The sequence below is a fragment of the Olsenella urininfantis genome, assembly GCF_900155635.1.
In the GTDB taxonomy this organism is placed as follows: Bacteria; Actinomycetota; Coriobacteriia; order Coriobacteriales; family Atopobiaceae; genus Olsenella_G; species Olsenella_G urininfantis.
The window spans coordinates 837047-1067732 of sequence record NZ_LT732540.1 but is presented as its reverse complement, the minus strand read 5'-3'; the positions used below and the strand labels follow the sequence as shown (position 1 = coordinate 1067732).

Annotated in this window: 200 protein-coding genes, 10 tRNA genes and 2 pseudogenes (2 of these 212 cut by a window edge); 147 read left to right on the top strand and 65 right to left on the bottom strand. The window is 64.6% G+C overall.

Annotated elements, in window-relative coordinates; translation table 11 throughout:
• On the top strand, positions 1-697 hold the 3' portion of the coding sequence (locus CZ375_RS04940; RefSeq protein ID WP_077598168.1) for a coiled-coil domain-containing protein. It extends 482 nt beyond the left edge of the window; the window shows 697 of its 1179 coding nt (coding positions 483-1179); the start codon falls outside the window, past its left edge; it ends in the stop codon at positions 695-697.
• 210 nt (positions 698-907) lie between these two features.
• Here CZ375_RS04940 and CZ375_RS04935 read toward each other — a convergent pair whose 3' ends face one another.
• The gene (locus tag CZ375_RS04935) at positions 908-2452 is read right to left on the bottom strand and encodes a C69 family dipeptidase (protein WP_077598167.1); all 1545 of its coding nucleotides are present in this window, start codon (positions 2450-2452) and stop codon (positions 908-910) included.
• Positions 2453-2618: 166 nt separating this feature from the next.
• Between CZ375_RS04935 and CZ375_RS04930 the strand changes: the two genes are divergently transcribed.
• Both CZ375_RS04930 and CZ375_RS04925 read left to right on the top strand, forming a co-directional pair.
• The gene (locus CZ375_RS04930) at positions 2619-4463 is read left to right on the top strand and encodes a glycerophosphodiester phosphodiesterase family protein (protein WP_077598166.1); all 1845 of its coding nucleotides are present in this window, start codon (positions 2619-2621) and stop codon (positions 4461-4463) included.
• Positions 4464-4565: 102 nt separating this feature from the next.
• Entirely contained in the window at positions 4566-5594 is a 1029-nt protein-coding gene (locus tag CZ375_RS04925; RefSeq protein WP_077598165.1) for a 3-deoxy-7-phosphoheptulonate synthase, read from the top strand.
• On the opposite strand, the gene pflA is transcribed toward CZ375_RS04925, so the two are convergent.
• The 6 genes and pseudogenes from pflA to CZ375_RS04900 all read right to left on the bottom strand — a co-directional run bounded on the left by pflA (position 5591) and on the right by CZ375_RS04900 (position 12041).
• Positions 5591-6355, bottom strand: coding sequence for a pyruvate formate-lyase-activating protein (gene pflA / locus CZ375_RS04920; protein WP_077598164.1), 765 nt, complete (start codon positions 6353-6355; stop codon positions 5591-5593). The genes CZ375_RS04925 and pflA overlap by 4 nt on opposite strands.
• Positions 6356-6382: 27 nt before the next feature.
• Positions 6383-6634: an autonomous glycyl radical cofactor GrcA3 gene (gene grcA3, locus CZ375_RS04915; protein WP_077598163.1), complete on the bottom strand. Its 252-nt coding sequence runs from the start codon at positions 6632-6634 to the stop codon at positions 6383-6385.
• A gap of 45 nt (positions 6635-6679) precedes the next feature.
• Positions 6680-8800 (bottom strand): formate C-acetyltransferase, encoded by a 2121-nt coding sequence (pflB, locus tag CZ375_RS04910; RefSeq protein ID WP_077598162.1) that lies wholly within the window; start codon positions 8798-8800, stop codon positions 6680-6682.
• A 178-nt stretch (positions 8801-8978) separates the two neighbouring features.
• Positions 8979-9443 carry an L-lactate permease gene (locus CZ375_RS08410; protein ID WP_234966883.1) on the bottom strand — a complete coding sequence of 155 codons (465 nt, stop codon included), beginning with the start codon at positions 9441-9443 and terminating at the stop codon, positions 8979-8981.
• Positions 9444-9672: 229 nt separating this feature from the next.
• Positions 9673-9771, bottom strand: a pseudogene (locus tag CZ375_RS08520) (L-lactate permease); the annotation flags it as partial.
• A gap of 152 nt (positions 9772-9923) precedes the next feature.
• Entirely contained in the window at positions 9924-12041 is a 2118-nt protein-coding gene (locus CZ375_RS04900; RefSeq protein ID WP_077598161.1) for an acyltransferase family protein, read from the bottom strand.
• 143 nt (positions 12042-12184) lie between these two features.
• On the opposite strand from CZ375_RS04900, the gene CZ375_RS04895 reads away from it, so the two are divergent.
• The 10 genes from CZ375_RS04895 to CZ375_RS04850 all read left to right on the top strand — a co-directional run bounded on the left by CZ375_RS04895 (position 12185) and on the right by CZ375_RS04850 (position 22820).
• Positions 12185-12451, top strand: a complete 267-nt coding sequence (locus tag CZ375_RS04895) for an ATP-binding cassette domain-containing protein (protein WP_327196214.1) — start codon at positions 12185-12187, stop codon at positions 12449-12451.
• Between the two features lie 79 nt (positions 12452-12530).
• Positions 12531-12983, top strand: coding sequence for an ABC transporter permease family protein (locus tag CZ375_RS04890; protein WP_077598160.1), 453 nt, complete (start codon positions 12531-12533; stop codon positions 12981-12983).
• 162 nt (positions 12984-13145) lie between these two features.
• Positions 13146-14519 (top strand): MATE family efflux transporter, encoded by a 1374-nt coding sequence (locus CZ375_RS04885; RefSeq protein WP_077598159.1) that lies wholly within the window; start codon positions 13146-13148, stop codon positions 14517-14519.
• 136 nt (positions 14520-14655) lie between these two features.
• Complete coding sequence (locus tag CZ375_RS04880; protein ID WP_327196213.1) at positions 14656-15243, top strand: DJ-1 family glyoxalase III; 588 nt, start codon at positions 14656-14658, stop codon at positions 15241-15243.
• 39 nt (positions 15244-15282) lie between these two features.
• Positions 15283-16611 carry a Y-family DNA polymerase gene (locus CZ375_RS04875; protein WP_234966879.1) on the top strand — a complete coding sequence of 443 codons (1329 nt, stop codon included), beginning with the start codon at positions 15283-15285 and terminating at the stop codon, positions 16609-16611.
• Positions 16601-16945, top strand: coding sequence for a hypothetical protein (locus CZ375_RS04870; RefSeq protein WP_077598157.1), 345 nt, complete (start codon positions 16601-16603; stop codon positions 16943-16945). Before CZ375_RS04875 ends, CZ375_RS04870 begins: the two co-directional genes overlap by 11 nt.
• A 96-nt stretch (positions 16946-17041) precedes the next feature.
• The gene (locus tag CZ375_RS04865) at positions 17042-17806 is read left to right on the top strand and encodes a hypothetical protein (protein ID WP_143803077.1); all 765 of its coding nucleotides are present in this window, start codon (positions 17042-17044) and stop codon (positions 17804-17806) included.
• Between the two features lie 87 nt (positions 17807-17893).
• Positions 17894-18595, top strand: coding sequence for an ABC transporter ATP-binding protein (locus CZ375_RS04860; RefSeq protein ID WP_077598155.1), 702 nt, complete (start codon positions 17894-17896; stop codon positions 18593-18595).
• 6 nt (positions 18596-18601) lie between these two features.
• Entirely contained in the window at positions 18602-22111 is a 3510-nt protein-coding gene (locus CZ375_RS04855) for an ABC transporter permease (protein ID WP_234966877.1), read from the top strand.
• A 160-nt stretch (positions 22112-22271) separates the two neighbouring features.
• Complete coding sequence (locus CZ375_RS04850) at positions 22272-22820, top strand: NADPH-dependent FMN reductase (RefSeq protein WP_077598154.1); 549 nt, start codon at positions 22272-22274, stop codon at positions 22818-22820.
• A gap of 160 nt (positions 22821-22980) precedes the next feature.
• Here CZ375_RS04850 and CZ375_RS04845 read toward each other — a convergent pair whose 3' ends face one another.
• The 4 genes from CZ375_RS04845 to serC form a co-directional block, all read right to left on the bottom strand.
• The gene (locus tag CZ375_RS04845; RefSeq protein WP_077598153.1) at positions 22981-25467 is read right to left on the bottom strand and encodes a tetratricopeptide repeat protein; all 2487 of its coding nucleotides are present in this window, start codon (positions 25465-25467) and stop codon (positions 22981-22983) included.
• Positions 25468-25542: 75 nt separating this feature from the next.
• The gene (locus CZ375_RS04840) at positions 25543-26799 is read right to left on the bottom strand and encodes a DUF1015 domain-containing protein (protein ID WP_077598152.1); all 1257 of its coding nucleotides are present in this window, start codon (positions 26797-26799) and stop codon (positions 25543-25545) included.
• 67 nt (positions 26800-26866) lie between these two features.
• Complete coding sequence (locus CZ375_RS04835; RefSeq protein WP_077598151.1) at positions 26867-28048, bottom strand: phosphoglycerate dehydrogenase; 1182 nt, start codon at positions 28046-28048, stop codon at positions 26867-26869.
• A gap of 1 nt (position 28049) precedes the next feature.
• Positions 28050-29144, bottom strand: coding sequence for a 3-phosphoserine/phosphohydroxythreonine transaminase (gene serC / locus CZ375_RS04830; RefSeq protein WP_077598150.1), 1095 nt, complete (start codon positions 29142-29144; stop codon positions 28050-28052).
• 141 nt (positions 29145-29285) lie between these two features.
• Here serC and CZ375_RS04825 point away from each other — a divergent pair, with 141 nt between their 5' ends.
• The 5 genes from CZ375_RS04825 (at position 29286) to CZ375_RS08245 (ending at position 31949) form a co-directional block, all read left to right on the top strand.
• Positions 29286-29969 (top strand): HAD family hydrolase, encoded by a 684-nt coding sequence (locus CZ375_RS04825; protein WP_077598149.1) that lies wholly within the window; start codon positions 29286-29288, stop codon positions 29967-29969.
• An 83-nt stretch (positions 29970-30052) separates the two neighbouring features.
• Complete coding sequence (locus CZ375_RS04820) at positions 30053-30445, top strand: phasin family protein (RefSeq protein ID WP_077598148.1); 393 nt, start codon at positions 30053-30055, stop codon at positions 30443-30445.
• Positions 30446-30567: 122 nt separating this feature from the next.
• Positions 30568-31050: a YaiI/YqxD family protein gene (locus tag CZ375_RS04815; protein WP_077598147.1), complete on the top strand. Its 483-nt coding sequence runs from the start codon at positions 30568-30570 to the stop codon at positions 31048-31050.
• A gap of 471 nt (positions 31051-31521) precedes the next feature.
• Positions 31522-31716 carry a hypothetical protein gene (locus CZ375_RS04810; RefSeq protein ID WP_077598146.1) on the top strand — a complete coding sequence of 65 codons (195 nt, stop codon included), beginning with the start codon at positions 31522-31524 and terminating at the stop codon, positions 31714-31716.
• 77 nt (positions 31717-31793) lie between these two features.
• On the top strand, positions 31794-31949 hold the full coding sequence (locus CZ375_RS08245; protein WP_159438370.1) for a hypothetical protein: 156 nt from the start codon (positions 31794-31796) through the stop codon (positions 31947-31949).
• Between the two features lie 217 nt (positions 31950-32166).
• On the opposite strand, the gene CZ375_RS04805 is transcribed toward CZ375_RS08245, so the two are convergent.
• The 3 genes from CZ375_RS04805 to CZ375_RS04795 form a co-directional block, all read right to left on the bottom strand.
• Positions 32167-32346, bottom strand: coding sequence for a hypothetical protein (locus tag CZ375_RS04805; protein WP_077598145.1), 180 nt, complete (start codon positions 32344-32346; stop codon positions 32167-32169).
• Positions 32347-32549: 203 nt separating this feature from the next.
• The gene (locus tag CZ375_RS08240) at positions 32550-32837 is read right to left on the bottom strand and encodes a hypothetical protein (protein WP_097677382.1); all 288 of its coding nucleotides are present in this window, start codon (positions 32835-32837) and stop codon (positions 32550-32552) included.
• A gap of 175 nt (positions 32838-33012) precedes the next feature.
• Positions 33013-33378 carry a YbaN family protein gene (locus CZ375_RS04795; RefSeq protein WP_077598143.1) on the bottom strand — a complete coding sequence of 122 codons (366 nt, stop codon included), beginning with the start codon at positions 33376-33378 and terminating at the stop codon, positions 33013-33015.
• Between the two features lie 208 nt (positions 33379-33586).
• On the opposite strand from CZ375_RS04795, the gene CZ375_RS04790 reads away from it, so the two are divergent.
• Both CZ375_RS04790 and CZ375_RS04785 read left to right on the top strand, forming a co-directional pair.
• Positions 33587-33874, top strand: coding sequence for an EF-hand domain-containing protein (locus tag CZ375_RS04790; RefSeq protein ID WP_077598142.1), 288 nt, complete (start codon positions 33587-33589; stop codon positions 33872-33874).
• 229 nt (positions 33875-34103) lie between these two features.
• Complete coding sequence (locus tag CZ375_RS04785; protein ID WP_077598141.1) at positions 34104-34331, top strand: hypothetical protein; 228 nt, start codon at positions 34104-34106, stop codon at positions 34329-34331.
• Positions 34332-34688: 357 nt separating this feature from the next.
• On the opposite strand, the gene CZ375_RS04780 is transcribed toward CZ375_RS04785, so the two are convergent.
• Positions 34689-35780, bottom strand: coding sequence for a glycerol dehydrogenase (locus CZ375_RS04780; RefSeq protein WP_077598140.1), 1092 nt, complete (start codon positions 35778-35780; stop codon positions 34689-34691).
• A gap of 378 nt (positions 35781-36158) precedes the next feature.
• On the opposite strand from CZ375_RS04780, the gene CZ375_RS08405 reads away from it, so the two are divergent.
• Both CZ375_RS08405 and CZ375_RS04775 read left to right on the top strand, forming a co-directional pair.
• Positions 36159-36302 carry a hypothetical protein gene (locus tag CZ375_RS08405; protein ID WP_234966875.1) on the top strand — a complete coding sequence of 48 codons (144 nt, stop codon included), beginning with the start codon at positions 36159-36161 and terminating at the stop codon, positions 36300-36302.
• Positions 36303-36317: 15 nt separating this feature from the next.
• A complete protein-coding gene (locus tag CZ375_RS04775) occupies positions 36318-37145 on the top strand; it encodes a glycerol dehydrogenase (protein WP_234966869.1) in 828 nt (275 codons plus the stop codon).
• A 176-nt stretch (positions 37146-37321) separates the two neighbouring features.
• On the opposite strand, the gene CZ375_RS04770 is transcribed toward CZ375_RS04775, so the two are convergent.
• Together CZ375_RS04770 and CZ375_RS04765 are read right to left on the bottom strand one after the other, a co-directional pair.
• Complete coding sequence (locus tag CZ375_RS04770) at positions 37322-37888, bottom strand: GNAT family N-acetyltransferase (protein ID WP_077598139.1); 567 nt, start codon at positions 37886-37888, stop codon at positions 37322-37324.
• A 2-nt stretch (positions 37889-37890) separates the two neighbouring features.
• Positions 37891-38553, bottom strand: coding sequence for a peptidylprolyl isomerase (locus CZ375_RS04765; RefSeq protein WP_077598138.1), 663 nt, complete (start codon positions 38551-38553; stop codon positions 37891-37893).
• Between the two features lie 244 nt (positions 38554-38797).
• On the opposite strand from CZ375_RS04765, the gene CZ375_RS04760 reads away from it, so the two are divergent.
• Entirely contained in the window at positions 38798-41422 is a 2625-nt protein-coding gene (locus tag CZ375_RS04760) for a Cna B-type domain-containing protein (RefSeq protein ID WP_077598137.1), read from the top strand.
• Positions 41423-41509: 87 nt separating this feature from the next.
• On the opposite strand, the gene CZ375_RS04755 is transcribed toward CZ375_RS04760, so the two are convergent.
• The 4 genes from CZ375_RS04755 to CZ375_RS04740 form a co-directional block, all read right to left on the bottom strand.
• Positions 41510-43447: an ABC transporter ATP-binding protein gene (locus CZ375_RS04755; RefSeq protein WP_077598136.1), complete on the bottom strand. Its 1938-nt coding sequence runs from the start codon at positions 43445-43447 to the stop codon at positions 41510-41512.
• Entirely contained in the window at positions 43440-45299 is a 1860-nt protein-coding gene (locus CZ375_RS04750) for an ABC transporter ATP-binding protein (RefSeq protein WP_234966867.1), read from the bottom strand. Before CZ375_RS04750 ends, CZ375_RS04755 begins: the two co-directional genes overlap by 8 nt.
• Positions 45292-45642 carry a MarR family winged helix-turn-helix transcriptional regulator gene (locus CZ375_RS04745; RefSeq protein WP_234966865.1) on the bottom strand — a complete coding sequence of 117 codons (351 nt, stop codon included), beginning with the start codon at positions 45640-45642 and terminating at the stop codon, positions 45292-45294. Before CZ375_RS04745 ends, CZ375_RS04750 begins: the two co-directional genes overlap by 8 nt.
• A 466-nt stretch (positions 45643-46108) precedes the next feature.
• A complete protein-coding gene (locus tag CZ375_RS04740) occupies positions 46109-46975 on the bottom strand; it encodes an alpha/beta fold hydrolase (protein WP_077598134.1) in 867 nt (288 codons plus the stop codon).
• Between the two features lie 215 nt (positions 46976-47190).
• Here CZ375_RS04740 and CZ375_RS04735 point away from each other — a divergent pair, with 215 nt between their 5' ends.
• The 8 genes from CZ375_RS04735 to CZ375_RS04700 are packed head-to-tail and all read left to right on the top strand — an operon-like array spanning position 47191 to position 54252.
• Entirely contained in the window at positions 47191-48114 is a 924-nt protein-coding gene (locus CZ375_RS04735; RefSeq protein ID WP_077598133.1) for a phosphate ABC transporter substrate-binding protein PstS family protein, read from the top strand.
• Between the two features lie 2 nt (positions 48115-48116).
• A complete protein-coding gene (pstC, locus tag CZ375_RS04730) occupies positions 48117-49022 on the top strand; it encodes a phosphate ABC transporter permease subunit PstC (RefSeq protein WP_077598132.1) in 906 nt (301 codons plus the stop codon).
• Positions 49015-49932 carry a phosphate ABC transporter permease PstA gene (gene pstA, locus CZ375_RS04725; RefSeq protein WP_077598131.1) on the top strand — a complete coding sequence of 306 codons (918 nt, stop codon included), beginning with the start codon at positions 49015-49017 and terminating at the stop codon, positions 49930-49932. Before pstC ends, pstA begins: the two co-directional genes overlap by 8 nt.
• On the top strand, positions 49929-50702 hold the full coding sequence (pstB, locus tag CZ375_RS04720) for a phosphate ABC transporter ATP-binding protein PstB (RefSeq protein ID WP_077598130.1): 774 nt from the start codon (positions 49929-49931) through the stop codon (positions 50700-50702). Before pstA ends, pstB (CZ375_RS04720) begins: the two co-directional genes overlap by 4 nt.
• A gap of 26 nt (positions 50703-50728) precedes the next feature.
• Positions 50729-51466 carry a phosphate ABC transporter ATP-binding protein PstB gene (gene pstB, locus CZ375_RS04715; protein WP_327196212.1) on the top strand — a complete coding sequence of 246 codons (738 nt, stop codon included), beginning with the start codon at positions 50729-50731 and terminating at the stop codon, positions 51464-51466.
• 2 nt (positions 51467-51468) lie between these two features.
• The gene (phoU, locus tag CZ375_RS04710) at positions 51469-52143 is read left to right on the top strand and encodes a phosphate signaling complex protein PhoU (protein WP_077598128.1); all 675 of its coding nucleotides are present in this window, start codon (positions 51469-51471) and stop codon (positions 52141-52143) included.
• A 17-nt stretch (positions 52144-52160) separates the two neighbouring features.
• Positions 52161-52835 carry a response regulator transcription factor gene (locus CZ375_RS04705; RefSeq protein ID WP_077598127.1) on the top strand — a complete coding sequence of 225 codons (675 nt, stop codon included), beginning with the start codon at positions 52161-52163 and terminating at the stop codon, positions 52833-52835.
• A gap of 1 nt (position 52836) precedes the next feature.
• Entirely contained in the window at positions 52837-54252 is a 1416-nt protein-coding gene (locus CZ375_RS04700) for a sensor histidine kinase (protein WP_077598126.1), read from the top strand.
• A 9-nt stretch (positions 54253-54261) separates the two neighbouring features.
• On the opposite strand, the gene CZ375_RS04695 is transcribed toward CZ375_RS04700, so the two are convergent.
• Positions 54262-56286 carry a class I tRNA ligase family protein gene (locus tag CZ375_RS04695; RefSeq protein ID WP_077598125.1) on the bottom strand — a complete coding sequence of 675 codons (2025 nt, stop codon included), beginning with the start codon at positions 56284-56286 and terminating at the stop codon, positions 54262-54264.
• Positions 56287-56505: 219 nt separating this feature from the next.
• Between CZ375_RS04695 and CZ375_RS04690 the strand changes: the two genes are divergently transcribed.
• Together CZ375_RS04690 and queA are read left to right on the top strand one after the other, a co-directional pair.
• Positions 56506-57180, top strand: coding sequence for an epoxyqueuosine reductase QueH (locus CZ375_RS04690; RefSeq protein ID WP_077598124.1), 675 nt, complete (start codon positions 56506-56508; stop codon positions 57178-57180).
• A gap of 222 nt (positions 57181-57402) precedes the next feature.
• On the top strand, positions 57403-58569 hold the full coding sequence (queA, locus tag CZ375_RS04685) for a tRNA preQ1(34) S-adenosylmethionine ribosyltransferase-isomerase QueA (protein ID WP_077598754.1): 1167 nt from the start codon (positions 57403-57405) through the stop codon (positions 58567-58569).
• 33 nt (positions 58570-58602) lie between these two features.
• On the opposite strand, the gene CZ375_RS04680 is transcribed toward queA, so the two are convergent.
• Positions 58603-59799 carry a coiled-coil domain-containing protein gene (locus tag CZ375_RS04680; protein ID WP_077598123.1) on the bottom strand — a complete coding sequence of 399 codons (1197 nt, stop codon included), beginning with the start codon at positions 59797-59799 and terminating at the stop codon, positions 58603-58605.
• Positions 59800-60034: 235 nt separating this feature from the next.
• Between CZ375_RS04680 and CZ375_RS04675 the strand changes: the two genes are divergently transcribed.
• From CZ375_RS04675 to rplT, 10 genes are all read left to right on the top strand, one after another.
• The gene (locus tag CZ375_RS04675) at positions 60035-60316 is read left to right on the top strand and encodes an HPr family phosphocarrier protein (RefSeq protein ID WP_077598122.1); all 282 of its coding nucleotides are present in this window, start codon (positions 60035-60037) and stop codon (positions 60314-60316) included.
• Between the two features lie 86 nt (positions 60317-60402).
• The gene (gene tgt, locus CZ375_RS04670; RefSeq protein ID WP_077598121.1) at positions 60403-61548 is read left to right on the top strand and encodes a tRNA guanosine(34) transglycosylase Tgt; all 1146 of its coding nucleotides are present in this window, start codon (positions 60403-60405) and stop codon (positions 61546-61548) included.
• Positions 61549-61743: 195 nt separating this feature from the next.
• Positions 61744-65034: a single-stranded-DNA-specific exonuclease RecJ gene (gene recJ / locus CZ375_RS04665; protein ID WP_077598120.1), complete on the top strand. Its 3291-nt coding sequence runs from the start codon at positions 61744-61746 to the stop codon at positions 65032-65034.
• A complete protein-coding gene (locus CZ375_RS04660; RefSeq protein WP_077598119.1) occupies positions 65031-67373 on the top strand; it encodes a RelA/SpoT family protein in 2343 nt (780 codons plus the stop codon). Before recJ ends, CZ375_RS04660 begins: the two co-directional genes overlap by 4 nt.
• Before the next feature lies 1 nt (position 67374).
• Complete coding sequence (locus CZ375_RS04655) at positions 67375-68229, top strand: MBL fold metallo-hydrolase (protein ID WP_077598118.1); 855 nt, start codon at positions 67375-67377, stop codon at positions 68227-68229.
• Between the two features lie 40 nt (positions 68230-68269).
• A tRNA-Leu gene (locus tag CZ375_RS04650) sits at positions 68270-68356 on the top strand.
• Positions 68357-68497: 141 nt separating this feature from the next.
• A complete protein-coding gene (locus CZ375_RS04645) occupies positions 68498-69448 on the top strand; it encodes a 2-keto-3-deoxygluconate permease (protein WP_077598117.1) in 951 nt (316 codons plus the stop codon).
• A gap of 537 nt (positions 69449-69985) precedes the next feature.
• Positions 69986-70555: a translation initiation factor IF-3 gene (gene infC / locus CZ375_RS04640; protein WP_077598116.1), complete on the top strand. Its 570-nt coding sequence runs from the start codon at positions 69986-69988 to the stop codon at positions 70553-70555.
• A 1-nt stretch (position 70556) separates the two neighbouring features.
• Positions 70557-70751, top strand: a complete 195-nt coding sequence (gene rpmI, locus CZ375_RS04635) for a 50S ribosomal protein L35 (protein WP_077598115.1) — start codon at positions 70557-70559, stop codon at positions 70749-70751.
• 51 nt (positions 70752-70802) lie between these two features.
• On the top strand, positions 70803-71162 hold the full coding sequence (gene rplT, locus CZ375_RS04630) for a 50S ribosomal protein L20 (protein ID WP_077598114.1): 360 nt from the start codon (positions 70803-70805) through the stop codon (positions 71160-71162).
• 100 nt (positions 71163-71262) lie between these two features.
• Here rplT and CZ375_RS04625 read toward each other — a convergent pair whose 3' ends face one another.
• A complete protein-coding gene (locus tag CZ375_RS04625; protein ID WP_077598113.1) occupies positions 71263-72465 on the bottom strand; it encodes an MraY family glycosyltransferase in 1203 nt (400 codons plus the stop codon).
• 439 nt (positions 72466-72904) lie between these two features.
• Here CZ375_RS04625 and CZ375_RS04620 point away from each other — a divergent pair.
• The 13 genes from CZ375_RS04620 (at position 72905) to CZ375_RS04560 (ending at position 87016) form a co-directional block, all read left to right on the top strand.
• Positions 72905-72980 (top strand) — tRNA-Ala (locus tag CZ375_RS04620).
• Positions 72981-73040: 60 nt separating this feature from the next.
• On the top strand, positions 73041-73991 hold the full coding sequence (locus CZ375_RS04615; protein WP_234966864.1) for a radical SAM protein: 951 nt from the start codon (positions 73041-73043) through the stop codon (positions 73989-73991).
• A gap of 56 nt (positions 73992-74047) precedes the next feature.
• Positions 74048-74365, top strand: coding sequence for a hypothetical protein (locus tag CZ375_RS04610; protein WP_077598112.1), 318 nt, complete (start codon positions 74048-74050; stop codon positions 74363-74365).
• Positions 74366-74457: 92 nt separating this feature from the next.
• Positions 74458-75939, top strand: coding sequence for a nicotinate phosphoribosyltransferase (locus CZ375_RS04605; protein ID WP_077598111.1), 1482 nt, complete (start codon positions 74458-74460; stop codon positions 75937-75939).
• A 109-nt stretch (positions 75940-76048) separates the two neighbouring features.
• Positions 76049-77893: an arginine--tRNA ligase gene (gene argS, locus CZ375_RS04600; protein WP_077598110.1), complete on the top strand. Its 1845-nt coding sequence runs from the start codon at positions 76049-76051 to the stop codon at positions 77891-77893.
• A gap of 294 nt (positions 77894-78187) precedes the next feature.
• Positions 78188-80155, top strand: coding sequence for a transcription termination factor Rho (rho, locus tag CZ375_RS04595; RefSeq protein WP_407668499.1), 1968 nt, complete (start codon positions 78188-78190; stop codon positions 80153-80155).
• A gap of 352 nt (positions 80156-80507) precedes the next feature.
• Positions 80508-81566, top strand: a complete 1059-nt coding sequence (locus CZ375_RS04590; RefSeq protein WP_143803075.1) for a hypothetical protein — start codon at positions 80508-80510, stop codon at positions 81564-81566.
• 2 nt (positions 81567-81568) lie between these two features.
• Positions 81569-82030, top strand: coding sequence for a VanZ family protein (locus CZ375_RS04585; RefSeq protein ID WP_077598107.1), 462 nt, complete (start codon positions 81569-81571; stop codon positions 82028-82030).
• Positions 82031-82129: 99 nt separating this feature from the next.
• Positions 82130-83335 (top strand): ABC transporter substrate-binding protein, encoded by a 1206-nt coding sequence (locus tag CZ375_RS04580; RefSeq protein ID WP_077598106.1) that lies wholly within the window; start codon positions 82130-82132, stop codon positions 83333-83335.
• Between the two features lie 105 nt (positions 83336-83440).
• A complete protein-coding gene (locus CZ375_RS04575; RefSeq protein WP_077598105.1) occupies positions 83441-84316 on the top strand; it encodes a branched-chain amino acid ABC transporter permease in 876 nt (291 codons plus the stop codon).
• An 11-nt stretch (positions 84317-84327) separates the two neighbouring features.
• Complete coding sequence (locus CZ375_RS04570; protein ID WP_077598104.1) at positions 84328-85455, top strand: branched-chain amino acid ABC transporter permease; 1128 nt, start codon at positions 84328-84330, stop codon at positions 85453-85455.
• The gene (locus CZ375_RS04565; protein WP_077598103.1) at positions 85448-86305 is read left to right on the top strand and encodes an ABC transporter ATP-binding protein; all 858 of its coding nucleotides are present in this window, start codon (positions 85448-85450) and stop codon (positions 86303-86305) included. The genes CZ375_RS04570 and CZ375_RS04565 overlap by 8 nt, the downstream gene beginning before the upstream one ends.
• Entirely contained in the window at positions 86306-87016 is a 711-nt protein-coding gene (locus CZ375_RS04560) for an ABC transporter ATP-binding protein (protein WP_077598102.1), read from the top strand. It abuts the gene before it with no gap.
• Positions 87017-87211: 195 nt separating this feature from the next.
• On the opposite strand, the gene thrB is transcribed toward CZ375_RS04560, so the two are convergent.
• Together thrB and thrC are read right to left on the bottom strand one after the other, a co-directional pair.
• A complete protein-coding gene (gene thrB / locus CZ375_RS04555) occupies positions 87212-88120 on the bottom strand; it encodes a homoserine kinase (RefSeq protein ID WP_077598101.1) in 909 nt (302 codons plus the stop codon).
• The gene (gene thrC / locus CZ375_RS04550; RefSeq protein ID WP_077598100.1) at positions 88117-89601 is read right to left on the bottom strand and encodes a threonine synthase; all 1485 of its coding nucleotides are present in this window, start codon (positions 89599-89601) and stop codon (positions 88117-88119) included. The genes thrB and thrC overlap by 4 nt, the downstream gene beginning before the upstream one ends.
• Positions 89602-89706: 105 nt before the next feature.
• Here thrC and CZ375_RS04545 point away from each other — a divergent pair, with 105 nt between their 5' ends.
• Genes CZ375_RS04545 through CZ375_RS04535 form a run of 3 tightly spaced genes read left to right on the top strand, consistent with a single transcriptional unit; the run spans position 89707 to position 93217 of the window.
• Positions 89707-90843: a homoserine dehydrogenase gene (locus CZ375_RS04545; protein ID WP_077598099.1), complete on the top strand. Its 1137-nt coding sequence runs from the start codon at positions 89707-89709 to the stop codon at positions 90841-90843.
• Positions 90840-92201: an aspartate kinase gene (locus CZ375_RS04540; RefSeq protein ID WP_077598098.1), complete on the top strand. Its 1362-nt coding sequence runs from the start codon at positions 90840-90842 to the stop codon at positions 92199-92201. The genes CZ375_RS04545 and CZ375_RS04540 overlap by 4 nt, the downstream gene beginning before the upstream one ends.
• Positions 92202-92203: 2 nt before the next feature.
• The gene (locus CZ375_RS04535) at positions 92204-93217 is read left to right on the top strand and encodes an aspartate-semialdehyde dehydrogenase (protein ID WP_077598097.1); all 1014 of its coding nucleotides are present in this window, start codon (positions 92204-92206) and stop codon (positions 93215-93217) included.
• Between the two features lie 85 nt (positions 93218-93302).
• Here CZ375_RS04535 and CZ375_RS04530 read toward each other — a convergent pair whose 3' ends face one another.
• The 5 genes from CZ375_RS04530 to CZ375_RS04510 form a co-directional block, all read right to left on the bottom strand.
• Entirely contained in the window at positions 93303-94121 is an 819-nt protein-coding gene (locus tag CZ375_RS04530; RefSeq protein ID WP_234966863.1) for an amino acid ABC transporter ATP-binding protein, read from the bottom strand.
• Positions 94114-94767, bottom strand: coding sequence for an amino acid ABC transporter permease (locus tag CZ375_RS04525; protein ID WP_077598096.1), 654 nt, complete (start codon positions 94765-94767; stop codon positions 94114-94116). Before CZ375_RS04525 ends, CZ375_RS04530 begins: the two co-directional genes overlap by 8 nt.
• Before the next feature lie 41 nt (positions 94768-94808).
• Positions 94809-95684 carry a substrate-binding domain-containing protein gene (locus CZ375_RS04520; protein ID WP_077598095.1) on the bottom strand — a complete coding sequence of 292 codons (876 nt, stop codon included), beginning with the start codon at positions 95682-95684 and terminating at the stop codon, positions 94809-94811.
• Positions 95685-95790: 106 nt separating this feature from the next.
• Positions 95791-96453 (bottom strand): sortase family protein, encoded by a 663-nt coding sequence (locus tag CZ375_RS04515; protein ID WP_083717853.1) that lies wholly within the window; start codon positions 96451-96453, stop codon positions 95791-95793.
• 101 nt (positions 96454-96554) lie between these two features.
• The gene (locus CZ375_RS04510) at positions 96555-99488 is read right to left on the bottom strand and encodes a VaFE repeat-containing surface-anchored protein (protein WP_077598093.1); all 2934 of its coding nucleotides are present in this window, start codon (positions 99486-99488) and stop codon (positions 96555-96557) included.
• 302 nt (positions 99489-99790) lie between these two features.
• Between CZ375_RS04510 and CZ375_RS04505 the strand changes: the two genes are divergently transcribed.
• The 3 genes from CZ375_RS04505 (at position 99791) to CZ375_RS04495 (ending at position 100080) form a co-directional block, all read left to right on the top strand.
• A tRNA-His gene (locus CZ375_RS04505) sits at positions 99791-99866 on the top strand.
• Positions 99867-99879: 13 nt separating this feature from the next.
• A tRNA-Lys gene (locus CZ375_RS04500) sits at positions 99880-99955 on the top strand.
• A gap of 49 nt (positions 99956-100004) precedes the next feature.
• Positions 100005-100080: transfer RNA gene (locus tag CZ375_RS04495), tRNA-Lys, on the top strand.
• 90 nt (positions 100081-100170) lie between these two features.
• Here CZ375_RS04495 and CZ375_RS04490 read toward each other — a convergent pair.
• Positions 100171-101793 (bottom strand): DEAD/DEAH box helicase, encoded by a 1623-nt coding sequence (locus tag CZ375_RS04490; protein ID WP_234966862.1) that lies wholly within the window; start codon positions 101791-101793, stop codon positions 100171-100173.
• Positions 101794-102125: 332 nt separating this feature from the next.
• On the opposite strand from CZ375_RS04490, the gene manA reads away from it, so the two are divergent.
• The 4 genes from manA (at position 102126) to ptsP (ending at position 106108) form a co-directional block, all read left to right on the top strand.
• Positions 102126-103079: a mannose-6-phosphate isomerase, class I gene (manA, locus tag CZ375_RS04485; protein WP_077598092.1), complete on the top strand. Its 954-nt coding sequence runs from the start codon at positions 102126-102128 to the stop codon at positions 103077-103079.
• 50 nt (positions 103080-103129) lie between these two features.
• Positions 103130-103206: transfer RNA gene (locus CZ375_RS04480), tRNA-Arg, on the top strand.
• 178 nt (positions 103207-103384) lie between these two features.
• Positions 103385-104314: a 1-phosphofructokinase gene (pfkB, locus tag CZ375_RS04475; RefSeq protein WP_077598091.1), complete on the top strand. Its 930-nt coding sequence runs from the start codon at positions 103385-103387 to the stop codon at positions 104312-104314.
• Positions 104315-104404: 90 nt separating this feature from the next.
• On the top strand, positions 104405-106108 hold the full coding sequence (gene ptsP, locus CZ375_RS04470; protein ID WP_077598090.1) for a phosphoenolpyruvate--protein phosphotransferase: 1704 nt from the start codon (positions 104405-104407) through the stop codon (positions 106106-106108).
• A gap of 147 nt (positions 106109-106255) precedes the next feature.
• Here the strand turns inward: ptsP and CZ375_RS04465 are convergent, their stop codons facing one another.
• From CZ375_RS04465 to CZ375_RS04455, 3 genes are all read right to left on the bottom strand, one after another.
• The gene (locus tag CZ375_RS04465; protein ID WP_077598089.1) at positions 106256-107215 is read right to left on the bottom strand and encodes a diacylglycerol/lipid kinase family protein; all 960 of its coding nucleotides are present in this window, start codon (positions 107213-107215) and stop codon (positions 106256-106258) included.
• Positions 107216-107346: 131 nt separating this feature from the next.
• Positions 107347-107422: transfer RNA gene (locus tag CZ375_RS04460), tRNA-Gly, on the bottom strand.
• 3 nt (positions 107423-107425) lie between these two features.
• Positions 107426-107502, bottom strand: a tRNA-Pro gene (locus tag CZ375_RS04455).
• A gap of 219 nt (positions 107503-107721) precedes the next feature.
• Here CZ375_RS04455 and gdhA point away from each other — a divergent pair.
• Positions 107722-109053, top strand: coding sequence for an NADP-specific glutamate dehydrogenase (gdhA, locus tag CZ375_RS04450; RefSeq protein WP_077598088.1), 1332 nt, complete (start codon positions 107722-107724; stop codon positions 109051-109053).
• Positions 109054-109313: 260 nt separating this feature from the next.
• Positions 109314-110255 (top strand): annotated as a pseudogene (locus CZ375_RS04445) (DUF5692 family protein); the annotation flags it as partial.
• Positions 110256-110446: 191 nt separating this feature from the next.
• On the opposite strand, the gene CZ375_RS04440 reads toward CZ375_RS04445, so the two are convergent.
• The gene (locus CZ375_RS04440) at positions 110447-111784 is read right to left on the bottom strand and encodes a DUF2130 domain-containing protein (RefSeq protein ID WP_077598087.1); all 1338 of its coding nucleotides are present in this window, start codon (positions 111782-111784) and stop codon (positions 110447-110449) included.
• 561 nt (positions 111785-112345) lie between these two features.
• On the opposite strand from CZ375_RS04440, the gene CZ375_RS04435 reads away from it, so the two are divergent.
• From CZ375_RS04435 to clpX, 5 genes are all read left to right on the top strand, one after another.
• Entirely contained in the window at positions 112346-113125 is a 780-nt protein-coding gene (locus CZ375_RS04435; RefSeq protein ID WP_200799691.1) for a copper homeostasis protein CutC, read from the top strand.
• Positions 113126-113282: 157 nt separating this feature from the next.
• Positions 113283-113369 (top strand) — tRNA-Leu (locus CZ375_RS04430).
• A gap of 68 nt (positions 113370-113437) precedes the next feature.
• Positions 113438-114766 (top strand): trigger factor, encoded by a 1329-nt coding sequence (gene tig / locus CZ375_RS04425; protein WP_077598085.1) that lies wholly within the window; start codon positions 113438-113440, stop codon positions 114764-114766.
• Between the two features lie 97 nt (positions 114767-114863).
• Positions 114864-115478, top strand: coding sequence for an ATP-dependent Clp protease proteolytic subunit (locus CZ375_RS04420; RefSeq protein ID WP_077598084.1), 615 nt, complete (start codon positions 114864-114866; stop codon positions 115476-115478).
• A 68-nt stretch (positions 115479-115546) separates the two neighbouring features.
• Positions 115547-116848, top strand: a complete 1302-nt coding sequence (gene clpX / locus CZ375_RS04415; protein WP_077598083.1) for an ATP-dependent Clp protease ATP-binding subunit ClpX — start codon at positions 115547-115549, stop codon at positions 116846-116848.
• 63 nt (positions 116849-116911) lie between these two features.
• Here clpX and CZ375_RS04410 read toward each other — a convergent pair whose 3' ends face one another.
• Both CZ375_RS04410 and CZ375_RS04405 read right to left on the bottom strand, forming a co-directional pair.
• Complete coding sequence (locus CZ375_RS04410; RefSeq protein ID WP_077598082.1) at positions 116912-117694, bottom strand: TatD family hydrolase; 783 nt, start codon at positions 117692-117694, stop codon at positions 116912-116914.
• 1 nt (position 117695) lies between these two features.
• Positions 117696-118481, bottom strand: coding sequence for a tRNA threonylcarbamoyladenosine dehydratase (locus CZ375_RS04405; protein ID WP_077598081.1), 786 nt, complete (start codon positions 118479-118481; stop codon positions 117696-117698).
• 177 nt (positions 118482-118658) lie between these two features.
• On the opposite strand from CZ375_RS04405, the gene CZ375_RS04400 reads away from it, so the two are divergent.
• From CZ375_RS04400 to CZ375_RS04315, 17 genes are all read left to right on the top strand, one after another.
• Positions 118659-121355: a valine--tRNA ligase gene (locus tag CZ375_RS04400; RefSeq protein ID WP_077598080.1), complete on the top strand. Its 2697-nt coding sequence runs from the start codon at positions 118659-118661 to the stop codon at positions 121353-121355.
• Between the two features lie 423 nt (positions 121356-121778).
• Positions 121779-122402, top strand: coding sequence for a DUF47 domain-containing protein (locus CZ375_RS04395; RefSeq protein ID WP_159438367.1), 624 nt, complete (start codon positions 121779-121781; stop codon positions 122400-122402).
• Entirely contained in the window at positions 122395-123390 is a 996-nt protein-coding gene (locus CZ375_RS04390; RefSeq protein ID WP_077598078.1) for an inorganic phosphate transporter, read from the top strand. The genes CZ375_RS04395 and CZ375_RS04390 overlap by 8 nt, the downstream gene beginning before the upstream one ends.
• Positions 123315-124001 carry a 5-formyltetrahydrofolate cyclo-ligase gene (locus tag CZ375_RS04385; RefSeq protein ID WP_097677380.1) on the top strand — a complete coding sequence of 229 codons (687 nt, stop codon included), beginning with the start codon at positions 123315-123317 and terminating at the stop codon, positions 123999-124001. The genes CZ375_RS04390 and CZ375_RS04385 overlap by 76 nt, the downstream gene beginning before the upstream one ends.
• A 13-nt stretch (positions 124002-124014) precedes the next feature.
• Complete coding sequence (locus tag CZ375_RS04380) at positions 124015-124644, top strand: aspartate/glutamate racemase family protein (RefSeq protein WP_077598076.1); 630 nt, start codon at positions 124015-124017, stop codon at positions 124642-124644.
• A gap of 160 nt (positions 124645-124804) precedes the next feature.
• A complete protein-coding gene (locus CZ375_RS04375) occupies positions 124805-126472 on the top strand; it encodes a formate--tetrahydrofolate ligase (protein WP_077598075.1) in 1668 nt (555 codons plus the stop codon).
• 21 nt (positions 126473-126493) lie between these two features.
• The gene (locus CZ375_RS04370) at positions 126494-127129 is read left to right on the top strand and encodes a cyclodeaminase/cyclohydrolase family protein (RefSeq protein WP_077598074.1); all 636 of its coding nucleotides are present in this window, start codon (positions 126494-126496) and stop codon (positions 127127-127129) included.
• 1 nt (position 127130) lies between these two features.
• On the top strand, positions 127131-127985 hold the full coding sequence (locus CZ375_RS04365) for a bifunctional 5,10-methylenetetrahydrofolate dehydrogenase/5,10-methenyltetrahydrofolate cyclohydrolase (RefSeq protein ID WP_077598073.1): 855 nt from the start codon (positions 127131-127133) through the stop codon (positions 127983-127985).
• Position 127986: 1 nt separating this feature from the next.
• Positions 127987-128568 (top strand): GTP cyclohydrolase I FolE, encoded by a 582-nt coding sequence (gene folE, locus CZ375_RS04360; RefSeq protein ID WP_077598072.1) that lies wholly within the window; start codon positions 127987-127989, stop codon positions 128566-128568.
• 36 nt (positions 128569-128604) lie between these two features.
• Positions 128605-130011, top strand: a complete 1407-nt coding sequence (locus CZ375_RS04355; protein ID WP_077598071.1) for a bifunctional folylpolyglutamate synthase/dihydrofolate synthase — start codon at positions 128605-128607, stop codon at positions 130009-130011.
• An 85-nt stretch (positions 130012-130096) separates the two neighbouring features.
• Positions 130097-130528, top strand: a complete 432-nt coding sequence (locus tag CZ375_RS04350) for a double zinc ribbon domain-containing protein (protein WP_077598070.1) — start codon at positions 130097-130099, stop codon at positions 130526-130528.
• Between the two features lie 253 nt (positions 130529-130781).
• Positions 130782-132536: a 1-deoxy-D-xylulose-5-phosphate synthase gene (locus CZ375_RS04345; protein WP_077598069.1), complete on the top strand. Its 1755-nt coding sequence runs from the start codon at positions 130782-130784 to the stop codon at positions 132534-132536.
• Between the two features lie 519 nt (positions 132537-133055).
• Positions 133056-134822, top strand: a complete 1767-nt coding sequence (thrS, locus tag CZ375_RS04340; RefSeq protein ID WP_077598068.1) for a threonine--tRNA ligase — start codon at positions 133056-133058, stop codon at positions 134820-134822.
• A 101-nt stretch (positions 134823-134923) separates the two neighbouring features.
• Complete coding sequence (locus CZ375_RS04335; RefSeq protein ID WP_159438366.1) at positions 134924-135511, top strand: PLP-dependent transferase; 588 nt, start codon at positions 134924-134926, stop codon at positions 135509-135511.
• 221 nt (positions 135512-135732) lie between these two features.
• Positions 135733-138354 (top strand): bifunctional acetaldehyde-CoA/alcohol dehydrogenase, encoded by a 2622-nt coding sequence (gene adhE / locus CZ375_RS04325; RefSeq protein ID WP_077598065.1) that lies wholly within the window; start codon positions 135733-135735, stop codon positions 138352-138354.
• 34 nt (positions 138355-138388) lie between these two features.
• Positions 138389-139165 (top strand): phosphotransferase family protein, encoded by a 777-nt coding sequence (locus CZ375_RS04320; protein WP_077598064.1) that lies wholly within the window; start codon positions 138389-138391, stop codon positions 139163-139165.
• A gap of 117 nt (positions 139166-139282) precedes the next feature.
• Positions 139283-139897: a hypothetical protein gene (locus CZ375_RS04315; RefSeq protein ID WP_077598063.1), complete on the top strand. Its 615-nt coding sequence runs from the start codon at positions 139283-139285 to the stop codon at positions 139895-139897.
• 65 nt (positions 139898-139962) lie between these two features.
• On the opposite strand, the gene CZ375_RS04310 is transcribed toward CZ375_RS04315, so the two are convergent.
• From CZ375_RS04310 to CZ375_RS04290, 5 genes are read right to left on the bottom strand one after another with little or no spacing between them, the layout of a single operon-like run.
• Positions 139963-140466 (bottom strand): dihydrofolate reductase, encoded by a 504-nt coding sequence (locus CZ375_RS04310; protein WP_077598062.1) that lies wholly within the window; start codon positions 140464-140466, stop codon positions 139963-139965.
• A gap of 27 nt (positions 140467-140493) precedes the next feature.
• Positions 140494-141342, bottom strand: a complete 849-nt coding sequence (thyA, locus tag CZ375_RS04305; RefSeq protein WP_077598061.1) for a thymidylate synthase — start codon at positions 141340-141342, stop codon at positions 140494-140496.
• A gap of 12 nt (positions 141343-141354) precedes the next feature.
• Positions 141355-141732, bottom strand: coding sequence for a hypothetical protein (locus CZ375_RS04300; RefSeq protein WP_077598060.1), 378 nt, complete (start codon positions 141730-141732; stop codon positions 141355-141357).
• Positions 141733-141783: 51 nt separating this feature from the next.
• A complete protein-coding gene (locus CZ375_RS04295; RefSeq protein WP_077598059.1) occupies positions 141784-142200 on the bottom strand; it encodes a (deoxy)nucleoside triphosphate pyrophosphohydrolase in 417 nt (138 codons plus the stop codon).
• A gap of 53 nt (positions 142201-142253) precedes the next feature.
• A complete protein-coding gene (locus CZ375_RS04290) occupies positions 142254-142976 on the bottom strand; it encodes an acyl-[acyl-carrier-protein] thioesterase (RefSeq protein ID WP_077598058.1) in 723 nt (240 codons plus the stop codon).
• 117 nt (positions 142977-143093) lie between these two features.
• Here CZ375_RS04290 and rnd point away from each other — a divergent pair, with 117 nt between their 5' ends.
• The 6 genes from rnd (at position 143094) to CZ375_RS04260 (ending at position 148457) form a co-directional block, all read left to right on the top strand.
• Positions 143094-144227 (top strand): ribonuclease D, encoded by a 1134-nt coding sequence (gene rnd, locus CZ375_RS04285; protein WP_077598057.1) that lies wholly within the window; start codon positions 143094-143096, stop codon positions 144225-144227.
• Between the two features lie 115 nt (positions 144228-144342).
• Positions 144343-145035: a zinc metallopeptidase gene (locus tag CZ375_RS04280; RefSeq protein WP_200799690.1), complete on the top strand. Its 693-nt coding sequence runs from the start codon at positions 144343-144345 to the stop codon at positions 145033-145035.
• Complete coding sequence (gene xseA / locus CZ375_RS04275) at positions 145035-146417, top strand: exodeoxyribonuclease VII large subunit (protein ID WP_077598056.1); 1383 nt, start codon at positions 145035-145037, stop codon at positions 146415-146417. The genes CZ375_RS04280 and xseA overlap by 1 nt, the downstream gene beginning before the upstream one ends.
• An 11-nt stretch (positions 146418-146428) precedes the next feature.
• A complete protein-coding gene (gene xseB, locus CZ375_RS04270; RefSeq protein WP_077598055.1) occupies positions 146429-146704 on the top strand; it encodes an exodeoxyribonuclease VII small subunit in 276 nt (91 codons plus the stop codon).
• 10 nt (positions 146705-146714) lie between these two features.
• Complete coding sequence (locus CZ375_RS04265; RefSeq protein ID WP_077598054.1) at positions 146715-147071, top strand: histidine triad nucleotide-binding protein; 357 nt, start codon at positions 146715-146717, stop codon at positions 147069-147071.
• Between the two features lie 204 nt (positions 147072-147275).
• Positions 147276-148457 carry an acetate/propionate family kinase gene (locus CZ375_RS04260; protein WP_077598053.1) on the top strand — a complete coding sequence of 394 codons (1182 nt, stop codon included), beginning with the start codon at positions 147276-147278 and terminating at the stop codon, positions 148455-148457.
• 221 nt (positions 148458-148678) lie between these two features.
• Here CZ375_RS04260 and CZ375_RS04255 read toward each other — a convergent pair whose 3' ends face one another.
• Together CZ375_RS04255 and CZ375_RS04250 are read right to left on the bottom strand one after the other, a co-directional pair.
• Entirely contained in the window at positions 148679-149191 is a 513-nt protein-coding gene (locus CZ375_RS04255; RefSeq protein WP_077598052.1) for a GNAT family N-acetyltransferase, read from the bottom strand.
• Between the two features lie 13 nt (positions 149192-149204).
• Entirely contained in the window at positions 149205-150083 is an 879-nt protein-coding gene (locus CZ375_RS04250; RefSeq protein WP_234966860.1) for an aldose 1-epimerase family protein, read from the bottom strand.
• 297 nt (positions 150084-150380) lie between these two features.
• On the opposite strand from CZ375_RS04250, the gene CZ375_RS08320 reads away from it, so the two are divergent.
• From CZ375_RS08320 to CZ375_RS04240, 3 genes are all read left to right on the top strand, one after another.
• Positions 150381-150527, top strand: a complete 147-nt coding sequence (locus tag CZ375_RS08320; RefSeq protein ID WP_200799689.1) for a hypothetical protein — start codon at positions 150381-150383, stop codon at positions 150525-150527.
• A gap of 181 nt (positions 150528-150708) precedes the next feature.
• On the top strand, positions 150709-152538 hold the full coding sequence (locus CZ375_RS04245) for an NAD(P)-binding protein (protein WP_077598050.1): 1830 nt from the start codon (positions 150709-150711) through the stop codon (positions 152536-152538).
• Complete coding sequence (locus CZ375_RS04240) at positions 152532-154364, top strand: [FeFe] hydrogenase, group A (RefSeq protein WP_077598049.1); 1833 nt, start codon at positions 152532-152534, stop codon at positions 154362-154364. Before CZ375_RS04245 ends, CZ375_RS04240 begins: the two co-directional genes overlap by 7 nt.
• 185 nt (positions 154365-154549) lie before the next feature.
• Here the strand turns inward: CZ375_RS04240 and pta are convergent, their stop codons facing one another.
• Complete coding sequence (pta, locus tag CZ375_RS04235) at positions 154550-155527, bottom strand: phosphate acetyltransferase (RefSeq protein ID WP_077598048.1); 978 nt, start codon at positions 155525-155527, stop codon at positions 154550-154552.
• A gap of 217 nt (positions 155528-155744) precedes the next feature.
• On the opposite strand from pta, the gene glf reads away from it, so the two are divergent.
• Both glf and CZ375_RS04225 read left to right on the top strand, forming a co-directional pair.
• Entirely contained in the window at positions 155745-156947 is a 1203-nt protein-coding gene (glf, locus tag CZ375_RS04230; protein ID WP_077598047.1) for a UDP-galactopyranose mutase, read from the top strand.
• A gap of 40 nt (positions 156948-156987) precedes the next feature.
• On the top strand, positions 156988-158022 hold the full coding sequence (locus tag CZ375_RS04225) for a glycosyltransferase family 2 protein (protein WP_077598046.1): 1035 nt from the start codon (positions 156988-156990) through the stop codon (positions 158020-158022).
• A gap of 77 nt (positions 158023-158099) precedes the next feature.
• On the opposite strand, the gene CZ375_RS04220 is transcribed toward CZ375_RS04225, so the two are convergent.
• The 6 genes from CZ375_RS04220 to rlmD all read right to left on the bottom strand — a co-directional run bounded on the left by CZ375_RS04220 (position 158100) and on the right by rlmD (position 165412).
• Positions 158100-159212, bottom strand: a complete 1113-nt coding sequence (locus tag CZ375_RS04220; protein WP_077598045.1) for a glycosyltransferase family 8 protein — start codon at positions 159210-159212, stop codon at positions 158100-158102.
• An 82-nt stretch (positions 159213-159294) separates the two neighbouring features.
• The gene (locus CZ375_RS04215) at positions 159295-160269 is read right to left on the bottom strand and encodes a P1 family peptidase (RefSeq protein ID WP_097677378.1); all 975 of its coding nucleotides are present in this window, start codon (positions 160267-160269) and stop codon (positions 159295-159297) included.
• Positions 160253-160888: a Maf family protein gene (locus CZ375_RS04210; RefSeq protein WP_077598043.1), complete on the bottom strand. Its 636-nt coding sequence runs from the start codon at positions 160886-160888 to the stop codon at positions 160253-160255. Before CZ375_RS04210 ends, CZ375_RS04215 begins: the two co-directional genes overlap by 17 nt.
• Before the next feature lie 88 nt (positions 160889-160976).
• The gene (locus tag CZ375_RS04205; RefSeq protein WP_077598042.1) at positions 160977-161162 is read right to left on the bottom strand and encodes a ferredoxin; all 186 of its coding nucleotides are present in this window, start codon (positions 161160-161162) and stop codon (positions 160977-160979) included.
• A gap of 1232 nt (positions 161163-162394) precedes the next feature.
• Positions 162395-163975: a potassium/proton antiporter gene (locus CZ375_RS04190; RefSeq protein WP_077598040.1), complete on the bottom strand. Its 1581-nt coding sequence runs from the start codon at positions 163973-163975 to the stop codon at positions 162395-162397.
• Between the two features lie 105 nt (positions 163976-164080).
• Positions 164081-165412 (bottom strand): 23S rRNA (uracil(1939)-C(5))-methyltransferase RlmD, encoded by a 1332-nt coding sequence (gene rlmD, locus CZ375_RS04185; RefSeq protein ID WP_268794209.1) that lies wholly within the window; start codon positions 165410-165412, stop codon positions 164081-164083.
• A gap of 493 nt (positions 165413-165905) precedes the next feature.
• On the opposite strand from rlmD, the gene arcA reads away from it, so the two are divergent.
• The 3 genes from arcA to CZ375_RS04170 all read left to right on the top strand — a co-directional run bounded on the left by arcA (position 165906) and on the right by CZ375_RS04170 (position 170346).
• Complete coding sequence (arcA, locus tag CZ375_RS04180; RefSeq protein WP_077598039.1) at positions 165906-167156, top strand: arginine deiminase; 1251 nt, start codon at positions 165906-165908, stop codon at positions 167154-167156.
• Between the two features lie 132 nt (positions 167157-167288).
• Positions 167289-168284, top strand: a complete 996-nt coding sequence (gene argF, locus CZ375_RS04175; RefSeq protein WP_077598038.1) for an ornithine carbamoyltransferase — start codon at positions 167289-167291, stop codon at positions 168282-168284.
• A gap of 469 nt (positions 168285-168753) precedes the next feature.
• Positions 168754-170346 (top strand): YfcC family protein, encoded by a 1593-nt coding sequence (locus CZ375_RS04170; protein WP_077598037.1) that lies wholly within the window; start codon positions 168754-168756, stop codon positions 170344-170346.
• Positions 170347-170482: 136 nt separating this feature from the next.
• Here CZ375_RS04170 and trpS read toward each other — a convergent pair whose 3' ends face one another.
• Positions 170483-171532 carry a tryptophan--tRNA ligase gene (gene trpS, locus CZ375_RS04165; protein WP_077598036.1) on the bottom strand — a complete coding sequence of 350 codons (1050 nt, stop codon included), beginning with the start codon at positions 171530-171532 and terminating at the stop codon, positions 170483-170485.
• Positions 171533-171602: 70 nt separating this feature from the next.
• Complete coding sequence (locus tag CZ375_RS04160) at positions 171603-172319, bottom strand: M48 family metallopeptidase (protein ID WP_159438365.1); 717 nt, start codon at positions 172317-172319, stop codon at positions 171603-171605.
• A 98-nt stretch (positions 172320-172417) separates the two neighbouring features.
• On the opposite strand from CZ375_RS04160, the gene CZ375_RS04155 reads away from it, so the two are divergent.
• A complete protein-coding gene (locus CZ375_RS04155; RefSeq protein WP_077598034.1) occupies positions 172418-173002 on the top strand; it encodes a 5-formyltetrahydrofolate cyclo-ligase in 585 nt (194 codons plus the stop codon).
• On the opposite strand, the gene aroQ is transcribed toward CZ375_RS04155, so the two are convergent.
• The 8 genes from aroQ to aroF form a co-directional block, all read right to left on the bottom strand.
• Entirely contained in the window at positions 172999-173931 is a 933-nt protein-coding gene (gene aroQ, locus CZ375_RS04150) for a type II 3-dehydroquinate dehydratase (RefSeq protein ID WP_077598033.1), read from the bottom strand. The two genes, CZ375_RS04155 and aroQ, sit on opposite strands and share 4 nt — an antisense overlap.
• A 158-nt stretch (positions 173932-174089) precedes the next feature.
• Positions 174090-175376 carry a shikimate kinase gene (locus CZ375_RS04145; RefSeq protein WP_234966858.1) on the bottom strand — a complete coding sequence of 429 codons (1287 nt, stop codon included), beginning with the start codon at positions 175374-175376 and terminating at the stop codon, positions 174090-174092.
• Complete coding sequence (locus tag CZ375_RS04140; RefSeq protein ID WP_077598031.1) at positions 175363-176511, bottom strand: bifunctional chorismate mutase/prephenate dehydratase; 1149 nt, start codon at positions 176509-176511, stop codon at positions 175363-175365. Before CZ375_RS04140 ends, CZ375_RS04145 begins: the two co-directional genes overlap by 14 nt.
• Positions 176508-177659 (bottom strand): chorismate synthase, encoded by a 1152-nt coding sequence (gene aroC, locus CZ375_RS04135; protein ID WP_077598030.1) that lies wholly within the window; start codon positions 177657-177659, stop codon positions 176508-176510. The genes CZ375_RS04140 and aroC overlap by 4 nt, the downstream gene beginning before the upstream one ends.
• 1 nt (position 177660) lies before the next feature.
• A complete protein-coding gene (aroA, locus tag CZ375_RS04130; RefSeq protein WP_077598029.1) occupies positions 177661-178965 on the bottom strand; it encodes a 3-phosphoshikimate 1-carboxyvinyltransferase in 1305 nt (434 codons plus the stop codon).
• A gap of 1 nt (position 178966) precedes the next feature.
• Positions 178967-180058, bottom strand: coding sequence for a 3-dehydroquinate synthase (gene aroB / locus CZ375_RS04125; protein ID WP_077598028.1), 1092 nt, complete (start codon positions 180056-180058; stop codon positions 178967-178969).
• Entirely contained in the window at positions 180055-180930 is an 876-nt protein-coding gene (locus CZ375_RS04120) for a prephenate dehydrogenase (protein WP_077598027.1), read from the bottom strand. Before CZ375_RS04120 ends, aroB begins: the two co-directional genes overlap by 4 nt.
• Positions 180923-181954, bottom strand: a complete 1032-nt coding sequence (gene aroF / locus CZ375_RS04115; protein WP_077598026.1) for a 3-deoxy-7-phosphoheptulonate synthase — start codon at positions 181952-181954, stop codon at positions 180923-180925. Before aroF ends, CZ375_RS04120 begins: the two co-directional genes overlap by 8 nt.
• A 162-nt stretch (positions 181955-182116) precedes the next feature.
• On the opposite strand from aroF, the gene CZ375_RS04110 reads away from it, so the two are divergent.
• The 24 genes from CZ375_RS04110 (at position 182117) to rsfS (ending at position 208538) form a co-directional block, all read left to right on the top strand.
• Positions 182117-182193: transfer RNA gene (locus CZ375_RS04110), tRNA-Arg, on the top strand.
• 75 nt (positions 182194-182268) lie between these two features.
• Positions 182269-184662, top strand: a complete 2394-nt coding sequence (locus CZ375_RS04105) for an HAD-IC family P-type ATPase (protein ID WP_077598025.1) — start codon at positions 182269-182271, stop codon at positions 184660-184662.
• 5 nt (positions 184663-184667) lie between these two features.
• Positions 184668-187337 carry an aconitate hydratase AcnA gene (gene acnA, locus CZ375_RS04100; protein WP_077598024.1) on the top strand — a complete coding sequence of 890 codons (2670 nt, stop codon included), beginning with the start codon at positions 184668-184670 and terminating at the stop codon, positions 187335-187337.
• Between the two features lie 43 nt (positions 187338-187380).
• On the top strand, positions 187381-188385 hold the full coding sequence (locus CZ375_RS08445) for a zinc ribbon domain-containing protein (protein ID WP_159438364.1): 1005 nt from the start codon (positions 187381-187383) through the stop codon (positions 188383-188385).
• A gap of 116 nt (positions 188386-188501) precedes the next feature.
• Entirely contained in the window at positions 188502-189050 is a 549-nt protein-coding gene (locus CZ375_RS04090; RefSeq protein ID WP_077598022.1) for a peptidylprolyl isomerase, read from the top strand.
• Positions 189051-189073: 23 nt separating this feature from the next.
• Positions 189074-190441 carry a tetratricopeptide repeat protein gene (locus CZ375_RS04085; protein ID WP_077598021.1) on the top strand — a complete coding sequence of 456 codons (1368 nt, stop codon included), beginning with the start codon at positions 189074-189076 and terminating at the stop codon, positions 190439-190441.
• A gap of 48 nt (positions 190442-190489) precedes the next feature.
• The gene (mreB, locus tag CZ375_RS04080) at positions 190490-191536 is read left to right on the top strand and encodes a rod shape-determining protein (RefSeq protein WP_077598020.1); all 1047 of its coding nucleotides are present in this window, start codon (positions 190490-190492) and stop codon (positions 191534-191536) included.
• A 9-nt stretch (positions 191537-191545) separates the two neighbouring features.
• Complete coding sequence (mreC, locus tag CZ375_RS04075) at positions 191546-192535, top strand: rod shape-determining protein MreC (protein ID WP_077598019.1); 990 nt, start codon at positions 191546-191548, stop codon at positions 192533-192535.
• A 6-nt stretch (positions 192536-192541) separates the two neighbouring features.
• Positions 192542-193105, top strand: coding sequence for a rod shape-determining protein MreD (gene mreD, locus CZ375_RS04070; protein WP_077598018.1), 564 nt, complete (start codon positions 192542-192544; stop codon positions 193103-193105).
• Between the two features lie 9 nt (positions 193106-193114).
• Positions 193115-195145: a penicillin-binding protein 2 gene (gene mrdA / locus CZ375_RS04065; RefSeq protein WP_077598017.1), complete on the top strand. Its 2031-nt coding sequence runs from the start codon at positions 193115-193117 to the stop codon at positions 195143-195145.
• An 11-nt stretch (positions 195146-195156) separates the two neighbouring features.
• Positions 195157-196398 carry an FtsW/RodA/SpoVE family cell cycle protein gene (locus CZ375_RS04060; protein ID WP_234966857.1) on the top strand — a complete coding sequence of 414 codons (1242 nt, stop codon included), beginning with the start codon at positions 195157-195159 and terminating at the stop codon, positions 196396-196398.
• 45 nt (positions 196399-196443) lie between these two features.
• Positions 196444-197418, top strand: a complete 975-nt coding sequence (locus CZ375_RS04055) for a DUF697 domain-containing protein (protein ID WP_077598016.1) — start codon at positions 196444-196446, stop codon at positions 197416-197418.
• Complete coding sequence (locus CZ375_RS04050) at positions 197415-199298, top strand: TIGR03960 family B12-binding radical SAM protein (protein WP_077598015.1); 1884 nt, start codon at positions 197415-197417, stop codon at positions 199296-199298. Before CZ375_RS04055 ends, CZ375_RS04050 begins: the two co-directional genes overlap by 4 nt.
• Positions 199288-199983: a TIGR03936 family radical SAM-associated protein gene (locus tag CZ375_RS04045; RefSeq protein ID WP_077598014.1), complete on the top strand. Its 696-nt coding sequence runs from the start codon at positions 199288-199290 to the stop codon at positions 199981-199983. Before CZ375_RS04050 ends, CZ375_RS04045 begins: the two co-directional genes overlap by 11 nt.
• A 131-nt stretch (positions 199984-200114) precedes the next feature.
• Complete coding sequence (gene rplU, locus CZ375_RS04040) at positions 200115-200423, top strand: 50S ribosomal protein L21 (protein WP_077598013.1); 309 nt, start codon at positions 200115-200117, stop codon at positions 200421-200423.
• A 37-nt stretch (positions 200424-200460) separates the two neighbouring features.
• Positions 200461-200709 (top strand): 50S ribosomal protein L27, encoded by a 249-nt coding sequence (gene rpmA / locus CZ375_RS04035; RefSeq protein WP_077598012.1) that lies wholly within the window; start codon positions 200461-200463, stop codon positions 200707-200709.
• Between the two features lie 322 nt (positions 200710-201031).
• Positions 201032-201592, top strand: coding sequence for a hypothetical protein (locus CZ375_RS04030; protein ID WP_077598011.1), 561 nt, complete (start codon positions 201032-201034; stop codon positions 201590-201592).
• Positions 201593-201633: 41 nt separating this feature from the next.
• Entirely contained in the window at positions 201634-203388 is a 1755-nt protein-coding gene (locus tag CZ375_RS04025) for an ABC transporter ATP-binding protein (RefSeq protein ID WP_077598010.1), read from the top strand.
• The gene (locus tag CZ375_RS04020) at positions 203389-204135 is read left to right on the top strand and encodes an energy-coupling factor transporter transmembrane component T family protein (protein WP_077598009.1); all 747 of its coding nucleotides are present in this window, start codon (positions 203389-203391) and stop codon (positions 204133-204135) included.
• A 59-nt stretch (positions 204136-204194) separates the two neighbouring features.
• Positions 204195-205622, top strand: a complete 1428-nt coding sequence (obgE, locus tag CZ375_RS04015) for a GTPase ObgE (RefSeq protein WP_077598008.1) — start codon at positions 204195-204197, stop codon at positions 205620-205622.
• A gap of 1 nt (position 205623) precedes the next feature.
• On the top strand, positions 205624-206748 hold the full coding sequence (gene proB, locus CZ375_RS04010) for a glutamate 5-kinase (protein ID WP_077598007.1): 1125 nt from the start codon (positions 205624-205626) through the stop codon (positions 206746-206748).
• A 22-nt stretch (positions 206749-206770) separates the two neighbouring features.
• Positions 206771-207496, top strand: a complete 726-nt coding sequence (gene nadD / locus CZ375_RS04005; RefSeq protein ID WP_200799728.1) for a nicotinate-nucleotide adenylyltransferase — start codon at positions 206771-206773, stop codon at positions 207494-207496.
• Positions 207489-208142, top strand: coding sequence for a bis(5'-nucleosyl)-tetraphosphatase (symmetrical) YqeK (gene yqeK / locus CZ375_RS04000; protein WP_234966856.1), 654 nt, complete (start codon positions 207489-207491; stop codon positions 208140-208142). The genes nadD and yqeK overlap by 8 nt, the downstream gene beginning before the upstream one ends.
• Before the next feature lie 12 nt (positions 208143-208154).
• On the top strand, positions 208155-208538 hold the full coding sequence (gene rsfS, locus CZ375_RS03995; protein ID WP_077598005.1) for a ribosome silencing factor: 384 nt from the start codon (positions 208155-208157) through the stop codon (positions 208536-208538).
• Here rsfS and dinB read toward each other — a convergent pair.
• From dinB to CZ375_RS03980, 3 genes are read right to left on the bottom strand one after another with little or no spacing between them, the layout of a single operon-like run.
• Entirely contained in the window at positions 208535-209854 is a 1320-nt protein-coding gene (gene dinB / locus CZ375_RS03990; RefSeq protein WP_077598004.1) for a DNA polymerase IV, read from the bottom strand. The genes rsfS and dinB overlap by 4 nt on opposite strands.
• Positions 209855-209882: 28 nt before the next feature.
• A complete protein-coding gene (locus CZ375_RS03985; protein WP_077598003.1) occupies positions 209883-211130 on the bottom strand; it encodes a sensor histidine kinase in 1248 nt (415 codons plus the stop codon).
• Between the two features lie 18 nt (positions 211131-211148).
• Complete coding sequence (locus CZ375_RS03980; protein WP_077598002.1) at positions 211149-211838, bottom strand: response regulator transcription factor; 690 nt, start codon at positions 211836-211838, stop codon at positions 211149-211151.
• 247 nt (positions 211839-212085) lie between these two features.
• Here CZ375_RS03980 and rpsP point away from each other — a divergent pair, with 247 nt between their 5' ends.
• From rpsP to CZ375_RS03890, 18 genes are all read left to right on the top strand, one after another.
• Positions 212086-212406 carry a 30S ribosomal protein S16 gene (gene rpsP / locus CZ375_RS03975; RefSeq protein WP_077598001.1) on the top strand — a complete coding sequence of 107 codons (321 nt, stop codon included), beginning with the start codon at positions 212086-212088 and terminating at the stop codon, positions 212404-212406.
• 65 nt (positions 212407-212471) lie between these two features.
• Complete coding sequence (locus CZ375_RS03970; RefSeq protein WP_097677401.1) at positions 212472-212717, top strand: KH domain-containing protein; 246 nt, start codon at positions 212472-212474, stop codon at positions 212715-212717.
• On the top strand, positions 212683-213240 hold the full coding sequence (locus CZ375_RS03965; RefSeq protein WP_327196211.1) for a ribosome maturation factor RimM: 558 nt from the start codon (positions 212683-212685) through the stop codon (positions 213238-213240). Before CZ375_RS03970 ends, CZ375_RS03965 begins: the two co-directional genes overlap by 35 nt.
• A 3-nt stretch (positions 213241-213243) precedes the next feature.
• Positions 213244-213981 carry a tRNA (guanosine(37)-N1)-methyltransferase TrmD gene (gene trmD, locus CZ375_RS03960; RefSeq protein WP_077597998.1) on the top strand — a complete coding sequence of 246 codons (738 nt, stop codon included), beginning with the start codon at positions 213244-213246 and terminating at the stop codon, positions 213979-213981.
• Entirely contained in the window at positions 213978-214547 is a 570-nt protein-coding gene (lepB, locus tag CZ375_RS03955) for a signal peptidase I (RefSeq protein ID WP_077597997.1), read from the top strand. The genes trmD and lepB overlap by 4 nt, the downstream gene beginning before the upstream one ends.
• A gap of 36 nt (positions 214548-214583) precedes the next feature.
• Positions 214584-215495, top strand: coding sequence for a glycine--tRNA ligase subunit alpha (locus tag CZ375_RS03950; RefSeq protein ID WP_077597996.1), 912 nt, complete (start codon positions 214584-214586; stop codon positions 215493-215495).
• Complete coding sequence (glyS, locus tag CZ375_RS03945) at positions 215496-217592, top strand: glycine--tRNA ligase subunit beta (RefSeq protein WP_077597995.1); 2097 nt, start codon at positions 215496-215498, stop codon at positions 217590-217592. It abuts the gene before it with no gap.
• 66 nt (positions 217593-217658) lie between these two features.
• Positions 217659-218066 carry a kinase/pyrophosphorylase gene (locus tag CZ375_RS03940; RefSeq protein WP_077597994.1) on the top strand — a complete coding sequence of 136 codons (408 nt, stop codon included), beginning with the start codon at positions 217659-217661 and terminating at the stop codon, positions 218064-218066.
• A gap of 234 nt (positions 218067-218300) precedes the next feature.
• Positions 218301-221063, top strand: a complete 2763-nt coding sequence (ppdK, locus tag CZ375_RS03935) for a pyruvate, phosphate dikinase (RefSeq protein WP_077597993.1) — start codon at positions 218301-218303, stop codon at positions 221061-221063.
• A gap of 77 nt (positions 221064-221140) precedes the next feature.
• Entirely contained in the window at positions 221141-222217 is a 1077-nt protein-coding gene (locus CZ375_RS03930) for a deoxyguanosinetriphosphate triphosphohydrolase (protein WP_077597992.1), read from the top strand.
• A 120-nt stretch (positions 222218-222337) separates the two neighbouring features.
• Positions 222338-222919, top strand: a complete 582-nt coding sequence (locus CZ375_RS03925; RefSeq protein ID WP_234966852.1) for a TetR/AcrR family transcriptional regulator — start codon at positions 222338-222340, stop codon at positions 222917-222919.
• Positions 222920-223037: 118 nt separating this feature from the next.
• Positions 223038-224819: an ABC transporter ATP-binding protein gene (locus CZ375_RS03920; protein ID WP_077597990.1), complete on the top strand. Its 1782-nt coding sequence runs from the start codon at positions 223038-223040 to the stop codon at positions 224817-224819.
• A 3-nt stretch (positions 224820-224822) separates the two neighbouring features.
• The gene (locus CZ375_RS03915; RefSeq protein ID WP_077597989.1) at positions 224823-226565 is read left to right on the top strand and encodes an ABC transporter ATP-binding protein; all 1743 of its coding nucleotides are present in this window, start codon (positions 224823-224825) and stop codon (positions 226563-226565) included.
• A gap of 123 nt (positions 226566-226688) precedes the next feature.
• Positions 226689-227030, top strand: coding sequence for a 50S ribosomal protein L19 (gene rplS, locus CZ375_RS03910; RefSeq protein WP_077597988.1), 342 nt, complete (start codon positions 226689-226691; stop codon positions 227028-227030).
• Positions 227031-227106: 76 nt separating this feature from the next.
• A complete protein-coding gene (locus CZ375_RS03905) occupies positions 227107-227892 on the top strand; it encodes a ribonuclease HII (protein WP_077597987.1) in 786 nt (261 codons plus the stop codon).
• 181 nt (positions 227893-228073) lie between these two features.
• Complete coding sequence (locus CZ375_RS03900) at positions 228074-228631, top strand: YraN family protein (RefSeq protein ID WP_234966851.1); 558 nt, start codon at positions 228074-228076, stop codon at positions 228629-228631.
• On the top strand, positions 228631-230145 hold the full coding sequence (locus tag CZ375_RS03895; protein WP_077597986.1) for a YifB family Mg chelatase-like AAA ATPase: 1515 nt from the start codon (positions 228631-228633) through the stop codon (positions 230143-230145). The genes CZ375_RS03900 and CZ375_RS03895 overlap by 1 nt, the downstream gene beginning before the upstream one ends.
• Positions 230138-230686, top strand: the 5' portion of a protein-coding gene (locus CZ375_RS03890) for a DNA-processing protein DprA (RefSeq protein ID WP_077597985.1). The gene runs 387 nt beyond the window's last position; only the first 549 of its 936 coding nucleotides appear in the window; the start codon lies at positions 230138-230140; the stop codon falls past the right edge of the window. The genes CZ375_RS03895 and CZ375_RS03890 overlap by 8 nt, the downstream gene beginning before the upstream one ends.

Sequence of the window (230686 nt, the reverse complement as noted above, 5' to 3'; positions counted from 1 at the left end):
CAAGGGTCTCAAGGAGCGGCTGAGTGGTGAGAAGGCGCAGCTTGAGGGCCAGAAGGCAGAGCTGGAGAAGCTCTCGCGGGCCCAGCAGGACCAGATGGGCGCCATGCAGGCCAAGCAGGAGGAGGTCCAGAAGATCCTGTCGGGCCTTAGCCAGCAGATGAAGGACCTCATGGCCCAGCGCGACTCCGCGCTTCAGGCGCAGGCGGAGGAGAAGCGCCGCCAGGAGGAGGCCGCCGCAGCCGCGGCGGCAGCGGCCAACACCGGCGCAGGAGGCGGCCCGGGCGTCTCGGGCAACCTGAGCGGAGGAGGGGCCGGCAGCGGCTCCCAGCAGGCCGTCATCAACGCCTGCCACGCCGTGGGGTCCCCTGGTCCCGGCTGGTGCGCCATGTGGGTCTCACAGGTCTTCCAGGCCGCCGGCTTCGGGTATCCCGGCGGCAATGCCTGCGACATGTACAACGCCTGGTGCACGAGCTCCAACCTCTCCAACCTGCAGCCCGGCATGATCATCGCCGTCTCGTCCTACCCCTACTCCGCCGCAGGCCAGATCTATGGCCACGTGGGCATCTACGTGGGTGGCGGCACCGTGATGGACAACGTGGGCTTCATTCGCAGCAGCAGCGTCAGCAGCTGGATAAGCTATTACGGCGGCACCGTGACCCCGCGCTGGGGCTGGTGCATGGGGGTCCCGCTGGGTTAGGGCTTCTCGCGCTACGCTCCGTTCCTGCCGCGAGAGGCGAGATATGTGTAGCTTTCCCCGTCGTTTTGGGAGGAAATCTACTCACATCTCGCCTCTCGCGGTGACGGGTCTCCCGCCTCACGGCCTGCTGGCCCGCAAAGAGTGGCGGCCCGCCCCCGAGCGATCGGAGACGGGCCGCCTTCGTTGGGGCGAGAACGCGTGGGACGGGGCCTAGCCGTCGCTGCGCGAGAAGGCGTTCCGCATGCCCATGCTGGCGCTGTATAGCACGTTGGACAGCAGCCCGTCGGTCTCCTCCCGGAGCATGTCAGAGATCTGGGCGTTGGCCTCCTGCAGCGTGGCTGTGGCCTTCTCGTACGGGAGCTGCCCGGCCTCGCGGCACGCCTTCGCCACCAGCGCATGGCCCTTGGAGCCCACGGCAAGCTGGTAGCGCTCCACATGTGCCGCGCAGTCGTTGAAGTGCGCGTCGGCCAGGGCCGCCACCAGGCGGTTCGCCCAGTAGAAGCTCTCGGTGCTCACGTGGTGGGCGTTGGTGTTGGAGAGGTACTCGGGCGTCTCGTCCACGTTGGCGAAGAGCGGCACCAGCGCGTTGAAGGCGTTGCAGCCGAACGCCATCCACTGGATGGCGCGGCAGCTCTCGGGCAGGTTGGGGCTGATCTGCAGCACGGCCAGCTGACAGTTGCGGTTGATGCCGATGGGACGGTAGGCCCCGCGGCTCGCCTCCGTGCCCTTGTGGCCGTAGGGGTCAAACTCGGTGCCCTGGTAGTGCAGGGACAGGACGTACTTCACGTCCTCTATGGTGACCTTGCGCTCGGGGATCAGGCACCAGGGGATGTCGTCGGACTCTGGCCCCCAGGCCGCGGCCGGGCCCTCCCAGCCCTCGTGGGGCGCCAGGAAGCGGTGCATGGACCATGCGCGGGGCGTGTTGTAGACGTGGTCGGCGTCAGAGTGGCTGCCAAAGGCGTCGCGCGGGTTGAAGATACGCGGCGCCTCCGCGGCCTCGTCCCCCTCGTCGTCCCAGAGGTCCAGGTCAAGGGTGAGGTCCAGGTGGTTGGCGTCCATCCACTCCGCGAGGTCAGCCGAGCACATGAAGTCGCGCTGGCTGTCCAGGGCGTCGTCCAGGTCGAAGTCGTCGATGCCCAGCTGGTTGGGCATGGTCACGTAGCAGTCGTCGGGCACACGGCGGGCGATCCAGTGGTGTCCGCCCACGGTCTCCAGCCACCACACCTCGTCAACGTCGCTGAATGCTATGCCGTTCATCTCGTAGGTGCCAAACTCCTCGAGGAGGGCCCCCAGGCGACGGACGCCCTCGCGCGCGCTCCTGACGTAGGGAAGGACCAGCGTTACCAGGTCCTCCTCTCCGATGCCGCCGGGACGCTCGGGCACGTAGCCCTCCTCCCCCTCGACCCCTCGCGCGGCCTCGAGCTCAACCAGCGGGTCCGCGCCTAGCACGCGCTCGTTCGAGGTGAGGGTCTCGGTGGCGGACATGGCCACGTTGGACTCGTTGATGCCGGCCGAGGCCCAGATGCCCTCCTTGCCGTCCGCGTCGGGGACGGAGGTGTATCGCTGGGGGTTGTCGGGCAGGTCGATCTCAACGTGGCTCAGCACGGAGCGGTAGTGCCTCGGCTGGTCTTGGGGATGGACCACCCTCATGCGCTTGGCGTTGAACTGCCCGGAAGGGGAGTCCTCGTTGCGTGCGATGATGGTTGACCCATCGTAGCTGGCGTTCTTGCCTACCAGAATGGTGGTGCAGGGCATGCTTCCTCCTTGCCTCGGTGAGTGTACGCTCCCATGATAGGCGAGCCGGGCACACGTCCCGGCGAGATGTCCTTGGCGTGTGGCACTGCGGGCTCTTTGTTTGTTGCCCGAGCGTTCTGCTAGGCTCAGCCTGTCACCGAGAGCTGATTTGCCTGGAGGGAGGCGCATGAGGACCCTGCTGCGCACCGCGCGCCTGCTGCTTGCCAACCTGCGACCGCTCGTGTGCTTCGAGCTGGCGTTTCGCCTCTCGTGCGCGGCCCTTTTGGGGCCAGCGCTCAGGCTGCTGCTCGACCTTGCCATGCACCTTACGGGCTTCACGTTTCTGAGCTGGGAGAACGTCTCCTCCTTTGCCTTGCAGCCAGTGGTTGTCGCGGGGGCGGCGCTGGTGCTCCTGCTGCTCTGCGCGCTTACGGTCTTCGAGGTTTCCGTGGTGCTGGTGATGCTGGAGAGCTCGCGCGCGGGAGAGCGGGTGAGCGTGCGCGCTGCCATGGGGTACGCGCTGCCCAGGGCGCTGTGCTGCCTTCTGCCTCGCAACGCGCTCCTGCCCCTCTACGCCCTGCTCCTGGTGCCCCTGCTCAACCTCTCGCTCTCCTCGGGCGTCGTGCGCTACGTGGCGCTTCCGGAGTTCGTGGAGGAGTTTGTCAGCACCAGCCTGCTCTTGTCGGCAGCCGCGGTGGTCATCGGCGTCCTGGCTGGCGCGCTGCTCATGCGCTGGATATTCGTCTTCCATGCCTTCGTGCTGGAGGGCCGGAGCTTCACGTCCTCGGTGGCGCGCTCCCAGGAGCTGACGCGCAGGCACCTGATCGCAGACCTCGTGTCCATCGCCCTCCTGCAGCTGGGGCTGATGGTGCTGGCGGGCCTTGCGGTTCTCTCATTGCTCCTTCTGGTGCTGCTTGCCGAGAGGATCCTTCCCCTGGATGGCCCGCTCCTCTCGTTCGCGCTGGTGTTTCTCGCCCTTCCAGCCCTGGCCGTGGCGAGCCTTTCGGTCTGCCTCTCTGGGGCGGCGGGGTTTGCCTGCGTGAGCGTGCGTTGGTGGAGGCGCCTTGAGGAGCGCGGCGAGCTGGCGCCTGCGGTGGGGCTGCCCCAGGAGGGCTCGCGGCACGGGAGGGACCGGTGCCGAGGCGCGGCGCGCGTTCTGGCGCTTCTGGGCGTCTGGCTGCTCCTGGCGGGCGTGGGCACCGCGGCCATCGGGTCTGTGGACGAGGGGGGACTTCCCTGGGAGAGGGGCTCCCACGTGCAGCCCCAGGTGCAGGTGAGCGCCCATCGTGGCTCCCCAAGGGACTTCCCGGAGAACACCCTGCCCGCCTTTCAGGCCGCCTTCGAGCGCGGGGCCGACTGGATCGAGCTGGATGTGCAGCAGAGCGCCGACGGCGTGCTCTTTGTGAGCCATGACAGCAGGCTCAGGCGCATCTCGGGAGTGGACAAGTGCGCCTGGGAGCTGACCATGGACGAGATCCGCCAGCTGGACGCGGGCTCGCATCTCTCGCCGGAGTTTGCAGGCGTGCGCTACCCGCTGCTCTCGGAGGTGCTCGCATGGGCCAAGGAGAGGGGCGTGCGCCTCAACATAGAGCTCAAGCCCACGGGTCACGAGAGACGGCTCGAGGAGACCACCGCGGCCCTGCTCAGGGAGTCGGGCTACGAGCGGGGCTGCATGGTGACGTCCATGTCCTACTCCACCCTGCTTCGCATGCGCGACCTGGCGCCAGAGATTCCGCGCGCCTACGTGATGACGCTGGCCTACGGCGACGTGTGCCAGCTTGATGCCGCAGACTGCTTCTCGATAGAGGGGACCAGCGCTACCCGGCCCTTCGTGCGCTACCTGCACCAGCATGGCAAGGAGGTGCTCGTCTGGACCGCGAACAGCCCCGAGACCGTGAGCCGTGCCATCTCGAACGGGGCGGACAACATCATCACGGACGACGTGGAGATGGCAAGGGCGGCAATGGAGGCCTACGCGGGCGAGCCCGCATCGCTCCGCTGGCTGCACTGGGTTCTTGGCGCGTTGGTGTAGCGAGGCCCCTGACCAATGCGAGCGCCGCGGCGTTGCCGGCTCGTGTCATAATGCCCCACATCGACCAGGACCATATCCCACGCTCTGCTTCGGAGGCATCCCATGTCCATGAGCTTCAGGCGTCGCCTGCCCATTCCCCAGGAGATCCGTGAGGAGATGCCCCTCTCGGCCGGCATGGCCGCGCGCAAGCAGGGCTTCGACGCGGAGCTTGCGGCCATCATCCGCGGCGAGAGCGGCCGTCACCTGCTGGTGGTGGGCCCCTGCTCCGCGGACCGCGAGGACTCGGTCTTGGAGTACGTGTGCCGCCTGGCCCGCCTGCAGGAGCGCGTTGCCGAGAAGCTCCTGCTGGTGCCACGCGTCTACACCAACAAACCCCGCACCAAGGGCACCGGCTACAAGGGGCTCCTGCACAACCCAACGCCCGAGGGCGATCCCGACCTCCTGGAGGGCATCAAGGCCATCCGCCGCATGCACCTGCGCGTGGTGGAGGAGACGGGCATGTTCACGGCCGACGAGATGCTCTATCCCTCCAACTACCAGTACCTCGTCGACCTTTTGAGCTACGTTGCCGTGGGCGCGCGCTCGGTTGAGAACCAGGAGCATCGCCTGGTTGCCGGCGGGATTCCCGTGCCGGTGGGCATGAAGAACCCCACGAGCGGGTCCACGGCGGTGATGCTCAACTCGATCTTCGCCGCACAGGCCCCGCAGACCTTCATCTATCGAAACTGGGAGGTCGAGACCACGGGAAACCCGCTGGCCCATGCGCTGCTGCGCGGCTACACGGGCTCGGACGGCCTCAACTACCCCAACTACCACTTCGAGTACCTGGAGCGCCTGGCAGAGCGGTACGTCTCGCCGCGCTACGCCAACCCCGCCGTGCTCATCGACTGCAACCATGACAACTCGGGCAAGAGGCCGCTGGAGCAGATGCGCATCGTCAACGAGGTGCTCGACAGCGTGAGCCGCAGCCAGGTCGTCGCAGGCCTCTTCCGTGGCTTCATGGTGGAGTCCTACCTGGTGGACGGGGCGCAGGGAGTGGGCGGCGGCGTGTTTGGCAAGTCCATCACGGATGCCTGCCTGGGCTGGGAGAGGACCGAGCTCCTCGTGCTGGACATGGCCGAGCGCCTCTAGCGCCTCTCGTCGGCACGGGCCCTCAGCACCAGCTCGCGGAGCTCCCCCATGCGCGAGGCCTCCATGGGGGGAGTGTCCTTCAGGCGGCAGGGGATGCCCAGGCGCTCGTACTTGGGCAGGCCCATGGTGTGATAGGGGAGCAGGTCCAGCCCAACCACGTTGTCCCAGCGCGCGATGAGCCTGCCAAGCTCCCGAAGCTCGCGGGGAGAGTCCGTGATTCCCGGCACCACCACGTGACGGACGAGCACGGGCAGCCTTCGTGCGGAGAGCTCGTCGGCGAAGGACAGGATCCTTTCCTGGTCGGCGCCGCAGAGCCAGCGGTGCGCCGCGGGGTCGCTGTGCTTGATGTCCAGCAGCACCAGGTCCGTGTGGGCGAGAAGCTCCTCGAAGCGCTCTGGCCGGCATGGGTCCCATGCGCCGCCCGAGCTGTCCAGGCAGGTGTGTATGCGCCCCCTCGGGCTCTCGTGGGCGGCCCGGAAGAGCGCGCCTGCGAACTCCGGCTGCGCGAGCGGCTCGCCCCCGCTCACGGTGAGCCCGCCCCCGCGGTAGAACGCCCGGTTGCGCTCGAAGCGCTCGAGCAGCTCGGCGACGCTCGTCTCGGAGCCTCCCGCGAAGTCCCAGGTGTCTGGGTTGTGGCAGTAGGCGCACCTCAGGGGGCAGCCCTGGCAGAAGACCACCATGCGCCGTCCCGGCCCGTCAACGGTGCCGAAGCTCTCAACGGAGTGGACCCGCCCACGCACGGCGAGCGGGTCCACCTCCATCGCGTTGTTGTCCTTTGGGCCCACGGCCTAGAGCGACTCGTGGAAGGTGCGCGAGATTACGTCGTCCTGCTGCTCCTTGGTGAGAGAGTTGAACTTGACGGCGTAGCCAGAGACGCGAATGGTGAGCTGGGGGTACTTCTCGGGATGGGCCTGGGCGTCGAGCAGGGTGTCCTTGGTGAAGACGTTCACGTTGAGGTGATGCCCCCCCTGCTCAACGTATCCGTCCAGCATGCCAACGAGGTTGTCAACCTGCTCGGGGGCGATGTCTGAGGTCTTCATGTCATTCCTTTCGTCGAGATGGTCGTGTGGCTTGGGCGTCGTGGGCTAGCTTCGGTCCGAGAGGCCGTCGGCGGCGGAGGCGTCCGCGCAGCAGGCGCAGGCGGGCTCGTTCTCGATGCTGAGGTCCAGGCTCACATCGCCCAGGTCGATCTCATCGAGGAACATGCCGCTTGCCTTGCCCAGGGCTCCCGGGACGATGGAGAAGGTGTTGGAGATGCCGTCCTGGGCGTCGCGGAAGGGGAGCTTGGCCACGCTGGCGAGGGACGCCACGGCCCCGTGGGTGTCCCTGCGGTGCATGGGGTTGGCTCCCGGCGCGAAGGGCTCCCCGGCGCGACGGCCGTCCGGGGTGTTGCCGGTGGCGCTGCCGTAGACCACGTTGGAGGTGATGGTGAGGATGGAGGTGGTGGGCACGGCCTTGCGGTAGGTGTCCGTCTCGCGGACGTACTTCATGAAGACCTCCACCACGTCGTGGGCGATCTGGTCCACGCGGTCGTCGTCGTTGCCGTAGGTGGGGAACTCCCCTTCGCAGACGTAGTCGGTGACAAGCCCCGTCTCGTCGCGCACCACGCGCACCCTGCCGTACTTGATGGCCGAGAGGGAGTCCGCGACCACGGACAGGCCGGCGATGCCCGTGGCAAACCAGCGGTGGACGTGCTCGTCGTGCAGGGCCATCTGGATGCGCTCGTAGCAGTACTTGTCGTGCATGTAGTGGATGATGTTGAGGGCGTTCACGTAGACGCCGGCGAGCCACGCCATCATGTCGCGGTACTTCTCCACCACGTCGTCGTAGTCGAGGTAGTCGCCCTCGACCGGGCGGAACTTGGGACCGATCTGCTCGCCGGTCTTCTCGTCGCGCCCTCCGTTGATGGCATAGAGGAGGCACTTCGCCAGGTTCGCGCGCGCCCCGAAGAACTGCATCTCCTTGCCGATGCGCATGGACGAGACGCAGCAGGCGATGGCGTAGTCGTCGCCGTGGTAGACGCGCATGAGGTCGTCGTTCTCGTACTGGATGGAGCTGGTGGCGATGGAGATCTTGGCGCAGTAGCGCTTGAAGGCCTCGGGCAGGCGCGTGCTCCAGAGCACCGTGAGGTTGGGCTCGGGGCTGGTTCCCATGTTCTCCAGGGTGTGAAGGAGTCGGAAGCTGGTCTTGGTGACCATGTGGCGACCGTCCACGCCCATGCCGCCGATGGACTCGGTGACCCACTGGGGGTCTCCCGAGAAGAGCTCGTTGTACTCGGGCGTGCGGGCGAACTTGATCATGCGCAGCTTCATCACGAGGTGGTCGATGATCTCCTGCGCCTGCTCCTCCGTGAGGATGCCGCGCCTGAGGTCGCGCTCGGCATAGGCGTCCAGGAAGGCAGAGTTGCGCCCGATGGACATGGCGGCACCGTTCTGCTCCTTGACGGCCGCAAGGTATCCCATGTAGAGCCACTGCACCGCCTCCTGGAAGGTCTCGGCGGGGCGCGCCAGGTCAAGCCCGTAGATCAAGCCCAGCTCCTTGAGCTCCGCCAACGCGCGTGCCTGCTCGGCAAGCTCCTCGCGATGGCGGATGACGGCCTCGGTCATGTGCTTCTGGGTGCCGTCCTTCTCGGCCTTCTTCTCGGCTATGAGGAAGTCGAGGCCATAGAGGGCAACGCGGCGGTAGTCGCCGATGATGCGGCCGCGGCCATAGGCGTCAGGCAGGCCGGTGATGATGTGACTGTGGCGGCAGGCGCGCATCTCGGGGGTGTAGGCGTCGAACACGCCCGCGTTGTGGGTTTTGCGGCGCCTGGTGTAGAAGTCAACGACTTTGGGGCTTACATGATAGCCGTGGCTCTCGCAGGCCGCCTGAGCCATGCGGATGCCGCCGTCGACCATGAGGGCGCGCTTGAGGGGCCGGTCGGTCTGCAGGCCCACGATCTTCTCGAGCTCGCGGTCGATGTAGCCGGCGGGATGGCTGGTGATGGTGGAGACGAGGTCGGTGTCCATGTCGATGACGCCGCCGTTTGCGGTCTCCTGCGCGAAGAGGTCCATGACCGTCGCCCAGAGGCTGCTGGTAGCCTCGCTGGGGCCGGCGAGGAAGCTCTCGTCTCCGTCATAGGGCCGATAGTTCTTCTGGATGAAGTCACGAACGTCTACCTCGTGCTCCCAGTTGCCGCCAACGAAACCTTCCCAAGCCTTCTGCATAGCTCACGCTCCCTGGAATGTGGAGATCCGAATGGGCTGAGCGTAGCAGAGGGAGGAGGCTTTGCTGGTTGTAAAGACAACAATACCTAGGTTATCAAATAAAAGTAACACTTAGCTAACTGATGCGGGCGAGAGGGGCGGCAGCCCAGCGGCGGCGCCCCTCTCGCGCCTGACATCCCTAGAGGCCGAGAAGCACCCCCAGATACACCAGACAGGACATGGACAGCACGAAGCCGAGCGCGTAGCGGGCGATGTGCGCCAGCACCTCTCCGTCCCTTCCCTGCAGGCCGCAGGCAGCGCGGCCGATGGCGATTGACTGGGGGGAGAGCATCTTTCCCGCGGAGACCCCCGGGGAGTTCGCCACCACCCAGTACTCGCTGGCCCCAATGGAGCGCGCGGCCTGCTGCTGCACGCTGCCAAAGAGCACCTCGCTGGAGGTCCCCGAGCCCGTGACGAATGTGCCCAGCGCGCCAAGCACGGGTGCCACCAGGGGATAGAGGCCTCCCAGCGTGCCCACGAAGAAGCTGGCGATGCTGGAGATCATGCCCGAGCAGCCCATGACCTTGGCGCAGCCCAGAACGGCGAGCATGGTCACGACGGTCTTTGACATCTGCCTCAGGGTGTCCGAGAGGACCTTCGCCATCTGCCGAGGGGGGCACCCCTGCACCAGGCCGCCCACGATTCCGCAGGCAAGGATGGAGCACGCCAGGCGTGTTGACCCAGAAGAAGCTCAGGGTAGCGCTGGAGTCTCCCGCATAGACGTTGACCACGCTCTTGAGACGCGCGAGCGATTCGTTGACGGGGGCCACCTGCAGCGCCTGGGTCACGGCAAGGCGGCCGGCGTCAAGAGACGTGATGCTTGCAAGCGTGGTGGTGGGGATGCCAATGGAGCCAAACATGGTGGGGACCCCGTTGGCCAAGAGGCAGGCAAGTATAGACAGGAGCGGGTCGAAACCAAGGGCAAGGAGCATGGAGGTCGGGATGGCCACGGCCAGCGCCGCGACGCGCGCCCCGTGGGCCTCCATGCGCAGCACGCAGGGGGCAAGCACCAGCTAGAGGATGGGTAGCAGGGCCAGTACGAACATCAGCAGCATCTCGGGCATGCGCCCCTCCGTCTTCCGGCCTAGATCTTCTGGGACAGGCCGTCTGCGACGGCAGACTCGAGGGTCCTTTTAGAGGCGTCCAGCGCGGCGCTCACGGCTCTGCCTGCCGCGTATGCGTCGCTCTCCTGCTTGCTCGCGTCGTCCTCGCGGCTTCTCACCACACCACCCCTCTCGGCAAAGCTGCGCGAGACGGCGTTGGCGATGAGGGAGATGTAGGGCTCCTGACCCTCGGGCTTCAGGTGGATGCCGTCGGGGTAGATCCAGTCCTCTCGCCCAGACGAATGGCCATACCAGTCGATGAGCTGGACGTTGACGTGCCTCTCGGCGGCGCGCTGGAGGGCCTCGTTGAAGCGCAGGGAGGCGGAGTCGCTGCTGCTGTGGCAGGTCACCAGGAAGACCGCGCGCTCCCCGCAGCTCTCGATCATGCTGTCGAGCTCCTCGTCTGACACGGGCGAGTTTGCGAACGCCTCCAGTATCACCACGTTGCCTACGACCCCCTGGGCCAGGTAATCGTTCAGCACTGCGGCCATCTGGTCTGGCCTGCGGCCCACGTAGCTGTCGATGTGCCCGGTGGGGAAGTAAAGGTCGAACTCGTCGTGCGCGTCTCCCGGAACGGAGTCGCCGATCATGACGGGGTCGAGCTTCCCGTCCCTGACCTCGGCGTAGGAGGAGCGCAGGACGATCTCTCCCGTGGGGATCTGGCTGAGGTCGGTCCTCTCGTCAGCGGATGCGGCCTGGCCGGTGTCCCGCTCGTCCCCCGAGAGGGAGATGGCCTCGGAGGCGCCTGCGCCGGTGTTGACGATGGCCTCCCGGGGGACCAGCTCGTCATCAGGGACGAGGGCGAGGCCAAGGACGCAGACGAGGGTCAGGGCGCCCACGAGGGCCAGGGGAAGCGTGCGCGGCGCGTGGCCCTCGTGGCGTGCGGAGGGCCGGGCCCGGCGGCTGGGGTCGCGCGCGGATTCGCCATTGGAGCCCTCGCGCACGCGGAGCATCCCGGCAAGCGAGCCCGACAGCTGCCGCGCCAGCCTTCCGCTCTCCACGAATCGCCATGAAAGCTCTGCCAGGGCGAGGGAGGCGGCAAGGGCAAGCAGGAGGCACGGCACGCTCCCCTCGTCCAGGGGACCCCTCAGGACCTGAAAGAGGGGGAAGTGCCAGAGGTACAGCGAGAAGGACCGGGAGCCGAGCCAGAGCAGCCCGGGGCGGCCGAGCGCGCGGGAGAGCAGCGTCTTGCCCTGGAGTGCGGCGCAGACCAGAAGGCAGGACGCCAGGGCTGCCAGGAGCATGCCGCCGCGGTAGTGGAAGGGCGCGTCACCCTTGGGCCGCACCATCATGAGGACGAGCAGGCCCAGCGCCGCGAGGGAGACGAGGTCGGCCTTCCAGCCCCGGAGGATGCCGGACAGCCTGGGTCCCGCCTTGGCCCCAAGCCTTGGCGCGTCCTCGCCCAGGGGCCAAACCCCTGCGAGCGCAGCCCCCAGCAGCGGTGCAAAGAGCCTGGTGTCTGGCCCGTAGTAGACGCGGGTGGGGTCGAGGCTGGGATCGAAGAGCAGGGCCATGGCGAGCGCAGAGGCGCCAGCCAGGGCGAGCGCCGCCAGGGACCTCTCCCGCGCGTCCACACCCAACCTCGAGCCGGCAAGGGCAACGACTCCCCAGAGCAGGCAGAATTGGGCGTCAAGGCCCAGGTACCACAGGTGCAGCAGGGGAGAGACGCCTCCTATCGCGTCGAAGTAGGAGGCGCCACGCGCGATGGCGGCAAGGTTGTTCGCAAGGAGGAGCGAGGGCAGGAAGTCCGGTCGGAGCTTGGTGAGCAGGACGTGGTCGAAGAGGACGCACCATGCGCAGACGACGACGGCCATGAGGGCCATGGGGGGCCAGATGCGCCTGAGCCTGCCAAGGAAGAAGCCACGCAGGACCGAGGCCGCACCGCCCTGGAGCCTGCGCTCGAGCGAGGAGGCCACAAGGTATCCCGAGAGGACCAGGAAGAGGACCACGCCCAGATGCCCACTGGGGAGGCAGGGGAGCCCGAGGTGGTAGGCGAGCACCGCGGTGATGGCCAGGGCCCTCAGCCCGTCGAGTCCCGTCACGCGCCGCGCCCGCAGGGCCGGCTGCCCTGGGTTTGCTGGCTCTGAATGGGACGTCATGCGCGGCCTCTCTGCTCAAGGCGCGAGGGCGAAGCCCGTACGTGCGCCAACATGTACTGCAACGGTGAAAAGCATAGCTTTTTTGCTTATCTCCCGCGCCGATGGATAGCCTTGGCCTGTCAAAGCCAACGAGAGGTCATCGCATGCTTCAGCTCAGGCACATCAGCAAGGCCTACATCACGGACTCCTTTACCCAGCGCGCGCTCGACGACGTGTCCCTGAGCCTGAGGGACAACGAGTTCGTGGCCATCCTGGGCCCCTCCGGGTCTGGCAAGACCACCCTGCTCAACATCTTGGGTGGGCTGGACTACGCAGACTCCGGCGAGATAGTCGTCAACGGCGTCTCCACCAAGGACTACGGTCCCAAGGACTGGGACAGCTATCGCAACCACCGCGCGGGCGGGGCTTGACGACAGCGTCCCCGACCTTGTCTCGACTGCCTTGCAGTCCTACATGACCAGGTAATTCGCTCCCTATGTGGCCTAGCAGATGCAGGACAAGACGCAGGTAGTGGCCCAGCTCATGGCGGCCCAGCTTGCCGCAGCGACCGGGCAGCTGGGCAGTCAGCTGACCTCTGCCATCTCGGCTCAGGTCAAAGGTCAGATGGCGGGCCTCTCGTCTGCGCTCTCCAGCGGCTTCAGCTTCGATTCGAGCGCCTTCGCGTGCGCCCCCAGGCTCAACGTCGCCAACATCTTCAATGCCGAGACGGTCATCGAGGGCCTGACCTCGGGCGTGTTCGCGGTGCTGGCCGTATACCTCATATCCGTCCCCGTGAACGCCGTGGTGTACGGCTGGCAGGGGGTTCCCAACATCATGAGCCTTCCCGTGCCGAGCGCCCTTGCGCTGGTGGCAATGAGCGCGCTGCTCACCTTCGTGGCTGGTCTCGTGCCGGCCATGGGGGCTGCGCGCAGGGATCCCGTGGAGGCGCTGCGCAGCGAGTAGTGGTCTGGCGCATCTCCGGAGGGGGATGGTCCCGTCGGGAGGTCTCGCGGATTTCTGGTCCGCAGGGCCTCTCGCGCACCCCTTGCCAGCCTCCCGGCCGTAGGATGGGGAGGCGCGCCGAAGTTTGCAGACAGGCCACGTACGCAGGAGGGATTTCTCTTTATGACCACGGACGCTGCCCAAGAGCAGCGCGCGGAGCAGACCCGCCGCCTCTTCCTCGAGACACATCCCAGCCGGCTGTTCTTCAAGGCTGCGCTTCCCGGGGCGGCAAGCATGCTCGCCTCGGCCCTCTACAACCTGGCTGATGGCATATTCGTGGGGCAGCTGCTGGGCCAGCAGGCCTTTGCCGCCATCAATCTGGCCATGCCCTTCGTCATCCTCAACTTCGCCTTCGGCGACATGATCGGCGTCGGCTCGGCCGTGCCCATCTCCATTGGCCTGGGCAAGGGCGACGCCGCGAAGGCCAACAACATCTTCAGCTGCTCGGTGCTGCTCAACCTCGTCCTGGGTGCCATCACGGGTCTTGTGCTCTACCTCGCCGCTCCTTCCATATTCGCCCTCATGGGCGCCACGGGAGAGCTTGCGGAGATGGCCACCACCTTCCTGAGGGTCTACGCCGTGGCCTCCCCGCTCACGGTGGGCATGTTCGCCGTGGACAACTACTTCAAGGTCTGCGGCCACATACGCTCCTCGCTCGTCCTCAACGTGGGCATGTCCGTCTTTGGCGGGGTGGTGGAGTTCTCGCTCATGTACTTCTTCCATCTGGGCGTCTTTGGCGCGGCGCTGGGCTACGCGCTGGCCATGGCCGTCTGCTTCCTGGCGGGCCTCCTGCCCTTTGCCCTGGGTCGTATGCAGCTGCGCTTCGTGCGACCTCAGGTCAGCTGGGTCATCGTGCGCGAGATCGCCGGGGCGGGCATGCCCGTCTTCCTCAGCAACGCCGCCGGGCGCGTGACGTCCATCGCCATCAACTCCGCCCTCCTGTTCTTCGGAGGCGAGTATGCCGTCTCTGTCTTTGGCCTGGTCATGTACGTGGATGACTTCGTGTTCCCGCTGCTTTACGGCGTGTGCGACTCCTTGCAGCCCTCTATTGGCTACAACTGGGGCGCAGGGCGCTTCGACCGAGTCATCGCCATCGAGAAGCGCTGCGTCGTTGCCGCCGCGGTCATATCCATATCCTCCGCGGTCGCCGTCTACATGGCCCCCGACCAGCTCACCGCGCTCTTCATCTCAAACCCTCCGGCCGAGCTGCTCGAGATGGCCCGCCTCGCCTTCCGCGTCTTCTCCCTGGTCTTCCTCGTGCGCTGGGTCTCTTCCACCACGCAGCTCTTCCTCATTGCGGTCCAGCGGTCCAAGCTTGCCACCATCCTCGCCCTGCTCTCCTCGTTCATCCTTCCTTTGGCCGAGATCCCGCTGCTCTGGCCTCTGGGCCTTCTGGGCCTCTGGCTCAACTTCCCCGTCATGGCTGTGATCGTGGGCGTGGTCTCCCTTGTCCTGCTGCGTCTATTCAGGGAAGAGCTGCATCTCTCGGGCAAATAGCGCACCTCCTTTCCCTTGAAAAACGGGAACACATGTTCTACCATTGCACTCACGACGCTCTCGTCCCAAGGCCCTGCGTCGCAGGCCGCTGGACGAATAGCGCCAAAGGGGTCGCGGCGGAAGGGAAGGGATTGGCATGCGCATGGGCAAGAGGGCCGAGGACCTGCGGGTGGTTACGTTCTTTGCGGATGGCCTCGAGGAGTGCGAGGCCCTGGTGGTGTGTGACCTGCTTTGGAGGGCGCACATCCCTTGCGACAAGATCTCCGTCACGGAGAACCTTGCGGTGACCTCAAGCCATGGGGTCACCGTGGTCTGTGACGGTAGCATCTGCGACGAGGGCTTCTCCTTCGAGGGGTACGACCTGATGTTCCTTCCGGGCGGCATGCCTGGAACCAAGAACCTGCGCGCCTGCGAGCAGCTCTGCCGCGCCCTTGCGTACCAGCTTGAGAGCGGCCGAGACGTTGCCGCCGTGTGCGCCGCACCCTCGGTGCTGGCGGAGCTGGGCTTGCTTGAGGGCAGGCGCGCCACGAGCAACCCAGGATTCCAGGCTGTCCTGGCCCAGCACGGCGCGGAAGTCCTCCAGGATGGGGTGGTCGTGGACGGACAGCTGATCACCAGCCAGGGCCTGGGAACCTGCATCGACCTCGGCCTGTGCCTCGTCGAGCGCTATCTGGGCCCCTCGGCTGCGGAGGATGTCAAGGGCGGCATCGTCTACCAGCGCTGAGCCATGCCAGGAGCTGCGCCTCAGCCGCACAGGCAGTATTTGGCCATAGACCTCAAGAGCTTCTACGCAAGCGTCGAGTGCGTTGAGCGAGGCCTTGACCCTCTCACCACGGACCTGGTGGTGGCAGACCCCGCGCGCACCAAGAAGACCATCTGCCTGGCGGTCTCGCCCAGCCTCAAGGCGAAGGGGGTGCGCAACCGCTGCCGCGTGTTCGAGATTCCCGAGCGCATCCACTTCCTCATGGCCCCGCCGCGCATGTCGCTCTACATCAAGCGCTCCGCAGACGTGTATGCGGTCTATCTGCGCTACGTCAGCGCGGATGACATACATGTCTACTCCATAGACGAGGCCTTTCTGGACGTCACCGGGTACCTGGGGCTCTATGGCTGTACGGCCCGCGAGCTGGGAGAGAGGATACGCCAGGACGTGGTGCGCAGCACGGGCATACCAGCAACCTGCGGTCTCGGCACCAACCTCTACCTCGCGAAGGTGGCCCTGGACATCACGGCCAAGCACAGCCCGGATTTCTTTGGGGCCTTGGACGAGGAGGGTTATCGCCAGCAGCTCTGGGGGTACCGCCCCATCACGGACTTCTGGCGGGTGGGGGCGGGAACCGCGAGACGCCTGTCGGAGCTGGGCATACACAGCATGGGGGAGCTTGCCATGCATCCCCGCGAGCCCATCTACCAGGCCTTCGGCGTTGACGCAGAGATTCTCATAGATCACGCCTGGGGACGAGAGCCCACCACCATGGCCCACATCAAGGCCTATCGCTCCCAGGACAAGAGCCTTTCCAACGGGCAGGTGCTGGGCCAGGATGTGGGCTTCGAGGGAGGGTTGCTCATAGCAAAGGAGATGGCCGACAACCTCGCCTTGGAGCTGGTTGAGCGCCATCTGCTCTGTAGCTCGCTGAGCCTCTCGGTTGGCTACAGGCTCTCTGCGGAGGAGCGGGTCGCCATGGCGCGCCGCTCCCGCGGGGAAGACGGAGGCGGGGGCCACGGACGGCGCCTCGCCTGGGGGGAGCTTGCGGAGTCCGGCAGCGTTCCCCTGCCTGCCGCCACCAGCTCCCTTAGGGAAATATGGCAGGCCCTTGAGTCGCTGTGGCCACGTGTGGCGCGCCCCGATCGTCCCATACACCGTCTCAACGTCGGCTTGGGGGGAGTGCGTCCCGACAAGGGGTCAAGCCTTCAGATGAGTCTCTTCAGGGATGCGGACATGCTTTCACGGGAGCATGCCCGCCAGGAGGCGGTGAGTGCCATAAAACGGAAGTTTGGCAAGAACTCACTGCTCAAGGCCATCGACCTTCTCCCTGATGCCACGGCTCGCGAGAGGAACGCCCAGCTGGGAGGTCACCGCAGTGGGGAATGACGAGTTCTACCTGCGCCATCCGCGCATGCCCCTCGAGCGGCGCGCGAAGATATTCATCCCCTTCGAGCCGCTCAGGGGCCTCAGGGAGGAGCTCGCAGCCCGCGAGAGGGCCGTCGCCCCCATGACGGAGCTTTCAGACGAGCAGCGCTTTGCCCTCTCGGACGAGCTGCGCTCCCTTGGGCCAGGGCAGAGGGTGCGCGTCAAGCACTACCTGCATGGGACCTATGTCAGGAGCGAGGGGGACGTCTCTCGTGTGAGGGTGCAAGACGCCCTCCTCGAGCTGGGAGGGCTTGCGATTTCCTTCAGGGACGTGGTGGAGCTGGAGCGCTTGTAGCTTTTGGGGTTCCTGGCCGGTGCGGGAAAGAGGCCGTGGCCTGCGGGGGAGACTGAGACGAGAAGAGTCTCATCGTGCAGTTCGAGGGGGAGTGTGGTGATTGGTCTCGTAGTTCTTGACATGGATACCTGCATGCTCGAGGGAGGCCTTCGGCCTGGCGTTCCGAGGCCGAAGGATGCGCTTGACGCCCTGATCGCCTCCGGTGTCCCCCTGGCGCTGTGCTCTGCGGCACCGGCAGGTGACCTGTGGCGCACCCTTGGGGAGGGCGACTCGGGCACGGACCTGATAGCGCGCGATGCGGCCAGTGGGGGGTGGCTGCTCCTCCCTGCTGGAGATGGCGCGAGCCAGACCCTCTCCTCCCTGGAAGATGCCCTTGCATGCCTGCTCGGGCACAAGGGCCTCGCCCCGTCAGACGCCCTGCTGCTCTCGGCGGGAGAGCCCTTCCTCGCAGCCGGGAGGCTTGGCCTCACCTGGGTGGCGCCCGAGGACAGCCCGTCATCGGTCCTGTTGGAGTCAGACCGTGTGGTGGCATCGCGTTCCGAGGGCGGACTGTCCATGGCCATGGGGGAGCTTGCGAGGAGCCTCCCCTGGGGGGAGGCCCCCTCCTTCCTGCGCGCAGGCGAGCAAGGACATGGTCTGGGGGAGCTGGAAGACGACGGTGCGCGCGGGGGTTTCTCAGGAGGCCTTCCGCTCATGGTGCTGGGGCTCCTCGTCACCGCCCTTGCCGTGCTGCTCATGCTGAGCCTGCTCAGCAGCAACCTGACACTTGCCCTTGCGGCGGTGCTTCTTGCCTTGGCTGGCCTGGGCATCTTCTACATGGGCCTAGGCAAGAGCCGCGACGCGCGCCGGCCGAGGCGCTAGGGCCGGTGACCTCTCTCGCCCGCCGCCCGCCGCTGTGGCCCAGGCTGCCCGGCCGCGCTGTGTCATGATGTCTTCAGGAGGTGGCACATGGCGTTCATCGAGTTCAGGGATGTGCGTAAGACCTACAAGATGGGAGATGTCGAGGTCAACGCCGTCGAGAACATGAGCTTCAGCATAGACCGGGGAGAGCTGGTGGTCATCGTGGGGCCATCGGGCGCCGGCAAGACCACGGTGCTCAACATGCTGGGCGGCATGGACTCCTGCAGCTCTGGCACCATCATGCTTGATGGCCAGGAGGTGAGCGCCATGGGGGAGCGTGAGCTCACCCAGTACCGGCGCCATGACATAGGCTTCGTGTTCCAGTTCTACAACCTGGTCCAGAACCTCACCGCGCTGGAGAACGTAGAGCTTGCGAGCCAGATCTGCCGAAACCCCCTCCCTGCCGAGGAGGTGCTTGCCGAGGTGGGCCTGGCCCATCGCATGGACAACTTCCCTGCCCAGCTTTCCGGCGGCGAGCAGCAGCGCGTCGCCATCGCCCGCGCCATCGCCAAGAACCCCAAGCTGCTGCTTTGCGACGAGCCTACGGGGGCTTTGGACTACAAGACGGGAAAGCAGATCCTGGCCCTTCTGCAGGAGAGCTGCAGGGGAAGCGGCCGCACGGTGGCCATCGTCACGCACAACTCCGCCTTCACACAGATAGCGGATCGCGTGATCCACGTGCGCGAGGGGCGGGCGCAGTCGGTTGAGCTCAACGAGCGGCCCGCCGCCGCGGCAGACGTCGAGTGGTAGCCGACCGTGTTCGTGGCGACTGACAACGCGAGGACGCCCGGAAGGCGCCGTGGCTCGCGCTCGGCATTCGCGAGCGAGCTTTTGCGCACCATACGCTCCTCCCTGGGACGCTTTCTGGCGATCATGGGCATTGTCGCCTTGGGCTGCGGCTTCTTCGCGGGGCTCCAGATGACGGGCCCCGACATGCGCATCGCAGCAGACCGCTACTTCGATGGCACGCGGCTGTGGGACCTTCGCGTCCTCTCCACCTTGGGTCTTGGGGAGGAGGAGCTGTCACAGATCTCTTCCGTGGATGGCGTCGGCGAGGTCATGGGCGCCCATACGGTTGACAGCGTTGCCCGCCTGAAAGACGTGCAGCTCGCAGTCCGAATCTCTTCCCTCGGGCCCTCTGCCGCAAACTCGAGCTTTCATGCCCCCGACGAGGTCGCCTCGGATGACCCCTCATACCTCAACCGCCTCATCCTGCGCTCGGGACGCTGGCCACGGTCTTCCGATGAGTGTGTGGCCTCGGCGGACGGTGCCCTTACGCTTGGCGAGGGGGACAAGGTGGAGCTGCTCTATGGCAGTAGCGCACTGGAAAGCCAGCTCGAAGGCCGCATCTTCACCGTGGTGGGAACGGTGAGCTCCTCGAACTACCCCTACACGACCAGCTTTGGCTCCACGAGCCTGGGTTCGGGCTCAATCGAGCAATACCTCTTCCTTGCAGAGGACGCCTTCAGGGACGACGCGCCCTATACCGAGGTCTACCTGCGTGTCGAGGGAGCGGAGAGACCGGAGTGCGCCTCGAGGGCCTATGACGAGAGGGTGGGGGAGGTGAAGGGGCGCCTCGAGCGCCTCTCGGCGTCGCTTGCCTCCTCTCGCAGGGACGAGCTGCGCGCAAGGGCGCAGGAGGCTTTAGACCAGAAGAAGGACGAGTACCAGAGTCAGCACGACGAGGCCTACGGGCAGCTGGAATCCTCCAAGGCAGAGCTTGACGCCGGTGCCCAGAGGATCTCTGACGGAGAGGCCCAGCTTGCGGATGGCGAGAGAGGCTACCAGGAGGGTCTGGCGCAGCTGGAGTCCCAGAGACGAGACGCACTGACGCAGCTGGACGAGGCCCGCTCTCAGCTTGACCAAGGGCAGGCGGAGCTCGACGCGCGCAGGGCTCAGTGGCAGTCGGGCAAGGACGAGCTTCTCGTAGAGACGGGAGCCGAAAGCCTGGAGGACGCGAAGGCCCAGCTTGAGAACCAGCAGGTGCAGCTCAAAGGACAGCGCGGGATGCTGGGCATGCTCAAGCTGTTCCAGTGGCAGGTCCAGGATCTCACGCGCCAGCTGGAGGAGCTCTACGCCGTAGACCCCCAGACCGAGGAGACTGCCGCCCAGATTGCAAAGCTCGAGGCCAGACGGCTGTTCGCGCGTGCCGTGCTTGATGCCTCGGGCATGACGGACGAGGAGCTTGACGCGGCGCTCGCGCAGGCTGACGCTGGCGCAGAGCGGCTCGCTGAGGCCATCGATGCCGCGGACCAGCTCATCTCCGGAGAAGCCGAGCTCAAGTCCGCGCAGGACCAGATAGATGCCGGAAGGGCCGAGGTCGATCGGCGGCAGGCCGAGGCGGAGTCTCAGCTTTCGGCCGCCGAGAGGCGCCTCTCGGATGCCCGTACCCGTCTCGACCAGTCCCGTCGTGAGCTCGACGCAGCACGCGAGGAGCATCGCGCCGGGCTTGCGAGCTGGCAGGAGGGAAAGGCGGAGGCGGACGAGCGCTTCGGGAAGGCCTGGGAGCAGATCATGGGTGCCCAGCGCAAGATCGATGACCTCGAGCTGCCTGACATCTATCTGCTCGACCGCAGCCAGAGCGAGGGCATAGCAACCTACCAGGCGGACACCAGGCGCATGGACTCCATCGCCAGCGTCTTTCCCCTCATGTTCTTCCTGGTTGCTGCATTGGTCGCGCTCACCACGATGACGCGCATGGTGGAGGATGACCGCATTCAGATTGGCACCTACAAGGCGCTGGGATACAGCGGCGCAAAGATAGCCAGCAAGTACCTGCTCTACGCCGCGGCCGCGGCGGGCATGGGGGCTGTGGTGGGGATCGCGGCGCTCTCTCAGCTTCTGCCCTCCATCATCTGCCGGGCGTACTCGGTGGTGTACGCAGTGCCCCTGATGTCGTTCCCCCTTCCGGTCGACCTGGGGAAGGCCCTGCTCGCAGGAGGCCTGGGCGTTGGCGTGACGCTTGCTGCGACCTTGGCGGCGGTCCTCTCGAGCCTGAGGGAGGCGCCTGCCACGCTCATGCTTCCTCGTGCGCCAAAGGCTGGGAGACGCATACTGCTAGAGAGGCTGGGGCCCCTCTGGAGGAGGCTGAGCTTCTCGTGGAAGGTCACCTGCAGAAACCTCTTCCGTTACAAGAGGCGTCTGACCATGACCATGATCGGCATTGCCGGCTGCACCGCGCTTCTGCTGGTGGGCTTCGGGCTCCACGACTCGCTCTGGGACATCCTGGACGGCCAGTTTGGGCCCATCATCCACTACGACGCAACCGTGGGGCTGGACTCCAGCGCAAACGAGCTTGACGTCTCGCGTGTCGTGAGACTCTTGGAGGAGAGCGGCAGCGCACATGACCTGGTGCGCGTGCAGCAGCTGAACATGCAGGCCAAGGGCACCGAAGGCTCGAGCGGCGCCACCGAGACGACCTACGTCAGCGTGGTGGTGCCTCAAAGCGCCGACGAGATGCCCCATGCCGTAAGCTTTAGGCGGCGTGGCAGCAAGGGGGCAGTTCCCTTCGACGAGGACGGGGTTTTGGTCAGCGAGAAGCTCGCGCTGCTCCACAACATCTCTGCCGGTGACACGATCCTGCTCTTCGAGCAGGATGACGTGGGCAACGCAAAGGGCGAGGGGCATCCTCTCAAGGTGACGGGCGTAGTGGAGAACTATGTGGGCAACTACGTCTATGTGGGACGCAGGGCCTGGGCCTCGGTGAGCGACGAGAGGCTGTCCTTCTCCACCATCTACGCGCGCGTGGACGCTGACCAGGGCGTGCGGGACGAGCTGTCCTCGAGGCTGCATGACGTGAGGTCCGTTTCCACCGTGGTCTTCTCCAGCGAGACGGTAGAGACCTATCGCAGCATGCTGAGCGTGGTGAACATGATCGTCGTGGTGCTCATCGTCGCTGCTGCCGCCCTTGCCTTCATCGTCCTCTACAACCTCACCAACATCAACATAGCGGAGCGGGTCCGTGAGATTGCCAGCCTTAAGGTGCTGGGCTTCACCCGAGGAGAGGTCTACGCATACGTCTTCAGGGAGGTCTTGCTGCTGAGCATCTTTGGCGACCTGCTGGGAATTGTTTTGGGAAGCTGGCTTGAGGGCTTTGTGGTCAATACCGCTGAGGTTGACTACGTGATGTTTGGTCGCAGCATCCATCCTGGCAGCTATCTCATCTCGTTTGCCCTGACGCTGGCCTTTGCGCTGCTGGTCATGCTTGCCATGCGGCATAAGCTGGATCGGCTCGACATGGTCGAGTCGCTCAAGAGCGTTGACTAGTCACCGCATCGGCAGCTGTCGCCCCGCTTTCCTGCCGTGCTTTCCTGCTGTGGGCGGACGTTCCCGAAACTACTTTGGCAAAATATAATTTTGCACGATATTATCGTTGGAAATGGTTATACGGAGGTCACGTCAGATTTGATTGAAAGGGGTTTCACCCATGAAGACCGTCCTTATGGTGCAGGGCTCTCTGCGCAAGGAGTCGTTCAACCGCCAGCTCATGGCCGCCATCCAGGAGGCGCTTGGTTCCGAGGTGGAGCTCAAGGAGCTCTCATATGAGGACCTGCCCCTCATGAACCAGGACATCGAGTGGCCCACGCCCCAGCCTGTCCAGCGCGTGCGCGAAGAGGTCAAGGCGGCAGACGGCCTCTGGGTCGTCAGTCCCCAGTACAACGCCAGCTACCCAGGTCACGTCAAGAACCTGATCGACTGGCTCTCTCGTCCCGTCGCGCAGGGCGACTCCACCACTGTCGCCAAGAGCAAGAAGGTCACCTTCTCGGGCATCGCGGGGCGCACGGCGGCAGCCGAAATGCGAGAGAAGCTCGGGTCTCTTCTCTCCTTCGTCGGGATGGACGTCATGAGCGCGATGGGCGAGGGCTTCGTCGTGAACGGCAGCGCCTGGAGTGACAACGTCGTTGTTCTCGATGACGTACAGAAGGCCTCCATCAAGGCGCAGGCCGAGCAGTTCCTCAGGTTCATCGAGGCGTAGCCGCCTCTCAAGTTCGCACAGCATGTCCAAGGAGGCCCTCTGGAATGGATTTCCTGGGGGCCTTCGCCATAAGCGCCCGGCTGAGCTGCGAAGAGGCCGCAGGAAACCCCCGTGGCCTTCCATCTGCACGTCGTCGCTCCGGCCGCGCTGCGGACGTGCGCTAGGCGTCGGGCTCGCCCTCCATGGAGCGAAGAATGCCAAACACGACGTCATCCGCATTGAATGCGCCGAGGATGCTGATGAAGTTGCGCGCAACGGGAAAGACCTCGGCGTCCAGAGAGGCGCGGGCGCAGTCCATGAACAGGTCAAACATCTCCTCGGTGGGGGCCACGGGCACCCCTGCGTCCTCGAGAACCTGGGCGATCTCCTCGCCGTCCATGTGCTCGTGGTAGGTCTCGGGATGCTGGGCGGCAAGGGCCATGAGCTCGGCACCCGCTTGGGTCATGCTGGGCGGCAGGAATCGAAGGGCACAGTGGTAGCAGGCCTCTGCCGCCAGGATGTTGCCCCTCTGCCACTGGAAGTACGCCATGCGGTAATAGCCGAAGCCCAGCGCCTCGGGGTCGTGCGCCTCGTTGAGCAGGCGCACGAGCTGCTCCCTGGCCTCGTCTTCCCTGCCCGCCTCCTCGAGGCAGCGCACCAGGTGCAGGTGGGCCCTTCGGTCAAGCGGGGCCAGCTCCATGCAGCGCCGTGCGTGCGTGCAGGCGCTCTCGGCATGCCTCAGCATGAGCTCTGCCACGGAGATGATGAGGTGGCATTCGAAGTACGAGTTGGGAACCAGCATCACCGAGCTGCCCGTCTCGGCAAACATCCTGTTGTAGAGGGCGCGGTCCACGTAGTTGCCAAAGTAGCGCCACTCCATGCCCGGTCCGTCCGCAAAGCTTCCGTGAGCGTCAAACTCGGAAAGCACCCTGCGACAGGCATCCACGGCAGCCTTGGGGTCGTTTCTGCCCAAGGCCTCCCGGCCACGTCGGGCCGCACGCGAGAGCGGGTCTCCGGCAACGAACTCCTCACCCACCAGGAGCGCGTCCTCGGGAAGCGTCCCGTCGATGAGCAGGCGAGAGGTGCGCAGGCCCGCCTCCCTCACGCTGGGGTCCGGGTCGTCGCCGGTTGCCTGCAAGATCACGCGCACGTTCTTCTCGCATGCGTGGTCGTCCGAGCCCTCCGTCAGCCTGCGCATGATGTCTGCGGCCACCACCGCGCGCTTGTCTGCCTCCTCTATGGCCAGCCCGGACACGCGCTCGCAGCCCAGCGCCCTTGCCTGAGCCTTCCCAAGGCGGCGAGAGGAGAGCGAGACCATGGCATGGCGCCAGGGAGGGCAGAAGCGCGGCTCCTCGAGGGAGAACCCCTGCTCCACGGGCTTGAGGATGCCGTCCTCGAGGCGCAGGTTCGGCACGAAGGGATGCAGGGCCCTCTCCAGGTCGGCCACATGCGAGAGGTCGAGCTGCGAGAAGCGGCCCCGGTCGAAGTCGATCGAGTACTGGCACCAGTGCCGCGTGGGCGTGTCGACGGCGCCCGCGACCCAGACATGCTGCAGCTTGCTCGAGGCGCTGAATCCCACGGCGGCCAGGGCTATGGCAAGCCTGAGCGCGTAGGCCGACGCCGCCTTCCGCCGCATTTGCCGCGTGCTGGCAACCATCCCCAGGCCCTCTATGTGCATGGACGCGGGGAAGGCCTGCTCCGGCGTGAGGTCAAGCTGGAACGAGAGGTTCCCGTCGCTCACGTTGCTGCGGAAGCTCAGCTCCAGGCGGTAGGGGAGCTGCAGGCTCTCCACCATCATCGAGACGTGCTTGCGCACGGCCCACTCGCCGTCGCCCTCATCGCCCTCGCCCAGCTCCCGGGGCTCGTCTATGCCAGGAAGCTGGGCGCAGATGGATGACTGCAGGTCCTGGTTGAGCTGATAGCAGCGCTCCATGCTTACCGTCGGGTCATCTGAAAAGTAGGTGGCGGCATAGCGGATGGCGTTGAGCGCGGCCTCCAGGGAGATGATGCGGACCTTGGCGAGGTAAGGCATGCTCTGCTCACGGCTGCGCAGATAGAACATCCCCGAGAGACGAGGCTTGACAATGGTGAAGGGGGGAAGCTCCACGTCCTTCGCGAAGAGCCCCGCCTCATCCAGCACGCGGCTGGCAAAGCGCTCCAGGCCAAGGAGGGCCGCACCTTCCTCCTGCTCCCGCCTGCGCATCTCTCCCACGAAGAGCCTGAGCTCCGCGACGGGGTCTTCCGTTGCGAGAATGCGAGACGAGAAGGCGTCGAGGTCAAAGCCAGTGGGCCTTGCCGCAAGCCCCTCCGCCGCGTCTGGCTCTGGGGCAAGGCTGAGGGGCACCTCGGCCGCGGCCCCATCGCTGTCGTCTTCAGCGTCCCGGGCCGGGGGAGCCGGGCGGGAAGGGAGGCCTTCCTCCCCGCCAGCGCGTGTGCCTCCGAGGGCACGTGCCAGCGTGCGGTGGGTGGCGATGCCTGCCGCCACCGCGCCGAGGACGCCCAGGGCGAGGTCGGGGGAATCGGTTGCCGTGAGAAGGGCCAGGCACAGGACAGAGGCGAAGACCGCCAAGGTCACGAGGAGACGGAGCCTGGCGGTCCGCCTGTGCAGGCATCCCCTCTTCTCGCCCTCGCGTTGTGCCCTCTTGTCCTCTTGCCGCCTGCTGCGCATGGTCCTCCGCTGAGTTTCGTGTGCCCACAGCACCTTATACCCAATGGCTACGAGCTGCCGTCCGTTGCGTCGCACCTACAGGTGGCGGATGAAGAGCCCGCTCAGCAGCTTCGGCTCGAACCAGCTTGACTTGGGGGGCATGGTCAGGCCGGCGTCAGAGACCGCCATGATCTCCTCGATGGAGCAGGGATGCAGCGAGAACGCCGCCCCGTCCTCTCCCGCGAGCGCCTCGAGCCGACCCATGCCCTGCGTCCCTCCCACAAAGCGCATACGCGCATCCTCCCGTGGATTTGTGATGCCAAGAAGAGGTCCCAGAGCCTGGTCCTGCAGCCTCTGTGCGTCGGTCTGCCTCACGGGGTCGCCCTCGGTGACGCTGCCCCTGCTGGCAAGATCGGCTCTCCACCAGGTTCCGCCCACGAAGACGTCCACGCTTCCGCGGGCGGGGGCCGCGTGGGGGCGGCCTCCAAGCTCCCTGGGAGAGAGGCCCGCGGCATCCATCGCGCCGACCAGGCCCTGGGGTCCGTCGATGTGGCAGTCTCCCAGCCGCCCCACCACGCGGTTGTAGGGGAGCAGCTGCAGCTGGCTGGCGGGGAAGAGCACGGCAAGGAAGAGGTCTGAGGGCTGTTCCGTCTGGGTCCCTCCCGTCTCCCGCGCCCTGCGCCTGCGTTCCAGGGCGACGCGCGCGGCGCCGGCCGCCCTGTGGTGGCCGTCTGCCACGTAGGCGCAGCCCACGGTGGAGAAGCATGCCCTGAGCGCCTCCACGGCGCTGGGCCTAGCCACGCGCCAGATGCTGTGGCGCACGCCGTCCTCTCCCACGAAGTCGTAGAGGGGCATGCTGCCGCAGGCCGCAGACACCAGCGCGTCAATGGCATAGTTGTCCCGGTAGCAGAGGAAGATGGGGCCCGTCTGGGCATCTGTCGCGTCGATGTGCCGGACGCGGTCCTCCTCCTTCTCCGTGGTGGTGCTCTCGTGTCGGCGGATGGTGCCCGAGAGATACTCGTCCACGCTGCAGCCGCAGACGACCCCCGTCTGGGCGTGGCCGTCCCTCTCGAGGCGCCAGAGGTAGTAGCAGGGGGTTCCGTCTCGAAGGAGCGTGCCGTCCTGCACGCGCAGCTCAAGGAGGGCACGGGCGTGCGCGTACACCTCGGGCGCGTGCATGTCCTGCCCTGGCCCAAATCCCGTCTCGGGCCGGTCGATGGCGAGGAAGCTCCTGGGGTGCTCCCCCACGTAGGCACGGGCTGCGTCGCGGTCGAACACGTCGTAGGGGAGGCTGGCAAACTCTGCCGCCCGCTCCGGCGTGGGGCGATGGCAGCATATGGGGTCCACGCGCATGGCGGCTCCAATCCTGTTGTGGCTTTCCCAGATGGTAGCCCACGGCAGGCCCCCGGGAGCCCCTGGGCTACGAGGGGCGGATTACGCGGATGCGGTAGACGCCCGGAATCCCTCTCAGGCGACTGCGGGTCTCCTCGCCCAACGGCTCGTCGGTGTCAACCAGGGTGTAGGCGTGCGCACCTGCGGCCTCGTTGCTCATGCGCTGGATGTTGGCCCTCGATGCGGCCAGCGCCGCCGTGATCTGGCCGATCATGTTGGGCACGTTGGCGTGCAGGGCGGCTATGCGGCCCCCCGTGCGACAGGGACCCATGTCGCAGCTGGGATAGTTCACGGAGTTCCTGATCGTGCCCTGCTCCAGGTAATCCTTCATCTCCCTCACCGCCATGGCGGCGCAGCTCTCCTCCGCCTCGCCCGTGCAGGCGCCCATGTGGGGCGTGATGAGCGTGTTGGGCATCTGACAGGTCTTTGGCGTGGCAAAGTCGCAGACAAAGCGTGCCAGCCTTCCTCCCCTGAGCGCCGCGTCCACCGCATCCTCGTCCACGATGTCCGCACGGGCGTAGTTCACCAGCATGCCTCCCTCGGCCATGAGCGAGAGGGCCCTCTCGCCCATCATGCGCACGGTGTCCTCCTTTGAGGGCACGTGCAAGGTGACGTAGTCGGCGCCCTCGCAGAGCCTGTCCATGCTGTCAACGCGCTTGACCGCTCGGTCAAGCTGCCAGGCATGCTCCACCGAGAGGTACGGGTCGTATCCGTAGACATCGAGCCCCAGCTGCACCAGGGCGTTGGCCACCTTCGACCCCACGGCCCCCAGGCCCACCACGCCCGCCTTGCGACCCAGGGCCTCCCGTCCCACGAAGTCCTTCTTGCTTGCCTCCGCCAGGCGCACGATGTCCGGCTCGCCCCCGTGCTCGCGCACCCAGCGCATGCCGGCCAGGGTCTGGCGGGAGTTCGTCAAGATCATGCCCACCACCAGCTCCTTCACCGCGTTTGAGTTTCCGCCGGGGGAGTTGAAGACCACGATGCCGCGCCTGGCGCAACCCTCCACGTCTATGTTGTTGACGCCCGCCCCGGAGCGCGCGACGCAGCGAAGGCTGGGCCCCAGCTCAAGCGCGCGCGTGTCGCTTGCGCGCACGAGGAGGGCGTCCGCCTGCCCCAGCTCGTCGCAGCGCTGGTAGCCTTCGCCCAGCTCGGCGATTCCGTCCTTGGTGATGGTCGTGCTGATGTTGTCGAGCACCTTCACGTAACGCACCTCATGCCCTCCCTGCTGCGTGGTCGGATTCGAAGTCCCCCAAGAACGAGACCAGCGCCTGCACCGATTCGGGGCTCACGGCGTTGTAGCAGCTCGCGCGCAGTCCTCCCGTCAGGCGGTGTCCCTTGATGTTCACGATGCCCCTCCGCGCGGCCTCCTCGACGCACAGCCGGTCGAGCTCGGGCGAGCTGCTGCGGAAGCAGACGTTGGAGATGGAGCGCGACCCAGGCTCGACGCGCGCCGAGAAGAGCTCGCTCCCATCCAGGAAGTCGTACAGCGGGGCAACCTTCTCCCAGTTCCTGCGCTCCATCCGGGCGAGGCCTCCCTCCTCCTCAACCCAATGGAAGACCTTGCCCGAGACGTAGATGCCCCAGCAGTTGGGCGTGTTGAGCAAGGAGCCCTGGCGGCTCTGCTCGAGATAGCTCAGGTAGCTGGGGCAGATGTCCGCGCGGGCCGGCCCGGGGGCGATGAGATCCTCCCGGACTATGACCACGGTGGTGCCGGCGGGACCTGCGTTCTTCTGCGCCCCCGCATACACGAGGCCGAATCGGCTCACGTCCAGCGGGCATGAGAGGAAGCAGCTCGATATGTCCGCCACAAGGGGCACGTCTCCCGTCTGGGGAAACTCGCGCATCATGTTGCCGAAGACCGTCTCGTTCTGACAGAGGTAGACGTAGTCCAGCTGCTGGCTGACGCTGGCGGGAAGCTCCGGCACCCGGGCGAAGCCGCTGCCCTCGCCCGTGGCAAGCACCAGCGCCTCGCCGTAGCGCGCCGCCTCCCTCAGTGCCTTTTTGGACCAGTTGCCGCTCACTATGTAGCCCGCCCGCCCGTGTCTCATGAGGTTCAGCGGCACACCTGCGAACTGCAGGGTCGCCCCTCCCTGGAGGAAGAGCACGCGGTAGTCTCGGGGGATGTCCATGAGGCGCCTGAGGCAGGCCTCTGCGTCGTCCAGGATGGACCGGAAGAGGGGGCTTCGGTGGCTCATCTCCATCACTGACATGCCGCTGCCTTGGTAGTCGAGCATCTCGGCAGCGCATTCGCGCAGGACGCACTCGGGCAGTGCGGCTGGTCCGGCAGAGAAGTTGTGCACGCGCATGGGGCCTCCGTCCTCTTTTTGCTACCTTAGGCCAGAAAAGCCGCAAGGGCGGGCGCCTACACGCGCCGTTTCCCATTTGGTTACCAGCCTGACACCTGGCGTATCATTCAAGGCCGAGAGAAGGGTGCGGGAAGGAAGCGCATGGCAGACAACGCAAGTGCAGCGGGCGCATCCGTGGCAGGTCGCCCCGTGGTGGTGTTCGACTTCGACGGAACGCTGGCAGACACCAAGGGCGCCATCGTGAGGACGGCGACGGAGGTGCTCTTGGCCCATGGGCTGGGCGAGGGCGAGCTGGGGGACGTGGGCCGCATAGTTGGTCCCCCCTTCCCGCAGGCGTTCAGCCTGGTGTACGGCCTCTCGCAGGACGAGGCCCTCTCCATCACCCATGACTACCGCAAGATCTACGAGAGGATGGGGCTGGAGGCCTGGCCGCTCTTCCCCGGCATGCGGGAGCTCCTGGAGCGGCTGCGCGGCTCGGGCCGCCGCCTTGCGGTGGCAAGCTCCAAGCGCGAGCCGCTTCTCAGGCGCGGCCTTTGCGACAACGGCATCGAGGGCGTCTTCGAGCTGGTGGTGGGAAACAAGGACGACGGAAACCACACCAAGGCCAAGGCCCTGGCCGAGGTGATGGCCGTCATGGGCGTGGGGGCCGAGGACTGCGTCATGGTGGGCGATCGCCTCTACGACGTGGAGGGCGCCCTTGCCTGCGGCATGCCCTGCGTGGGAGTGGAGCTTGGGAACACTGCGGCTCCGGGAGAGCTTGCCGAGGCGGGCGCCTGCGCCGTCGTGGGCAGCGTGGAGGAGTTGGGCAGGGTGCTCGTCGGCTAGTTTGCCCGTGCCCCTTCGCGGGTACAAGTGGACAAACGGGAAAGGCGTCCCCGACGGGGATGCCCCGGCGAAGGGAGTCTGGCATGGCTGGGTTCGACGATCTGGGCGAGGGCGTCCGCAAGCTGTTCCTGGCGGGTGTGGGTGCCGTCGCAATGGGGGCCGAGAAGTCCCAGGAGATAGTGGAGGAGCTCGTCAAGAAGGGCGAGCTGACCTTCGAGCAGGGCAAGGCGGTCAACGAGGAGCTGCTGCGCAAGATGCAGGAGGCGGCAAGCGAGGGCTCTGACAACCTGCTGCGCGCCAGGCTGAGGGGAATGAGCCCCGAGGAGCGCAGCGCCTGGATCGCCAAGGCCCAGCAGATGGCTGACGAACTCGACCGCGAGCCGGAGCCGGTGGACGTCGAGGTCGAGGTCATTGCGGACGAGGAGGAGGGCGCCGAGGCCCAGCCCGAGGAGGGCGATTCCGAGACGGGGGAGTAGAGGCTCTCGTCACCTTTGCATGCGCGCCCCGTCTGAGCCATGCGCCCGGGCGGGGCCTTTTCATGCCGGCGAACGGCTAGGATGGGAAGCCAGCGATGACATCCGGTGTTCCGAGGAAGGCCATGCCCATGCTGCACATAGATGCCGACGCCTGCCCCGTGACCGCGGACGCCCTTGCCGTGGCGCGGCGCCTGGGCGTGCCGGTGACCATTGCGGGCAACAGCACGCAGAACCTGGAGCGCCACATCCGCCGCGACGACCCGCGGGATGCGGCGGAGGCCCGGCATGGCTTCTGGGTGGACGTCCTGGCCGTGTCGGTGGGGGCAGACAGCGCGGACTTCGCCATAACGGAGCGGCTGGAGGCTGGCGATGTGGTGGTGACGCAGGACATCGGCCTTGCGGCCATGGTCCTGGGCAGAGGCTGCGCGGCCATCGGAGTGCGAGGCCGCGTCTTCGACCGGGCGACCATCGACATGGAGCTCTTCATACGTCACGAGGAGAAGAAGGTCAGGCGCGCCGGCGGGCGCACCAAGGGGCCTGCGGCCTTCACAGGAGAGGACCGCAAGCGCTTCCGCCGCAACCTGGAGCGGCTTCTGGGGCAGTAGGCTCTCGGTCCCGCTGCTCTACAGGAGGATGCTCTCTTGTAGAGCAGTTTTCCCTTACCTGCGCAAATGCGGCCTTGCTCTACGGCGGAGTGCTCTCTAGTAGAGCTGCGGGAGCATGGGGGCGAGTGTAGCTTGCCTTCGGTGAGGGGAACGACACTACGTTACCGGGGGAAGAAGCCTTGCGCGCAGCTTTGCCGAGCATATCCTTGCTTCGGGCGATGTCGCATCATTTTTGTCCACAGCCAGTGCTAGCTTAAAGAAAGAAAAAGGACCATCCCCGGAAGCATCCGAGGATGGTCACAACAATCAAGAAGCCGCCTACGCGGCGCCCTCCGCGAGGAGGGCAGGTGTGGCTGAGGGCCGTATTTTGACTTGCAGTGCCGTTCTGACTGGTAATCCAACGAAACCCGAATGCGTATGGGAAGGCCATGAGGGACTACCTGAGGTCAAGGAAGCTGTAGGAGGTGCAAGATGACCCTGGACGAACCCCTGTTCATGAAGGACCACGACTGGTACGTCACCCCTGCTGACGAGGGGCTTGAGTCGTGCATGTTCGATGACGGCCGTGGCTATCACCTGCGCGATGACGTCCCGGACGAAGTGCACAAGTCATACGAGGAGTTCTATGCGGCCCTTGAGGGCCAGCAGTTTGCCCTTCATCTGTAACTGTCGCGTTTTGGATATTGTGGCAATCTGAGCCGTCCCTCGGGGCGGCTTTTTCATGTCGATGGGAGGTGGGGCGCATGCCTGGTCTCAAGAAGCCCGAGACCATCGCCTCTGACCCCTTGTTTTGGAGCAGTGCCGTTCTGACTGGTAATCCAACGACAATCCAGCTCGCCCTCTCAATCCTCCGACTGTTGGAGGAGGTGAGAAAAGCAAAAAAGCCCCCGCGCGAGTAGCGCAGAAGCTTTAAAAGAAGCCTAACAACTAGTTAGGGTTCGGGGACGGGACCAATCCGTCCGCCTGTCTCGCATTGTGGCGCACGCTACAAGTAAGGGCAAGCGCCCCCGCCAGGTACAACTGGCGAGGGCAAGGCTCAGTCCAAGAGTGTTGGATTACCAGTCAGAACGGCACTGCTCCAAAACAGAACCACGGCTCCCCGATGGACGCCCTGCGCTAGCCTCTGCGCCCCATGTCCTCGCGGATGAGCTGCTTGACGTAGCCCTGCTTGTTGGGCTGGGCAGACAGCCACTCCCAGAGGTCGGCCTCCGCCGGGTAGAAGCGCGTGGTTATCTGCCTCACGCTCTCCCTGCGGTACCTCTCGCTGGCCCGTCTCTGTGCGTCTGACACGGCCATCTAGCGCCTCCTCAGCTTGTCGATGACGCGGACGATGACCTCGGCGATGAGGAAGCCAATGACCGTTAGGATGACTTGCTTTGCGTCTTCCATACGCTCTCCAATCGGGCGTTGGATTACCAGTCAGAACGGCACTGCTCCAAAACTATGTGCAGGTAGATGGCTTGTTGAGAGTCCGTATCCGGGCCTGTGGTCTCCAGGCCCTAGTCGGTGCCCATGGATTCAGCCCTCGGGACGGTCGGGCCATCAGCCCACTCGACCGCGATGCCCCTCTCGTGCAGGGCGAAGGCCACGAGGCGGCTGTTTGCGTTGGCCATGCGCCAGTCCCCGCCGTCAGCGGGCACGTGCCCCTCGTCGTAGGCGGCCTGGTTCGTCCAGTAGGGCAGCGTCACGTGGCCCGGCCAGCCGCCGCGCCCCTGCGCCGCCTCGTCCACCCTGCCGAGGGCGCGGGCCACCGCCTGCCGCTGGGCCGCCAGGGCCGCGTCCAGCACGTCCCAGGCGTCCTGGGGCCATCACATATGTCCGTCCTCCATGGTTCGCTCGGCCCCGCTGCTCTACGGCAGAGCCTTCGCTTGTAGAGTGGTTGTTCCTGACCTGCGCAAACGTGGCCTTGCTCTACAGTGGAGTGCTCTCTTGTGGAGTAGGGCCACGCGAAGGCGCGGTGCCCTACTCCTCGGGAGGCTCCTTGACCACGAACACGAAGTAGATCACATGGCCCAACCACACCGCTGCCAGGGCAAGCCGACCCCAGAACGAGTGCATGAGCAGGAATCCCACTCCCATGAGCAGGCTCACCATGCCCAGGATGCGAAGCTTGGTGCGCCTCTGCATGCCCTTCTTCTGCACGTAGCTCTCCAGCTCGTCCTTGTACAGGCGTGTTCCGCAGAACCAGTCATGCAGGCGACGGGAGCTTCTCGAGAAGCAATATGCGGTGACCAGATAGAACGGGATGCTGGGCAAGACGGGCACCACCACGCCCACGCTACCCAGGACAAACGCCACGCAACCCACGCCAATGTACAGGTATCTCATCCGTCGGCTCCCATATGTTTGTATTAACTAACAATATAGAGCGTACGGGTGGACATTTGTTTGCCAAGCCTAATTACGGTGAGCGGAGTCGCCGGACCCGCAAGGGCGACCGATTCTCCGTCCGTCGTGGGAGTCATTTTCCACTACATTCCTTGGGCCCCAAGGGGTACAAGAAAGTAACGTCAACCCCCAAACGGAGGGGAGTCCCATGGATCTTATGAACGAGGCCCAGAAGCTTGCCCAGAAGGCCACCGAGGTGCTCGACGCCAACGGCGACGGCCAGCTTGGTGCTGACGAGGTTTTCGATGCCCTGAAGAGCCGCACGGGTGAGGTTGCGTCCGCAGCCCAGGAGGCAGCCGGTGCGGTAAAGGAGGGTCTTGACGCCAACGGCGACGGTCAGGTTGGCATGGACGAGGTCGTGGGCACCGCGCAGGCCGTATTGGGCGCCGTGAGCGAGCTGGGCAAGAACCTCATGGGCGGTGCCGACGCCGAGTAGGTTTTGCCGGATTACAGTTCCGCCAGTATGCGCCAAGCACAGACGCCACAGGAAAAAATTTCCTGTGGCATTTTTTCAGAAAAAATTCGGTTAACTGACGGAGGGGATAGGCTAAGGGACGGCGCGACCGGTGGGGTGAAGAGACGGACGGCACCTGTGAAGGCGTGACCCTCGTCGGATTTTGGGAATAATGGGGCCACTAACCAAGTCGAGAGGGCGGGGAGGCAGGATGAACTTCCGGCAGAAGATGTTTCGCGGCTATGTGATGTCCATGGTGCGAGAGGACAGGAGGGACGAGGCCGAGAGGGTCCTGGCCGAGGGTTTCGCCCGCCAGGATGAGGGCACGTTCGACGCCGCCTACCTCGAGTCAATGTCGCCAACGTACCTCGCCCTGGTCAAGGAAGAGCATGTGAGCAAGCTCAAGGACGCCATGGCCCAGTTCTCCTCTCGTCTCTAGGGTCGTGCATTGGAGCGGCTCTAGAGGCGCAGCATGCGGCGGGAAGCCGCGGCCGTCCCTATGGCCCGTGTCAACGCCCCGCTTGACGCGGGAGATGTTGACGTGGCCGCCGTAGTCCTTGGCTGACTAGACGCAGATGGGGCGCGTTCCCACGGCGAGTGGCTTGACGATCTAACGGAAGCGGCATGCATGGGATGCGTATTTGTAGTCCATCCCTATTCCTGTGTTTTGCCGTAAGAAAAACCACTTAGCGTAGCTTCCGTTGGCAAGTTTCCGTCTGGTTTGGCGATGAAAAAGGGTGCCTGCGACTCTTCGGCAGGCACCCCGTGTTGTGACGTTCCGTTGCGGGAGGAGCGCCTACTCGGCAAGGGCCTCGCGGCCGTAGGCGTCCGCGGCCAGCATGGCCGCGGCAACCTTCTCGGGCGTCACCTCGAAGGGCATGTTATGCAGGGTGTCGTTCTCGGCGCAGGCAAGCTTGGCAACCTCGAGGACGCGCTCGTAGCTCGCATCCTTCACGCCCAGCTGCTCGAAGGTAACGGGAAGGCCCACCTCAACGCAGAAGTCCAGGACCTCGTAGATCTCATCGGCATTCTCCAGAACGAGCTGAACCAGGGTGCCGAAGGCGACCTTCTCGCCGTGGTAGAGGACGTGGGTCTCGGGCATGGCGGTTAGGCCGTTGTGGATGGCGTGCGCGCCGGCAAGGCCTGCGGACTCGAAGCCCAGGCCAGAGAGCAGGGTGTTGGCCTCGATGACCTTCTCGACGGACTCGGTGCAGACGCCTGCCTCGAGCGCGAGCTTGGCCTTGGCACCCTCGGCCATGAGAGTCTCGTAGCAGAGCTTGGCCAGCGCGTTGGCCGCTCCGGTTGACTTGCCGCCTGCGCAGGTGCCGGCATCAGAGCGGGTGCAGGCGCGGCCCTCGAAGTAGGTTGCCAGCGCATCCCCCATGCCGGAGACGGACAGGCGCACGGGGCTCTTGGAGATGATCTCGGTGTCCATGAGCACCAGGTTGGGGTTGGCCTTGAAGAACTGGTACTCCTTGAACTGGCCCTCGGGGGTGTAGATGACGGAGAGCGCCGAGCAGGGCGCGTCCGTGGCGGCGATGGTGGGGACAATAACCACGGGTGCGTCAACGTTGCTGGCAACAGCCTTGGCGGTGTCGAAGATCTTGCCACCGCCCACGCCCACGACGACGTCGGTGTCGGAGGAGCGGTAGACCTCCACGAGGCGGTCGATCTCGTCCTGCGAGCACTCCCCGTTGAAGTTGTCGTACTGGAAGTCCAGGCTGGCAGCCTTGAAGCTCTCCTCGAGCACGCCGCCGAAGCGCTTGATGCCGCCAGCGGATATGACCACGAGGGCCTTCTTGCCGTAGGAGACGACGTATTCTCCCAACTTGGCCAACTCGCCGGGACCCTGGACGTACTTGCTGGGACTGATGAAGATGCGGGCCATTGCTCCCCCTCGTTTTCGTGCCGCAGTCTGCTGCCACGACGCCAAGACCTGTTTCCTGCGCTTTCGAGTATAGCAAAACAATGTTACGTACGTAAGTTATCTTTCTCGTCCGAGCAGTGGGAGCAAGTGGATCGCAAGATTTTTCGAATGAATAAATCATTCCTATCATTTCCAAATCATGAGAAAACCTGAATGTCCACTGTCCTAAGGTGAATGAGACCGCAGCCTGCTGCCGGCCACATCATCCGCATGTCTAGGAGAGGAACAGACATGAAGCTTCTTCGTGCAATGCGCGAGTCCCTGAAGTACGTCCAGGGAAAGGGTGCCCTTCTCAAGTTTGAGGAGGAGATGGGCTACATGGGCAAGCGCTGACTCTTCGTGTGCTCAAACAGCGGCTACAAGGCCTGCCATGACCAGATCGAGCAGAGCTTCGCTGGCTCCGACAGTTATCGTCGCTACGAGATCTTCGGTGGCATCTCAAGCAACGGCGAGATCGCCAAGATGCAGTCCATCGTCGAGTAGGACAAGATCGACGCCGTGGTTGCCATCGGTGGCGGGTCTGCCGTGGACACCGCCAAGGCAACGGCCCACTACTCTGGCAGGAAGGTCGTCATCATCCCCACCGTCGCCGCCACCGACGCCCCCTGCACGGGCCTCTCGGTCATCTACAACGACGACGGCAGTTTCGACAAGTACCTCTTCTATCCCGAGAACCCCGCGGCGGTCATGGTTGACACTCAGGTGATCGCCAACGCGCCCGTGCGCTTCCTGGTTGCCGGTATGGGCGACGCCCTGGGCACCTACTTCGAGGGTCGTGCCTCCATCCGCACCGAGTCTCCCAGTCTCGAGGGCACCGGCATCACCCGTGCCGGCATGGCCCTTGCCGAGCTCTGCTACGAGACCCTGCGCGACTACAGCTCCCAGGCCATCGCCGCCTGCGAGAACCACGTGGTCACCCCCGCCCTCGAGAACATCGTCGAGGCCTGTGTGTACTTGTCCGGAGTTGGTGCGGACAACGTGAACTGCGCCGCCGACCACTCCTTCTACAACGGCCTGACCTCCCTGGGCGGCCATAGCGCCCCCCATGGCTGCTGCGTGGCCTTCGGCACGCTGGTCCAGCTGGTGTTGGAGGGCGTCTCCCAGGAGGAGTTCGAGGACGTCCAGAGCTATTGTCTGGAGGTTGGCCTGCCCACCACCCTGGCCGAGCTGGGCGTGAGCGGCGAGGACGACATCCGCAAGATTGCCGAGGCGGCGTGCGTGCCAGGTGAGACCATCCACAACCTTGCCGGCGACGTGACGCCTGACGAGCTGTTTGCCGTCATCGTTGCCACCGACGCCTTGGACCGCGCCCGTGCCGCCGAGTAGGTCCGGGCCCCAGGAATTGAGCGAGCCCCCGCAGAAAATAGTTTTCTGCGGGGGCTTCTCGCAAACGCCCAGTTGAGTTGTGAAGACCACGCAGGAAAAGCTTTTCTTGCGGGCTTATGCCGCGAGAGGGACCAGGCTGGGGGGCGAGAGTGGTCAGGCCGCTGGCCGCTGGGGGGCTAGCGCCGCCGGAGCCACTCCGAGCGCGTGATGCGCATCACGCGCTCGTCCACCGTCGTGTCGAGCAGGCGGAGGTAGACGCCCTCCTGCCTGTGATGGTCTCGCATCCCCAGCTTCTCCTGGACCCTCTGGCTCTGGAGGTTGTCCGAGAAGCTCGCGGCCCAGACGGCCCGAAGGCCCAGATCGACGAAGGCATGCTCGAGCAGCGCCTCGCAGGCCTCGGGCATGATGCTGCGCCCCCAGGCGGGCCGCGCCAGCCAAAAGCCCAGCTCCGCCTCGTCTGCCCCCACGAAGCCCTTGGATGCCTCCCCTCGCTTGAGGGAGACGGAGCCGAGGGCCTCTCCAGCGGGCACGCCCAGCTCGTTGGCAAGCGTCGCTTGTGCGGTGATGGCGTAGGTCTCGTCAACCATGAGCAGCTCGTGCAGGACATGGCGGCTCTCCTCCATGTCCTGATGCGCAGGCCAGCCGGCGGCGGGGCCAACGTGCGGATGGCTGGCGTGGCGAAAGAGCGCCTCGACGTCCTCCTCCTGCCAGGGGCGCAGCGCCAGCCGCTCGGTCTCGATCATCCCTAGTCCACCATCTTGAGGGAGACGATCTTGGGCTGGTCTGCGGGGGACACCGTGCCGTTCGAGTCCTGCACGGGGGTCTCCACCAGGGCATCGATGACCTCGATACCGCTCGTCACCCTGCCGAACGCGGCGTACTGCCCGTCCAGCGAGGGGTAGTCCGCGTGCATGATGAAGAACTGCGAGCTGGCTGAGTTCATGTCCTGGCTGCGCGCCATGGAGATGACGCCGCGCTTATGCTGGATGGCGTTGACCACGCCGTTTGCCGAGAACTCGCCCTTGATGCACCTCTTGGAGCCACCTGTCCCGTCGCCCTTCGGGTCTCCGCCCTGGACCATGAAGCCCTTGATGATGCGGTGGAAGGTGAGCCCGTCGTAGAAGCCGCTCTCCACCAGGTCGGCGAAGTTGCTCACCGTGATGGGCGTGTTGTCCGCGTAGAGCTCCAGCTCAAGCCTGCCATAGCCTTCCACCTCGATGACTGCATGGTGCAGCCCCGAGGAGTAGCCGTTGTCAAGCGGCTCCATGAGGGTTCCTGACGTGTCGGGTGCGTCCTTCGGGGGAGCTGCGACGTCGCTACCTCCTTTTGAGCACGCCCCCAGGGCAAGGGTCGTCCCCAGCGCTCCTGCGATGCGGAAGAACGAGCGTCTGCTGAGCTGGGAGATCATGATAGCCCTCGTCTCTCATTCAATCTTCTATGTGGCAATGGGCCCACATGATAGCGACTGTGCCCCTCGCGAGGGAGGGCTGCCGCTAGCCCTCCCTTTATGACCGCTTGCAAGAAAATGGCCTAGCAGATGTTGTTCAGATATGTTGTAGCACTTTGTTAACTTTTTGGTATAGTAGTATAGTGCCCAGCTCATGCCATGTTTCCTGGGAATGACTTTCCAGACACGCAACAAGGAGGACCACATGTCCCGTTACAGGCGCTCACCCAGGCCCTTGGTGGTGCTTGGCGCCATGCTCTGCCTGCTGTGCTCCACGATCGCATTCTCCCGCACCGCCTGGGCCGACAGCAGGCGGGTCGTGGACATGTCAGAGGTCTCCGGCTTCTTCAACGGCTCCGAGGATGACCTTCAGCGCACCATCGACGAGGCCGGCTCCACGCCAACGCGCATCGTGCTCTCGTGGAGCGACACAATGCTCACGAGGCCCCTGGTCATTCCCGAGGGTGCCGACATCGAGATCGTCAACGCCAGTCGCGAGGGCTTCGAGACCCAGTCCGCCCTCGTGCGCGAGGACGGCTACGAGGGCACCCTTGTCAAGGTGGCAAAGGGGGCCAAGCTCACGCTTGACAAGAGCGGCGAGGGGGGTCGGCTTGAGATAAGGAGCCGTGGCCAGGTGGGGCAGGGCAACATTGCCAGCAACGCGCCTACGGTCCTGGTGCAGGGAGAGCTCACCATCCAGGATGCCACCATCTCGGGCACGCGCGGGATGACAGAGTTCTTCCAAGGCGCGGTCACCGTGACTGGCGCCGACGCCATCCTCACCATGAACGGCGGCCTGATAACGGACAACCATCGCAAGCAAGACCCCAGCTATGTCCAGCGCGGCGCTGGCAACGTCGCCGTTGCCAAGGGGGCCACCTTCATCATGAACGGAGGCTCCATCACCGAGGGCCGCGGAAGTGAGGTCTCGGGCAATTCCTATGGCGAGGCGGGCGGCGTTGGCGTCTACGAGGGCGGCCACTTCGTCATGAAGGGCGGCGACATCAGCGACAACGCCGGCTTCGGCGGCGGCGTGGTGGCGTATACGTGGGCTGACGGAAGCGACGTCAAGGCCGCGGCAGCCTCTGGCAACGACATGACCTCCACGCGCTCCACGGTCGAGCTCTGGGGAGGCAGCATCAAGAGCAACGAGTCTGGCTTCGGAGGCGGTGGCGTCCTCGTCTTCGGCAACGCCGAGCTCACCATGCATGGCGGGGAGATCACAGACAACACGGCTCCCTGCGGCGGTGGCGTCTGTGCCATGGACCTGTACAAATGGGGTGCCGCCAGGAGTTGGGCAGAGATTGATGGCGAGGGGGGCAAAAGCGGGCTTTCCCCCGAGGAGTACAGCAGATACCAACCGGGTGGCTTCACCATGCATGGCGGAACCATAGCCCGCAACAGCTCGTCGCGCACGGGCGGCGGCGTGAACGTGGTCTCCAACGCGGTCCGGCTCTATGGGGGAGACATCAGGGAGAACCATGCGGACATGATGGGCGGCGGCGTCTACGTTGCCACGAAGACCTACACCGCTCACTTCCATGACATGTCCGTGCACGAAAACGCCGCGGACGTGGCTGGCGGCGGCATCTGGGTCTGCCCCACGGGCAAGCTCACCCTCAATGTCACCCATGGCGCCATCATCGAGGGCGGCCAGGCGGGCCGTCACGGCGATGACATAGCTCACCTCGAATATGGAGGCGTCGGCTCGTTCCCCGTGTTCCTCTCCGATCACGTCTTGGGCGGCGGGGAGGTCTCCTACTTCTGGGATGGCGGCGTCAAGGCCCCTGGCGGCTCCCGCTTCGACCCTGACAGCCCGGGCGAGCGCGTGGTGCTCAAAGGAGGCGAGGAGGACACCATCACCAACTCCGGCCTTCATAGCGTTGCCGCGGACGATGGCGCCGAGCTTGCTCGTGCCATGGCCACGCTTCGCATCCACCAGAACAGCTCGAGCTTTGTGGGGGGTGGCATCGGATCGAACGGCGGCATCGCCATCGGCGAGCCCGAGACCTTCGAGCTCGAGGTGACCAAGCGGTGGAAGAACGGCCTCACGGGCGATGACCTGGACCTTGCTGGGCTGACCAAGACGGAGGTTAACGCGGGCGTCGTCGTGAGCTACCAGGACAAGGACTACCTCATCAGGCGCTTCACCATATCCGCCCAGAACGGGTGGAAGGCAAAGGTGGTGGACCTTCCCACCGTGGATCCTGCCGGAGAGCCCATCTCGTACAAGGTCGTGGAGCTTGACGAAAAGGGCGAGGCGATAGTCGCCTCGACCACGAGGCTCGAGGTGACGGGCGAGGCGAACCACCTTGCCGCCTCCCTGGAGAACAGGGTCGTGAGTCTGGATGTCACCAAGTCCTGGGTCTACAGGGGCAGCGGCGAGCCAGCTGACGAGCAGGCCGTCACGGCCGATATGATTCGCCTTGGCATATACCGCACCGCCGGCGCCTCGAGCGAGAAGGTGGGTCTCCTCGAGGTCAGGAGGGATGCGGGTTGGACCGCCGAGCTCAAGGATCTCCCCGTTGCCGACGCGAACGGCAACGACTACTCCTACTGGGCCGTCGAGCTTGCCGAGGGGGAGGAGGCGCCTGAGGCCGAGGGGATCGATGACTCTCGCAGGCTGACCTTCTCCCGTGACGAGCGAAGGGGGAGCCTGGCGCTTTCCGTCGTGAACGAGATAGAGCCCCCCGTGCCTCCCGCTCCGCCAACCCCGCCTGCCAGCATTCCACGCACGGGTGACCTTGGGGTGACGCATGGCGTCGCGGCCCTGCTCGGCCTGGCGCTCGCGTCTCTCGGCTCATCCGTCCTCCTGCGCAGGAGGGCCTAGGACGCGCCGTGAGGGATGGGCCATGAAGAAGGGCGCCTCGCACATGCCCGCGAGGCGCCCTTCTTGCTGCCGGTCGTCGGGGCCTTCCTACTCCAGCTCGAAGGCGCCCGTGTAGAGCTGGTAGTAGGTGCCCCTCTGGGCGATGAGATCGTCGTGCGTGCCGCGCTCGATGATGCGGCCGTGGTCAAGCACCACAATCACGTCGGAGTTGCGCACCGTGGAGAGGCGGTGGGCGATCACGAAGGTGGTGCGACCCGCCATGAGGGCGTCCATGCCGCGCTGCACGATCTGCTCGGTGCGCGTGTCAATGGAGCTCGTGGCCTCGTCCATGATCATGACGGGTGGGTCCGCGACGGCGGCTCGGGCAATGGAGAGGAGCTGCCTCTGGCCCTGCGAGAGGGCCGTGGCATTGTCCGTGAGCATGGTCTGGTAGCCCTCGGGCAGGCGTTCGATGAAGCTGTCGGCACCGGCTAGGCGCGCGGCGGCCCGGCACTCCTCGTCGGTGGCGTCCAGCCTGCCGTAGCGGATGTTGTCCATGACCGTGCCCGTGAACAGGTTCACGTCCTGCAGGACTATCCCGAGGGAGCGCCTGAGGTCCGCCTTGCGTATCTTGTCGATGTTGATGCCGTCGTAGCGGATCTTTCCCTCGTTGATGTCGTAGAAGCGGTTGATGAGGTTGGTGATGGTCGTCTTGCCGGCACCGGTGGCGCCCACGAAGGCGATCTTCTGACCGGGCTTGGCAAAGAGGGAGACGTCATGAAGGACCAGGTGGTCGGGCACATAGCCGAAGTCCACGCCCTCCAGGCGCACGTCGCCCCGAAGCTCGCTGTAGCTCACGCTGCCGTCGTGGTGGGGGTGCTTCCACGCCCAAATGCCGGTGTACTCGTCAGTGGTTGCCAGCTTGCCTTCGGAGTCGCGCCTGGCGCGCACCAGCTCCACGTAGCCCTCGTCCTCCTCGCCCTTCTCGTCGATGAGGGCGAAGATCCTCTCGGCGCCGGCCAACCCCATGACCACGAAGTTGATCTGCTGGGCAACCTGGCCGATGGAGCCCGCGAAGCGCTTGGTGAGGTTGAGGAAGGGTACAACGATGTCAATGGTGAGCAACGCCCCCGAGATGGAGGGGTTGGGGATGTGGATGGCCAGGAAGACGCCTCCCATGAGGGCCACGGCCACGTAGGCGAGGTTACCCAGGTTCATGAGGATGGGCATGAGGATGTTGCCGTAGGTGTTGGCGCTCCTCGCCGCCTGGTAGAGCTCCTCGTCCACCTCGTCGAACTGCTCCTGCATCTTGGCCTCGTGGGTGAAGACCTTGATGACCTTCTCACCGGCCATGGCCTCCTCGGCAAAGCCCTCTAACTTTGCCAGGGCGCGCTGCTGGGCCAGGAAGAAGCGGGCGCTCCTGCCGCCCAGGACCTTCGTCATGAAGCCCATGAAGGCGACCATGACCACCACCACGAGGGCAAGCGGAACAGAGTACCAGAGCATGATGGCCATGACCGAGACCATGGCCATGAGGGTGGTGAGGAGGTTGGGCAACGCCACGCCGATGAGCTGGCGCAGGGTGTCCACGTCGTTGGTGTAGTAGGACATGATGTCGCCATGCTGGTTGGTGTCGAAGTAGCGTATGGGCAGCGACTCCATGTGGTCGAACATCATGTTACGGACCTTCATGAGCGTGCCCTGGGTCACTACGGCGCTCAGCTGGGTGTCGATCATGATGAGGACGAGGGCGGCGACGTACATGGCTATGAGGCCGCCCACGATCTGCGTGATGCGTGGCGCCGCCGCGGCCCAGTCGCCGCTCTGCCAGTGCTGGGCAATGACCTCCAGGGCCTGCTGCATGAAGACGGAGGGCAGCGAGGCCAGGGTGGCGGACACGACGATGGAGACGACGATGGCCACGGTGTGGACGGGGTAGAACGAGAAGACCAGCCTGATGGCGCGCGAGAGCACGGCCATGGGGTTCTTGGGGCCGTGGCCGCGCCCGCCACGCGCCTGCCTGTCCTGCGACTCTTTCTTACTCATGTGTCTCAGCCTCCCTTCCGCTCTCCTGCGCATCCGCAGCGAGACCCACCATCTTCTGGTCGTGGGACTGCTTGTTCTGGGAGGTGTAGGTCTCGCGATAGATGTCGTTCGTGCGCAGCAGCTCCTCGTGGGTTCCAATGCCGGCTATGCGGCCGTCGTCCATGACCACGATGCGGTCCGCGTCCTCCACCGAGCTGGTGCGCTGGGCGATGATGATCTTGGTGGTCTCGGGGATGAAGCTCTTGAAGCCCGCGCGGATGAGCTTGTCGGTCTTGGTGTCAACGGCGCTGGTGGAGTCGTCCAGGATGAGGATCTTGGGCCGCTTGAGCAGGGCACGCGCGATGCAGAGGCGCTGCTTCTGGCCACCGGAGACGTTGGTGCCCCCCTGCGAGATCATGGTGTCGTAGCCGTCGGGGAAGCGCTCGATGAACTCGTCGGCCTGGGCCAGGCGGCAGGCCTCGCGAATCTGTTCGTCCGTGGCCCCCTCGTCTCCCCAACGCAGGTTCTCCCTGATGGTGCCTGAGAAGAGTACGTTGCGCTGGAGCACCACGGCCACCTGGTTGCGCAGGGTGTCCAGGTCGTACTCGCGCACGTCGTGGCCGCCCACGCGCACGCTTCCGCCCGTCACGTCGTACAGGCGGCTGATGAGCTGGATGAGGGTGGACTTGGAGGAGCCGGTGCCGCCGATGATGCCGATGACCTCGCCGCTCCTGACGTGAAGGTCTATGTCCGAGAGGGCCATGCGCTCGGCGCTTGGGGAGTACTCGAAGTCCACGTGGTCGAAGTCCACGGAGCCGTCGGGGACCTCCATGAGTGGGTTGGCCGGGTTCTTGAGGTCTGGCTCCTCGACGAGCACCTCGCAGATGCGCCTGGCGCTCTCCTCGGACATGGTGATCATCACGAAGACCATCATCAGCATCATGAGGCTCATGAGCACCGAGAAGCCGTAGGTGATGAGGGCCGAGAGCTGGCCCACGTTCATGGCCGCACCCTGGCTGGAGATGATGGCCCGCGACCCGAAGTAGATGACGAAGGCGTAGATGACGTCGATGGAGAGGGTCATGACGGGCTGGTTGAGGGCCAAGATGCGCTCGACGTGCACGAAGTCGTGGTAGAGGCTGCCAGACGCGGCGTTGAACTTCTCCTTCTCGAAGTCCTCACGCACGAAGGACTTGACCACGCGGATGCCCTCGACGTTCTCCTCGACGGAGTCGTTGAGCCGGTCGTACTTCTTGAAGATGCGGCGAAACATGGGCATGACCTTGGCGGCCAGGCCGATCAGGAAGAATCCCAGGAAGATTGCCACCACCACGAAGATGAGGGCCATGGGGCCGCCGGAGACGAAGGCCATGATGATGGCGAAGATGATCATCAACGGGCTCCTGATGGCCGTGCGGATAACCATCATGTAGGCCTGCTGCACGTTGTTGGTGTCCGTGGTGAGGCGGGTCACCAGCGAGCTGGTCGAGAAGCGGTCGATGTTGGAGAACGAGAAGCGCTGGATGCTCTCGAACATGTCGTGGCGCAGGTTGCGGGCGAACCCCGTTGCGGCGGTGGAGCAGGTCATGCCTGCGACGGCGCCGCAGGCGAGGGAGACCAGGGCCAACGCCACCAGGATCAGGCTGTAGCGCACGATCACGTCCATGCCGGCGCCCATGTTGAGCTGGTCTATGAGCTGCGCGGTGCTGAATGGGATGGCGCACTCGACGATGACCTCGCCCACCACCAGCAGCGGGGTGAGGACGGATGGCCTCTTGAACTCCCGTACGCTCTTCGCAAGCGTCGAGACGATCTGCCGGTAGCTCAGCTGTGGGGTGACGCCCTCGCTGATGGCGGCGTCTGTGCTACTCACGGGCATTGGCCTCCCTCTCCCTCTCCTCGATCTCCTTCCAATGCCGCGCGAGCCTCTCGAGCATGTCGGCAAGCTGGAGGCGCTCCTCGTCCGAGAGGGGAGAGAAGGCGCAGCGCTCGAAGCCGATCTTCTTGCTGGCAACGCCCATGGCGGCCTGCTTTCCCTCGGGAGTGAGGGAGATGTCCAGCTGGCGCTTGTCCTGCTCCGAGCGGGTGCGTCTGATGAGCCCCTCGCACTCGAGCTTCGAGAGCACCTCCGAGAGGGCCGCCGAGCTGATCTTCGCGCCCTCCTGCAGGGTGCGCTGGGTGAGGTTGCCCCCCGCGCGGAGCAGCTTTATGAGCACGTGCTGCTTGCCCCCGCGCCCTCCCGCATGGACGTGCAGGAAGTGGCCGAAGTAGCCAAGGCCACGCAGGATGCGTCGCTCGACCGAGGCCGCGGCCAGGTCGAGCTCCCTGTTGATGTCATGTTCCGTGTGGATCAGATCCCTTCCTCTGCGACGTTTGGTTGAGAGGATACTAGGTACCTAACAATATGATGTCAAGGTACCTAGCAAACTATTCGCGAGGTACCTTGCAATCTTCACATGGGCATCCGAGAGGGCGCACGTGTCCGGCGCTTTTTTGTAGAGCAGGCCTTCTCGGTGGCAACAAGATGAGCCTTTGGTAGCAAAACCCCAGGTAGCGCATCTGCTTCGTCGTTTTGTTGTCACATACAGGCCCTAAATGACAGCAAAATAGGTCTCTCCCTCTCGCAACTGGGGTTTTGCGAGAGGGGGCAGTGTTGTTGTCAGAGGGGTCGTCCTGCGGCGCCTACGGCCGCTCCGCTCGCGAGAGGAGCTCCAGCACCACCCGGCAGAGCTCCTCCGGCCGCTCCTTGGGGATGCCGTGGCCGCAGTCGGGGAGGACCTCCAGGCGCACGTCCGAGCCGCCCGCGCGCAGGCCCTCGACGATCTCCTTCGTCTGCCAGGGGGCGATGCAGTCGTGCTCGCCCACGAGGACCGTGGAGGGACAGCGCACGGCCGAGAGGGACGACGCCTCGATGTGGGGTTCCGCAAGCATCAGGCTCAGCAGCTCGGCCGTGGTCCGTGCCTCGGTGGCGCCTGGGGTGAGCAGGCTCGCGTCCACGTCGCGCCCGTCGGCCGCATCGAGCCAGTCGGCCCACGCCCAAAGCGCGCCCGCGCTTCCGGCGATGTCCCAGTCGTCCTCCTCCACCACGCCCTCGGGGGTGAGGTTGGCGCCAATGGCCAGAAGGCTTCGCACGCGTTTTGGCTCGTCGCGCGCCAGCAGCAGCGCCTCGATGCCGCCGTCCGAGAATCCCATCACGTGAAAGCGCCCGACTTCCAGCGCGTCCATGGCCGCCAGGGCGTCCGATGCCATGAGCTCGTAGCTGAGGGGCGCACCTCCCCGGCTCGACTTGCCCTGCGCCCGCGAGTCGATGGCGACGACCATTCGGCCGGTCGCCAGTACGGCATCGATGACTGGGCCAAAGATGCCATGCTCCTCTCCGTTGCCGTGCAGCATGAGCAGGGGGGCGGCTGTGGTGGGCCTGACGGGCTCGTACGCGAAACTGGCGATCAGGGCTCCGTCGGGCGTCTTGACGCGCAGCGCGCGCCTGGGCGCCACGCTGGGACGGCGATAGGGGCTTGGGAAGTGCGGCTGTGGGGGGGCTGCGCTCATGTCCGTTCCTTCCAGGAGGTCCGTTCCTTCGCCCCAGTGTAGGCCCTCATGGGACTCGCCTGCCCCCTCACGCGGCTTTGTAAGCTCCGTGTAAGCCCTGATAACGCGTTCGTAAGGGCATGCGCCCGCCTGCCCCCGCGCTGCCTCGAGGTCCTAGAGTCGTGCGTGAAAGGCGTGGGCACCCGCCCCGTCCCGGCACCTCGGAAAGGAATCACATGAGCAGGAATCTGTCACGTCGTCAGTTCGTCAGTACCGCCGGAGCCCTGTCCGCCCTGTTCGCGCTTGGGGCATGCACGACGGGGGGTGGACGCCCAGGTCCGTCTGACCCGGCTGCCGCGCGCCTGTCCGGCTCGGTCGTCGCGGTGGGGTCCACGGCCCTGCAGCCCCTCGTCGAGGCGGCGGCCGAGCAGTTCATGGCGGACAACCCTGGCGTCCAGATCACTGTCCAGGGCGGAGGCTCCGGCCAGGGCATCACGCAGATTCACGAGGGGTCGGTCCAGATCGGCAACTCCGACGTCTTCGCCGAGTCGAAGCTCGACAACAAGGAGGACGCCAAGAGGCTCACCGACAACAAGGTCGCCGTCGTGGGAATGGGCCCCGTCGTGAACTCCTCGGTTGATGTGGACGACCTCACGCTCGACCAGCTCAAGGGCATCTTCACCGGCTCCATCACCAACTGGGGGCAGGTCGGCGGGGCTGACGCCGACATCGTCGTCATCAACCGCGCCTCCGGCTCGGGCACCCGTGCCACCTTCGAGGGAGCCGTGCTCAAGGGCGCCAAGGTCCCCGACACCTTCACACCGCAGGAGCAGGACTCCTCGGGCACCGTCGCCAAGATGGTCACCGAGACGCCCGGCGCGATCTCCTACCTTGCCTTCTCGTACTTCGCTAACGACCTCAAGGCCCTCAAGGTAGACGGCGTCGAGCCCGCTCCCGAGAACGTCGAGACCAACGACTGGACCATCTGGGCGTACGAGCACATGTACACCTCCTCTGCCCCTGACGAGGCGACCCAGGCATTCATCGACTACATGCTCTCCGATGCCGTGCAGGGCTCGCTCGTCGAGCAGACCGGTTACATCCCCGTCAGTGGCATGCGGGTTGCGGTGGATGCCGAGGGGAACGTGACAAAGGCGTAGCAATGGCCCTTTCGACCACCTCAAAGCGTAGGCTCGAGCGGCGCGGCCAGTTCATCTCCGGTCTGGCCGTGCTCCTCGTGGTCGTGCTCGTGTGCACGCTCATCTTCATGGTGTGCTCGCGCGGCATCGCCACCTTCACGAGGGACGGGGTCCCGCTTGGCTCCTTCCTCACGGGCAGGACGTGGAACCCACACCAGAGCAACGAGCTGGGCCAGCCTACTGTGGGGGCGCTTCCCATGGTGCTGGGCTCCTTCGGCGTGACGCTGCTCTCCTGCGCCTTCTCGCTGCCGTTCGCCCTCGGGGCGTCTATCTTCGTCGTGGAGGTGGCCCCCACCTTCGGCAGGAAGTTCTTCCGCCCGCTCGTGGAGCTCCTGACGGGCATCCCCTCGGTCGTCTTCGGCGTCATCGGCCTCACCATGGTGGTTCCCTGGACGAGGTCCTGGGCAGGGGGGACCGGCTATGGCATTCTCTCCTCCTCGATCGTGCTGGCGCTCATGATCTTTCCCACGATGATGAGCCTCACGGCGGACGCGCTCTCGGCCGTGCCGGACTCCTATCGCGACGGGTCCTACGGCCTCGGCTGCACTCGCTGGCAGACCGTATGCCACGTGGTGCTCCCCACGGCGCTGCCCGGGATACTCACAGCCACGATCATGGGCATGGCCCGCGCCTTTGGAGAGGCCCTTGCGGTGCAGATGGTCATCGGCAACGCGGCGCAGATGCCGTCGAGCCTGCTCACGCCGGCGTCCACGCTCACGTCCATCATCACCACGAGCATGGGCAACGAGGCCATGGGGACGGTCTACAACGACGTGCTGTGGTCGCTCGCCCTCATCCTGCTCATCATGTCGATGGCGTTCATTCTGCTTGTGCACCTCGTCGGCAGAAAGGGGAGCAGCAATGACTGACCCCACCGGCGTCCGCTCTCCCAAGGCCGCCCGCACGAAGGATCGTGCTGCAACGGCGGTGCTCGCCGCCATCGTTTTCGCCATCGTCGTCATGCTCGTCGTGGTGGTTGGCCATGTCGTCGCGTCGGGTGCGGGCAAGCTCGTCGACCTCTCGTTCCTGAGCGGCAAGCCCGAGCAGTTCAAGGCGGGCGGAGGCATCGGGCCCGAGATATTCAACTCGTTCTACCTGCTCCTGCTCACACTCCTCATCTCGCTGCCCATCTCCCTGCTCGCAGCGGTCTTCCTCACGCAGTACCTGCCTGAGGGTCCGGTCGCGCGCGTCGCCAAGACGGCCATCGAGACCCTCTCGAGCCTTCCCTCCATCGTCGTGGGCCTGTTCGGCATGCTCGCCTTCGTGCTCTCGGCGGGCTGGGGCTTCTCCATCCTGTCCGGTGCGCTTGCGCTCACGATGTTCAACCTGCCCATCCTGGTGCGCGTCATACAGCAGGCGCTCGAGGCCGTCCCCCGCACCCAGCGCGACGCCGCCCTGGCGCTGGGCCTCACGCGCTGGGAGGCCACGACGATGATCCTCATCCCGGTGGCCATGCCGGCCATCGTGACAGGCGTGATCATCTCCGCGGGCAGGGTGTTCGGAGAGGCGGCCGCGCTCATCTACACCGCCGGCCAATCCGCCCCGACGCTTGACTTCCTGAACTTCGACCTGTCGAGCACGAGCTGCCCCTGGAATGTCATGCGCCCCGCCGAGACGCTTGCGGTGCACATCTGGAAGATCAACTCCGAGGGCGTCGTGCCCGACCTCTCGGCCGTCTCCGCCGGGACCGCTGCCGTGCTGATGGTCTGCATCCTGGCCTTCAACGTCATCGCACGCCTGGTCGGGCGCGCCCTCGAGAGGAGGATGACCGCAGCATGAGTGACGCAGGCAACGGCGTGGTGCTGTCCGCGCGGGACGTGAGCGTGTCCTACGGGACCCACCTGGCCCTTCAGCCCTCTTCCATCGACTTCGCGGCGGGCAGCGTCACGGCCCTCATCGGCCCCTCGGGCTGCGGGAAGTCCACCTTCCTGCGCTGCCTGAACCTCATGAACCGCGAGATCAGGGGCTGCACCATTGAGGGCAGGGTCATCTACCACGGGCAGGACGTGAACACGCCCGACGTGGACAGCTACGCCCTGAGAAGGCAGGTCGGCATGGTTTTTCAGCAGCCGAACCCCTTCCCCAAGTCCATCTACGAGAACGTCGCCTTCGCCCCGCGCCGCCACGGCATGGCCTCTCGCTCCGAGCTCGACGCCCTCGTTGAGCGAAGCCTTCGTGCCGCGGCCCTGTGGGACGAGACGAAGGACAAGCTCTTCGCCTCCGCCATGGCGCTCTCGGGCGGGCAGCAGCAGCGACTCTGCATAGCTCGCGCCCTGGCCCTCGACCCCGACGTGGTGATCATGGACGAGCCTTGCTCGGCGCTCGATCCCATCGCGACCTTCTCCATAGAGGACACCATCAGTGACATGGCCTCAAGGGGCATCTGCGTGATCATCGTGACGCACAACATGGAGCAGGCCGCGCGCGTCTCCGACCGGTGCGCGTTCTTCCTGCTGGGCGAGCTCGTGGAGCAGGGACCCACCAACGAGCTCTTCTCCACGCCCAAGGACAATCGGCTTGAAGACTATCTGACGGGAAGGTTCGGCTAATGGGCGGAGAAGCGAAGGATGGGCTCGTGGCCGGGCACGTCAGCCTCTGGTACGGAGACTCCCAGGCACTGAGGGACGTCAGCCTCGAGATGCGCCCCCGTGAGGTCACGGCCCTCATCGGCCCCTCGGGCTGCGGGAAGTCCACCTTCCTGCGCTGCCTGAACCGCATGAACGACCGCATCCCGGGATGCAGGGTGGAGGGGTCCTTCCGCCTGGGCGACCAGGACCTCTATCGGGACGTGGACAGCTACGAGCTGCGCCGTCGCGTCGGCATGGTGTTCCAGCGTCCCAGCCCCTTTCCGCTCTCGATCTATGAGAACGTCGCATATGGGGTGAAGCGGCACCTCCGCAGGGGAAAGTCCCAGCTCGACGCCACGGTCGAGCGCTCCCTCACCGAGGTCGGCCTGTGGGACGAGGTGAAGGACAAGCTCAACGATGCCGGGACCTCGCTCTCGGGCGGGCAGCAGCAGCGCCTCTGCATCGCGCGAGCCCTCGCCGTGGACCCGGAGGTAATTCTCATGGACGAGCCCACCTCGGCCCTCGACCCCATCGCGACCAGCTCCATCGAGGAGCTTGCCGCCTCCATCTCGCGGGAGCGCACCGTCGTCATCGTGACCCACAACATGCAGCAGGCTGCCCGCATCGCGCGGCGCACGGCCTTCTTCTACCTCGGAGAGCTGGTGGAGGTCGCCGAGACCAGGGAGCTCTTCGCGACACCCAAGGACAAGCGAACCGAAGACTACCTCACGGGAAGGTTTGGTTAGACATGGCAACCAGGAGCGCGTACACCAAGGAGCTCAACAAGCTTGCCGGGCACGTGACGGCGATGGGCCAGGCGGTCGTCGAGAACGTATGCGCCACGGGTCGCGCCATGGCGGGCGCCGGCACCGAGCCTGCCTCGGAGGTGATCGCCGGCCATCGGGCCACGAGCCTCCTCGGTCGCGGCGTCGAGGACGCCTGCATGAGTCTCATGCTGCTCCAGCAGCCCCTCGCCCGCGACCTCAGGCTCGTCACGGCGGCCTTCCGGGCCGTGTCCGACCTTGCGCGCATCGAGGAGATGGCCTATCAGATAGCCCTGACCGTCGAGGAGGGCGCCCCTGCGGCGACGAGTGTCGTGGGACGCGATCTGGGCGAGCTCGCGAGAAGAGTGGCTACAATGGTCGCAAGGGCCATGGACGCCTTCGACTCCGAGGACGTCGAGGCCGCCGAGGGTGTCTTCGCCATGGATGATGGGATCGATGGGCTCTATGATGAGGTCCGCCAGCGGATCGTCGACCAGATCAAGTCCGATGGCGAGTTTGCGCCGTCGGCGCCCGAGCTGCTCACCATCGCGAAGTACTACGAGCGCATGGGTGACCACGCCCAGTCCATCGCCGACTGGGCCATCTTCCGATCGACGGGGTCCTATCGCGGGCATTCCATGGGAGACGCGTACGAGTGAGGACGGGGGGATGTCGGGTGGTCTACTACGTCGAGGATGACAAGAACATCCGCGAGCTCGCCGTCTACGCCCTGTGCCAGGCGGGCATAGAGGCACGTGGCTGCCTCGACGACGCCGACTTCAGGCGTGCGTGCGCGGAGCGGGTCCCTGACGCCATCCTGCTCGACGTCATGCTGCCGGACGTCGACGGGCTCTCCATGCTCGCGCGTGTTCGTCAGACCCCCGGCCTGTCGCGCGTGCCCGTGATGATGCTCACGGCAAAGGACGGGGAGCTGGACAAGGTTCGGGCCCTGGACGGCGGTGCGGACGACTACCTCACCAAGCCCTTCGGGATGATGGAGATGGTGAGCCGCACCCGAGCCCTCCTCCGCCGAGGCGGACGGGAGGTCCGTCAGACAGAGGAGCCGCTCGAGCTTGGGCCCATCGTCCTGTGGCCAAGGCGGCGCGAGGCCCTTCTCGATGGCGTCGCGGTGCAGCTCACGCAGAGGGAGTTCGATCTCCTCGCCTTCCTGATGAGCAACCCTGACGTGGCCTTCTCCCGAGAGCAGCTGCTCAGCCGCGTGTGGGGCTGGGACTTCGATGGGGGGTCGCGCACGGTTGACGTGCACGTCCAGCAGGTCAGGGGCAAGCTTGGCCCGGCGGCGAAGCTCATCGAGACCGTGCGCGGTGTGGGCTACCGCATGAGGGGCTGAGATGAGGGGCGTTGGTGGGCGGAACCGGTCGCTGAGGGGCAGGCTGTTCCTGACGATGTCCATCTCCCTCTCGGCCGTCTGTGCGGCCGTCACGCTCGTGGCCGTCCTTATCTTCCAACGCTCGACGCTTTCCGATGCCGAGAGGCAGCTGGCGAGCGAGAGCCTTGTGATCGCCGGGGTGCTCGATGGCGTCCGCGACGAGGTGGGGGCCCTGCGCGACGCCGCGCACCCTGGCGTGCGCATGACGCTCGTGGGTGCCTCCGGGGTGGTCCTCTATGACTCGGGAGCCGACGCCTCCGAGCTTCCGAACCACGCCGACCGCCCCGAGGTCGCCGCGGCCATGGCGGCGGGGGAGGGGTCGGCGGAGCGCATGTCGGAGACCATCGACAGGGTGAGCCTCTACCATGCGGTGCGCCTCTCCTCTGGTGACGTCCTGAGGTTGGGCGTCGAGCGGGAGAGCGTCTCGGGCATGCTCTTCAGGTACGCCTCCACGCTCGTTCTCGTCGTGCTCCTCCTGCTTGTCGTGGCTTGGTTCGCCTCGAGCTGGCTGGCTCGGCGGCTCGTGGAGCCGATCCTTGCCATAGACCCATCCTCGGGCCACGGGGAGTCTCCCTACGCCGAGCTCGACCCGCTCGTCGAACGTTTCAACGAGCAGCACGAGCAGCTTATGAGTCGCATGGAGCGCATCCAGAGCGCGAGCGACATCAGGCTTGAGTTCACCGCGAACATGACCCACGAGCTCAAGACCCCCATCGCGTCCATCAGCGGCGCGGCGGAGCTCATTCGCGACGAGGTCGCGCGCCCCGAGGACGTGAGCGGATTTGCCGGCCGCATCTTCGACGACGCGCAGCGGCTGTCGGGGCTCGTGAGCGACATCCTCACCCTCTCGAAGCTGGACGAGTTCGACCGCTCCCGAGACGGACAGCTCTTTGGCGCCCTCGAGCCGTGCGACCTCTTCTCCATCGCCCGGGACGTGGCTGAGCGCTACGAGGGGCGGGCGGGGCGGCTGGGGGTGACCCTGTCCTTCGAGGGGGACCACTGCCTCGTCCTGGGCAACCAGCTCCTCCTTGACGAGCTGGTGAGCAATCTCTGCAGCAATGGCATTCGCTACAACCGCGCGGGCGGAGAGGTGCGCCTGGACGTGCGGGCCGTGGACGGGCGCCCACGCGTGCGCGTCAGCGACGACGGTCCGGGCATCCCCCTCAAGGACCAGCCGAAGGTGTTCGAGCGCTTCTATCGCGTGGACAAGGGGCGGTCGCGCGAGCGAGGGGGAACCGGGCTGGGCCTGGCCATCGTGAAGCATGCCGCGTCGTTTCACCGCGCGTACGTCACCCTCGAGAGCGCGCCTGGAGAGGGAACCACCATCACGGTCATGTTCCCGCCCCAGGAGGGGCTACCTACGGTTGACGGACGATGACGGCGGGGGCTACCTCGTCTGGCTCTCGTGCCTCTCGAAGAAGTCGAAGCGCGGCGGCAGCTCCTTGAGCGCATGCTCGCTGGGGCTCTCGCCCAGCGACTCCGCTAGCCGGAACGGCGTCTCGAAGGCATGCTCCCAGCTGAAGAAGACCTCCGGGTCAAAGCCCAGGTGCTCGCAGATGAGCTCGCAGCCGCGAGGCGTGGCCGCGTGCATCAGTAGCGTGGTGGTGCGCAGGGCGGCAAACGCGTTGGCAAGGGCATGCTCGTAGGCGTCGTCGTCTCCCTTCGCCGCCTTCGACTCGTCTCCCCAGCGCTTGTTCGCCATGCGGGCGAACTCCTCGGCCACGGCCAGCGCCGAATGCGCGTCAAAGCCGTGGGCGCAGCGCTCGAAGTCAAGGGTCGCCCGCGTGCATGCCTCGAGCACGGTGTCGTCGGCATCCATGGAGGGCATCTTGCCGCCGCACACGTTCTGGGCCCCGTAGAAGCAGCTGCGCGCCAGGCGGTTGAAGATGTTGACGAGGAAGGCGCTCTCCTTGAGGGCGGGGTCCACCACGCGTGGGTCGTCCCTGACCAGGATCTCCTCTCCCGTCTTCTTGTCCTTGTGGCTCACGCTGGTGTCAAAGGCCTTGGGGGAGAAGCTCACCGCCTTCTGGTCCAGACCCAGGCTCAGCCAGTGGCATCTCAGCTGTTCGGCGGTGTAGTGGTCCAGGAGCTCCGCCGCCATGGGCGGCTTGATGGCTCCCGAGCTCGACGCCTTCTTGTTCATGAACAGGATGTGGTAGTTGGCCACGGGAGTGTCCTGGAAGAGGTTCCAGTCGAGCGCCTTCCAGAGCGCTGGCTGGGCCACGCAGTAGAAGTAGATGTTGTCCTGGCCTATGAACTGGTAGACGCGGGCGTCGTCAGCGCACCACCAGTCGCGCCAGTCATGGGAGGACCAGCTGCCCTCGGGGCTCTCTGCCAGCGCGGCCTGGGTGAAGCTGATGGGCGCCCAGAGGCTCTCGGGCCAGCACCAGACGGTGAGCCCGCTTGCGTCCTCCAGGTCGGGCGCCGCCACGCCCCAGTCTATGTTTCCGGTGATGCGGAAGGGCAGCAGGGTCTTGCCGGTGCGGAAGCGCACGCCGGCCTCCTCCAGCCGCTCGCGGGCGAGGTCGCGCTCCTCCCAGCCGGCAAACTCGAGGGAGAAGGACTGCTGGTTGCCCTCCGCCTCGTGCAGCTGGTGGCCTGGCAGGGAGGCTCGGGCCGCCTCGTACTGCTCGCGGAACTTCCCCTGGACGTAGATCACGGGGGCGACCAGCGACTCGCGCACCGTCTTGGTGACGATGGGGCGGACCTGCGGGTCAAGGTCCCACTCGTCCATGAGGGCCTCGAGCTCCTCCTTGAAGGCGGGGAGGTCGAAGTACCAGTTGTCCACGGGCCGCAGCTCGGGCGTGGTGCCGGTCAGCTGCGAGACGGGCCTGATGAGCTCCTCGGGGTCGAACTGGTGGCCAAGGTCGCACTCGTCCGCGTACGCCTTCTCGCTCTTGCAGCCGCGCACGGGGCACTGGCCCATCACCTGGCGACCGTTGAGGAACTGCTGCGCCTGCACGTCAAAGAACTGCTTGGTGCTGAGCTTGTGCAGGTAGCCGCGGTCATGCAGGCGCGTGATGAGGGCTGCGGTGAGCTCCTCGTGGAACCTGGCCGCCGGCTCCAGCCCAGAGCCCGCGAAGAGGTCCAGGCTGATGCCGTAGGCGTCGAGGGCCGCCTTCTGGGCGTCGTGGTTCTCTCGCACGTAATCGACGATGCTGCCCGTGTAGCCTGCCGCCACGCGCTTGCGGTGCCCCTCCATGATGGGGGAGCCGTAGCAGTCCGTGCCCGAGACGAAGAGCACGTTCTTGGCGCCGATGCGGTCGCGCAGGAAGCGCGCGAAGAAGTCCGCGGGGACGAAGACGCCGCCGATGTGGCCAAAGTGCAGGTTCTTGTTGCCATAGGGCATGCCGCCGGTGATGACGGCGCGTCTGGGGAAGTGGGGACGCTCGGTTGGGGTAGCTGCTGCCATGTGGGCTTCCTTCGGTCTTGCTCGGGTGAGTAGCCCTCACAGTATCCCACAACTGCCCTGGCCCTCGGCCGGCCCGTGATTGCACGATAGTCGAACGTTTCTCTCGATATTTGAAAAAAGATCCGACTATCGTGCAAAAGCGCCTGTCGCCGTGCTGTCGAAGGACATGGCCTACAATTGCCAGGCACCAGAGAAGCGCGGGGGGATGGAGGATCGAGCATGCCAGGCAAGCAGGACCCACCCTCTGTGCCCACTCCGCTTCTCCTCCACGCCTGCTGTGGGCCCTGTTCCCTTGAGCCGCTGAGGCTGCTGCGCGAGGAGGGCTTCGAGCCCACCATCTGCTGGACCAACCCCAACATCCAGCCTTTGGCCGAGCATGACCGCCGCCTCGACACCTTGCTCTCCTGGGCTCGCGACGTGGCCCATGTGGGGGTCATCGTTGCCGAAGACGACCGCGCGGGCTGGGAGAGGTGCGTCGCCCCCGCGGGCTTCGACCGCGAGAGGCGCTGCCGCGCCTGCTACGCCCTGCGCCTTGCCGAAAGCTGCCGCGTTGCGCGCGAGCGCGGCTTCTCGCACATCTCCACCACCCTGGCCGTCTCGCCCTACCAGCTCTTCGACGCCTGCGGGGACACGCTGCTGGGCCTGGCCCGCGCAAACGGCCTCGTCGCCGTGTGGCGAGACTTCCGCCCGCATTACCCCGAGGCCACCGCCGCCTCCCGCGAACTGGGCATGTATCGGCAGAGCTACTGCGGATGCCGCTTCTCCTCCGCAGAGGCCGCCCTAGGGCGCCATCAGGCGCGCGACCTCCGCAAGCTGGAGCGGCAGGCGCTGAGGCAGGGGCGCGAGCTCACGGTGGAGGAGCGCGCGACCTTCGTGGAGTACCTTCCCGGCTAGCGCGCCGCCGCGCCTCTCGCCAGCCTCTCGCGCATCCGCGGGCACAACTGCCGAGAATTTCGCTCCAGACTGTCCGCAGACGCACGATCGCTTGTCCGAAAGGCTATCGGCAATATGGATGTGTGCCGCCCACGTCCGCGCGCGGCCTATAATCGCGCAGAATGCAGACGCAAGCGAATGCAGAAGCGAACAGAACAACGCAAGCGAGGAACCAGCATGCCCATGCGCACCGACGACTTCGACTACCCCCTGCCAGACGAGCTTATAGCCCAGGAGCCCGCAGAGCCGCGCGACTCCTGCCGCCTTCTTGTGCTTGACCGGGAAAGTGGCGCCCTCGAGCACCGCCGCTTCACGGACATCCTTGACTACCTCGAGCCCGGTGACCTGCTGATCGCCAACCAGACCCGCGTCCTGCCCGCCCGCCTCATGGGCCACAAGCAGGGAAGCGGCGGCGTCGCCGAGACCCTGCTGCTGAGGCGCCGAGAGGACCTGGACAGCATGGGCCACGTCTGGGAGTGCCTGGTGAAGCCCGGCAAGCGCCTGAAGCAGGGCGCGCGCATCGAGTATCGCGAGGGCGGCATTCATACCCCGCAGAGCTGGCCGGTCGTGCTTACGGGCGAGGTCATCGACTACGTGGACGAGAGCCGCGGGGGTCGCATGCTGCGCTTCGAGCCCGCAGACGGCCTCTCGCTGGACGACGCCATCCACAAGGCGGGGCATGTTCCCCTTCCGCCCTACATCACCCGGTACGAAGGAGATCCCGAGAAGTACCAGACGGTCTACGCCATGCGCGAGGAGCACTCGGCTGCCGCTCCCACGGCGGGCCTGCACTTCACGCCGGAGCTCCTCGAGCGCATTCGCGAGAAGGGCATCGGCTTCAAGACCGTTGAGCTGGAGGTGGGGATAGACACCTTCCGTCTGGTGGAGGAGGACGACCCCACCCAGCACGCGATGCACACCGAGCGCTATCACGTGGGCCAGGACGTGGTCGACGCCGTGCATGCGACCAAGGCCGCGGGGCACCGCGTGATCGCGGTGGGCACCACCTCGGTGCGCTCGCTGGAGAGTGCCTTCGACAGCGCCGCGCCGGTCTACGCCGCCTGCCCCTGCGTGGCTGCGCGCTTCGAGGGCGTTGCGGACTCGGCGCTGGCTCTCGGCAGCGGAGACATAGTGGAGCGCCAGGACGCCACCACCAGGCTCTATCTCATGCCCGGATCGAGCTTCCATGTGGTGGACGCCATGATCACAAACTTCCACGTCCCGCGCTCGACGCTCATGATGCTGGTCTCGGCCTTCGCCACGCGCGAGCAGGTCATGGATGCCTACCAGGCCGCCATGGACGAGCGCTACCGCTTCCTCAGCTTCGGGGACGCGATGCTCATAAAGTAGGCGCGAGGAGGGCCTCGCGCCGCGGCCCTCGGCCTAGCGCGGCAGCAGGAGCACCAGCAGCGCCACCACCACAACGAGAAGCGCCGCCAGGGCCCCCAGGAAGACGAGGCGCTGCCTCCTGGTGCGTCCCCTGAGCTCTCGCTCATGGGCGGCAAGCTCCTCGATGTCCGCCTCGAGGCTGGCCCGCTCGTCCTGAAGGCGCGCTATGGACTCGCGCAGCTGCTCGCTGAGCTCTGGGGTCTCGTGCACCCTCACGGCCTCGTCGAGCGCCTCCTGCGCCTCCTCAAGCTGGCGCGTTGCCGCCTCTGCCTCAGTCTGCGCATCGGAGATGGCGTCACTTCGCTGGGAGATTTCCTTCGCCAGGGCCTTCTCACGCTCCTGCGCCCCGTTGAAGAGGGACTCGAACTCCTCGCGGCGCGCGGCTGCCGCGCGCTTCGCATCGTCCGCCTGCCGCTCGACGGTCTCGAGCGACTGCCTCTGCGTCCAGAGATGCGTCTGCGCGCTCTCCACCGCGCGCTGGCACTCCGCGGTGACGCGGGTGACCTCGTCGCGTGCGGCGTCCAGGTGGGCCTGCTCGGCAACAAGCTCGCGCTGGGTCTTCGAGATGGCGCTCGGGGCGGCGTTGGGATCCCTCTGCAGCGAGGTCAGGTCCGCCTCGGTTTTGCGCAGGCGGTCGAGGGCGCTGTCAACGGCGCGGTTGGCGCCCGCAATACGCTGCTCGCGACGCTTGGCGCTTTCCGTCACCTGCTGGTCGGCGGCCTTCACGGCGCGCTTGAGCTCCGAAAGGGAGCGCGCCGCATCGTCCGAGCGGCCCCTCGTGGACTCCATGAGCTCCCGATAGGGCCTGATGTCCTCTTCGTTCTTCGCCTTGAGCCCCTCGAGCTGCCCCTCGAGCGTCTCCTTCTCGCGCGCCAGGGCCACCTCGCGATCACGGGCGCTGCGAATGGATTCCTGGGCCCCCTCGATCGCGGCCCGCTGGTCCTGGACGATCTGCTCGAAGTTGCCCTCGATCTGCTCGCGCCGCCCCAATTCGCTGGCGCTGGCGTCGATGTCCGCCTTGAGCTGGCGGGCGCGGCTGCGTGCCTCGGCATGCCGCTTCGCGGCGGTCCGCACGCTCACTATGGCGTCGAAGCCGTCCCTCAGGGACTTTCCCGCAAGCAGCGCGGCACTTGCGGCAGGAAGGATGTCCTGGCGCCCTTTCTCGTCCTCTTGAATCGGCTCATCTGCCATGCCCGCTCCTCTCGACGCGTTGGGCAAGTCGGAGCCCGCGCCCAACAGTTGCACCATGTTCGCACAGCTTTCCTTCGCACGGGCGTCATTCAAGCACATTCCAGGAGATTGGGCGCCGCAAATAAGGGTGGCTCTCATCTCGGAAGCGTGGATCTTTGGTATATCCTGTTCAGAAGCAAGGCATGTCGGGGCCTTGAGACTCAAGGGGCCCACAACAAGACAAGGAGAGCTCACCATGGTTTCAAAGCAGGTCACTATTGCCAGCGCTACCGGCCTCCACGCCCGCCCGGCCTCCCAGTTCGTTCAGGTTGCCAAGGAGTACCAGAGCGCCGTCACCATCAAGGACGTCGACAAGGGAAGCTCCCCCGTCAACGCCAAGTCGATCATGATGATCCTTGCCGCTGGCCTGGGCACCGGCACCAAGGTAGAGATCGCCTGTGACGGCCCCGACGAGCAGGACGCGCTGAACGCCCTTCTTGCCATCAAGGACAACGACGAGAACCTCTTCTCCGAGTAGCACAAGGCGCACGCCGTGCCTGGGGCTCTGACGCATAGCCGTCGGGGCCCCAGTTTCTTGGCGCGGGCGGGAAGGCAAGAGGACACATGAGCGAGAAGAGCGGCTGGTTCACCTACGACATCATCGCCGAGGACCCGAAGACGCATGCGCGCGCGGGCGTCCTGCACACCCCCCATGGGGACGTGCCCACGCCCATCTTCATGCCGGTGGGCACCAAGGCAACGGTAAAGGGGCTGCTCCCGGGGCAGCTCGAGGGCCTGGGCACCAAGATCCTGCTCGCCAACACCTATCACCTCTCGCAGCGCCCCGGCGCCGACCTGGTGGAGGAGATGGGCGGCCTCCATGACTTCATGCAGTGGAGAGGCCCCATCCTCACCGACTCGGGTGGGTTTCAGGTCTTCAGCCACGGGGACTTCACCAAGCTCACCAATGATGGCGTGACCTTCCGCACCGTCGACTACGACGGCTCGTACGTGCATTGGACCCCCGAGGACAACATGCGCATCGCGGGGCAGCTGGGGGCCGACATCGTGATGCAGCTCGACCAGTGCCCGGGATACCCCGCGACGCGTGGCTTCGTCGAGCGCGCGGTTGAGCTCTCGAGCATGTGGGCGGAGCGCTGCTTTGCCGCCCATGACAGGCAGGACCAGGCGCTCTTCGGCATCGTGCAGGGTGGCATGCACATGGACTTGCGCCTCAGGAGCCTGCGTCACCTCGAGGACTGCGCGGACTTCCCGGGATACGGCATCGGCGGCTATTCGGTGGGAGAGGACCACGAGCTCATGTTCGAGACCCTCGAGCCCCTGGCCAGCGAGTACATGCCCAAGGGGAAGCCACGCTATCTCATGGGCGTGGGCAACCCCTCCACGCTGGTGCGCGGCGTCGCCTGTGGCATCGACATGTTCGACTGCGTGCTTCCCACCCGCACCGCGCGCATGGGCAGCGCATTCTCGAGCGAGGGAAGGCTCAACCTGCGCCACGCACGCTTCGCGCACGACCACGCCCCGCTTGACGGCGCGTGCGGCTGCCCGGTCTGCACCGGCGGCTACACCCGTGCCTACCTGCATCACCTGGTGAAGCAGAAGGAGATGGTGGGTTCCATCCTGCTCTCCATGCACAACGTCTTCTATCTGCTCGACCTCATGCGTCGCGCTCGCGAGGCAATCATCGAGGGGCGCTACGCCCAGTTCGTGAGCCAGTGGAGGACGCTTCCGGCGGCGCAGGACTGGTAGCGCGCATTCGCGTCCGGTCCCTGCGCTATGATTGAGCGGTTCAAACAGAAGGGGCAGGCGCCCCGCGCATAGGAGACCGCTCTATGAATCGATTTGCTTTGGTCCCGTCCAGTGGGGCCGGCGTTGCTCGCTGCCCTTCGTGCGAGGCGACGGCCCAGATCGCAGTGGGGCCCACGCCCAGAGGGAAGCGCTAGCATGGCCGGGCTTCTGGACAGCGGCCGCTGGGAGATACTGCCTCAAGACCCTCAGGCGGAGCGAGCGCTGGTCGATGCCTGCAACGTCCCCGCCATCGTCGCCCGCGCGCTCGTGGCACGTGGCGTGCGCGGCGTCGAGGAGGCGCGCGCGTTCCTCTCGCCCTCCCTCGAGAGGGACTGGCACGACCCCCTCCTCATCCCCGGCATGGACGAGGCGGCAGGCAGGCTCTGCCAGGCGTTGGAGAGAGGCGAGCGCATCGCCGTCTTCGGCGACTTCGACGTGGACGGTATGAGCGCCAGCTGCATTCTCACCCTGGGCCTGCGCCAGCTTGGAGCAAAGGTCGACCCATACATCCCCGATCGCTTCGAGGAGGGCTACGGCCTCTCTCGCGAGGCGCTCGAGCGCGTCATCTCCAGCAGCTCGCCCGACCTCGTCGTCACCGTGGACAACGGGATTGCCGCGAGGGACGAGGTGGCGTGGCTCGTCTCGCAGGGCATAGACGTGGTGGTGACGGACCACCACGAGCCCGCTGAGCTCGTCCCCGAGGGCGTTCCCGTGACCGACCCCAAGCTCTCCCATGACTGCCCCTCTCGCGAGCTGGCGGGCGCGGGGGTCGCCCTCAAGCTGCTGCAGCTCCTCGGCGAGAGGAGGGGAGACCCCCAGCTCTGGCGCCACTACACGGAGGTCGCCACCCTGGGGACCATATCGGACATGATGCGCCTGGCCAGTGAGAACCGTGCCCTGGTCGCGGATGGCATCGGGCGCATGCGCCTCACCGAGCGCCCGGGCATCGTGGCGCTTGCGGCCATGGCGGGCGTCGATCTCTCCGAGGTCACGGCAGACTCCCTGCCCTTCTCCCTTATTCCGCGCCTCAACGCCGCGGGCCGCATGGGCAATACGGACCTTGCCTTCAGGCTGCTGCTCACCAATGACGCCCAGGAGGCAGCGGAGCTGGCGGCGCGTCTCGAGGAGGTCAACGCAGAGCGGCGCGCCATCGAGTCCGAGCTCACCGAGGCGGCGATGGGGAAGGTTGCCGAGAGCTATGCGGGCGGCCGCGTGGTGGTCGTGGGCGGCGAGGGCTGGCACGAGGGCGTCAAGGGCATCGTCGCCAGCCGCATCGTGAACCGCTACCACGTCCCCTCCATCCTCTTCACCATCTCGGATGGCGTCGCTCGTGGGTCGGGCAGGTCCGTGGGGTCGGTGGACCTGTTCCATGCCGTCGAGCAGTGCTCCGACCTGCTGATCCGCTTTGGCGGGCACGCCGGTGCGGTGGGCGTCACCTGCGAGGCGTCCAGGCTCGACGAGCTCCGCGGGCGCCTGGAGCGCATCCTTGGGGAGCTTCCGCCGGAGCAGTTCGAGAGCAGGGGGGAGATCTGCGCCTTGGTGGGCCTCGAGGAGCTCACCGTTGCCAACATCGACTCGCTGGAGCTCCTGCAGCCCTTCGGCCAGGGCAACAAGAAGCCGCTGCTCGCGGCTCTGGGCGTGAGCATGCACAGCCGCGCGCGCGTGGGGGCCGCAGGCAACCACCTGCGCTTTGTGGCAACCGACGGCATCAGCTCGGTGTCCGCCATCATGTTCCGCACCCCGGACATAGAGCGAGCCGCCTCCTGCGACGAGGTGGTGGACCTCGTCTTCGAGCCCGTGAGCGAGACCTGGCAGGGGCGCACCAAGCCCAAGATGATGGTCAAGGACATCCTCTTCAGGGACCAGCCACCCCAGCCGCCGGACGAGGAGGCGCCGGAGCCACCCGAGCAGGACGCCCGCGCCGAGAGAAGCCGTCTGTCGGCCCTGGGCTACGCGGCGCTCACCGACGAGCTCAGGCGCCAGCTCGTCGGCTCCAGCGAGCTGCTTCCCGCCCAGGCAAAGGCCCTCTCGCTCCTCGCCGAGGGCCGCTCCGCGCTCTGCGTCATGGCAACGGGCCGGGGCAAGTCCCTCATATTCCAGCTTCATGCCGCACGAGAGGCGCTGGCCCATGGCAGGGCCAGCATCTTCGTGTACCCTCTGCGCGCCCTGGTGGCAGACCAGGCGCTGCACCTAGCCGCGGCCTTCGGCGGCTGGGGCCTCAGGGCCTGCGTTCTCACGGGCGAGAGCACGCAAGAAGAGAGAGACGAGCTTTACTCCCAGCTGGCGCAGGGCAAGGTGGACGTGGTCCTCACCACCCCGGAGTTTCTCGCCATCCACGCGGGGCGCCTCTCCGCCTCCGGGCGCGTGGGCTTCCTGGTTCTTGACGAGTCTCACCATGCGGACGCGAGCAGGGGGGCGGGCCGCGCCTCCTACTCCAAGCTGCCAGAGGTCCTCTCCAAGCTGGGAGACCCCTGCGTCCTGGCGGTCACCGCCACCGCGGACACGCAGGCCGCCCAAGAGATCTGCTCTCTTGCGCGCATCAGGCGATCCGACGTCATCGTGGACGTGAGCAGCAGGGACAACCTCGGCGTCGTTGACCTCAGGGAGTCGCGTGACCGTGATGCCGCGCTGGCCAGCATCGTTGCCACGGGGCAGAAGACCGTGGTGTACGTGAACTCTCGCGAGCAGTCCGCCGGCCTCGTGCGCATGCTGCGCCATGCGGTGCCAGACCTCGCGTGGCGCATCGGCTTCTACCACGCTGGCCTCACGCGTGCCCAGAGGTGTCGCGTGGAGCGCTGCTTCAGGCACGGAGAGCTCTGCTGCATAGTCTCCACAAGCGCCTTCGGAGAGGGAGTCAACCTTCCGGACATCAGGAACGTGGTCCTGTACCACCTTCCCTTCGGGTCGGTGGAGTTCAACCAGATGAGCGGGCGAGCCGGCAGGGACGGGCAGGACGCGCGCATCTATCCGCTTTTCGGCTCGCGTGACGCCAGCCTCAACGAGCGCATACTGGCCCTCTCCTCGCCGTCCAGGCCCGAGCTTGCCGTCCTCTACCGGACGCTGAAGTCGGCTCTCGGCTCCCCGGATGCCTCGCAGGGTCGCCCTCTCGAGGACGAGCAGATCGCAGAGCTCGCCTCGCGCAATGACCCTAGGGCGAGTCTTGACGCGCGGTCCGTCTCCTGCGGCCTTGCCATCTTCGAGGAGCTTGGCCTCGTGGGCGAGCGTTGGCTCGCGGGCAAGAGACAGCTATTCCTTCCGCCCGCCGCCCAACGCGTGCAGCTCGACCGATCCGTGCGCTACCTTGAGGGCAAGTGGCAGCGCGAGGAGTTCGCGGCGTTCAGGGATTGGGTACTCTCTTGTAGTCCGGAAGAGATGCTCGAACGCATAAACCGCCCCATCGCGCCCGACTTTGGCCATGTGGCGGGAAGTGACGAGGGATCATCATGAACGACCTGACAGCGAGCGTCGCACGGCCTCGACGACGCAACGTCCCGCAGGCGGACAACTGGCGCGTCTTGCGCAACACCTGCGCCGGCTACCTTGCCGAAGAGGCTCTCTCCAAGGTAGACGCGGCATACGCATTCGCCGCGCAGTTCCATCAGGAGCAGCGCCGGCGCTCGGGGGAGCCCTACATCAACCATCCCGTCGAGGTTGCCCTCATCCTCGCCAAGGACCTTCGTATGGACGAGGATCCCATCTGCGCCGCCCTCCTCCATGACACCGTCGAGGACACCTCGGCCACCCTGGGCGACCTCAGCGAGCTCTTCGGGCCCGTTGTGGCCGAGCTTGTGGACGGCGTCACCAAGCTGACCTCCATCGAGGTCTCTTCCATGGACGAGAAGCAGGCCCTCAACCTGCGCAAGATGTTCCTCGCCATGTCCAAGGACATCCGCGTGGTGATCATCAAGCTGGCCGACCGCCTGCACAACATGCGAACGCTTGCCGCGCTGAAGCCCGACAGGCGCGTCTTCAAGGCGCGCGAGACCATGGACGTCTATGCCCCCCTCGCCGACCGCCTGGGCATCAGCTCCATCAAGTGGGAGCTCGAGGACCTCTCGTTCTTCTACCTCGAGCCCGCCGAGTACGAGCGCATGGCCCGCATGGTCCAGGACTCCCGTGCCCAGCGCGAGCAGGACACCGCGGAGGCCATCAAGATCTTGGACGACGAGCTCTCGAACGTGGGCATCAGGGGCTACCAGATCAGCGGTCGCCCCAAGCACCTCTGGTCCATCTACCAGAAGATGACGCGCAAGGGCAAGGAGTTCTCCGACATCTACGACCTCATTGCGCTTCGCGTGCTCACCGAAGGGGTGGGGGACTGCTACTCGACGCTGGGCGCGGTCCACTCCCTGTGGCACCCCCTTCCCGGCAGGTTCAAAGACTACATAGCCATGCCCAAGCCCAATGGCTATCAGTCCCTTCACACCACGGTCATCGGCTCCGACGCCCGTCCCATCGAGATCCAGATTCGCACCTACGCCATGCATGACCAGGCGGAGTACGGAATCGCCGCCCACTGGCTCTACAAGGAGAGCGGCAACTCGGCCGGGCGCGTGGCGAACGGCGACCGTGACATCAACAGCCAGATCAACTGGATTCGCCGCAGCCTTGACTGGACGGTGGACGACGAGATGGGAGACGCGCGCGAGTTCCTGAACAACCTGCGCGTGGACCTCTTCGAGGACGAGATCTTCGTCTTCACTCCCAAGGGCGAGGTCATGAGCCTGAGACGCGATTCCACGCCCCTGGACTTCGCCTATGCCGTCCACACCGAGGTTGGCAACCATTGCGTCGGCGCAAAGGTCAACGGTTCGGTCGTCCCCCTCACCCATCGCCTCGAGAGCGGCGATCGCGTCGAGATACTCACCAACAAGAGCTCAAAGCCCAGCCGAGACTGGCTGAAGCTGGTGGCGACCCCCTCTGCCAAGGCGAAGATCCGCAAGTACTTCACCGCCCTCTCGAAGACGGACGACGCGGAGCAGGGCAGGAGCGACCTTGCCCACGAGCTGCGCAAGAGGGGGTACGGCATCTCCACCCAGCGCACCGTCCGCGCGCTCGAAAGCGTCACGCTGCAGCTTGACTACATCCGCACCGACGACCTCTTCGCCGCCGTCGGGACCGGGAAGGTCTCGTGCAAGCAGGTCGCCAACAAGATCGAGGCGATCCTCGAGGAGGACTCTCCCGAGCGCCAGGCGCAGCGAGACAAGCAGGCGGCCCGAAAGGACGCCAAGGACCGGGCCATGGCGGAGGACATGCCCCTCGTGAGGCATGGCGCCCGGGCTGCGTCGGACAAGAAGCGCCGCAACAACTGCGGCGTCATCGTGAAGGGCGACCCAGACCTTCTCGTGCACCTTGCCCACTGCTGCAACCCCGTCGCGGGGGATGACATCGTCGGCTTCATCACCCGCGGGCGTGGCGTGTCGGTGCATCGCTCAAGCTGCCCCAACGTCAAGGACCTCATGTCCCACCCGGAGCGCATGATCGATGTCGAGTGGGACGCCACTGGTGCGACCGAGTTCCAGGTCGAGATAGTCGTCGAGGCCACGGATCGCATGGGGCTGCTCAAGGACGTCACCATAGCCCTGGGCGAGGCAGGGTCTAACATATTGTCGGCGGCGACGCAGACCACCTCGTCTGGCGTCGCGCGCCTTCGTTTTCTCATTGCCATATCGGATGCGTCCCTGCTCGACCCCCTGCTCGCTGCGGTAAGCAGGGTGGCGTCCGTCTATGACGCGCGCCGCATCATGCCTGGCGAGGGAGCAAACCAGATGAAGAGGAGGGCCTAGCATGGCCGAGGAGAAGGAAGAGCACTGCTGCTGCGGGAGCCACGACCACGATCACGGCGACGGCGGCTGCTGCGGGAGCCACGACCACGACCACGGCGACGGCGGCTGCTGCGGAGGGCACGGCGAGGGCCACCACCACGGGCACGGCGAGGGTGGCTGCTGCTGCGGCGGACATGGGGGCTGCCACCATGGGGGAGAGGACCGCGACCAGATTGCCATGTTCATCGTCGGTCCCCTGGAGACCAACTGCTATGCCTACCTTTCGGGCAAGGAGTGCCTGGTCGTCGACCCGGGCAACTCCGGCGCGGCCATAGCCGAGCACCTGCCCGAGGACATCACGCTGAAGTACATCGTCGCCACGCACGGACACGGAGACCACGTGGGTGGCGTGAAGGCCCTGCAGGAGGCTGCCGGCGGGCTCTTTGCCATCAAGGCCGAGGACGCAGGGCGCGCGGCGCATGCCGGCGAGCCGGGGGAGTCTGGTCGCGCCTACGATGACAACGCGCCTGCCCCCGACCTCCTTCTCAAGGACGGGGACATCCTTGAGCTGGGCAGCGCCGGCTTCCGCGTCATCGAGGCCCCCGGCCACACGCCCGGGGGTATCTGCCTGGTGGGCCAGGGCACGGCAGAGCACGTCGCCTTCCTGGGTGACACCCTCTTCAAGGGCTCCTGCGGCAGGACCGACCTCGAGGGTGGCGACCACGACACGCTCATGGCCTCTCTCGCACGCCTGCGAGAGCAGATCGCCCCCCACACGAACCTCTTCTGTGGTCATGGCGAACCTACCACCATGGAGGACGAGCTTGCCACCAACCCCTGGCTGCAGCCGGGGGCGGAGTCTGACGGCGTGCACTAGACAAGGCGTGCGCTCTGCTATAGTGCTTTAGGTTCCAGTTGCCCGAGTGGCGGAATTGGCAGACGCGGCGGACTCAAAATCCGCTTCTGGCAACAGAGTGTGGGTTCGAGTCCCACCTCGGGCACCATCGAAATCGAACGGACCGGCCCCTGTGGGCGTCGGTCCGTTTTTTCGTTACGCGCTCATGACGACCGAGGTCCGCTGATCTTTTCGCCTGAGGCCATTTGGTACATTCGCCCAACCCAAAAACCAATCGATAGGAGTGCCCATGGCAATGGCGACCGAAAGAGCCCCGAAGCGCGTTTCCATTCCCCGCCTCCCCGGTGACATTATGATCTACCCCATGCTTCTGGGCCTGCTGCTGCACTCCTTTGTGCCCGAGGTGCTTGAGATGGGAGGCTTCACAACGGCTGCGGTGCACGGTGGCAACGCCTTGGTCTTCGTCATCCTCCTGGGCATCGGGGTGGGCATCAACTTCAGGTCGACGCCCAGGGCCGTCAAGTGCGGCATCATGATCTTGATCCCCAAGCTTGCCTTGTCCATCGCCTTTGGCCTCCTCGTCGCCTTCTTCCTGGGGGACAACTTCTTTGGCCTGAGCTCGCTTGCCATCATCGGGGGCGTGAGCTTCTGCAACATCGCTCTTTACACGGGCATCATGGCGGAGTACGGAGACGAGGCCGAGAGGGGCGCGGCGGGCATCCTCTGCTTCACCGCCGGCCCCACCATCACCATGATCGCCCTGGGCGCTGCGGGCGTCGCGGACATCTCCCTGGGATCTCTCGTCGGGTCTCTCCTCCCCATAGTTCTGGGCATCGTGCTCGGCAACCTCTTCCCCTTCGTGAGGCAGCTCATGGCACCTGGCGTCCACCCCTGCATCGCGGTGCTGGGCTTTGCCCTCGGCTGCGGCATGAGCCTCGAGAGCCTTGTCGCGGGCGGCCTCTCTGGCATCCTCCTTGCCGTCATCTGTCTGGTCATCGGAGTTGCCACCGCGGCGTTTGACCGCCTGACGGGAGGCAGCGGCAAGGCCGGCATGGCCTGCTCGACCATTGCGGGCACCGCCATGACCACCCCGCCTGCGCTTGCGGCCTCAGATGCCTCCTATGCGGCGCTGGTGCCTGTTGCCACGGCCCAGATCGCGGCGGCGGTCATCATCACGGCGCTCGCCGCACCCCTGCTCACGGGCTGGCTGGACAATAGGCTTTCCTCCAGGGAGTCGTAGCGCTCGCCTTCTTGCCGCCACTTGCCTCGTCACGTCCGGACCTGAAAACAACAGGATGCCGCGCCGCTGTTGTTTGCCCATATGGCGAGATGAGCGTGGTGAACCTGTTGTCACTTTTGGCCCATATGTGACAGCAGGTCGCTCTGTGGTCCACGTTTGTCCAGTTGGTCAGCTGCGACGGGCATTATGCTGTCGTTTTTGTGCCCCGAATGACAACAGGTCTCCAGGGCACTTGGGTTTCCCCAGGCGATGGCCCTCAGACGGCATCTTGTTGCAGGCTGGCCATCGTGTGGACGGCAGCCAAATAAACCCGTGTGCTTCTTGTGCCTCGGGACGTCTCGGTGTATCATGGCAAAAGTGTTTTTCGCAAAGAGGGATGCGTCGCATCCCCACCTGCACGGCGCCAAGGGCAGCCGTCCGGTCAGACGCATAAGCGGTCCATGTGCGAGATGGGCCCTTGTCTCCTGGATGCTGCCTTGCTTCTGGGAGTTTTTTTCATGCGGTCTCGCACCGCGCACGTGAAGGAAGGTGTAAGAGATAGCCAAGAACGAGGGTCCTCGCATCAACAGCGAGATCACAGCCCGTACCTGCCGCCTCATCGGCGTCGATGGTTCCCAGCTGGGCCTGTTCGGCGTTCGCGATGCCCTTCGCATCGCAGACGAGCAGAACCTCGACCTCGTGGAGATCGCTCCCAACGCGGAGCCTCCCGTCTGCAAGGTCATGGACTATCGCAAGTTCAAGTACGAACAGGACCGCAAGGCCAAGGCCGCTCGAAAGAACCAGGTCAAGGTCGAGGTCAAGGAGATGAAGTTCCGCCCGAAGATCGATGTGGGGGACTACACCACCAAGATGAACCACGTCCTGCGCTTCCTCAAGAAGGGCGCGCGCGTGAAGGTCACGATCATGTTCCGCGGTCGTGAGATGGCCCACCCCGAGCAGGGCAGGATGGTGCTTGACAGGCTGGCTGAGGACCTCGCAGCTTATGCCACCGTCGAGCAGATGCCCAAGATGGAAGGCCGCAACATGCACATGCTCGTTGCCCCCATTAAGGGAGCCTTCGACGAGAAGGTCGAGGCGGGCAACGCCGAGAGTGAGAAGGAGAACTAGCATGCCCAAGATGAAGACGCACAAGGGTTCGGCAAAGCGTTTCCGCCGTACCGCAACTGGCAAGATCATGCGTGCCAAGGCTTTCAAGAGCCACATCCTGACCAAGAAGTCCCAGAAGCGCATCCGTGGCTTCCGTAAGGAGGCCGTGCTCTCCGCCGCAGACAGCAAGGTCGTCTCGCAGCGCATGGGCGCCTAACCGACGCCATCCGCGTCATCCGATTGCACAGAATCAAGGAGTTGATTAGATATGGCACGTGTTAAGCGCGCAGTCGCCGGCCGCAAGAAGCGTCAGACCCTGGTCGAGCGCACCAAGGGTTACTACGGAACCGCCTCCCGCACCTTCCGCGGCATGAAGGAGCAGGCCCAGCACTCCGGCCAGTACGCATACCGCGACCGTCGCAACAAGAAGCGCGACATCCGCGGTCTCTGGATCCAGCGCATCAACGCCGCCTCCCGCATGAACGAGCTCTCCTACAGCAAGTTCATGCACGGCCTGAGGCTTGCCGGCGTCGAGCTTGACCGCAAGGTCCTCGCTCAGATCGCCTACGAGGACGAGGCTGCCTTCGCCGACCTCGCCGCCGTGGCCAAGAAGGCCCTTGCCGAGTAGCCCAAGGGCATCTCGCAGAACGCGCCCCGCAGCAGACAGGCTTGCTGCGGGGCGCGTTTCCTTTTGAGGGGCATATCTGCAACGCAAGCCCCTGCGGGCGCTAGCCGTGATGGATGCGTAGCCTCTCGGCCTCGTCTTGCCTGAACTGACTCTGAGCCTCCTTGAAGGAGGGGTCGTCAGGGCCAACAAGCTCGTCGTTTCCCGTGTCCGGGTTGGTGTGGTGCAGCAGGACGGGCCTGAAGAGGTGGAGCTTGCAGGCAAGGGCAACCGATACGCCAAGCAGGAAGGCAAATATGGCAATGCGCGGCACCACACTTACCTGTGTCATGGCAAAGGTCCCCAGGCAGAGCAGGGCGGTCCATGCGTACATGAGAAGCACCGCCTGACGCTGGTTGAAGCCGTGGTCGATCAGCCGGTGGTGTATGTGGCCGCGGTCGGCGTGCCCAATGCTCACATGGGCGCGCTTTCTGCGGACGATGGCCGAGAAGGTGTCGATAATGGGGATGCCGGCGATCACCAGTGGCACGATGATGGTGGTGAGGCCCGCCACGCGCGTGACCGAGAGGAGCGAGATGCTCCCCAGGGCATATCCCAAGAGGAGAGACCCCGAGTCTCCCAGGAAGATTGACGCGGGGTTGAAGTTGTAGCGCAGAAAGCCCAGGCAGGCACCGACAAGAGCCACGGACAGGGCGGCGCTGTCCTGTCTTTGCGCCATGACCGAAAGAACGAACATGGTTGTTCCGGCGATGCTCGCGATGCCAGAGGCGAGCCCGTCGAGCCCGTCGATGAGGTTAAAGATGTTCACATAGGCAACCAGATAGACCACCGTGACGGGGTAGGCCGTCCAACCCAGGTCAAGGGGCCCCTCGGTGAGGGGGTTGACGATGGTGCCCATCACCAGGCCTCCCGCGACGGCAACGCTCGCCGCGAGAACCTGCCCAAAGAGCTTCTGCAGGGGATTGAGCTGGAACACGTCGTCGAGAAAGCCCGTGGCAAAGATGATCACGAAGCCGGCCACCAGGGCCCAGTAGTGCATGTCGTGCAGGTCTGGGGCGGGGGAGAGGACCGTGGGCCAGCCAAGGAGGGTGGTCCCCAGGTACTGGACGGCAAAGGCCACGACGATACCGGCGAAGACCGCGATGCCGCCCATGCGCGGTATGGGCCTGCGGTTGATGCGCCGCGCGCCAGGCCTGTCCACGGCACCAAGCCTCCAGGCGATCTTGCCGGCGAGGGGCGTGCACGCCAGCGTGCAGAGCAGCGCGCTGGCAAAGAGGAAGAGATGTGTGATGCACGGCCTGACCATCTTCGGGGCCCTTCCTCCTTTTCCAATCGCCTGTGACGGGTCAATGGTACAGGAAAGGCCATGATGCGTCCGCGCGCCTTTTATCCGCCGTCGCGCGCCGAGGGGTGCGCGACGGCCTCCATTCACCAATGCAAGCCGTAAGTCAAGACTGGCGTCGGCCTTTGTCTCGCGTATATTTGAGGTGTCGTCCCCCTGCGGCAACAACTGGGTGAACCGACAGGCGTTTTGAGGGAGCCCGCATATCGCCTTCAGTACAGACATCCTCCCTTGCTGAGGAAGCTGGAACAAGCGACGAGGGCACCCACCTTGTGAAGGTGGGTTCATTTCGCGGCCGCAGGGGGCGACTTTGTGTTTTTGTCCGACGTGCTTCTGGCAAGCCCATCATGCTGTTGACAGATGTAAGGCAACAAGCCATACTCTCTTACGCGCTCGTTGCTTCGGGGATGTAGCTCAGCTGGGAGAGCGCTGCCTTCGCAAGGCAGAGGCCGAGGGTTCGAATCCCTTCATCTCCACCATGCACGCAATTGCGGTCCCTCCTTCTCGAAGGTGGGGCCGTTTTCACATGAGGAGCCAGCTTGGACATCGGTCCTTCGGCATACGCACGCTGCGAGCTTTGCCCCCGGCGCTGTGGCGCCAGACGCCTTGAGGGGATGCCTGGCCTCTGTGGCGCCACCGCCACGCTTCGTGCCGCCCGCTCGGCGCTGCACCATTGGGAGGAGCCGCCCATATCGGGCGAGGGAGGCTCGGGCGCCATCTTCTTCTCCGGCTGCCCCCTTCGCTGCGTCTTCTGCCAGAATCACGAGATCTCACAGGAGGGCTTCGGGCTTGAGGTGAGCGCCTCTCGTCTGGCGAGGATGATGCTGGAGCTGCAGGAGAGGGGTGCCCTCAACATAAACCTGGTCACCGCCCTGCACTTCGTCCCACACGTGCGCGAGGCCATAGGGCTGGCGCGCGAGGCGGGGCTTGCGCTGCCCATCGTGTGCAACACCTCCGGCTACGAGAGGCCAGAGCTCGTGGATGAGCTTTCTGATCTGGTGGACGTGTGGCTCACCGACTTCAAGTACGCCTCGCCGGGCCTTGCGGCACGCCTCTCGGCGGCGAGGGACTATCCGGAGGTGGCGGCAGCTGCCCTGAGGCAAATGCTCGGCGCGCTCAGGGCGCATGGGGGACGAAGGCTGGCCGAGGATGGTTCCATGCAGGCGGGCATCATCGTCCGACACCTGGTGCTCCCGGGCGAGGTGGCCGACTCCTGCGCTGTCCTCGACCTGGTTTGGGAGCTCTGCGGCAACGAGGTGGACCTCTCGGTCATGAACCAGTACACGCCCAACTCCCGCTGCCTTGCCAAGGGCGGCGACCTCGCCCGTGCCCTTACCGACGAAGAGTACGAGGAGGTGCTCGATCACGCGGACGACCTCGGCTTCGAGCAGCTCTGGTGGCAGCAGGGCGGCACCGTCTCGGAGAGCTTCGTCCCCGCCTTCGACGCCACGGGAGTCGACGGGCCTGATTTGGGGGATACTCGAAGGTAGCAGTCTTGGGGCATCCGACGAGCCCCGACCATCCCGACGACGGAGGGGAGCCACGCATGGGCGTCGACCCGGCAGGACTCAGTGACGAGGAGCGCGCGGAGCTTGAGGAGCTGCGCGCCGAGAAGAGGCGCCGAGAAGAGGCCGCCATGGCTCGGCAGGAGCGAGCCGAGCTCGACCGCCTGAGGGCCCAGCGCGCGAAGGACGAGCGCGAGACGCAGGAGTCCAGGCGCATCCAGGAGCTCAGAGACCGCAACGCCAGGCTCATGGAGCCGGACGAGGACGACCTCAAGATGCCGGTGGGCCAGAAGGTCGTCCTCGTGGCGGTGCTGGCAATCGCGGTCATTGCCGCCATGGTGATGGCGCTCACGCGCTAGCGACCGCGGGCGGGTACGCGGCGCAGGGTCATGCTGCGCCGCAGACGTCAGGCGAATCATGGAATACCCCACTCTTCGAGGAGATGCATCGCATGGCACTGACAGATGGCACCAAAACAAGCGACGTCGCACTCAACACCGACCTCTACGAGCTCACCATGGCCCAGGGGTTCTGGGAGTCCGGGCAGGCAGATGTCCAGGGCTGCTTCAACGTCTTCTTCCGCGACAACCCCTTCGGCGGGGGCTATGCCATCGCCTGCGGCATGGGCCAGATCGCTGACCTGGTGGAGAACTACGTTTTCGACAAGGAGGCCATAGGCTACCTCTCGGGCATAGAGGCTCCGGGCGGCGGCTCGCTGTTCAAGCCGGACTTCCTCGATCACCTGCGCCACTTTCGCATGAACGTCACGGTGTGGGCGGTCCCCGAGGGAGAGCTCGTCTTCCCGCGCGAGCCCATGGTGCGCGTGGAGGGTCCTCTCATCGATTGCCAGCTGCTCGAGACCGCCCTGCTCAATCTGGTCAACTTCCAGACTCTCGTGGCCACGAAGGCCTCGCGCGTGGTTCATGCGGCAGAGGGGCATCCGGTCTCCGACTTCGGCCTGAGGCGTGCCCAAGGCCCCGATGGGGGGCTGGCCGTCGCCCGCGCCTCCTACATAGGGGGCGCCACCTCTACGTCGAACGTCCTGGCGGGGAAGATGTATGGCATCCCCGTCTTTGGCACCCACGCCCATTCCTGGGTCATGGCGTTCCCCAGCGAGCTCGAGGCATTTCGCGCCTTTGCCCTCTCGAGCCCCAAGAACTGCGTGCTGCTGCTCGACACCTATGACGTCCACCAGGGCATAGCGCACGCCATCACCATCGCCAGGGAGATGGAGGAGGCAGGGGAGCACCTCGCTGCGGTCCGCATAGACTCGGGCGACCTGGCCAAGCTGTCCAAGGAGACCCGCGAGGCCTTTGACGCGGCGGGCCTGCCCTATGTGAAGATCTCCGTCTCCAACGACCTGGACGAGTACACCATCCAGTCCCTCTTCGCCCAGGGTGCACCCATCGACTCCTTCGGCGTCGGCACGAAGCTCGCCACCTGCGATCCCCAGCCCTCCCTGGGCGGCGTGTACAAGCTCTCCGCCACGCGCCTCGGCGACGATGCGCCCTGGGAGGGGGTCATGAAGCTCTCCGAGATGGCGTACAAGCGCACCATTCCCGGCGTGCAGCACGTCAGGCGCTTCTTCGACGCCTCGGGCTGTCCCGTGGGCGACATGATCGTGGATGACGCCTACGCCACGGGAGACCTCTCCCACATGGTTGACGCCGTGGACGACCTGGTGAGCTATGACCTCGAGGGCCTTCAGTCGCGCGAGCTCCTCGAGTGCATCGTGCGGGCAGGCGAGCGCGTGGGGGAGCCGGCGCGCATAGAGGAGTCCCGCACGCGCTGCCGCGAGTCCCTGATGCTCCTTGACCCTGCGGTGAGGCGCTTCCTCAACCCGCAGATCTATCCCGTGGGCCTCGAGGCTGGCCTGGCAGACCTGCGCCGGGACCTCGCCCGCAGGGAGCGTGGCGGCTCACGTCGCGGATAACGAGTGAACTTGTTTCCTTTTGCCAAGTTCTGCAAGAAGAAAAGTGCGCTCTGCTAGACTCGTCTGAAACGCGCAGAGCGCAATCCGTACCAAGTGCGAAGGAGAGAGCATGCCCGAGAAGATCGAGGAGCTTGTCAAGCAGGCCATTGCCGCTGCCCAGGCAGCCGGCGATTTGCCGGATTTCGAGATTGAGGACTGCGGCGTGGAGCGCCCGGCAGACACCTCCAACGGTGACTGGTCCTCTACCGTCGCCATGCGCTCCGCCCGTCTCGCCCACATGGCTCCCGCCAAGATCGCGCAGGCAATCGTCGCGCACATGTCCGAGGACGCCTCCGTCGCCAAGGTCGAGGTGGCCGGCCCCGGCTTCATCAACTTCTACCTGAGCACCTCCGCGCACAATGAGGTCTTCCGCGCCGTTCGCGAGGCGGGTAGCGACTGGGGACGTTGCAACGTGGGTAACGGACTCAAGCTCAACTACGAGTTCATCTCGGCCAACCCCACTGGCCCCCTGCATGTCGGCCACGGCCGCTGGGCGGCTCTGGGCGACTCCATGTGCAACGTCCTTGACTTCGCGAACTACAAGGTGGACCGCGAGTACTACATCAACGATCACGGCTCTCAGATGGACGTCTTCGGCGGATCGGTCGCCACGCGCTACCTCCAGCTCGCGGAGGTCATGGAGAAGGACGGCGTTGACCTCGATGCCGCCCATGCCGCCCTTCTCGCCGACCGCGAGAACTACGTGGAGGACGAGGACGACGAGCGCCCCGAGAGCCACCCCTACATGGACTCCTTCAACGAGGTCCTGGGCGGCAACTCCTATGGCGGCGACTACATCATCGACATCGCCCGCGACTTCTACGCGGAGTTTGGCGACAAGTGGGTCTCTGTCGGGGCGCAGGAGCGCGCCGACGAGTTCCGCGAGCGCGCCTATCAGGCGATGCTCGCTCGCATCAAGGCCACCTGCACCCAGGTGCGCTGCGAGTTCGACCTCTGGTTCTCCGAGCGCTCCCTCTACGTGAAGGACGAGTCCGGCACCTCCCCCGTTGACCGCGCCTTCGCCAAGCTCGAGGCCATGGGCCATCTCTACAGGACCGATGACGGCGCCCTGTGGTTCCGCTCCACCACCTTTGGCGATGACAAGGACCGCGTCCTTATCAAGAGCAACGGCGAGTACACCTACTTCGCCTCCGACGTTGCCTACCACTGGGATAAGTTCCAGCGCGATGACTACTCGATCGACCTGTGGGGGGCGGATCACCACGGTTACATCGCGCGCGTCACCAACGTCTGCGACGCCCTTGGCTATCCTGGCCAGTTCGAGGTAGACCTTGGCCAGTTCGTGAACCTGCTGCGCAACGGCGAGCCCGTCCGCATGTCCAAGCGCAAGGGCACCATGGTGAGCTTCCAGGAGCTCATCGACGAGGTGGGCGTCGATGCCACGCGCTACACCCTCGTCTCCAAGTCATCCAACCAGACCATCGACTTCGACATCGAGGCGGTAAAGGAGAAGTCCAACGCCAACCCCGTCTACTACGTCCAGTACGCCCATGCCCGCATCTGCTCGCTGCTGCGCCGCGCCGCAGGCGTGAGCGAGGAGCAGGCCAAGGAGATGGGCATGGGCGCTGTGGCCGCGCGCGCGATCGGCGATGGCTACGACCTCTCGCTCCTGAGCGATCCCGCCGAGGCGGCGCTCGCCCGCAAGCTCTCCGAGTTCCCCGACCTCATTGCCGGTGCCGCCCGCGACCGCGCGCCCTTCCGCATCACCCACTTCGTGGAGGAGCTTGCCAGCGCCTACCATTGCTTCTACGCCAACTGCCAGGTGCTCCCCAGCGAGGGGCGTCCCGTGGACGAGGAGCTCTCCCGCGCACGCCTCGCCGCCTGCGATGCGGTTCGCGTGAACCTCGAGGTCGCCCTCGCCCTCATCGGTGTGTCTGCCCCAGAGGTCATGTAGCACAACCACGCAGCATTCGCTGGCCCTCCCGAGGTCGTCTCGGGAGGGCTTTTTTGTTTGGGCGCAACGATTGTTCCCCTGTTCCCACTTGCGCTCACCTGCGACAACGCCTATAGTCAACAGCATGTGATGGCGTCGCTGCCCATGCGTCGCCCAATCCCCCCGAACCCAGAACGCATCCACATACATGCCTGTGACTAGGGCGCCATTGCCCTGGAATACCTCTTTGAGAGCATTCCCCGCGGTTTCCCGTCCCCCGTTCCTTCCGTGCCGCGAGACAGGTCCTGATGCTTCGTGAAAGGCGAGTGCATGGCAGAAGAAACAGACCAGGAGGCAAGGATCCAGCCCATGGAGACCCCCTCAACAGACGAGGCCCCCAAGCCAAAGAGGCGCAGAAGGGCCACGAAGGCGGAGGAGCCTTCCCCGGAAGCGGTGGTGGCCCCGGCCGCTGTCCCTGAGGCGGCAGCCGAGCCTCCCGTGAAGCGCCGCCGCGGGCGCCCCCGCAAGGCCGATCAGCTCTCTGCCCAGGCCGCCCTTGACCTCGAGGCGCTGAACAGGACCGTGCAGGAGGCAACCAGGGCATCCTCGGTGCCCAGCGCCCCTCCCCAGACCACTCTCTCCGCAGAGGAGCTCCCCGCCGCCCCCAGGCGTCGTGGCAGGCGCAAGAAGTCCGAGCTCGTCGAGGAGGCCGCCGCGCAGGATCCTGGCACCCAGGCCCAGGCCGCGCCTCCCAAGGAGGGCACGTCCCGGGAGGCCGAGGTCGCACAGCACGAGCATGACATCCCCAAGCGCGACGTCCTTGCCTCGCCAGCCAGCCAGGATGCTTCCGAGGATTCCCGCCAGCAGGACGGGAGGAGGCGCAACTCTCGCCGTGAGCGCACCGGAGCGTATGCCGGGGCCTCCTCCGGTGCCAGCCAGCGCAACAACCGAAACCAGCGCAACCGCCGCAACCGCCGTGGCAACCAGGCGGAGCAGGCCCTGGAGCCCAGCCTCAGTCGCGATGAGCTCCAGGCCATGAAGGTGGCAGACCTGCGCTCAAAGGCGGCCGAGCTCAAGGTCGAGTACGTGGGGGTGCGCAAGAAGGACCTTGTCGAGACCGTCTACCTTGCCGCCGCCCAGGCCGAGGGCTTCCGTCGCGTCGAGGGCGTCCTGGACATCCAGAGCGAGGGCTACGCCTTCCTGCGTACCGGAAACTACATGAGCGGCGAGTCCGACGCCTTCGTGCACCAGCAGCTCATTCGCCACTATGCGCTTCGGGCGGGCGACAAGATCTCTGGTAGCGTGGGCCCAGCTCGCTCCAGCAACAGCAAGTTCCCCCCGCTCCAGAAGGTCGACAGCATCAACGGCCGCCCACCCGAGGAGATGCGCGGCCGTCCGCGCTTCCGTGACCTCACGCCCATCTATCCCAACGTCCGCCTTGTGATGGAGCACGGGAAGGACTCCATCACCGGCCGCGCGATCGACCTGGTGGCGCCCATCGGAAAGGGCCAGCGCGGCCTCATAGTCTCGCCTCCGAAGGCGGGAAAGACGACCGTCCTCAAGAAGATCTGCCAGTCCATTGCCACAAACAACCCCGAGGTGCACCTCTTCTGCCTGCTCGTGGACGAGCGTCCCGAGGAGGTCACGGACATGGAGCGGTCCATCCGGGGAGAGGTGGTTGCCTCGACCTTCGACATGCCTGCAGACAACCACACCGCCGTTGCGGAGCTCGTGATAGAGCATGCCAAGCGCCTCGTCGAGATGGGCGAGGACGTGGTGGTGGTGCTTGACTCCATCACGCGCCTCGCACGCGCCTACAACCTGGCCCAGCCTGCCAGTGGTCGCATCCTCTCTGGTGGCGTTGACTCCGCGGCCCTCTACCCGCCTAAGAAGTTCCTGGGCGCCGCACGCAACATCGAGGGCGGGGGGTCTCTGACCATCCTGGCATCCGCCCTGGTGGATACCGGCTCGAAGATGGACGAGGTCATCTTCGAGGAGTTCAAGGGCACGGGCAACATGGAGCTCAAGCTGGACCGGGACCTTGCGGACAGGCGCATCTTCCCTGCCATCGACCCGGTCGCCTCGGGCACGCGCAACGAGGACCTTCTCATAGATGCGGAGCTGCAGCCCTTCATTTGGGGCATCCGGCGCGTCCTCGCAAACATGAACAACACAGAGCGCGCCGCAAGCGCCCTGGTCAAGGGATTGCGTGCCACGAAGGACAACGAGGAGTTCCTCATCCGCTCGGCAAAGAAGGCCCAGCAGAACGAGTACATGGCATAGCCTTCCAGGCAAGGGGCCTATTGGGGGGTGCGCACGTCGTGCAGGCGGGCGCACCCCCCCTCTTTTGCGAGGGAATTGACTCGTGTCGTCTTGCATTCGGCTGCGGAAGAGATACCATCAAAGCTGTCTGAGTGGATTCTGGCTCGGGCACAAATCATGACGGCACATGCAGATGAGACGAACCCCGCCGTTGTTCCCACGCGCAGCAAGGCTGCGTCGTGCTCCGCACAATGCGGATCTCCTCCTGTGACGGCATGGCGTGCCCCAGCCCGTGCGTTGGAGGTGTTCTGTGATGGAGGGACGGCAGAGGCACAACCCAGCCGTTTACGCGGGGCTTATGGCGGCGACCCTGATGCTGTCACCCCAGACCGCGCAGGCACGCTCTCTCACCGAGACCATCTTTGCCGCTGGTCCTTTGCCCTTCCTTGCCGGCGCCCTTGCGGGAGGCCTGGCAACCACCCTTGCCTGCGCCCTTGTCATGCGCCACGAGGCGGATGATGTCGATGACGGCTCTGCTGCCGTGGGGGCCACCGCCGTCCCGTGGGCCCCAGACGCCACGCCAGCCAGCCATGTGGCTTTGGACTACGAGGACATCGCCGAGAACTACGTGCGTCATGGGTCCTGGCAGGAGAAGCTCGCCGCTCGTGCGCGTGGCGTCAGGGACGTCCTGGCGGAGCGCCTGGGGACGGACCGCTTTGAGGGCCTTCCCATCATCGAGAGGGCGGATGGCAGCGTGGGCGACGTGGGGACGAGCTGGTGGAACGCCCGCCTGAGCCAGTCCGTGCGAGCCGTGGGGGACCTCGATGCCCGCGTTCCTCCCATTGACGCCCTTGAGGTCCCGAGCTGGATGGAGGGCATGTCCCGTCCCGCCACCTCGAAGCAGGCCTCGGCCACCCCCAGGCCTTCCGCTCGCGCGCGCTCCAGGGCGGCCATAATCGCTCGCAGCGTCGCCGAGGTTGACCAGGGAGTCTACCCCGAGCGCCGCAGTGCCGTGGACCTTGACCACAAGGACGTCTGGGAAGAGGCCCTTGCCGCCATGAGCGAGAGGATCGAGCAGGCCCAGGCGGCTCCCGTGTTCGTCGCGGCGGCGAGCGAGTCTGACGCCTCCTCCGCCAGCGAGCGGATGGCGCAGCCCACCAGGTTCATCCCGTTCAAGGCGCCCGCGGGGCATCCAGAGGTAGTTGACACCGAGACCTACGTGGACTACCTCATCAGCGAGGAGTTCTCTCGCAACTCCTCCCAGGCGGCGCGTCGCAGCTCACGAAACTATCTCCATGTGATCGAGGGAGGCTCCCAGGCCATCAAGTCCACTGCCTCGCTCAAGGTCAAGAGGGGACGTGACCCCAAGGAGCCCTATCGTCCCAAGCACATGGCGCCCCCGCTTGACCTGCGCGAGGCGAGGCAGGCCTAGAGATGGGCTGCCACTGGCCGCGGCACCTGGCACGCGATCACAGAGACCTTGTGCCCTGCCTGCTGTGGGCCTGCTTCATATGGGGAAACTCCCTGGTGCCCGGGGGAGTCTCGACCCTCGGGAGCGACAAGGTGGCAGAGCTTGCCCTCCCGGCCTTCTCTCTTCTGGGAGTGGCGGAGGTCCGACTCATGACCCTTGTGGTGAGGAAGCTCGCTCACCTTTTTGAGTATGCCGTGCTGGGTGGGCTCGTGGGCGGGCCCGCGTCGCCGCCGCGCATGGCCTCACGCGCCGCCTTCTTCCTCGTCCCCGTTGTGGACGAGGCCCTGCAGCTGCTGGTCCCCGGGCGCTCGGGCATGCTGGGCGACGTTGTCCTCGACCTTGCCGGCATGCTTCTGGGGCTTCTTGTTGCCGTGGCCTGGCGCAGAATTGTTACTCGCCGGTCAACAGTGTTAACAGAACAATAAGTAATGTTCCCTTCTCCCTGAAAAGCCAGTTGCCGCCTATAGTCTCATAGCATCCGCTGACCGAAGGGCGGTCGGCGCTCAGACCCCAGGGAGGGTGAAATGGCTAGCTCAATCAGTAGGCGTCAATTCGTGAAGCTCAGCGGCATTACTGCCGCCGGATTCGGTGGTGCTTCCCTAATTACTGCCTGCGGCGGAAAGTCCTCTTCCTCCGCTGGGGGCTCTTCCATCAAGGTGGGCGTCATGGGACCCTATTCTGGCGACCTCGCCCAGTACGGCCTTGCCGTGCGCAACGGAGCCGAGCTCTACGTCAAGCAGGTCAACGCTGCCGGCGGTATCAACGGCAAGCAGGTGGAGCTGAGCATCCAGGACGAGAAGGGCGACGCCACCGAGGCGGTGAACGCCTACAACAAGATGGCCGAGGAGGGCGTCGTCGGCATCATCGGTGACGTCACCTCCACCCCCTCCATCGCCGTCGCGCAGGCCTCCGTCGCGGACAACATGCCGCTGGTCTCTGCCTCCGCAACCGCGGCAGACTTCATCGCCTTTGGCCCCAACGCCTTCCGCGCCTGCATCACCGACCCCTACCAGGGCAAGCTGATGGCGGACTTCGCCGCCTCACGGGGCTACAAGACCGTTGGCACCATCTATAACTCTGGCGGCGACTATGAGGCGGGCGTGAACGACGCCTTCGTCAAGGAGGCTTCCGCAAAGGGCATCACCATCACGACCCAGCAGGCCTACGCCTCGGGCGACGTCGACTTCAACGCGCCGCTCACCTCCATCATCTCGACAAACCCCGACGCGATCCTCTCGCCAAACTACTATCAGGACGATGGCAAGATCGTGACCCAGGCCCGCGCCCTCGGCTACAAGGGCGTCTTCCTGGGTGCCGACGGTTGGTCCAACATCGTGGGCGGCAAGGAGGAGTACGCCTCGGCAGCCGACCTCGAGGGCTGCTTCTACGACTGCTCCTTCATCAGCGAGGACGAGAGCGATAAGGTCCAGCAGTTCATCAAGGACTACGAGGCCGAGTACGGCAGCGCCCCCACCAACTTCTGCGCCCTGGGCTATGACGCCGCCATGGTCATGCTGAGCGCCATCGAGACCGTCGAGCAGGCGGGCGCCACCGAGGCCGGAAGCGACGACTACAGGCAGGCGGTGGTGGATGCCATCGCCAGCGGCAAGGTCGAGGGCGTCACTGGCAGCATCAAGTACAACGGCACGGGCGATCCCGTGAAGCCCACGCTGGTCATCACCTTCGAGGGCGGGTCTCAGAAGGTCTTCGACACCATCGAAGCCGACTAGCCCCCTGCTACGGCAGCGATTGGGGCGCCGGGGGCCACACCCTCTCGGCGCCCCCTCCTTACCTGCGCGTTTGGCTTTTCTTCCCAAGAGAGGAAGTGTTTGCAAGTGACCTTTCTGACGCAGCTGCTCAACGGCCTGCAGCTGGGCAGCATCTATGCGCTCGTCGCCTTGGGCTACACGATGGTGTACGGCATCATCCTTTTGCTCAACTTCGCGCATGGCGACATCATCATGATTGGTGCCTACATCTCGTGGATAGTCATGTCCCAGCTGGGACTGAGCCCCGTCCTTGCGGTCCTGCTCTCCGTGCTGGGATGCACGCTGCTGGGCGTCCTGATCGACAAGGTCGCCTATGCGCCCCTGCGCAACGCCCCGCGCCTGTCCATCCTCATCACGGCCATTGGCGTCTCGTACCTCCTGGAGAACGGGGCGCAGCTCGTCTTTGGCGCTGACGCAAAGGTGGTCCCCAGCTTCATCGACACCACCTCCATCAACGTGGCAAGCCTGCAGCTCTCTCCCATAGCCCTGCTCACCGTCGCGGTTACCGCCGTCTCCACGGCCGTGCTGAGCTTCCTCGTCCAGAGGACCAAGCTGGGCAAGGCCATGCGCGCGGTTTCTGAGGACATGGGCGCGGCGCGCCTCATGGGCATCAACGTCAACACCACCATCTCCTTCACCTTCGCCATGGGCTCCGCGCTGGCGGGCATAGGGGCCGTCCTCTATTGCATGGCGTACTCTCAGGCAACTCCCACCATGGGGGTCATGCTGGGCACCAAGGCCTTCGTGGCGGCGGTGCTCGGCGGCATCGGCTCAATCCCCGGCGCCGTCATCGGAGGCCTTCTGGTGGGCTTCGCCGAGGTGCTCGTCTCGGCGATAGGCCTTTCCGTCTGGAAGGACGCCGTCGTGTTTCTGCTTCTGATAATCGTGCTGATCGTCAAGCCCACGGGCATCCTCGGTCGCACCATGAGCGAGAAGGTATAGGGGGTACGCCAATGGTCAAGGAGACACGTGATCCCAAACCGTACATCTCGCTGGGCGCAGGGGGCAGGAGGGGCCGCAGGCCGCTTCCCATGCCTGTGCGCTATGCCATCAATGCCGCCCTGGTCCTGGCCTTCCTGGTGGTGGGGGAGCTCCTGATAGATGGCGGCTCCATCAGCCGCTACCAGACCTCGGTCCTGGAGCAGATAGGCATCTACGTCATCATGGCAGTCTCGCTCAACATCGCTACGGGCTATTTGGGGCAGCTTCCGCTGGGGCATGCCGGCTTCATGTCGGTGGGCGGCTACTCCTGCGCGATCCTCATCATGCGCCTGCAGCCGGTGTTTGGCATCGCGCTGCGCGACTTCGCGGCTCCCACTCCCGCGGCGCTCGCGCTCTTCGTCTGCGGGCTGCTCTTCGGCGGCGCCATGGCAGCGCTCTGTGGCCTGGTCATAGGCATTCCCGCCCTGCGGCTCAAGGGCGACTACCTTGCCATAATCACCCTTGGCTTCGCCGAGATCATCCGTGTGGTCATGCTCAACGTCGACGGCCTCCTGGGAGTCGACCTGACGGGCGGCGCCAAGGGCCTTACGGGCATCCCCGCCTACACCAGCTTCCTCAACACGTTCGTCGTGGTGGCCATCTCGCTCTTCCTGATCCACACCATGATGAAGTCGCGCCATGGCCGCGCCATCCTGGCCATTCGTGACAACGAGATAGCCGCTGAGGCAACGGGCGTCAACACCACCTACTACAAGACCCTTGCCTTCGTTGTCTCCGCGTTCTTCGCGGGCATTGCCGGCGGGCTGTACGCGGGCTGCATCGGCGTCATGGCCCCTGCCAAGTTCGGCTTCATGAAGTCCGTAGAGGTTCTGGTCATGGTGGTACTCGGCGGCATGGGTTCCATGCTCGGCTCGGTGCTCTCCGCCACCGTGCTCACCATTCTCCCCGAGGCCCTGCGCGCCTTTGCCGACTACCGCACGCTCGCCTATGCCGTGGTGCTCATCGTTGTCATGATCTTCCGTCCCCAGGGCCTCATGGGGACCTATGACTTCTCCCTGACCTCCTGGGTCGATCGCTTCCGTAACGGGGACCTGCCCTGGAAGAAGCAGAAGGGTGGGGAGGTGCGAGCCGATGCCTAACGAAGGCAGCAAGAACAGGCGCTCCATCCTCGTTCAGATGGAGACCCCCAACCTCATTCCCGAGCGAGACCTGGGCCAGATTCCCGTGCTCCAGGCGGAGCATCTGGGGATTGACTTCGGTGGGCTGACCGCCGTGGACGACTTCAACATCGCGATGGGTCCCACGGAGATCTCGGGCATCATCGGGCCGAACGGCGCCGGCAAGACCACCATCTTCAACCTGCTCACCAATGTGTACAAGCCCACGCGCGGCACCGTTCTCATCGACGGATACGACACCGCGGGCAAGTCCATGGTTCAGGTCAACAAGATGGGAATCGCCCGCACCTTCCAGAACATTCGCCTCTTCGGCCAGATGACGGTCGAGGAGAACGTGCTCGTGGGGCTGGGCAACTCCATGTCCACCCATCTCCTGCACGACATGCTGCGCCTTCCTCGACACTGGAGGCAGGAGGCGGAGTTCCACGACCAGGCAATGGACCTTCTCGGCATCTTCGACATGCAGGGCCTTGCCAAGACCAAGGCGGGCAACCTGCCCTATGGCGCACAGAGGCGCCTCGAGATCCTGCGTGCGCTTGGGACGCATCCCAAGGTGCTGCTGCTCGACGAGCCTGCCGCGGGCATGAACCCCAACGAGACCGAAGAGCTCATGGAGAACATCCAGAAGATTCGTGACGAGTTCCAGATCGCCATCCTCCTCATCGAGCATGACATGAACCTTGTCATGGGCGTCTGCGAGGTCGTGGGCGTGCTGGACTACGGCAAGATCATCGCCAAGGGCACGCCGGACGAGATCCAGAACGATCCCAGGGTCATCGAGGCCTATCTGGGCAAGCAGGGGGTGAACTAGGTGTCGTCCATCCTTTCGGTGCGGGACCTCTGCGTCTCGTATGGCGCCATCAAGGCCGTGCGCGGCATATCCTTCGAGATCAACGAAGGAGAGATCGTCACGCTCATCGGCGCAAACGGCGCGGGCAAGTCGTCAACTCTCAACGCCGTCTCGGGCCTCATCCGTCCTGCCAGCGGAGAGGTTGACTTCAAGGGCCAGAGCCTCGTGGGCGTTCGCCCCCACAAGATAGTCGAAAGGGGGCTCGCGCTCTGCCCCGAGGGCAGGCGCGTGTTCACCCAGATGAGCGTGGCGGAGAACCTCGACATGGGTGGCTACACCAGGAGTGATGCGGAAAACGAGGAGACCATGAGGCTGGTGTTCGACCACTTCCCCCGCCTGAGGGAGAGGGTCAGCCAGTCTGCTGGCACCATGTCCGGTGGCGAGCAGCAGATGCTGGCCATGGGGCGCGCCCTCATGAGCAAGCCCGACCTGCTCATGCTGGACGAGCCCTCCATGGGCCTTGCCCCGATACTGGTGGATGAGATCTTCACCATCATCAAGGAGCTCAACCGCCAGGGGACGACCATCCTGCTGGTCGAGCAGAACGCCTCGATGGCACTTTCCATCGCTGGCCGTGGCTACGTTCTGGAGACGGGCACCATCAGCATGACCGGCACGGGTGCCGACCTGCTGCACAACGACGACGTCCGCAAGGCCTACCTCGGCGCGTAGGCCTACCGCCGCGCTTCGATGCGGCGGGCGCATGCGCCTCGTGCGGCAAGGCGGGTCACTCCATCGCGCGCCTGTCCTCCTGGAGCGGTTTCACAGGTGGGCAGGCGCGCGTTTGGGGAGAGAGGCGGGCCCTCGCCATGCATTGGGTCCGCTCGCCTGCCAAGGCCTCGCGGGACCACGCGTCACGCTCGCACGTCAGACCGTCTGCGCGCATGCTCCTGCAGCACTTGCGCGAAGCGTGCGCACCCATAGCCCCTCGACATGGTTCTCGACCATGCCCAAGACGGCGCCGCCAACCTTCTGCGCCTCGTCGTCGCCCTTGCAGACGGCAAGCATGGTGGAGCCCGATCCGCTGATGAGGAAGGCCGCCGCCCCTGCCGCCAGGGCCGTGCGGCGCAGCGGCTCGTAGTCGCGGATGAGCTTGGAGCGGTGCGGCTCGTGCAGCCTGTCCTGGCAGGCCGCCGAGAGCAGCTCCATGTCCGCGCCTCTCAGCGCCTCGACGCATGCGACGCAGTGTCCCAGCTGCCAGACGGCGAGCTCGGTGGGCACGCTTGTTGGCATGGCCTTGCGAGCGTCCGCGGTCCTCACCTCATAGGGAGGCGCAATCGCCACGAAACGCAGCTCGTCATGGACGTCGAAGCGCAGGGAGCGCGTCCTGCGCGTGTCCGTGAAGGAGCTGACCAGGCCCCCCAGAACGGCTGGGGCGACGTTGTCGGGGTGACCCTCGATGATCGTGGCAATGTCAAGGACCCGCGACTGGTCCAGGGGATGCCCATGCAACAGCTGCGCCGCAATGACGCCGGCGACCACGCAGGTGGAGCTCGAGCCCAGGCCACCCGAGAGGGGGATGGGGGAGTCAATGCTGACGTGCAGGCCCAGCGGACGCTGGTACATCTGACGGCAGGCTTCGAGGTAGCTGGTCCACACCAGGTTGTCTGCCCCGCGAAAGCGCTCGGGGCAGCCGTCTATGGCAAGCGCGTCTGCTCTCTCGAACCTAAAGCGGGCGAAGAGGTCGAGGGCAAGTCCCAGGCAGTCGTAGCCCACTCCCACGTTCGCCGAGGTAGCGGGGACGCTTACGAGAAGCCCGCCGACCCCGGCGCTCACTTGAACGCCCTTGCGCAGGCGCGTTCCACGAAGTGCGTCATCTCGCCCTTGGCGCACAGGGAGTCGTGCAGGATGGGCGCGTCGCGCAGGAACGAGAGCTGGGAGGGCGCACCAACGCCCGTGAGCTCCTGGAGCCGGTCCATGCAGGCGAAGCCATCCCCGCCCTGCGGGTCCTTGCCCAGCGCCTCGAGCACGTCGGCAGAGAACTTGTAGGGGTTTGCCGTCGAGAGGCACACGCGCTGGTGGCCGCCGCCCGCGATTCTCTCCTGCACGCAGCGTGCCACGGCGGTGTGAGGGTCGATGAGCACGTGCTCGTCCTCCCAGCTCCTGCGGATGGTCGAGCGCGTTTCCTCGTCGGAGGCAAACCCGGCGTCGAAGCTCTCGCGCAGGCGCTCGTGAAGGGCCTGCGGCAGCCGGTAGCAGCCCTTCTCCTCAAGGTCGGACATGAGCCGGGCCACCTGCTCGCAGTCACCGTCCGCCAGATAGTAGAGGAGGCGTTCCAGGTTGGACGACACGAGGATGTCCATCGAGGGCGAGATGGTCTTCACGAACTCTCGGCGACGATCATAGATGCCGGTCCCGATGAAGTCCGTGAGCACCTTGTTGCTGTTGGATGCCACTATGAGCCTGCCCACGGGCAGTCCCATGCGCTTGGCGAAATAGCCCGCGAGCACGTCGCCGAAGTTGCCGGTGGGCACGCAGAAGTCAACCTCGTCACCGGCTGCTATGGCACCCGCACGAAGGAGCTGGGCGTAGGCATCCAGGTAGTAGCTCACCTGGGGGGCGAGGCGCCCTATGTTGATGGAGTTTGCGCTCGAGAGCCGCACGTTCCTCTCGGCGAGGCGCCGTGCCAGCTGCGCGTCCGCAAAGATGCGCTTGACCTGTCCCTGCGCGTCGTCGAAGGTCCCCTCTATCCCGCAGACCGCAACGTTAGAGCCCGCCTGGGTCGCCATCTGGAGGTGCTGTATGTCAGAGACCTTGCCCTCGGGATAGAAGACGGTGACGCCGCAGCCGGCAACGCCCGCAAAGCCCGCGAGGGCCGCCTTTCCGGTGTCTCCCGAGGTAGCGGTCACTATCATCACGTCTTCCTCGTCCCCCGAGCGCGCCTTCAACATGAGGTGGGGGAGGATCTGCAGGGCGATGTCCTTGAAGGCGCAGGTGGGGCCATGGTGGAGCTCAAGGAGCCAGCCTTGTCCCAGGCGGCTGAGCGGCACCACGGCAGGCGTATCGAAGTTTCCCGCGTATGCCGCGCGTACGCACTCGTCGATCTCCTCTGTGCTGTAGTCGCCAAGGAGCCTTCCCAGAACCCAGCGCGCGCTGTCATGGAAGCTCCTGTCGGCAAGATCGCGAGGGTCGAGCCGGTCCTCCCCAAGTCGGTCTGACACATAGAGCCCGCCGTCCGGAGCCAGGCCCGCCCGTATTGCTTGCTTGCTTGTTACGAGGTCATCCTTGCCGCGCGTGCTGTGATAGAACGTTTTCACGGTGGGGCTCCTAGCCTGGGGGCGTGCGGTTCCGTTCGTCTCGTATGATAGCGTCACGGCTTCGGGCCGCCTTTTCCTGTCACACAGTAGAAAGATTGGACTGCCATGAAGATTGCCCTGCTTGGCCACGGTACCGTGGGCCAGGGAGTTGACAAGATCGTCAGCGAGCGCGTGCAGGGCGTGGAGGTGGCCCGCATTCTGGAGCTGCCTGGACGCCTGGGCGACGAGCGCATGACCTCAGATTTCGATGTAATCCTCCAGGACGAGTCCATCGAGCTCGTCGTGGAGTGCATGGGGGGCCTCGAGCCTGCCCACAGCCACATCATGGACGCCCTGGCCGCCGGCAAGGGCGTGGTGACCTCCAACAAGGCCGTCGTCGCCGCCTACTTCCAGGACTTCGTGAGCCAGGCGAAGACCTCCCACGCCAGCCTCTTCATCGAGGCGACCTGCGCCGGCGGCATCCCTTGGATCTCCAGCATAGAGAAGGTCCGGCGCATAGACGAGGTGCGGTCGCTCTCGGGCATCATGAACGGCACCACCAACTTCATCCTTGACGCCATGTCCCGGGAGGGACGTGACTTTGCGGACGTCCTGGCCCAGGCCCAGGAGCTGGGGTACGCCGAGAGGGACCCCTCCGCAGACGTTGACGGCACGGACGTCCAGAACAAGACCATCATTGCCGCGAGCGTCGCCTTCGACGTGGCCTGCCGCAAGGACATCCCCACCACGGGCATTCGGACCATCACCAAGGACGACATGGACTTCTTCGCACGTCGCGGCATGACGGTGAAGCTGCTGGGCCGTGCCTGCCAGCGAGACGGCCGCTATGCCGCCTGCGTGGGGCCTGTCGCGCTTTCGTCCCATACGCCAGAAGCCCAGGTACCCGGAAACTTCAACCTGGTCAGCCTGGATGCGACCACGGTGGGGACGCTCAAGTTCTACGGGCAGGGAGCGGGAATGCTGCCCACGGGCAACGCCATGGTGCAAGACATTCTCGACTACGCTGCGGGACGAAGGCCAAGCTATGACTTCGCCAGCCCGCTTGCCTTCGACGACTCGCTCATGCGCGCCGACTACGTCCTGCGCAGCGGTGGCGCCATGTCCCTGGGAGAGCCCTTGGGGCAGGATCGCTACCTGGTCCGCGACCTCACCGCCTCATCCGCCCGAGAGGTCTTCGAGCGGGCGCTCGCCAGCGACCCCACAAGCTTCATCGCTGCCCTCGATGCGGAGGTGGAGGCGTGATCAAGGTTGCCAAGTTCGGCGGCTCCAGCGTCGCCAGCGCCGAGCAGTTCCGCAAGGTGCGCTCCATAGTCGCATCGGATCCCGACAGAGCCTTCGTCGTGGTCTCTGCCGCCGGGAAGCGCTTCTCGGCGGACAATAAGCTCACCGATCTGCTCCTGCTCGTGAACGCGCACATCGAGTATCACGTTGACTGCAGCTCCCTGCTCAAGGACATCGAGGAGCGCTTTGTCCAGATTGCCCGCGAGCTGGGGCTGAAGTACCCCATCGCCCAGAAGTTCGAGGAGTTCTCCTCCGTGGTGCAAAGCCTCTCTCCCGAGTACGTAGTCTCGCGCGGGGAGTGGTTCACGGCGCAGCTCATGGCCGAGTACCTGGGCAAGCCCTTCCTGGACGCCGCCGACGTCATTGTCTTTCACCATGACGGCACCCTTGACCTCGAGCGCACCCAGATGCGCCTGCGCGAGGCGGTGCAGCGGCTGGGGAGCTTCGTCCTGCCGGGGTTCTACGGGGCCACGGTGGACGGTACCATCAGGCTCTTCCAGCGCGGCGGCGGCGACATCACCGGCGCCATCCTCGCCCGCTGCATCGATGCCAACCTCTACGAGAACTGGACGGACGTCTCGGGCTTCCTCTCGGCAGACCCGCGCGTGGTCAAGAGCCCGCGCACCATCCATCGCATCACCTTCGACGAGATGAGAGAGCTCTCCTACATGGGCGCCTCGGTGCTGCAGGAGGAGGCGATCTTCCCGGTGCGCGAGGTGGGCATCCCCATCCAGATCAAGAACACCAACCAGCCCGAGAAGCGTGGGACCATCATCCGCGAGAGTGCCGAGGAAGGTGCCAGCGAGCACCTGATAACGGGCATAGCAGGCAAGAAGGACTTCCTGGCCGTGCACGTCCAGAAGGCGCACATGTCCACGGAGGTGGGCTTCGTGCGCAGGGCGCTGTCCATCTTCGAGCGTTACTACGTGTCCGTGGAGCACATCCCCACGGGCGTAGACTCCTTCGGCGTGGTGGTCAGCAGCGCAGACGTGAAGGACAGCATCTACTCCATAGTGAACGACCTGCGCGGCGAGCTCAAGCCCGACAGCATCAACGTGGTTGACAAGCTCGCCCTCATCTCGGTGGTCGGCCGCAACATGAGCAGGCGCGCCGGAACCTCGGGGCGCGTCTTCGGGGCGCTGGGCGAGGAGGGCATCAACATCCGCATGATCACCCAGAGCTCCCAGGAGATATCCATCATCCTGGGAGTCAACAACGAGGACTTCGAGCGCGCCATCAATGTGATCTACGACCGCTTCGTCGAGAACGAGATGGCCATTCTTGGTGAGGGTGCAACCCCTGGCCAGGGAGGGGAGTGAGCATGTCAGAGAAGACCGTGGCCATTCTGGGGGCAACTGGCGTCGTGGGTACGCAGATGCTCGAGTGCCTTGAGGAGAGGGGCTTTCCCGTGGGAAGGCTCGTTCCCCTGGCGAGCGCACGCTCGTTGGGCAGGCGCGTCAGGTTCGGGGGGGAGGAGATTCCCGTCAGGGAGGCGGCCCCGGAGGCCTTCGAGGGCGTTGACATCGTGCTGGGGGCTGCGGGTGACGAGCAGGCGAGGGAGCTTCTCCCCGAGGCCGCCCTCCGCGGCGCCGTCTGCGTGGACAACTCCCACGCCTTTCGCATGGACGAGGACGTCCCCCTGGTCATCCCCGAGATCAATGCCGAGGACATAGCCAACCATCCCCGCAACATCATCTCCAATCCCAACTGCGCGACCATCATCGGGCTGGTCCCGCTCTGGCCGCTCCACAAACTTGCCCAGGTCAAGCGCATTGTCGCCTCCACCTATCAGGCGGCCTCTGGAGCTGGCATGCCGGGCCTCCGGGAGCTTGAGCGAGAGGCGCGCGCACTTGCCCTGGGAGAGGAGCTGGGAGAGTTCGGGCCCTTCGCCCATCAGCTTGCCTACAACCTCATCCCCCAGATTGGCGGGTTCGGAGAGGGAGGCTACACCTCCGAGGAGCTGAAGATGCTCCACGAGGGCCGCAAGATCATGCACCTGCCCCAGTTGCGGGTGAACTGCACCTGCGTGCGCGTCCCCGTCATGCGCTCCCACTCCGAATCCATCACCGTGGAGTTCGAGCGTCCCATCGGCGTGGAGGAGGCCCGTGCCGCCCTTGCGCAGGCGCCAGGGGTCAAGCTCGTGGACGACCCGGAGACGCTCGCGTATCCCATGCCGCTTGACAGCTCCGACCAGGACCTGATTCTCGTGGGACGCGTGCGGCGAGACCTCTCCGCCCCCGAGGGCGCGAGCTCCCTCAGCTTCTGGTGCTGCGGGGACCAGATTCGCAAGGGCGCCGCGACCAACGCCGTCCAGATAGCCGAGCACCTGCTCTAGGACCAAAGGCGCAGCTGCGGAAGGGGCGGGTCTCCGCGTGGCGCCCGGGGTCCCCGCCCCTTCCTCTGGGGCGCATGTCGCCCGGTTAGTCGAGCGTGCGGGAGAGAAAGTCTCGGGTGCGAGCGTCTTTGGGGCTCTCCATGACCTGGTCGGGAGAGCCCTCTTCGACGATCTGCCCGTCAAAGAGGAAGAGCACCCTGTCAGACACCTCGCGGGCGAAGCCCATCTCGTGGGTGACGATGCCTACGGCCATTCCGTCAGCCGCGAGCTCGCGGATGAGCGCATGCATGTCGGCGGTGAGGCGGGGGTCAAGCGCCGAAGTGGCCTCGTCGAAGTAGATGATTTGAGGCCTCATGCAAAGGGCCCGTGCGATGGCCACGCGCTGCTGCTGCCCGCCTGAGAGCTCGCAGGGCACCTTGTCTGCGTGCTCGCTCAGGCCAAGGCGCTCCATGAGCTCCCTGGCCTGTACCTCAACCTCCTCGCGCTGCCGGCCCTGCACCACCATAGGGGCATCCGTCAGGTTCTGCATGACCGTGTAGTGGGGGAAGAGATTGAAGTTCTGGAAGACGATGCCAAAGCGCATGCGGGCCAGCTGCATGGCGGCATCGTCGTAGAGCGCGTGCGCAGCCTCCTGCTTCGCCACGGACACGTTGCCGTAGGCAAGCTCTCCCGCATCGAAGCGGTCCAGAAGGGTGAGGCAGCGCAGAAGGGTTGACTTGCCCGCCCCGGAGGGGCCGATGATGGAGACGACCTCGCCCTTGTTGATGAGGAGGCTGACGTCCCTCAGCACCTCCTTCTCGCCGAAGGACTTCTTTGCGCCCCTCAGGTAGACGGCGGGGAGCCCCATGAAGGAGGCGAAGCTCTGGTCTGGTTGGGGTATGCCCCTGAGTTCGGTCCTAGTCATGGTAGTAGCCCATCCTCTTCTCGACTCGGCGCATGACCAGCTCGATGAGCAGGCAGGTAATCCAATAGATGACGGCTGCGAGGACGAAGGGAACCATGGTGCGCTGGGAGGCCACCAGGGCGCGCGCCGAAGTGAACATCTCGGCCAGGCCGATGGAGAAGGCGAGCGAGGTGTCCTTCACGAGGGTGACCACCTCATTTCCCATGGAGGGGAGGATGCGCTTGACCACCTGGGGCAGGATGATGCGCAGGAAGGTCTGCCCCTTGGAGTAGCCCAGGACCTCAGCGGCCTCGTACTGCCCCTGTGGCATGCTCTGGATGCCCGAGCGGTAGATCTCGGCGAAGTATGCTGCATAGTTGACGACGAAGGCGAGCATGACTGCCACGAACATGTAGCCCGGACCCGTCTGTACGCCGAACATGTAGTAGGGAACGAAGAAGACCGCAAACATCTGCAGCATGAGCGGGGTGCCCCGCATGATGGAGATGAAGAGCTGGCAGAGTAGCGAGAGAGGTCTGATGCGAGAGAGCCTGCCCAGGGCGATGGGAACGCCCAGGGGAATGGCTCCCACGAGCGTGATCGCAAAGATCTGCAGGGATGTTGCATATCCCTGCAGGAGCAGGCTGCTCATGGTAGAGAGATCCAACGGGTACCGCCTTGCGTCGAGGGTGGATGGGGGGTCTGTGCCTAGGCCTTGGGAAGCACCCAGAGGTCGTAGGATACACCCTGGTCAGCGTACTTCTCGCAGAGCTTCTTCACGCTGCCGTCTGCATCCAGCTCCTGGAGTGCCGCCTGGACCTTCTCCGCAAGCTCCCTTCCCTGGTCGCTCTTGGCAAAGCCGACCCCAAAGTGCTCGGAGTTGAGGGACTCCTCCAATATGGTGAACTTGTCGGTTCTGTCGCCAATGTTAAAGGCGGCAACGGGGTAGTCGACCGCAACGGCGTCCACCGACCCGCTCTCGAGCATCATGAAGGCGGTGTTGTACTCGGCGATAGTCTGAAGCTGCGCGAAGCTTGAGCCAAGTTTTGCCTGGTCGCCTCCCTCCGCCAGCAGGTCATAGGCTGCGGAGTCCGCCTGGGTGATGACGTTCTTGCCCGAGAGGTCACCAAGCGAGCTTATGTTCGAGCCCGCACGCACGACGACAACCTGGCGGTTCTCCATGTAGGCCTTGGTGAAGCTGTAATCCTCCTCGCGGCCCTCGATGGTGAAGCCGTTCCAGATGCAGGTGATTTGCCCGCTGTTGAGCAGGCCATCTTTGGCATCCCAGGAAATGGGGCTGGGGGTAAAGGTCCAACCCTTCTTCTCGCAGACCGCCTTGGCAAGGTCGAGGTCGAATCCCGTGAACTGACCGTCGTCCCCCACATATCCGTATGGAGGGAAGTCCTGGTCAAAGCCTACGATGAAGTTTCCGCTGAAGGATGCGGGGCTTGTCGTGCCTCCTGGGCCGTCGGGAGTGGCCTTGCCAGTGCAGCCGGCAAGGGCGGCCAGCGCGGGTGCCGAGAAGAGAAGTGCGGATGCCTTGAGAAGCTGCCTGCGGCTGAGGTTCTGGTCGAAGTTGCTCATTTCGTTTCCTCCTTGGGTACGTCACTCTATCGTACTAAAGTACTTTAGCGTACTAGAGTGTCCTTGAGGACGAGAAACCTGCTTTGGTGGCAAAGGAATTCATCTGTTAACTTTTCCGGGTCCCCACGAAGATGACCACGGTGCGCCATGGCGCGCCCGAGAAGCTCGCGTTGCAGGTAACGAGGACAATATCTCGCTCCGCCGTGGCAGCCAGCCCTTGCCAGCCTGTGGCCAGGGCGTCCGCTCTCCTGCATTGCCCCATGAGCCAGTCCCTCAGCTCATCCGGTCCCCTCATGCCGAGCTCCTGGATCTCGCGGTCGTCCTCGTGCAGCTTGAGGGCGCAGAGGGGCGCAAGCTCCTCCGTGCCCTGCGTCGTCGTCCATTTGAGGCACTTCCCCTGAAGTCGGTCGAACTCCTCCTGCCTCCAGCAGGGGGCAAGCCTGGTGAACATGGCATCGGTGCCTGCCAGGCGGTGGCCATACACTATCACCTGGGCAGACTGTGCTCCACAGCGGTCGTCCATGAAGGGGACACCCACGACGGAGGCCCTGCCCAAGGGGTCATGGCTCAAGTACCAGTCGGGTGCCTCCGGGCTTGCCTGGCAGACAGGCAGGCACAGGCCAAGCGCATCCAGCTCGACAAGGGCATGGACGCCCGTGCACCCCACCCCAAAATCGTCTCGATCTTGCGCGCTTTGCGTGGCCTTCCTCTCGCTCGCCTCCTCTGCCTCTTCAAGGCATTGCGCGGCAAGCCTCTCGAGCTCAGACACCGAGACCCGCTCTGACGCATAGAACAGGCCGCCCAAGAGGACGCACAGGCAGCCCAGGACCTGGGCTGCCCGCAGCGCGCCCGGCGCAAGCCGGGCGAGGCCTACCAGCGCCTCCTCCTAACCTTGCGCAGCCTGGGCCTGGCAATCGTGCTCGCACCAAGAACCATTGCCCCTATGCACGCCAGCATGACGCCAATTGCCGGAATGCCTGTCTGCGCGAGCCTGCGCCCCCCTTGCCGTGGCGCGGGCTCAGGCTTTGGGTCTTCGTGGGGAGGGTGGCTTACGGTCTGCGCCTCGTCATTTGGGTCCTCGTGGCGTGCAACGACTCGTCCCTCGCAGGAAAGCGTCTCGAAGGCGACGGCCGCACCGCTCTCGGGCAGGGAGCTTCCATCGAGCTCGAACTCAACCACAACCGCCCCGTCTCTCTTCTCGGGGGTGAAGGCCCTGCTTGCCCGCAGTGGCTCACCATCCTTGTTCCTTAGGGGCCTCCCGGTTGCGGGGTCCATCAGGCTTCCCTCCACGAGGTACTCCTTTCCCGGGGTGAGCCTGCTGAACGATACGGTGTCTTCGAGGCGGATGGGCCCCTCGCTGGGGATGACGTGTGAGCCATCTTGGGCGTCTTGGAGCTCGGTGCGAATGCGGGGGAAGGACACGGTCTGATCAAGGTCCATGAGGTCCTCGTGACCGACAAGGACGACACCGTCATGAAGGAGCGTCTCAAAGACCACGACGGAGCTGCCCTCGAGGGGTCTTCCGTCAATGTGGAAGCTCACCTCTTGGGTCCCGTCTGGGGCGCTGGGGGTGAACTGGGCCCTGGCGGTGAGCGTCCTGCCGCCGTCGTCCTTGAGCTCCTCTCCCGTCTCTGCGTCAACCAGGACACCCAGCAGCTCGTAGGTAACGTGCTCCTGGAGGTTCTCGAAGCTGACGGTGTCCACCATCACGGTCTCGCCCTCGGCGCACAGCTCCTTCGCTCCGCCCTCGTCAGCCGCCATGGTGTGGATGGCGGGGAAGCGCAGCGTCTGCCCCTGGTCCTTGGGGTCCTCGTGGCGGGCGAGCTCGCGCCCGTCCTTCAGGAGCCTCTCGTAGGCCACCACGCTGCGCCCTGCAAGACCTCTCGAGTCGAGCTCGAACTCCACGTCGCAGCTGGTCCGGGAAAGCTGCGGGGAGAGCTCCTGCGTGACCACCAGCTCCTTTCCGTCGCGCATCACGGGACCTGCGTCTTCGCCTCCTGGTCCCACGAGGCGCAGCCTGCCCTCAAGCCGGTAGCTGGAATGGGGCTGGAGGCCCTCGAGCTCAACGTGGTCGGTGAGCGTCACCGCTTGGGATACGGGTCCCACGTGCTCGTGACTTGGCCCGGTGAGCGTGGTGGCGATCCGAGGGGGCAGGGCGTCGGTCACGGTGCCTGCGTCTACGGTCTTGCCCTCCTGTTCGACGCTGCAGCCAAAGCGCACCAGCCTCAGGCCGTGGTTTGCCTTGCAAGGCAGCTCCACGACGCTGTAGCTGTCGAAGGGCAGGGCCCCTCTGGCGTCGTCTGCCTCAGAACCCCTGCCCGCGCCTCCTGAGAACCACACGCCAGCACCGCTGTCCCAACTCGCCTCATCGTTCACCTTGAGCTTGCCCTCGTCCACGTCCCAGTTTCCCTCCCCATCGCGCGTGAGGGCATGTGCGATGTCAACGAACGCGTCGTTTGCGTTGGTCCTCGCGCTGTGGGGATGCTGGCTTGCGGAGGTCGAGATGCGCCCGTTGGCGTCGGATACCACCACGTGGGCCTCTCCCGTGGTCTTTGAGCAGATGAGGAAGGGGGCGTTCGCAATCCTTCTCATGCTGCCCTCCTCGACTTTCACGAACTCAAGGTCAGAGCGCCGCACCTGGTCCCGCACCTCAAGAGGCAGGGATGCCTCAAACGTCGTCGGGCCGTCTCCTTCCGCCATGACCAGAACATGGACCTTCGTTTCCCCCGCTTCCTCCGGCAGGTATCCCTTGGGCGCCTTCGTCTCCTTTATGGACAAGGTGCCCACCGGAAGGACGGCCTGGCCGTCTACCAAGAAAAAATCGTCCCCGGACAGCTTGTGTTCCTCGTCCATCAGGACCTGCCCCCGCTCGTCGGCGCGAAGGACCCAACTCCTCGTGGGCGCGGAGCTCGTGTCTCCCTGCGTGTTGGCATAGTAGTTCACGACAAACTCCGCCCCGGTCAGGCTTGCGGCCCCTCTAGGCCGTGCTGACGAGTCCTCCGCGTCAAGCTTCTGGATGATCGCCCTCGGCCTCGCGCGCAGGGGCTCGTCAGTGACGCTTCCACCATTTACCTGGGAGGTGTCACCTGCCGCAACCTCAACCACATAGACCCTGTCATCGAGGGCGTAGCCCGGAGGAGCCACGGTCTCCTTCACGTAGTAGGTTCCCGCGCCCAGCTGTCCCGAGCTGCCGTGCCCGGCCGCGTCGGTCACGATCTCCCGTCCGCTCTCCTGGGTCAGGTTGCGGTCCTTCCAGATGCCGTAATGGGCGCCCTCGAGCGTGTAGCAGGGGTTTGAATCGGTGAGCTCAGGGAGGGCAGAGGCCTTCGTCAGCTCAATGGCGCCCATGACGTGGGGCCTCCATGTCCCCGCAACCCTCTGGCTGGGGCTCTTGAGCGGCCTGATCGGCATCATGAGCGGGTCTTCCGTCATGGGGAGTGAGTCGGATGCCATGATCACGTAGAATCCCCCGTCATCCGTGGGAGTGGCGTGGAAGTCTGCCTCCCCGGGGGCTGGCGCGACGTGGTCCCCGTCTATGCAGACGAACTCCAGCTGCTGCCCGTCCGGGAGGAGGACCACAAACCTCTGGTCCTCCGTGTACCCGACGATGCTCATGCGCCCGCTTAGGCTGCCGTCCTCCCCAAACCAGGCGCTGCCACCGTTCTCGAACTGGATGAGGCGCCCTTGCGCGCGTGCGCTGACGGCCCTCATGCCCACGACGAGGAGGGCCGTCACCATGAGCGCGGCCAGCATCTGGTCGAACAGGCCCCCTCTTGGTCTTGTGATGCTTCTGGCTGCGTTCATGTCCTTCCTCCCATTTTTCCGTCCATACCGTTGGGTAGGAGAGATTCTTGGCGCTCTGGCGGCGGGAGGGAAGGGAATCACATGCGTTATCAGGCATCTGGACTCAGGGTTTCGTAGATTTGGGACCACTTGCGGCTGGCTGGCGCCAGGGCCCGCCTGCGCTTGCGTCCCCCTGGCGGTAAAAGCAGGCTTGCGTACGCTTTGGGCGCAGGGTGAAGGAGAGAGACTTTTTGAAATTGATGCTTGCATACTGGGGGAAGTTTGGGCATGATAGTCAAGCGCGTTACGAGGTGGGCCAAATGGTGGGTGTAGCTCAGTTGGCAGAGCGACGGACCGTGGCTCCGTAGGTCGAGGGTTCGAGCCCCTCTACCCACCCCATTTCGTTGCCGATGGGTCGTTAGCTCAGTTGGTAGAGCAGGGGACTCTTAATCCCAAGGTCGAGGGTTCGACCCCCTCACGACCCACCATCGTCTTCTCTCGGCTGCATTGAGGCTGATGCAGCTTTTTTCATGAATCGGGTCGTTAGCTCAGTTGGTAGAGCAGGGGACTCTTAATCCCAAGGTCGAGGGTTCGACCCCCTCACGACCCACCAGCCACACAAGGGCCCGGAAGCCAAGCGCTTCCGGGCCCTCTTGTTTGCGCAAGGAGGAGGCGGGCGCCAAGCTGGCGCCCGCCTCGCAGCCTAGCCTCTGCCGCCCTTGTCCCCCGGCCGCCTTCCGCCATCCCTCCTGAGGGGGGGCTTGGGCTTGTTGCCAGGGCCATAGACTATGCGGGCGCTTCGTCCGTCTGAGCTCACGTCCCCCTTGGCCCGCTCGTTCTTGCGCCGCCCGTTGGGACGGGCCTTCTCGGAGCCCACCCCCGCGATCTTGGATTCGAGGCGCTGCCTTCTGCCCTGCGCCTTGGGCCGTCCGCTCTCGGACGGTGTCCCAGCAGGGGCGGAGGAGCCAGGTGCCTGCGGCTTCCTGGTGGGGCGCCCGCTGTCGCTGCGTGCGCTCCTCGCCGACGGGCCCTGTGCCGCGGCTCCCTCGTCCCTCGTTTTCGCGGCCGCGCGGCGTGCGGCCATCTTCTTGCGCAGCTTCTTGTTGGGAAGCGCCTCGAAGGGGTCACGGTGCGGGTCAAGGAACGAGAGGCCGCCCTCCTTGCCTGCAGAGAGTCCCCCTGCCCGGGGGAAGCTGGGAATCATCCTGCCCATGAGCTGCTCTATGTCACGGAGGTCGAGGTAGTCCTCCTCGGTGACGAAGCTCAGGGCCCAGCCCCTCTCGCCGGCTCGGCCGGTTCTCCCGATGCGGTGGATGTAGTCCTCGGCCTCTCCCGGCACGTCGAAGTTGACCACATAGGAGACCTCGGGAACGTCGATCCCGCGAGCGAGGACGTCGGTTGCCACCAGCACATCCACCTCGCCGTTCCTAAAGCCCTGGAGCGCTCGCTCTCGTTGGTTCTGGTTTCGGTTTCCGTGGATGGGCGCGCAGCCGAAGCCCTCCCGGCGCAGCCTTCGGCAGATGCCGTCCGCACGGTGCTTCCCCCGGCAGAAGACTATGACCCTCTGGGGGCCTTCCTGGTGAAGAAGGGCCGCAAGCAGCCTGTTCTTGTCCTTGGGGTCTGTTGCCAGCACGTACTGGTCGATGGTGGCCGCCGTGCTGCCCTTGGGCGCGATGTCCACGCGGGCGGGGTTTCTCACCAGGGACCTGGTGTGCTCGAGCACGTCCTCGCCCAGGGTTGCGGAAAAGAGAAGGGTCTGGCGCTGCCGAGGCGCTTGCGCCACGATCTTTCGCACGGCGGGGAGGAAGCCCATGTCAAGCATGCGGTCTGCCTCGTCTAGAACGAGGAGCTCCACATCGGAAAGCCTCGCGTCCCCCTGCTCGACGAGGTCGATGAGGCGGCCAGGCGTTGCGATGAGCAAGTCGCAGCCGCTCTTGAGGGCACGGCGCTGGGGCTCATAGCTCACGCCGCCCACGAGAACCGCAACGCGCTGTCCGCTGTGGGCGCAGACGCACTGCGCCACGGCCTCGATCTGCTGGGCAAGCTCCCGGGTGGGGGTTACCACCAGCATGAGGGGCCCCTGACCCCTGCGCGCACGGCCCAGCCTGCTGAGCGCGGGCAGAAGGAAGGCGGCCGTCTTGCCCGTTCCCGTCTGCGCCGCCGCCATGACGTCGCGCCCCTCAAGCACCAGGGGGATGGCTTGCTCCTGGACGGGCGTCGGGCTCTGGTAGCCCATCTCTGCGACGGCTGCCATGACCACCTGGGAGAGCCCCAGGCCCTCGAAGCCGCCGCCTTCCGTTTCGTTCCAGTTCGTGTCTGAGCTCAATGCGTGTCCGTTCTCATGGTGATGGGGCGGCACGGGACCGCTCGCCAACTGCGTTCTGCTGTGGGATGGCTTTGTGACGTTGTTCCCAAGCGGCTTTCCGGAGGTGCCGAACACCTGCTGCGGGGCCTGCGTCAACATCTTTCGTGCATCTATAATAGGGTGTCGGGCAGCATGCGTTTTCGCAGCTCGCATCATCTGCCAAATATGCGCAACTGCCGTTTGGAAGAGGTTTTCCCAAGAGAGGGGCTGGCTTCCGGCGTCTCAGGCCCATCGGCCTGGGGACGGGGCCGTCCGTGGTTGTCATCTTCGCCTGAAGACGAAAGGAGCAACAGATGCCAGCAGAGGACAGGGGGCTCATCTTCACCGCCCCGCTTTTCCACGAGAAGATCTGGGGTGGCCGTAGGCTTGCCGATGACTTTGGCTACCAGATTCCTGACGGCCCCATCGGGGAGTGCTGGGCAATCTCCGCGCATCCTGCCGGGGATTGCGTCGTCTTGGAGGGGCCGCTTGCTGGCAGGAGGCTCTCGGAGCTCTGGGTTGAGCATCACGAGCTCTTCGGCAGGGCCAAGGGGGACCGCTTCCCGCTGCTCGTCAAGATCCTTGACGCCGAGGAGGACCTTTCCATACAGGTGCATCCCGGCGACGCATATGCCGCGGAGCACGAGGGGGGCTCCCTTGGCAAGTGCGAGTGCTGGTATGTCCTGCATGCCGACCCTGGTGCGAGCATAGTGGTGGGGCAGCGCGCCAGGAATCGCGACGAGTGCGCCGAGCTCATCTCCCGGGGCGCCTGGGACAGGCTCCTCAACGTGGTGGACGTGCATGCGGGGGACTTCTTCCAGATTGACCCCGGAACGGTGCATGCCATCAGGGGCGGCACCATGGTGCTGGAGACCCAGCAGTCCAGCGACGTCACCTATCGCGTATATGACTACGACCGCGTCCAGGACGACGGCAGCAAGCGCGAGCTGCACCTCCAACAGAGCCTGGACGTCATTGACTACGAAGCGGAGCCCCTCTCGTCCGGCGAGGTCACGGCTTCGGAGGTGGACGGTCGTACGCGTCTGGTGAGCTGTCCCTACTACACCGTCGATCGCCTGCGCGTGGACGGGCATATGACCCTCGAGTCCCCCCAGACATTCTGGTGCGTGAGCGTGGTGTCTGGCTCGGGCCGTGTGGGGGAGAGGCCCCTCTCGCGCGGCGAGCACTTTGTGGTGCCCGCAGGCCACGAGGAGCTGGACCTGGGCGGCAACATGGAGCTCATTGTCTCCGGGGTGCCTGCCGCGTAGCCCGAAGCTGGTCCTCAGCCTGCGGTTTTCGTGCTACCATGTGCTAGCTTGCTCCCTTAGCTCAGCTGGATAGAGCATCGGTCTTCTAAACCGCAGGTCAGGCGTTCGAATCGCCTAGGGAGCACCATTGAGCGCAGGGGGCCGTCGGCATGAGCTGGCGGCCCTTCTTCGTCGGGTGGCGCCTGCACGTGCGTTTCGGCATCGGATTCGCGAGACTTGTATAGGCTTATTCGACTTTTCGATTATCGGAGCGCCTTTTCTACGGCATAATGAAGTCGTATGGCCATGCAAGGAAGGAGCTTACGTTGATCTACACCGTGACGCTGAACCCCGCCATCGATTACGTCATGCATCCGCTGACTCTCGACATGGGCTTCACCAACAGGTCATCGAGCGAGGAACTCTACTGCGGCGGAAACGGCATCAACGTCTCCACCCTGCTCAACGAGCTCAAGGTGGTCAATGTCGCGTTCGGCATCGTTGCGGGCTTCACGGGGGACTATCTCGTCAAGACGCTCCAGAAGACGGGCATCTCCTCCAACTTCGTCCGTCTCGAGCATGGCTTCACCCGCATCAACGTCAAGCTCAACGGCATCGTGATGACCATGGTCAACGGCATGGGCCCCAAGATCTCCGAGAAGAAGGTCGATGAACTCCTGGAGCGCATCGACTACATCGGCGAGGGAGACACCCTCGTGCTGACCGGATCCATCCCCAAGTCGCTTCCCGAGGACATGTACGACGTCATCATGAAGCGCCTCGAGGGGCGCGGCATCCGCTTCGTGGTGGATGCGCCCGGCAGCCTCCTGCTCAAGGCCCTGAACGCCCGCCCCTTCCTCATCAAGCCCAACAACCACGAGGTTGGCCGCATATTCGACGCACGTCCCGAGACGCCCGAGGAGTGCATCCCCTTCGCCAAGGAGCTGCACGAGCGCGGCGCCCAGAACGTCATCGTCTCCTGTGGGGGCCACGGCTCGCTGCTGTATGACGAGAACGGCGAGATACACATCGTCCCGACGGCCAAGATTCGCCTGGTGAACGCCACCGGCGCGGGTGATTCCATGGTGGCCGGCTTCGTCGCCAAGGTCCAGGGCGGCGCGGACTACGAGACGGCCCTGCGCTTCGCCTCCGCCTGCGGAACCGCGACCGCCGCCAGCAAGGCCATCGCCAAGCGCGCCACTATCGACCGCGTCTATGACCAGCTGAACAAGATCATCGCCGCACAGAACCAGTAGGGCAGCCATGGACGGGGCTGGCGTCGCCGGCCCCGTTTTCTCGTACCTGCATTTTTGCCTGGGCGCTCAGCCCGTTGATTGGAGGTTTCCATGTTCAAGGGTGTTAACGCATCTGACGGTTTTGGCATCGGCGTGGCTCAGGTGGCCATCGCTCCCGACCTCTCCTTCACCCCGTCCGTCCCCGAGGACGCGGAGCAGGAGAAGGCCCGCTACGCGGCCGCCCTCGAGAAGTTCGTTGCTCAGACCAACGCCCAGATCGAGCGCATGAAGAGGACGGTGGGCGAGGAGGCCGCCCTCATCATGGGCGCCCACATCGAGTTCGCCGAGGACGAGGGCATCAAGGAGATGGTCGGCTCCTCCATCGACTCCGGCATGTGTGCCGAGCAGGCCGTCAGCGAGGCCTACGACACCTACTACACGATGTTCTCCCAGATGGAGGACGAGCTCTTCCGCGAGCGCGCGGCAGACGTTGCCGACGTCAAGACGGGGCTGCTTGCCGACCTCCTGGGCAAGGAGGTGGTTGACCTCTCCACGCTTCCCGAGCACTCCATAGTGGTGGTGAAGGAGCTCACCCCCTCGATGACGGCGGACATCGACAAGGACAACGTCACCGGCATCGTGACCGAGACGGGCGGGCGCACCTCCCACTCCGCCATCATCGCCCGCGCGCTCGAGATCCCCGCGGTCCTCTCCGTGTCCGATGCGACCTCCCTCATCAAGACCGGTGACATGCTCGTAGTCGATGGCACCAACGGCAAGGTCATCGCCTCCCCGAGCGATCACGAGCTTGAGCACTACCGCGCGAAGGCCAAGGCATACGCCGAGGAGAAGGTTGCGCTCGAGGCCTACCGCGGTAAGGAGACCGTGACGGGCGATGGCGAAAAGGTCCTGCTGGTCGCCAATATCGGCAACCCCGAGGACGCCAACGTTGCCGCCGAGCATGACTGCGAGGGCATCGGCCTCTTCCGCTCCGAGTTCCTCTTCATGGATGCGAAGGAGCTTCCCAGCGAGGACGAGCAGTTTGCGGCCTACCAGAAGGTGGCTCTGCGCATGAAGGGGCAGCCCGTCATCATCCGCACCCTGGATGTGGGCGGAGACAAGGAGATTCCCTACCTCAACTTGCAGAGGGAGGAGAACCCCTTCATGGGGTTCCGCGCCATCCGCTACTGCCTGAACAACTCCGATCAGTACAAGGTCCAGCTCACGGCCCTTCTGCGTGCCTCCGCCTTCGGGGACATCAAGATTATGCTGCCGCTGGTCACCTCCATCGAGGAGGTCCGTCAGGCCAAGGCGCTGATCGAGGAGTGCAAGGCCTCCCTCGACGCCCGTGGGGTTGCCTACAACAAGGATATCGAGGTGGGCACCATGATCGAGACGCCCGCCGCCTCGCTCATCGCCGACGACCTCGCTGCAGAGTGCGACTTCTTCTCGATCGGCACCAACGACCTCATCGGCTACACCATGTGCGCAGATCGTGGCAATGACCGCGTGGGCTATCTCTACGAGGTCTACCAGCCTGCGGTCCTGCGCTCCCTGAGGCGCATTATCGCCGAGGGAAACAGGCAAAACATCATGGTGGGCATGTGTGGCGAGGCCGCCGCCGACCCGCTGCTCATCCCCGTGCTCCTCTCCTTCGGCCTGGGCGAGTTCTCCGTGAGCGCGCCATCCATCCTGCGCACGCGGCGCATCCTGAGCGAGTGGACCAAGGCCGAGGCTGACGCCCTGACCGAGAAGGTCCTGGGCCTCAAGACCGCCGCAGAGGTGAAGGCCGCCCTGCAGGCTGCCGCACGCTAGGGCACACCTCTCCTCAGTCTCGCGCGCCATGCCAGAGAGGGGCTCCCGCTTGTCCGGGTGCCCCTCTCGCATATGAATGGTCCTTTTCGTGTTGAGATGGATGTGGCTCGACTCGAGGGGATGCCCCTTGCCTTGGCGGTGTGACCGCTACCAGGGGCAGGCCTGCGGAACCATCACGTCAAGTGCGTGGGGGACAACCTCGATCTGGAAGCGCCTGCCCTCGAGCATCTCCCCATCGATCTGGCAGGGAGCCTCTGCCTCGGGGAACTCGACCTCAATGCGCCGGGCGCGTGCGGTGCGGATGATGCGCGAGTGCACGTGCTTGCCGGCCCGCGCCAGGCCAAGGAGGCCCAGGAGGTGGGGCACGTTGGGAACCTTCACGTTGTAGCAGATATCAAGCAGGCCGTCGGTGGGGTTTGCCCTGGGACAGACCGCAAACCCCCCGCCATAGGTGGGCCCGTTCTGGACTGCCAGGATGATGGAGCGCTGCTCGCTAGGCTCGCCCGCGTCAATGGTCAGGCGAGAGGGATAGCCTTTTGAGCCCGCGGACATGATCTTCACGCTGGAGGTGGCGAAGAGGAGGGAGCCCTCCTGGCCTGTGTCGTTCGCCCGCCTCCGGGTGGTGTCGTGCGCGATGGCGGCGTCCAGGCCAAAGGAGAGGGTCTCCACGAAGTAGGACGCCTCGCCACGGTCATTTGCCACGTAGCCCAGGTCTATGCTGCGCTTGCTCCCCATGAGGATCTCTGCCAGGGAGCGCTCTGGGTCATTGTAGCTGGCGGAGATGGTGCGCGCGAAGTCGTTGCCCGAGCCCATGGGAATGACGGCGAGCCTGGGGCGGGCGTCTGCGCCAAGGCCCATGAGGCCCTCGACGCTCTCGTGGATCACCCCGTCTCCGCCCAGGACGATGAGGGTATCCATCCCCGCGGCCTCCCGTGCGAGCTCCGTCGCATGCCCTGGGGCCTCGGTGAGCCTCATGTCGAAGGAGGTGGACACGGAGGCGTAAGACTCGAAGAAGCGTCTCACGCGCTCGGCGGCCTGCGCGCCCTTGCCGCTGTGAGATGCAGGGTTGGCCACCACGAGAGTACGACCGAGCTGGTGGTTTGCCATGGAGCACCTTTCGCGCGAGTGGGGACGTCACATTCATTCTAGCCCTCCACGCACGATGCTGCCCCAGATGCTGAAAATGGCTGTATATGAAAAAAGGCCACGGTTCCCATGGACCGTGGCCTGCGCATTCATGGAGCGGCGGACGGGACTCGAACCCGCAACAATCAGCTTGGAAGGCTGACGCTCTACCAATTGAACTACCGCCGCAGATGGTCGGGGTGACTGGATTCGAACCAGCGACCCTCTGCTCCCAAAGCAGATGCGCTACCAAGCTGCGCCACACCCCGGAGCCGCTCTGAAAGTATAGGGGAGTGGTGTCTTGGGGGCAACGTCTCTTTGGAAAACGCAGGCTCACCACAAGACGCGTCCCATCATTGTCCGATGGTTTCTCTCGCGTGACCATCTGGTTACGCACGTGGGGGGAAATTCGAGCGCCTGCCGACGTTGCCTATTCTCTAACCGTAAGTGCCAAGACGTCATTTCCACCCCATGTGGAAGGAGACAGCATGTCATATTCCGAGAAGGTCATAGCTGAGCTCAAGGAGCGCTATGCCGCCCAGCCAGAGTTCATCCAGGCAGCCGAGGAGGTCCTCACCACCCTGCAGCCAGCTCTGGATGCGCATCCCGAGTACGAGGCCGCAGGCCTTCTCGAGCGCCTCGTCGAGCCCGAGCGCGTCATCATCTTCCGCGTTCCCTGGGTTGACGACTCCGGCAAGGTCCAGGTCAACCGTGGCTACCGCGTTCAGTTCAGCAGTGCCATAGGCCCCTACAAGGGCGGCCTGCGCCTGCATCCCTCCGTCAACCTGGGCATCCTCAAGTTTCTGGGCTTCGAGCAGATCTTCAAGAACTCCCTCACCACCCTTCCCATGGGCGGCGGCAAGGGGGGCTGCGACTTCGACCCCAAGGGCAAGTCGGACGCCGAGGTCATGCGCTTCTGCCAGTCCTTCATGACCGAGCTGGTGAAGCACATCGGCCCTGACACGGACGTTCCCGCCGGGGACATCGGCACCGGCGCGCGCGAGATAGGCTACCTCTTCGGCCAGTACAAGCGCCTTACCAACAGCTGGTCCTCCGTGCTCACGGGCAAGGGCATCTCGTATGGAGGCTCTTTGGCGCGCACCGAGGCGACAGGCTATGGTGCGGTCTATTTCCTGCTCAACATGCTCAGGGAGCGGGGCGAGGGCATCGAGGGCAAGCGCGTGGCCGTCTCTGGCTCCGGAAACGTTGCCATCTACGCGGCCCAGAAGGCGCAGCAGCTAGGGGCCACCGTGGTCACGGTGTCGGACTCCGGCGGTTACGTGTACGATCCCGAGGGCATTGACGTCGAGCTGCTCAAGGACATCAAGGAGGTTCGTCGCGCGCGGCTGACCGAGTACGCCTCCGTGCGAGCTGGCGCAACATACCATGCCGGCGAGCGCCCCTGGGGCGAGAGGGTGGACATCGCCATGCCCTGCGCCACCCAGAACGAGCTTGACCTAGACGATGCCCGGAAGCTGGTCGAGAACGGCTGCGGATACGTGGTGGAGGGTGCCAACATGCCAACCACCCTGGAGGCGACCGCCTTCCTCAAGAGGAGCGGCGTGTTCTTCGCGCCCGGCAAGGCTGCCAACGCTGGGGGCGTTGCCACCTCGGGGCTCGAGATGTCCCAGAACCACGAGCGTCTCTCCTGGACCTTCGAGGAGGTGGACGAGAGGCTCCGCGGCATCATGGACTCCATCTACCAGGCCGCTGCCAGCGCCGCAAAGGAGTACGGCCACGAGGGGGACCTCGTCTTCGGGGCGAACATCGCCGGCTTCCTCAAGGTGGCCGAGGCTATGATGGCCCAGGGCATCTGCTAGCCTCTCTCGCTCCCTGGGGCTCTCGATGACCGTTGCCGGAGCGTTTCTCAGGAGGCACCGCTAGCCGCCGGTTTGCACGGTAGTCTTCTCTCGCCAGACCGAAACCCTCAGGAAAAAACTCCTGAGGGTTTCGCTTGCAAAAGCCCAGTTGAATTGTGGAGAGGCCACAGGAAATAATTTCCTGTGGCCTCTCGCTTCTTGACTCTCCATGTGACCAGATTCGACTTGATTGGAACTGACCCCGCCGGAAGTGGCTTGGTTGGGCGCTGGTCTTCGCGGGCCTCATAGCCCTCAACGAGTTCGCCCGCCGCTCCAAGCTGGGTGGCATCATCATGTTCGTGGTCCTGCCCGTCTGCATGACTGCGTACTGCGTCGCCATCGGCGTGGGTGCGGCCCAGGGGCAGGAGTGGGCGCTCAACAATCCCACCCACATCTACTAGAACAGCTGGTTCCACTACGCTAAGGTCTATGCCGCCCTCGCGGGCTGCATCGGCTTCATGGTCATCAAGTACCGCTGGGGCAGGCTGGGCAAGGCGCCCCTGCTCCTCGCCTTCCCGTTCGTGATCGTGGCCATCAACATCCTGATCGCCGTCTGCTCCGACTTCGAGAGCGCCTACCACTTCTTCGCCCTGGGCGAGACCACCTGGGTCACCTCCGAGGGCGCCACGCAGCTGGCCGGCTGGAACAACGTGTTCAACGGCATCGCCGGACTCATCAACATCTTCTGCATGACCTCCTGGTGGAGCGTCTATCCCTCCAAGGACGGCAACGACATGCTCTGGCCCGACATGACCTGGGTCTACATCCTGGCCTACGACATCTGGAACTTCTGCTACACCTACAACTGCCTGTCCCACCACGCCTGGTACTGCGGCCTGGCGCTGCTCCTTGCGCCCACCGTTGCCAACGCGTTCTGGAACAAGGGCGGTTGGATCCAGAACTGCGCCAACACCCTGGCCATCTGGTGCATGTTCGCGCAGGTGTTCCCCGCCTTCCAGGAGGAGAGCGTCTTCGTGACCCACTCCACGCTCGACCCCACCGCGGCCACCGTCGTCTCCGTCCTGGCCCTGGTCGCCAACGTCTTTGCCATCGCCTACATTGCGTACCGAGCAAAGAAGCTGGGCGTCAACCCCTACAGGCATGACGTCTTCGAGGGCACGTGCGACTGGGAGCAGGCTACCCTGCGCCGCGCCGCCGAGTAGGGCGCTCTGCCGCAGCCGCTCTTACCTCGCCCTACCACGAAAAGCTCGTTTGGGGTGGCGTTTTCATCGCCGCAACAGAGATGGGGGTGTTTTCTCGCCGAAATGACGCCGAAAAACGCCCCCATCTCGCTTTTTGCGTCAGCGTGGCGAGCCTGTCTCCTGGAGAACCCGTGCCTCGCCGGGACGGCATGCTACCTGCCCTGATCCAGCTCCTCGAAGCGCTCGGCCAGCATCGGGCTGTTCTTGGTGAGGCGCTTGATGGTGAGCTTGCTGGCCTTCTCGTCTGCCAGGCGCAGGTTGTTCTGGGACCCCAGCAGGTTCTCCTTCACCTTCTGCAGCTGCGAGATCGCCTTGTCGATCTCGTCTATGGCGGAGTTGAACTTCTTGTTTGCCAGCTCCACGTTGCGACCAAACTTGTCCTGGAAGTCCCCCAGCGCCGCCTCGAAGTTGGTGATGTCGATCTGCTCGCTCTTCATCTGGGCGATCTGGGCGCGAAGTGCCTGGGACTTCTGGGCCGCGTTGCGCAGAAGGGAGATGATCACCAGGAAGAGCTGGGGCCTCACCACGTACATCTTCTCGAAGCGCCAGGACACGTCCACGATGCCCTGGTTGTAGAGCTCGCTTTCCGGCTCGAGGGTGGACACCAGCACGGCGTACTCGCAGCCCTTCTTCTGGCGGTCGCGGTCGAGCTTGGCCATGTGGCTCTCGTTGGTCTTCTTGTTGGTGGAGGAGAGCTCCTCGTTCTTCATCTCGAACATGATGGAGAGGAGCTCCCTGCCCTCGTCGTCGAACTCGCGGTAGACGAAGTCGCCCTTGGTCCCCTCCACGGCCTCGTTGTCCTTCTCGAAGGAGATGTTCTTGAAGGAGGCGGGGTCCTTGGAGCGCCAGGCGTCGAACTCCTGGGCGCAGTGCTGCTCAAGGCTCTCGCCCAATAGCTTGGTGTTGAGGCGCATGCGATAGTCCTTCAGGCGCTCTATCTCGCCCTCCTTGAGACGGACTATCTCCTCGTGCTGGCGCCGGGCGCGTGTCAGCTCCTCGCTGTGGCGGGCGAGGAGGGCGTCCTTTTCGGTCTTGTCCTGGCGAATCTGACCCTCCAGTTCCACGCAGCGCTCCTTGAGCTGGCCGGTTGCCTGCGCCACCGCCAGCTGGCGGGACTGCTCCGCCGCCGTGGCCTGGGCCACGAGCTCCGCCTTCAGGCGGCCGACCTCCGCCGAGAGACGCGACTGCTCGGCCTGAAGTTGGCTGCGGGTCTCCTGCTGGGCAATCTTGGATGCGGCGTCCGCCTGCGCAATCTGGGTCTTGAGCTGGGAAATTTCCTGCGCACGACCTGCGAGCTCCTGCTGCAGGCGCGCCTCCGCGCGGGCGCGCTCCTCGGCGATGGCGGCGGCCTTCTCGCTTTCCATGAGCTTGCCGCGCTCGTGTATCTCGCGCTCGAACTCGCTGGTGCGAACTTGGCTCACGATGTCCTGGTAGTCCGAGCTCTCCAGCTCGAACGTCTCGTGGCAGTGGGGGCAGACGATGGTTGCCATGTGCTCTCTCCTTGCTTGCGCTCACCTGACGCATACAGCCTAGCGCAGGCTTCGGACAACAACCGCGCCGTGTGTTCCCACCGGCGCGGGTGGTGGGTAGAAGTGCGATTTCCTCTCTCCTGGGCGTCAAACGGCTGCTTTCGCCCACCGCAGGGCGGTTCGTAGGTGGGCGAATATGCGATTTCCCGCCCCTCTCGGCCGAAAAGCGCGTGTCTGCCCACCTGTAGTGACCCCCGCGGTGGGCCAATGCATCAAGATATGGCTTCCATTCCGTCAGCCTGCGTGTTTGCCCATTTCTACGTACCCAGTGGGTGGGCCAACGCGACCAAAACCGCCTCGCGCGGCGCCAAGCGTTGCGTTCGCCCTCCGCACGCGTGAGTTGATGCCCGTCGTTCCAACTAAGATGTAGCCGGACAGTAAGCACGTGGCAAGAAGGTCTGGGCCCGCAGATGCAGGACCTGGCCCTGGACGCCCTGGACGATTTCTTCGAGGCGCTTGCCGAGGCGGGTGAGTATGAGGAAGACGAGCCGGAAGCTTGGCGATGAGAGGGGAGAGAGAGGCGTGGCGCTCACCGTTGAGATATGCGCGGGAAGCCTAGCGGACTGCCTGGCGGCGGAGCGCGCGGGGGCCGACAGGGTCGAGCTCAACTCGGCGATCTGGCTGGGCGGGCTCACTCCTAGCATGGGCACGTTTCGTCTGGCAAAGGAGGCGCTGAGCATTCCCATCGTCTGCATGCTGAGGCCTCGGGGCGCGGGCTTCTACTATTCGGAAGAGGAGCGCGACACCATGTTTGCAGATGCGCGCGGGCTGCTGACGGCGGGTGCGGACGGCCTTGCCTTCGGTTTCCTTCGCTCGGATGGCTGTGTGGACGAGCAGGCCACGCGGCAGATGGCAGGGCTGGCGCATGCGGCGGGCGCGGAGGCGGTGTTCCACCGGGCCTTCGATGTGACGCCTGATGCCTTTGCTGCCGCTGAGGCCCTTATCGGCTGCGGGGTGGACAGGGTCCTTACCAGCGGCCAGAGGGCAACTGCCCATGAGGGCGCACCTCTCATCAGGGAACTGCAGCAGCGCCTTGGCGAGAGGATCCAGATTCTGGCAGGCTCTGGCATCGATGTCAGAAACGTGACGGCGCTCGTGGGGGAGACGGGCGTGGCCCAGGTCCATGCCTCATGTCGTGGCTACATGTCAGACCCCACGACTCGGTCCGAGCACGTGAGCTATGCCTACCTGGACGGCCCCAACGACACCTGCCATGACGGCGTGGACGAGGGGCTGGCTCGTAAGCTAGTTAACCTCGTTGGCACCTGTTGTCGGCAAGGCGTTGGTGCCTCGGAGGCATGATGCACTGCGAAGCGCGCTTGAGATTAGGGAAAGCGACACCACCGGCCTCCTGCGGCATCAACAAGGCCCTCTCGTCAGAGCTTTTGCATGAAGAACGCAGATGGCGCGCAACACTTGCCTGGCCTTTGCTATCATCCATAAGCTGCATGCGACAAATGCGGGCGTGGCGGAACTGGTAGACGCGCTGGATTTAGGTTCCAGTGGGGGAGACTCCGTGAAGGTTCGAGTCCTTTCGCCCGCACCACGTCACAAGATGCGTAGGAACTTTGCGAGGCGGGCTGGCCTGCCAAGCAGGAAGACACTGGAGGAACGTTGAACATCACCGTCACCGCCGAGAGGCCCCAGAACGACAAGGTGGCTGCCAAGGTCGTCGTGTCCGCTAAGGACGTGGACAGCGCCATCGCCCAGGCCTACAAGGACATCGCCCAGAAGTACTCCTTCCAGGGCTTCCGCCGTGGCCGTGCGCCGCGCCCCGTCATCGATGGCATGGTCGGCCGTGAGGCCGTCTTCGCCCAGGCCACCGAGAACCTCATGAACGTGGCCCAGCCCATGATGTACGAGGAGCTCGACATCGTTCCCGTTGACCGCCCCGACTACGGCGAGGACCCCGCCCTCGTCGTCGAGCACGAGGACTTCGTCATCGAGGCCACCATCCCCGTGCCTCCCACCTGCGAGCTTGACTCCTATGACGCCCCCGCCATCAGCATGCCTCCTGCAGAGGCCACCGAGGCCGAGGTCGAGCAGCAGATCGAGCAGCTCCTCAGCTATCACGTCAGCTACGAGGACGAGACCGAGGAGCGCGCCGCCGTCGAGGGCGACGTCATCGTCGTGGACATCGAGAACAAGGAGGGCGCGCCCGAGCTCGCCGGCACCGACCGCCAGCTCTCCCTGCGCAAGGGCTACCTCCCCGAGGAGCTCGCGGAGGGCATCGAGGGCATGACCAAGGGCGAGACCAAGGACGTCGAGTGGTCCCACGCCCACGGCGACCACGAGCACAAAACCGCCGTCACCGTCACCCTCAAGACCATCAAGAAGGCCGTCACCCCCGAGCTCACCGACGAGTTCACCAAGAAGAGCTTCGGCTTCGACACCGTCGCCGAGCTGCGCGACGCCGTCAAGGAGGAGATCGAGGAGGACAAGAAGCAGAGTCTGCCTGCCCTCAAGGAGGACCGCGTCGTCGAGGAGATCGGCAAGCATCTCGTGCTGGAGGAGGTCCCCGAGGCCTACCAGAACCAGGTCTTCTCCGAGCTCGCGAACGAGTTCCTGAGCCAGCTCCAGCGCCAGGGCATGTCCCTCGACATGTACCTGGGCGCCCGTGGCATCAAGAGTGACGAGTTCCTGGCAGACCTGCGCGAGCAGGCCGAGGAGCGCGCACGCCAGTCCCTGGCCCTTGACGCCCTGGCCGACAAGCTCGAGTTCACCGCAACCACCGATGAGGTCCGCGCCGAGTTCGAGCGCGCCGGCGTCGAGGACGTGGAGAAGTCCATGTCCGAGTTCCTCGAGAACGGCCAGATGCCCGCCGTGCGCGAGTCCATCCGCCGCACCAAGGCCGTGAAGTGGCTCGCCGAGAACGCCACCGTCACCGAGGTGGACGAGATCGCCGAGGCCCGCGCCAAGAAGGCCGAGGAGGCCGGCGAGTAGTCTCTCCTTGCGAGGCACATACGCCTGGGACTACGGAGGCGCTCCGAGGGGAACAGTACCTCGGAGCGCCTTTATCAACACAGAAGGAGGAGCACCCATGCTCAACCCCATGGCAACCCCACTCATTCCCTACGTCGTGGAGCAGACCCCGCGCGGCGAGCGCAGCTACGACATATACTCCCGCCTGCTCAACGACCGCATCGTCTTTCTGGGCGAGGAGATCACGCGCGACAGCGCCAACCTTGTGATCGCCCAGCTCCTGCACCTCGAGAGCCAGGACCCCGACAAGGACATCTCCCTCTACATCGACTCGCCCGGCGGTGAGGTCTACGCCGGCCTGGGCATCCTCGATACCATGAACTTCATCAAGCCCGAGGTCTCCACCATCTGCGTGGGCATGGCCGCCTCCATGGCCGCCGTGCTTCTGGCCTCCGGTGCCAAGGGCAAGCGCCTGGCGCTCCCCAACTCCATGATCCTCATCCACCAGCCCCTCTCGGGTGCTCAGGGCCAGCAGACGGACATCCAGATCGCGGCGGACGAGACCCGCTGGATCCGCGGCAAGCTCAACCAGATCCTCTCCGAGCAGACCGGCCAGAGCGTTGAGAGGATCAATGCGGACACCGAGCGCGACAACTACATGCGCGCCGCCGAGGCCCAGGCCTACGGCCTGGTTGACAAGGTCATCACCTCTCGCGCGGAGCAGTCGGAGTAGACTTGCGCCTGTGTCCGCACGGAAGCCAACGTCAGAAACCAAACTCAGTTCCTCCGGGGAGAGACTAGATGTCACCAAACGATCAAGACATGCCGGAGCTGCACTGCTCCTTCTGCGGCAAGAGCCGCAGCCAGGTGCGCAAGCTCATCCAGGGCCCCAACGGGGTGTTCATCTGCGACGAGTGCGTGAGCGAGTGCGCCGACATCATGGCCGAGCACGGCTTCGCGGACGAGGGGGGCCAGCCTGAGGCCGAGCAGCCCGTCATCATGCGCGAGCTGCCCACCCCACACCAGATCTACGACGAGCTCTCGCAGTACGTCATGGGCCAGGAGGACGCGAAGCGCGCCATGAGCGTGGCGGTGTACAACCACTACCGTCGCATCTTCACGGGCGAGGAGCCCATTGCCGAGGAGGAGCAGGTCGAGCTCGCCAAGAGCAACATCCTGCTTCTGGGGCCCACCGGCACGGGCAAGACCCTGCTCGCCCAGACCCTGGCTCGCTTCCTCGAGGTGCCCTTTGCCATTGCGGACGCCACCACCCTCACCGAGGCGGGCTACGTGGGCGAGGACGTGGAGAACATCCTCCTCAAGCTCATAGCCGCTGCAGATGGCGACGTGGAGCGCGCTGAGCTGGGTATCGTCTACATAGACGAGATCGACAAGATCGCCCGCAAGGCCGAGAACCTCTCCATCACCAGGGACGTCTCGGGCGAGGGCGTGCAGCAGGCCCTGCTCAAGATCCTTGAGGGCACGGTTGCCAGCGTTCCTCCCCAGGGCGGCCGCAAGCACCCCCAGCAGGAGCTCATCCACATCGACACCAAGAACATCCTCTTCATCTGCGGCGGCGCCTTCGTGGGCCTGGACAAGATCGTGGCAGACCGCATCGGCAGGAAGGGCATCGGCTTCAACGCCGAGCTCGCCCGCAAGGTGGAGGACAACCAGGACGAGCTCATGGGCCAGGTCATGCCCCAGGACCTGCACAAGTTTGGCATGATTCCGGAGTTCATCGGCCGCATTCCCGTGATCACCTCCACCAAGGAGCTCACCGAGGACGACCTGGTCGAGATCCTCACCCAGCCCAAGAACGCCATCGTGAAGCAGTATCGCCGCATGTTCCGGATCGAGGGCGTGAGCCTCGAGTTCGAGGACGAGGCCCTGCGCGAGATCGCCCGCCAGGCCATCGAGCGCGGCACGGGCGCGCGCGGCCTGCGCGCAATCTGCGAGTCAACGCTGCAGGAGACCATGTTCGACCTGCCCAGCGACCTTGAGATCACAGGCGTCGTGGTCACTCCCGAGTGCGTGGGCGGTGCGAGCCAGCCCCTGTTGGAGCGAGAGTCCGCCGGCGTGTTTGGCAAGCACCGCGCGGGATAGACGCGCGGTGCCACGGCAGCTCCCCTGAGCCCCTGGTTCGCGTTGCGGCCCAGGGGCTCTCCCTTAGGACAGGAGTGCCCGCACGTTGCGCGAGATCTGGTCCTGGAGCGTGGGCTCGTCCATTCCCCTCAGCCTCGCCAACACCTCCACACAGCTTCTGAGCGCCGCCTCGATCCTCTCGGCCGAAAAGGGGGCGCCCTCCTGTGGCGGCAGGTCCGTCTCCATGAGCAGCCGTCCCAGGGGAAGCTGGCGGGCGTACTCGCACCCGCGCCGGGTGGAAAGCATCATCTCGTTGACGGAGAACCAGCAGCCCGCGTCCCGCGCGCGTGCAAGCTCGTCCGAGCTGCCGCTGAACCAGTGGAAGACGCAGCGGCAGCGCGAGAGGCAGCGGCACTCCTCCAGGACGTCCAGGACCTCACCGGCCGCCCGGACGGAGTGCAGGGAGAGGACCTTGGGCGTGGTAGGGGAGCTTGCCCTAGCCGTGGCGCGGGCCACGCGCCCGAAGGCGCGCCGCTGTGCCTCGGGGCTGTCTGCGGGGACGTGTTTGGGGGAGAGGTCCATCCCCACCTCGCCCACCACGCGCGCCTCTCCCACAAGCTCCTCGAAGAGGCCAAGCTCCCGCGCGTCCGCGCGGCCGTCTGCCACCCACCAGGGGTGCAGCCCCAGCCCCAGCTCCACGTTGGGCGCATCTGCCAGGGTCTCCCTCATGCGCAGGTAGCCATCGGGCGTGACGCTGCAGGCAAGCATCCCTACGCCGCGCACGCGGGCATCCCCTGCGACCTCACTCATGTTGGACATGAAGTCCAGGTGGCAGTGGGCGTCCGTCAGCCTCCAGGAGCCACCCATGCTAGCGACCTCCTCGCGTGCGCAGCCCTGCGAGCTCGCAGATCACGTGTCCCGCCATCATCTGTCCCATGATGGGCGGCATGTAGCTCATCGTCCCCAGGATGGAGGCCCCCTCGCGCACGAAGCCGCCCTCGCCCAGCGCCTCCCACTTGCCAATGGGCTCCAGCGGCTGCTCGTCCGAGAAGAGCACCGTGAGGCCCCTGATGCCGCGCTTGCGGCACTCCTTGCGCATGACGCGCGCAACGGGGTCGATGCTGGTCTTCTCTATGGTTGAGACGCGCAGGCAGCTGGGATCAAGCTTGTTGGCGCCCCCCATGCTCGAGATGAGGGCTATGCCCTCGTCCTGGCACCAGCGCGCTATGGCCAGCTTCTGCGAGATGGTGTCGATGGCGTCGACCACGAAGTCAGGGTGGGGAAGGGAGGAGAGGAACTCGGCACAGCCCTCTTTGGGGATGAACTGTCGGCGCAGGGTGAGGCGGCAGTCGGGGTTGATGTCGGTGACCATGCGGGCCATGACCTCGCTCTTGGGCTGGCCCACGGTGCTCTGCCACGCCACGGCCTGGCGGTTGATGTTGCTGGGGGCAACTACGTCGCGGTCAACCAGCACCAGCTCGCCCACGCCGCCGCGCGCCAGCGCCTCGGCGCAGTTGGACCCTACGCCTCCCAGGCCCAGCACCATGACGCAGCTTGCCTGCACGCGTGCCAGCGCCTCCCTGCCCATCACCAGCCTGAGGCGGTCGAGCGACGTCTCCGCCGCATCGCTCCTCTCGCCAAGCTGCTCGTCCATATGCCGTGCCCCCTTCTCGTATGCAAGAGATTGTAGCGGCAAGGGCCGTGCTATTCTTTTGTACCAACCGTGTCGGGAGCATCCTGACACGGCAGACACAGGCCGCGGATGTGGTCGCGCGCGCTCAAGACACGAGTGCCAACGCGTGCCATGCCGCCCAGAAGAAGGTGGATCGCCATGGAAGAGATGCCCAAGACCTACGACCCGCAAGAGAGCGAGCCCAAGCTCATTCAGCAGTGGATGGATGCGGGCTGCTACCAGCGCAGCAAGGGCGTGGGAGACTGCACCGTAACCATCCCGCCCCCCAACGTCACCGGCATCCTGCACATGGGGCACGCCATGGATGACACCATCCAGGACTCCTACGTGCGCTACAGCCGCATGCGTGGCCGCTCCACCCGCTGGATCCTGGGAACGGACCACGCCGGCATCGCCACCCAGACCAAGGTGGACAAGAAGCTGAAGAGCGAGGGGAAGTCTCGCCTGGAGATGGGGCGCGAGGAGTTCCTCAAGGCCTGCTGGGACTGGACGCACGAGTATGGCGGGACCATCGTGAGCCAGATCAAGCGCATGGGCTGCTCCATCGACTTCGCCGACGAGCAGTTCACCATGAGCCCCGAGTTCTCGCGCGCGGTGCGCAAGGTGTTCGTGGACTGGTACCACGACGGCCTCATCTACCGCGGAAAGCGCATCGTGAACTGGTGCCCCAGCTGCCGCACCGCCATCTCGGACGACGAGGCCGAGTACCACGACGAGAAGGGCCACCTCTGGTACCTGCGCTACCCGCTGGTGGAGCCCGTGGACGGCATCAGCTACATCACGGTTGCAACCACCCGTCCCGAGACCATGCTGGGCGACACCGGCGTTGCCGTGAGCCCGTCTGATCCCGAGAAGGCCCCCTTGGTGGGCAAGAAGGTCATGCTGCCCATCGTCAACCGAGAGATCCCCATCTTCTCGGACTGGCATGTGGACGCGGGCTTCGGCACCGGCTTCGTGAAGGTGACGCCTGCCCACGACCCCAACGACTATGCCATGGGCCAGGCGCACGACCTCGAGCAGATCAACATCTTCGACGAGACGGCGCACGTGGTGGAGGGCTACGGCCCCTACACGGGCATGAGCCGCGAGGAGTGCCGCGAGGCGATCGTGGCATGGTTCGAGGAGCAGGGCCTGCTCGACCACGTGGAGGAGCTGGACCACTCCGTCATGCACTGCTACCGCTGCGACACCGCGCTCGAGCCCTGGCTCTCCGAGCAGTGGTTCGTGGCCGTGGACAAACTCAAGGATCGCGCCTGCGCGGTGGTGAGGAGCGGCGAGGTGAAGTTCCACCCCGAGCGCTGGACCAACACCTACCTCACCTGGATGGAGAACCTCAAGGATTGGTGCATCTCTCGTCAGCTCTGGTGGGGGCACCGCATCCCCGTGTTCTACTGCGAGGACTGCGGCTGGGAGGACGCCCTCATGGAGGACGCCGACGTGTGCCCCAAGTGCGGCGGACGCCATGTCCACCAGGACGAGGATGTTCTGGACACCTGGTTCTCCAGCCAGCTCTGGACCTTCGCCACGCAGGGCTGGCCCGATGAGGCAGGCCGGCTTGCCGAGCATCACCCCACCAAGGTGCTGGTCACCGCCCGCGACATCATCGCCCTGTGGGTCGCGCGCATGGTGATGAGCTCGCTCTACTTCACGGACCAGATCCCCTTCCATGACGTGTACATCTACGCCACCATCCTGGCCAAGGACGGCAGCCGCATGTCCAAGAGCAAGGGCAACGGCGTCAACCCCATGGACCTGATGGACAAGTACGGCGCGGATGCCATGCGCTATAACCTGCTCACGCTCATCACCAACAACCAGGACGTCAAGTTCGACGCCAACATCGACAAGAAGACCGGCGAGCTCATCGACAGCCCCCGCACCGAGCAGGCGCGCGGATTTGTGACCAAGATCTGGAACGCTAGCCGCTTCGTGCAGATGAACCTGGAGGGATACACGCCTGGCGCCCCCCTTGCCCAGACGCCCGAGGACGCCTGGATGCTGAGTCGCCTGGCCAAGGCCGTCGCCAGCGCCACCGAGGCCCTGGAGGGCTACAACTTTGGTGACTACGCCCGCGACGTTCAGAGCTTCTTCTGGAGCGAGGTCTGCGACTGGTACATCGAGCTCTGCAAGGGACGTCTGCTGGACGGCACGCCTGAGGAGAGGCTGCAGGTCCAGCGCAACCTGGTGTACGTGCTTGACGTCAGCATGAGGCTGCTGCATCCCGTGATGCCCTTCGTGACCGAGAGCGTGTGGGACATGCTTCCCGCCTCCGGGCTGGACGGCCACGACGCACAGTTCCTGATGCTGGCTGCCTGGCCAGAGCCCGAGGTCCTCGCCGGCTTCGTGAACGACAAGGCCGAGGGCGACTTCGAGCTGGCCAAGAGCCTCATCTCGCAGGTGCGCTCCACGAGGGCGCGCTACCGCCTCTCTCCCAAGGAGGAGCTGCGCGTCGAGGTGAGCTGTGGCGGGCAGCGGACGGTGGACGTCCTGTCCGGGCAGGTGGACTTCATCCGCAAGGTGGGCCGCGTGAGCGAGCTGGCGCTTTCCGTGGCCGAGGGCTTCGCCAAGCCCGAAGGCGCCGTGGTGACGCACGAGGGCGACTTCGACGCCTACGTGCTGGTGGGTGATCTGGTTGATCTCAAGGCCGAGGCGGCGCGCCTGGCCAAGGACCTTGCCAGGGCCGAGAAGGACCTGGCCAGCGTGGTGCGGACGCTGGGCAACGAGGGCTTCGTGGCCAAGGCGGCGCCCGAGGTCATCGAGAAGAAGCGCAGCCAGCAGGCTGAGCTCGAGGCAATGGTGGAGGCCCTCAGGCAGCAGATCGCCGACTTCGAGTAGGGATTCTCGCCAGCCCGTTGCGTCCGCAAGGGCGCCCCCGTCACGGAGGGGGCGCCCTTTTTCTCTCGGCAGCGCCCTTGGCCCGCCGGCCTGCCCGTGGAGCACCTCCCGTCCGGTCGCACTTGCACGATAGTCGTACGTTTTAGTGCAATCCTCCAAAAACGGCCGACTATCGTGCAGATAGCGCGTGCCGAAGCCTTGGGGATGCACGATAGCCGGTCGTTTTGGTAAGAAACGGCACAATCGCATGACTATCGTGCAAGCCCGACTCCCCGGCCGGCGGCGCACGGGCAAGGCCCGAGAGGAGCGTCCTCGCCTTTTCGACGCATTTGGCAAACCCGTCGTGTTGACACCTGCGGCGGGGTACCATCGCACATGTTGCAAAAATTCAATGGGAGGTCGTTCGCCCTCGGGGAGTGGTCTATGAGTCGCGTGAGCCGCAAGGAGGCCGTGTTCTACGACGGCTTCAAGGAGTCGTCCCTGCTGATAGGGGAGGCCGCAGAGCTCCATCTGCGCATCATCGAGGAATGGCCCAGGTCAAAGGCCCTCATCCCGCGCATGAAGGAGTACGAGGGCCAGCACGACGCCCTTGCGGCGCACCTTCTCGACGAGCTCAACCGCTCGTTCATCACACCCTTCGACCGAGAGGACATCAACCTCCTCGTCCACATGCTCGACTCCATCGTGGACGGCATGGAGGGCGTCTCGGCGCGCTTCGCGATATATGACGTGAACGAGGTCATCGCCCCTGCGGGCCAGATGGCGCGCCTGCAGCTCTCCGCCGCCCGCGAGCTGCAGGTCCTCTTCGAGCACCTCCCAGACTTCAAGAAGGACCCCGTGGTGCGCGAGAAGTGCCGTGCCATCGCCGCGCTGGAGGACGAGGGCGACATCGTCTATCGCAACGCGATGGGCACGGTCTTCGCCGAGCACGGAGACCCCATCCACGTGCTCAAGTGGAAGAGTCTGCTGGACATGATGGAGAACAGCCTCGACAACTGCAAGAACGCGGTGAACATCATCGGCAGCGTTCTCATCAAGAATGCCTAGCCCCCTGCTCGTGGCCGTGCTGGCGGCCGCCTTCGCCTTCGAGTTCATCAACGGCTTCCATGACACGGCCAACGCCATCGCCACCACCGTCTACACCAGGGCGCTCCCTCCACACGTGGCCATCCTGGCCTCCGCCAGCATGAACTTCATCGGAGCCCTCATGAGCGAGCGTGTGGCCATGACCATCGCGAAGGGCCTCGTGGACGTCCAGCTTGACCTCTACGTCATCCTCGCCGCCCTTTTGGGGGCCATCATCTGGGATCTCTTCACCTGGTGGTTCTCCATCCCGTCAAGCTCCAGCCACGCCCTCATCGGCAGCCTCATAGGTGCGACCATGCTCTTCACGGGCGGCTCCCAGGACGTGCTCTGGGGCGGGGTCGCCTCGAAGGTGGTCATCCCGCTCTTCACCTCGCCCCTGGTGGGCATGGTGCTGGGCTTTCTCATGATGCGCCTCGTGTATGAGCTCTTTGCGGGCTGGACGCACTCCAAGGCAAACGCCTTCTTCCACAAGACGCAGATTGTCTCGTCCATGCTCATGGCATACAGCCATGGCAACAACGACGCCCAGAAGACCATGGGCATCATCACCATCGCGCTGATGTCGTCCGGCATGCTGCCGCAGGATGCGGGCGTTCCCCTTTGGGTCAAGGTCTTCTGTGCGGCCACCATGGCCCTGGGCACGGCCATTGGCGGCCAGCGCATCATGAAGACGGTTGGCAACGGCGTCACCAAGCTCGAGCCAGTCATCGGCTTCGTCTGCGAGACCTCCTCCGCAATGGCCATCGAGCTCATGACGGCGCTGGGCGCCCCCGTCTCGACCACGCAGGTGCTAACCACCTCCATTATGGGCGCGGGCAGCTCGCGCGGCCCCAAGAAGGTGCGTTGGGGCATCGCCTCGAACATCGTCACGGCATGGTTCGTGACGCTGCCCGCAACCATGTTCCTGGGCGCCCTCTGCGCCGCGGCGATCGGCTCGCTGGTAGGATGACGGGAGCGCACGAGGCAAAGGGGCGGCTGAGGTCCGAGTCGCGGGCAAGGCGAGATGCCCTCTCTCCCCGCGAGCGGGAATCCCTCAGCGCCTCCGTTTGCGCCAACCTCACATCGCTCCCCGCATGGCGAGAGGCCCGCTCCATCCTCACGTATCTCTCGATGGGGTCGGAGGTGCGGACGTATGCCCTCATCCACCTCGCCTGGGAGCAGGGAAAGCTGGTCGCGCTCCCGCACGTGTCGCCCAAAGGCTACGAGCTGCACTGGTATCACGTGGACCACCTCGATGACCTGGAGCGCTCCTCGTTCGGTGTCCTGGAGCCCCCGGCAGACCCCATCCGCGAGCTTTCCCTTTCGCAGGCAGGAGGGGACGCCCTCGCCGTTGTCCCCGGGCTGCTCTTTGACCGAGCGGGGATGCGCCTGGGCTACGGTGGCGGCTGCTACGACCGCTTCCTGGCCGGATTCTCGGGAGTGAGCTGTGGCGTCTGCTACTCGCTACAGCTGTGCGAGAGGCTGCGCTTTCTGGGGGCGGTGGAGCCGCACGACCAGCCCGTCGACTTGCTGGCGTGCGAGCTGGGTATTGTCAGCATGGGGGGCACTGCTCCGGTGTAAGAGGGAGAGGCGTATGAGGAAGATAGGGATTGTCGCATGCGGAAGGGGGCTCCGGCTGGATGAGTTCCCCGCCGGCGCCACCGTTGTGCGCTGCGACGAGGCGCGACTGAGGTCCCTTGCCGAGGAGGGCAGGCTGGACGAGATGGCCGAACTCATACTGGGCGCCCTGCGCTCCCTCGCCGGTGAGGGCTGCGAGCTGGCGGCACTCACCGGCAGCGATGCGCACCTGGTCTTCTCGGCCGTGAGGCAGCTCTCGCCCGTGCCCTTGGTCAGCATGGTCGAGGCCTGCCGAGAGAGGATCCTTGCCCAGGGCTTCGGCCGCGCCATGCTCCTGGGCTCGGCGCTCACCCTGAGGAGGAAGTTCTTCAAGTCACCCATCGTGCTGGCGCACGTGCCCGTGGTGGTTCCAGGTGGCGAGGACGCTCGGTGGCTGGATGAATTTCTGGCCGGGGAGGGCGCGGTGGACGCGCAGGCCATAGAGCGCTTTCGCCACATGGTGGCCGAGGGCATGGACCATGGTGCCGAGGTTCTGGTGCTGAGCGACCCGGCCCTGCTTTCCCTGGCCGAGGCCAGCGATGCGACCCTGCCCGTGATCGATGCGGCCCAGGTGCAGCGCGAGGCCCTCCTCCTGCAGGCGCTCTAGGTGGCCCTCAGGCGTCTCCCCGCTGCGTTCTTATTGCGCACGATGCTGCGTAGGACCCCGAATCCCCGTAGGGTGGTATGCTTGCAGGGCTTGCGGGCGCCTCGCTTGCGCGGCGTCTTTGGTTTGTTGCCCGTCCACGTGGGCTGAGGGGGAGTCAGACATGGCAAAGACAGACATCCAGATCGCGCAGGAGACCCAGATGCTACCCATCACCGAGGTGGCGCGCGGCATCGGCCTGGACGATGACGCCCTCGAGCTCTACGGCCGCCACAAGGCCAAGCTCGACCTCAACGCCTTGGGCGACAGGCCTCGAAAGGGCAGACTCGTCCTGGTGACGGCCATCAACCCCACTCCGGCGGGAGAGGGCAAGACAACCACCTCCGTGGGCCTTGCCGACGCCCTGAGGAAGTCTGGCAAGAACGCCATGCTCGCCCTGCGCGAGCCTTCCCTGGGCCCCGTCTTTGGCGTCAAGGGCGGCGCTGCCGGCGGCGGATATGCCCAGGTGGTGCCCATGGAGGACATCAACCTGCACTTCACGGGGGACTTCCATGCCATCGGCGCCGCCAACAACCTCCTTGCCGCCATGGTGGACAACCACATCAAGCAGGGAAACGAGCTGGGAATAGACCCGCGCCGCGTCACCTGGAGGCGCTGCGTTGACATGAACGACCGCCAGCTGCGCAACGTGGTGGACGGCCTGGGCGGCATCGCGGACGGCATGCCTCGCCAGGACGGCTTCGACATCACCGTTGCCTCCGAGGTCATGGCCTGCTTCTGCCTCGCCACGGACCTCATGGACCTGAAGCGGCGCCTGGGCCGGATGGTTGTCGGCTACGGCTTCGACCGCAGGCCCATCACCTGTGCGGACGTGAAGGCGGACGGGGCGATGTGCGCCCTTCTGAAGGATGCCATCAAGCCCAACCTGGTCCAGACGCTGGAGCACACGCCTGCCCTCGTGCATGGCGGCCCCTTCGCAAACATCGCCCACGGCTGCAACTCCGTGGAGGCAACCACCTGCGCCCTCAAGCTGGCTGACTACGTGGTCACCGAGGCGGGCTTCGGCGCTGACCTCGGGGCCGAGAAGTTCCTGGACATCAAGTGCCGCGAGGCGGGCCTTGTGCCCGACGCCGTGGTGGTCGTGGCAACGGTGCGCGCGCTCAAGTACAACGGCGGCGCGCCCAAGGACGGTCTCAACCAGGAGAACCTCGCCGCGCTCGAGGCCGGCATGCCCAACCTCCTTCGGCATGTGGGCAACATCCAGGACGTCTGGGGCCTTCCCTGCGTTGTTGCCATCAACGCCTTCCCCGCGGACACCACGGCGGAGCTTGCCCTCGTCGAGAGGAGCTGCCGCGAGCTTGGCGTGAACGTGGCCCTCTCGGAGGTCTGGGCCAAGGGCGGCGAGGGGGGCATGACGCTGGCCGAGGAGGTCGTGCGCCTCTGTGAGGAGCCCAAGGACTTCCGCTTTGCCTATGAGCTCGATTGCGGCGTGCGCGAGAAGCTCGAGACCATCGCTGGCAAGGTCTACCATGCGGACGGCGTTGACCTCACGTCGGCTGCGGAGAAGCAGCTGCGCCAGCTCGAGGAGCAGGGCTTCGCTGGCCTGCCCGTGTGCGTGGCAAAGACGCAGTACTCCTTCTCGGACGACCAGACGAGGCTTGGTGCGCCCGAGCACTTCCGCGTCACCGTGCGCGGCCTCAGGGTGTGTGCCGGCGCGGGCTTCATCGTTGCCCTCACGGGCGACATCATGACCATGCCTGGCCTGCCCAAGGTTCCCGCCGCCGAGAAGATCGACGTCACGCCAGACGGCAAGATCGTCGGCCTGTTCTAGCCCACCGCACGAGAGGCGCCCATGTCCAGCCAGCAACCCTCACAGCTCAGCTGCTCTGACTTCGCCGCGGCTCTTGCCGCGCGCGAGCCCGTCCCTGGTGGGGGTGGAACCGCCGCCCTGGCTGCCGCCCTGGGGGCCGCGCTATGCTCCATGGCGGGCGCCTTCACCTTGGGCAAGAAGCGCTATGCCGCCTATGAGGAGGACCTCTCACGCATGCTCCTTCAGGCGGAGGAGATTCGCCTTCGCCTGCTGGGGCTGGTGGACGAGGACGCGCGTGGCGTGCGCGAGCTCATGGAGGTCTTCGCCCTCCCCAAGGACGACCCGCGCAGGGTGGCCGAGCTGGAGCGCCTCATGGTGGCCGCCTGCGGCTCTCCGCTGGCTGTCATGGGCGAGGTCGCCCGCGCCTCCCTCCTGCTCGAGGAGATGGGGCAGAAGTGCTCGACGCTGCTGGTCTCCGACGTGGGCTGTGGCGCCCAGCTGTGCCGTGCGGCGCTGGAGGCGGCAAGTCTCAATGTTCTCGTGAACGCCCGCGCCCTCTCGGACCGCGAACGGGCCAGAGACCTGGTTGCGCGCTGCGACGCGCTGCTGGACGAGTGCCTGCCACGTCTCGAGCGCACGGCAAGTCGTGTGACGGAGACGCTCAGGGGAGGGGATTAGCTTGGCACAGCTGCTGAGGGGTGCCCCGGTGGCACGCGCGCTCATGGACGCCCTGGCCCCTCGCGTGGATGCCCTCTGCGCGCGTGGCGTAACGCCCACGCTCGCCGTCATCAGGGTGGGGGAGCGCCAGGACGACCTGTCCTACGAGCGCAACGTCAGGGGCCGCTGCGAGAAGGTGGGCATCGCCTTTCGCTCCGTGGCGCTTGCCGCCTCCTGCACGCAGGGCGAGCTGATGGATGCGGTCGCTGGGGTCAATGCGGATGCGGGCGTCCACGGCTGCCTGATGTTTCGCCCGCTGCCCGCCCAGCTGGACGAGAAGGCGGCCTGCGCGGCCCTGGTGCCCGAGAAAGACGTGGACGGCGTCAGCCCACTCTCCCTTGCCGGGGTCTTCTCTGGCGATGACCTGGGGTTCGCCCCGTGCACCGCTGAGGCCTGCGTGGCTCTGCTCGACCACTACGGCGTGGCTCTCTCCGGGAAGCGCGCCTGCGTCGTGGGCCGCTCCCTGGTGGTGGGCCGCCCCCTCTCCCTGCTGCTCCAGGCGCGCGACGCCACCGTGACCATGTGCCACAGCAGGACCGAGGCGCTTGCGCAGGAGTGCGCGCGGGCGGACCTGCTCCTTGTTGCCACGGGCAGGCCGAAGACCGCGGGTGCGGCATGCACACGGCCCGGCCAGGTCATCGTGGACGTAGGCTTCAACTGGGACGATGCGTCCCAGGCCTTCGTGGGGGACGTGGACTTCTTCGCCTGCGAAGGCGCTGCCCGAGCGATCACGCCCGTTCCGGGCGGGGTGGGGTCTGTTACCACCGCCGTGCTCGCCACGCATGTGGTGCGCGCGGCCGAGAGGATGGCTTTCTAGCATGGAAGAGACGTTCGGAAAGCTGGACAAGCCTCGTGTCGAGGCGGCCGTCAGGGAGTTTCTCCTGGCCATTGGCGAGGACCCCGACCGGGAGGGCCTTGTGGGCACGCCCGATCGCGTTGCCCGAGCCTGCGAGGAGCTCCTGGGTGGCATGCAGGAGGACCCAGGCGCCCACCTGCGCAAGCAGTTTCACGAGGAGCGCAACCAGGAGATGGTCATCGTTCGCGACATCCCCTTCTCGTCTCTCTGCGAGCATCACATCCTCCCGTTCACGGGCCGCGCCCACGTGGCCTACATCCCGCGAGAGGGGCGCATCACGGGCCTCTCCAAGATCAGCCGCTGCGTGATGGGATTCGCGCATCGGCTGCAGGTGCAGGAGCGCCTGACGGCACAGATCGCCGACGCCATGGTGGCCGAGCTCGAGCCCCTGGGGGTCATGGTGGTCATGGAGGCCGAGCACAGCTGCATGACCATGCGCGGGGTGCGCAGCGCGGGGGCGCTCACCACTACCTCCGCCGTCCGCGGATGCTTCAAGAGCAACAGCAAGACGCGCGAGGAGGCCCTGCGCCTGCTGGGGCTCTAGGGTTCTCTCGCCGTGACACACCAGGGAGGGGCAAGCATGTACCAGCTTCCGATCACCATGGGGGCGCTTGGCTTCGAGGAGGCGCTCGCCGCGCTGCGCTCCACGCTCAAGCTGGGGATAAGTCCCATGCTCGAGACCGTCGAGGACATGCTGACGGAGCTGGGCAACCCAGACCTCTGCTTCAGGAGCGTCCAGATTGCCGGCACCAACGGCAAGACGTCCACCGCCCGCTACACGGCTGCGATCCTTCGCGGGGAGGGACTGCGCTGCGCGCTCTACACCTCGCCTGAGCTCGTCAGCTACACGGAGCGCATGGAGCTGGACGGCTCGCCCGTCTCGGAGGAGCTCTTCGCCCGGGGCATCTCCGCCGCGCTCGAGGCGGGACGGCTTGTCAACGCCCGCCGCGTCCAGGCGGGGGAGAGGCCCTACGACATCACAGAGTTCGACCTGCTCACCGTTGGCGCCTGCGTCTGCTTCGCGGAGTCTGGGGTCGAGGTGGCCGTGCTCGAGTGCGGCATGGGCGGGCGCTGGGACGCCACCAGCGCCGTCAAGTCCATCGAGGCCGTCGCCGTGACGGGCGTGGGTCTCGACCACACGCGCATATTGGGCGACACGCTTGAGAAGATCGCCGGCGAGAAGGCCGCCATCATCAAGAGGGGCAGGGGCTGCGTGCTGGGGGTGGGCACGGCAACGCCGGCAAGCGTCGAGGACGTCTTCCTCGAGCGCTGCCGCCTGGAGGGCGTGACCCCCGTCCTGCTCAGGCCCGAGGAGCTGTCTGACGCGGCGGGCGAGCTGGCCTGCGGGGAGCCGAGGACCCATGCGGATCTCCCTGCCGCAAGCTTCCGTGTCACCAAGCTGCCGCGTCGCCTGGGCTTTCCCCTGGAGCTCACGGTGGAGACCTCCCACGCCCGCTACGAGGAGCTCGCCGCCCTCAAGCCCAGCTACCAGGCCGCAAACATCAGCTGTGCCGTGCTCCTCTCGGAGCTGTTCCTGGACAGGCCGCTTGACCAGGATGCGCTCTTCTCCTCGGTGGTGCAGTGCCCCACGCCAGGCCGCTTCTCCCTGCTCAGGTCCGAGCCGCCCATCCTGATAGACGCCTGCCACAACCCCCAGTCGGTGGAGGCCTTCCTGGCAGCGCTTCGCCTGGTTGCCCCGGTGGTCGAGGAGAGGCCCTGCCTGCTGTGCGCGGTGCTCGCGGACAAGGACGTGGAGGGCATCGTGTCGCTCCTCGCGAAGGAGTTTCCGCGTGTCGCCTGCACAGAGACCCGCTCCGCGCGGGCCCTGCCTGCAGATGAGCTGGCGCAGGCGTTCAGGGCTGCGGGCGCCGAGCCTCAGGGCAGCTACCCCAGCGTGCCCGAGGCGCTTGCCGCGCTTGGGGGAGGGGCGCTCGTCGCCTGCGGGTCCATCACCCTTGCGGGCGAGCTGACGGCTGAGCTATCGTAGCTTCTGCTACAATTTTCTGTGTCAGGCCAAGGCTGCGGGCCTTCGTCGGTACGGACCCCTACGTCAGTGAAGGAGCGCACGCTCTATGTCAGATCTTCTCGATCAGCTCATTACGCCAGAGGTCCGCATGGTGCTCTACCTTATGGTGGCGTGCCTGGTCATGCTCTACATCCTCTCCATCGTCTACGTCATCCGCGACGCCCAGCGCCGTGGAGCCGAGCCCTGGTGGCTGTGGGCGATCATCTCGGTGATTCCCATCGTGGGCCTGCTTGCCTACGTCATCCTACGTCCCAGCTCCTACCTGGTTGACCGCGAGGAGCAGGACCTGGACATCGCCCTGCGCGAGCACCAGCTCTCGCACTACGGAATCTGTCCCAAGTGTGGTGCCCCCATCGACAGGGACTTCGTGGTCTGCCCCATCTGCAACACCCAGGTGCGCAACGTGTGCCCTACCTGCCACCGCCCGCTCAACGCGGACTGGAAGGTGTGCCCCTATTGCAGGACGCGCATCCAGTAGCCCTCCGCCTCGCCTCGTTTGCCCGCTTTGCCGACCGGTCTCGTGCCGGTCGGTTTTTTATGCCGTCGCGGGTGGGCCAATGCGCGCTTCTCGCCCCGCGTGGGCTCAAAGCACCGCATTCGCCCACCTGCCATGTGGCATTCCCGTCGCGCGACTCACGGCATTTGTTGCAGTTCGATGAGCGGGTGCATAGGCACGGATCCTCCGGGGAACACGCAGACGGAACCAAGTCACCCAGCAAGAGAGGCACGGTATGTATCTCGAGAACGTCAACGGTCCGGCGGACGTTAAGGTGCTCGACGCTGAGGGCAGGCGCGCCCTCGCTCAGGAGGTTCGCGACGCCCTGCTCAAGAAGGAGAGCGTCCGCGGTGGGCACTTCGGCCCCAACTTCGGCTTCGTGGAGGCCACCATCGCCCTGCACTCGGTCTTCGACTCCCCACATGACCACCTGGTCTTCGACATCTCCCACCAGACCTACATCCACAAGATGCTGACCGGACGCAAGGACGCCTTCCTCTTCGAGGAGCACTACGATGACGTCAGCGCGTACAGCAACCCCAAGGAGACCGACCACGACCTCTTCGAGGTGGGCCATACCTCCACCTCTGTCGCCCTTGCCCTGGGCATGGCCAAGGCTCGCGACGTCATGGGCGACCACGAGAACGTCGTGGCCATCATCGGCGACGGCTCCCTTTCCGGCGGAGAGGCACTCGAGGGCCTGGATGCCGCCGCCGAGCTGGACAGCAACTTCATCGTGGTCTTCAACGACAACCAGATGTCCATCGCGGAGAACCACGGAGGCATCTATCCCGGGCTCGCCCGTCTGCGCGAGTCTGGCAGCCAGGCAGAGGACAACCTCTTCCGCGTCATGGGATTTGACTACCTCTACGTTGCGGACGGCAACGACACGGAGGCTCTCATCTCGGCTTTCTCCAAGGTCAAGGACATCAATCACCCTGTCGTGGTCCACGTGAACACGGTCAAGGGCAAGGGTTATGCTCCTGCAGAGGAGAACAAGGAGGCCTGGCACTGGCATGGTCCCTTTGACGTCGCAACGGGTGAGGGGCTGTGGCCCCGACGCGAGACCTACGGCTCCCTTACCGGTACCTACCTGGTCGAGCGCGCCAGGCGTGACCCGAAGCTTCTGATCGTGGCGTCTGGCGTCCCCGGTGCCATGGGCCTCAACAGCGAGCGGCGAGAGGAGCTGGGCAAGCACTACGTGGACGTGGGGATTGCCGAGGAGTGCGCCGTCGCCCTCGCGTCCGGAGCCGCAAAGCGCGGTGCGCACGTGGTGTGGGGGAGCGAGGCGACCTTCATCCAGCGAACCTATGACCAGCTCTCTCAGGACCTTTCCATCAACGGCAATCCTGCCACCATCCTGGGTGGCGACGGGTCCGTCTGGGGGATGAGCGACGTCACCCACGCGGCCTTCTACTCCATCCCCATGATCGCCAACATCCCGGGGATCGTCTTCCTGGCGCCCACGAGTGCCGAGGAGTACCTCGGCATGCTCGAGTGGTCGCTGAACCAGAGCGAGCACCCCGTCTACATCGCCGTCCCCGGCGGCCCGGTGCGTCACAGCGCGACCCCCGTTCGCGGCGACTATTCCCAGCTGGGGCGCTTCGAGGTTGTCCGCAGGGGCTCGAAGGTCGCGATTCTCGCGCTGGGTGACTTCTTCGAACTAGGAGAGAAGGCGGCAGACCTCCTCTCGCATGAGCTGGGTCACGAGGTGACGCTCGTCAACCCTCTCTTTGCCTCCGGCCTGGACGAGTCTATGCTCGATGAGCTTGCCACAGATCATCGCCTCATCGTCACCCTTGAGGACGGCTCCCTCGACGGCGGCTTCGGCGAGAAGGTCGCCCGTCACTTCGGGACCAGCAAGACGCTCGTTGCCAACTATGGCTTCAAGAAGGCCTTCTACGATCGCTACGATGCGTCCGAGCTCATGCGGGAGGCGCATCTCACACCCGAGCAGATCTGCGCGGACGCGATGGCGCTCTTGGGCTAGCGGCCACCGTCTGTGCCCATAGCGCCTCTCTTGGATGCAACAACCCGAAGGGTTCTTCTCGCCAACTGGGCAATCGAGGATGGCTCTTCGGGTTGTTGTCATTTTGGGCGTCGTGCTGACAACAAAAGCTGTCGGTCTGCCGATGAGCAGCGTTTTTGCCCCTAGCGCCTCATTTCGTTGTCGTAATAGGCCAACTTCCCACAACAAGTCGCGCGGTCATTCGTCCCAACAGGGGCTTCCCGCAGGCTGCTGCGCTTTGTTGTCGTGCGTGGCGCCCGTCTCGCCTCACGTGTTGTAAAGTAAGAGGGATTGCAACGTTCGCAGATCTGGGAGGAAGCTTTTTCATGTGGCAGCACCACGGGAACATTCTCGCCACCAAGCCAGACAGCCCCGCCCTTTTCCTGTTGGCAACGCGAACTCAGACTATCTAGGCGCCTGCCCCTTCATCACGGCCAACGGCTGCGGGCATGCGCCACGTCCCTTGCATCCAGATGACAAAAACAGGAAGAGGATTTCCCTATGAAGGCACTGTTCAACGACGGTCACGTGGACGATATTCCCGAGGACGAGGAGCTTCACGTCATCCGCCACTCCGCGGCGCACATCCTCGCCCAGGCCATAAAGCGCCTGTACCCCGAGGCGGACTTCGCCTACGGCCCCGCAACCGACAACGGCTTCTACTATGACATCGACCTCCCCGAGGGGAGCAAGATTTCTGAGGACGACTTCCCCGCGATCGAGGCTGAGATGCGCAAGATCGCCAAGGCGAACCTCAAGTTCGAGACCTACGAGCTCCCGCGCGAGGAGGCCGTGGCCCACATGCAAGAGCGCGGCGAGAAGTACAAGGTTGAGCATATCGCTGACCTTGCCGAGGACAGCCGCATCACCTTCTACAAGCAGGGCGAGTACGTTGACATGTGCGTGGGGCCCCATCTCATGTACACCAAGGCCCTCAAGGCCTTCAAGCTGACGGCGGTCTCCGGCGCCTATTGGAAGAACGACAACAAGAACAAAATGCTCACCCGTGTGAGCGGCGTCGCCTTCCGCAACAAGGAGGAGATGGAGGCCTACTTCAAGCTGCTCGAGGAGGCCGAGAAGCGCGACCACCGCAGGATCGGCCGCGAGATGGAACTCTTCATGATGGTGGAGGAGGGGCCGGGCATGCCCTTCTGGCTACCCAACGGCATGCTCGTGCGCAACTCCATCATGGACTACTGGCATGAGATGCAGGCAAAGTTCGGCTACGACGAGGTGCAGACCCCCATCATCCTCAACCGCAGGCTCTGGGAGACCAGCGGCCACTGGGACCACTACAAGGCGAACATGTACACCACGTCCATCGACGACGAGGAGTACGCCGTCAAGCCCATGAACTGCCCGGGTGCCTGCCTGATCTACAAGAGCAAGCCTCGCAGCTATCGTGACCTGCCCCTGAAGCTTGCCGAGGCGGGGCTTGACCACCGCCACGAGCTCAAGGGTGCACTGCACGGCCTCTTCCGCGTGCGCGAGTTCACCCAGGACGACGCCCACCTCTTCATCACGCCCGATCAGATCACCGAGCAGGTCACGGACGTGGCGCAGCTGATTACCGCCTACTACGCGCAGTTCGGCTTCCCCTACCGTGTCGAGCTTTCCACCCGCCCCGAGGACTCCATGGGCTCCGACGAGGACTGGGCGCTCGCGGAGGAGGGCTTGCGCAGGGCGCTCGAGAGCATGGGGGTGGAGTACACCCTGAACGAGGGCGACGGCGCCTTCTACGGCCCCAAGATTGACTTCCACCTGCAGGACTGCCTCAACCGCACCTGGCAGTGCGGTACCATCCAGCTCGACTTCCAGCTTCCGCAGAACTTCGAGCTCGAGTACACCGCCTCGGACGGCTCCAAGCAGCGCCCCATCATGATCCACCGCGCGGGCTTCGGCTCCTTCGAGCGCTTCATCGGCATGCTCACCGAGCAGTACGCCGGCAAGTTCCCCACCTGGCTCTCTCCCTGCCAGGTCAAGGTCCTTCCCGTCTCGGAGAAGACGCGTGACTACGCCAACGAGGTGGCCGAGGCCCTGCGCGAGGCGGGCGTGCGCGTCAAGGTGGACGAGCGCGACGAGAAGATCGGCTACAAGATCCGTGAGGCCCGCTCGCAGGACCGCGTGCCCTACATGCTGATCCTGGGCGAGAAGGAGAAGGAGGCGCGCAACATCTCCGTGCGCGACCGCTCTGGTGAGACCACCCAGCATGAGCTTGACGAGTTCGTGGCCGCCGTCTCGGCAGAGATCAAGGAGCGCAGGCGCTAGCGGTGCTTGCGTCGGAGCTCTCACAGGGAATAACGATGCGCCTGCACGCGGGTCACACATGGCTCGCGTGCGGCGCCTTTTCGTCATGCGAGGAGCTGGGATTGGGAGAGGCGCTTCCGGTGCTGGGAGGCGTTCCCGTGGCCTGCGCGGACGTGAGGGCCGTGGCGGCCGCTCGCCACGACATGCGCGACGTGCGAGAGAGGCGAGTCCTTCTCGTGGACAACAGCGTGCCCGGCTCTTGGGGCTGTGCTGCCTGCGTCCTGGGCGCGGACGTGGTCTGGGGGCGTGTGGGGGAGGGCCTGGTGGCGGTGTCGCTCTCCCGCTTCTTCCTGAAGCACGGCGCAGAGGGGAGCAGGCGCCTGCGCGAGCACCTCGACGCCCGCTGCATGTCGGGCGGCGAGCGGCTGGAGGACGCGACATGCGACGACGGCCGCTCTTGGCGTGCCGCATCCGACGAGGCCCAGGTCGTCGCCTCGTTTCTTGCGTGTCACCCTGACGTGACCGAGCTGCGCTATCCGGGGCTTACCACAGACCCCAGCTTCGAGGTCGCCGCGCGCACGCTGCAGGGTGGCTTCGGTCCGCTGCTGGACTATCGCCTCGCGGGGGAGGACCGCTGGCACCGCGTTCGTTGTGACGGAGGCGACCCAAGGGAGAGGATCCTCTCACTCGAGGCTGAGTTAGGCCACTAGCCCGCCGCCTGGCGCACATCTACCCACCCTCCGGCGGTGCTGTAGCGCAAGTTGACCACGACACAATAGACAAATAGGCAAGAGGCACCAACAATCCCCTCAATTGTGTCCTCGCATAAAATCGACCATATTTTCTCCTGTATCATGAGGATGCTATGGTGCGTTTCAACCAAGGCAACCCGGATAGTCACAAGTCCTTTGAGGCAGTCGGAAGGGGAAGCATGGCCAAGGCCGAGAAAGTCATCGACAGCGTCGACGCCCTGACTGAGCGGATCGCGGAGATGCGCGCCGCTCAGGCGAAGTTTGCCACGTTCACTCAGGAGCAGGTCGACAAGATCTTCTACGCGGCAGCAATGGCGGCCGACAAGGCGCGCATCCCTCTGGCGAAGCTCGCCGTCGACGAGACCCACATGGGCCTCGTCGAGGATAAGGTCATCAAGAACCACTACGCCGCGGAGTACATCTACAACAAGTACCGCAACACCAAGACCTGTGGCGTCATCGAGGAGGACAAGGCCTTCGGCTTCAAGAAGATCGCCGAGCCCATCGGCATCATCGCCGCGGTCATCCCCACCACCAACCCCACCTCAACCGCCATCTTCAAGACGCTCATCTGCCTGAAGACGCGCAACGCCATCATCATCAGCCCGCACCCCCGCGCCAAGGAGTGCACCATCGCGGCGGCCAAGACCGTGCGCGATGCCGCCGAGGCGGCGGGCCTGCCCAAGAACATCATCTCCTGGATCGACGTCCCCTCGCTGGCCCTCACCAACGAGCTCATGCACAGCTGCGACACGATCCTCGCCACCGGTGGCCCCGGCATGGTCAACGCCGCCTACAGCTCCGGAAAGCCCGCTCTGGGCGTCGGGCCTGGCAACAACCCCGCCATCATCGACGATTCCGCCGACGTGGAGCTCTCCGTCAACTCCATCATCCACTCCAAGACCTTCGACTACGGCATGATCTGCGCCACCGAGCAGAACGTGATCGTGGTGGACGGCATCTATGACAGGGTCAAGGCCGAGTTCGAGAGGCGCGGCTGCTACTTCCTGAAGGGAGAGGAGTCCGACAAGGTCGTGAACCTGGTCATCAAGGATGGTGGCGCTGTGAACGCGGCCATGGTCGGCCAGTCTGCCTACCACATCGCCTGCGAGGCCGGCGTGGACGTCCCCAAGTCCACCAAGGTCCTCATCGGAGAGACCGAGTCCGTCGAGCCCTCCAACCGCTGGGCCCACGAGAAGCTCACCACCATCCTGGGCATGTACCGCGCAAAGAGCTTCGATGACGCCATCGCCAAGGCGTCTCGCCTGGTTGCCGATGGCGGCTATGGCCACACCAGCTCCCTCTTCTGTGACGTGCGCGAGGCCGAGAAGCTCGAAAAGCACGCCAACACCATGAAGACCTGCCGCATCCTGGTCAACACCCCCGCGGCACAGGGCGGTATCGGTGACATCTACAACTTCATGATGACCCCGTCGCTCACGCTCGGCTGCGGCTCCTGGGGCGGCAACTCCGTCTGCGGCAACGTGGGCGTTGCCAACCTGCTCAACATCAAGGACGTCGCAGAGAGGCGTGAGAACATGCTGTGGCTTCGCACCCCCGAGAAGGTCTACTTCAAGAAGGGCTGCATGCCCGTGGCCCTGGACGAGCTGGGCACCATCATGGGCAAGAAGCGCGCCTTCATCGTCACGGACCAGTTCCTCTACAAGAACGGCTTCACCAAGCCCATCGAGGACAAGCTCGACCAGATGCGCATCGTCCACTCCAGCTTCTGGAACGTCGAGCCCGACCCTTCCCTGCAGTCTGCCCTTGAGGGCCTCCAGCAGATGAACGCCTTCGAGCCCGACGTCATCATTGCCATGGGCGGCGGCTCGGCCATGGACTGCGCCAAGATCATGTGGTCCATGTACGAGAACCCCGGCGAGAAGTTCGAGGACATGTCGGCGGACTTCATGGACATCCGCAAGCGCGTCTACAACTTCCCCAAGATGGGCAAGAAGGCCTACTTCGTGGCTATCCCCACCTCCTCCGGCACCGGCTCCGAGGTCACCCCCTTCGCCATCATCACCGACAAGACCACCGGCGTTAAGTGGCCCATCACCGACTACGAGCTCATGCCCAACATGGCCATCGTCGACACCGACAACATGATGACCCAGCCACGCGGCCTCACCTCCGCCTCCGGCGTGGACGTGCTCACGCACTGCCTGGAGGCCTACGTCTCGGTCATGGCGTCCGACTACACCGACCCGCTGGCGCTCCAGGGCATGAAGCTGGTCTTCGACTACCTGCCTCGCGCCTACGACAACCCCAATGACGTCGAGGCCCGCGACCACATGGCCAACGCATCCTGCCTCGGTGGCCTTGCCTTCGCCAACGCCTTCCTGGGCGTCAACCACTCAATGGCACACAAGCTGGGCGCCTTCCACCACATTCCGCACGGCTGGGCCAACGCCGTCCTCCTCATGCGCGTGATGCGCTACAACTCCGCCGAGCGCCCCACGCGCATGGGCACCTTCCCCCAGTACGACCACCCCAAGACCTTGCATCGCTATGCAGAGGCGGGTCGCTACTGCGGGGCCAAGGGCAAGACGGATCAGGAGGTCTTCGAGAGCTTCATCAAGATGATCGCCGAGCTCTTCGACTACGTGGGCGTCAAGCACACCATCGCCGAGTTCAACGTGGACGAGAAGTACTTCCTGGACAACCTGGACGAGATGACCGAGCAGGCCTTCAACGACCAGTGCACCGGCGCCAACCCGCGCTACCCGCTCATGAGCGAGATTCGCGAGCTGTACCTCGATGCCTACTACGGACGTGAGGCAAGCACCTACGAGGACTAGGAACCTTCGGCCCATCCATCAAGGGAGGCTTAGCATGAGGCTTTCGGACAGCAAGTCAGAGATCGTTAGGCGTGGCAACAAGGTCGTCTACCGGGACGGGGACCGTCTCCTCAAGGTATTCAACAGCGAGAAGCCCGCGGCCGACGTCTTCAACGAGGCGCTCAACATCGCGCGCATCGAGAACACCGGCATCCGTGCCAGCGAGATCCTTGAGGTCTCGCGCGTTGAGGAGGGGGAGCACAAGGGGTCCTGGGCCCTGGCCACCCGGTTCGTCAAAGGCAGGACCCTCGCCGACCTAGCGGCAGCCGACCCAAAGAACATGGAGCTCTACATCGGGCAGCTGGTAGACCTGCAGGCAGAGGTTCACTCCTTTGACGCCCCGCTGCTCAACCGCCAGAAGGACAAGCTCGCCCGCATGATCGGCAGCTGCCACAGCATCGACCCCACGGTTCGCTACGACCTGGAGATGCGGGTGGACGGCATGCGCTCCGGCATGAGGGTGTGCCACGGGGACCTGATCCTCTCCAATGTCATCGTCAGCGACGAGGACAAGCAGCTCTACCTCTGTGACTGGGCGCACGTCACCGCGGGCCTGCCCGAGGTTGACGCTGCCATGACCTACCTGCTGTTCAATCTGGAGTATCCCGAGCATGCAGACCTCTACCTGGACATCTACTCCCACAAGACGGACACTCCCAAGCAGATCGTCAACCACTGGCTGCCTGTCGTCGCTGCGGCGGAGCTCTCGCGCAAGCGCGGGCTCTCGGAGGACTTCCTGCGCAACTGGATCAACGTGGGCGACTACGACTAACCCTTGCCGATAATCCCGCCAGTCGACCCATTGGGAGGAGGGCCCCGAGACGTGGGCCCTCCTCTTTTTGCCTTCTGTATGATTGCGTCATCCACTCGTTGCGAAGGGAGACGCCTGATGAAGGCAAGATTGACAGTTGGAAAGATCGCGCGCATCGCGTTTGCGGGAGCGCTTGCGCTCGTCATGGGTTGCGGCCTTGCGGGCTGCGCAAATGACGAGCAGCTCATCAAGGAGAGCATCACGTCCGCCCTCGATACGTTCAAGGCCCCCACAAAGGAGGCCCTCATGAGCTACGAGCAGGAGACGGGCGAAACCTTTGGCAAGGAGTTCGACAAATACGGCATCGATGGCTACGAGTTCCTCGAGCACTGCTTCGCCAGGTTCGACTACGAGGTGGGCAAGGTCGAGGTGCAGGGCGACAAGGCGACGGTCGAGCTTACGCTCACCAACGTGAACTTCAACGACGCGATCAAGGCCGCCCAGGACGAGCTGCTTTCGGATGACAACGCCGAGCAGCTTGCCGCGCTCTATGCCGAGGGCGGCGAGAAGGCCATCGTGCAGAAGTACGTCGAGACCTTCTACGCAAAGATGGACGGCATAACGGAGACCGCGAGCACGCCTGCGACCATGACGCTCAGCAAGAAGGACGGAAGCTGGGAGGTCGACGACGCCTCGCTGGAGGGTGTCATAAGCGCTGCCTACGGCGGGGCTGATTTCTCCGACGTATCCTAGGGCCTAGGGTCAAGAGAACAGGGGTGGGACGGCCTGCGCAAGCCTGGTCGTCCCACCCCTGAGCCTTAGCGGGCGGCCTGCCGATTCCTGTGGTAGATAAGGTAGGAGAACGCCACGCCCTCAGGCGTCGTGCCGCCCTCCTCGCGCTCTGCCAGCCTCCACTCGTCCATCTCGTCAAGCCTCGGGAAGAAGGCGTCCGCCTTTCGGCTCGTCTCGTTCAAGGTTACGAAGACCTTGTCGCAGTGGGGAAGAAGCGCCCGGTACACGGACTCCCCGCCGATGAGCCAGACCGTACCGGGCTCATCGGCGGCCACGGCGGCAAGCGCCGCCTCGGGCGTGCCCACGCACTCGCAGCCCTCGGGCAGGGCATGCCCGCCTCGGCTGATCACGACGTTGCGCCTGCCCTTGAGCGGGCCTCCCGGGAAGCTCTCGAGCGTCTTTCTGCCCATGACCACGGTCCCCCCCATGGTGAGACGCACGAAGCGACGCATGTCCTCCCGATTGGAAACCACAAGCGCGCCCTCAAGGCCGATTGCCCAGTCACGGGTGACGGACACGATTGCGTTCATGACTGCCCTCGCTTCCGTTGTGATCGCCTAGATGGCGATGGGGATGTTCCTGACCTGGGGCCCATGCTCATAGCCCTCCACGACGAGGTCGTCGGTCGTGAAGTCGTAGAAGTCGGTGACCTCGGGGTCCAAGCTCACCTTGGGGGCGGTAAGGCGCGGGCGCGCTATGAGCTCTCGCACGACATCCACGTGACGGTCGTAGATGTGGGCATCCGCGATCATGTGCACCAGCTCTCCCGCAACCATGCCAGAGACCTGCGCCACCATCATGAGCAGGATGGCGTACTGGCAGACGTTCCAGTTGTTGGCGGCGAGCACGTCCTGGCTGCGCTGAACCAGCAGCAGGTTGAGGGTGGGCCTATCGTCGGAGGGCTCCTGCGTCACGTTGTAGATGGCGTTGAAGGCGCAGGGGTAGAGGTTCATCTCCGAGAGGTCCGCGAAGGTGTAGAGGTTGGTCATGATGCGGCGCGAGTAGGGGTTCTCGCGCAGGTCCTTGAGGACGCGGTCCATCTGGTCGAAGTCACCGTCTGCGTAATGGCTCACCTGGCCCACCTGGTATCCGTACGCCTTGCCGATGGAGCCTGACCCGTCTGCCCACTCGTCCCAGATGTGCGACTTGAGGTCGTGTATGTTGTTCGACTTGCGCTGGTAGATCCAGAGCACCTCGTCCATTGCGCTCTTGAGGGCGGTGCGCCTGAGTGTCAGCGCGGGGAACTCCTCGCGCAGGTCGTAGCGGTTGCACACGCCAAAGCGCTTGATGGTGTAGGCGGGGCTGCCGTCCTCCCAGTGCGGGCGGACCTTCTGTCCCTCGGTGGTGGTTCCGTGCTCGATGATGTCGGTGCACATGGAGACGAAGAGGTCGTCTGCCTTGCTCATGTCAGGTCCTTTCTAGAAGCTGCGGCTTGGAGACCCCGCGCCCTCCTCGCCGCGCTCCTGCATTCTCTCGAGGAGCTCCTCGAGCTCGTCTTTGGTGTCGGGGCTCGAGTAGAGGTCGAAGTCCTCCATGTCCTCCTCGTCAAGGAGCATCTCGGAGTCGAGTCCATCGTAGTCGTAGTACCAGAGCTGCTCGAGGATGCCAACCCCGTCGGTCACGAGGTTGGAGACGCAGCCTGCGACGCCCATGCAGAGCAGAAGGACAAGCCCCAAGCCAACGGCCGTGATGACGTAGGCGGAGTTGCCCGAGTTCATGTTGTCTGGGGAGGTGGTCGCAGAGGCGGACTCTATCACTGGCTCGGGGGCCTCATCGGCCTGGTCTGGGGGCAGCATGTCGTTCCTTTCTCGGTGGTGTGCCTGCGTCTTATACCCAGGCTTCGCGTTCTAGAGGTGGCTGGGGTCGAAGATGGCATCCCACATGACGCCCAATCGCGCAACGAGGTCCCGGTCTGCGGGAAGCCAGTCAACGCTGAGGAGGTCCTCGCGAGAGAGCCAGCGCCCCTCCAGGTGCTCCTCGTCCGCAAGGACTGACCCAGGCGCAAGCTCACAGACGAAGCAGTCCATGTGCAGGTGGAAGTCAGGGTAGTCATACTCGATGCTGTCTAGGTACCAGATGGTGGAGAGCACCACGCCCAGCTCCTCGAGGACCTCTCGCTTGAGCGCCTGCTCGCTGGTCTCGCCCTCCTCCAGCTTGCCCCCGGGAAACTCCCAGCCGCCGCTGAAGGGCCCGTAGCCCCTCTGAGCGGCGTATATGTGGCCTTCGTGCTGGATGATGGCCGCCGCCACGTTGATGCTGCGCATATCGTCCCCTCCTCGTCTTGTGGGCACCATTCTAGCCTGCGGGAGGCGGCCGGCTATCGCACTCCCTCAAGGCGCACCACGGCGAACGACTCGTCCGTGCCGGTGCGCGTGAGGTCAACCGTCCAGGAGTCCTGGCCGTTGTGCACCCTGGGCGCGATACGCTCTCCCAGGAGCGCCATGGTCTTGTACTGCACGCAGATGCGGCGGGGCGAGAGCCGCGTGCCCGCGGCCTCAAGGGCGTCAAGCGCCAGCTGGATGTACCGCGCGTTGTTGACGTGGCGGTTGGTGTCCAGCAGCTGCCGGGTGACCGTGACCTCGGGAATCGCCACAAAGGCTCCCTCGACGGCGATTTTGCGTTGCAGGGGAGGCAGGTCAAGGCGCCCCTCGCCCGTGAGGTAGCCCTCCTGCCCGGCGGGAATGCGGATGGGCCTGCTCAGCTGCGTGTCATAGGCGAACCAATGCGAGTCTGCCCGGACGCAGCTTCGGCCCTCGTCGTCCTCGATGGTGAAGCAGCGGTGAGCCTGTGCCCCCCTCATCTCGTGGCACCAGGTGCTGATGCGGATCTTCTCTCCAAAGCGGGGGAGGCGGGCAATCTCTATCTCCCAGGTCGAGATGAGCCAGGCATAGTGCTCGCTTGCCATGTGGTACAGTCCCACACCGAGGCTCTCGGAATGGAAGGTGGAGCAGTCCTGCAGGTAGTTGACTAGGCCGTGGATAGAAAGCTCTCCGCTCTCGTCGCACTCGCTGTATCTTACGCGTGAGTCGAACGAGTACATCTCTGCGCCTTCCCGGGCTGCTCGTGCGATCGAGCGTTGGTATGATGTGTCGGGTGCGGGCTCGGCCCGCACGACATCGATACTAGCTTTTCCGCACCACGGACGAATCGAGAGCGCGTGTACATTTCTGACCCAAACGAGTTGGCATCCTTCTGCGAGATGGCCAGCAAGGAGCAGGTCGTTGCCGTTGACACGGAGTTTTTGAGGGAGCGCACCTACTACCCCAGGCTCTGCCTCATACAACTGGGCACGGCAGGTGCGTCCGCCGCAATCGACCCCCTTGCCATCAGAGACCTCTCTCCCTTGGTCGACCTTCTTACCAACCGGGGCATCGTCAAGGTGTTCCACGCCTGCACCCAGGACCTGGAGGTCATCCAGGCCGCATTGGGCTGCGTCGTTGCACCCGTGTTCGACACGCAGCTTGCCGCGGCGTTTCTGGGACAGCGCCAGCAGCTGGGCTACGGCGCTCTCGTAGAGGCGTATTGCGGTGTGAGGCTGCCCAAGGCGGAGTCGCTCACGGATTGGTCCCGTCGTCCTCTTGACAAGGAGCAGCTGCAGTACGCGGAGGATGACGTCCGCTACCTGCCCGGGATCTACCAGACCATGACGGACGCCCTCAGGCGCAGTCGGCGCGAGGGTTGGCTTGGGCCCGAGATGGCCCAGCTCACGGACCCCTCACGCTTCACTCGATCTCCTGACCAGGCGTACCTGCACCTGAAGCGTGCCAACTCGCTCACGCGCAGGCAGCTCTCCATCGCCCGTGAGCTGTGCGCCTGGCGCGAGCGTACGGCCGCACAGCGCGACATTCCCAAGAAGTGGGTCCTCTCTGACGAGGTGGTGCTCGAGGCCTGCAAGAGGGCTCCGCGCGCTGCGGAGCGCCTCAGGCGCATACGGGGTGCGGAGCAGATGGGGGAGAGAGACGCGCAGGAAGCCATCGCCGCCATCAGGCGTGGGCTCGACTGCGAGCCAGCCCTCTATCCCGAGCGCCTCAATCACGAGCGCCCCTCGGGAGAGACCGAGGGCGTGCTCGACCTCATGTACGCCCTCCTGCGCATCGTTGCCGAGAAGAACGGTATCGCCGCGCAGCTCATCGCCACCAAGGACGACCTGCTCGAGTTCGTCACGCTGAGGTCGGCCTCGCGCCTTGCACGCTCTGCCTGGCGCTACGAGCTGGTGGGGCGACAGCTTGATGGCCTGCTGGACGGCCAGATTGGCCTCACGGTGAAGGACGGGCGCATCGAGCTGCTGTAGCGTGCGGGGGGGGTGCCACATTGTCGTCCGGGCGTCCCACTAGGCTTTGAGTCGTTCGATTCCGCTGGCATGGGGTACAAGCTTTGGCAAGCCTTGGATGGATGGGAGGGCTTCTATGCCTCTGTATTACGGATATGGGATGGATCTGGCCTACCTGGGTATCGCTGTCGTCTCGCTTCTGCTGGGCATGCTCACGCAGGGCTTCATCAACTCCACCTACAAGCGTTGGTCCCTGGTTCCCGCCAGCTCTGGTGCCACAGGGGCCCAGGTGGCTCGCGCCATGCTGGACGGAAGCGGCGCCTCGGCCGTTGGCATCACCCAGGTGGCCGGTCACCTCACGGACTACTATGACCCGCGTGACAACCGCCTGCACCTCTCGGAGGAGAACTACGAGGGAGGCTCGGTTGCCTCCGTCGCGGTTGCCTGCCACGAGGCGGGGCATGCGGTGCAGACGGCCAAGGGCTACTTGCCTGGGCGCTTCCGCACGGCCCTGGTGCCCGTGGTCAACTTTACCCAGCAGACCTGGATGCTCGTCCTCGTCCTCGGGATCATGCTCAACATCTCTGGCCTCACGCAGCTCGCGGTCCTGCTCTTTGGCTTTTCCGTTCTCTTCCAGCTGGTTACCCTCCCAGTCGAGATAGATGCCTCTCGCAGGGCGGTTGCCTATCTGAGAAGCTCGGGGGCCGCTGTAGACGAGAGGGGAGCGCGGCAGGTCCTTACGGCGGCGGCGCTCACCTACGTCTCCGCCGCGCTCGTATCGGTGCTGCAGCTTGCGTATATCATCTCGCGCAGCGGGGACAGGCGCTAATGAACCTCATCGAGCAGGCGCGAAAGAGCGAGGACGGGGTGCTCTCGGTAAGCCAGGCGGTCCAGATGGCCAACCATGCCGTTTCGTCCATTCCCATGGCAACGGTGCTGGGTGAGGTGACGGGATTTCGTGGCCCCAACGCTCGCTCGGGCCACTGCTACTTCCAGATCAAGGACGAGCAGTCCGTCATGAGCGTCAACGTCTGGAAGGGCGTGTACGAGCGCTGCGGCTTCACCCTGCGTGACGGCCTGCAGATCCAGGTGCTGGGCTCCTTCGACGTGTACAAGGGCAGCGGCAAGCTGTCCTACAACGCAAGGGGCATCTCGCTTGCGGGCGAGGGCCTGCTGAGGCAGCGCGTTGCGGAGCTTGCGCGCAAGCTCGAGCGCGAGGGTCTCATGGAGGCCTCGCGCAAGCGTCACATCCCGCAGTTCTGCACGCGCGTGGCTGTGGTCACCTCTCTTTCCGGCAGCGTCATTGAGGACGTCAAGCGCACGTTGGCGCGTAGGAACCCGCTGGTCGAGATACAGGTCGCGGGCTGCTCGGTGCAGGGCGCGCAGGCACCGGCCTCCATCATGCGTGCCCTGGACGTGGCTGCGGCAGCCAGGCCCGACTGCATCCTCCTGGTGCGCGGCGGCGGCTCCTTCGAGGACCTCATGTGCTTCAACGACGAGGCTCTTGCCCGCTGCGTTGCCGCCTGTCCCGTTCCCGTGGTGACGGGCATCGGGCACGAGCCTGACACCTCCATCTGCGACATGGTGTCAGACCGCAGGCAGTCGACTCCCACGGCCGCGGCTGAGTCCGTGGCGCCCTCCCTGGCAGAGATCGTCTCGGCCATAGACGTGCGAGAGGCCAAGCTTCGGCGCTCGGGCGCACAGCTCGTCTCCACCAGGGGCGACGTCCTGGACAACCTCTCGCGCCTCATGGATCAGGGGATGCGTTCGCGCCTCTTTGCCGCCTGCCAGCGGCTGGAGTCGTTTGCGGGGCGTCGCTGCCTGAGCGACCCCATGAACATGCTGGTCGATCGCAGAGAGGACCTGCTGCGGTCCGAGGAGCGCCTGCATGACAGCATCCCACGCGCCCTCGCGCGCGGTCACGAGGAGGTTCGGCGTACCTCCCAGCGCCTTGAGGCGAGCTCGGGTCGTCTGCTGAGGCCGTACGAGGCCAGCCTCTCCCAGGCTGCGGCATCCCTCGAGGCGCTCTCGCCCCTGAAGGTCCTGTCGCGCGGCTATGCCGTGGCGCGGGGCGAGGACGGACGAATCATCTCTGACGTCAGTGCCGTCGTGCTGGGAGACGTGGTCTCGGTCATGCTGGGGGCAGGCGCCTTCAGGGCGTCTGTCACTGAGGTTCTGCCAGCCCGTAACGAAGAAGCCACCAAGGCGTAAGGAGCAAGCCCATGGAAGAGAAGAAGTTCGATCGTTCGGTGTCCGAGATGAGCTTCAAGGAGGCGTCCGTCGAGCTTGAGCAGATCGTGCGCGCCCTTGAAGCCGGCGAGCTCGAGCTGGAGGACTCTCTGGCGTACTACGCGCGCGGAGTGGAGCTGCTGAAGAGCCTGCGCGTGCGCCTGTCCGAGGCGGAGCAGAAGGTGCAGGTCCTTCTGGATGACACCACCGCAGGCAAGCTTGAGTTCGACAGCACTGCGGCGCCCGCCACCAGCTACATCGACGAGTAGGGGAGGCAGCATGAGCGCACAGGACGACTGCATCTTCTGCAGGATCGCCGCCGGCGAGATCCCCTCTGACTTCCTGTATGAGGATGACCTGGTCGTGGCCTTCCCTGACATCAGCCCGCTTGCCCCGGTCCATGTTCTCGTGGTCCCAAAGGAGCACTACGAGAACATAATGGATGACGTTCCTGCGGAGACGCTATCCGCTCTTGCCCATGCCATAGGGATCGTGGCCGAGAAGACGGGTATCGACAAGACGGGCTTCCGCTGCATTGCCAACACCGGTGACGATGGCGGCCAGACGGTACATCACCTGCACATCCACGTCCTTGGTGGTCGCCCGCTCGACCCAAATGCCGGAGAGGGGAAGTAGCTTGGAAAACAGCGCGGCTGCCCGCGCTGTTTTCAGATGGCCTGCGCGCTGGCGGTGGCTGTCTTTTCCGGCAGCGAGTCCCAGCGGGCCGCTTTTCGCTCTTTTCTGACCCCTTGTCAATACGTGCGACCAGCGCGCGGGCAAGGGGCTATCATATTTGAATCTGTGTGTACGCGGGACCTGTTCCCCTGCGAGAGGAGATTCATGAACGTACTGGTCATCAATGCCGGCAGCTCTTCGTTGAAGTATCAACTGCTCGACACCAAGACGCACGAGGTCTTTGCCAAGGGCAACTGCGAGCGCATCGGCATCGACGGCTCCTTCATCGGCCACGAGGAGAACGGCTCCGGCAAGCAGAAGCTCGAAGTGACCCTTCCTGACCACAAGACTGCCATCAAGCACGTCTTCGACATCCTTGACCAGGCAGGCTTTGACACCGGCAAGATCGAGGGCATCGGCCACCGCGTGGTTCAGGGCGGCTGGTACTTCCCCGAGTCCAAGGTCGTCACTGACGAGACACTGGCCTGGGCCCGTGAGGTTGCCCCCCTCGCGCCCCTGCACAACTATGCGGAGGCTGACGTCATCCAGATCTGCCGCGAGCTCTTCCCCTCTATCGGCAATGTGATCGTGGCTGACACCTCCTTCCACTACAACATGCCCGAGAAGGCCTGGCGCTACGCCCTCCCTCGCGACGTGGTGGACAGGCTGCACATCCGCAAGTATGGCGCTCACGGCACCTCTCACCGCTACATCTGGAAGACCACAAGCGAGTTTTTGGGCGGAGGCGTCCACAAGCTCGTCTCCTGCCACCTGGGCTCCGGTGCCTCCCTTGCCGCTATCCAGGATGGCCGCGTGATGGACACCACCATGGGCCTCACCCCGCTTGACGGCCTGATCATGGGCACCCGCACCGGCACCGTTGACCCTGCTACCGTCTTCTACCTGCAGCGTGTTGGCGGTTACAGCGTGGACGAGGTTGACACCATGATGAACAAGCAGTCCGGCCTTGCCGCCCTGTCTGCCGTCTCCTCTGACTCCCGCGACATCGAGGAGGGTGCCGCCAAGGGCGACAAGAACTGCGAGCTTGCGCTTGACATGTTCTACTACCGCACCTCGCAGCTCATCGCCGAGATGGCGCAGTCCATGCATGGCTTCGACACCATGGTCTTCACTGCCGGCATCGGCGAGAACTCCGACATCATGCGTCTGGGCGTGGCAAGGGAGCTCGAGTGGCTGGGCGTCAAGCTCGATGAGGAGGCAAACAAGATCCGCTCTGGGGAGCCTCGCGTCATCTCCTCCGCAGACTCCAAGATCAAGGTCCTCGTGGTTCCCACCAACGAGGAGCTCATGATCGCCATGGACGTCGAGGAGCTTCTGGGCAAGTAGCCTCACGCCCCTGCATCGCCAAAGGGGGGCCGCCACAAGGCGGGCCCCCCTTTCGTGCGCTTATGCAATTTGTGGCGCCTGGGTTGCCCATATCCATCCATACCGTAGTTTCAGTACCACTTTTGTGAGGTGGCGACCACCTGATTCGGTACTAAAACTACGGTATGGCGCTCGGGAGCAAAAGCGACGCGACAGCTTATGCATCCCGTGCCTTCGGCGGGCTACGCAGCGGGAAACTCCGGCTCCAGGCTTGCGGCGCGGCGCTGGTAGGCAAAGCGCGGAGCTCCGTTGAGCAGGTGGATGACTCCGCACAGGATGAACCCGTGCCGGTCAAGAAGCCTGCGCATGGGGATGTTGAGCTCGTGCGTGTCTATGCGCACGTTGTCATGGTCCGCATAGGCCCATTCCAGCATCTTGTGACCGACGCCTGCGCCCGGACGCGACGCCGCAAAGCGATGGACCACCCAATAGGGTTCGTCGCTGAGCCAGCTCCCGTCCTCGATGATGCCGTAGGTGATGTCCGGCCCCTCGGCAAAGGTGAAGGTGCCCACGATGTCACCTGCGTTCTCGCACACGTAGAGCTTTCCCAGCTCCTGGTCAACCTCCGCCTCGGCAAGCCCCGGGCAGCCGTCCTGCCATTGTGGTATGCCGCGCTCGCGCATGAGCAGGCGGGCGTCATCGTAGATCCTGGCAATCGCCAAGACGTCCTGCGCATCTGCCTTTCGAATCATCATGTCTGGTTGTCTCCTAGAAGGGTTTGATGAAGAAGGATCTCTCCAGGCTCTCGCCTGGGAGGAGCTTGGTCATTCCGCGCTTCTCCTCGAAGACGTCGCCCTCGTCCCGAGCCGTGGAGCAACCGGTCCATGGCTCAAGCGCAACGAAGGGCGCGCTGTTGGCCGCCGACCACACGCCCAGGTAGTCGAAGCCCTCAAAGTCGAGCTGGACCCCATGACCTGCGGGCCCCACCAATCGCACGCTGCGTCCTGGGACCTGCTCCAGCACTAGGGTGTCCACGTCAAAGAGCTCGTGCGCGAGCGGGAGGGCGCTCTCTCCCTCAAGCACGGTAACGCGCGAGGAGAAGTCGAGCAGCCCGCTTTCGGTGTCGATGCGCGGGCTGGAGCAGCTCCAGTCACGCACGAACTCGAGACGGTACTGCGAGAAGTCCTCGCCGTCCATCACGGGAACGTTGAAGGCGGGGTGTCCTCCCAGCACGAAGGGCAGTTCCACGTCTCCAACGTTTCGCACCTGAAATACCTGCTCAAGACCCCTCTCGCTCAGCCCAAAGGTCAGGCTGAGCTCGAAGTCGAAGGGATATGCCTCGCGCGTGCGCGCGCTTGAGGCAAGGATGTAGCGAAGGACGCTGTCTTCCTGCCCCATGAGCCTGAACTCGCAACCTCGCGCAAGGCCATGCCTGCCCAGGCGGACTCCGCCCGCGCTGCTCGTTGCCTGGCCGTTCCTCAGGCTCCCCACAATGGGGAAGAGCACGGGCGCCCGGCGCGGCCACCAGCGCGCGTTGCCCTGCCAGAGGTGCTCGCGCCCCTCGTACGACAGGCTCATGAGCTGGGCCCCAAGTGAGTCAACCTGAGCCTGGAGTGGCCCAAGGCAGATCTTGGAAACGGTTCCCACGTTGGTACCTCCTTTCGTCAGGTCGCCTGCAGCTGCGTTGCGCAGATATAGTAAGGCAGTGCCTGTCCCCGGAAAAGGTGCTTTTTCCCTCGCCTTTCGCCCGGCGGAGGACGGTGGCTCACTTATACAAACTGTTACGGTCCCCATGCATGCGCCACGCCTCTTCTAGCATGGGTACCAGTCACTTCTGGCCTGCTCGCACAGGGGCGTGCGCCCGGCGAGCTTTCTCAAGGAGGGTGCCATGATTCAGGAGCAGCTTGCGGCTTGTGGACTGGTGGGGTGCAGGGGGCAATTCAGGTGGACGCGTCCCCGGCCGTTCTGGTAGAGAAGGCCGTCAAGGCAAACGAGGGGCATCTCAGCTCGCGTGGTGCGCTCTGCGTGGAGACGGGCAAGTACCCGGGCATGGCAGACGAGGTGCGTGCGGTGTGGCCAAGCCCGCTCTAGCCTGGTCACGCTTCTTCCACAAGCGCATCCGTTTGCCTGTGCCAGCGTGCCGTTGGGGCGATTGGCCCCTCTTGCAAACTTACGCAACATGACCACTCATTGATATACATTTCAGCAATCAGGAGGCGGGCAGGTCCCGCCTCCTGCCTGTCATGATGCGAGTATGGGTTTGGGGGAACACGTGGCTCGTTTTCATCTGATGGAGAGGACTGCCGAGCAGCAGGTCATGGATGAGCTGCATGCTTCGGTGGGCAGGCGGCTCGAGGTAAGCTCCCTGGCGCCCTGCCCGGTTGAGTTCACCATGTCGTTCGTGGGCATGTGCGCCACGCAGAGCTGCGGGAAGTGCACGCCCTGCCGCGTGGGCCTGAGGGTGCTGCGCCACATGCTGAGCGACGTGCTCACGGGCAGGGCGACCATGGGCACCATAGACGACATAGAGCGCCTGGCGAGAGGCGCCTACCTCTCGAGCGACTGCGCCATTGGCTACGAGGCGGGCGCCATGGCCCTGCGTGCGGTGCGCGGCTTCAGGGACGACTTCGTGAGCCATGTGAGCTCAAGGTCCTGCTTCGCTGGGACGGCCCCCAGCGTGCCCTGTAAGACGGGCTGTCCCGCCGGCGTGGACGTGCCCGGCTACCTCGCCCTGGTCCGCGTGGGGAGAAACGCCGACGCCGTGCGCCTCATACGCAAGGATAACCCCTTCCCGCTGGTCTGCGGCCTGGTGTGCGAGCATCCCTGCGAGAGGAACTGCCGTCGCGGCATGGTGGACGACCCCATCAACATCCGCGCGCTCAAGCGCTTCGCCGTGGAGCATGAGGGGACTCCCAAGGAGCCCGTTCGCGCTGCGTCTACAGGACGTCGCGTGGCGGTCGTGGGAGGTGGCCCTGCCGGCCTCAGCTGTGCCTACTACCTCACGCTCATGGGCCACTCGGTCACGGTGTTCGAGGCAAGGCACCACCTGGGCGGCATGCTGCGCTATGGCATCCCCGCCTACCGGCTCCCGCGCGAGAAGCTCGATGAGGAGATCAGCTGGATCGTGGGCCAAGGCGTGGAGGTGCGCCTGGGCGAGAAGGTGGACGGAGAGTCCCTTTCGGTCATCAGGGGCAGCTTTGATGCCGTCTACCTTGCCATCGGCGCCCATGCCGACAAGAAGCTGGGCATAGCCGGAGAGGAGCTTCCCGGCGTGGAGAGCGCGGTTGACATGCTGCGCTCCATAGGCAACGGCAAGATGCCGGACTTCTCGGGCCAGCGCGTCTGCGTGGTGGGCGGCGGCAACGTGGCCATGGACGTGGCGCGCTCGAGCATCCGCTGCGGCGCCGAGAGGGTCTACATCGTCTACCGCCGCCGGGCCGCTGACATGACGGCCCAGGACGAGGAGATAGAAGGTGCGCGCGCGGAGGGCTGCGAGCTGCTCGAGCTGAACGCCCCCGTGCGCATAGAGGCGGGAGAGGACGGTCGTGTGGCCTCCCTGGTGGTGCAGCCCCAGGTCATAGGGGAGTGGAGGCGTGGCCGGCCCGCGCCTCATGCCGCCGACGCCTCCGAGAGGCACATCCCCTGCGACCGCGTGATAGTGGCCATAGGACAGGCCATCGAGTCCGCTCCCTTCGAGAGCCTGGGCATCCCCACCTCCTGGGGGCGCATCTCCACCCAGACCGACGCCAGCATCGCCGAGCTCGAGGGGGTCTTCTCGGGCGGTGACTGCCAGACGGGCCCCGCCACGGTGATCAAGGCCATCAACGCGGGCAAGGTTGCCGCAGGAAACATAGACAACTACCTGGGCTTCGATCACAAGATTGAGCTTGACGTGGACATTCCCAGCCCACAGCTCCAAGACCTCGGCCACTGTGCGCGCTGCGAGACCACGCTGCGCGAGGCGGGGGAGAGGTCCCATGACTTCCAGGAGATAGAGCTTGGCCTCACTGACGAGGAGGCCCTGCAGGAGGCCTCGCGCTGCCTGCGCTGCGACCACTTTGGCTTCGGCTCGTTCCGTGGCGGAAGGGAGATCCAGTGGTAACTCTTGACGCCAACGTCCAGCTTGCCTCGCGCGGCACAAGGGAGGGCTCACGACAGGTCACCCTCACGGTGGACGGGACCCAGCTGAGCGTGCCTGCGGAAAGCACCATCCTGGACGCGTGCCGGGCGGCGGGCGCCAACATCCCCACCCTCTGCTACCTCCGCGAGCTCAACGAGATTGGCTCCTGTCGCGTCTGCGTGGTCGAGGTGGAGGGACGTGACCGCCTCGTCGCCTCCTGCAACAACCAGGTGGGGGAGGGCATGGTGGTGCGCACCAACAGCCCTAAGGTGCGCCTGGCGCGTCAGGAGAACGTGAAGCTGCTGCTCTCCCAGCACGACGCCACCTGCACCACCTGCGTGCGCTCGGGCAACTGCTCCCTGCAGGATGTCTCGAACGACCTGGGCCTAGTCGACTTCACCTACCCCACCATCCTCGCCCAGACCAGCTGGCCCAAGGACTTCCCGCTCATCCGCAACAACGACAAGTGCATCCGCTGCATGCGCTGCATCCAGGTCTGCGACAAGGTGCAGGCATCGCACGTTTGGGGCATCACCAACCGTGCCACGCACACGCTGGTGGACGTCGTGGGAGGAAAGAGCATATACAACGTGGATTGCACCCTCTGCGGTCAGTGCATCACGCACTGCCCCACGGGCGCCCTACGCGAGCGCGACGACGTCGCGCGCGTCTACGACGCCCTGGCCGACCCTGACCTCACCTGCGTGGTCCAGATCGCCCCCTCGGTGCGGACCTCCTGGGGAGACCACTGGGGCCTGGGCGAGGAGGCGGGCATGGGCCGCCTGGTCTGCGCCCTGAGGCGCATGGGCTTCGACTACGTGGTCAACACGGACGTGGCGGCCGACCTCACCATCATGGAGGAGGGTAGCGAGCTTCTGGGGCATCTTGGCGCAAAGAGCGGATATCCCCTCTTCACCTCCTGCTGCCCTGCCTGGATGCGCTTCGTGAAGGCGCACTATCCCCAGCTGGTGGGTGACGTGTCCACCAGCAAGAGCCCGCAACAGATGTTTGGCGCCCTGCTCAAGAGCTACTACGCCCAGCTTCTGGGCAAGGACCCCCACAGACTCTTCTCGCTCTCCATCATGCCCTGCGTGGCAAAGAAGGCGGAGGCGGAGTATCCCAGCATGCGCGACGCCTGCGGAGACCCTGACGTGGACTGCGTGCTCACCGTGCGCGAGCTGGAGAGGCTCCTGCGCGCGGACCACGTGGACGTGGCCTCCCTTACCGAGGAGCCCTTCGACGAGCCTCTGGGCACGGGCACGGGGGCCGGCATCATCTTTGGCGCCACCGGAGGCGTCATGGAGGCTGCCCTGCGCACCGCTCACTACCTGGTTTGCGGGCACGCCCCAGCGGATGACATGTTCGGGGACGTGCGAGGCCTGGACGGCTGGAAGGAGGCCATCTTCCCTCTGGGCGACAAGCGCCTGCGCGTGGCGGTCGCCCACGGACTCGCCAACGCCGACGCCCTCTGCAGGGCAATAGTCTCAGGAGAGGTGAGCTACGACTTCGTGGAGGTCATGGCCTGCCCGGGTGGCTGCGTGGGCGGAGGTGGGCAGCCCATCCACGACGGTGAGGAGCGGGCGGGCGCACGCGGGGCTGCGCTCTATGGCTTTGACAAGAGGTCCCAGTGGAGAAACTCCTACGAGAACCCTGCCATCGAGCGCTGCTACCGCGAGTACTTCGAAAGGCCCCTCTCGGATGTTGCCGAGAGGCTCCTGCACACGGACCAGCGGGCGTGGAAGATGCCGGCAGAGTGGATTGCCGAGGCTGAGAACGCGCCTGACGCGGCGGATTCTCTGAGACCGTAGGAAGACGCCACCAACCTGCCGTTAGACCGTCGCTGGTTGGCGGTCTAACGGCGGAGCTTTCTCCATCTGACTTGATTTGGCCCCCTAGACCGTCAGCACGTGACGGCCTAGGGGGGTATTCTCATGAGCATGGCCGCCCCGGAAAGCCGAGGCGGCCATGTGCCGTGCGCATGTGGCGAGGGCGTCTACTCGGCCATCTGTGCCTGGACGGCGGTGATGGCCACGACTCCCACGATGTCATCCGCGGAGCAACCGCGGGAGAGGTCGTTCACCGGCTTGGCGATGCCCTGCAGCACGGGACCGTATGCCTCGGCGCCGGCGAAGCGCTGCACCAGCTTGTAGCCAATGTTGCCCGCCTCGAGGTCGGGGAAGACCAGGATGTTGGCGTTGCCGGCAACCTTGGACTCGGGTGCCTTGAGGGCGGCGACGCTCTTCACCAGCGCCGCGTCCAGCTGAAGGTCGCCGTCGAGGGCGAGCTCGGGCTCCTTCTCGTTGGCGAGCCTCGTGGCCTCCTGGACCTTCTCGGGGACCTCCCCCTTTGCGGAGCCCATGGTCGAGAAGGAGAGCATGGCAACCTTGGGCTCGTCGGACATCAGGCTCTTCCAGGTGTTCGCGGAGGCGATGGCGATCTCGGAGAGCTCGTCTGCCGTCGGGTCGATGTTCAGCCCGCAGTCGGCAAAGAGCAGGGTGCCCCTCTCGCCGTATTCCTCCTTGTCGGTGCACATGACGAAGAAGGCCGAGACCAGCTTGGTGCCGGGGGCGGTCTTCAGAATCTGCAGGGCTGGGCGTAGGGTGTTCGCGGTGGAGTGGCAGGCACCGGAGACCAGGCCGTCCGCGTCACCCATCTTGACCATCATGGTGCCGAAGTAGGTGGCGTCATCCATCTGCTCGCGCGCCTGCTCGATGGTGACGCCCTTCTTGGCGCGGAGCTCGGCGAACTTGGCGGCGTAAGCCTCGTGCCTCTCGCTGGTCTTGGGATCGATGACCTCCACGCCCTCGATCTTGACCTGGGAGGGGTCGCCCAGCACCACAAGCTTGGCCAGCCCCTCGGCCACGACCTTCTTGGCGGCCTCGATGGTGCGGGGGTCCTCGCCCTCGGGAAGGACGATGGTCTTCACGTCTGCCTTTGCAGCCGCCTTCATGCGCTCAAGAAAGTCGCTCATCAAAACTCCTCTGCTCGCCTGCGTATGTGGGCCTCGCCAAGGGCGGGGTACGGCAAATATGCATGCTGGCTGCGCTTTTCGCCCCAGCGGAACCCATTATATGACCGCGTGATAGAATCGAGGCCAATCGAGCCGTGGGTTTCCACAACTCGATTCTTTTGTGTTCTGGGTTCGGGGCGCAACAGCTCCCGTTCTTTGATCAGAAGGAGTCGTGCACATGAGCATTTCCACCGGCCTGCCTGAGGGCTTCAACCCCCAGTCCTATGATGCGCTCGTGGTTGGCGCGGGATACGCGGGTGCCGTCTGTGCGCGCCGCCTTGCCGAGGCCTGCGGCTACAAGGTCGCCATCGTGGAGAGGCGCAGCCACATCGCTGGCAACGCCTACGACTACGAGGACGAGGCCGGCATCCTGGTCCACAAGTACGGCCCGCACATCTATCACACCTATGACGAGCGTGTGCACGAGTACCTCTCGCGCTTTACGGAATGGACCCCCTACCAGCACAAGGTGCTAGCCAACGTGCATGGCACCCTTATGCCCGTCCCCTTCAACCACAGCTCGCTCAGGCTTGCCTTCGGCGAGGAGAGGGGAGAGGCCCTCTACCAGAAGCTCGTGGTCACCTTCGGCCAGGACAAGAAGGTCCCCATCCTCGAGCTGCGCGAGAAGAACGACCCCGACCTCTCTGAGGTCGCAGACTACGTCTACGAGAACGTCTTCCTGCACTACACCATGAAGCAGTGGGGCAAGACTCCCGACCAGATAGATCCTGCCGTCATGGGCCGCGTGCCTGTCTTCGTGGGGGACGACGACCGCTACTTCCCGCAGGCGCCGCACCAGGGCATGCCTGCCGAGGGCTACACCGCCCTCTTCGAGCGCATGCTCGACCATGACCTCATCGACGTGTTCCTGGGCGTTGACGTACGAGACATACTCGAGGCCAGCGAGACCCAGGTCTGCGTCTGCGGGAGGCCCTACGGTGGCGAGCTGGTGTACACCGGCCCGCTTGACGAGCTCTTTGGTATGGACCTGGGCCCACTTCCATATCGCACCCTGGACATGGTCTTCCAGACCCTGCCCCAGGACCAGTTCCAGCCCGTGGGCACCGTGAACTACACGGTCTCCGACAACTTCACGCGCATCACCGAGTTCAAGAACATGACCGGCCAGGTGCGTCCCGGCGCAACCACCATCATGCGCGAGTACTCCCGCGACTACCTGCCCGGGGTGGGAGAGACGCCCTACTACGTCATCAACGAGCCCCACAACCTGGAGCTCTACCGCAGCTATCGCGAGCGTGTCTCGGGCCTGCTCAACTTCCACGTGGTAGGGCGCCTGGCGGAGTACCGCTACTACGACATGGACGGCGTCGTGGCGTCCGCGCTCGAGCTCTCCGACGAGCTCATCAGCAACCACTCCTAGTACCTGCAAGCCACACGTCTGACGGGACGGCCCATCACCCATGCAGAAGATTCTCAGCTTTGGCATCCCCTGCTATAACTCGTCCTCCTACATGGACCACTGCATATCCTCCATCCTCGAGGGCAGCGGGTACGCGGACGACGTGCAGATAGTCGTCGTGGACGACGGGTCCGCCAAGGACGACACCCTTGCCAAGGCGCAGTCCTGGCAGGAGCGCTATCCCGGCATCGTCAAGGCCGTGCACCAGGAGAACGGCGGCCATGGGGCGGCGGTGCTGAAGGCCCTCGAGCACGCCGAGGGCACCTACTTCAAGGTCGTTGACTCGGACGACTGGGTGGATGGTCCCTCCCTGCAGGCGCTCCTCGCCAAGCTGCGTGGCTTCGTGGCGGACGACACCCGCGTTGACCTGGTCATCAGCAACTACGTCTACGAGCACGTGGAGGACGGCAAGCAGAACGCCGTTGACTACAGCTTCGCCCTGCCCAAGGACAAGATCTTCACCTGGGACCAGATCGGCCACTTCAGCATGTCCCAGTACCTGCTCATGCACAGCCTCTGCTACCGTCGCGACATCCTCCTGGACGGCGGCGTGCCCATGATCGCCCACACCTTCTATGTGGACAACATCTACGCCTACGTGCCCCTTCCTCGCTGCAAGACCCTCTATTACCTGGACGTCAACCTCTACCGCTACTTCATCGGCAGAGACGACCAGTCCGTCAACGAGGAGGTCCTCACCAGCAGGATCGACCACTACTGGCGCGTCTCCCGCAAGATGATGGAGGCCTACCACCTCTACGACGACGTGCGCAGTCCCAAGCTCCGCAGCTACATGCTGGGCTACTTCACCATCGTGATGGCAATCACCTCGGTCTTCTCCAAGCTCTCGGACAGGCCTGACGCCATGGACGAGCTTGACAGACTTTGGAAGGAGCTCAAGGAGTACGACCCTCGCATGTACCGCCATGCCCGCCACGGCCTTGTGGGCACGGCGACAAACCTGCCGACCGAGGCGGGGGAGAAGGTCACCATCGGCCTCTATCGCGTGGCCCAGAAGCTGGTCAAGTTCAACTAGCCCTGGCTCATCCAGCAATGAAGGTGGCTCCGCCGGCATGCGCCGCGGAGCCACCTTCATTGCGTGTCGCTTGCGTGCTAGGTGATGTCGCCGCCAAGGGCGACGTAGCCCTTGATGACGCGGGTGCGCCTCTCGCTTCCCGGTGGGCACAGGTGGTCGAAGAGGGGCATGACGCCCTTGAAGATCAGGTCAACCTTGGCGCGATTGGCCCTGCCGCCCAAGCTGCCCCGCGAGAGTCGCAGCCTGCGCTCGAGCTCCGCGATGAATGCGCTGCGCTGCGCGTACTCCCAGAAGTAGGCGGCCATGTCGCACTCCGGATAGTCCCATGGCCTGTCATCTGGGCCGGCGAAGTGCACTATCGCGGGCTGCATGCGCGCCTGCTCGTACTGCTCGCGGATGTCGTCCGGCGCCTGGGCGATGATGTTGGCGCGCCTCAGGCGCTTCCAGTCCATGAGGGTGTTCCAACGCATGTCCAGCGTCACGTACTTGCCGTCTGCAAGCATGTTGAGGATGTCCTGGTCAAGCCAGCGCCAGAGCTTGCGCGTGGAGAGCGAGAGCATGTCGGTGACGCTGAAGACATGGCGGAACGCCTCAAGGTTGAGCATCACCACCCCGGCCTGAAAGTACAGGCTTGGGTCCCTGAGGCCCAGCTCCTGCGAGAGATAGGGCCCCACCGTGCCGTCGTAGCCGCCCATCTGCCCCAGCATGTCCGCATCCCGTGTGGCCGCAAGGAGGTAGCCCTCCACGTTGACATCAAAGAGCTCCGAGAGGTCTTCAAGCACCACGAGATCGCTGTCCAGATAGATGGCCTTGCGCACCTGGGGGAGCAGCCATGGTGCCAGGAGCCTGAAGAAGGTCTCGGGGCGGAAGTGCCCATGGCAGGGGAGGTGGGCGCCCTTGAGGGCAGTCTCGGCGTCCAGGAAGCCCAGCTTCACGTTGGGATGGCGGGTGTGCCCCACCAGGGTGTCAATGGTCTGCTGGCTCATGTTGCGCGTGAGGACCACTATGTCGTAGTGGCGCTCTGGGCTGACATGCTCGACTATGGATTGCAGGGCAACGGCCATGTAGGGGGCGAAGTGCTCGTCGCTGGCGAGAAGCACCACCACGTCCTCGAAGCCCATGCCCATCTGCTCGGCGTGCGATACGAGGCGCACCGGTCCCAGCTCGCTGAGCGCTGGCAGCTTGTTCATTGGCCCTCACCTTTCGACTCGCATCGTGGCAGCGTCCTGCCTCGGAGGCACAGCAATTCTACACCTGCCGGGCGGGATGCTCCTACGCCTGCCCAAGGTCTCTAGAGGCGGGGAAGCCGTATGCCGTGCGGGCGTCCCGTGCACCTCGCGTTATGGCCTGCTCCACGGCCTCTGCCGCAAGCACGCCCACCCTGTCCACGGGTGCGTCTACCTCGCCCGTCGCCATGACGAAGATGGTATCCCCGTCGCTGGTGGTGTGCGTGGGGCGGATGGCGTGCGCGTATCCGTCGGCAGCCATCTGGGCCACCTTGGTTGCCTGGGCCTTGCTGAGACGGGCGTTGGTCACTACGCAGGATATGGTGGTGTTGGTGCGTTGCAGGGGAGTGAGCCCCTCCGAGAGCTCCTGTGCCTCCTGTGCCGAGAGGACTGAGGCCCGGTCGTCCGAGAGCGTTCCCGCGATGGCGTTTCCGGTCTGCGGGTCAACTATGGTGCCGCAGGCGTTGACGGCGGCTATGGCGGCGCAGGAGAGCTCTCCCAGCTGGCAGAGGGACTTGCCCAGGCCACCCTTCATGGCGCGCTCATGTCCGGTGAGCTTGCCAACGGTGCAGCCGCAGCCTGCGCCGGCGTTTCCGCACTCGAGCTCGCGCCAGGGCTCGTCGAGGGCCAGCCGCACCGCCTCGGCGCCGTCCGCGACGCTCGGGCGCACGTCGGGACTCCCGCAGGCAAGGTCGAAGACGCAGGCGGAGCTTACGATGGGAACCACCCCCACCCCCACGTCGAAGCCGATGCCGCGCCTCTCGAGCTCCTCCGCCGCGCCGCAGGCGGCCGATAGGCCAAAGGCGCTCCCCCCCGAGAGGACCACGGCATGCAGCTGCTGCACGGTCTCCTCGGGCCTGAGCAGGTCGGTCTCGCGCGTGGCGGGCGCTCCCCCGCGCACGTCTACTCCCCCCGTGGCCCCCTTGGGGCAGACGATGGCCGTGCAGCCCGTCCCCGCCTCCTCGTTGGTCACGTTCGCGGCATAGACGCCCTCTATGCCCAGGTTACTCATGACTTCCATCTGGCTTGCACCTTTCACTCACGAGCGCCAGCGCGCCCTCGGCTTGAGCGCTCTCCATCTGGGACAGGGCGCGGATGGTTCGGGCAACGGGAAGGCCCACCACATTGAAGTAGTCGCCTCGAATGCCCTTTACCAGCAGGCGACCAAGGCCCTGGATGCCGTACGACCCGGCCTTGTCGAGCGGTTCTCCGCTCTCAACATAGGCCGATATGAGGCTTTCGTCCAGGGGGAAGAACTCCACCTCGGTCGTCTCGGTGAAGGATGTGCGCCGATGCGTGCCCAGTAGGCACACTCCGGTGCTCACCCTGTGTGTTCTGCCCGAGAGGAGACGGAGCATGCGCTTGGCGTCCTCCTTGCTTCGGGGTTTGCCCAGGACGGTCTCGTCGTCCAGCCATACGATGGTGTCGGCGGCAAGGATGGTCTCGCGGAGGGTCTCCCCAAGCTCCTCGAGTCTGTGCAGGCAGGCCTCAGCCTTACCGCGTGCGAGCCTCTCCACAAGCTCAAGGGCCCCCTCGCCGTCCTTCCTGGTCTCGTCGCAGTTGGCAGGCATCACCCGGGCGTCAATGCCCAGGTCCTGAAGGAGCTCCCGGCGGCGCGGGGATGCGGAGGCAAGGATCATGGTGCTTGTACGTCCCTTCTAAAGGAAGGGGGCGGGTCCGCTCGCGCGACGCCCCGCCCCCGTGTGCCCATTGGTAAGGCGCTTGGATCTACTCGACCTCGATGGCGCTTACGGGGCAGTTGTCAGCAGCCTCCTGGGTGCCGTCCTCTGCCTCCTCGGGAACCTCCTCGACGGTGACCTCGGCAACGCCGTCGTCACCGATGACAAAGACCTCGGGGCAGGTGGACTCGCAGAGACCGCAGCCGATGCAATCCTCGTTGACAGTAGCCTTCATGTTGAAATCCTCTCGCATTGCGTGAACGTCGGGCCCCCTGCCCGAGTTCGTCTTGCATCTTTGTACTATTACTTTGCCCTCAGCGCCAGCCCCAATACGACAAAAGACTCCGCTCAGACGATTTCTCTGCTGACGTCGATCAAATAGCGCTGGACGAGGATGCCGTCCTCGCCCAGCACCTCGCTCTCGAGGACGCCCCCGTTTCGCGCTATGGTCTTCGCGGAGCCCCTCGTTGAGGTAATGGCGGACGTTCGCCGCGCCTACGAGCTTGTCGCGCTCGTCGTCCAGCGGGAACAGCGCCGTGCCCGGGACGCGACCCTCAGGCGTCTCCTCCGTTATCTCGAGGTTGGCGAGGTAGCTTTCGAAGTCGTGGTAGTCGTTGCGAAAGATAGACCGGGGGGAGTGGTTCGTGTGGTTCTGGAAGACGTCGGCAGCCCACTCGTCCATCATTTCCATGAACTGAGGCCGGGGCTCCCCCCTGAAAGCCTCACTAGCTTCAGGCCCATGCCGCCTCCTGGACGCGCTTCAAGATCGTCACCGTCTCGACGTGGCTCGATTGCTCCAGATGGATGTCAAAGCCCCGGAAAATCATTCCGTTCGTTCTCGGAAATAAATCTACGGCTTTTTTGACCTCAAAAATGCCATTTTCTCGACCTCGAACGTTCTCGGAAACAGGTCGATGTGCTTGTCCCAGCTATATATAAGCAGTCGCACATATTTTTCCAATTGCCTCGACACTTCGCTCTGAGGAAATGTGTCCGCAAAGCTGTGGTTTCCCATCCACTCGACTCTACTGCTGCCGGAAGCGATTTCAAGATCAATCGCCCTCATTACATCTGACCGCCCAAAGATCGTCTGCCCCGGAAATGCCTCACGCAGTTTCAAAATATGGCTTGCCGTTTTCGGTTGAAAAAACAGCTTCAATACCCAGTTTTAGATCGTCAATGTCCGGTTATGCAGCGGATGGTTCTCGTTCAACAGGAGATTGCGAAGGAATACCCAAGGAACTCCGTCGTTTCGTAAATGCCGTTTTTCAGGTCATTGTAATTGACATATGATGAAGTATTTGTTTAAAGAATGCGGTGCTCCCACAACGCTATATTCAGATTTGCTTCAATAACATTCCATAGTTTAGCAGAAAATGTGTTTTGAATACCTAGGATATACCATATCTAGCACATATAATAAATGACTCGTACATCTCCTCTTTGAAGATAGGCACGAGTCATTTTCTATTTTATATTCTGTCCTTTAAACAGTAATATACGATCTTCCGTTTGAATCAGCGTACTACCTGTTGCTGGTATAATTTCATCATTCCGATTAATTGAAATAATCAACTTACTGTCCGGAAGCTTCAAGTCACTGATATACTTATGATTCCATGCATGATGTTCTGTCACTGTAAATTCTATGAGATCTTGTCCGTTTGGATCAAAATACTCTTCGCCGCTCCAAACAATAACATCATTTGGTTTTAGAACAAGACTTCCATTAGGAACTAATGGCTTATCATCACGAATTATCTTTGCAATAATTAGGTGCTTATCTAAAGAAATATCTTTTATCTGACGATATGCGAGAATACCACCCTCATCTACCACTGATTTTACAAATGTAATATTCCCTTTTCCAACATAGTAATTAAATGTTCTTAATACTTCATTATGAGGGTCAATCATATGTAACTTCTCTGCTACCCACTTCATAGAGGAGCCTTGTATGAGTGATGATAGTAAGCAGACACCAAAGACAATATGGAAGATATCCACAGAACTCGTTTTATACTGATTCACTACCATAATTGCAAAGGCAATCGCAGCTGCTCCACGAAGTCCTGCCCAAGATACTAACCACTTTTGATTGAGCTTCAAATCAAATGGTAACATCAGTCCAAACACTACGATTGTTCTAACAATAAAGATGAGTACAACTGCAATGACAATCGCAAAGAATAAGTTCGTCAAGATATGTGCAGGTGTCGCAAGTAATCCCAAAATAAAGAACAACAGGATATTCATAATGTTAGATACACCATCAAAGAAGAATATCACCTCTTTCTTTGCGATAAAAACTTGATTTCCTAATATCAATCCAAGAATATATACCGTTAGATATCCATTACCATTCAACAGTTCACTAGTCGAGAAAGATAATAGTACAACCGCAATGATAAAAACTGTAATAAATCCACTCTTTTGAAGGTCTGTATACTCCATAAAATTGCGAACAACATAGGCAACGATTACACCAATGAGAATACCCCAGAATATCTGAAAGAATAATATTGTACCGATAGAAATCTGCTCACCTTTGATTAATGCTAAGAAAATACAAGTTAGTGTAAACGCCATCGGATCGTTTGATCCACTTTCAAGTTCTAAAAGAGACGCAGTATTGTATTTTAAATTTAAATTCTTTGAAGAAAGAATATTCGATACAGATGCGTAGTCCGTAGAGCCAATAATTGAACCAATTAAGAAGCTCTCTATCCAGCCAAAGCGTAGAATAAAATGTATCAACGTTCCGGCTAGTAATGACGTAAATATTACGCCTAAAGTTGATAGAATTAATGATTCAATTACGACAGTTCTACCAGCTTTCCAGTTTGTGCCAAATCCACCATAGAAGATGATAATTAATAATGCGATCTTCGAGAAGTTTTCCGCAAATTGGTAATCGTTAAAGTTAAAACCAATTAGGCTGCTTACAATACCCAAAGAGAAGAACAACATCAAAGAAGGAATCCCGGACTTCTTCGCTATCTGAACCGCAATCAGAGCAGCCAGTAATATGACTGATATATAAAACATACGCTATCCACCTCCTATTGTTGTCATTCTATCAAGATTTAGTATATCTTTCAAAACAAATGCACTTGCTACACCGTCATCTTATTTCAAGCCTTTTCTCCATATTTAATTGTGTACTTTTGACAGCAATACTACCGTCTCAACGTGGAAGGTCTGGGGAAAGAGGTCCACGGGCGTGATGCGCTCTGGCATGAAGGTTCCCTCATCCGCAAAGCGCGCGAGGTCGCGGGCGAGGGTTGCGGGGTCGCAGGACACATAGGCGATGGCGCGCGCAGGCTGCTCCGAGAGAAGCCTCACCACCTCCTCTCCAAGTCCCGCGCGAGGGGGGTCCACCACGATGACGTCCGCATCGCTGTCGGGAAACTCTCTCCCCGCGTCCCCTCCTTGGGCATCCACGTTGTCGATGCCGGAAAGCTCGAGGTTTCGCCTGAGGTCGCGTACGGCGGGGCCGTAGGACTCCACCGCGTCAACCCAGGAGCAGCGCCTGGCAAGGGGAAGGGTGAAGGTGCCAGCTCCGCAGTAGAGGTCCATTGCGCAGTCGCCCTCCTGGGGGTCCAGCCCCTCGAGCACCAGATCAACGAGCCTTTCGGCTCCCTTGGTGTTCACCTGGAAGAAGGATGGAGCAGAGACCGTCATGCGCTCCTCTCCTACGAGCTCGCTCCAGCTCCCGTGCCCCGAGAGGCGCTCGACGCCCGTGACGCGCCTTGCCTTCTGCGGGCCCTTGGTGAGGACGCGCACCACGGACGTGGCCTTGGTGGCCTCCTGGAGCACCTTTGCGGCCTGCGCGCGGGGAAACGCCCCCGGCTCGGTCCAGAGCGCCACCTCGAGCTCCCGGCTGCGTGCCGAGGCGCGGATGCCCACGCGGTCGATCTGCAGCCCGCGCGATCCGGCGAGGTAGGAGAGCGCACCGGAGACGCTCTTGGCGGCCTTGGCGTAGCGCCTGTCCAGCAGGGGGCAGGAGTCGACCTTGACGAGGCCCTCTCCGGACGCGTCGTGCATGCCCACGATGGCGCGCCGGCCCTCAAGCCTGAAGCCCAGCTCAACCTTGTTGCGGTAGCCCCAGGGGTCGGAAGGCGCCTGGCACTCCCGCACCAACGCCTCGGCCGCGTCCCTGCCCCAGTGGCCTATGCGCACGAGGCCGTCCAGAACGTTTGCGCGCTTTGCCTCGAGCTGTGCCTCATGGGACATGCTGGCCCAGGGGCAGCCACCGCACGCGTTCGCGTAGGGGCAGGGAGGGGTTACGCGCAGGACGGAGGGCTCGAGGGTCTCCATCACCCTGGCTCGGGAGAAGCTCTGGGCGCACTGGGTGATCTGCGCCCTCACCAAGTCGCCGGCGACGCCCCCGCTCACGAAGACCGTCTTTCCGTCCTCGTCATGCGCTATGGCGTCCGCCCCATATGACATGCGCTCAAGCCTGAGCGTCAGTTCCTTCTCCACCGCGTGTCCCCTCTACGCCTCTTGGCCCTGGTGGGCATGGAAGGACATTCTATCAAGCGGATCATGCGCGTCCGGAATGCGGCCCGCAATCTCCCGTAACGCAACAGGCTTTCGACTTCATTTAGACATAAGAATAAAAGTTTGAAACAATAGTATATTTATGAATGCTTTTTGACCTTTGAGACATTAAAGTAACCCATAGGTTACTTGTTGTTTTGCCATCCCACTAATTCTGTGAGAGCTATATTTAAGCAGGTAAGCGTCTATAGATTTATAAGGAAAAAATATTTTTGACCGCTTGCGCACGGAATGGGGCCGTTCCCCCTTCCCAGGCTCCTCAGCTGTTTTTATTTTTTCGGCTATTGGATATAGTTCGTTTTGGCGTTATTCTGCTCTTGCAGAGGGGGAGGGGCGACGCGCCTCCCTTCGCCTGCGAGAGGTCTATCAGTCAAAGTGCCAGAACGGTTCTGGCACGGAAAGAGTAGGAGGAACCATGGCTAACGGGCTTTACGTCCACAGCGAGATTGGCCCCCTGAAGAAGGTTTGCCTTCACCGCCCCGGTGAGGAGCTCCTGAACCTTCCTCCCGACGAGCTCGAGCGTCTTCTCTTTGATGACGTGCCCTTCCTCGAGGTCGCCCAGGCTGAGCACGACCGTTTCGCCGAGATTCTGCGCGAGCAGGGCTGCGAGGTTCTCTACCTCGAGAAGCTCGTCGCCGAGGCCCTCGAGGCCGCCGGCTCTCGCGAGGAGTTCACCAACCAGTGGCTCGACGAGTCCGGCCTGCGCGGCACCCACACCCGTGCCGCCGTCAAGGAGTTCATGGACGCTATCGAGGACACCCAGGCCTTCGTCGAGAAGTGCATCGCCGGTATCCGCAAGAACGAGCTTGAGCTTCCCACCAAGTCCACCAAGCTCCTTGCTGACCTCGTGGGCTATGACCAGGACGGCGAGTCCGACCTCCTGATCGACCCCATGCCCAACACCTACTTCACCCGCGACCCCTTCGCGATCGTGGGCAAGGGCGTGAACCTGAACCACATGTACTCCGTCACGCGCAACCGCGAGACCCTCTTCGGCAAGTACATCTTCCGCGATCACCCCGAGTACAACGACGCCCCCCTGTGGTATCGCCGCGACTCCGCGTACCACACCGAGGGTGGCGACGTCCTCAACATCAATGCCCACACCCTGGCCGTTGGCATCTCTCAGCGCACCCAGGCTGCCGCCATTGACGCCATGGCGCAGCACATGTTCTGGGATAAGGGTGACGAGTGCGAGATCGACACCATCTACGCATTCAACATCCCCGTGTCCCGTGCCTTCATGCACCTCGACACCGTCTTCACCCAGATCGACGTTGACAAGTTCACCATCCACCCGGGCATCATGGGCACCCTTCAGGTCTTCAAGCTCACCAAGGGCTCCGCTGAGGGCGAGATCAAGATCGAGGAGATGAACGACACCCTCGAGCACGTCCTGGCCAAGGCCATGGGCCTCGATGCCGTCCAGCTCATCAAGTGCGGTGGCGGAGACCCTGTCGCGGCTGCCCGCGAGCAGTGGAACGACGGCTCCAACACCCTCTGCGTCGCCCCTGGCAAGATCTGCGTCTACCAGCGCAACACCGTAACCAACGACGTGCTCTACAAGGAGGGCCTCGACCTCCTCGTGGTTCCCTCGGCTGAGCTCTCCCGCGGCCGTGGCGGCCCCCGCTGCATGAGCATGCCCTTCGCTCGTGAGGACATCTAGTCCAATATAGGCACCTGGTCTAGTCCGGGGGTGGATTTAATCCGCCTCCGGACTTGGGCTGTGCATACCCTCTAGGCACTGCTTTGCGCCCAACCAAATGGCTTGGGCGAGACAAACAAGAAAGGAACTCGAATGGGCGTTAACATCAGTGGTCGTAGCTTCCTGAAGCTCCTGGACTTCTCCTCCGACGAGATCAGGTACCTCCTCAAGCTCTCGGCTGACTTCAAGAACCTCAAGCGCACCGGCACCCCCCACCGCTACCTCGAGGGCAAGAACATCGTCCTGCTCTTCCAGAAGACCTCCACGCGCACTCGCTGCGCCTTCGAGGTTGGCGCCTCCGACCTGGGCATGGGCGTGACCTACCTTGACCCCAACTCCTCTCAGATGGGCCACAAGGAGTCCACCGAGGACACCGCCCGCGTGCTCGGCCGCATGTATGACGGCATCGAGTACCGTGGCTTCTCCCAGGAGCAGGTCGAGGAGATCGCCGAGAAGTCCGGCGTCCCCACCTGGAACGGCCTCACCGACAGCTTCCACCCCACCCAGATGCTCGCCGACATCCTTACCGTCCAGGAGGAGTTCGGTCCCGACCTGCGCGGTCGCAAGCTCACCTTCTTCGGCGACTGCTGCAACAACGTCGCCAACTCCCTCATGGTCGTCTGCGCCAAGCTGGGCATCAACTTCTGCGCCTGCGGCCCCGAGGCCCGCATGCCCGAGGCTGAGCTCGTGGCCACCTGCCGCGAGATCGCTGCCGAGAACGGCTGCGAGATCGTCCTGACCGAGGACCCCGCCGAGGGCGCAAAGAACTGCGACGTCCTCTACACCGACATCTGGGTCTCCATGGGCGAGTCCTACGACCTGTTCGGCGAGCGCATCCAGATGCTCTCTCCCTACCGCGTCACCAAGGAGCTCATGGGCCAGGCCAACAAGGGCGCCATCTTCCTGCACTGCCTGCCCTCCTTCCACGACACCAACACCACCCATGGCAAGGAGGTCGCCGAGGAGTTTGGCATCACCGAGATGGAGGTCACCGACGAGGTGTTCGAGGGACCCCAGTCCCGCGTCTTCGACGAGGCCGAGAACCGCATGCACACCATCAAGGCCGTCATGTACGCGACCCTCAAGTAACTAGCCCCACCAAGGGCCTCCCTCGCCTTGCGGGGGAGGCCCTTTTTCATGGGCCGAGTCGTTGCCTCGCCACTTTTGTTTCCAATGGTTTAGGATTCATAAATTAGAATAACAATAGTTATTATATGCTCATGAATGATTGTGATGGGATAGTGAATACAATATTTCATCACAAATGGCCAACTGGTCATCTGGTGTCCATCCATCCTATCTGAACAGCAATTTCTTTCAGAAAAAGAAGCATTGCCCTAGTTGCGAGAAAGATGATTCTCTATGAGCGGTCGTTTTTCTCCGTCTACGGTAAATGACAAGATTCTCGCCGACTATTGCATAACGCTCGCGGCAATCTATGGCCTTTTCCCCTCAGTAGTCGTAAGCTGTCAGGGTGAGTTGGGAGCCTTGTGTTCCGCTTTCGTATGTAGTCCTGTTCAGTTCGGAGACGTTAACAACGTCGAAAGGAGTTGCGGTCATGTCTGAAACGACGGCGCAGCCAAAGAAGAAGAGGGAGATGCTTTCGTCCTTCTCCATCATCTTCATCCTTCTGGCCATTGTCGCGGTGATCACCGTGGCACTCAACGGCCAGACCTACCTGATGGATGGTGTGGAGAACACCGTCACGGGAGCAACACTGTCCGACTTCCTCATGGCACCTGTGAAGGGCTTCGCTGACGCCATCGACGTCTGCCTCTTCGTCATGGTCCTGGGCGGCTTCCTCGGCATCGTCAACAAGACGAACGCCCTCACCACGGGCATCAACGCCCTCGTTCGCAAGATGGGCGGCAACGAGCTCGTGCTCATCCCCATCCTCATGTTCGTCTTCGCCATTCTGGGCTCCACCTATGGCTTCTGCGAGGAGACCGTCGGCTTCTACGCCCTGCTCGCCGCGACCATGATGGCAGCGGGCTTCGATGCCCTCACCGGCGCCATGATGATCCTGCTCGGCGCTGGCGTCGGTTGCCTCGGCTCCACGGTCAACCCCTTCGCCACCGGCGTTGCCTCTGCAGCCCTCACCGGCCTCGGCATCGACGTCAACCAGGGCGTCATCATCGTCCTGGGCATCGTCCTGCTCCTTGCGACCTATGCCGTCGCGGTGTTCTTCACCCTCCAGTACGCCAAGCGCGTCAAGGCAGATCCCTCCCGCACCCTCATGAGCGCCTCCGAGCTTCAGGCTGCTGACGATGCCTACGGCAACGACTCCGAGAGCGAGGCCACCAAGGCCGAGCTCACCGGCAAGCAGAAGGCGGTCCTCGCCCTCTTCGGCGTGGCCTTCCTCATCATGATCATCGGCTTCGTGCCCTGGCAGAAGCTCGGCGTTGACTTCTTCAACGCGGGTTACGACGAGGCGGAGGTCACTTCGGAGGTCACCGCCGACGACATCGTCTCCAAGTACGAGGATGACGGCGAGCTGGTCCTCAACAGCGATAAGGTCACCGGCGAGCTCACCACCGTCGAGCAGACTACTGCCGGCTGGTCCTCCTTCCTGACCGGCGCCCCCCTCGGTGAGTGGTACTTCGCCGAGTCCACCACTTGGTTCCTCCTCCTCGCCATCATCATCGGCGTCGTGGGCGGCCTCTCCGAGCACGAGATCGTTGACGAGTTCATGGCTGGTGCCGGCGACATGATGTCCGTCGTCCTCATCATTGCCGTCGCCCGTGGCGTCTCCGTTCTCATGAGCGCCACTGGCCTCTCCAACTACTTCCTGAGCGCCGCCTCCGGCGCCCTGGCCGGCACCTCCGGAATCGTCTTCACCATCGGTTCCTACCTGCTCTACTTCGTGCTCTCCTTCCTCATCCCCTCCACCTCCGGCATGGCGAACGTCTCCATGCCCATCATGGGGCCCCTCGCTCAGCAGCTCGGCTTCAACCCTGCCGTCATGGTCATGGTCTTCTCCGCCGCCTCTGGCGCCGTGAACCTGATTACCCCGACCAGCGGCGCCATCATGGGTGGCCTTGCCCTTGCCCGCATCGAGTACGGGACCTGGGTCAAGTTCGCCGTCAAGATCGTGGCCGTCATCGCCGTGGTCTCCATCGTCATCCTGTCTGTCGCCATGCTGATGCTCTAGTCTTCAGAAGACTGCAGGCCCAAGGCGCCGTCCCCTGGTGGGCGGCGCCTTTTTCATGTTCTTGGAGGTAAAGAAGTGCCCCCGCAGGATGTTCCTGCGGGGGCACTCGACCTGGGGAGTGGAGTTGCCTGGGTCCTCAGTAACTCATGCCCATCGCCTCGCGAACCTCCCCAAGGGTGTCCTGGGCGATGGCGCGGGCGCGGGCGTTGCCGTCCGACAGCACGTCGCGCACGTAGTCGAGGTTGCCCTCGATCTCGTGTCTGCGCTCGCGAATGGGGGCGAAGTAGTCGTTTACCGCCTCGGTGACGTAGCGCTTGAGCTGGCCGGAGCCTCCCATGCCGATCTCATCCGCGATCTCCTTGGGGTCACGTCCCGTGCAGATCCCCGCAGTGGTGAGCAGGGCGGAGACGCCGGGCCTTCCCTCGGGGTCGAAGGTGATGTTGCGCTCCGAGTCCGTCTTGGACTTTTTGATGAGCCTTGCGGTCTCCTCTGCGCTCATACAGAGCGAGATGGCGTTCCCGTAAGACTTGCTCATCTTTCGCCCGTCGAGGCCGGGCAGCAGGGGAGTGGAGGTGAGAAGGCCCGCCACATCTGGGAAGACTTTCCCGTAGCGCTCGTTGAAGCGACGGGCGATCTTGCTCGTTATCTCGATGTGCGGGAGCTGGTCTCGTCCCACGGGCACGATGTTGCCCTTGCAGAAGAGTATGTCGCAGGCCTGGTGCACCGGGTAGGTGAGCAAGAGGCCCGTGAGGGCGTGTCCTGAGGCAGCCTGCTCGGCCTTCACCGTGGGGTTGCGCTCCATCTCGGCCTCGGTCACCAGCGAGAGGAAGGGGAGCATGAGCTGGTTGGCCTCGGGAACCGAGGAGTGGGTGAAGATCATGGTCTTGGAGGGGTCGATGCCGCAGGCGAGATAGTCGATGACCATGTTGTACACGTTGTCACGGATGTGATCGGTGCTGTCCCGATCGGTTATCACCTGGTAGTCGGCGATGATGACGTTGGTCCTGACGCCAAGCCCCTGCAGCCGCACTCGCTCGACGAGCGTGCCGAAGTAGTGCCCCATGTGCAGACGCCCGGTGGGTCGGTCGCCCGTGAGCATGGTGTAGCTCTCGGGGTGCTGGGGAAGGTCCGCCTGGATGGCGTCACTGCGCCTCAGGGCAACCTCGTAGCTTCCTTCGTTTGGCATGGCGTTATCTCCAATTGCTTCGGTTCACAGACCTCACCATGTTACGGCAACTGCCCGCACAGTGCGCCTGCTATCTGGAGGGCGGCTGACCGCGAAGGATTTCCTGGCCCTCCCGCCAGCTGGGGAGGTAGTGGTCCATGAGCTCGTAGAAGCGTGCGCTGTGGCTGGGCTCCAGGAGGTGGCAGAGCTCGTGAACCACGACGGACTCGAGGCACTCGGGTGGTCTCAGCGCCAGCTCCAGGTTGAGGCACACGATGGCGGTGCGCACGTTGCAGGAGCCCCAGCGTGTCCTCATCCACCTCAGTCGAAGGCTAGAGTGACGCGCTCCCATCAGTCCCCCGTAACGATCGAGAAGGGGGAGAGACGCCTCGGTGAGCAGTCCCTTGAGCCAAGGCGTGCAGAGGCTCCTCAGATTGTCGGGCGTGGGGTCGGGCTGCGGCGTTCGGATGACGAGCTCCGCAGCCTCCCTCTGCACCGACGGGCGGGGCGACTGCTCGAGCCGGAGCGCGAGCGCCTCGCCCAGCACGCAGATCTTGTGCCCCGGCTTCCAGGAGATGGTCTTCTGGGCGCTCTGTTCCCTCACGTGCCGCAGCTGCTCCTCAAGCCAGGTGGCATGCTCCTCCACGAAGCGCACCACCTGGGCCTCCGAGACATGGGTGGGGGCGCTGACGCGAATGCTTGCGTCCCGTCGCACGCGGAGGTTGACCCTGCGCACGCCTCCGCTCACGAAGAGCAGCTCGTGGCCCGCGGCAAAGATCACGCGCTCGAACTTGGTCCCAACTGGCACGGATGCGCTCCTGCTCGTCTGGCTTGGATACAATGGTGTGGCCTGCGCTTCCATAATGCGCCAAGGCGGCGGAAGGGGCTTCGGGAGGGAGTTTTTTCATGGCTAGTTCCTACGGCGAGGATGCGAGCAAGAACGCGCTGCGCGAGGCCTACCTGCAGGCCGAGAGCTCGCTTACGCCGCGCCGTCGCGCGCGCCTTGACGGTGAGCTCCTGCGCAACTTCCTGGCGCATCCCGCCTATCGCAAGGCAGGGACGCTCCTTGCCTACCTGCCCTTCCGTGAGGAGTTCGACACGCGCCCCATCATTGCGCGGGCTCTCAGGGACGGCAAGCGCGTCGCCCTTCCGCGCCATGTGGGCGGAGGGAAATCCCTCGAGTACGTTCTCATAGGCTCGCTCGATGGCGCGGAGGCGGCAGTCCGCAGGGGTGACGCCCAGCCGCTCCCGGCCTCACGGGAAGAGCTGGAGAATAGCATTTGCCTGGTGCCGGGTCTCGTTTTCGACGGAAGCGGGCATCGCGTTGGGTATGGCGCGGGCTACTATGACAACTTCCTGGCGAGCTTTCCCGGAAAGAAGGTCGGGCTCGTCAGGTCCATGCAGATCAGCTCGAACCCACTGCCCACAGACGAGCATGACGTGGCAGTTGACCTGCTGGTGAGCGAGTCCTGCGTCTGGAGCTGTCGCTAGCCCTCTTCGCGCCTCAGGTGGGAGGCCATGTCGCGAATGGCCATCGCATAGCCTTTGATTCCCAGGCCGGAGATGGTCTCGAAGCAGGCCTTGCGCACGTAGGAGACCTTACGGAACTCCTCGCGCTCGTCCACCTTGGAGATGTGCACCTCGATGGCGGGGATGGAGACCGCCTTGAGCGCGTCCAGCAGCGCGATGGAGGTGTGGGTGTATGCCGCGGGGTTGATGATGATGCCGTCGAAGTTCTGATACGCGTCCTGAATCTGGTCCACGAGGTCCCCCTCGTGGTTTGACTGGTAGCAGACGCAGTCCGAGAACCCCTCCTCGGCCGCGCAGCTTCGGCACACCTCCAGAAGCGCGGCAAAGTCTGCCCGCCCATAGAGCTCTGGCTCCCTGACGCCCAGCATGTTGATGTTGGGGCCGTTGAGCACGAGGAGCCGAGGGCCGCCGCCACCCTTGCCCTCTCCCTCCAGGCGCTCCTCCTCGGCCGCCTCTCCCATCTGCAGAAGACGGGTGAGGACATCCATCTCGGACGAGCCAGGATCCGAGGCGGTCTGCTCGGTCCTGGCCGCGCTGATGGCGCGTGGGGGCACGGAGGAGCTGCCGGGGGAGAGATGAACGCTCAGCTTTCCCTCGCCGCCGCCCGCGACGCTCAGGGTCCCCTCGACGGCGGGCATGGTCCCTGCCCGCTCGCAGAACGCCTGGTATACGCTGGCAACAAGGTTGGGCCCAAAGACCACCTCTATACCGTTGCTGCCCCTGCCCACACAGCCGAGGACGCCGGGGATGTCATTGAGGTCCTCTCGGTCGATCAGGCTCGGGTCGGCGACGTTCAGACGCAGCCTGGTCATGCAGAGCATGCTGGACAGAAGGTTGCTCTTGCCCCCGATGCTCTCGAGTACGCTTTGGGCCACGTCTTGTACTGACATCGTTCCTTCCCCGATCTGCCGAACCACCATGGCTGGTACCCGCCTGAGACGAGACTCAAGTATATGGTTCGTCTGGGCGGCGCAAGCCGCCACGGGTGAGTGGACGGACGAGCGTCAAAGAGCGTTCCGGATGTGTCACGTGCGCCTAAAAAGGGACCCTATAGGCCAAGCAGCTCACGAATCTTCCTCGCGTCTCCCGCAGGGCTTCCCGTACAGTGGACCCGAAGGTCTGACCAGCGCTCATACAGCGGCATGCGCTCCCGGGCGAGCGCCTCCACGCCTCGGGAGCGTGAGAGCGGCCGTCCCTTCAGGGAAAGCCGATCGAGGGGCCTTTCCAGAAGCACGATCCGCCCGTTCTGCCTGAGGGGGCGGTAGTTCTCCTCACGCACTACCACGCCGCCCCCGCAGGCGATTATCAGGTTGCTCTGGCTTCCATAGCGCAGGGCCACCTTGCTCTCGAGCCTACGAAAGCCGTCCTCGCCAACGCTCTCGAGGTAGCGTGCCGCGGGCATGCCCGCCTCGAGGCTGATGGCGTCGTCCAGGTCAACGAAGGGCCTCATGAGCTGACGGGCAAGGCTGCGGCCCGTGCTGGTCTTGCCGGCACCGGGCATGCCGATGAGGATGATGTTGAGGCTCTGGGACAGGAGTCGCTCGCAGAGCCCGACCACCTCCTCCTCCCTGAACTCTGACCCCAGGAACTGAGACGAGGACAGCGCCGCCTGGGCAACGAGCATGGGAAGGCCGGACATGCTGGGTATTCCCAACTCCTCCGCATCGAGGCACATGCCCGTGCGCGTGGGGTTGTATACCACATCCAGCACGCCGGACAGCAGGGGCATGGACTGCAGCTGTGACTTCGTGAGGGGGCTCTGGGGACAGTCGGGATACATGCCCACGGGGGTCGCGTTCACGATGAGGACGGAGTCGGAGTTGCCGCCTGAGAGGCTTTCGTATCCGCAGGGACCGCCTCGCGAGATGACCACCACCTCTGCTCCCGCATCCTCGAGGGCCGCCCGCACGGCCTGGCTTGCGCCGCCAGAGCCAAGGACGCAGGCCTTGCCGCTCCCTAGGACCCGCTCGGCAGGGCGCCCGAGCCGTTCCCGGCAGAATCGCTCGAGCATCCAGGAGAAGCCCGCGAGGTCGGTGTTGTCGGCAATGATGCGGCCCTGCCCGTCCTTCGTGAGCGTGTTGGCGACGCCTAGGCGCCGCGCGGAGGCGCTCTGGACGTCCGAGAGCTCGAAGGCCGCCCTTTTGTAGGGAATGGTGACGTTGAGCCCCTCCCATGCGCCCCTCCTGAGGAAGCCCTCAAGCTCCGGGGGCTCTAGCTCGACCAGCTCATAGGGGGCAGATCCCAGGGCCGCGTGTATGGCGGGGGACCAGCTGTGCGAGAGCCGCCGCCCCACGAGCCCAAAGCGCACGTTCGCCCTCCCGTCAGACGACCTCAACGTAGCTCCCCAGGTAGCGGCAGTCCTCGCAGACCTCGTCCAGGCTCTCCAGCAGCCTCGCGAAGTCAGGGGAGCTTGCCGGGCAGCTCACGTCGAAGTAGAACATGAACTCGAAGTCCCGGTCAGGAAGGGGGCGGCTCTCCAGCTTGATGATGTTGATGTCAAGGGCGTAGAGCTTCCCGAGCACCTTGTAGAGGGCCCCGGGCTCGTGGTCGACCACCAGCATCAGGGAGCTCCGGTCTGCTCCTGGGTAGACGAGAGGCTCCTTAGATATGCAGGCGAAGCGCGTGTAGTTGTTGCCCTGGTCCTGAACGTTGCGTGCCAGGACGTCCAGGCCATAGAGCTCGGCGCACGGACGAGACGCAAGCGCCGCCGCCCCGCCCCTCTCGCTCTCTGCAACCATACGCGACGCAATGGCCGTGTTCTCGCAGACGTGCACCCTCACTCCGCGAAGGCCTGAGAGGAAGCTCGAGCATTGGTTGATGGCCTGCTCGTGGCTGTAGATGTCGGTGACGTCCCCAAGCCCGCAGCCGGGCTTCGCCAGGAGGTTGTGGTCGATCTTCATGCGACAGCTGCGCACGATGTGGAAGTCGTGGCGCATCATGAGGTCATAGACCTTGTTGACGGACCCTGCCGTGCTGTTCTCCAGGGGCAGGACGCCAAAGTCGCAGTACCCTTCCTCCACGGCCTGGAAGACGCCCTCGAAGCTGTCGAAGTAGCTGAGGGTCGCGTGCCTGAAGAGGCGGTCGCAGGCCATCTGCTGGAAGGCCCCCTCGACCCCCTGGGTGGCAACGAAGGCGTGGGTTGGGAAGGGGCCGACGGCGTGCGCGAGAGATGCCCCGAGCTCGTCGCGGAACCGGGACCTTTCCCCCAGAAGCCTCCGCTGGCGGCTGCGGGAGGTCTCCATGAGCAGGTTCATCAGCGCCGCCGTGGGGCTGGCAAGATCGTCTGGCACGCTTGCCATGGCTTCTGCCACCAGCTGCCGCTCGCGCTGGCGGTCCATGACGGGAAGCGCGTGCGCACGCTTGTATGCTGCGACCTCCTCAGCACAGCCCATGCGCTCCATCATGAGCTCGATCATCCGATGGTCTATGTCATCGATGCGCGTGCGAATCTCCTCCAGGGAGTCCATCATCCATCCCTCTCTTCCGAAAGCGAGAACGGATGCCCCTCCGGGGCAAAGGAGAGCCAGGCGTCAAGGGCGCACAGGGCGGCCATGGCCTCCGCGACGGGGACGGCCCTTGGTGCGATGCAGGGGTCATGCCGGCCCCTCACCTCGAGCGGGCAGTTGCGCATCAGCTCGAGGTCCACGCTCTGCTGTGCTCGGGCGATGCTGGGCGTGGGCTTGACGGCGAGGCGGAAGAGCACCGGCGCCCCCGTGCTGATGCCGCCAAGGGAGCCCCCCGCGTTATTGGTCACGGGGCAGATGCGTCCGCCATCCACCTGCCACGCATCGTTGTTCTGGCTTCCTCTCAGGCGTGACGCCTCGAAGCCGCGGCCAAACTCGATCCCCTTGACGCCGGGGATGCCCAGGCAGGCCCGCGCGATGAGGTTTTCGAGGCCGTCGAAGATGGGGGAGCCGATGCCCGCGGGAAGACCGGTGACCACGCACTCTATGACGCCTCCCACCGAGTCGAGGTCCTGATGTGCGGCCTCGATCGCCTCAAGCATCTGCCTGCCGGCGGCCTTCCCTATGGTGGGGAAGGGGCCTCCCTGCGCCAGGGCCTCCATCTGCCGTGCGAGCTCGGCGCGAGAGGGGGGGTCCATGTCCAGGGCCGAGAATGGCTGGTCCTGCGCCTCGCCCACTGAGAGCAGGTGCGCGGCAACGCGCACACCCCTCTTGTCGAGCATCTGCGCCGCTATTCCCCCCGCCGCGCAAAGCGGTGCGGTGAGCCTGCCTGAGAAGTGCCCCCCGCCGGCGACGTCCTGGCTTCCACCCCATTTGGCCTGCGCGCCCAGGTCCGCATGCCCTGGGCGGGGAATGCGCCTGAGCTCCTCGTAGTCCTGAGGGCGCTGGTTGCTGTTGTCGATGCTGATGCAGAGGGGGGCCCCGCAGGTTGCCCCTGCGGGATTGAGCCCGGAGAGGAAGCGTGGCGTGTCAGACTCCTTGCGTGGGGTTGTCCAGCGTCCTTGCCCGGGGGCCCTGCGCGCCATGAAGGCGGCCAGGGCCCCCTGGTCGACCTTGAAGCCCGACGGCAGGCCCTCCACCACACATCCAATGGATGCGGAGTGAGATTGCCCGAACACGCTGACCCTCAGGGCGTTGCCGAAGCTCGAAGGCACCTCAGCGCACCTCGCTTTCCTTGACGATTCCACCCAGGAGCCGGAAGTCGTCGAAGAAGCCCGGATATGACTTCGCGACGCATTCCGCCCCGTGGATGGTGGTTGGCCCGCTTGCGTAGGCTGCAGCGATGGCGGACATCATCGCGATCCGGTGGTCGTTCGCCGCGTCAACGTCACCGCCGGCAAGAGATGCCACGCCCTGGATGAGAAGGGCGTCCCCCTCGGTCGTGATGCGAGCGCCCATGGCAGAGAGGGCGGCGGATACGCTTGCAAGACGGTCGGACTCCTTGAGTCTGAGCCTTCCCGCGTTGACGATGCGACTTTCCCCTGGGCAGAGGCAGCAGGTGGCCGCCAGAGGCGGCACGAGGTCGGGAATCTTCGAGGCGTCGATCTCCGCGGGAGCGAGCCTTCGACTGGCGCAGGTCGCGGTGCGACCCCTCGTGGAGCAGCGTGCGCCCAGGGACGCGAGCTCGAGCATCACGCATCGGTCTCCCTGCGCGCTGGCGCCGTCAAGGCCCTGGACCGTGACACCTTCTCCCCCAAGCGCCCCCGCGCAGAGCCAGAAGGCGGCGTTGGACCAGTCTCCCTCCACGCGCAGGCGTCCAGGGGATGCCAGGCGCGTTCCTGCCGAAAGCCCGTAGTGGACGCAGCCCTCGCCTTCGGTCACCTGGACACTGGCACCAAAGCTGGCGAGCGCGTCCAGGGTCATGTCGACGTAGGCCTTCGACTCCACGGGACGCTCGACCTCGACCTCAAGCCCCTCCGAGAGGAGGGGAGCCGCCATGAGGAGGCCGCTGACGTACTGGGAGGACACGTTGCCAGGGAGCTCGAAGCGGCCTCCAGACATCCTGCCTGCGACCTTCAGGGGAAAGCTGCCCTTCTCGGACAGGTGGGCGCCGTGGGCCGAGAGCTGCTCGAAGAGGGGGGAGAGGGGCCTCTGGGAAAGCCTGCCGCTCACCTCGATCTGCCCCCCCGTGCTCAGCCCGCAGAGCACGGGAAGCATGAAGCGCAGGGTGGAGCCGGATTCCCCGCAGTCGAGCCGTGCGTCGCGGCGCCCCGTCGCGGCCCCGCCGGCGTCACGGGGGAGGGGCCGCACCCTGAACCCCAACTTGGTTCGGGTTACCTGGGCGCCAAGGGCGCGCAGGCAGCCTGCCGTCGCCTCTATGTCAAGAGAGCTGGTGTCGCAGTCAAGATCCGTGATGCCCTCTGCCAGCGCCGCCAGGATGAGCAGCCTGTGCGCCGCCGACTTCGAGGCTATGGCGGGGATGTTCCCGGAAAGCGGGTGAGGGGTGATGGTCACGTCCATGTCAGCTCACCCCGCAGCCCAAGCGCACGATCTCCTCGAGCTCTCCCACCTGGCAGCGCCTCAGCTCAACGTCCGCGATCTCACGGGGGATTACCAGGTTGATTCCGTCACCGTGGCGCTTCTTGTCGCGCAGCATGAAGGAGAGGAGCTCCTTGTGAGGGACGTCCGTGTCCGTGGGAAGCCCGTGGGAGGCCACGAGCGCGACGATCCTTTGGCAGCACTCGTCCGAGCACCAGCCAAGGCGCGAGGAGGCGCGCGCGATGCAGCAGAGCCCCGCCGCCACGGAGGAGCCGTGGCCCAGGCTGAGGCCCGAGGCGGCCTCTATGGCGTGACCTATGCTATGCCCCAGGTTGAGCGTCTGCCTCAGCCCCAGCTCCCTCTCGTCCGCCTCCACCACGTCACGCTTGATTCTGACGTTTCGCGCCACTATGTCCACCAGCTCCTCTCCAGTGAGGCCGGCATCGGTGAGGGTACGACGCTCGAGGGCGGCGAAGAGCGCCTCGTCCGCAAGGACGGCGTGCTTGATGACCTCGCCGCAGGAGTCCCGGAAGAGCTCGGGGGCAATGGTGTCCAGGCAGTCCACGTCAGCCACCACAAGGGAGGGCTGCCAGAAGGCCCCCGCCAGGTTCTTGCCGGCCGCTAGGTCCACCGCGCACTTGCCCCCAACGGAAGAGTCGACCATGGCCAGCAGGGAGGTGGGGACCTGCACCAGCTTTATTCCGCGCAGATAGAGGGCGGCGGCAAGCCCCGCGAGGTCGCCCGTCACGCCTCCGCCCAGGGCAACCACCACGTCGTCTCTGTCAAGGCCCCCCTCCGCCAGCCGTTCCAGCAGCTCCGAGAGGGTCTCCATGCTCTTCGACGCCTCGCCTGCCTCAAAGATGTGGATGCTGCTCTCAAAGCCCGCGTCAAGAAGCGAGAGGGCGACGTCGTTCGCGTAGAGGGGAGCCACGTTCGAGTCCGAGATGACCCTTGCCGCCCGCCCCGCGCATGCGCCGCGGACGAGCTCTCCAAGCCCGTCCAGGATGCCTGCCCCCACGTGGACGTCGTAGCTTCCGTCTTGGGTGCTGACGTCTATGGTCTCGTGCGCGCTCATCGTCCCTCAATCTCCCTCTTGCGCCTATCGCCCTCGGCGAGAAGCGCCTCGAGCCTCCCCGCGTCGTGGGCGTCTATTGCGCCCTTGTATTCCAGGAGGCAGTCGATGAGTGTCTGGATCTCCCTGGAGAGCATGTCCGCGTCTTCGAGGAAGAGCTCGCTCCACATGCGCGCGTTCAGCCGTGCCACGCGGGTGAGGTCCTTGTAGGACCCTGCCGAGAACCCCCTGTGCGCGCGGGCCGTGGGGCTCTTCACGTAGGCGTTGGAGACCACGTGCGCAAGCTGCGACGTGAAGGCGATGACCTCGTCGTGACGCTCGGCGGTGGTCACGCTGAACTGGCCGAACCCGCAGGGCGCAAGCAGGCGCTCGATGCGGTCCAGGAGGTCGAGCCTCTCGATGTCGTCCATGTCCCGTGGGGGCACCATGACCATGGGCGCGCCGCGGAACATGCCGGCGCGCGAATGCGCGTAGCCGGAGTGCTGCGTGCCGGCCATGGGGTGGCAGCCCACGAAGTGCCAGTCGTGCCGTGCCGCGATGGCAAAGCAGCTCTCGCAGACCCTGCGCTTGACGCCCACGCAGTCGATCGCGATGGCCCCAGGAGAGATGAGCCCCTCCATCTGGAGCAGCCAGTCGATGCTCGCCTGCGGGTAGCCCGCCAGGATGATCAGCTCGCAGCTGCCGATGCTCTCGTCCGTGAGTTCCCCGTCCACCACGTCCACCATGGCGAGCTCGAGCGTGGAGCGCGTCCTATTCCAGGCGTACACCTCCCGGCCTCCCGCGTGGAGTGCCCGCGCGAAGGAGCCTCCCATGAGGCCAAGCCCCACCACGCCCACGCGTCCGTCCACGTAGGTGGGGGTGCCATGACTAGGCATCGACGCCATCCAGGTCTTGGCATATGGCCTCGCGGATGAGGGCAATGCGACGCATGCTGTCTGCGAACTGATCTGGGGTGAGGGCCTGCGCCCCGTCGGACCATGCCTCGCTGGGGTTGTCATGCACCTCAATCTCGAGCCCGTCGGCACCTGCCGCGCAGGCCGCATAGGCGGCCGGGCGCACGTAGCGGGTGTAGCCCGTGGCATGGCTTGGGTCGCCCACGACCGGGAGGTGCGTGAGCTGGTGCAGCACGGGGATGGCGTTCACGTCGAAGGTGTTCCTGGTGCGCGTCTCGAAGCTGCGGATGCCCCTCTCGCAGAGGATGACGTTGGGGTTGCCCTCGCTCATGACGTACTCGGAAGCCATGAGGAGCTCGTCTATGGTCTGTGACATGCCTCGCTTGAGGAGGATGGGAACCCTGGTCTGCCCCAGCTCTCGCAGAAGGCTGTAGTTCTGCGCGTTTCTGGCACCGACCTGCATGACGTGGATGCCCCTGTCGAGGAAGAGCTGGATGTCGCGGGGGTCCATGACCTCGGTTACCACGGGCATCCTGAGCTCCTCAGATGCCTCCATGAGCAGGTCCAGGCCCTTTGCCCCCATGCCCTGAAAGGCGTAGGGGCTGGTGCGAGGCTTGAAGGCACCGCCGCGCAACATGCTTGCCCCCGCCCTCTTGACTGCTCGGGCAATGCGCAGGAGGCCCTTCCCCTCAACCGCGCAGGGGCCGGCTATCACCTGAAAGTGACCGCCACCCAGGAGCACGCCGAACCCGCAATCCACCACGCTGTCCTCGGGATGGAACTTGCGGTTTGCCTTTTTGAAGGGCTCGGTCACGCGCCTTACCTGGTCGATGATGTCCATCGACTCGAGCAGGAAGGGGTCTATCTGCGTTGTGTCGCCAATGATCCCCACCACGGTCTCGTTCTCGCCCCTCGAGACGTTGGTCTTGAAGCCGCGTCCCTCTATCCAGCGCACGAGGTGGTCGAGCTGCTCCGTGGTGGCGCTGTTCTTCACAATCGCGATCATGTCGGGCCCTTCGCCGTGATGTCGTTTTTGTCGATGCTACCACCCATCGGGGCAGGCGCCGCGGCCTTATCGAAAGCGTTACACCCCTGTTTTGTGGGAGTGCGATGGGTGCTTGGGACCAAGGCGGGCAAGGGCCTCGCTTAGGCTATACTTGCGAGCCATGGCCCCGTAGCTCAGTGGATCAGAGCGTTCGCCTCCGGAGCGAAAGGTCGTGGGTTCGAGCCCCACCGGGGTCACCATCGAAGGTCCGAGGCCGCTGGCTCCCCGCAGCGGCCCCTTTCATGTACACCCCATCGCACCATCGAGGAGCCCACATGACGACGGTCGCGCCCGATGAGGAAGCTGCCTGCGAAAGCTGGACTGTGGCGGGCCTGAGCAGCGACGAGGCGCTTCGCCTCGCCCAGGAGGGCAAGGCGAACACCGGAACTGCGGTGCGCACCAGGACCGTCGGGCAGATCGTGCTGGAGAACCTCGTCACCCCCTTCAATGGCATCAACCTGGCCATGGCGCTCCTCGTCGCGCACACGGGCGCCTGGCGCAACATGCTCTTCGTGGGGGTGGTGGCCGCGAACCTGGGCATAGGCATCTTCCAGGAGCTGCGCGCCAAGCGCATGGTGGACCGCCTCACCATCCTCACCTCAAAGCCCGCGCGCGTGCTTCGCGACGCTCGGGAGGCGGAGGTCCCTATAGACCAGATCGTCCTGGGGGATGTCATCCTCCTCTCTCATGGAGACCAGGTCCCCGCCGACTCCACGGTCATTTCTGGCGAGGCCAGTGTGGACGAATCCCTTCTCACGGGCGAGAGCCGCAACGTCTCGAAGCGCGCGGGCGACCAGGTCGTAGGGGGCAGCCATGTGGTCTCGGGCTCGCTTAGGGCCCGCGCGAGGGTGGTGGGCGCCGAGGGCTACGCGGCGCGCCTGGCCGGTGAGGCGGGTCGCGTCCGTCCCGTGCGCTCCGAGATACAAGACGCCATCGACCTCATCGTGCGCAGCGCCACGCGCGTCCTCGTCCCCTTGGGCTGCATCCTCTTCGCCCGCATGTACCTGCTCGGGCATATCTCGCTGAATGGTTCCATCCTTTCCGCCATCGCCGCGGTGATCGGCATGATCCCTCAGGGGCTCGTGCTGCTCACCTCGAGCGTCATGGCCATCGCCGCCACCAGGCTCGCTCGGCGTGGCGTCCTTGCCCAGCGCTCGCGCTGCATAGAGACGCTCGCGCGCGTTGACACGCTCTGCCTGGACAAGACGGGGACGTTGACCACGGGCCACATGGAGCTCGTGCGCGTGGTGGGGGAGGGCGGTGTGGACGAGGGGCTCTCTCGCAGGGCGATCTCCGCCCTCGCCAGCTCGAACGCGGACGACGTCAACGCCACGAGCGCGGCCATTCTCTCGTGGTCCCAGCGGGAGGGCATCTCGCACGAGGCCGTCACGCGCAGCGTCCCCTTCGACTCCTCGCGAAAGATGTCGGGCTGCACCCTTGAGACGGGAGAGTCATTCGTGATGGGCGCAGCCCCCTTCGTGCTGGGGGAGGGTGGCGCGCGCGGGCTTGCGGACATAAGGGAGGACGCGCTTGAGCGGGTCCTGGTCGTCTGCTCCTGCGACGGCTTCGACGGGCGGGGACTTCCCTTGGGCGAGCCCCGGCCGCTCTGTCAGCTTGCGCTGAGAGACGAGCTGAGGGCCTCCGCCCCCTCGACCATGGGCTACTTCGCGGAGCAGGGGGTCGAGCTCATCGTCATCTCGGGCGATGACCCCGCCACCGCCGCCGCTATCGCGTCGCGCGCGGGCGTGCCCCACGCCAATCGTGCCGTGGACGCAACGGGCATGTCCGACGAGGAGCTGATGTCCCACGCCTCCTCGGCCCGCGTGTTCGGCCGTGTGACTCCCGAGCAGAAGCGCAGCCTGGTCAGGGCGCTACACGCCTTGGGTCGCACGGTTGCCATGACGGGGGACGGCGTGAATGACATCCTCGCCCTGCGCGAGTCCGACTGCGCGGTCTCCTTCGCCTCTGGGACTGACGCGGCGAGAAACGTCGCCGATGTGGTGCTTGCCGACGACGACTTCTCCCATATGCCCGAGGTCGTGGCGGAGGGGAGGAGGTCCATCAACAACCTCCAGCGCTCTGCCTCGCTCTTCTTGGTCAAGACCGTCTTCTCCGCGGTCGTTGCCGCCTTCTGCGTGCTCTTGCCGCCCTACCCCTTCATCCCCGTTCAGATGTCGCTCGTCTCGACGGCCGTCATTGGCATTCCCTCGTTCGTCCTGGCGCTCGAGCCAAACAGCCAGCGTGTGAGCGGCAACTTCCTCGAGAACGTCCTGCGTCGCTCGCTTCCCGCCTCGGCCGTCATCTCGCTGGGCCTCCTTGCGGCTCTGGTGGCACGCGAGCTCGTGGGGATGAGTGCAGAGGAGGCCTCGGTGATGTGCATGGCGATAGTGAGCGTGGTGGGGTTTGCCCTCATCAGGCGCATCTCTCTTCCGCTCAACGCGTTGCGCGCGGGGGTGCTTTTCGTGGTGGCCGCCACGGTCATTGTCGGCTGCCTTGCGTTTCCGGACTTTTACAGACTCTCTGCCCCCAGCCCCGCCATGCTTATATTGTTGGCGTTTCTCTCGCTTGCGTCGTGGTGCCTCTTTGACAGGCTCTTCGCGCGCTCCTGTGCGGATGGCCGCTACGCGCGCGCCCTCATCGACGCTCTCAACAGGCTTCACGGGAGGTAGGACCCATGCTTTCTCAGGATTTCGAGCGCGCCGTCAGGCTCGCGCGCATCCCGCGCGTTCTCTCCGCCGCAGGAATCGAGCGCAGCTACATAGACGTGTCTGGTGTTCCCGGTGCCTGCAGGCTGCCTCGCTCCCTGGTCATCCTCCTCGAGAATTGCATCCGCAGGGCACGCTGCGATGAGGAGGCCATCGTGCACGCCAGGCGCATCGTCGACGCTGGCCTCTCTGGCACCCAGGGCGAGGAGATCGAGTTCATGCCAGCCCGCGTGCTCTTTCAGGACTTCACGGGCGTTCCCGTCTTCGTGGACTTTGCCGCAATGCGAGATGCCATGGTTGAGCGTGGGGGTGACCCCAGGACGGTAAACCCACGCATTCCCTGCACGCTTGTGGTCGATCACTCGGTCATTGCCGACGAGACGGGGCACTCCCGCTGCGCCCAGGCGAACGAGGCTCACGAGGCGGGCCGGAACAGGGAGCGCTTTGCCTTCCTCAAGTGGGCCAGCCAGTCCTTCGACAATGTCGAGATCGTGCCTCCCGGAGGGGGCATCTGCCACCAGCTCAACATGGAGAGGTTCTGCAAGGTGGTCGCCACGGACGCCCTTGCCGAAGATGGCCTCGCCTGCTTCGACACCTTGGTGGGCACCGACTCCCACACGCCAACCGCAAACGGGCTTGGGGTCCTCGGCTGGGGCGTGGGCGGCATCGAGGCGGAGGCCGCCGCGCTGGGGCAGGCCATCAGCATGCTGGTGCCGCCTGTCGTGGAGCTCAGGCTGGAAGGGTCTCTTTCCGATGGCATCTCTGGCATGGACCTCGCCCTGAGCGTCGCCCAAAGGCTGCGCGCTGAGGATGTCGTGGGATGCGTCGTCGAGGTCACGGGTGATGCCGTCTCGACCCTCAGCGCCACGCAGCGTGCCTGCGTCTCGAACATGACGCCCGAGTACGGGGCCACCGCGACCCTTTTCCCCGTTGACGAGAGGAGCCGCGCCTACCTCGAGCTCACGGGCCGCGACCCGGCCGAGGTGGACTTCGCCTTCTCCTACCTCGAGGCCCAGGGCGTCCTGGGCGCGCGGGAGGGGAGGGTGTATTCTCGTACCATCAAGCTCGACCTGTCGCAGGTGGAGCTGTCCCTGGCCGGTCCCTCCCGGCCTCATCGTCGCACCACGCCCGCGGCCCTCAGGGAGCGCTTCCGCTCCGCGCTGGCGGGTCACGGCCGGTCGTTCCGGGACGAGCCCGTTCTGGTGGACCTGGCCGACGAGCACCTCGAGCTGCGCCATGGCTGCATCGCCATCGCCGCCATAACGAGCTGCACCACGGCGACCGACCCGGCGATGATGGTCGCCGCGGGGCTTCTCGCACGCAAGGCCCGCGAGAGAGGGCTGCTTCCCAAGCCCTGGGTCAAGAAGGTCCTTGCGCCGGGAAGCCATGCCACTGAGCTGCTTCTCAGGCGCAGCGGCCTCGACGAAGACCTGTTCTCCCTGGGCTTCTACACCACGGGTTTTGGATGCATGAGCTGCATAGGCAATTCTGGGGAGATCCATCCCGCCCTCAGGGAGCATGCCGGCGACGTGGAGCTGGCGAGCGTGCTCTCCGGCAACCGCAACTTCGATGGCAGGATCTCCCCTGACGTCGCTCAGAACTACCTCTGTTCCCCCGCGCTGGTCGTTGCCTATTCGCTTTGCGGCAGCGTGGATGTTGACCTGAGCCGGGAGTGCGTCGGCGTTGGCGCAGACGGGCTTCCCGTCATGCTCGAGGACCTGATTCCCTCCGACAGGGAGGTGGAGGACATTCTCGAGGAGTTCCTGGACGAGAGCGTCTTCGTCGACTCCTCTGCCGGGCTGTTCGAGGGCTCCGCATCCTGGCGCGAGCTCCCGCAGGAGCGCTCCGACTGCTTTTCCTGGGACGAGGGCTCCACCTATGTCAGAAGGCCTCCCTACTTCGAGGGGGACCGCCCCCAGGCGCCTCTCAACATCTCTGGCGCCCGCACGCTTGCGCTGCTGGGAGACTTCGTGACCACGGACCACATCTCCCCGGCAGGCTCCTTTTCTGGGGATTCCCCCGCGGGCCTCTACCTTCTTGGTAATGGTGTCCAGGAGGCGCAGTTCAACAGCTACGGAAGCAGGCGAGGCAACCACGAGGTGATGATGCGCGGCACCTTCGCCAACGTCAGGCTCGAGAACCTCCTGGCACGCGGCAGGTTGGGGGGATGGACCACCGACCAGCTGGACGGCAGCCTCAGGAGCATCTTCGACGCCTCGAGGGACTACAAGGATGCCGGGATTCCACTCGTGGTGCTGGCCGGCAAGATGTACGGGTCGGGCTCGAGCCGAGACTGGGCTGCCAAGGGGCCCCTGCTCCTGGGGGTGAGGGCCGTCATAGCCGAGAGCTTCGAGCGCATTCACCGCTCGAACCTGGTGCAGATGGGCATCCTGCCGCTGCAGTTCGACCAGGGCCAGGGAGCCGCCTTTCTGGGGCTGACCGGTGACGAGGTCCTGAGCGTGAGCGACATAGACCTTTCCGGAGGGCTTCCCAACCCCCCTCGCTGCGTCGTTTCGGCCGAGAGGTCCTCGGGCGAGCTCGTGGAGTTCGAGTGCACCGTTCGAGTCGACACGCCCATGGAGGGCAAGTTCCTCTCGGCGGGCGGTATCCTTCCCTATGTGCTTGGGCAGCTTGCCTAGGCTCCCAAGGAGTTTCAAAAGCCGCTTGCTTTGGAGGTGTGGCGTGATCTGTCCCGTTTGCGGGTCCAACATCCCGGACTCTTCCCTGCGCTGCCCTGCCTGCCGCGCGGATCTCGGGAAGACCACGGCCATGCCCAGGATCCAGGGCAGCTGGTGCCCGATCTGCGGAGCATCGCTCGCCCCCGGCTCCCAGGTGTGCCCTCGGTGCGGCATGCCCACGCCCCAGGCGTCGTCGCAGCCCCGAAGCGGATCCTTCGTGTCCGCGACTGGCGAAGGGACTGCGAGCGGGCCCCCCCAGGACGACGGCCTCTCCGAGGGGCACACCAATGTCATCCCGCGCATCGAGAGCGCCATTCCCTCCGAGCCAGACCCGCAGGATGGTGGGCCCGTCCATGACCACGTTCCCAACCCGAGGGCCCTCTTCGTGGCGGTTGCCGCCGCCGTCGCCCTGGTGGGTGGCAGCGTGCTCTACATAACCCACCCCTGGGACCCGGCCGCCCTCGACCGGCGAGCGAAGGTCGAGGCGGACACCTCCATGGCGGGCTTTCCGGGCCAGGTGAAGGAGCTGCAGGGCCAGGACATTGGACCGGCGGGCGAGGGGGAGGTCAAGAGCGGCGACGAGACCACCCTCGAGGCGCTTCAGGCTGCCTGGGAGGACCTTGCGGCCCTTGCCCGGCGTGTGGACGAGAATGAGAGGCTCTTCTGGGAGAAGGGTCTCTCGGCGGACCCCTCCGCCCGAGAGGATGGCCGTCAGGCCGCCCACCAGATCTCGCTTGACGTCAGCAACCTCATCGATGCCGTCTCCTCGGTGGACGTCACCTCGGGAACCTATGAGGAGGACGCCCAGAACCTCTCGGTGCTGGGCAACTGGCTCAGGAACCGCATGGATGCCTTGCAGGAGGCATGGGACCGCTCGCTTGAATTCGACGACCCGGCAGGCCACAAGGATGTCATCACCGGCAGCATCGGCTCCGACGGCTCGATCGCAGATTCCTTCAAGGCTCTGTTTGACGCCAGCTATGAGCGGTGGAAGCCCGTGGCCAAGTAGCCTTGCTTGCCACCCGCTCTGCCGAATGTGTGAAACGACCCGCCCTGCTGCTAGAATGCATGGGATAGCTATTCGATTCTTGAGACCATGATTCTGCGGTCCGGGAGAGGAGAGGCATGGGTTTCTTCGGCGATCCGCTCTACACGCCCGAGTACGCCCTCGCGGGCGACGAGGTTGCGGTCTTCGACACCTCCAAGGGCACGATTCGTGTCGCGTTGGACTGCGCGGGCGCTCCCATACACGTCGCCAACTTCTGCGAGCTTGCCAGTTCTGGCTTCTATGACGACCTCAAGTTCCACCGCTTTGAGCCGGGTTTCGTCATTCAGGGCGGCTGCCCCAACACGCGCGAGATGACCCCCGCGGAGGTCGCCTCCGGGCGTCCTGGTCCCGACGGCAGGCCGGGAACGGGTGGCCCTGGGTATCGCATCCACGAGGAGTTCACCACCAATCCCCGGAACAGCCACGAGGACGGCTCGCTTGCCATGGCCCGCTCCCAGGACCCCAACTCCGCAGGCTCCCAGTTCTACTTCTGCCTGGGCCCCCAGCACATGCTGGATGGTGGGTACACGGTGTTCGGCCAGACCCTCGAGGGGATGGAGGCCATCTCCTCCCTGCGCGCGGGTGACGTCATCAACTCCATCAGGATCGAGCACGCCGGGGCCTAGGCTCCGTCCTAAAGGGAGGCATAGTGAACGAGCAGTCTTTCGAGGCGGGCAAGACAGCCTATCAGCGCGGTGACATACTTGCGGCCGTCCAGCAGCTCGCCCAGGCGAAGGCGCCCGGTGAGGTCTCTGGCGCCGTTGACCATCTTCTGGGCAACTGTTTCATGAAGCTGGGGCGCTTCGCCCAGGCGGCCGACGCCTACGGCGATGCCCTTCGCGATTCCTCGTATGGGCATGCGGGGGCGCTCTCGTGCAACCGGGGCCGCGCCCTCCTTGCCGCCAACAAGCCCCAGGAGGCCATTGCCTCTCTGACGCTTGCCGTGCAGGACGAGGGCTACGCCACGCCCTACAAGGCGTACATGGCCCTTGCCGGCGCCTTCAAGCGCGTGGGCAACGTTCGTGACGCTGGCGTCGCCTTCAGAAACGCCGCGATTGACGAGAACAACCCCGATCCCTCGGCCGCCCTTCGAGAGCTTGGCGCCTGCTTCATGCAGATGGGTCGTGCCGTCGACGCGGTGGAGGCCTACCGCACTGCGCTTGACTTCGCCGGGCCCATGGAAAGCCACAACGCCATCTACGCAGACCTTGGCATGGCCTATGTCGCCGCAAACCGCATGAGCGAGGCGGTGGATGCCTTCGCTCACGCAACCGCGGACGGCAACCTCTCCCTGCGCCCCGAGGTTCAGCTCGCCTACGATGCAGCCCGCAAGGCCGTCTCGGCGATCAACGGTGAGGGAAGCCCTTCCGAGACCGATGCCTTCCTGGCCGCGGCCGGCTATGGCACGGGACACGTGGACCCGCTTGACCCCACGGGCGCCACGGGGGAGTTCATGCCCTCGCCTGAGGACACGGGCTTCTTCTCGGTGAGCGAGGAGGACCTTGTGGCCCAGGACAAGCATGATTGCAAGGTGAGGCGCAAGCGCCGCCATCGTGGCCTCAAGGTCTTCCTTACCTTGCTCTTCCTGCTTGCCCTGGTCGCCGGAGGCGGCGCCTTCGCCTACTGGCGCGGCTATGGTTGGCCCACACAGCGGTCTGTGGTGGAGGACCTCTTCACGCGCAACGCCTCCGGTGCCGACGTGGCACCCCTCCTCGCCTCCAGCGTCTCCTCCTCCGCCCGCTCCCAGATGGAGGCGATCCTTCCCACCTCCGTCACGAGCGTCGAGGTGAACGGTCAGGACCAGTCCATGCACAGCTCCACGGTGCTTGCCACCGCCAAGCTTTCCGCGGGCGGCGAGCAGCAGTATCAGATCGACCTGGCTCGCGACGGCATAGGCTGGAAGGTCAGCTCCGTCACGGTGGTATACACTTCTCAGAGTACCACTCCGGCAACGCTGTCCTCGGGGTCGGCAACATCGACGGGGACCATTGCCAACGGGAGCTCTAGCAGCAACTAGCTCGTCCTTCGTCAGGGCACCGCCCTCACTGCGATTGGAATAGGAAGAATGTCGCTTATCGACTCGCTCTTTGGGGAATATGACGGCGATCTAGCCATTGACCTGGGCACGGCAAACACCCTTGTTGCCGCGCGCGGTCAGGGCATCGTTCTCAACGAGCCGTCTGTGGTTGCCATCGACCAGAGCGCGGACCGCGTGCTGGCCGTAGGCGCCGACGCAAAGCGCATGATTGGCAGGACGCCGGGCTCAATCATTGCCGAGCGTCCGCTCAAGGATGGCGTCATAGCGGACTTTGACGTCACAGAGGTCATGCTGCGCTACTTCATCGAGAAGGCCCGGGGAGGCCGGCGCTATCCCTGGTCACCACGTCCGCGCGTGGTGGTCTGCGTGCCCTCTGGCGTCACCTCGGTCGAGAAGCGCGCGGTCTTTGAGGCCACCATCTCCGCCGGCGCCCGCCAGGCCTATCTCATCGAGGAGCCCATGGCCGCGGCGATCGGTGCGGACCTGCCCATCGAGGACCCAACGGGCTCCATGGTCGTTGACATCGGTGGCGGCACCACCGAGGTCGCGGTCATCGCCATGGGCGGCATCGTCGTCTCCCAGTCCATCCGCACGGCGGGCGACGAGTTCGACCAGACGATCCTCGAGCACGTCAGGGACGCGTACAACCTTTCCATCGGCGAGCGCACGGCAGAGGACATCAAGATCAAGGTCGGGTCCGCCTCTCCGCTCGCGGAGGAGCTGGACGTCGAGGTCAACGGACGCGACGTCATGAGCGGCCTGCCCAAGACGGTGCGCATCGAGAGCGAGGAGATCCGTCGCGCCCTGGACAAGCCCCTCGACGAGGTCACCAAGGCCGTCAAGGACGCGCTGGACGTCACCCCTCCGGACCTTGCCAGCGACCTCATGTACTATGGCGTGCTCCTGACAGGGGGCGGTGGCCTTCTTCGTGGCCTTGACCAGCGTCTTCGCGAGGAGACGGGCGTGCCCGTCAACGTCTCGCCGACGGCCCTCGAGAACGTCGTCAATGGCTGCGCCAAAGTGCTCGAGGCAAACGCGCTGTCTGGCGGCTTCGTCCAGAGCGCAAGCCAGTAGGCGTAGGGCATGCCTTTCAACAGCAACGCGACGCGGCCGTCCGGCCTTCGCAAGAGCGATTCCGACTCGGGGGCCCGCCTCTTCGTGGCTCTGGTTGCCCTCTCCCTCGTCATGTTCACCGTGAGCGTGCGCCAGGGCGCCGCGGGCCCTCTGGCTGCCGCCCGCAACGTCTTCATGACCATCACCTCGCCCGTGCGCTACGTGGGATCCCTTGTCTCCCTGCCCTTCCAGGGGCTGGGAAACGTGGTCTCCAACCTCACCGCAGACCAGGAGACGCTCCAGGAGCTCAGGAAGAAGAACCAGGACCTGACGGCTCGCAACGTGGAGCTGGAGGAGGCGGAGCAGACCGCCAGGAGGCTCCAGGAGCTGCTTGCGCTCAAGAGCAGCTACAGCCTCCAGTCAACCGCCGCACGCGTCATCGCTGGCTCCGTTGACTCCTGGAACCGCACCGTCACGCTTGACAAGGGGAGCGCGGCCGGGCTTGCCGTGGGCATGCCCGTCTCGGATTCCGCAGGCGTCATCGGCCAGATCATCGAGTGCGGCCCGGCGACCTCAACGGTGCGTCTCATCACCGACGAGCACTCTGGCGTCTCCGCAATGATTCAGTCGAGCCGGGCTCAGGGCGTCTTGCGCGGCGCGGCGGACGGCACACTCCATCTGACCCTCATCTCCACGGACCAGACGGTGGCGGTTGGTGACATGGTGGTTACGAGCGGCCTTGGGGGAGTCTTCCCGAAGGGCCTGCCCCTGGGGAAGGTCACCAGCGTCAACCGCTCCGACGGCGCCCTCTACTACGAGATTGACGTCGAGCCCCTGTCCTCCACGGAGAACAACGAGGAGGTCCTGGTCATAACCTCTCTCACGGAGGGGCAGGAGGCGGACGCTGGGGACATCGCCGCCGCCGATGCGCAGGACAGCTCCATCGTCAAAGGCGTCTCGGACAAGGGCTCGCCTGACGGGACTTCTGCCGCCGAGGACCAGAAGAAGAAAGGGGAGTGAGCGAGCATGCAGGTAAACGACACGAACAAGCATCGCCATGACAGCGCTTGGCTCGCCCTGCTCTGCCTCGTGCTGCAGCTGTGCCTCTCTCCCAGCCTGGCCCTGGGCAATGGTCACATCAACTTCTCGCTTGTGTATTGCGCCGTGGTATCGCTGACCATAGGTGGCAGTTGGGGAGTGCTCTGCGGCTTTCTCGCCGGCCTTGTGTTCGACCTCTCTTCAACTGGTCCCGTGGGCCTTATGGCACTCCTGCTCACCGTTGCCGCCTTCGTCATGGGAATGGAGTCGCGGAACCGCCTTCAGGACGACTCCTCCGCGGCGCTGATCCTCTTCGCCATCGTCTGCTTCCTGACCTGCCTTGTCTACAACCTGGCCATGCTTCTTGTGGGCGAGGCCAGCTCCCTTCTGGACGTCCTGTTCCTTCGCAGCGTTCCGACCTTCGTGCTGACCGCGCTCTCGTTTCTGCCCTTCGCATACTTCCTCTCTCGCGGCTCCTCTTCGGGCGTCGGACTGGGCATGCGCGGGTCTCATGCCAAGCGCGTCGGCAAGTACGACATCGGAAGACTCTAGGGCCCTGGCATGAGTCCGTTCCTCGTCGTCATAGCCGTTCTCGTTGTCGTTCTGCTGGTTTTGCTGGTGGCCTTCTTCCTGCTGGGAAGGGGGGGCACCCGCTTCACCTTCGACATAGGGGGCGCCTCTCCCAAGGCCTCGGGAGGTGCGGACGCCTCGAGCGAGACCGGCTTCAAGAATCGCCTGCTGGGGCTGGGCGTCTTCTCTGGGTCGATCATCGGCGCCCTCCTCGCGCGCCTTTGGAGCATGCAGCTGCTTTCGTCTGCCGACTACAGTGCCCAGGCGGAAAACAACCGCACGCGCACGATCTCGCTTTTGGCCCCACGTGGAAGGATCCTTGATCGCAATGGCAAGGAGTTGGTCACCAATCGCGCGAGCCTGAGCGTGGTCGCCTCGGCGGATGTCGCCGACAACGCCATTGCCGTGCATCTGCTGGGCAACCTCATAGGCATGCCGGCAATGGCGGTCAAGCGCAAGATTCAGGACTCGAGCCATGGCGCCCAGAGCCTGAGGGTGGTCGCGGTGGACGTGTCCCGCCGCGTCGTCGCATACATTGACGAGCACCCGTATCTCTTCGACGGCGTTAAGGTCGAGCAGAGGTCGCAGAGGCTCTACCCGCAGGGCAGCCTCGCCGCCCATGTCCTGGGCTACACGGGCTCCATCACCTCCGAGCAGGTCAAGGCCATGGACGAGGCCGCCGAGGGCTCAATGGGCTACGAGCTTGGCGACATCGTTGGCCAGGCTGGCGTTGAGTATCAGTACGAGTCCGTGCTGCAGGGCATCAAGGGCGAGCAGACCGTCTACGTGGATGCGGACGGAAACATCTTGAGCCATGCCGGCTCGGTCGACGCGCAGGCGGGGTCGGACGTGGTGCTCAGCATAGACTCCGACATCCAGCGCGCGGCTGAGGAGTCCCTGGAGAAGAACATCAAGCGCCTGCATGACAGCGGCAGGGAGGACTGCAACGGCGGGAGTGCCGTGGTCATCGACGTGACGAACGGCGAGGTCCTTGCCATGGCAAGCTACCCAACCTATTCCCCCAACGTGTTCGTCGGCGGCATCTCGACCGACGACTGGGAGGTCCTCTCGTCCGAGAAGTCAAACAACCCCCTCATGAACAGGGCCATCTCGGGCCAGTACCCCTCTGCCTCCACCATCAAGCCGCTCTCCGCCTTCGCCGCCCTCAGCCATGGCATCGCGGACGTGGGCACCAGCTACTTCTGCAGCGGCTATTGGACGGGCTTTGGCGCCGCCTACGGCCAGTATTGCTGGGAGAAGAACGGCCACGGCACCATGAACCTGCAGACGGGCATCACCTTCTCCTGCGACGTCGTCTTCTATGAGATCGGCAAGGGCTTCTTCTACTCTGAGACGCCCGAGGGCCTCCAGGAGACCTTTAGGAGCTGGGGCCTGGGCGCCGCTGAGGGCATAGACCTGCCCGGCGAGGCCGCGGGTCGGGTCCCCGATGCCGAGTGGAAGTGGAACTACTTCTCGAGCTCTGACGACAGCGCGCGCAGCTGGCTGGGCGGAGACACCACGAACCTCGCCATCGGCCAGGGCGACCTGCTCGTCACGCCACTCCAGATGGCCTGCGTGTATGCGGGTATCTCGCTCGATGGCGTCACCTGGAGACCGCATCTCCTGAAGTCCGTGCGCTCCACGAAGGGCAAGGGCTCGGTCATCGAGTACAAGAGCAGCGTCCTGCGCACCATCCAGCAGGAGCAGTCGCACCTTGACCTCGTTCGTTCGGGCCTCAAAGGGGTCATCTACGAGGAGTCTGCGGCTCAGGCGTCGCACTTCACCAACCTGTCCGTCAGCGTCGCGGGAAAGACGGGATCGGCCGAGTCCTCCAAGACCCACCCACACGGCTGGTTCATAGCCTATGCGCCCATCGAGAGCCCGAAGTACGTGGTCGCCTCAACAATCGAGTTCGGTGGCTTCGGCAGCGAGGGCGCCATGTACGTCGTGAGGGACATCCTGGGAGAGATCTATCACGAGCCCGACACCTCTGACGAGGTGGAGACCAGCTCGGTGCGCTAGGGGGGAGGCACATGACCACAAGGGCAGGCACGGGAAACATGGGCGCCGCACTGGGAAGCATACTCAGCGGTGTGCTCGAAGGCCTTGGCGGCGTTCTCTCCAAGAGCTCACGTGGCTCTGGGGCCGGCGCCAGCTCGCGCAGGCGTGCGGGCTTCTATCGTCTGCAGCTGGTCCCGGCCCTCCTCCTGGTCGCCTATGGGGCCCTTGTCATCTGGTCCGCCTCGCTCACCATTCCGGAGGCGTCCTTTCCGCGCCATCTCCTGGGAATCGGCATAGGCCTCGGCGGGGCATTCGCCATGTGGCGCTACGACTACCGCATCTTCGCGAACATGTCCCGCGCTCTGCTCGTGGCAGACATAGTCCTGATGCTGCTGCCCATGGTCCCAGGGCTCAGCTGGTCTGCGAAGGGGGCCACGGGCTGGGTGAAGATTCCCTTCATCCCCATGACCTTCCAGCCCTCGGAGCTGGCAAAGCTCGTCACCATTTACCTCATGTCCTCGCTTGGCGCCGAATACAACGGGCGCATCGAGACCCTGCGCGACTACGTCAAGCTCTGCGCCATTCTCACGGTTCCCTTCCTGCTGATTCTTCTGCAGCCCGACCTTGGCACGGGTCTGATCGTGCTGGTCGTCGGTGCTTCCATCATCATCTGCTCGGGGGCCCGCAGGAGCTGGGTCTTGGTCACCGTTGCGGGCATCGTGGCCTTCTCCGCGCTCGTCATTGCGATGTCCATGACCGAGGGGATGCCGCATCCACTCAAGACCTATCAGCTCAACCGCCTGATAGTGTTTGCAGACTCTTCCGTTGACCCGTCTGGCGTAGGCTACAACCTCCAACAGGCGAAGATCGCGGTTGGGTCTGGAGGCCTCCTGGGCAAGGGGATAGGAAACGCGACCCAGGCGGCAAGCGGGTTCTTGCCCGAGGCCCACACGGACTTCATCTTCGCCCTCCTCGCCGAGGAGTTCGGCTTCGTCGGGTCCGTGGCGCTCCTGGGCCTCTATGCGCTCATGATCTTTCCCACGATCATCCTGGCCCAGCGCGTCGAGGCTCCCTTTGGGAAGCTCGTGCTGGTGGGGGTCGCTACCATGTGGTCCTTCCAGCTGCTGCAGAACGTGGGGATGTGCATCGGCATAATGCCCATCACCGGCATCCCCCTCCCCTTCATAAGCTTTGGGTCTTCTTCCATGGTCACTCAGCTGTTGGCGGTGGGGATGGTCCAGTCGGTGTGGCATCACATTCCCAAGGCTGCCTAGCTCGGCTTCCGTTCTCGTCTTTGCTCATGAGAGGTGGTATGACTCGTGGCTCGCGGCAAGAGGTTCGTTTCGTTTTCAGGGGTGGTCGACCTTTTGGGGGAGGGGCGCAGGGCCCAGAGGAGGCGCTCCGCCAGCCTGCGCGTCTTGGTTGGGGTCTCCGCCGAGGCCGATGAGGAGCTTGCCCGCTCGTTGCGCCTGGCGCTCATGCCCGAACAGCCCGGCTGCGACGTCATCCCCCTTCCCCTGGGAGAGCTGCCGGTGGCCCTTGCCGCGCCGGCGGACCTCGTGGTGATACTGCCCGACAAGAGCGGGGAGCTCGCCTATGCCTGCGCGCGCGTGGCGGCCGCTCAGAAAACCCGATGCTGCGTCGTGGTCGATTCCGTTCTCGAGTCGCGCGATGCGGAGCTTGGCGAGGGCTCAAGCGTTCGCTATCTGGTGGCGGCCACTCCAGCTGCCGCGCTTTCGCAGCTCGCCGCCTGGGTCGTCTCGTCTTGTCCCGAGTCCGGCACCGCCCTTGCGGCAAGCTTTCCCTTCCTGAGGGGGGAGAGGGCAAAAGAGCTCATTGGCTCGTGCGCCCTCCAGAATGCCGCGATTGGCGCCGTTGACCTCATGCCGGGAGCGGACCTGCCCGTCATGGTCATGAACCAGCTGAAGATGTCCCTCGAGCTCTCCGCATCCTACGGACGCGGCCTTGGGGTCGAGCAGCTTGCTGACCTGGCGGTGGTCGTTGCGGCTTCGCTGGCGAGCCGAGGCGTTGCACGCAGGCTCTGCAGGCTCGCCCCAGGCCTCTCTTGGGTGATCAGGGGTGGCGTGGGGTATGCGGGCACCTATCTCGTGGGCAAGGGGCTCAGCTCTTGCTACGCTGGCTCTGACCGGCTGTCATCCACCTTGGGTGACCTTCGTTCGCAGCTTCAGGGCCTTGCCGGACGTGCGCAGAGGCGTGGGGCGGACGATGGGGCGGCGACCGGCGGCCCTGACACGATGACAGAGTATCTGCAGCTCGAGGGGGAGCGCACATGAGGCTGGAGAGGAAGGACTGCTTCGAGCTCATTGAGCCGCTTCTTGGGAGGGTGGAGAGGCCCACTCGCTACCTTGGTCGCGAGTGGGGAGTTCACGAGGGGCAGGACGGGCCCTTCCGCGCCTGCCTGATCTATCCCGACACCTACGAGGTGGGACAGCCCAACCTGGGGCTTGCCATCCTCTACAACCAGCTCAATGCCGCCGAGGGGATCTCCTGCGAGCGGTCCTACCTCCCCTGGAAAGACATGGCCGACCTCATGCGTGAGAGGGACATCCCCCTGCTTTCGCTCGAGTGCGCAGCTCCTGTGGCGTCCTTCGATGTGGTCGGCTTCACCCTTGCGCACGAGATGGCGTGCACGAACATACTCGAGACCCTTGACCTCGCGCGCATTCCCCTTCGCTCAAAGGATCGATCCGAGGATGACGCGATTGTCATTGCCGGTGGCCCTTCCGTCTGGAACTGCGAGCCCATCTCACCGATCTTCGACGCCGTGCTTCTGGGGGATGGTGAGGAAGCGATCGTGGAGATGTGCTCCTGCGTGCGCGCCGGCCGGGGCCATGGCCTTGCCCGCAAGGACATCCTGCGCAAGCTCTCCCACGTGCAGGGGGTCTACGTGCCCAGCCTCTACGACCTGGTTGTGGACGATGGCTCGACGGAGTGGGGCTACGCGGTCCCAGGGCACGGGGAGGACGTTCCCGAGCGGGTCATGAAGCGCAGCTACGCCGACCTGTCCAGGTCAGATCCACTCCCTCAGAAGATCGTGCCTTACATGGGGATCGTTCAAGACCGCCTCGCCCTTGAGGTGTTGAGGGGATGCGCTCGAGGCTGCCGATTCTGCCAGGCCGGCATGACCTACAGGCCCGTGCGCGAGAGGCCCCTCGAGCAGGTCGTTGGGGCGGCGGCGCAAGGCCTCGCCCTGACGGGGCACGACGAGGTCTCCCTCACCTCCCTCTCCACCACGGACCACTCCCAGTGCGCCGCCATCCTTCACAGGCTCAACGCCGACCTGCGCGTACGGGGCGTGCGCGTCTCCATTCCCAGCCAGCGCCTCGACTCCTTCGGCGTTGACATGGCAGCGGAGGTGGGTGCCGCTCGCAAGGGGGGCCTGACCTTCGCTCCCGAGGCGGGAAGCCAACGCCTGCGAGACGTCATCAACAAGAATGTCACCGAGGAGAACCTCGAGGCGGCCGCGCGCAATGCCTTCGAGATGGGCTGGCGACGCATGAAGCTCTACTTCATGATGGGCCTTCCCACCGAGACGGACGAGGACATCTTAGGCATCACTCGGCTGGCGCGGCGCGTTTTGGACATCGGGCGCGAGGTGGTGGGTCGCGGGCGCAAGAGCGGCGTGAGTGTCTCCATCTCGGTTGCCGTGTTCGTTCCCAAGGCGTACACCCCCTTCCAGTGGTCGGGACAGCTCGACATGGACGAGGTCGTGCGTCGCCAGCAGCTGCTCCTGAGCTCGGCGGGCGACCGAGACATCAAGATTTCCTACCATGATGCGGAGGTATCCCTGGTGGAGGCGGTTCTCTCCAAGATGGGACGCGGGGGCTTCGAGCTGATCCTGGAGGCGTGGCGGCGCGGGGCGCGTTTCGACGCCTGGACGGGCGAGTTCAGTTTTGAGCGCTGGTGCGATGCCGCCGAGGCGGTTGGCATAAGCCTGCATGACGTGGCATGCACGTCCATCGCACTCGACAGGAGGCTCCCCTGGGACCACACGTCGCCCGCGGTGTCAAAGGGCTTCCTGCAAAGGGAGTGGCGCCGCGCAATGGAGGGAGTCACCACGCCCGACTGCACCATGCGAAGCTGCACGGGCTGTGGGGTCTGCCCAACGCTTGGGGTGGACAACCTGATCGCGGGAGACCGCCATGCCAAATAACAAGGCCGATCAGTTTCGGCTGCGCGTCCGCTACAGCAAGCATGACCGCCTGGCACACCTTGGGCACCTTGAGGTCATCAACACCATCAACCGCTGCGTCAGGCGCTCGGGCCTGCCCTTTGCGGTGGGCAACGGCTTCGCCCGCCGCATCAGGCTCCAGTTCTCCCAGGCCCTGCCCGTTGGGGCCTCGTCCGCGGGAGAGTTCTTCGACCTTCTGCTCACCGAGCGCGTGGATGCCCAGGATGCACTTGCGGCCCTCAAGCGTAGCACACCCCCTGCCCTGGCACCCCTGCAGTCGGGCTACGTCGCCCATGAGCTCCCGGCGCTCGAGGCATGGCTCACCCGCTCGAGCTGGGGCGTGACCCTTCTCGATGATGCGGATGTCGCTGCCTTCATGGGGGCCATCGGGCTCCTTAGGGAGCAGGGGTCACTGTGCTACGACCGCAACGGCAAGCCCAGGCGCATCGACCTTGCCTCGTCGCTCGTCTCGGTCGAGCCCAGACCATCGGGGATGGGGTTTCTGCTCGATTGCAGGTCCTCGAACGAGGGGTCTCTGCGGCCCGCGACCCTCGTTGCGGCTGCCGCACGGTCCTTGGGCCAGGAGACACCTGCCCTCAGGGTGTGCAGGCTGTGCCAGTGGCACGAGGAAGATGGTCGTCTTGTGGAGGCACTGCCAAGAGCCTGAGGGGAAGTGCCCGGGGGATATCCTTTGCAGGGCGCGTTCTGCGTGTGTACCACGTGTTCTTGTTGACTGAGCAGGTGGTCGCTGGTAGGATGTTTGCCTGTTGCACTAGAACCAGTAATGAAGGGTAGAACATGTACGCAATCGTTACCACTGGTGGCAAGCAGTACAAGGTTGCCAAGGGCGACATCATCGATGTCGAGAAGCTCGACGCGCAGCCTGGCGATAAGGTCGCCCTTGACGTTCTCATGCTGAACAACGGCAAGGAGACCATCGTTGACGCTGCTGCGCTTGCCGACAAGAAGGTCAGCTGCGAGGTCCTCGACCAGTTCAAGGGCGAGAAGGTCCTCGTCTTCAAGCTCAAGAAGCGCAAGCGTTACCACCGCACCAAGGGCCATCGCCAGAACCTCACCAAGCTGCAGGTCACTGAGCTTCCCGAGTAGTCCGAGTAGTTTCAAAGAGTAGATAGGCAGGTACACGATGGCTCACAAGAAAGGCCTCGGCTCCTCTCGTAACGGGCGCGACTCCAACGCCCAGCGTCTTGGCACCAAGATTTTCGGCGGTCAGGCAATCAAGACCGGACAGATCATCGTCCGTCAGCGCGGCACGCACATCACCCCTGGCGAGAACGTGGGTCGTGGCAAGGACGACACCCTCTTTGCCCTGGCTGACGGCACGGTCGAGTTCACCAAGGGCGCAAAGCACTACGTGCACGTTCGCACCGCTTAATTTCCGAAGGGACCCTCTGGGTCCCTTTTTTGTTACCGTCTTGCAACGGAAGGGCCCGGGCGCTTGAGGTCCTTCCAGTGGCGCCCTAGCCTTATGCCTGTGACGCCGACGACCGAGAGAGAGGAGTTCGCCATGCACGGCAAGAGCCTTCGTTTTCTGGGAATGAACTGGTGGTGGCAGAGCTCCTCCTCGCCTCGTCGACCCTAGGTCGCGCCACTGCCGCCATATAGATACAGGCAAGGGCCCCCGGGTTGACCGGGGGCCCTTTTGTTTGTCCCAAGGTCGTCTTCGACACAATGCCAGCGCTGAAAGGAAGAGCACCATGCAGACCTCAGAAGAACCCCGTCGCGTAACTACCAGCTCGTCGGACAGGGGAGGGAAGCTCGACGTCGCGTCCCTCGTCCTCCTGGCGATTCTCTTCGCCGCCGGCTTCGTCCTCAACATGACGGTGGGCAAGGCGCTCGCCATCACGGGCATCCAGCCCGAGTTCGTCATTGCCGCCTACTGCCTGGCCATCCTCATCCTTCAGCCCACGCTTCCCCAAGCTGTTCTCATGGGGGTCCTCGCCGCGACGGTCATACAGATAACCACCTCGATTCCCGGGCTCGAATACCTGGGGGACATTCCCGCATCCGCCGTGATGTTCCTCTTCGCGCGCGCAATCCCAGGTCGTGACAGGGCGGGGCTGATTCCCTTGGTTGGCACGTTCGTCACCACCGCGGTGTCGGGCCTCATCTTCGCGAGCTTCGCAACCGTCGTCGTGCTCGGGGCGGCCCCGTCCTCCATCGTGGCCATGCTGCCCGTCGTGTTCGGCACGGCGCTTGCAAACTGCGTCATCGTGCAGGTACTGTATCTTCCGCTCAAGAAGGCGGCCAGAAGGTAGTTGCCGCCAGGCTGTCCCCGTTTCGACAGAAGGGTGATCTTGTGCCAGAAGCTTTTTCAGACGATGCGCTCATCAGCCTCGAGAGGGTCTCGTTCAGCTATGAGGGACAGCCCCGCCCTGCCGTGCGGGACCTGAACTTTCAGGTCGGGCGAGGCGAGTTCCTGGGCGTCATCGGGCCATCGGGGTCTGGCAAGACCACCCTTGCCTCCATCCTCTCTGGCGCGATTCCCCATCACTACGCAGGGGAGTTCTGTGGCGTCGCGCGCGTAATGGGAACGGACAGCTGCGAGGTGGGCCTTACGGACATCTCCCGCCGGCTTGGCTCGGTCCTTCAGGACATCGACGCCCAGATGGTCGCCTCGAACGTCGAGGACGAGATGCTCTATGGCCTTGAGAACTTCGGCGTGCCCCACGAGGTGATTCCCTCTCGGGTCAGTGGCGCGCTCAGGGCCTGCGGGATCGAGGAGCTTGCCCGCAGGGAGATAGCGACCCTCTCGGGGGGACAGAAGCAGAAGCTCGCCATTGCCGCGATCCTGGCCCTGCGCCCCTCGATCATGGTGCTCGACGAGCCGACGGCAGCCCTTGACCCCGCCAGCTCGCGCATGGTGTTCGAAACGTTGCGCAAGCTCAACGCGGAGGAGGGCATAACCGTCGTCATCATCGAGCAGAAGGTGGCCCTTCTCTGCGAGTTCTGCCAGAGGGTGGCCGTGATGGACGAGGGGCGCCTTGCCTTCCTCGGCAGTCCGAGGGAGGTCTTCTCCCATTCAAGGGAACTGCGGGAGCTTGGGGTGGACAGCCCGCGCGTGACGCGCATCTCCAACCAGCTGCAGGCCCTGGGGCTTGCGGGCGCAGCCGACATCTGTCTCAGCGTCGACGAGGCCGAAGAGCTCATCTCTCGCATCGCGGGAGGGTCTCGTGTGCGCGAGGGAGGGGAGGCTCGCCCCACGCCAGGCGAGGCGTGCCTTGGGAGCGGCGGAGCGCCCCTGCTCCTGCTCGAGGATGTGCGCTTTTCCTATCCTGGGGGAGAAGAGGTGCTCAAGGGGCTCAGCCTGGAGCTGGCCCCCGGGGAGCTCCTTGCCGTGGTGGGGGAGAACGGGGCGGGAAAGACGACCGCCACCAAGCTCATGAACGGCATTCTCAAGCCAAGCTCGGGCACGGTGACCATCGCGGGGCTCGACACCAGGCGTGCCCGCACGAGCGAGATCGCACGTAGGGTGTCCACCCTCTTCCAAGATCCAGACCGCCAGATCTGCAAGGAGAGCGTGGTCGAGGAGGTGGCATTCAGCCTGCGGCTTTTGGGGGTAGGGGAAACCGAGGCCCTCTCCCGCGCGAGGGATACCGTGGAGCACTTTGGGCTTCCCGCCTGTGCGGCGCCCTTCTCCCTGGGGCGCGGACAGCGTCAGATCGTCGCCCTGGCCTCGGTGGTGGTTACCAACCCCCAGCTCCTCATCCTTGATGAGCCGACGAGTGGCCTGGACTATCGCGAGTGCATGGTGGTCATGGAGGCGGTCGAGGCGGCACGAGAGCAGGGGTGCGCCGTGGTCATGGTCTGTCACGACATGGAGGTGGTGTCCGACTTCGCCACACGCATGCTGGTGGTCGATGACGGGCGAGCCGTTGCGGACGGCCTGCCTCACGAGCTCTTCGCAGACGAGGCGCTCATGAGACGTGCTCGTGTGGCCGCGCCGCAGGTGCTCGAGCTCTCTCGCAGGCTCTCGGCATCGGTTTCTCGCGCCTTCGAAGGCGCGAGCGAAGTCAGCGATGTCGTCTCTGTCACGAAGGGACTGGTGGGCTAGATGTCGTCGGTGCTTGACTACTCCGAGGGCCACACCTCGCTCCACAGGGCAAATCCCGTGGCCAAGCTCGCCCTTGCCATCTGCGTCTGCCTTGCGGCATTCCTCTCGCAGAGCCCTCTGATGCTTCTGGGCATAATCGCGTTCCTCGTGGCCACGGGCGTCTATGCGGGCATGCTTCGCCGCACGCTTGCCCTGCTCGCGGGCTTCTCCCTGCTCGCCCTCCTGATGTTCGTCGTGCAGACAGCCTTGGTGCGCCAGGGAACCCCCCTGCTGCTTTGGGTGACGGATGTGGGTCTCCAGACGGGGCTCCGCGTCGCGCTGAGGCTTGTTGCCTTTGCCATGCCGCTGGTCATGATGCTGTCCCTCACGAGACTCACCGACCTTGCGAACGCATCGGTAGAGCTGCTCCATGTTCCATATCGCTATGCCTTCACCATCACCACCGCCCTGCGGTTCGTGCCAATCTTCTCAGATCAGATGTCGAAGATCGTGGAGGCGCAGACCGCCCGCGGGGTCGAGTTCGACACCCCCAACCCCTTGCGCAAGCTGCACCTCATGCTTCCCCTTGCGGCCCCCCTGCTCATCTCGTCAGTTGCACGGGCCGATGCCACCGCGCTCGCGGCAGAGGAGCGGGGCTTCTACCTGCGCCGGCGCTCTTCGTCGTACAAGCGATACCCCCTCGTTGCCACCGACGCGCTCTGCGTGCTTCCGGGGCTTGTCCTTGTCGTGCTGGGCATCCTCTTTTAGCTGTCGCTCCGCTGGGATGCTTTACCATGGAGTGGACAACGGTCGAGAAAGAGTGGGACATGCCAACCAACAGCTTCACTGATCTTTGCAGAGTCAACGTCAAGGGCGGGGACGGCGGTGCCGGGTGCATGTCGTTTCGTCGGGAGGCCTTCGTTCCCAAGGGTGGGCCCGACGGCGGCGACGGCGGCAACGGCGGAAGCGTCGTTCTGGTCTGCGACCCGCAGCTCTCCTCGCTGATTGACTACCGCTACAAGCATCACTTCAGGGCGGAGCGCGGCACGCACGGCCAGGGTGCCCGCAAGCACGGTCGCGTGGGGGAGGACCTGGAGTTGAGGGTGCCCCTGGGCACGGTCGTCCGCGAGCTCGACCCCGAGACCATGACGCCCTCCTTTGACATCGCGGACCTCACCCAGCCTGGCCAGCGCGTGGTGGTGGCCCCGGGAGGCAAGGGAGGCCTCGGCAACATCCACTTCGTCACATCGGTGCGCAGGGCCCCCTCCTTCGCCGAGAAGGGCGAGCCCGCCCAGGAGCATTGGATTGAGCTCGAGATGAAGCTCATGGCAGACGCGGCGCTCGTGGGCATGCCCTCGGTGGGCAAGAGCTCCCTCATCGCCCGCCTCTCCGCGGCACGCCCCAAGATTGCCGATTATCCCTTCACCACCCTGGTTCCAAACCTCGGCGTCGTGAGGGCCAGGGATGGCAGCTCGTTCGTCGCGGCAGACGTTCCCGGCCTCATCGAGGGGGCGAGCGAGGGCAAGGGGCTAGGCCATGAGTTCCTGCGCCACATCGAGCGCACCGCCCTCATCGTCCACGTGGTTGACGTGACAGGCGGCTACGAGGGCCGGGATGCCGTCGAGGACTATCGCACCATCAATGCCGAGCTTGCCGCCTATGCCGCGGACCTTGCGTCGAGACCCCAGATCGTGCTTGCGAACAAGTGCGACATGCCGGGTTATGGGGAGGCAGTCGAGCGCCTGCGAGTGGCCGCCGAGTCAGACGGACACGGCTTCTTTGCCGTTTCGGCGGTGAGCGGGCAGGGCCTTGATGACTTCGTGCTCAGCTGCTCGCACGAGGTCGCCGAGCTCAGGCGTCAGATTCGTGTGGATGCCCCAACCGTGGACGTTACCGAGATGGTGGAGCGAGAGCGCCTGCGCAGGGATCGCAGCATCACGGTGACCAGGGAGGAGCGTCACGTCTGGCGCGTCAGCGGTGGTGCTGTGGAGCGCATGGTCGTCCAAACCGATTGGGAGAACGACGAGGCCATAGTCTACCTTCAGCATCGCTTCGCGCGCCTGGGGGTTGACGCCAGGCTCGCCAGCGCCGGCTGCCAGCCTGGCGACGAGATTCGCATCCTGGGCTTTGCCTTTAGCTACGAGGGCGTCCATGCCCATGAGGACGAGGACCTTGACGGTCTCGAGCTGCCCGATAGCCCGGAAGGCTCTCCCCTCGAGCCCGAGGCCGATGGGCCTGCGGGGTCTGGGGAGTAGGGTGGAGGAGGTATTCGAGGCCCCTGGGGTCATAGTGGTCAAGGTCGGGTCGTCTACCCTGGTGGATGAGAGGGGGAGGGTGGACAGGGCCTTCATGGCCTCTCTCTGCGACCAGGCGGCTCGCCTGGTCGGTTGTGGGCTGCACCCCATCATCGTCTCGTCGGGCGCTGTTGCTGCGGGCTTCGAACGCCTTGGCCTGCCAGGTCGCCCTCAGGACGTCCCTGGCCTTCAGGCCTGTGCCGCGGCCGGGCAGGCGGCCCTGACGGAGGCCTATGCGGCAGAGCTCTCAAGGCACGGCATCCCCTGTGGCCAGCTCCTCCTCACCAGGCGCGAGCTGACGGACCGCGAGAGCTATCTCAACGCTCGCAACACCATAGGCAGGCTTCTCTCGCTTGGCGCCATCCCCGTCATCAACGAGAACGATACCATCTCCGTCTCAGAGTTCGCGTTTGGTGACAATGACATGCTGGGCGCCATCGTCTCCAGCATCGTCAACGCAGACCTATACGTGATCCTCTCGGATGTCGATGGCCTCTACAGCTCAAACCCACAAGCAGACCCTGGGGCACGGCTCATCCCCAGGGTGGACTCGGTCGGGCGCGAGCTTGAGGGCGTGGCGGGGTCTGCCGGCTCTCCCGTCGGCACGGGCGGCATGGTGACGAAGCTCAGGGCGGGACGGGCCATGCTCGCCGCAGGCATCCCCATGGTCATCTGCCGCGGCCGTGCGCGCGACGTTCTCGTGCGACTCCTTGACGGGGAAGAGATGGGGACGCGCTTCGAGGCCAGACATGGCTGCGCTCACGAGAGTGCCCGCAAGCTCTGGATCGGCCTTGCCGAGGTCGCACGCGGAAGCCTCTACATAGACGAGGGCGCCTATCGCGCCGTCACGCAGGACGGGGCTTCGGTGCTTCCCGTGGGCGTCACGCGATGCGTGGGGAGCTTCTCGGCGGGGGACGTCGTAAACCTTCGCCTCGGGGATGACACCCTGGTGGGCAGGGGCGTCGTCCGGTATGGAGCTGATGACATGCGCCGCGTGATGGGGCTCAAGCTGGACGTGATCGCCCGCTTCATCCCCCAGTGCAAGGGGCAGCCGGCCATCCATCGTGACGAACTGCTGGTGCTGTAGCATGGCTGGCTACGTCGAGCTCATGTCCTCCCGCCTCGTCGACCTCGCGCAGGGTGTCCTGGACAGGGGAGACCTACCCCTCCTGGGGCAGGACCCGGCAAGGAGCTATCGCCTAGGCGTCATGGGCGGCACGTTCGACCCCATACATAATGGCCACCTGGTGGCCGCCGAGCAGGCCTTCGACGACCTGGGCCTGGACGTGGTGGTGTTCATGCCCGCCGGTCGCCCTGCCTTCAAGCAGGACAGGCGCGTGTCCCTGGGCGAGGACCGCTACGCCATGACGCTTCTCGCCACCTCGGACAACCCTCACTTCGTCGCCTCGCGCTTCGAGGTGGACCGCCCTGGCGTCACCTATACCGTTGACACCCTGGAGCTTCTGCGCGAGCTGTACCCGGACAACGTCGAAATCTACTTCATCACGGGCGCGGACGCCATCGCAGAGATCGTGGGCTGGCGGTCTGCCGACAAGATAGCCCGGCTCGCCACGCTGGTGGGGGCGACGCGCCCAGGATATGACCTGAGCTCCGCCCAGAGGAGCATCGCCGAGTCCCCTTACGGCTTCAAGGTCATATATCTGGAGGTTCCTGCCTTGGCCATCTCCTCGAGCTATCTGCGCGCGAGGGTGGCGGCGTCTCAGAGCCTACGCTACCTGACGCCAGACCCCGTGACGGGCTACATCCACAAGCACAAGCTCTATGGCGTGAGGCCCGCGCGCTACGGTTCCATGGGAGGGGACGGCATTGTCTGATTCGTCCCTCAGGCAAGGCTATGGGCCGGCGCAGGTCGAGCTCCTCGCCCGCGTGGAGCGCGACCTGAGGGCGCGCATGTCCGCGGCAAAGCCCAGGCGCCTCGCCCACTCCCTCTCGGTTGCGAGGACCGCCGAGGAGCTGGCGCTGCTCTATGGGGAGGACCCTTTCGAGGCGCGCCTCGCCGGCCTGCTCCATGACTGGGATAAGGTTCTAGACGGCGAGGAGCAGCTGGCCGAGGCGATGCGCCAGGGGATTGACCTTGGGGTCGAGCTTAGCCTCGTCTTGCCGCTTCTGCATGGTCTCACGGCTGCAGGAAGGCTCCCTCGGCTCTATCCTGAGCTGCCGGAAAGCGTGATTCGGGCCATCAGGCTGCACACGCTCGGGTCTGCGCGCATGACGGGTTTGGACATGATCCTCTTTGTTGCGGATGGCATCGAGCCGCTCCGCAAGGCCAGCCCAGGCATAGCGCGGGTGCGAGAGATGCTGGCCCGGGGCGCCTCCTTGCCAGAGCTGTATTGGGAGTCCTTCGCGTCCGGGGTCTCCTTCGTCATTGAGACCAGACGCTACCTCTATCCGGGTACCATAGAGACATACAACCAGATCGTGCTCGAGAGAGCGCGAGATGCTGCCCGCGGGCAGCGCTGATGGGAGGCCTTAATGGCATTGAGCTCGTATGAGATCGCACGCTTGGCCGCAAGGGCGTCAGACGCAAGGAAGGCGCAGGACATCGTCCTTCTGGACCTGACCGAGCTCTCCGACGTCTGCGACTACTTTCTCATCTGCACGGGCGGCAGCACGCCCCAGGTGGACGCAATCGTAGACGAGATCAGGGAGACGCTGCGCTCCGCTGCTCAGGAGTCGCCGCTCTCGAGCGAGGGCAAGGGAGGCTCGGGCTGGATGCTCCTGGACTATGGCAGCCTGGTCGTGCATGTCTTCAAGCCTGAGGTCCGTGAGTTCTACCGCCTGGAGAGGCTTTGGGCTGAGGCTCCTCGGGTGGACTTTGGCCTGGGTGCCCGTGACGAAGGGGGCGACGTCTCCTAGGGCGTGCCGCCGCCGGGCACGCCCGCCCCATTGAGCGCGGGCGTGTCCGAGCCAAGCCCCCCTAGGCGCAGGTCACGCCCCCACCCGAGTGCCGTGCTGCCGAAGCGCTCACGGACCTGGTCGGCCACAATCGAAAGCTCGCGCAGGTCACGCCTTGCGCGAGCTTCCCCCTGCGCTTCTCTGGCCGTCACATCTGAGAAAAGCTCGAGCTGACAGCTCTCCTCCTCCCCAAATTCAGCAAGGCCCACTCCCACTAGGCGCACGCCCTGGCCCTCTGCCCAGATACCATCGAGGAGCTCCTTGGCGAGCGCGCAGAAGACGTGCTCGTCGTCGGTGGGATGGGATAGGTGCCGTTGGGCGCTGCGGCCATGGTCCAGGTCAAGGCGAAGCTTCAGCGTCACGCGCCTTCCTCTGAGCGACCTCTTCCTCAGGCGGCTGCCTACCACCGCCCCAACGTGGTCTATTGCCGCCTCAAGCTCCTCCCTGGTACGAAGGTCGCGGGCAAAGGTCCTTTCGTTGGACACGGACTTGGCCTCCTCGGGTTCTGCGAGGCTGCGTATGGCGTTGCGCTCCGCTCCCGACGCCCTGAGTCTCAGCCGGGGCCCCGTCACGCCAAAGGCGAGCGATAGGCGCTCCTCGTCCGCGGCGGCCAGCTCTGCCAGGGTGTGGATACCCATCTTCGCCAGGCGACGCTCGCTCGAGGACCCTATGCCGCTCATGGACCTTACCGAAAGCGGGGCTAGGAAGTCCTTCTCGCTGCCGGGGAGCACCACGCTCAGCCCGTGCGGCTTGCGTCTCTCGGAGGCTATCTTCGCCACGGTCTTGTTCACGCCGAGTCCGATGGAGCAGCTGATGCCCAGCTCGTCCACGCGCCTCTGCAGCCTCAGGCAGATATCCAGGGGGTTCTCGTTGGAGAACCTCCCGGGGGTGATGTCAAAGAACGCCTCGTCTATCGACACCTGCTCGACCAGGGGCGTCTCGTCTGCGATGCGGGACATGACCTTGCGAGAGAGCTCGCGATAGCGGGGGAAGTTCCCTCTGGTCCATATGGCATTGGGACAGAGGCGGACGGCCTGCCACGACGGCATGGCAGAGTGGACGCCGAGGCGGCGCGCCTCGTAGGAGGCGGTCGAGACGACGCCACGTCTCTCGGGGGAACCGCCCACTATGACGGGCCTTCCGCGCCATTCAGGGTGATCGAGCTGCTCTACGGAGGCGAAGAACGCGTCGAGGTCGAGCAGGCCAATGGCAGGACCGCTCCAGCCCGCGTCCCTGGCGGTCTCTGCCTGCCTCTCCTTATGCGAAGCTCTTTCCATGTGAGAGAGTATAGGGCCTAGGGAGGCCCTAGAGCTGGACCGTGAACGTTGTTCCCTCGCGCCGGCCGCTCGTCACGGAGATGCTGCCGCCATGTGCCTCTGCCACGCCCTTGGCGATGGCGAGGCCCAGCCCAAAGCCGCCAGCGCCCTCGCCGCGCGCACGCGCCTTGTCGCTTCGGTAGAAGCGCTCGAACACATGTGCGAGGTCCTTGGCCTCGATGGGGTTTCCCATGTTGTTGACCGAGAGGATGCGATGCTGGCCCTGCTCCGTGAGCCCGAGGGTGATCTTGCTGTCCGGGCTTGCGTACTTGCACGCGTTGTCCAGCAGGATTCTTATCATGCGGTCGACCCACTCCCTGTCCCCCTGCATGCTCACGCCGTCCTGAACCCGCATCTCTATGCTGCAGCCCTTCTCGAAGGCAAGGGGCTCGAACTCCAGGGCGGCGGAAGAGGCCATCTCCGAGAGGTCGATGGTGGTCCTGTTTATGGCGGTAGCGTAGCCCTGCGCTTCCGCGTCATCGGTGCGTGCGAGCTGCAGCAGGTCTGCGACCAGCGCCTTCATGTGCCGAGACTCGCTGGCGGTCCTGCGCACCCACTCGCGATCCTCCGCGCTTAGGCTTCGAGAGCTCGCAAGGATCTCCGTGTTGGCAATGATGACGGAGAGCGGGGTCTTAAGCTCGTGCGAGGCATCTGCGATGAAGCGCCTTTGCTGGTCCCATGCCCTGGCGACGGGCCTGAGAGCCCAGTCCGAGAGGAAGACGGTGATGCCAAACAGAGCGAAAAGCCCCACCAGCATGATCGCGGCCGCTTGGACGAGCTGCGAGTACATCGCCGCGTCAGAGCCCCTCGTGTCGACGATGACGATGCGCGTGCCCGCGTCACCGCCTTCGCCGGACATCCAGGCGACGTGCCTCTCGGGAAGCCGGCCCTTCCTGGAGTCCCTCAGCTGGATGTCGTCGAGCACCTCGCCCAGAGTGTCGGAGCTTATGGTGACCGGCGAGCTGCTGCGGGCGAGGATGGTGCCGTCGGGGGAGATGTCAAGCGCGAGCATCAGCATGCTCGAGGAGGACAGTCCCTCGGCCTCGGAGCTTCCGGCTCCCCCGATGACCGGTATGTCGTTGAGGGATCCGGCGACGCCGCGCGCGAGGGACTCGTCTATGAGTCTCTGCTGGGCAGCGTAGGAGGAGAACAGCGAGAACGCAAGAACGCTCGCGAGGACGAGCCCCACGAGCGTCATGACAATGAGAATGAACTTGACCTTGAGGCGCTTGAGCATGCCGTCTCCCGAAAGGGGCTACTCGACGTCCTGATCGCTGAAGTCCTCGAGGCGATACCCCAGCATCCGCAGAGTGGTGATCTGCACGTTCGAGCGGACGTGCGCCAGCTTCTTGCGCAGGAACGAGATGTATGCCTCGACGGAGTTCTCGGAGGCGTCTGCGTCCGTGCCCCACACGCGGCCGAGCAGGTCCTGCTTCGAGATGACGCGGGTGGTGGAGCTCATCAGCAGGCGAAGGACCTCGAACTCCTTGCCAGAGAGGTGCACGCCGCGATGCTCGGTCCTGAGGTCATGCGTCGCGAGGTCCAAGGTGAGGTCGGCAAAGGTGACCTCGTCTATCACGACGTCGCCCTGGCGGCGCGTGAGGGCGCGCAGGCGCGCGAGCAGCTCCGGGGTCTCGAAGGGCTTGGTCATGTAGTCGTCGGCGCCGGCATCCAGGCCCTGGACCTTGTCCATCGTGGAGGTGAGCGCGGTGAGCATGAGGATGGGGATCGGGTTGTTGGCGTGGCGCAGCTCGTGCACGATCTGCAGGCCGTCCATGTCGGGAAGCATGACGTCCAGGATGACCGCGTCGAACAGGCCGCTCTGTGCCGAGCTCAGGCCGACGCTTCCGTCGTAGGCGGCCTCTGCGTTGTAGCCTGCGTCCTGCAGGATGTGGACGATGGCGTCTGCGAGGTTTCTCTCGTCTTCGACAACAAGAATGTTCATGTGATACCTCCCGCGAGGGCGTTGACTGTTAGGGCGCTCCCGTTTAATCAAAATAGCACGAGCCACCTGAACGCCTGTTGCGCAAAGGTCGTTTTACCTGTTGCTGACCCCAGGCCGTAACAGCGTTCACAAAAACTGCACCCCACATATTTCCATGTTTGTCGTATCATCAAATGCTGCTTTATGTGGCAATGCGACGCATTTCATTTCGACTACCCCGGCGTCGCTCGTCTGAAGGAGTTTTACGTTGGCAGTTAAGATTCGTCTCGCTCGTCACGGTGCAAAGAAGCATCCGTACTACCGCGTCGTCGTCGCCGATGGCCGCATGCCCCGCGATGGTCGCTACATCGAGCTCGTTGGTCGCTACAACCCCCTGACCACCCCCAAGACCATCGATCTTGACCTCGAGAAGGTTGACGAGTGGATTGCGAAGGGTGCCCAGCCCTCTGGCGCCGTCTCCCACCTCATCGACATCGTGCGCTCCGGCACCCCTGCTCCCGAGAAGAAGCAGAAGCTCTCCAAGAAGGCTGCCGCCAAGGCCGCGAAGGCCGCCGAGGACGCGGAGTAGCGATCGTGTCTGAGGAAGTCGTGGACACTGACTCCCTCGAGCGCTCGTCCGAAGACGTTGCGGCGATGGCTTCCGACAAGGTTGCGGATCTGGTCGAGTATATCGTCTGTGGCCTGGTCACCAACGAGGATGCCGTCTCTCTGGACGTCACGGACAGCGATGGTTCCGCACTCATTGAGGTCTCCTGCTCCGAGGAGGATGCAGGTCGCATCATTGGTCGTCGTGGGCGCACCATCAAGGCAATAAGGACGCTCGCCCGAGCTTTGGGCTCAAGGGTTGGAACTTCCGTCGAGGTCGAGGTATTGGGATAAGGTCTTGCGCTCTCGTTATCGCTGCATAGCTCGCGTTACCAAGACGCATGGCAGAAGGGGGGAGGTCGTGGCGGATGCCGTCCACGGCCTCCCCCTCCTGCTGCGCGAGGACATGCACGTCACGCTGGTGCCCCCTGAGCTCAAGGGCCCTCGCGGCCACGTGGTGACCTCAGAGAGTGCCGGGGGGTCTGCCCAGCTGGTGTCCCTCTCGGGGGTCTATGACATAGACGCCGCCTCCAGGCTTGTCGGCAGATGGGTTCTTGCGCGCCAGGACGAGCTTCCCGGGGACTTCGAGCTGCACGACCCTCGCTCGTTGGTGGGGCGCGAGGTGGAAGACGCGGAGCTTGGCTCCCTGGGCAGCGTCTGCGATCTTCTCGTGGGGCCTGCGAATGACGTCTGGGTGGTCAGGGGCCCCTACGGAGAGGTCCTCATTCCTGCGGTTGAGCCCATCGTCCGGTCCTGGAATGACGAGGGACCCATCTTGGTTCGTGTGCCGGAAGGCATCCTAGGCCTGGGAGGTTGAGACGTGAGGTTTGAGGCGCTTTCCGTCTTTCCAGAGTTCTTTGACTCCTACCTGGACATGTCTATCATGGGGCGCGCGCGCAAGCGCTCCGTTTTCGAGTTTGTGGCCCATGACCTGCGTAGCTGGACCCACGATCGCCATAACACGGTGGATGACAGCCCCTTCGGCGGCGGGCAGGGCATGCTCATGAAGCCCGCCCCGCTCTTCGAGGCGATAGAGGACATCTCCTCTCGTGGCGAGGCCAGACCTCACGTGGTGTTCTTCTCTCCCTGCGGCAGGCCCTATTGTCAGGCCGTTGCCGAGGAGCTTTCGCACAAGAATCGCATCCTTCTCGTGTGCGGTCGCTACGAGGGGATGGACGAGCGGGCCTACGAGCTCGCGGACGACATTGTCTCCATGGGCGACTACGTCCTCACGGGCGGGGAGCTCGCGGCCCTGTGCGTGATTGACTCCGTGGTCCGCCTGCTTCCAGGCGCCCTCGGAGACGAGATGAGCGCCAAGGACGAGTCCTTCTCGGACGGGCTTCTCGAATACGCCCAATACACCAGGCCTGCCGTCTTTCGGGGGCGCGCGGTCCCGGAGGTGCTCCTTTCGGGAAACCACGCCGCGGTTGACGCATGGAGGCGCAGGAACGCCATCGAGCGCACGGCGCGGTGGCGCCCAGACCTCCTCGAGGTAGCAGAGCTCACTGACGAGGAGAGGGCTTTCGCGGAGCGCTCGATGCGAGAGGAGCGGCAATGAGGCACGCGAGGACCGAGGGGGCGCACCTCCTGCCGTCCTGGCTGGAGTGGATCCTCACCATCATCGCAGGACTCGCCATAGCCTTCCTGCTCAGGAGCCTGGTCATTGGCGTCTATCTGGTCCCCTCGGGTTCCATGCTCGAGACGATTCACGAGGGCGACCGCCTGGTGGGAGAGAAGATCAGCTATCGCTCGCATGCGCCCTCCAAAGGTGACGTGGTCACCTTTGACGACCCAGCCGACCCACGCGTCACGCTCATAAAGCGCGTTGTTGCGACCGAGGGACAGACCGTTGACCTGAGGGACGGCAGGCTCGTCGTCGACGGCCTTGCGCAAGAAGAGGCCTACACGCTTGGCAAGCCAAGCTATCCCCTGCAGGGCCATGCCCCCAACCTCTCCGAGGACATCAGCTACCCTTATGTCGTGCCCGAGGGCTGCGTGTGGGTCATGGGTGACAATCGCACAAACTCGCTTGATTCGCGCTACTTTGGTGCCGTGCGCATGAGCAGCATCAGCTCGCACGCTCTATTCATCTACTGGCCCCCGACTGACGCCCGGGCACTCTAGGCCCGCGCCGCTCAAAAGATGGGAGAACTGAGCCAAATGGCAGCTCGTCCACTGACGTTCCAAGATATGATCCTCGCGCTCGAGCACTACTGGGCGGACAAGGGCTGCACGGTCATGCAGCCCTATGACAGCGAGGTCGGCGCGGGAACCTTCCACACCGCAACCCTGCTGCGCTCACTTGGCCCCTCCGCCTGGCGCACCTGCTATCCCCAGCCCTGCCGCCGTCCTGCGGACGGTCGCTATGGCGAGAACCCCAACCGCATGCAGCACTACTATCAGTTCCAGGTCATCCTGAAGCCCTCGCCGGCCGATTCTCAGGAGCTCTACCTGGGCTCCCTTGCCGCCATCGGACTTGATCCCAAGGAGCATGACGTCCGCTTCGTCGAAGACGACTGGGAGAGCCCCACGCTAGGGGCCTGGGGCCTTGGCTGGGAGGTGTGGATGGATGGCATGGAGGTAACCCAGTACACCTACTTCCAGCAGGTCGGTGGAATCGAGGTCAGCCCCGTGCCCGTCGAGATAACATACGGCCTGGAGCGCATCGCCATGTACGCGCAGGGGGTGAACTCCGTCTACGACATAGTCTGGAGCTACCTGCCCGACGGAACCCCCATGACCTACGGGGACGTCTTCCTGGAGAACGAGCGCGAGTTCAGCGCCTATAACTTCGAGGTTGCAAACGTTGCCCTGATGCGCGAGAAGTTCGATGAGTACGAGGCGGAGTGCCACGCCTGCCTCGAGCGCAAGCTTCCGCTCCCTGCCTACGACTGCGTCATGAAGTGCAGTCACGCCTTCAACCTGCTTGATTCCCGCGGTGCCATCTCCGCGACCGAGCGCGCCAACTACATCCTGCGCGTGCGCTCCGTTGCCAAGGCCTGTTGCGAGGCCTATCTCGCGGAGGTCGCCACCAAGAGTCCTGCTCATGCATTCGAAGGGGAGGTGGCCTAGATGGCAGACAGCAAGGACTTCCTGCTCGAGGTCGGTTGCGAGGAGATGCCCTCCGCGCCCCTCATCAACGCACAGCGCCAGCTCGCCAAGCTCTTCGAGGACGGTCTCGCCGCCGCAGGCCTCGGCTTCGTCGCCTTGCGCACCCTTTCGACCCCACGTCGCCTTGCCGTCATCGTTGATGGCCTTGCCACGAGCACCCAGGAGATCCATGAGGTCTTGCGCGGCCCCGCGGCCCGGATCGCCTTTGGGGAGGACGGCCAGCCCACCAAGGCGGCCCTGGGCTTCGCCCGCAAGAGCTGCGTCGATGCGTCCCAGCTCATACGGAGGGTCGACTCTGACGGGCGCGAATATGTCTTTGCGGAGCGCAGCATCGCCTCAAGGCCCGCAGCCCCCATTCTGAGCGCCCTCTGCGAGAAGGTCATCGCCTCGCTCGAGTGGCCGAACTACCGCAGCCAGCGATGGGGCTCGACGCAGGAGACCTTCGTCCGTCCCGTTCGGTGGATCTGCGCCCTGCTCGGGAACGAGGTCATTGACGTGAGCTATGCGGACGTCAGGAGCTCCAACACCACTCGCGGGCATCGCGTCCTTGGGCCCGGGGAGCACAGGGTCGATGAGCCTTCTCGCTACGAGGGCGTTCTTGAGTCCTGCTTCGTGCTTGGCGAAAGGCGGCGCGCCGAGGTCATCCGCTCGGGAATCGCGGCGGTGGAGGCGCAGCGTGGCGGAGCGCACGTCGATACGCCCAAGCGCACCTTTGACGAGGTCGTCAACCTTTGCGAGTGGCCGAGCGTCATCGTGGGGTCCTTCGACGAGGAGTTCCTGCGCGTTCCCCATGAGATCATCTGCGAGTCCATGCTCACGAACCAGCGCTATTTCCCCATATATGATGCCGCGGGCGAGCTCACGAGGGAGTTCGTGATCGTCTCCAACGCAGACCCCGCCTGCTCCGATCGCGTCATTGACGGCAACGAGCGCGTCGTGCGCGCCCGCCTCGATGATGCCAAGTTCTTCTATGAGGAAGACCTCAAGAGGCCCCTGGACGCGTACGTCGACAGGCTCGCCAGCGTCGTCTTCCAGGAGAAGCTCGGCACGGTCCTGCAGAAGGTCGAGCGTATGGAGGCCCTGGCCGCCGAGGTCGCGCGCGAGGCGGGGGAGGACGACCGGTCGGTGTCCCGTGCCGCAAGGGCCGCCCATCTCGCCAAGGCCGACCTCGTTACGCAGGCAGTCGTCGAGTTCACCAGCCAGCAGGGTGTCATGGGCGGCTATTATGCGGATGCTGCCGGTGAGCCCGCCGAGGTCTCTGGCGCCATCCGGGAGCACTATCGTCCCCGCTTCGCGGGCGACGATCTCCCTGCGGGCGTCATCGGCAAGGCGGTCGCGATAGCCGACAAGCTGGACACCATCTGCGGCATCTTTGCCATCAACGAGCCTCCCACCGGCTCCTCAGACCCCTTCGCCGTCCGCCGCGCGGCAATCGGAGTCGTGTCCATGCTGCGCACCCTTCCTGAGGTGCGCCTGCGCACGCTCATAGGGCTGTCCCTTGGCGCCTACCTTGGCCAGGGGCTCGAGTTCGACCTCGAGGCGGTGTCCCAGGGGGTCGTCGACTTCTTTGCCGGGCGTCTCGTGGGGATCGCAAGGGAGGATGGGATCTCCGTTGACGTCATCGACGCCATCTCCTCGCTGGGAGTCATCGACCCCTGCGAGTTCCTCGAGCGCGCCCATGCCCTCGAGGACGAGAGACGCGAGGCCCCCGCGCTCTTCGATGACCTCGCCACCGCGTATGCCCGCGCCTCCCACCTTGGTGACGCAAGCCTGGGCTGTACGGTTGACGAGAGCCTCATGGGCGAGGCAGAGCTTGCACTCCTCCGAGCCTGCGAGGCGGGTTCCAAGAATGTGGAGACTGCGTTGAGCGAGCGCGACTACAGGAGCGCCTGCAAGGCTCTCGCCGAACTGAGGGGGCCAATCGACCGGTTCTTTGATGACGTCCTTGTCATGGACGGTGAAACTAGGCTAAGGGAGAACCGTCTCCGCCTGCTGAACGGCTTCGCTGCCGTGTTCGATGGCGTGGCAGACATCGGGGCGCTCTCCAAGAGGAAGTAACAGGGGTGGCCCTGTCGGGACCATCTTGGGCAGGGCCACATCCGGTCCTATGGGAAGGAGAAGCATATGACTGAGGATTCGCTCGAGGTTGTGGATCCCTTTGCCAACGTGACGCCCGTCGTGTTCGTTCTCTCGGATGCTCGCGGCAAGACCGCGACCAGCGTGGTGGAGGCTGCCGCCGACCAGTTCAGCGATGGCATCGTCACGATCAGGCAGCTCGGTAACGTGCGTTCGGTCGGCATGGTGTGCGACTACCTTGACCAGAACGTGACCGAGGACGTCCCCATGGCCGTCTTCCACACCATCGTGGACCGCAACCTGCGCAGGGACATCCGCCGCGAGCTCGACAAGCGCGGCATCCCCAGCATCGACCTCCTGGGGCCTGCCATCACGGTCATATCTACGCTCACGGGCGAGGAGCCCAAGTACCAGGCCGGGCATCGTGCCAAGAACCAGGTGCAGTCCCTCGAGTAGCCTTATCGCGCAAGCATAGGTTCTCTAGTATATACATATTTATTTTGTCAGGTACCGCTGCAACTACCTGACGGGCATATTTCAGCCGTTAATCGGATGTTGCGCCCGGACAGGCGCGTGCCCTATAAAATGTTCTTTGTTCTCGCGAACACCTGCCGAGTTCCTTGGCAGGTGTTCTTTGCAAATGGCGCGGGCCCGAGCTCGTGCTCCGGTAAAGAAGATCAGGGGTGTCATATGGCTGAAAAGCACGTCTACCGTTTCGGCACAGACGAAAACGGCAACAACGTCACCGAGGTCGCTGGCAATAGCGTAGAGGAGGCGAAGTGGATCACGGGCGGCAAGGGCGCAAACCTTGCCGAGATGGCAAATATCGGCCTGCCCGTTCCTCCGGGATTCTCCATCACCTGCCAGACCTGCGTTGCCTACTCCAAGAACAACGTGTGGCCCGCGGGCGTGCTCGACGAGATCGACGAGTATCGCGCAGACCTCGAGAAGCGCATGGGCAAGAAGCTGGGTGACAAGGAAGACCCCCTGCTCGTCTCCGTGCGCTCCGGCGCCCCCTTCTCCATGCCTGGCATGATGGACACCGTCCTCAACCTCGGCCTTAACGACGACTCCGTTCAGGGCCTCATCGCCCAGACCGGCAACGAGCGCTTCGCATGGGACTCCTACCGCCGCTTCGTCCAGATGTTCTCCAACGTCGTTATGGGTGTCGACGGCGACCTCTTCGAGGACGCCATCAACGCCAAGAAGGAGGAGAAGGGCGTCAAGCTCGACACCGACCTCTCCGCCGAGGACCTCAAGGAACTGACCGAGACCTTCAAGGCGATCTTTGCCAAGAACGTTGACTCCCAGGCCCACCCCGAGGTTGCCCCCAACGGCATCGCATCCTTCCCCGACGATCCCTACCTGCAGCTTCGTCTTGCCGAGCAGGCCGTTTTCGGTTCCTGGAACACCGAGCGCGCCATTCTCTACCGCAAGCAGAACAAGATCGACGACTCCCTGGGAACTGCCGTCAACGTCCAGGTCATGGTCTTTGGCAACAAGGGCGAGACCTCCGCGACCGGCGTTGCCTTCACCCGCAACCCCGCAGACGGAACCAACGAGCGCTACGGTGACTTCCTCGTGAACGCCCAGGGCGAGGACGTCGTCGCGGGCATCCGCAACACCGAGCCCATCGCCGACCTCGTCAAGATCCCTGCCCTCAAGGAGGCTGGCGAGCAGCTCTTCCACGTCTTCGAGATTCTCGAGGACCACTATGCCGACATGATGGACATAGAGTTCACCATCGAGCAGGGCAAGCTCTGGATGCTCCAGACCCGCGTGGGCAAGCGCACGGCGCTCTCCGCGCTCAAGGTTGCCATGCAGATGGTCGACGAGGGGCGTATCTCCAAGGAGGAGGCGCTCCTGCGCGTCGCCCCCGACCAGCTTGACCAGCTCCTGCACCCGCAGTTTGACCCCAAGGCGAAGCTCAACGTCATAGCCAAGGGCATGAACGCCAGCCCTGGTGCCGCGGTGGGCGCCGTGGTCTTCTCCTCGGACGCCGCAGTTCGCTACTCCAACATCGAGAAGCCCTGCATCCTCGTGCGCTGGGAGACCACGCCCGACGACCTCAAGGGCATGGTTGCCGCCGAGGGCATCCTCACCTCTCATGGCGGAAAGACCTCTCACGCGGCCGTCATCGCCCGCGGCATGGGCGCCCCCTGCGTCTGCGGTGCCGAGGCGCTCAAGATCGATGCAAAGGCCAAGGAGGTCGTCGTCTCCGGAACCAACGTCGTCCTGCACGAGGGGGACATCATCTCCATCAACGGCACCACGGGCGACATCATCCTGGGTGCGGTTCCCCTGACCCGTCCCGAGCTCACCGGCGACCTCGAGGTCATTCTCGAGTGGGCCGACGACGTCCGCCGCGACGCGTCTCGTGGCCGCATCTTCGGCGTTCGCACCAACGCGGACAACCCCGAGGACGCGCAGCTGTCCGTCGACTTTGGCGCAGAGGGCATTGGCCTCGACCGCACCGAGCACATGTTCCTGGGCGAGCGCAAGCAGATCATCCAGTCGTTCATCCTCGCCGACAGCGACGGCCAGAAGCAGCAGGCGCTAGGCCAGCTTCTCAAGGCACAGACGGGCGACTTCGAGGGCATGTTCAAGGCCATGGACGGCAAGAACGTCATCGTCCGCCTGCTTGACCCCCCTCTGCACGAGTTCCTCGACGACCCCCGCGAGCTTGCCGTAGAGATCGCCCACGCCGAAGGTCGCGGCGAGAACGAGGTGCAGCTGAAGGCGATGCGCGATCGTCTTGCCAGGCTTGACTCCTTCCAGGAGGCAAACCCCATGCTCGGCCTGCGCGGCTGCCGCCTTGGCATCGTCTACCCCGAGCTCAACGACATGCAGGTCCGCGCGATCGCCAGCGCTGCCGCCACCCTGAAGAAGCAGGGCCTCAACCCTAAGCCTGAGATCATGGTTCCCCTGATCTCCTCCGTCGAGGAGCTCATGCTCGTTCGCGAGCAGATTGAGGACGTCATCCGGTCCGTCGCAGAGTCCGAGGGCGTCGAGCTCAACATTCCCATCGGCTGCATGATCGAGCTCCCGCGCGCCGCCGTGACCGCCGATGAGATTGGTAAGTTCGCCGACTTCTTCTCGTTTGGCACGAACGACCTCACGCAGACCACCTTCGGCTTCTCCCGCGACGACGTCGAGAGCGCCTTCATTCCGCAGTACCTCAACAAGAAGCTTCTTAAGACCAACCCCTTCGAGACCCTTGACGCGGGCGTTGCCAAGCTTGTCGAGCTGGGTGTTCAGGGTGGCCATAAGGCCAACGCCACCATCGTCTGCGGCGTCTGCGGCGAGACGGGCGGAGATCCCGATTCCATCCAGATGTACTATGACCTCGGCCTTGACTACGTCTCCTGCTCCCCTTACCGCGTGCCCATCGCGCGCTTGGCTGGAGCGCAGGCCAAGATCAGGTCCAACGGCGGTGCCAAGAAGCTCGCCTAGCTCATGCTTGGGCTGATTGTCTAGACGAGGGAGGGGCCCCAGGGGTCCCTCCCTCTCTTTTTAGAGAGGGAGGATGCATGGGCAAGGCGATCGTGCGTGAGGAACTTGAGCGCAGGGAGCATGAGACTCTGAGCCCATATGCCTGCTTCAGCGACCGGAGCCTGGGCAGGCGCGTGCCCGAAGAGCCCGATGCGCTGCGCGGCTGCTTCCAATGCGACAGGGATCGCGTCCTGCACAGCAAGAGCTTCCGTAGGCTCGCGAACAAGACCCAGGTCTTCCTTGCGCCGGAGGGAGACCACTACCGCACTCGCCTGACGCACACCCTGGAGGTCGCCCAGATCGCCCGCGACATCGCTCGTCCCCTTGGCCTCAACGAGGACCTCACCGAGGCGATAGCGCTTGGGCACGACCTGGGACACACTCCCTTTGGGCATGTGGGGGAGCGAGCCCTCTCGCGCGCCATCTCGCGTTACAGAAAGGTTGACCCCGCAAGCGAGGAGGGACTCCGTCTCTTCTCCCACAACGAGCAGAGCGTGCGCATACTCGAGGTGCTCGAGCGGCAGGGCAGGGGTCTCAACCTCTGCCACGAGGTCTTGGATGGCATCCGTTGCCACCGAGGAAGCCTGAGGGCGATGACGCTCGAGGGGAGAGTGGTGGCAAAGGCGGACAGGATCGCCTACGTGTGCCACGACATAGACGACGCCGAGCGTGCGGGGCTGCTCAGCGAGGAAGACCTTCCCAGTGGGCCCTGCTCGGTGCTCGGTCGCAGCTCCTCCGACAGGATCAGCACCATGGTTCAGGACCTCGTCTTCGCAAGCTCCGGGAGAGACGACATCCTCATGTCCGAGGGCGTCTGGAGGGCTTTGAGCGAGCTCAGGTCCTTTCTCTTCGATCACCTCTACACAAAAGGAGACGCCAAGTACGAGGAGCCCAAGGCCGACCGCATGATAGAGGAGCTCTTCGACTACTTCGTGAGTCATATCGACGAGATACCAGACGAGTACCGACGCTCAAGCGAAGATCGTCCCGATGTGCAGGTTGCCGACTACGTGGCGGGGATGACCGATCGCTATGCACTCAGGGTCTTCGAGGAGCTCAAGGTGCCAAGGGCCTGGCGCGTGCCGAAGCTGCGCAGATATAATGAGGCTTTCTAAGTACCTTTTTCTTTGTCTCCATGATAGAATTTCGTGGATATAAGCAACATCTCAAGAGGGCAGTCCGTGTCACAGGTGAAAGCAGCTCGAACCCCGTCACGCGATTCTCGCAGTGCCATTTTGGATGCCGCCAGGTCGGCGTTTCTCGAGCACGGCTTTCAGGGCGTGTCGCTGCGCGCGATAGCCCATGACGCGGGACTCACCACGGGCGCAATCTACGGCAACTTCCACTCGAAGGAGGACCTGTTCGATGCCGTGGTCAGTGCCGCCGGTGATGGCCTTGTCGAGCTTTACGAGCAAATCATTGCCGAATTCTCCCTGCTTCCCAAGGAGCAGCGGGGCTGGGATGCGATGGGCGAGTTCGAGCGTGTCTCCATGGCCCGCCTCGTTGACTTCATGTATGACAACTACGACTGCTTTCGCCTCATCTGCACGTGCTCGTCGGGTACGTCCTGGGAGCACTACAAGGACCGCCTGATGGAGCTCGAGCTCATGAGCACCATCGAATACGAGCGCACCGTCCATGCTCATGACGATGCCTACGAGGGGCAGAGCCATGTCCTCCTCGATTATATTGTGAATCAATTCATTCAAGGAATCTTTCAGCCCATAGTGCTCGGCCTGAGCCGCAGAGAAGCCCAGAGCTTCGTCTATGCCTATGGCTGCTTCTTCCATGAGGGCGCACGCGGCATGTTCTCCTAGCACCTGCCTTCAGATGCCACCCGTAGATTTATCTTCATCTAACTCTTGTCAGGAGGTTATAACATTGTTATAACCTCCTAGAGAAAGCTAAGGCTAACTTTACTCTAGGAGGTTTCACATGAAGAAAGAGGGTGGCGGCACGCCCGCCGAACGGCTTCTCGATTGGTCAGCACCATATCGGGGCTACTACCTCGCGTCGGTGGTGTTGGCTGTTGCCGGGGTCGCGGCAAGCGTCATGCCGTATTACGCCGCGGGTCGCATGGTCGTGGGGGTCCTCGATGGCCTGAACGATCTCTCGTTCTACGTTGGCTGGTGCTCTTTTGCCGCCCTGTGCTACCTTGCATACCTGTTGTTCCACTATGCGTCCACGGGGCTTTCCCACGTCGCGACCTTCAAGACGATCTCTCGCATCCGCCGGCTCCTCGCGGCAAAGCTCACGCGCGTCCCGTTGGGATACGTGCTGGACACGCCCTCGGGCACGCTCAAAACGGTCATGGTGGAGAAGGTCGACGGCATAGAGACCCCGCTTGCGCACGCCGTTCCCGAGATGACGAGCAACCTGCTCGTGCCGTTGGCCGTGCTGGGATACATGTTCTGCCTCGACTGGAGGCTCGCCCTGGTCTCGCTCGTGACGATCCCGGTGGGCGCGCTGGCGTTTGCCCAGATGATGCGCGACTACGAGAAATGGTATGGACGTACCGTCACGAGCGGCAACGAGATGTCGTCGGCAGCCATCGAGTATGTCAATGGCATCGAGGTCATCAAGGCCTTCGGCCGCTCAGCAAGCTCGTACGAGAAGTTCTCGAAGGCGGTTTGGGGGTATGCCCGCTCGTTCATAGACTGGATGGCCCACTGCCAGATCTGGTCCGACCTTGGCCTTTCCATCATGCCCGCGTCTCTTGTGGGCGTGCTGCCCGTGGGCTGCCTGCTGCTGGCCTCCGGCAGCCTGGAGCCTGCGACCTTCGTCCTGGTGGCCGTGCTGTCTCTCGCGATCTTCCCGCCGCTCTATGCGGCCATGAGCTTCATGGACTCCCTGGCCCAGGTGGGAACGACCGTCGAACAGATCGCGCAGGTCCTCGACCAGGAGGAGCAGCGCCGCGCCGACGAGGCCCGCTCGCAGGACCTGCAGGGCGTCCAGGTGCCTGGGATCGACCTCGAGAAGGTGAGCTTCTCCTATGGTGCGACGGAGGTTCTTCACGATGTGAGCCTGAGCATAGAGCCTGGCAAGGTCACCGCGCTGGTGGGGCCATCCGGGTCTGGCAAGTCCACCCTGGCGCGGCTCATAGCGGGATTCTGGGACTGCGACGGAGGTTGCGTGTCCCTTGGGGGAAGACCGCTGAGCAGTCTGAGCGCCCGTCAGCTGAGCGATGCCATCGCATACGTCTCCCAGGACAACTACCTCTTTGATGAGACCATCATGGAAAACATTCGCATGGGCCGTCCCGACGCGAGTGACGAGGAGGTTATGCGCATCGCCGCCCAAAGCGGCTGCCATGAGTTCATCGAGTCACTCGAGAATGGCTATCAGACGATAGCGGGAGGCGGTGGCGGGCATCTGTCAGGCGGAGAGCGCCAGCGCATCGCCATCGCGCGTGCGATGCTTCACGACAGCCCGATCGTCATCCTGGACGAGGCGACCGCCTACACGGACCCGGAGAGCGAGGCGCAGGTCGAGGCCGCCGTCTCCCGCCTCGTTGCCGGCAAGACGCTCGTCGTCATCGCCCACAGGCTTTCGACCGTCGTCGACGCGGACCGCATCGTCGTCGTGAGGGACGGGCGCATCGAGGCCAGTGGCACGCATTCCGAGCTGATGTCAGCCTGCGAGCTCTATCGCGACATGTATCACGCGCACATGGGGGCTCGTGACGAATCTGGTTCCGTCGACATCGAGAGGGGATAGGACATGGTCTCTACCATACGCAAGTACTTCGAGTTCGGCGGTAAGAGCTCCAAAAAGCTCACTCGGGGCATGGCGTGGTCCATTGCAAACTCCTTCTTCGAGTCGGTGCAGATATGGGCCCTGGCAATAGTGCTTGCCGATGTCGCAAACGGGGCCGCGGGCGCGCATACGGCGCTCTCCTCCCTGGCGGTCATGCTGCTCTCCATAGGAGGGAGCTTCGTCACGGCACACTTCAAGAGCGAGAACTTCTGTGACGGCAACTACTCCATGTGTGCCGAAAAGCGCTCCGCCATAGGAGACCGGATGCGCTACCTCCCCATGGGCTACTTCAACTCGAGCAGCCTGGGCGAGATGGCGAGCACCATGACGAACACCCTGGATGACGTGCAGAACATCGGAGGTCTCGTCTACTCGTCCGTCATATCGGGCATGGTCCTCTCCTGCATCATGGCCCTCATGTTCTGGGCCATGGACTGGAGGTGCGGCCTGCTGGCCCTCTCTGCCATAGCGCTCATCCTCCTGATTAACGCCCTCATGCAGAGCGCGTCTCGCGCCCTCTCCTCCCGGCGCGTGAAGGCCCAGCGCTCGCTTGTCGGGGCAGTGCTGGAGTACGTGCAGGGAATGGGCGTCGTCCGTGCGTTCTGCCTGCTTGACCGCGTCGAGGGGAGGCTTGGGAGAGCCATTGGGGAATGCGAGGCCGTCAACATCGCCGCAGAGCTCCGCCTCATGCTCTTCGCGGCCCTGGAGACCCTTGTGTGCAAGTCAGCGAGCGTGCTCATGTGCCTGCTCTCCATAGGGCTGTGGCTGGCGGGTGACATGCCTACCGCAACCTGCCTGGTAATGGTGGTGGCGTCGTTCATGGTCTTTGCCAAGCTCGAGCTCGCGGGACTGTTTTCGAGCGTTCTCAGGCAGATCGACCTTTCGATGGACAAGGTGAACGAGCTCATAGCGGAGCCCGTCATGGAGGGCGGAAGTTACAAGGCTGACGGCGGCCAGATGGGCGTCGAGCTGCGCCGCGTGTCGTTCTCCTATGAGAACCGCAGGGTCATCGACGGTCTTTCCCTCTCGATACCCAAGGGGAGCAGCTGTGCGATCGTGGGGCCGTCAGGATCCGGAAAGACCACCATCGCCCGCCTGATGGCTCGCTTTTGGGATGTGAGCGAGGGACAAGTGCTCGTCGGCGGAAAGGACGTCAGGGAGTGGGACGTGGACTCACTGCTTGCGAGCTTTTCGATCGTATTCCAGGGCGTGTACCTCTTCGACGACACCATCGAGAACAACATTCGCTTCGGCTGCCCCGAGGCAACGAGGGAGCAGGTGATGGAGGCCGCAAGAAGGGCTTGCTGTAACGATTTCATCGAGCGTCTCGACAAGGGCTACGAGACCCGCATCGGCGAGGGCGGGGCCACCCTTTCCGGCGGGGAGCGACAGCGCATATCCATCGCCAGGGCCATCCTCAAGGATGCGCCCATCGTGGTGCTCGATGAGGCGACGGCGAATGTCGACCCCGAGAATGAGCGAGAGCTGCAGATGGCGGTCGAGGAGCTCAAGAGGGGCAAGACGGTCATCATGATCGCGCACAGGCTCAAGACGGTGCGCGATGCGGACCAGATAGCCGTCATCGATGCGGGCCGCCTCGCCCAGTGCGGCAGCCACGAAGAGCTTATGGCACAACCCGGCATCTATCGCAAGTTCGTGGACATGCGCGAGAAGACCATAGGCTGGCGCCTCGCTACGCAGGGGTAGGTCGCCTGGAAAATGTGCGTTGTGCGAACCTTGCCCTTGGGACCGAGCTGACCTATAATTCCGCTCTGTGTGTAAACCTATGTGTCGCTCTGGTATGGCGGCACCTCTAGAGACGAGGAAAACATGGACTACATCCGCGCCATCGAGCGCCAGCAGATCCGCGAGGACATCCCTCAGGTTCTGGTCGGCGACAACGTCAAGGTTCACTACCGCATCAAGGAGGGTGACCGCGAGCGCGAGCAGGTCTTCCAGGGCGATGTCATCCGTCTGAGCGGTGGCAGCTCTCGCGAGACCTTCACGGTTCGCAAGATCAGCTTCGGCATCGGGGTCGAGCGCACCTTCCCCCTGCACAGCCCCAAGATCGCCAAGCTCGAGATCGTTCGTCACGGCATTGCTCACCGCGCCAAGCTCTACTACCTCCGCGATCGCGTCGGCAAGGCCGCCCGCCTGCGCGAGAAGCGCTAGAGGCCCTGCCCCCTTGCCCGCAAAGGCCGCTCTGGGAAACCGGGGCGGCCTTCTTTGCATATGGAGATGATGCAAGGTGTCAGCTACGCACGCGGCTAGTGCACGAGAGGTTGCGGCGCTCATATCGGGTGCTCCGGAACAGGAGCTTGACCTGCTTCTCGACCGCTATGGAGACGATCCGCGCAGGCAGGTCGTCCACGCGATCGAAGCGGCCGTAAGAAGGCGTGACCGCGCTCGGGCGGAGCGGGAGCGCGTCCTCGGCATGTACAGGCTCCAGGACGAGCTTTCCGGCGGTGGTGTGGTGGTAGGCGTGGATGAGGTGGGGAGGGGTGCCCTTGCGGGCCCGCTTACCATTGGGGCGGTGGTGCTTCCCGCGGAGCCCATAGTCTGGGGCATCAACGACTCAAAGCAGCTTTCCCCGAAGCGCAGGAGCGAGCTTGCCGCCGACATCGTCTGCCGTGCTGAGGCAATCGGAATCGCGCATGTTGCCCCCGAGGCCATCGACGCCGTGGGCATGGCCGCCGCACTTCGCGTTGGCATGGCGCAGGCGGTCGAGGATACCGGCGTCGATCCCGACTGCGTTCTCATTGACGGAAATCCCGTTCACGCCCATCCCAAGGAAAGAACGCTTGTCAAGGGTGACGCTCGCATTGCGTCAATCGCCGCGGCGTCGATAGTTGCCAAGGTCACCAGGGATGACCTCATGGTTGGCTACTCCGGCGAGTATCCCGAGTACCACCTGGACGAGTGCAAGGGATATGGCTCGCCCTCCCATATCGAGGCAATCCGCATGCACGGACTGACCCCCCTGCATCGCGTGAGCTTCTGTGGGAATTTCATAGAGCCGGCCCGTCTCTTCTAGGCGACCGATTCTGGCTGAAAGCACTTTTCAACATCAGGTCGTGGTCCTTAGCGGCGTGGCCGCTGTCACTAGGGCCGCGCTCGCTTGTCGCCTGCAAGCTGTCTGCTAGCCAAAGCTCAGGGACCGGCCAGTCTGGTCCGTCAGGCTTCTTGCTCCGTTCCATTGGGGTAAGGAGGCAAGGGTGGTCGAAAGGTCGTTTTTGACGCAGCAGGTCTTTGGAAGGGGCGCATACGAGGGCTACGATCGCGAGGAAGAAATCCTGGACGAGGAGTTTTCGGGACTCTTCGCACATGGGCAAGCCTGGACGGCGGCAGATGGGGATGACGCGGAGCTCATGGGGTCCTGCGGAGCGGGGGCGCATGCCGCGACGGGCAAGGGCCTGGGCGACCAGGGCGAGCTCCTTGCCTCAACCTACCTTCAGAGCCGCGGCTTCGAGATCCTGGAACGCAAGCTGCGAAATCCTGGTGGTGAAGCAGACATCGTGGCGCTGGACGACGGCTGCGTGGTGCTTGTGGAGGTCAAGACGCGCAACTCTCGTACGGGTGGCGGCGATGAGGCCATCCCCGAGCTTGCGGTGGACGCAGAGAAGCAGCGGCGCTATCGCAAAATTGCGCTCATGTATCTCTACCAGCATCCTGAGGTGTACAGCGTGCGGTTCGACGTCATCGCCATCACGATCGACGGCGAGCGCAGCGCTCGTCTGCGCCACCTCGTCGGCGCCTTCTCCTGGGATAGCTGATGGGGGAGGGAAGCGTCAGCGTAAGCTCGGCCTGTCTGCGTGGGGCCCAGGCGCAGCCCGTTCGGGTCGAGGTTGCCGCATCGGGAGGAATACCTGGTCTGACTATCGTCGGCATGCCCGACACGGGTGTCCTCGATGCCCGGTCAAGGGTGAGGTGTGCCCTCAAGGCCTGCGGTTTCAAGATGCCGAGGCTGCACTTCACCATCAACCTCGCGCCGGGGTCGATCAAGAAGACGGGGACGGGCTTCGACCTCCCCATTGCCGTCGCGATCCTGATGCTGAGCGGGCAGATACCTCGACAGGGTCTTGAGCACCACCTCTATGTGGGCGAGCTCGGGCTTGATGGCTCAGTGTGTGCCACCAGGGGGAACGTCGCCTATCAGCTCTTGGCGCGCCAGCAGGGCAGGGCCCTCGTCTGTGCCAAGGGGGCGTCTGGGGCAAGGGGCCCCAAGGGAGACGTCCGCGCCTTGGATCGGCTCTCGGACCTGCGCGCTGGTGAGGACGGGCTTGGAAGATCCCCTCGTCTTGCCAATGGGCCTGAGGGAGGATCTTGCGAGGGCGATGGGCTCGACTTCAGTGACGTGCATGGACAGGAGGAGGCGAAGCGTGCGCTGCTGATTGCAGCGGCGGGAGGGCACGGCCTGCTCATGGTTGGCCCTCCCGGCTCGGGAAAGACCATGCTTGCCCGCCGCCTTCCCTCGATTCTGCCTCCCCTCGAGGAGGGTGAGCTCGAGGAGGTGCTCCTCCTGCACTCCGTTTCAGGACAAGACCTTTCCGCGCTCTCGGCCAGGCAGAGGCCGTTCAGGGCCCCTCACCACTCCATTTCACTGGGAGGATTGGTCGGAGGGGGTCGTCCCGTCATTCCGGGAGAGATCTCGCTCGCGCACAAGGGGGTGCTCTTCCTGGACGAGCTGCCCGAGTTCGCCGGCAACGTCTTGCAGGCACTCAGGCAACCCATGGAGGACAGGGCGGTGAGGCTTGTTCGAGTCGATGGCGTCTACTCGTTTCCCTGCGACTTTCAGCTCGTTGCCGCCGCAAACCCCTGCCCCTGCGGCTATCTTGGCGACGAGGGGCATCATTGCCGCTGCAGCGCCGCGCGCATCCTGCAATACCAGGGCCGCATCGGTGGGCCACTGATGGATCGCATCGGTCTTCACGTTGAGGTAAGGCGACCTGGCTCCGGCGTTGTGATAGCGGGCGAGCGCGGAATGGACTCAAGGGGCATGCGAGAGAGGGTCTGTGACGCCCGTGCCCGCGCGAGCTGGAGAAGCCGCGAGGCCGATGGGGAGGGCGCCCCGCTTACGTCGGCACTCCGCTTTGACGCCGCGGCAGCGGGCGCGCTCGAGGGGCTTGCGTCAAGGCTTGCGCTGGGAGGGCGCTCAATAGTGAGCATGGCCCATGTCGCGCGGACGATCGCCGACGTCGAGCAAAGCGACCGCGTCCTGCGCCCGCACGTTCTCGAGGCGAGCAGCTACAGGAATCGCCTGGGAGAGGAGGGTGGAGCACATGTCTGAGGGTTGGGTTCTGCGCCCTGGGGACGAGCTGTGGCCCAAGGGACTCGATGAGCTTGACCGACCCCCCGAGTTGATTTATGGCATGGGGTGCGCCGAGGCCTTGCGGGAGCGAAGCATTTCGATCATTGGCGCGCGGCGTGCCACCCCCTATGGCCTCGCCGCCGCTCGCCTTGGCGGCAGGGTCGCCGCGGAGTCCGGCATCGTGGTGGTTTCGGGCGGTGCCATGGGTTGCGATTCAGCTGCCGGGCGTGCGGCGCTCGATGCGGGCGGGACGAGCATAGTGGTCGCGGGGTGCGGAGCCGACCTCGTCTACCCAAGCTCCTCTGCGGACGTGTTCGACCGCTCCAGGTCCAAGGGCGCGGTCATCTCGCTGGAGCCTTGGGGGACGCCCCCTCGCCGCTATGCGTTCCCCAAGCGAAACAGGGTCATTGCGGCCCTTTCGCAGAGCATCCTCATATGCGAGGCAGGGGTGAGGTCGGGCACCTTCTCAACGGCTCTTGCGGCAAGCGAGCTTGGGCGAGACTTATACGTGGTGCCTGGA

What these genes read in the sequence shown, in the direction of transcription:
- CZ375_RS04405 (WP_077598081.1), bottom strand. Translation starts at nt 118,481, where the DNA reads ATGGACGAGCAGCTTGGCGAGAGGAGCGATGCGGCGGAGACGTCGCTC.
- grcA3 (WP_077598163.1), bottom strand. Translation starts at nt 6,634, where the DNA reads ATGAAGACCTCAGACATCGCCCCCGAGCAGGTTGACAACCTCGTTGGC.
- CZ375_RS04265 (WP_077598054.1), top strand. Translation starts at nt 146,715, where the DNA reads ATGAGCGCACAGGACGACTGCATCTTCTGCAGGATCGCCGCCGGCGAG.
- xseB (WP_077598055.1), top strand. Translation starts at nt 146,429, where the DNA reads ATGGAAGAGAAGAAGTTCGATCGTTCGGTGTCCGAGATGAGCTTCAAG.
- CZ375_RS04105 (WP_077598025.1), top strand. Translation starts at nt 182,269, where the DNA reads ATGACGACGGTCGCGCCCGATGAGGAAGCTGCCTGCGAAAGCTGGACT.
- queA (WP_077598754.1), top strand. Translation starts at nt 57,403, where the DNA reads ATGCGCACCGACGACTTCGACTACCCCCTGCCAGACGAGCTTATAGCC.
- folE (WP_077598072.1), top strand. Translation starts at nt 127,987, where the DNA reads ATGGAAGAGACGTTCGGAAAGCTGGACAAGCCTCGTGTCGAGGCGGCC.
- CZ375_RS04935 (WP_077598167.1), bottom strand. Translation starts at nt 2,452, where the DNA reads ATGCCCTGCACCACCATTCTGGTAGGCAAGAACGCCAGCTACGATGGG.
- trpS (WP_077598036.1), bottom strand. Translation starts at nt 171,532, where the DNA reads ATGCCAAACGAAGGAAGCTACGAGGTTGCCCTGAGGCGCAGTGACGCC.
- rpmI (WP_077598115.1), top strand. Translation starts at nt 70,557, where the DNA reads ATGCCCAAGATGAAGACGCACAAGGGTTCGGCAAAGCGTTTCCGCCGT.
- nadD (WP_200799728.1), top strand. Translation starts at nt 206,771, where the DNA reads ATGTCCTCCCGCCTCGTCGACCTCGCGCAGGGTGTCCTGGACAGGGGA.
- CZ375_RS04260 (WP_077598053.1), top strand. Translation starts at nt 147,276, where the DNA reads ATGAACGTACTGGTCATCAATGCCGGCAGCTCTTCGTTGAAGTATCAA.
- CZ375_RS04190 (WP_077598040.1), bottom strand. Translation starts at nt 163,975, where the DNA reads ATGTTTTATATATCAGTCATATTACTGGCTGCTCTGATTGCGGTTCAG.
- CZ375_RS04120 (WP_077598027.1), bottom strand. Translation starts at nt 180,930, where the DNA reads ATGCCTAGTCATGGCACCCCCACCTACGTGGACGGACGCGTGGGCGTG.
- CZ375_RS04545 (WP_077598099.1), top strand. Translation starts at nt 89,707, where the DNA reads ATGAAGATTGCCCTGCTTGGCCACGGTACCGTGGGCCAGGGAGTTGAC.
- CZ375_RS04845 (WP_077598153.1), bottom strand. Translation starts at nt 25,467, where the DNA reads ATGCGCAGCAGGCGGCAAGAGGACAAGAGGGCACAACGCGAGGGCGAG.
- gdhA (WP_077598088.1), top strand. Translation starts at nt 107,722, where the DNA reads ATGTCATATTCCGAGAAGGTCATAGCTGAGCTCAAGGAGCGCTATGCC.
- rplT (WP_077598114.1), top strand. Translation starts at nt 70,803, where the DNA reads ATGGCACGTGTTAAGCGCGCAGTCGCCGGCCGCAAGAAGCGTCAGACC.
- CZ375_RS04590 (WP_143803075.1), top strand. Translation starts at nt 80,508, where the DNA reads ATGCTGTCACCCCAGACCGCGCAGGCACGCTCTCTCACCGAGACCATC.
- CZ375_RS04795 (WP_077598143.1), bottom strand. Translation starts at nt 33,378, where the DNA reads ATGAGATACCTGTACATTGGCGTGGGTTGCGTGGCGTTTGTCCTGGGT.
- CZ375_RS04140 (WP_077598031.1), bottom strand. Translation starts at nt 176,511, where the DNA reads ATGATGGACTCCCTGGAGGAGATTCGCACGCGCATCGATGACATAGAC.
- CZ375_RS04740 (WP_077598134.1), bottom strand. Translation starts at nt 46,975, where the DNA reads ATGAGCGCAGCCCCCCCACAGCCGCACTTCCCAAGCCCCTATCGCCGT.
- argS (WP_077598110.1), top strand. Translation starts at nt 76,049, where the DNA reads ATGCCCGAGAAGATCGAGGAGCTTGTCAAGCAGGCCATTGCCGCTGCC.
- CZ375_RS04350 (WP_077598070.1), top strand. Translation starts at nt 130,097, where the DNA reads ATGTCAGATCTTCTCGATCAGCTCATTACGCCAGAGGTCCGCATGGTG.
- CZ375_RS04700 (WP_077598126.1), top strand. Translation starts at nt 52,837, where the DNA reads ATGAGGGGCGTTGGTGGGCGGAACCGGTCGCTGAGGGGCAGGCTGTTC.
- CZ375_RS04895 (WP_327196214.1), top strand. Translation starts at nt 12,185, where the DNA reads ATGCTTCAGCTCAGGCACATCAGCAAGGCCTACATCACGGACTCCTTT.
- CZ375_RS04465 (WP_077598089.1), bottom strand. Translation starts at nt 107,215, where the DNA reads ATGGCAAACCACCAGCTCGGTCGTACTCTCGTGGTGGCCAACCCTGCA.
- pflA (WP_077598164.1), bottom strand. Translation starts at nt 6,355, where the DNA reads ATGGAGGTGGACCCGCTCGCCGTGCGTGGGCGGGTCCACTCCGTTGAG.
- CZ375_RS04645 (WP_077598117.1), top strand. Translation starts at nt 68,498, where the DNA reads ATGGCAATGGCGACCGAAAGAGCCCCGAAGCGCGTTTCCATTCCCCGC.
- CZ375_RS03930 (WP_077597992.1), top strand. Translation starts at nt 221,141, where the DNA reads ATGGGCAAGGCGATCGTGCGTGAGGAACTTGAGCGCAGGGAGCATGAG.
- CZ375_RS04225 (WP_077598046.1), top strand. Translation starts at nt 156,988, where the DNA reads ATGCAGAAGATTCTCAGCTTTGGCATCCCCTGCTATAACTCGTCCTCC.
- CZ375_RS03985 (WP_077598003.1), bottom strand. Translation starts at nt 211,130, where the DNA reads ATGCTCAAGCGCCTCAAGGTCAAGTTCATTCTCATTGTCATGACGCTC.
- CZ375_RS04760 (WP_077598137.1), top strand. Translation starts at nt 38,798, where the DNA reads ATGTCCCGTTACAGGCGCTCACCCAGGCCCTTGGTGGTGCTTGGCGCC.
- CZ375_RS04655 (WP_077598118.1), top strand. Translation starts at nt 67,375, where the DNA reads ATGGCCGAGGAGAAGGAAGAGCACTGCTGCTGCGGGAGCCACGACCAC.
- CZ375_RS04255 (WP_077598052.1), bottom strand. Translation starts at nt 149,191, where the DNA reads ATGATGATTCGAAAGGCAGATGCGCAGGACGTCTTGGCGATTGCCAGG.
- CZ375_RS04570 (WP_077598104.1), top strand. Translation starts at nt 84,328, where the DNA reads ATGGTCAAGGAGACACGTGATCCCAAACCGTACATCTCGCTGGGCGCA.
- CZ375_RS04400 (WP_077598080.1), top strand. Translation starts at nt 118,659, where the DNA reads ATGGAAGAGATGCCCAAGACCTACGACCCGCAAGAGAGCGAGCCCAAG.
- CZ375_RS04535 (WP_077598097.1), top strand. Translation starts at nt 92,204, where the DNA reads ATGTCAGAGAAGACCGTGGCCATTCTGGGGGCAACTGGCGTCGTGGGT.
- serC (WP_077598150.1), bottom strand. Translation starts at nt 29,144, where the DNA reads ATGCGCGTGCACAACTTCTCTGCCGGACCAGCCGCACTGCCCGAGTGC.
- pflB (WP_077598162.1), bottom strand. Translation starts at nt 8,800, where the DNA reads ATGCAGAAGGCTTGGGAAGGTTTCGTTGGCGGCAACTGGGAGCACGAG.
- CZ375_RS04410 (WP_077598082.1), bottom strand. Translation starts at nt 117,694, where the DNA reads ATGGGTGGCTCCTGGAGGCTGACGGACGCCCACTGCCACCTGGACTTC.
- CZ375_RS04295 (WP_077598059.1), bottom strand. Translation starts at nt 142,200, where the DNA reads ATGCGCAGCATCAACGTGGCGGCGGCCATCATCCAGCACGAAGGCCAC.
- CZ375_RS08410 (WP_234966883.1), bottom strand. Translation starts at nt 9,443, where the DNA reads ATGGCGAAGGTCCTCTCGGACACCCTGAGGCAGATGTCAAAGACCGTC.
- CZ375_RS04735 (WP_077598133.1), top strand. Translation starts at nt 47,191, where the DNA reads ATGAGCAGGAATCTGTCACGTCGTCAGTTCGTCAGTACCGCCGGAGCC.
- CZ375_RS04860 (WP_077598155.1), top strand. Translation starts at nt 17,894, where the DNA reads ATGGCGTTCATCGAGTTCAGGGATGTGCGTAAGACCTACAAGATGGGA.
- rplS (WP_077597988.1), top strand. Translation starts at nt 226,689, where the DNA reads ATGGACTACATCCGCGCCATCGAGCGCCAGCAGATCCGCGAGGACATC.
- CZ375_RS04370 (WP_077598074.1), top strand. Translation starts at nt 126,494, where the DNA reads ATGTCCAGCCAGCAACCCTCACAGCTCAGCTGCTCTGACTTCGCCGCG.
- CZ375_RS04395 (WP_159438367.1), top strand. Translation starts at nt 121,779, where the DNA reads ATGAGTCGCGTGAGCCGCAAGGAGGCCGTGTTCTACGACGGCTTCAAG.
- argF (WP_077598038.1), top strand. Translation starts at nt 167,289, where the DNA reads ATGGGCGTTAACATCAGTGGTCGTAGCTTCCTGAAGCTCCTGGACTTC.
- CZ375_RS04520 (WP_077598095.1), bottom strand. Translation starts at nt 95,684, where the DNA reads ATGAGCAACTTCGACCAGAACCTCAGCCGCAGGCAGCTTCTCAAGGCA.
- CZ375_RS04625 (WP_077598113.1), bottom strand. Translation starts at nt 72,465, where the DNA reads ATGGTCAGGCCGTGCATCACACATCTCTTCCTCTTTGCCAGCGCGCTG.
- CZ375_RS04765 (WP_077598138.1), bottom strand. Translation starts at nt 38,553, where the DNA reads ATGATCTCCCAGCTCAGCAGACGCTCGTTCTTCCGCATCGCAGGAGCG.
- mrdA (WP_077598017.1), top strand. Translation starts at nt 193,115, where the DNA reads ATGAGTCCGTTCCTCGTCGTCATAGCCGTTCTCGTTGTCGTTCTGCTG.
- CZ375_RS04675 (WP_077598122.1), top strand. Translation starts at nt 60,035, where the DNA reads ATGGTTTCAAAGCAGGTCACTATTGCCAGCGCTACCGGCCTCCACGCC.
- ptsP (WP_077598090.1), top strand. Translation starts at nt 104,405, where the DNA reads ATGTTCAAGGGTGTTAACGCATCTGACGGTTTTGGCATCGGCGTGGCT.
- CZ375_RS04805 (WP_077598145.1), bottom strand. Translation starts at nt 32,346, where the DNA reads ATGGCCGTGTCAGACGCACAGAGACGGGCCAGCGAGAGGTACCGCAGG.
- pstB (WP_077598130.1), top strand. Translation starts at nt 49,929, where the DNA reads ATGAGTGACGCAGGCAACGGCGTGGTGCTGTCCGCGCGGGACGTGAGC.
- CZ375_RS04610 (WP_077598112.1), top strand. Translation starts at nt 74,048, where the DNA reads ATGGGCGTCGACCCGGCAGGACTCAGTGACGAGGAGCGCGCGGAGCTT.
- CZ375_RS04755 (WP_077598136.1), bottom strand. Translation starts at nt 43,447, where the DNA reads ATGAGTAAGAAAGAGTCGCAGGACAGGCAGGCGCGTGGCGGGCGCGGC.
- CZ375_RS04510 (WP_077598093.1), bottom strand. Translation starts at nt 99,488, where the DNA reads ATGAACGCAGCCAGAAGCATCACAAGACCAAGAGGGGGCCTGTTCGAC.
- CZ375_RS04220 (WP_077598045.1), bottom strand. Translation starts at nt 159,212, where the DNA reads ATGAACAAGCTGCCAGCGCTCAGCGAGCTGGGACCGGTGCGCCTCGTA.
- CZ375_RS04880 (WP_327196213.1), top strand. Translation starts at nt 14,656, where the DNA reads ATGCGCATGGGCAAGAGGGCCGAGGACCTGCGGGTGGTTACGTTCTTT.
- dinB (WP_077598004.1), bottom strand. Translation starts at nt 209,854, where the DNA reads ATGGAAAGAGCTTCGCATAAGGAGAGGCAGGCAGAGACCGCCAGGGAC.
- aroB (WP_077598028.1), bottom strand. Translation starts at nt 180,058, where the DNA reads ATGAGCGCGCACGAGACCATAGACGTCAGCACCCAAGACGGAAGCTAC.
- aroA (WP_077598029.1), bottom strand. Translation starts at nt 178,965, where the DNA reads ATGGACGTGACCATCACCCCTCACCCGCTTTCCGGGAACATCCCCGCC.
- CZ375_RS04030 (WP_077598011.1), top strand. Translation starts at nt 201,032, where the DNA reads ATGCAGACCTCAGAAGAACCCCGTCGCGTAACTACCAGCTCGTCGGAC.
- CZ375_RS04215 (WP_097677378.1), bottom strand. Translation starts at nt 160,269, where the DNA reads ATGGAAGTCATGAGTAACCTGGGCATAGAGGGCGTCTATGCCGCGAAC.
- CZ375_RS04300 (WP_077598060.1), bottom strand. Translation starts at nt 141,732, where the DNA reads ATGCTGCCCCCAGACCAGGCCGATGAGGCCCCCGAGCCAGTGATAGAG.
- obgE (WP_077598008.1), top strand. Translation starts at nt 204,195, where the DNA reads ATGCCAACCAACAGCTTCACTGATCTTTGCAGAGTCAACGTCAAGGGC.
- CZ375_RS04840 (WP_077598152.1), bottom strand. Translation starts at nt 26,799, where the DNA reads ATGCGCGTGGACCCCATATGCTGCCATCGCCCCACGCCGGAGCGGGCG.
- CZ375_RS04290 (WP_077598058.1), bottom strand. Translation starts at nt 142,976, where the DNA reads ATGTACTCGTTCGACTCACGCGTAAGATACAGCGAGTGCGACGAGAGC.
- CZ375_RS04420 (WP_077598084.1), top strand. Translation starts at nt 114,864, where the DNA reads ATGCTCAACCCCATGGCAACCCCACTCATTCCCTACGTCGTGGAGCAG.
- CZ375_RS04785 (WP_077598141.1), top strand. Translation starts at nt 34,104, where the DNA reads ATGAACTTCCGGCAGAAGATGTTTCGCGGCTATGTGATGTCCATGGTG.
- acnA (WP_077598024.1), top strand. Translation starts at nt 184,668, where the DNA reads ATGCTTTCTCAGGATTTCGAGCGCGCCGTCAGGCTCGCGCGCATCCCG.
- aroF (WP_077598026.1), bottom strand. Translation starts at nt 181,954, where the DNA reads ATGATCGCGATTGTGAAGAACAGCGCCACCACGGAGCAGCTCGACCAC.
- CZ375_RS04320 (WP_077598064.1), top strand. Translation starts at nt 138,389, where the DNA reads ATGAGGCTTTCGGACAGCAAGTCAGAGATCGTTAGGCGTGGCAACAAG.
- CZ375_RS04690 (WP_077598124.1), top strand. Translation starts at nt 56,506, where the DNA reads ATGCCAGGCAAGCAGGACCCACCCTCTGTGCCCACTCCGCTTCTCCTC.
- CZ375_RS04825 (WP_077598149.1), top strand. Translation starts at nt 29,286, where the DNA reads ATGGCAGACAACGCAAGTGCAGCGGGCGCATCCGTGGCAGGTCGCCCC.
- CZ375_RS04355 (WP_077598071.1), top strand. Translation starts at nt 128,605, where the DNA reads ATGTACCAGCTTCCGATCACCATGGGGGCGCTTGGCTTCGAGGAGGCG.
- CZ375_RS04210 (WP_077598043.1), bottom strand. Translation starts at nt 160,888, where the DNA reads ATGATCCTTGCCTCCGCATCCCCGCGCCGCCGGGAGCTCCTTCAGGAC.
- CZ375_RS04780 (WP_077598140.1), bottom strand. Translation starts at nt 35,780, where the DNA reads ATGGCCCGCATCTTCATCAGTCCCAGCAAGTACGTCCAGGGTCCCGGC.
- ppdK (WP_077597993.1), top strand. Translation starts at nt 218,301, where the DNA reads ATGGCTGAAAAGCACGTCTACCGTTTCGGCACAGACGAAAACGGCAAC.
- CZ375_RS04770 (WP_077598139.1), bottom strand. Translation starts at nt 37,888, where the DNA reads ATGATCGAGACCGAGCGGCTGGCGCTGCGCCCCTGGCAGGAGGAGGAC.
- CZ375_RS04050 (WP_077598015.1), top strand. Translation starts at nt 197,415, where the DNA reads ATGAGGCTGGAGAGGAAGGACTGCTTCGAGCTCATTGAGCCGCTTCTT.
- CZ375_RS04440 (WP_077598087.1), bottom strand. Translation starts at nt 111,784, where the DNA reads ATGGCAACCATCGTCTGCCCCCACTGCCACGAGACGTTCGAGCTGGAG.
- CZ375_RS04790 (WP_077598142.1), top strand. Translation starts at nt 33,587, where the DNA reads ATGGATCTTATGAACGAGGCCCAGAAGCTTGCCCAGAAGGCCACCGAG.
- CZ375_RS04155 (WP_077598034.1), top strand. Translation starts at nt 172,418, where the DNA reads ATGGCTAGTTCCTACGGCGAGGATGCGAGCAAGAACGCGCTGCGCGAG.
- lepB (WP_077597997.1), top strand. Translation starts at nt 213,978, where the DNA reads ATGAGGCACGCGAGGACCGAGGGGGCGCACCTCCTGCCGTCCTGGCTG.
- CZ375_RS03950 (WP_077597996.1), top strand. Translation starts at nt 214,584, where the DNA reads ATGGCAGCTCGTCCACTGACGTTCCAAGATATGATCCTCGCGCTCGAG.
- pstC (WP_077598132.1), top strand. Translation starts at nt 48,117, where the DNA reads ATGGCCCTTTCGACCACCTCAAAGCGTAGGCTCGAGCGGCGCGGCCAG.
- adhE (WP_077598065.1), top strand. Translation starts at nt 135,733, where the DNA reads ATGGCCAAGGCCGAGAAAGTCATCGACAGCGTCGACGCCCTGACTGAG.
- CZ375_RS04850 (WP_077598154.1), top strand. Translation starts at nt 22,272, where the DNA reads ATGAAGACCGTCCTTATGGTGCAGGGCTCTCTGCGCAAGGAGTCGTTC.
- mreC (WP_077598019.1), top strand. Translation starts at nt 191,546, where the DNA reads ATGCCTTTCAACAGCAACGCGACGCGGCCGTCCGGCCTTCGCAAGAGC.
- CZ375_RS04565 (WP_077598103.1), top strand. Translation starts at nt 85,448, where the DNA reads ATGCCTAACGAAGGCAGCAAGAACAGGCGCTCCATCCTCGTTCAGATG.
- CZ375_RS04390 (WP_077598078.1), top strand. Translation starts at nt 122,395, where the DNA reads ATGCCTAGCCCCCTGCTCGTGGCCGTGCTGGCGGCCGCCTTCGCCTTC.
- CZ375_RS04345 (WP_077598069.1), top strand. Translation starts at nt 130,782, where the DNA reads ATGTATCTCGAGAACGTCAACGGTCCGGCGGACGTTAAGGTGCTCGAC.
- thrS (WP_077598068.1), top strand. Translation starts at nt 133,056, where the DNA reads ATGAAGGCACTGTTCAACGACGGTCACGTGGACGATATTCCCGAGGAC.
- CZ375_RS03980 (WP_077598002.1), bottom strand. Translation starts at nt 211,838, where the DNA reads ATGAACATTCTTGTTGTCGAAGACGAGAGAAACCTCGCAGACGCCATC.
- CZ375_RS04660 (WP_077598119.1), top strand. Translation starts at nt 65,031, where the DNA reads ATGAACGACCTGACAGCGAGCGTCGCACGGCCTCGACGACGCAACGTC.
- glf (WP_077598047.1), top strand. Translation starts at nt 155,745, where the DNA reads ATGAGCATTTCCACCGGCCTGCCTGAGGGCTTCAACCCCCAGTCCTAT.
- xseA (WP_077598056.1), top strand. Translation starts at nt 145,035, where the DNA reads ATGAACCTCATCGAGCAGGCGCGAAAGAGCGAGGACGGGGTGCTCTCG.
- CZ375_RS04385 (WP_097677380.1), top strand. Translation starts at nt 123,315, where the DNA reads ATGGTTCGTGACGCTGCCCGCAACCATGTTCCTGGGCGCCCTCTGCGC.
- recJ (WP_077598120.1), top strand. Translation starts at nt 61,744, where the DNA reads ATGGCCGGGCTTCTGGACAGCGGCCGCTGGGAGATACTGCCTCAAGAC.
- CZ375_RS04090 (WP_077598022.1), top strand. Translation starts at nt 188,502, where the DNA reads ATGGGTTTCTTCGGCGATCCGCTCTACACGCCCGAGTACGCCCTCGCG.
- rsfS (WP_077598005.1), top strand. Translation starts at nt 208,155, where the DNA reads ATGGCATTGAGCTCGTATGAGATCGCACGCTTGGCCGCAAGGGCGTCA.
- CZ375_RS04930 (WP_077598166.1), top strand. Translation starts at nt 2,619, where the DNA reads ATGAGGACCCTGCTGCGCACCGCGCGCCTGCTGCTTGCCAACCTGCGA.
- CZ375_RS04580 (WP_077598106.1), top strand. Translation starts at nt 82,130, where the DNA reads ATGGCTAGCTCAATCAGTAGGCGTCAATTCGTGAAGCTCAGCGGCATT.
- CZ375_RS04885 (WP_077598159.1), top strand. Translation starts at nt 13,146, where the DNA reads ATGACCACGGACGCTGCCCAAGAGCAGCGCGCGGAGCAGACCCGCCGC.
- manA (WP_077598092.1), top strand. Translation starts at nt 102,126, where the DNA reads ATGCCAGCAGAGGACAGGGGGCTCATCTTCACCGCCCCGCTTTTCCAC.
- arcA (WP_077598039.1), top strand. Translation starts at nt 165,906, where the DNA reads ATGGCTAACGGGCTTTACGTCCACAGCGAGATTGGCCCCCTGAAGAAG.
- CZ375_RS04060 (WP_234966857.1), top strand. Translation starts at nt 195,157, where the DNA reads ATGACCACAAGGGCAGGCACGGGAAACATGGGCGCCGCACTGGGAAGC.
- CZ375_RS08245 (WP_159438370.1), top strand. Translation starts at nt 31,794, where the DNA reads ATGCCTGGTCTCAAGAAGCCCGAGACCATCGCCTCTGACCCCTTGTTT.
- CZ375_RS04925 (WP_077598165.1), top strand. Translation starts at nt 4,566, where the DNA reads ATGTCCATGAGCTTCAGGCGTCGCCTGCCCATTCCCCAGGAGATCCGT.
- CZ375_RS04045 (WP_077598014.1), top strand. Translation starts at nt 199,288, where the DNA reads ATGCCAAATAACAAGGCCGATCAGTTTCGGCTGCGCGTCCGCTACAGC.
- CZ375_RS04205 (WP_077598042.1), bottom strand. Translation starts at nt 161,162, where the DNA reads ATGAAGGCTACTGTCAACGAGGATTGCATCGGCTGCGGTCTCTGCGAG.
- mreB (WP_077598020.1), top strand. Translation starts at nt 190,490, where the DNA reads ATGTCGCTTATCGACTCGCTCTTTGGGGAATATGACGGCGATCTAGCC.
- CZ375_RS04375 (WP_077598075.1), top strand. Translation starts at nt 124,805, where the DNA reads ATGGCAAAGACAGACATCCAGATCGCGCAGGAGACCCAGATGCTACCC.
- CZ375_RS04820 (WP_077598148.1), top strand. Translation starts at nt 30,053, where the DNA reads ATGGCTGGGTTCGACGATCTGGGCGAGGGCGTCCGCAAGCTGTTCCTG.
- pta (WP_077598048.1), bottom strand. Translation starts at nt 155,527, where the DNA reads ATGAGCGACTTTCTTGAGCGCATGAAGGCGGCTGCAAAGGCAGACGTG.
- CZ375_RS04530 (WP_234966863.1), bottom strand. Translation starts at nt 94,121, where the DNA reads ATGACTAGGACCGAACTCAGGGGCATACCCCAACCAGACCAGAGCTTC.
- aroQ (WP_077598033.1), bottom strand. Translation starts at nt 173,931, where the DNA reads ATGTCAGTACAAGACGTGGCCCAAAGCGTACTCGAGAGCATCGGGGGC.
- CZ375_RS04020 (WP_077598009.1), top strand. Translation starts at nt 203,389, where the DNA reads ATGTCGTCGGTGCTTGACTACTCCGAGGGCCACACCTCGCTCCACAGG.
- CZ375_RS03970 (WP_097677401.1), top strand. Translation starts at nt 212,472, where the DNA reads ATGGCTTCCGACAAGGTTGCGGATCTGGTCGAGTATATCGTCTGTGGC.
- mreD (WP_077598018.1), top strand. Translation starts at nt 192,542, where the DNA reads ATGCAGGTAAACGACACGAACAAGCATCGCCATGACAGCGCTTGGCTC.
- CZ375_RS04310 (WP_077598062.1), bottom strand. Translation starts at nt 140,466, where the DNA reads ATGAACGCAATCGTGTCCGTCACCCGTGACTGGGCAATCGGCCTTGAG.
- CZ375_RS04695 (WP_077598125.1), bottom strand. Translation starts at nt 56,286, where the DNA reads ATGGCAGCAGCTACCCCAACCGAGCGTCCCCACTTCCCCAGACGCGCC.
- CZ375_RS03915 (WP_077597989.1), top strand. Translation starts at nt 224,823, where the DNA reads ATGGTCTCTACCATACGCAAGTACTTCGAGTTCGGCGGTAAGAGCTCC.
- phoU (WP_077598128.1), top strand. Translation starts at nt 51,469, where the DNA reads ATGGCAACCAGGAGCGCGTACACCAAGGAGCTCAACAAGCTTGCCGGG.
- tgt (WP_077598121.1), top strand. Translation starts at nt 60,403, where the DNA reads ATGAGCGAGAAGAGCGGCTGGTTCACCTACGACATCATCGCCGAGGAC.
- pstA (WP_077598131.1), top strand. Translation starts at nt 49,015, where the DNA reads ATGACTGACCCCACCGGCGTCCGCTCTCCCAAGGCCGCCCGCACGAAG.
- CZ375_RS04170 (WP_077598037.1), top strand. Translation starts at nt 168,754, where the DNA reads ATGTCTGAAACGACGGCGCAGCCAAAGAAGAAGAGGGAGATGCTTTCG.
- CZ375_RS03920 (WP_077597990.1), top strand. Translation starts at nt 223,038, where the DNA reads ATGAAGAAAGAGGGTGGCGGCACGCCCGCCGAACGGCTTCTCGATTGG.
- glyS (WP_077597995.1), top strand. Translation starts at nt 215,496, where the DNA reads ATGGCAGACAGCAAGGACTTCCTGCTCGAGGTCGGTTGCGAGGAGATG.
- CZ375_RS04585 (WP_077598107.1), top strand. Translation starts at nt 81,569, where the DNA reads ATGGGCTGCCACTGGCCGCGGCACCTGGCACGCGATCACAGAGACCTT.
- rplU (WP_077598013.1), top strand. Translation starts at nt 200,115, where the DNA reads ATGTACGCAATCGTTACCACTGGTGGCAAGCAGTACAAGGTTGCCAAG.
- CZ375_RS04810 (WP_077598146.1), top strand. Translation starts at nt 31,522, where the DNA reads ATGACCCTGGACGAACCCCTGTTCATGAAGGACCACGACTGGTACGTC.
- CZ375_RS04315 (WP_077598063.1), top strand. Translation starts at nt 139,283, where the DNA reads ATGAAGGCAAGATTGACAGTTGGAAAGATCGCGCGCATCGCGTTTGCG.
- CZ375_RS03895 (WP_077597986.1), top strand. Translation starts at nt 228,631, where the DNA reads ATGGGGGAGGGAAGCGTCAGCGTAAGCTCGGCCTGTCTGCGTGGGGCC.
- clpX (WP_077598083.1), top strand. Translation starts at nt 115,547, where the DNA reads ATGTCACCAAACGATCAAGACATGCCGGAGCTGCACTGCTCCTTCTGC.
- CZ375_RS04815 (WP_077598147.1), top strand. Translation starts at nt 30,568, where the DNA reads ATGCCCATGCTGCACATAGATGCCGACGCCTGCCCCGTGACCGCGGAC.
- CZ375_RS04280 (WP_200799690.1), top strand. Translation starts at nt 144,343, where the DNA reads ATGCCTCTGTATTACGGATATGGGATGGATCTGGCCTACCTGGGTATC.
- CZ375_RS04890 (WP_077598160.1), top strand. Translation starts at nt 12,531, where the DNA reads ATGCAGGACAAGACGCAGGTAGTGGCCCAGCTCATGGCGGCCCAGCTT.
- CZ375_RS03940 (WP_077597994.1), top strand. Translation starts at nt 217,659, where the DNA reads ATGACTGAGGATTCGCTCGAGGTTGTGGATCCCTTTGCCAACGTGACG.
- CZ375_RS04680 (WP_077598123.1), bottom strand. Translation starts at nt 59,799, where the DNA reads ATGGCAGATGAGCCGATTCAAGAGGACGAGAAAGGGCGCCAGGACATC.
- rpmA (WP_077598012.1), top strand. Translation starts at nt 200,461, where the DNA reads ATGGCTCACAAGAAAGGCCTCGGCTCCTCTCGTAACGGGCGCGACTCC.
- CZ375_RS04380 (WP_077598076.1), top strand. Translation starts at nt 124,015, where the DNA reads ATGAGGAAGATAGGGATTGTCGCATGCGGAAGGGGGCTCCGGCTGGAT.
- CZ375_RS04605 (WP_077598111.1), top strand. Translation starts at nt 74,458, where the DNA reads ATGGCACTGACAGATGGCACCAAAACAAGCGACGTCGCACTCAACACC.
- CZ375_RS04900 (WP_077598161.1), bottom strand. Translation starts at nt 12,041, where the DNA reads ATGACGTCCCATTCAGAGCCAGCAAACCCAGGGCAGCCGGCCCTGCGG.
- thyA (WP_077598061.1), bottom strand. Translation starts at nt 141,342, where the DNA reads ATGAGCAAGGCAGACGACCTCTTCGTCTCCATGTGCACCGACATCATC.